Source organism: Enterobacteriaceae bacterium Kacie_13, from assembly GCA_013457415.1.
GTDB lineage: Bacteria > Pseudomonadota > Gammaproteobacteria > Enterobacterales > Enterobacteriaceae > Rahnella.
In genome coordinates this window covers 2,479,521-2,710,206 of sequence record CP045665.1, presented here as the reverse complement: position 1 = coordinate 2,710,206, position 230,686 = coordinate 2,479,521, and the positions used below count along the sequence as shown (strand labels likewise).

The following is a 230,686-nucleotide window of genomic DNA, read 5'->3' as shown; positions in this document are numbered from 1 at the left end:
CTCATGCTAAATCCTCCGTCACGCGTGGGAAGAGGCTCTGATAGCCTTCGCCGTACACGATGTTTTTGCTGCTGGTGATACCGACGTTTCGTTTGGCCTGTACGCCGCGCTGCTGAGCGACGCGGGTGTAGTATTCCCACAAATGTTCCTGTCCGGCCATGCACTGGATGGCCTGATATTTTTTGTCCCAGACGTCGGTGATATCGAGCAGAACGTCCGGCTTCCATTCACATTGTTCCGGCTGATGCGGCTCGAAGCAGTAGACAGGCGGCGCGCCGACGATGGTTTCGCCCGGTTTGTAACCCTCGGCCTGGGCGATAATTCGTGCTTCCTGCGCCAGATGGGTGGCCATCGGGTGATCGTAGTTGTATGGGTCTTTCAGGGAGTGAGTCAGTACGAAATGAGGCTGCACCCGGCGATAAACGTCGGCCAGGCGAAACAGTGATTCTTTGTCACCGCGCAACGGGTAATCACCCATATCGAAAAATTCGACGGTCGCCCCAAGAATTTCCGCCGCCGCCATCGCTTCTTCACGGCGGGACGCCTTGACAATGTCTTCGCTCATATTGTCTTTGCGCCACAGTTTGGCGGATTCCCCCCGCTCCCCGAAAGTCAGACAAACGATGTGAACCGCGTAACCGGCCTGCGTATGTTTGGCGATGGCACCGCCTGCACGCCAGACGAAATCGGCGGAGTGGGCGCTGACGACTAAAGCGCTTTTAAGTTTTTTTACATCATCTTGCTGCAACTGAGTCATGAGGCGTTTCCTTCGTTTTTGTTCCTCTCACGGGAGAGGCTCTGCGTACGTCCATGCTGTCAGTCCGCGTATCTGGCGGGTAATTCATTTAATTGCAGGGGGTATGCGTTTTATTTATATTGCAGAGGGATATCACGAAAAAAAACCTGACGGGAGAAGGGGATGGCGCAAGCTGAGATGCTGAGTAATCTGATGCAAATACGGGCATTTTGTCAGGTGGTCGATCAGGGTAGCGTGTCGCGCGCCGCCGATGAGCTGTACCGCACACAGTCGGCGGTGACCCGGGCGATCCGCGATCTGGAGCAGGCGCTGGACGTGCCGCTGTTTGAACGCCACGCCAACGGCATGTTGCTGACCGATTTCGGCAAATGCGTTTTACCGCGCGCGCGGCGGGCGATCGCCGAGCTGCATCTGATCCCCGCGCAGCTGGCGAAACTCCACGGCAAAGCGGGGCAGACGCGCAGCGAAACCGAGCCGCTGTATCTGTTCAACGTCCGCCGCCTGCAAATTTTCATCTCCCTGTGCAAAACACGTCATATGCAGACGGTCGCGACGCTGCTGGGACTCAGCCAGCCGGCGGTCAGCGCGGCGCTGAAAGTACTAGAAAACGGCGCGGGCGTGGCACTGCTCGAACGCACGCCGCACGGCATGATGCCGTCGCTGGCAGGGCAGGACATTGTGCCCAATCTGCGCCGTGCGCTGAACGAGCTTCGGCATATTCCGGCGGACATCGCCGCCCGTCGCGGGGTGCTGGAAGGCACTGTGCAGGTGGGGGCACTGCCGCTCGGGCGCACGCGGTTATTGCCGCAGGCAATCATCGGCCTGACGCAGCGCTACGGCGGGGTGAAAGTGGTGACTAACGAAAGCGCGTTCAGCGCACTGGCCTCTGAGCTGCGTTCCGGTGAAGTGGATTTTATCTTCGGTGCACTGCGTTCCAGTGATTATGCGGCGGATATGGTGACCGAAACGCTGTTCACCGAAAGCATGGTGATTCTGGCCAGAAAGGGTCATCCGTTGCTGGCAGGAGAGGTGACATACGAGGATTTACGCGAAGCGCGCTGGGTGCTGCCGCGTGCTGAAACCCCGGCGCGACGGTTGCTGGACAACAGTTTTGCCGCGATGACGATTCCGCCGCCGGACCCGGTGGTGGAAAGCGGCGATCTGGGAATTGTGCGCGGATTATTGCTTGGCTCAGACATGCTGGCGGCAGTATCTGCCCGCCAGCTGGAGCACGAACTTGCGTCCGGTGAGCTGGTGCAACTGCCGCTGGATCTGACCGATACGCATCGGGCCATCGGTCTGACTTATCGCGCCGGAAGCCTGCTTTCGCCCGCTGCCCAGGCGCTGGTGGCGGAGATCCGCAAAGTTTGCGGCTAATCCCGAATCACTTGCTCAGATTCACCACCGCCTGTCTGATCGCATATTCATATCCCTGAATACCAAACCCGCAGATTACGCCGACTGAGACGTCGGATAGAAACGAGTGATGGCGGAATGCATCGCGCTTGTGCACGTTGGTGATGTGCACTTCATACAGCGGCAGGCTGACGGCGGTCACCGCATCGCGAACAGCGACGGAAGTGTGCGTCCACGCGGCCGCATTGAGGACAATTGCATCCACCTTGCCGCGACAGATCTGAATACGGTCGATGAGGTCGCCTTCATGATTGGTCTGGAAAAAGTCGATAGTTGCGCCGCAGCTTTCGCCGGTCCGATGGCAGAGCTTTTCGATGGTCGCCAGCGTGTCGTGACCGTAGGTTTGGGGCTCGCGGGTGCCGAGCAGGTTCAGGTTCGGGCCGTTAAAAACGGCAATTTTATAGCTCATTATCGTCCCTTTCGTTATACGTAATCTTTGAAACCAAACAGGTCTTTCGGTGTTTGCCACAGGATCTGGTGCCGGGTCTTTTCATCGGGGAACAATTGTTCCACCAGCATCAGTAAGGTACCGAGATCCATCCGGTGTTCAGCGCGCAGAAATGGCCAGTCGGACCCCCACATGCAATGCTCAGCGCCAAAGGCGTTGAGCAGCGCGTGCTGATACGCGTGGCCGTCCTGATAAGGAAACGGCTGGCGGCTGAACTTCGACAAGCCAGAGAGTTTTACCCAGGTGCGTTGCTGAGAGGCCAGCCTGAGCAGGGCCTGAAAGGCGGGTTGTTGCAGACCTTTTGACACATCCGGTCGGCCAGAGTGGTCGATCAACAACCGCGTTCGTGTGCGGTTAATCATCGGTAATAAAGCCAGTAGCTGATCGTCTTGTACCTGAATCGCGGCGAAAAGGTCGAGTTCACAGAGACTGTCCATCAGACGATCGAGGTGTAAAAACGGCGTCGTGCCGAGCATCGCGACGTTCATTGCAATGCCCACCACACCGGCCTGCTTCAGATGTGCGAGCCTGTCTGGCGTAATATCGAAAGGTACCACGGCGATGCCTTTGAAACGTCCGTTGCCTTTTTCCAGCGCATCCAGCAGACAAGCGCTTTCGGTGTTATAGCCCGACGTCGGGCCGACGATCAGTGAATGGCGGATGTTATAGGCCTGCATCACCGCACGATAATAATCGGCGGTGCCAATCTCGTGACCTTCCGGACGGTACGGCGTGTCCGCAAGGTACGGGAAGCGCGCCGGATCAAACACGTGATGATGGGTGTCGATCTTAGGTTGCTCAAATATCGTCATACTTTTGCTTTACCTGCCACTGAATAAAGAACTTGCTGATTGCGGGTTTTCTGGAATTCTTCCAGCGTTTCGCCGCGCATTGCCGAGTAAATATGCAGGTTGGAGACGCCGACCACCGCGCCGAGTTTTTCCAGCAGGAAGAAACTGACGCCATAATGGATCATGCCGCGCCAGTCCAGCTCGCGCAGAAGTTGTTGTTCGGCATCGGTGAGTTTGTTTTCAGCGAACATTGCGTTTTGATCGGTAAGAAAACGCTCGCGCCATGCGGGCTGGATAAGGCGATGCAGAAAGCGGTTGAGGCGCAGGGCTTTCAGGCTGCGCGCCTGCGTGAACGGGTAGGTACCGGGGAGTTTTTCCACGCCAGCCAGCTGTTGCGCAATTTTGTCTCGCTGGCGCTGCTGCACATCAAACGGCGCTTCGCGGGACTGATTTTCAAGGATCAGCGTCGCGATGCCGGTCATCGACGGCAGATAATAGGCTTGATGGGTTTTCTTCACATTGGCTGACAGCGCACCGCGCATCACCAGCCACATGATCACTTCCGCGCCCTCCATTCCGCCGAGCGTGGCGAATTCCGCCAGCGTCATTTCGGTCAAACGCTGCGGATCGTTGACTATCATATCGACAAATTGCTCGTCCCAGTCCGGATTGTTAAAACCGCAACGCTCGCCGTGAACCTGATGAGAAACGCCGCCGGTGGCGACAATCGCCACGTTCAGATCTTCCGGGAAACTTTCAATGGCGCGGCGCAATGCCTGACCGAGTTTATAGCAGCGGCGGGCGGTCGGAATTGGGAACTGCAACACGCCGATTTGCAGCGGAACGATCTGCGTTGGCCAGCCGCCAACGTGTGGCAGCAACGCGGAAAGTGGCGAGAACAGGCCATGATCCAGCGGCTTATCCTGGAAGAACGACATGTCGAATTCGTCCGCCATCAGGCTGGCACCGATATGTTGGGACAGCGCGGCATGGCCTTTTACCGGCGGTAAATCACGCGGGCCGCCACCTTCATCGGCAACCTCATAATGATCGTCGATGCCTAATGTGAACGCCGAATAGTGATCGAAAAAGAAAGAGGTAACGTGGTCGTTAAAAATGTAGACCAATACGTCGGGTTTCTTCTCCTCCAGCCATTCCTGCATCGGGGCAAAGCCTTCAAAAATCGGTGCCCATGCGCTCTCTTCCTGTTTGTTATGATCCACGGCGAAACCGATGGTCGGGGTATGTGAAACTGCTAAACCACCTATTATCTTAGCCATCTTCAATCCTTAATACTGATGTAGGGTAAGCGCGGCGCATAAGCCGCGTGAGTAATGTTTCGATCTAATTATCAGAAGGCTAATCCGCAGATTAGCGGACATTCATGGTGCGCGACAACTCCGGGATATCAGTAATATCAACGCCTTTAAGAGTCTCGGCCGGGTGTGCCGCACGGTGTAAAAGAATGCTCAGGCCAGCCAGTAATGCAGGCAGCGCCAAAATAATGAAGATCATGTTCTCGCCGGAGAAAACGCCGAGCAAAATGCCACCCATCGATGAGCTGATGATCGCGCCGCTGCGGCCAATGCCGTGCATCCAGCAGACGCCGGTGGCGCGCATCTCGGTTGGATAGAAGGCCGGAGAAAACGCCTGCAATCCGGTTTGTGCGCCGTTAATGCACACGCCACTGATGAAGACCAGCAGGGCGAGAACGTCCGGGCTGAAGTTACCTATGCCCTGCGACAGCAGACTCACCATGCCCATCATGTAGAAACCGGCGATGACCCGTTTTGCAGTGAATTTATCCATCAGGCCGCCGACCATCAGGCCGCCGAATGTGCCGCCGAGCTGGAAAAGACCGGCGACGATTGCCGCGCGCTCCAGCGAAAATCCGCTGTTACGCATGATGGTCGGCAGCCAGCCGTTGAGCAGGTAAATCACGAACAACCCCATGAAATAGGTCACCCACAGCACGACGGTTCCTTTGGCATAGCCATTCGTGAACAGCTGGAAGACTTTGGCTTTCTTCTGGATGACCGGTGCTTTAAGAACGAATTTTGTATTGGTACTGAAAACTCCACCGGCGCGCGTCAGCACTTTGGCAATCTTTTCTTTGGCGACGTTGCGTACCACCATGTACATGGCCGATTCAGGCAAGATCCACATCAGTAAGGGCAGCATCAGCAGTGGCAAAATCCCGCCAGCGAAAATTACCGCTTTCCAGCCGTAAACCGGCAGCAGCCCGGCGGCAATAAAACCGCCTGCGCCGGAACCGACGTTAAAGCCGCTATACATGACGGTGATCATCAGGCTGCGGCGGCGCTCCGGCATGTATTCGGAAACCAGCGTCACGGTGTTGGGCATCACCGCGCCTAGCCCCAGACCGGTGAGAAAACGCAGCACTGCCATCTCCACCGGAGTGCGCGCGAAGGTGCTCAGCAGGCTGAAGAGTGCGAAACATAAAATCGACCACATCAGGACGCGTTTGCGCCCGAAGCGGTCGGCGTTCGGTCCGGCGATCAGTGCGCCAATGGCTACACCAAACATGGCAGCGCCGAGGATTGGCCCCATTTCCGCCCGGCTGATGCCCCAGTCTTCAATCAGTGCCGGGGCGATAAAACCCATCACTGCGGCGTCATAACCGTCGAACATGATGATGATGAAACACAGCGACAGAACCACCCACTGATATTTCGATATCGGGCGTTCGTCTATCCACGTTTTAACATCCACGATGGTGTTGTTGCTCATAGGGTCCGCTCTCTGTTTTTTTTATTAATATGTGATCGGATTAAAACTTTGAGAATAATTTCACCGGCGGGCGGGGCACGCCACCTAACCGCTGAGGGGTTTAATTGTAATTATTTTAGTTATTAAACAATAAGTTGTCATATCAGTGCTGCACTTCCAGATTACCAACTTAGGGGCTGCAAACGCCGCTGTCTGCCATAAAATAATTATGCAGGTATGAGTTTTATTTATGTTGGTGTTTCTGAAAGAACGACAGGCCAGCTGCCGTTGGAGAAAATATTTTAAGAGAAGGGAAATTACAGGGGGCATCAATTACAGCTTACCAGTCAGTCAGGCATATCCCGGAAGCAGTCGTCATCGAGTGTGAGGGTAGCGATTTTTTGTACCAGCCCGCGCATATTTCGCACCGTGCTACAGGATACTGAGGTTGCTGCGAACCAGCACTCCTGCGAATTCTCATATTTTGTAAGCGGCCTCGTAATCTCATCTGCAAGTCTGTGAAAATTGCTTTTATGGTTATTTTTTTATCACTTTGTAGAGTAGGATTTATAGATTATAGTCTATACAAGGATGATGATTTATGTGGCCGGTGCTCACGACAGATATTTTCGATTCGTGGTTTGAACGACAGGATGTTAAGACGCAGGAGAAGTTACTGGCAGGTATGTTAGCGCTGAGTATCGGCGGGCCGGAAGTGGGAAGGCCACTGGTTGATACGGTGTATGAATCTGCTTATACGCACATGAAAGAATTACGTATACAGCATAAGGGAAACCCCTTCAGGGCGTTTTTTGCCTTTGACCCCTTTCGTCAGGCAATTATTCTTTGTGCCGCGAAAAAAGAAGGAAATGAAAAACTCTTTTATCAGCGGATGTTAAGAATAGCCGACCAGGCTTATCTGGAACATCTGCAACAGCCACAAGGATCAGATCATGGCTAAGCATCTTAAGCAGTTAATGGCAGAACGTTCGCCGGAAAGTCAGGAACGTATTACTCGCATGGCGGAAGAAATGCTGCTGGAGGTTCGCCTTCAGGCACTTCGCGAGCAGCTGGCGATGTCGCAGGCAGAAGTGGCAAAAGCAATGGGTATCAGCCAACCCTCGGTTGTCGCAATCGAACAACGCGGCAATGACATCAAGCTCTCCACCATGAAACGCTACATCGAAGCGATGGGGGGCAAATTGCGGCTGAATGTCGAAATGCCCGACGGTAAACACATGGAATTTGTGGTTTGAAAAGATCTCTACGGGTTAAATCACCCTGAAGAGAACTTCAGTCATCCGGCGGTGGATAAGGGGAGTTGGCTGGAGGAGCACTGCCTTTATCGGCTTAAGCGAGCCTGACGTGTCTCATCATTTTTAAAGAAAAAACGGTACGGGGTTGCTTTGCTCCACACCTTCGCAGCGGGGGGATTTTGCGGCAATAGAAGGAGTTTCTGAAACAGAGCCGGGCGGCATGGCCCGTATTTAAAAACCGCCGGTGCGGGGCATTCGCACAAAAACCGTGATGAGTTTCGGTCTAAACGGAGATCTTACGGACCCTTTGTCCCGTCACCGTCTCCAGCCCATTCGCACCGTAAAATTTTTGCGACTGGCTGGCATTGAGGATCGCAAGAGCCTCGGTGTTGTAGTCGAGCTGTTTACCCAGCAGTAATCCGTTGTGCCGGTTGATCTGACTCAGTTTGGTCGTCATTTGCACCACCTGCTTCCACATCGCAGCGATTTCTGGCTGACGCGAGTAAGGGGCAGTTTGTTTCAGGCGTTCATCGTGCTGACGACGTTGTTTATCAAGATAGTCTACCGTGGCCAGTAATGAGCTTTTCTGCTCGGTGATGTGTTGCAGGGCCGCTCCGTTAATGCGGCCTGAGCACAGTATCGTTTGTTCGTGATTAATCACTTGATCCAGCGCTTGCAACGTTTCAACCAGGGTAGTCATGGTCTTGATAAAGTTCTTCATCGTGCCTAATTACCTTTCAACTTAAAAATCTTTGAGATAATCCTGTGTGTCTTGCAACAGGGCATCGGCAATTTTGCCCGTGTCCATTGTCAGTTTGCCATCACGGATCGCCTGCTTCAGCTCGTCTACACGGGCTGTATTAATATCCTGCGCACTTGACTGAGTCAGCGAGGTTTGTGCTTCGCTCAGCGTCACTGCGGTACCGCTGGTCTTGGTGCTGGAAACGGTATCTTCTTTACGCGCGTTCTGTACAGATGTCTCAGAAGGATCACGTTGCTGGACCGGGCTGAGAGGCGAAACGCCTTGAGTACGATCAATAGCCATATTTTTTTCTCCGGTAATTGCCCGTCAGACTTCACGTTGCCGGTGCGTTTGCTCCGTGCAACACGAACTGTTCAGGGCAATAAGTTAGGGTCAATACCCTAAAAATGCCGTCGTGTGACGACTCTGATACGTGTGTTATCGACATGTGGCGCAATAACTTTAGCCTTTATTGCCGAAAAAGTGACGATTTATCACTAAATCTCCACCGTGACAGACCCGTCGGAACCCACCGTACCATTGACGATCACGCCTGAAGGCATCCTGATCCGGACGGATTCATTCGCTGCTGCGTTGTTCATAGCCTTACCTGCGCTGGACACGTTAAAGCCGCTGCCCGTTGCCTGTACCTGAACTTCCTGCCCCGCGTGAACCATCCACGGACGGCGCAGCATTGAAAGCGTCAGCGGCTGACCGATATTGATGTTACGCAGGGTCACGCCGTTAAGCGCCTGTTGGCTGTCTAAAATCGCTTTTGGCGGCAAAAGATCCAGTCGTCCGGTCTTTTGCTGCATATCTGCTTGTGCAAGATGCGCACCGGCAGGGACATTCTTCGCTGCCACCCAGTAGGTTCCGCTCACCTGCACTTTGGTCTGCACGTAGCTTTTCTGCCCGTTACAGTTCACCGCTACCGACACGTTGCCCCAGGTGCGGCCATTCGGCGAAAGCATAAACTGCGGCGCAAGGCACTGCGGCTGACGCGCCACCGGCGTGGTGACCTGCACCGAGACCTGCATGTCGCTGTCGGCATATTGCTGACGGAAGAACTGCTGTAACTGGCTGGCGAGCAATGTATCGCTATTGACCTGAGCGGGCATGGTTTTCACCGGTGCATTTTGCGCATAACTGCCCGCACTGAGCGTCGCACCCAGAAGCATGCAAGTCAGTATGAAGCGGCAGCGTCCCATCATCAGTCTGCTCATTCGCGATTTATCCTTGTGCCCGTCTGCGGATCATCAGTCTAGTGGCGACAAGTCTACCCGCACTTTTCAATTCCTAAAGGAACAAATAGCACCCGATTTTGCGCTTATTCAGACGATAGGTTGTTGACACCCGCAATTATGCTGTCGGCTCCAAAATCTCATTTTGCGGAGGGCGCATGCTCGACAAACTGAACGCCGCACTACAGTTCCAACAGGAAGCGCTCAACCTGCGCGCCCAGCGGCAAGAAATACTTTCAGCCAATATCGCCAACGCCGATACCCCAGGGTATCAGGCGCGCGATATTGATTTCGCCAGTCAGTTACAGAAAGTGATGGAGCAGGGGCGCGCCAGTGGCAGCGGAATGTCTTTATCACTGACGTCTGACCGCCACATTCCGGCATCGAACGCTCAGGCAGCTGATATGGATTTGATGTACCGGATCCCGGATCAACCTTCGGCGGACGGCAACACAGTCGATATGGACCGTGAACGTACCAACTTTGCCGATAACAGCGTGCGTTATCAGACTGATCTGACCGTCCTTGGCGGACAGGTCAAATCGATGATGTCCGTGCTGCAAGGATAATTTCATATGTCGATGTTGGGTATTTTTGATATCGCCGGATCTGCGCTCGCTGCGCAGTCTCAGCGTCTGAACGTCAGCGCCAGTAACATGGCTAACGCCGACAGCGTCACCGGTCCCGATGGCCAGCCTTATCGGGCCAAACAGGTGGTGTTTCAGGTGAATGCCGCACCCGGCCAGGAAACCGGCGGGGTGAAAGTGGCGCAAATTGTTGATGATCCGGCGCCAATGCGCATGGTGTATGAGCCAGGTAATCCGATGGCGGATGCTAAAGGTTATGTACAGATGCCAAACGTAGATGTGGTCAGCGAAATGGTGAACACCATCTCCGCTTCCCGCAGTTATCAGGCCAACGTCGAGGTGCTCAATACCACCAAGTCGTTGATGATGAAAACTCTGACTCTGGGTCAATAGCGGAGCGCACCATGGCAATTACCACGTCGATTAACGACACCACGGATAACACCATCGCGGCCACCAGCGCGACCTCCACCAGCAGTGGAAGTTCGGCAGATGATTTATCCAGCAGTTTCCTGACCCTGTTAGTGGCGCAGCTGAAAAACCAGGATCCCACCAATCCGATGGATAACAGCCAGCTGACCACCCAGTTAGCGCAGATCAGCACCGTGAGCGGCATTGAAAAGCTCAACACCACGCTGGGCAGCATCTCCGGGCAGATCACCAACGGCACGTCCGTTCAGGCCAGTTCCCTGATCGGCCATGGCGTAATGGTCTCCGGCAGCACAATTTTGGTCGGCAGCGACACTGACGGCACCGTCAGCACCACGCCATTCGGGTTGGAGCTGGAAAGCGCCGCCGACAACGTGACTGCCACCATCAGCGATTCCACCGGTAAAGCCGTGAAGACGATCAGCCTGGGTTCCCAGACTGCCGGTGTCCACAGCTATACCTGGGATGGCACGCTGGACGACGGCACCAAAGCCCCGAACGGCAGCTATTCCTTCAGCATCAATGCGCTGAATAACAATCAGCAAATGGTGGCAACGCCGCTGAACTATGCACTGGTAAACGGCGTGATTAACAGCACGACCGGTACTTCGCTGGATCTCGGTGTGCGCGGAACGACGACAGTCGATCAGGTAAGACAGATTTTGTAATCAGAGACACTCGAACGGCGCCTCTGCTTCGCAGGGGGAGGTGCTAAAAACACAGTCACTTCACACAGTATACGGAGCAGACCATGAGCTTTTCGCAAGCAGTCAGCGGCCTGAGCGCAGCATCGACCAACCTGGACGTCATCGGTAACAATATCGCCAACTCCGCGACCGTGGGTTTCAAAACCGCGACCGCTTCTTTTGCCGATATGTTCGCCGGTTCACAAACGGGGATGGGCGTTAAAGTCGCCGCAGTCACACAAAACTTCAATGACGGTACCACCACCACGACATCGCGTGGTCTGGACGTTGCTCTGAGCGGCAACGGTTTCTTCCGTCTGGCCGACAGCAGCGGCACCGTGTATTACTCCCGTAACGGTCAGCTGTCTCTCGACGCCAACCGTAATCTGGTGAACATGCAGGGTCTGAGCGTGACCGGTTATCCGGCCACCGGTACGCCGCCAACCATCGCTGCGGGCGCACAGCCTGTTGCGCTGAGCGTGCCAACCACCATGATGAGTGCTAAATCCACCGTTTCCGGCACCATGGTCGCTAACCTCAACTCTACCGATACCGCGCCAAAAACCGCGACCTTCAACAGCAACGATGACACCAGCTACAACTACGTCAACAGCATCACCACCTATGACTCACTGGGTAATGCGCATGACAACAACGTCTACTTCGTGAAGTCCTCCACCGTTGCTAACAGCTGGGACGTGTATTCGCAGGACGGCAGCGTTGCCGGTTCTACTGCCGGTAAAATCGGCACGCTGAACTTCAGCACCAGCGGCGCACTGACCAGCACTGCCGACGCCGCGGGCGTTGTGCAAACCGGCATGAGCCTGACGTTGCCGATGAATACCACCGCTAACGGCGCAGTGACACCTCAGACGGTCGCACTGGATTTCACCGGCAGTATCCAGCAGAGCACCGGCAGCAACAGCATCGGTTCCCTGACGCAGGATGGTTACGCAGCGGGTCAGATGACCGGTTACACCATCAACAACGACGGCACCATCACCGGCACTTATTCCAACCAGAAAACCCAGTTACTCGGCCAGATCGTACTGAGCTCCTTCTCTAACCCGGAAGGTCTGAAATCCGAAGGCGATAACGTCTGGACGGCGACCTCCTCTTCAGGTCAGGCCGTCAACGGCATCGCCAGCGAAGGTGGCTTCGCCAGCATCACCAGTGGCGCGCTGGAATCGTCCAACGTCGATCTGAGTGCGGAACTGGTGAATATGATCGTTGCTCAGCGTAACTATCAGTCGAATGCGCAAACCATCAAAACTCAGGACTCCATCCTGAACACGCTGGTTAACCTGCGCTAACGCGCGATAAAACTCGATAGGGCAGCACTATGGATCACGCTATCTACACCGCGATGGGCGCCGCCAGCCAGACGCTGGTTCAGCAGTCGGTCACGTCAAGTAACCTGGCTAACGCCTCCACACCGGGCTTTCGTGCGCAACTTTTAGCGATGCGTGCGGTGCCGGTGGAGGGGCAAAGTCTGGACACCCGCACGCTGGTCACGGCCTCGACGCCGGGCGCAGATATGTCGCAGGGGAAGCTTAACTACACGGGCCGTCCGCTGGATGTGGCCTTACAGCAGGACGGTTTCCTGGCGGTGCAGATGCCTGATGGCACTGAAGCCTATACCCGTAACGGGGATATGCAGGTGTCACCCACTAATCAGCTGACCGTACAAGGTCATCCGGTGATGGGCGACAACGGCCCCATCGAAGTGCCGCCCAACTCGCAGCTGACCATCTCTGCGGACGGCACCATTGCCGTGCTGGAAGCCGGCGCTGACCCGAACACCATGGGTCAGCTCGGTAAACTGAAACTGGTTAAAGCCACCGGCAGTGAAGTGACGCGAGGCGACGACGGCATGTTCCGTCTGACGCCGGAAACGGCACAGGCCCGTGGTAATGCCCTTGCGGCCGATCCGACCATTCACGTTATGCCTGGAACCCTCGAAGGCAGTAACGTGCAGCCGGTCGAAACCATGGTTGACATGATCGCCAACGCCCGTCGCTTTGAGATGCAGATGAAAGTCATCCACAGCGTCGATGAAAATGAACAACGCGCCAATAATCTGCTGTCACTGACCTGATGATGGCAGAGGAGTAACGACATGATCCCATCGCTTTATATCGCGAAAACCGGTCTGGATGCACAGCAGACCAACATGGACGTCATCGCCAATAACCTGGCGAACGTCAGCACCAACGGCTTTAAACGCCAGCGTGCGGTTTTTGAAGATTTGCTGTACCAGACAATCCGCCAGCCGGGTGCGCAGTCGTCTGAACAAACCAACCTGCCTTCCGGTTTGCAGATCGGTACTGGTGTTCGCCCTGTCTCCACTGAACGTCTGTTCTCGCAGGGCAACCTGTCGCAGACCAGCAACAGTAAAGACATCGCTGTAAAAGGTGAGGGCTTCTTCCAGGTCCAGTTGCCTGACGGCACCACCGCCTATACCCGCGATGGTTCATTCCAGGTGGATCAGAACGGTCAGCTGGTGACCTCCAGCGGCTATCAGGTGATCCCTGCGATCACTATTCCGACCAACGCCCTCAGCATGACCGTGGGCCGCGACGGGATCGTCAGCGTCACCCAGCAGGGTCAGACGGCGGCGCAGCAGGTCGGTCAGTTAACACTGAGCACTTTTATCAACAACAGCGGCCTGGAATCCATGGGTGAAAACCTGTACCAGGAAACGCAAAGCTCCGGCGCGCCGACAGAAAGCACGCCGGGCCTGAACGGCGCGGGCCTGTTGTATCAGGGCTATGTTGAAACTTCGAACGTCAACGTGGCGGAAGAGCTGGTCAACATGATCCAGACGCAGCGTGCGTATGAAATCAACAGTAAAGCAGTGTCCACCTCGGACGAAATGCTGCAGAAACTTTCGCAGCTGTAATGTATGAGAGGACGGGGCGTCAGCGCTCCCGTCCGGTACGGTTTCTGATTCCTGTCAGGTCGATTTTTTTAAGGCGATAACTGTGGTGACCAAAAAAATAACGTCGGTAAAGACTTCTCTTGTAAACCGACCAGGCAAGCTGGCGCTGCCGCTGTTAGTGACGTTACTGGCGAACGGTTGTGCGTATTTCCCGCACACCCCGCTGGTGCCAGGCACGACCACAGCGACCCCTGCGCCCGCCGCACCGCCGGTTCCTAACGGTTCGATTTTCCAGTCAGTTCAGCCGATGAACTATGGTTATCAGCCTTTGTTCGAAGACCGTCGTCCGCGCAATATCGGCGATACCCTGACCATTGTGTTGCAGGAAAACGTCAGTGCGAGCAAAAGCTCCTCGGCCAACGCCAGCCGCAACGGGTCAACCAAGTTTGGCTTTGACACCACCCCGCGCTACCTGGAAGGGCTGTTCGGCAACTCCCGCGCTGCGGTGGATACCTCCGGCGATAACACCTTCGCGGGCAAAGGTGGCGCAGCCGCCAATAACAGTTTCACCGGGACATTAACCGTCACGGTCAGCGAAGTGCTGGCGAACGGCAACCTGAAGGTGGTCGGTGAGAAACAAATCGAGATTAATCAGGGCACCGAATTCATCCGGTTCTCCGGTGTGGTCAACCCGCGCACCATCAGCGGTGCCAATGCGGTGGTCTCCACACAGGTGGCCGATGCGCGTATCGAGTACGTAGGGAATGGCTACATCAACGAAGCGCAGAACATGGGCTGGTTGCAGCGGTTCTTCTTAAACTTATCGCCGTTATAACGAGGCAATCATGCGAAAAATTCTTTCCGGTATCTTCTGTCTGGCGATGTCCGCCCTGGTGATACTGCCCGCATCCGCCGATCGTATTCGTGATTTGACCACGGTACAGGGCGTGCGTGATAACGCCCTGATCGGCTATGGTCTGGTCGTCGGCCTCGATGGTACGGGTGACCAGACCACGCAGACGCCGTTCACTACGCAAACGCTGACCAACATGCTATCCCAGCTTGGGATCACCGTGCCTGCAGGCACTAACATGCAGCTGAAAAACGTTGCCGCGGTGATGGTAACCGCCAAGATGCCACCGTTCTCCCGCGCCGGTCAGGCCATCGACGTGGTGGTGTCCTCCATGGGTAACGCCAAAAGTATTCGCGGCGGCACCCTGCTGATGACCCCGATGAAAGGGGTTGATAATCAGGTTTACGCGCTGGCGCAGGGTAACGTGCTGGTCGGCGGTGCCGGGGCGTCTGCCGGTGGCAGCAGCGTGACGGTCAATCAGGTGTCCGGCGGACGTATCACCGGTGGCGCGACTATCGAACGCGAACTGCCAAGCACCTTCGGCACCGAAGGCGTGATCAGCCTGCAACTCAACGACGAAGACTTTAACCTTGCCCAGCAGGTCAGTGATGCGATCAACCGTCAGGGCATGGGTGTGGCCTCCGCGCTGGATTCGCGCAACATTCAGGTTGTGGTGCCGCGCGGTAATGTTTCACAGGTGCGCATTCTGGCGCAGATTCAGAACATTGAAGTGAACGTCGGGCCGATGGATGCAAAAGTCATCATTAACTCCCGTACCGGCTCGGTAGTCATGAACCGTGACGTGACGCTGGACAGCTGCGCAGTGGCGCAGGGCAATCTCTCGGTGGTGGTCGATCGCCAGAACGATGTCAGCCAGCCCAACACGCCGTTCGGTGGCGGTCAGACGGTGGTGACGCCTAACACCAATATCTCCGTGCGTCAGTCGGGCGGGTCGATCCAGCAGGTGCGCTCCAGTGCCAGCCTGAACAACGTTGTCCGTACGCTGAACGCCTTAGGCGCGACGCCTATCGATCTGATGTCTATTTTGCAGGCCATGAAAACAGCCGGCTGCCTGCGCGCTGATTTGGAAATTATCTGATGAGCGATCTGATGTCGATGTCCGGGGCGGCGTATGACACGCAGTCCCTCAACAAACTGAAGCGGGATGTGTCACTGGATCCGCAGGCGCACATCAAGGAAGTGGCGAAACAGTTTGAAGGCGTGTTCGTGCAGATGATGCTTAAAAGCATGCGTCAGGCGCTGCCGGAAGGCGGGTTGCTGAGCAACGAACAAACCAAACTTTATACATCGATGTACGATCAACAAATTGCACAGGATATGTCCAACAAAGGATTGGGCATGGCGGACATGATGGTCGAACAACTGACCGGCGGCACTAAACAGCCGTCGGAACTGGCGGGGACTGTGCCGATGGCGCTGGACAACGAGGTGCTGAAAACGCTGCCGCTTCAGGCGATGGAACAGTATCTGCGTAAAGCCATCCCGACGGCACCGGATCGCACCACCGGCGGTGCGCCGCTGTCGCAGGACAGCGGCCAGTTCGTGTCCAGCCTGAGCATTCCGGCGCAGGTTGCCAGTAAAGACAGTGGGATCCCGCATCAGCTGATTATGGCGCAGGCCGCATTGGAATCCGGCTGGGGACAGCGCGAAATTCCGACCAGCGACGGCAAGCGCAGCTTCAACCTGTTTGGTATCAAGGCGGGCAGCAGCTGGGACGGCCCGACCACCAATATCACTACCACCGAATATGCCAACGGCGTGGCCAAAAAAGTCCAGGCCAGTTTCCGCGTGTACGGCTCGTATGTCGAAGCCATCAGCGATTACATCAAACTCCTCACCAACAACCCGCGCTATGCGCAGGTGGCCTCGGCCAGCACGCCGGAACAGGCGGCACACGCGCTGCAAAAAGCGGGTTATGCCACAGACCCGAATTACGCCGACAAACTGGTGAGTGTTATCCAGAAAATCAAAGGCGCGGGCGAGCAGGCGGTGAAAGCCTACAGTCATGATCTCAAAGATATTTTCTGATATGCACGTTCTAAATGGCAACCTCCTCTCAGGCTTTAAAAAAGTTTGAAAGCGGTTGCCATTTTTTTCTCAAGTTTTCATCTGTCAGGCCGATAACCAGATCAATATGGGAAAAGGGCCAGACCCCGACCCGACCCCTTTACTTATCCGGCGGTAAACTTTTACACCGGCAGCCAGAAGGTCACTCATGTCCAGTAGCTTAATCAACACCGCAATGAGCGGACTGAACGCAGCGCAGGCCGCGCTCAGCACCGTCGGAAACAACATCGCTAACGTCAGCGTCGCCGGGTACAACCGTCAGACAACGATCATCAATCAGAGCAATGGCACGGCGACGGGTGCGGGTTACATCGGTAACGGCGTAACGGTCACTGGCGTGAATCGTGAATACAACTCCTTTGTGGTCAAACAGTTGCTGGGCTCCAGCGCAACCAGCAGCGCGTTATCCACCCAGCTCGACCAGGCCAGTTCCATCGATGATTTACTGGGCGACAGTTCCACCGGTATTGATGCGACTATGGCCACCTTCTTTAAAGGCCTGCAAACCCTCACCAGCAACGCCAGCGACAGCGCCGCGCGTCAGGCTGTGTTGGGCGAAGCGCAGGGCTTAACCGCACAGTTCAACAGTTCGGCAAAATACCTGAATGACATGAATACGGCGGTGAATCAGCAGATCACGCAGAACGTTGATCAGATCAACACCTACGCGTCGCAGATTGCCAAACTCAACAGCCAGATCACCGCCACACGCGGCAGCACCGGTCAGGAGCCTAATGCGTTGCTCGATCAGCGCGATCAGCTGGTCAGCCAACTCAACGACATCAGCGGTGTGGTCGTAACCCAGCAGGATGGCGACACCTATAACGTCTCCTTTGCCAACGGCGTGCCATTGGTTAACGGCGGCAATGCCAAAACGGTGGTAGCGATGGCCTCCAGTGCCGATCCTACCAAGCTGACCGTGGGCATGACTCAGTCAGATGGCAGCGTGACAGAACTTCAGGAAAGCCGCCTGACCACCGGTTCACTTGGCGGCACGCTGGCGTTTCGTAAAGACAACCTCGAGCCTGCCATCAATCAGCTGGGCCAGCTGGCGCTGAGCATGGCGGACAGTTTCAACACCACCAATAAAGGCGGTTTTGACCTCAACGGCGACGCCGGGACCGACTTTTTCACCTTCACCGGCGCGACCACCGTCGGCGACACAAAGAACACCGGTACAGCGGATGTCAGCGTGGCGTACACCGACACCACAGCGGTCAAGGCCAGTGATTACACCATGGCCTACAACGGGACCAGCTGGGATGTGACCCGCGTATCTGACGGTGCAAAAATCAGCCCGACGGCCGGGACGGATGCCAGCGGCAACGCGACCCTGAACTTCGACGGTCTGGCCGTTTCTGTCACCGGAACGCCTTCGACCAAAGACAGCTTTACGCTCAAAACCGTCAGCAACGTGGCGGGCAGCCTGAACGTTGCGATCAGCGATTCATCACTGATTGCCGCCGCAGGCGCGTCAGACAGCGGCGTAAGCGACAACACCAATGCGCAGAAATTGCTGAACCTGCAAACCGCCAAACTGGTGGAAGGCAAATCCACCCTGACCGGCGCTTATGCCAGCCTGGTGAGCAACGTGGGCAATCAGGTCAGTACGCTGACCACCACCAGCACAGCGCAGGCCAACATTGTGACGCAGCTGACCGCGCAACAGCAGTCCATCTCCGGGGTTAACCTCGATGAGGAATACGGCGATCTGCAACGTTACCAGCAATATTATCTGGCGAACGCGCAGGTTGTGCAGACGGCTTCGACGATTTTCGACGCGATCATCAACCTTCGTTAATACCTGATAAACACGTACCGGGTATTGAGAAAGTCTACTTCGAACTGATAAGGAACTGATGCCATGCGCCTTAGTACCAATATGATTTACACACAAAATATGGATGCGGTGCTGGATGGTCAGAACCGTTTTCAGGCAACAGGTTTGCAGCTTTCGACCGGTTCCAAAGTCAGCAAGCCCTCGGACGACCCGCTGGCGGCGTCTCAGGCGGTGCTGGTTCGTCAGGCATCCGCTCAGAACAGCCAGTATTCTGTGGCACGTACTTTCGCCAATCAGAGCATGAGTCAGGAAGAGTCAATCCTCTCAAGCGTGACGTCTTCCATTCAGGATGCGCAAACGCTGATCGTTCAGGCCGGTGACGGTTCACTGAGTGACGATGACCGTTCTTCACTGGCGACCAAGCTGGAAAGCCTGAAGTCTCAGATTCTGAACATGGCGAACAGTACTGACGGTAATGGTCGCTATATTTTTGCCGGTTACAAAAGCGATACCGCACCCTTTACACAAGATCCGACCACGGGTGATGTGACCTACGTTGGCGGCACCACTGAGATTTCTCAGCAGGTTGACGCCAGCCGCACCATGACCATCAACCACACCGGCAACGAAGTTTTCCAGACCCTGACCGGTGATGCGAAAGCGGAACCCAACGGCGACCCCAGCGAGCCCGATATCTTCAAAACCATTGATGGTGCGCTGAAAGCCCTGAAAACGCCGTCTGCGGATTACACGAGCGATACCGAATACACTGACGCGATCGACAAAGCCAACCGTGGCCTGAGCAACTCGCTCAACAACGTGCTGTCTGTGCGTTCTGAACTGGGTACGCAGATGAGTGAACTGGATACGCTGGACACGCTCGGTGATAACCGTGAAGTGACCAACGCCAGCAAGCTGAGTAACTTAGTTGACACCGACTGGACGTCAGCGATTTCGACCTACACGCTGCAACAGGTAGCGCTTCAGGCTTCTTACAAGACTTATAGCGCTATGCAGGGTATGTCACTGTTCCAGATGAATTCGTGATCCCTACTGCGCGTCGTTGCGTAAGACTTCTCTTCTTCGTTATCGACTGCATACCGGCTTTGAAAGCGGGTATGCAGGCCTTTTTCTGACAGTACTTAAACCGGGTACTTTCAGCTTTGTATGTCGTCTTTCTAAGGTTGGACGACATACATTTTTTCCCTTCCCCGTCATATTTCGTACTGGCTCAGCGTTGGCTTCCTTCGCGAACCCCGGTCACATACTTAATGTATGCTCCCGGGGATTCGCTCAGTTGCCGCCATGATCCCGCACGAACTATTTAGGGGAAGATGAGTACGTTTTTTAATGACCAAACATGGCGAGAAGGACGGGGAACAGGAAAGGGGCAAGCAGGGAAGTGATGATCCCGCAAATCACCAGCGCCAGTGAACTGAACGCGCCTTCCTGATAATCCATTTCGGCGCAGCGTGCTGTGCCGAGTGCGTGTGAGGCGGTACCCATCGCCAGACCGCGTGAGGCTTTAGTGGTGATCTTAAGCAAATTCAAAATACTGTGACCAAACACTGCGCCGAGAATACCCACAAATATCACACACACTGCGCTTATCGCCGGAATGCCGTTAATAGATTGCGCTGTCGCCATCGCAATCGGTGTAGTGACGGATTTCGGTAAGACCGAGGCGGCAATCTGCGGCGTTGCGCCCATCCATAATGCAATCGCCGTCCCGGTGACCATCGCCACTACGCTGCCGATAAAACAGATACTGATGATGGACTTCCATCGCGCGCGAATCTGATGGAGTTGCTCGTACAGCGGGAAGGCGAGTGCAACGACGGCAGGTTGCAGCAGGTCGTTAAGGATTTTGCTGCCCGCGAAATAACGCGCGTAGGGAATGTTGGTCACCAGCAGCAGGGGAATGATCACGACCATCGACATCAGTAGCGGATTGAGCAGCGGCATTTTCAGCCTGATGGCCAGTTTGCGGGTGGCGAAAAAGACCAGCAACGTCAGCGGCAGTGACCACAGAATATCAATCATTTTTATCCTCCGCATTGTCCTTTATGGTGCCGCGATCTCCGTGAATATAGTGGGAACAATACCCCACCACCAGCAGCACAATCAGTGTACTGACCAGGCAAGACACCACCAGTGGGCCAAACTGCGTGCGCAATTGTTCGTAGTAATTCATCACACCGACGCCGATCGGCACAAACAGTAAGGCCATGTAGCGGATCAGTACGTTGCAGCCGGGTTTAACCCATTTAAACGGCAGAATTTGCGTTGAGAGCAGGCAAAACAGAATCAGCATCCCGATGATGCTGCCGGGGATAGTGAGAGGCAAAAGCGAGGAAATCGCGTTACCGGCGAATAAACACAGATAAATTAGAATAAACGCCCGAATATATTGAAATGCCAGAGAGGCTGCATTGCTCATGGTGTTTCACCCAGTTGAATGATGCATTCATCATACAATTAAGATGTGATCTACGCCACATTACTCAGTATGAAATTTAGGAATGAAGTGTATTCCATAGGAGGGCGGTTGGCGCGGGGAAAATGATGCAACACCGGGCCTCGGGCGGTGTTTAATTTCAATTTAAACTTCAAAGTCAAAACTGTGAGTTGCTACCCACACTGGCCTTTAAATTCAAGATCAAAACCTTGGGTTGCCACCCAAACTGGCCTTTAAATTCAAGATCAAAACCTTGGGTTGCCATCCATACTGGCCTTTAAATTCAAGATCAAAACCTTGGGTTGCCACCCACACTGGCCTTAAGAGGCGCCTGTCGCCGCGCCTCTTAAGAATCTCCGGCTCTTTAAAACACGCGCCATGCATCCCGGCTCTGTTTCAGCAGCTACAGCTATTGCCGCAAAATCCCGCCGCTGCGCGGTTCCCTCGGGGCGGGTTACAACCCGCGCAAACAGACGCGCGGTTTTCCACCTCTTCCCCGGCGTGATTTCTGAACGCGGCCACAGGTTTTTTAGGTCACAACCTCACCGGCTCGGATCATTTAAAAAAAACAAAATGACGCGATAGGCCCCTTCGCAGCGGGATGGGCAAAGCAAACCGGCGCAGCGGATTAAGCGATCACTGCATGTGAGAAACCGAAACTTCTCCGGGCACTTTTTAGCCGTAGATACCCGGCCTGATATCACATCAAATCCTCAAGGCGTTTATACAATTCCCGGAATACCTTCCGCCGCTGCGCATACACTGCTTGTTTCTCAGCATCTGGCTGATGCACTTGTTCTAGTGCCAGCTCAGGCAGGAATTGCTCAACCGGTTTGCCCGGATTCATTGCAATTTGCGCTAACCTCGCAGCACCCAGCGCAGGCCCTACGTCACCCCCGGTACGGTACTCCAGCGTCTGGCCGCTGATATCTGCCAGCATTTGACGCCAGTAAGGGCTGCGCGCGCCGCCGCCGATTAGCGTAACGCTTTGCGGTTTGAGGCCGGTGGCGTGTAAAACGTCCATTCCGTCGGCGAGGGCGAAACCAACACCTTCAAGTACGGCGCGGGCGATGTCTGCCGGGCCATGCTGGTGGGTCAGGCCGAAAAGAGTACCTTTGGCATTCGGATTGTTGTGCGGTGTGCGTTCACCGGAAAGATACGGCAGGAACCAGACCGGTGAATCCGCAGGTGGCGTATTTTCAGCCAGACTGATCAACTTGCCGACGGAGGCGGTACCGGTGAGGTTTGCGGCCCAGTCGAGACAGGAGGCCGCACTGAGCATTACAGACATCAGATGCCATGTATCTGGCAAAGCATGGCAGAAACTGTGTACCGCTTGCTGAGGATTGCTCAGGAATCCGTCGCTGACCGCGAAGTACACGCCCGATGTGCCAAGCGAGAGCATTGCCTGGCCGGTTTTGTACAGACCGACGCCCACGGCCCCGGCGGCGTTATCGCCACCGCCTGCGATAACCGGGACACAATCCATGCCCCAAAGAGAGGCCAGTTCTGGTAATAGCTGGCCTGTGATTGCATTGCCTTCAAACAACTCTGGCATGTGTTGTCGCGTCAGGCCAGTCGCGGCGAGCAGGCTGTCGCTCCAGTCGCGTTTGGCGACGTCCAGCCACATCGTGCCCGCAGCATCAGACATATCGGTGGCGAAAACGCCAGTCATCAGCCAGCGCAGGTAATCTTTTGGCAGTAATACTTTGTCGATTCTGGCAAACAGCTCATGTTCGTTCTCACGCAGCCACAGCAGTTTCGGTGCGGTAAAACCGGGCATCATCAGATTACCGGTAATATGACGGGAATCGGGCACAGCGGCTTCCAACTGCTGGCACTGGCTAAAACTGCGACCATCGTTCCAGAGGATCGCCGGGCGTAATACGTTTTGCTGTGCATCCAGTAGGGTTGCACCGTGCATCTGACCGGTAATACCGACTGCTTTCACCTGCTTCAAAGAATGTTGCTGCGTGAGAGCTAAAACGGCTTGGTGGGTAGCGTTCCACCAGTCAGCGGGATTTTGTTCAGACCACAAAGGGTGCGGACGGGAAAGGGTTAGCGCCTCACTGTGGCTGGCCACCACCTGACCCTCTTCGCTTAGTAAAATCGCTTTAACGCCAGAGGTGCCGAGATCTATACCGAGATACATACCAGATTCCTTTTTTGAGTAAGGTGCAAACCCATTCCTGAAGTCTTGCAGCAGTAACGCCCTGCCAACCAAAGGCTGACAGGGCGCAAATCACAACGATGTTTTAACCAAACAGATAGCGGTTAACCAGGTTTTCTAAACGTTCCTGTTGGCCGCTTTGATGCTGAGGGTTGATCGCATTTTGCTGCGCCATATTGCTCAGAGATTCCAGTGACATTTTACCCTGCAGGATCTGCTGACCCAACTCAGTGTTCCAGCCTGCGTAGCGCTGCGCAACGTGCTTATCCAGTTCGCGGCTTTCAATCATACGTGCCGCAACTTTCAACGCCAGCGCCATGGTATCCATGCCGCCGATGTGGCCGTAGAACAGGTCGTATTTATCGGTGCTCTGACGACGCACTTTAGAATCAAAGTTCAGGCCACCGGTGGTGAAACCGCCCGCTTTGATGATTTCATACATCACCAGCGCATTTTCTTCCACGCTGTTCGGGAACTGGTCGGTATCCCAGCCGCACTGCGGGTCGCCACGGTTGGCATCGACGGAGCCAAAGATGCCCAGTGCGATAGCGTTGGCAATTTCATGATGGAAGGAGTGACCTGCCAGCGTGGCATGGTTCGCCTCGATGTTTACTTTGATCTCTTTTTCCAGACCGAATTGTTTGAGGAAACCATATACCGTAGCCACATCATAATCGTACTGATGCTTGGTAGGTTCTTGTGGTTTTGGCTCGATCAGTAAAGTGCCCTGAAAACCGATTTTGTGCTTATGCTCGACGACCATTTGCATGAAACGACCCAGCTGTTCGCGTTCCTGACGCAAATCGGTGTTCAGCAAAGTCTCGTAACCTTCACGGCCGCCCCACAGGACGTAGTTCTCGCCGCCCAGTTTCTTGGTGGCGTTCATCGCATTCACGACTTGCGTGGCAGCCCAGCTGTAGATTTCAGGATTAGGATTAGTTGCGGCGCCCGCACCAAAGCGTGGATTTGAGAAGCAGTTTGCCGTGCCCCACAAGAGTTTAACGCCGGTAGTTTCCTGCTTTTGTGCCAGCACATCGGTCATTACGGCCAGATTGTTGACGTATTCTTTCAGTGACGCGCCTTCCGGCGACACATCAACGTCATGGAAACAGTAATACGGCACGTTCAGTTTTTTGAAGAATTCGAAAGCCACGTCGGCTTTGGCCTTAGCCAGTTCCAGTTCGTTACCCGGCTGCTGCCATGGACGTACAAATGCCCCTGGGCCAAACATGTCGTTGCCGTTCCAGCAGAAGGTGTGCCAGTAACAGGCGGCGAAACGCAGATGCTCAGCCATGGTTTTGCCGAGGATCACTTCTTCAGGATTGTAGTGACGAAATGCCAGCGGGTTAGTGCTGTCAGCACCTTCGTAGCGAACTGCATCCAGCTTGTCGAAATATGCGTGCATTGAAAAACTCCTTGAAAACGGGCCCAGCGGGACTGGGAGGCTGAGGCTCTATCTTCGGAGTTGTCTGTTGGTCTAACAATTACGTTATTTCACACTCAATTTAATAGAATTATTAAATGTGCAGTAGATCGCATAATTAACCCTGTTCACCTTGCTTTTCTCTTCATTTTTCGTGATGTCTCGATAATAAAATTACTAATCCTTGTTGAATTACAATCAAACCATGATCCCCATCAAATTTCCGGAAATAAACAAAAAATCATAACGAGGTGATTAAAATCTGCAATTGCCGATTAATTATCCAGCGACAACAATCCCTGTGTCATTTCTGTACGGTTCTCTGTATCTGCCTCTTCTTATTCTTATAAAAGGTCTGAAAAATGAAAATGAATAAAATGATTCTTTCTGCCTGCGCTGCCTTGATATTGTTCAGCCAGGCAGGTGTGGCGAAAGAAATCAAAATAGGTATGGCGATTGATGACTTACGTTTAGAGCGGTGGCAAAAAGACCGTGATATTTTTGTGGCTAAAGCGAAGACGCTGGGTGCAGATGTTTTCGTGCAATCGGCCAACGGCAACGAAGAAACCCAGATGGCGCAGATCGAAAATATGATTAACCGCGGCGTTGATGTGCTGGTGATTATTCCCTACAACGGCGAAGTGCTGAGTAACGTCATTGCCGAGGCCAGGCGCGAAGGCATCAAAGTGCTGGCCTACGACCGCATGATCAACAACGCCGATATCGATTTCTACATCTCCTTTGATAATGAAAAAGTGGGTGAATTACAGGCGCAAAGTCTGGTGGAGCGCGTACCGCAAGGCAATTACTTCCTGATGGGCGGCTCTCCGGTGGATAACAACGCTAAACTGTTCCGCGCCGGGCAGATGAAGGTGTTAAACCCGCTGATCAAAGACGGCAAAATCAAAGTGGTTGGCGATCAGTGGGCCGATGGCTGGTTGCCGGAAAATGCGCTGAAAATTATGGAGAATGCGCTGACCGCTAATAACAATAAGATCGATGCTGTGGTTGCTTCCAATGACGCTACCGCAGGGGGGGCAGTTCAGGCGTTGTCCGCACAGGGTCTTGCGGGCAAAGTGGCTATCTCCGGGCAGGACGCCGATTTGGCAGCCATCAAACGTATCGAAGCGGGTACGCAAACTATGACGGTGTATAAGCCGATCACTAAACTGGCCAATGATGCGGCTGAAATTGCCGTGCAGCTCGGTAAGGGTGAAACGCCAAAATCTAATGCCACTTTAAATAACGGTAAAAAAGAAGTGCCATCGTATTTATTAACCCCAATTTCTGTCGATAAAAATAATATTGAAAGCACGGTTATTGCTGACGGCTTCCATAAAAAAACGGATCTTTAATTTTTCAATATTCTCTATAAAAACAACATGTCTCAATGACATGTTGTTTTTATCAGGATGCATAATATGCCAGAACAACTTGAAAAATCAGCACTGCTGGAAATGCGTAATATCACAAAGAAATTCGGCGCGGTAAAGGCGGTCGATAATATTAGCCTGACGCTGGCCGCCGGCGAGGTATTATCGCTGTGCGGCGAAAATGGCTCGGGGAAATCCACCTTAATGAAAGTGTTGTGCGGTATTTATCCGCAAGGAACTTTTGAGGGCGAGATTTATTTCTCTGGTGAAAGACTGAATGCAAAAGGGATCCGCGATACCGAACAAAAGGGCATTGCGATTATTCATCAGGAACTGGCGCTGGTGAAACAACTGAGCGTGCTGGAAAACATGTTTCTCGGCAATGAATGGGGCAGTTACGGCCTGCTCGATACCGATAAAATGTATCTGCGCTGCCAGCGCATGCTGGCGCAGGTGAAACTGGATATTGACCCGCACACGCTGGTCGGCGATTTAGGCTTAGGCCAGCGCCAGCTGGTTGAGATAGCCAAAGCGCTCAATAAGCAGGTGCGACTGCTGGTATTAGATGAGCCCACAGCCTCGTTGACCGAAACCGAAACCGCCATTCTGCTGGATATTATCCGTGACCTGCGTCATCACGACATCGCCTGTATTTATATTTCCCACAAGCTGACTGAAGTAAAAGCCATTTCAGACAAACTTTGTGTTATCCGCGACGGAAGGCACATCGCCACCTGCAATGCGGCAGGTACGTCAGAGAAGGAGATCATTTCGATGATGGTCGGGCGCGAATTAACCGAACTGTTTCCTCCCCGCGATCGACAGATTGGCGATGAGATTTTGCGTGTCGAGAACCTGACGGCATGGCATCCGGTGAACCGACATATCAGACGGGTGGATAACGCCGGTTTTACCCTACGGCAAGGTGAAGTGCTGGGCGTGGCCGGGCTGGTAGGGGCGGGCAGAACAGAAATGATGGAGTGCCTGTTCGGGGTCTATCCGGGAAAGTGGTCGGGAGATATCTGGCTGCAAGGTAACAAAGTGCAGATAACCGACTGCCGGGATGCCATGCGGCGCGGGCTGGCGATGGTGCCGGAAGACCGCAAGCGTGACGGCATCGTACCGGTCATGGCCGTGGGCAGCAACATTACGCTGGCTGCACTTAGTCAGTTCAGCAGCGGCGGTATTCTTCGTGAGGCGCAGGAGCAATTCACCATTAGTGAATCAGTGAAACAGCTGAAAATTAAAACGCCTTCTTCTGAACTGGCGATTGGTCGTCTGAGCGGCGGCAATCAGCAGAAAGCTATTTTGGCGCGTTGCCTGTTGCTGAAACCTAAAATCCTGATCCTCGATGAGCCAACGCGCGGAATCGACGTCGGAGCGAAGCATGAAATCTACAAACTGATTGGCCAGCTGGCAGCTCAGGGAATGGCTGTCATCGTAATTTCCTCCGAGTTACCTGAAGTGTTGGGGCTCAGCGACCGCGTGGTAGTAATGCACCTCGGGCAGGTTAAAGCCTGTTTGGAGAACAACAATTTGAGTCAGGAACAGGTCATGGAAGCCGCATTGAGGAGTGAATCATATGTCTAAATTTACCCAGCCAGAAACCACCCCCAACTCCGTAAATGCAGGTAAAACGGAGGCCGCATTTTCTCTGCAAAAGCTGAAAAACATTAACCTTCAGGTCTTTGTTATGCTGGCGGCGATTGCGGTAATTATTGTGTTCTTTAGCCTGACGACTGATGGCGCGTATATCAGCGCACGTAATATTTCTAACCTGCTGCGCCAGACGGCGATCACCGGCATTCTGGCCGTTGGCATGGTATTTGTGATCATTTCGGCGGAAATCGATCTGTCCGTGGGCTCGATGATGGGCTTACTGGGCGGCGTGGCGGCGATTTTTGATGTCTGGCTTGGCTGGCCGCTGCCACTGACTATCGCGGTAACGCTGGTACTGGGATTATTGCTCGGCGCGTGGAACGGCTGGTGGGTGGCGTATCGCAAAGTGCCGTCATTTATCGTGACGCTGGCGGGGATGCTGGCTTTTCGCGGGATCCTCATCGGGATCACCAGCGGCACCACAGTGTCACCGACTTCTCCGGCGATGTCGTTAATTGGCCAGAGTTATCTGCCGGATTCTTTTGGATTTGGTATCGGTGCGGTGGCGCTGGCGGCATTCATCGGCTGGCAATGGCGCAGACGTAAACAACGCAGCGCGCTGGGGCTGCCGGTGGCTGCCGCCAAAACGGACGTCACCCGTCAGGCGTTAACCGCTATTGTGGCGCTGGGCGCAATTTACCTGCTCAATGATTACCGTGGTGTCCCGACGCCGGTGTTGATTCTGGTAGCGCTGATGCTGGGCGGGATGTTTATGGCGTCGCGTACGTCGTTTGGTCGTCGTATTTACGCGATTGGCGGCAATATTGAAGCGGCGCGCCTGTCGGGCGTTAACGTCGAGCGCAGCAAGCTGGCGGTGTTTGCCATCAATGGTCTGATGGTGGCGATTGCCGGGCTTATCCTCAGCTCTCGTCTGGGCGCAGGTTCGCCATCGGCCGGTAATATAGCGGAGCTGGATGCTATCGCGGCCTGTGTCATTGGCGGTACCAGCCTCGCTGGCGGAGTTGGCAGCGTCGCTGGCGCGGTAATGGGGGCATTTATTATGGCTTCGCTCGATAACGGCATGAGCATGCTCGATGTGCCGACGTTCTGGCAGTACATCGTAAAAGGGGCGATTTTGCTGCTGGCGGTGTGGATGGATTCAGCCACTAAGCGCCGGACATAATAGCGGCGGGATCCGCGGAATTTTAAGGCACTGGTTCAGTGAAATCTGTGGCACCTCACAGAATCGCAACGCCGTATCCCCAGATCTTACGTCGTTGTGTTATTGAGCAACGCAATGAGCCTTGTTCCTCCGTGCGGAAGGACAAGGCTTTCGTCAATATGATCATCGGTGAGAAACAGGCATGTTTGAAAAACGCTACAGGATTACGCTGCTCTTTAACGCCAATAAAGTCTACGACCGTCAGGTGGTAGAAGGCGTGGGCGAGTATTTGCAGGCCTCACAAAGTGACTGGGATATCTTCATCGAAGAGGATTTTCGTTGTCGCATAGACAACATTAAAGACTGGCTGGGCGATGGTGTTATCGCTGATTTTGACGATCGTGAAATCGAAACCCTGCTCGAAGATCTCAAAGTGCCTATTGTCGGCGTGGGGGGGTCCTATCATCGGGAAGAGGATTATCCCCCGGTTCATTACATCGCCACCGACAACTTTGCGTTGGTGGAAGCGGCCTTTATGCACCTGAAAGAAAAAGGGATTAATCGTTTCGCTTTTTACGGTTTGCCCGATACCGGCGGCAAACGTTGGGCGCAGGAGCGTGAACACGCGTTCAGAACGCTGGTGTCTTCCGAGCAGTATCAGGGCGTAGTGTATCAGGGGATGGAAACCGCGCCGGAAAACTGGCAGCACGCGCAAAACCGGCTGGCCGACTGGGTACAAACCCTGCCGCAGCAAACCGGGATTATCGCGGTGACCGACGCCCGCGCCCGTCACTTATTACAGGTCTGCGAACATCTCAATGTTCCTGTACCGGAAAAGCTCAGCGTAATCGGGATTGATAATGAAGAGCTCACCCGCTATTTGTCGCGTGTGGCGTTATCTTCGGTGGTGCAGGGGACGCGTCAGATGGGCTATCGCGCGGCGAAGTTACTGCATCAGTTGCTTGATCAGCGCGATTTGCCATTGCAACGTATTTTAGTGCCGCCGGTGAAAGTGGTGGAGCGTCGTTCTACCGATTTCCGTTCGCTGCGGGATCCTGCGGTGATTCAGGCAATGCATTACATCCGCTATCACGCCTGCAAGGGCATCAAAGTGGAACAGGTGCTGGATGCGATCGGCATGTCACGATCCAATCTTGAAAAACGTTTTAAAGATGAAACCGGCCAGACTATCCACGGCGTAATCCATGAAGAAAAGCTCGACCGCGCCCGAAACCTGCTGGCGGCGACGTCGATCTCGATTAATGAGATTTCACAAATGTGCGGCTATCCGTCCCTGCAATACTTCTATTCGGTATTCAGGAAAGGCTACGAAATGACACCGAAAGAATATCGTAGCATTCATGGCGAAGGGGTGTATCAGGACAGCTGAGGTGAGCAGCCCGCGTTGAAGAAATGCCCTGCCCAATGTTGAGCAGGGCAAACCTGTTAAGGTTCCACGACTTTCTGATAACCAATCAGCATCAGTGTCGGTGTTTTTCCGCTTTCTTTGGAATTTACGGTAATGGTACGGCCGTTACGTTCACCGCCAATATAATAGGCGACTTCGGTTTTCCGGCAGTTAATGCTGCGCGGACGGCTTTATCAACGTCAACATAACGGAACTGTTGAATGTCATCCATATAAATACTGCCATCGGCGGCCAGCGCTGCATGAGGCATTAGCGCAAACGAACCAGTTAACAGCGCCAGTGAACACAAGGTATATTTCATGTTGAATATCCTTCAGGTAATCTCATAGGAAACGTCGTGAATATATATGTGAAGAAAAAGCCAATCACTTCTTAATATTAAGTAACCATTCCGTTAATGAAATATTTCCTTGCCCTGTGGTGGATAGCAGGGCGGCGGAAGCAGATTTCAGGCGCGGTGAGGTTATTGACTGGTTTTCATGGGTAATCATTGTTATTTGATAAACAGCCTGAGAGATACTCAAGTCCATCTCAATTAAAGGATGTGAGTTATTTTAGGCTGATAAAATGCGGAAGGGTGAGAACGGGGATAGATAAAAGCCCGACGCTGAATAAACGTCGGGGCATAAAAATACGCTTTTTAAAAAAATATATTTTATAGCGTGATAATAAACTGTTTTTGACCGTGCTCCGGCGTAATCACCATACCTTGCGCATTCTTCGACGCGGTTGCCATATCGCAATGCGCCACGTGATGAAGGTTACGCAGGCACATCGTCCAGTCAGTGGCCTGCCCTTCGCTGGTCAGCGTCAGCGTATTACCACTACGTTGAACGTTCAGAGTAAAGACCACGTTGCCTTGCAGATCGGTAATCTGACTTTCGGCAATCGCGCCGTCTTCCAGCTCGAACAGATGGAATTGCGGACCGTCACTGTAGTCGTAATCAGGCTTCTGATCGTTGCTGCCCATCGCCAGTAGGGTGTTCGGGCGCACATACAGCGGCAGGCTGTTGAAGCCATGTTGCTGACGGTGCCAGCGCGAACCTTCCGCCACGTCATTATTCAGCAGATGCGTCCAGCGGCCCTGCGGCAGATAGAAATCAACATCCCCTTCTTCGCTGAACACTGGTGCAACCAGTACGTCGTCGCCGAGCATGTACTGACGATCCAGGTAATCACATGCCGGATCTTCCGGGAACTCCAGCATCATGGCGCGCATTACCGGCGTACCCTGGCTGGCGGCCTGCGCGGACGCAGGATAGAGGTACGGCATCAGGCGGCATTTAAGCTGCGTAAACTGACGTACCACGTCGCAGGCTTCGTCGTCGTATACCCAGGGTACACGATAGGATTTGCTGCCGTGCAGACGGCTATGGCTTGAGAGCAGGCCGAAGGCGCACCAGCGTTTGTAGATATGCGCTGGTGCAGTATTTTCGAATCCGCCGATGTCATGGCTCCAGAAACCAAAGCCGGACAGACCAATGGAAAGGCCGCCGCGCAGGCTTTCCGCCATCGATTCGTAGGTGGCGTAGCAGTCGCCGCCCCAGTGAACCGGGAATTGCTGAGCGCCTACCGAGGCCGAACGTGCAAACAGAACGGCTTCGGATGCGCCAAGTTTGTCCTGTAACGTTTCGTATACCAGCTTGTTATATACAAAAGCATAGTGGTTGTGCATTTTCTGCGGGTCGCAGCCATCGTGCCAGATAACGTCAGTTGGAATTCGCTCACCGAAATCGGTTTTAAAGCAGTCGACGCCCATATCTACTAAGCGTTTCAGGTGTCCGGCATACCAGGCACTGGCCTCAGGGTTGGTGAAATCAACGATGCCCATTCCGGCCTGCCATTTGTCCCATTGCCAGACGCGGCCATCGGGGCGTTTGAGCAAATAACCTTTCTCTTTGCCTTCGTGGAACAGCGGCGATTTCTGGCCGATATACGGGTTAATCCACACGCAGATCTTCAAACCGCGCGCTTTCAGACGTTGCAGCATGTCTTGCGGATCGGGGAAGGTGGCCGGATCCCATTCGAAATCACACCACTGAAAAGCTTTCATCCAGAAACAGTCGAAATGGAAAACGTGCAGCGGCAACTGGCGGTCGGCCATACCGTCGATGAAGCTGTTGACCGTGGCTTCGTCATAATTGGTGGTGAAGGACGTGGTCAGCCACAGACCGAATGACCAGGCTGGCGGCAGCGCAGGGCGGCCGGTCAGGCGGGTGTAACGATCAAGGACTTTTTTCGGCGTCGGGCCATCAATGACGAAATACTCAAGGTATTCGCCTTCCACGCTGAATTGAACTTTTGAGACTTTTTCAGAGCCGACCTCAAAAGACACACATTCCGGATGATTCACCAGCACGCCGTAGCCACGGTTAGTCAGGTAGAACGGAATGTTTTTATAAGATTGCTCGGTGCTGGTACCACCATCGCGGTTCCAGGTTTCGACAGTCTGACCATTTTTGACCAGCGCGGTGAAGCGTTCGCCGAGGCCATAAACGGTTTCACCGACGCCCAGATCCAGCCGCTCCATCATGTAGGTCTTCTGGCTGTTGCCGTCCTGCACGTAACCGTTAGATTTCGCCACGCTGCCGGTAATGCGGCGGCCATTGCGCAGGAAATCCAGAGTCCAGTTGTTGCCTTTGGTGACGCGCACCGACAAATCGCCGCTGTGTAATGCAGCAAAGTCGTCGTTGTCTTCAAAGTGCAATTCATGTTGTTCAGACTCGATCAACGGGTAGTGCGGACCTCTGTCCCTTTCACCGTCGAAGTGCGTAATGCGTACGCCAATCACGCCACTTTGCGGCGAGAAGAAACGCAGCGTAAACAGCGGCGAATCCAGCTGGCTGGCGCGTTCCGACGCGTCTTTCGGCGCGGCGTAAATTACCATCTCGTTTCCTGATCTTTGCACTTCAAACACCTGGAGCGGGTGAGTGAGTGTCAGACCGTCCTGGATCAACCAGTTACCATCACTTATTTTCAAGGTGTTACCCTCCTTTTAAACTTCATCCAGATGAAATTTATTTCATAAATTCTTGCTGATTGCGGCGGATGCCCTGTGACACTTCATCGATGATGCGGCGCAGCAGCGGGGTGCGCAGAATGTAGAAGCGTTTACAGATGATGGCGCTCAGCAGGTAGCAGACCGCCGGAACAAGGGTAAACAGCGCCACAATGCTGGTCATGGTGGCGGCATTTTGCGTGGCGGCACCGGACTGATAACCGGAACCGGCCAGCATCCAGCCGATCATTGCGCCTGCCAGAGCCAGACCGAGTTTCAGGACGAACAGGGTGCCCGCGAAGCTGATGCCGGTCAGGCGTTTACCATCATTCCATTCGCCGTAATCGACGGTGTCAGACATCATTACCCACTGAATGGGGGTGACGAGCTGATGCAGGACACCGATAACGAAGATAAAGATGAACATCAGCACGCTGCCATTTACCGGCAGGAAGAACATGCACAGGCTGAGGACGGCCAGTATGGCGTTAGTCCACCAGAAGACGCTGACTTTACATTTCCAGTCGGTCAGGGGTTTTGCCAGCGCACTGCCGAACAGGTTGCCGACGGAGTACACACCGAGGAACCAGGCGAAAAGCACCGGATTACCCAGAATATAGGTGACGTAATACATCATCGCGCCGCCGCGAACGGCGACAGCCATAATATTGAGAATGGTCAGCAGGCCGACGATACGCCACTGGTCGTTATGCCAGATGTCACGCAGGTCTTCGCGCATGGTACCGGTCGGTTTGCCCGGATCGATACGTTCTTTGGTGGTGGCAAAGCAAATCGCCAGCATCACCGCTGCGACAATCGCCAGCACGGCGATCCCGCCCTGATAGCCAAGCGCCTGATTGCCCTTCCCGATGAAGTTCACCAGCGGCATCATCAGTACGGTACTCAGCATGCCGCCCGCGGTGGCCAGCACGAAGCGGTAGGATTGCAGGGAGATACGTTGTTCCGGGTTATTGGTGATCACCCCGCCAAGAGCACAGTACGGGATATTGACCACGGTATACATCAGGGTCAGCAGCGTATAGGTGATGGCGGCATAAATCATTTTACCGGTCATGCTCAGTTCAGGCGTGGTGTAGGTGAACACGCAGACAATGCCGAACGGGATGGCACCGAAGAGCACATAGGGGCGGAATTTCCCCCAACGGGTACGGGTCCGGTCAGCGAGTAATCCCATGCACGGGTCAGAGACAGCGTCCAGTGCGCGCGCCAGCAGGAACATAGTGCCAACGTAGCCGGCCGGGATACCGAAAATATCGGTATAGAAAAACATCATGTACAACATGACATTATCAAAAATGATATGACTGGCGGCATCGCCTAATCCATAACCAATCTTTTCCTTGACTGAAAGGATTTCTGTACTCATTGCTTCATTGTCCATATGAAAAGGGAGAGTACGTTTTTAAAGGTTGTCGGCGGGAAGGGCTATTGAGATTTTTGCTTCTGAATTTATGTTTCTTTATTTCTGTGATCGCAGGGGGCAAACGGCGGAAAGTTGAGCGGGGAAAAGGGTGAAAAAACCTCCCGTTGCCGGGAGGTTTACGCAATTACTTTTTATATTTCGCTTCCAGCGTGGCAAACCACGGGGCGGTGAAATCTTCAGATTTGCCCCAGCCTGGAATAATTTTGCTCAGGCCGGTCACGTTGATACCGTCCGGCTGGCTGAGCAGCAGAGACTGCGGGATGGTCTGCGCCGGGAACTCGTAGGTCGCAGGGGTTTTCTCACCGGCAATTTTCAGCGCCACGATGCGCAGGTTTACCGCACCAATCAGCTGCGTATCCACCGCGGCGGTCATCTGCCACGGGCTGCCTTTTTCGCGCATCAGCTGCAGATCCTGATTTGAAACGTCGATGCTGTAGAGTTTGATTTCAGTACGACCATTCTCTTTCAGCGCTTTATACGCGCCCTGACTGAAAGCATCCCATGCGCCCCAGATCGCGTCGATCTGCCCCTTAGGGTATTTCGCTAAAATTGCACCGACTTTATTGGCCGTATCGCCCTGCACATCAGAAGAGACCGCGCCGATAGATTCGAGCTGATGAATGCCAGGATTCTCTTTGAGGATCGCTTCGTAGGTTTTCTGACGGCGCTCCATTGGCGGGAAACCGGCCACCCACAGCTTGACGATGTTGGCTTTACCATTGAAATCTTTGACTAATTGCCCGACGGACGCTTTTGCCAGAGACGCATCGTCCTGACGGGTGACGGTCACGCCAGGAATATTTTCCGGCACGTCGGTATCAAATGCTGACACCGCGATGCCCGCTGCGGCGATACGTTTGACCAGCGCTTCAGAATACGGGCCGCGACCCTGCGAGAGAATGATACCGTCGTATTTCTGGCTGATAGCCTGATTAACGAAATCCTGGAATTTCGCATCGTCACCGTTGCTCAGAAACGTATCCACTTTAAAGCCGAGGGCACGACCCTGTTTGATCGCACCGGCCAGAAACTGAGTGGTGTTATCGTCCGAACCCAGGTTACGCACAATGGCGATACGCACCGGACCGTTATGTTGAGCAATCGCCGCCGGAACAGGCGCTGGCGTGGTATCAGCGGCAAATGCCGGAAGCGCTGAGAACAGGCTGAGTGCCAGCAGGGATGCGGATATTTTTTTCATTATTTAACAACTCCGTCGGTGCGATGTCTGCTTGCGGCAGGGAAAATATCTGGTGTCATTTCGGTATGCAATTAGGCATTCCAGAGTGAGGATGTACAGAAGTCTGTCTGTCCGGACGTCTATTCTGTCGAAGCAGTCTACCGGTATGTTAAGAAGGAGGGAATGCTTTGTTGTTATTATATTTCAGCGCGGCGTTATTCCTGTTGGTTATAGGTGAAAGCTACTGAGTGAGCAAAATCAGTCACATGGCCTAGACTAAAAGCACACACCTAAAAAGATGCCACCGGAGGAAGCCCTATGACTTATCCTTTCCGCGACACCTTACTGCCCGTTCTCGCACTGGCCCTGCTGGCCGGTAACGCCAACGCGGCACCGAAAGCCCCCATCTCCCCGATTTCAGCGCGTGCGGATGTCACCGAACTTGCCACCGGGCTGGAAAACCCGTGGTCGCTGGCATTTCTGCCGGAGAATGGCGGCGCACTGATCACCGAACGCAGCGGTCAGCTGCGTCTGTGGCAGCCTGGGGGTGGACTGTCGCAACCGCTCAAAGGCGTGCCGCGTGTGTGGGTCGCAGGACAGGCGGGTTTGTGGGATGTGCGTTTATCCCCCGATTTCACCCAAAACCGCCGTGTCTATCTGAGCTTCGCCCAGCCAGGTGAGAAGGGTGAACCTCATGCGGCGCTGGGCTATGGAACGCTTTCGGCGGATAACCAGTCACTTGAAGATTTCAAAGTTGTCTTCGTTCAACAACCGGCGCTGAGCAGTGGTATCAATCTTGGCGGGCGAATTGCCTTCGATAAGAAGGGCAATATTTTCATGTCCACCGGCGATAATAATCAGCGTATCAATGCGCAGCATCTTAACCAGTTGCAGGGCAAGATTTTGCGTCTGACGCCTGAGGGTGGGGTGCCGCAGGACAATCCGTTTGTGAAGGATAAGAGTGCTAAACCGGAGATCTGGACTTACGGTAACCGCAATCCGCAGGGTCTGGCGATCAATCCGTGGACCGGTGCCCTGTGGGAATCTGAGCACGGTCCGCGCGGTGGCGATGAAGTGAATCTGCCGCAGCCGGGTAAAAATTACGGCTGGCCACTGGCGACGTTTGGTATTAATTATTCCGGGCAGCCGATCCCTGAAGCCAAAGGCACCACGCTTGCCGGGACTGTAGATCCGATTTATTACTGGGAAGTGTCACCGGCGCTGAGCGGGATGGCGTTTTACAACGCCGAACGTTTCCCACAGTGGAAACATTCGCTGTTTATCGGCGCGCTGGCGGGAGAATCGCTGATCCGCCTGACGGTGGACGGCGATAAAGTGACCGGCGAAGAGCGTCTGCTGACAGACAGAAAAGAGCGCATCCGCGAAGTGCAGACCGGGCCGGACGGTTTTGTCTATGTATTGACCGATGAGAAAGACGGCAAACTGCTGAAGGTTTCCCCGCAGCAATAAATGAAAAAGGCGGGTCATAAGACCCGCCGGAAACGAATGAAAAATGTCAAAAACGGTGAAAACAGTCAGATCGTAAAGACGCCTTGAAATCATCCCTGATGGCGCGGACGCTTTCCCCTTCTGCCTGTCTTCACCGCCGAGGATGTCTATAACGCGCCTTAACTCAGCGGGATCATCACACGTTTCTGGAACGCAGGACGTTGCGTCAGTTGCTGATACCAGCGCTCGATATTCGGGTGCGACTGACGTTTGATGTCCAGTGAATACCAGGAATAGGCGTAAATCCCCAGTGGAATATCGCCGATCCCGAACTCTTCGCCGGAAAGCCATTTCTGCTTCGCCAGCACTGCATCAGCAATCGCCCAATACTTCTCGAAGGTTTCCATTCCGCTGGCCACCAGCGCCATATCGCGCTCGGGTTCAGGAATGCGCACCAGCGTCTGATAAACCTGACGATACGGCGTGACCAGCGAATTACTTGCCCAGTCCAGCCATTTATCGGCACTGGCACGTTGCTGGGCACTGGCTGGCCAGAACTGCTCTTTGCCCGAGCGTTCTGCCAGATAACGTAAAATGGCGTTCGATTCCCACAGGACGAAATCATCTTCCTGCAGGCAGGGCACCAGCCCGTTCGGATTTAGCGAAAGATAAATCGGGTCTTTGTTTTTGCCATACGCGCCGCCCGCGTTGATGACTTCATACACCTGACTCAGTTCATCGAGCATCCACAGTACTTTTTTGACGTTAGTCGAGTTTTCACGGCCCCACACGGTGATCATTCAGAACCCCTTGTTTTAATAGAGAAAGATTGATTATTGTGATGATGACTGTTTAAGACTATAAGCCACGGAGCAAAATTAAGCGAAGCGAAAAAAGAATCGCTCAGCGGCGGCGCAGGGCTGTCGCTGAGCGTGGAACAGGACGGATTAGCGCTGTAGTTTTTGCGCTTTAAACAATGACCAGACGCTGAGCAGCGCGACGACCATCAGGTAATAGCCCGGTGCCAGACTGCTGCCGGTGGCGGAAATCAGCAGCGTACAAATGAACGGTGCGAAACCGCCGAACACCGTCACCGCAACGTTGTAGCTGATTGCCATACCGCTGGCGCGGGTGGTTATCGGGAACAAGTCCGCCATCATCGACGGCACCGCGGAGAAATATACCGATTTCAGCAACGCCAGCCAGCTGATAAGCAGCAGCAACGACAGCGCCGAGGTGTATTCGAGCATCAGCCAGAATGCCGGATAGATGGTGATCAGCATCAGCACCAGCGAGCCCCACATCAGCGGCAGACGCCCCCACTTTTTCTGCCCATAATCCCATCAGCGGCGTCACCACCGTCAGGATAATCCCGGCGGAGAGCGTGGCGGTAAAGCCCGCTGAGGCCGGTAACAGCAGCGTTTTGGTGGCATAGGTCGGCACGTAATTCAGCATGTAGTTGATGGCAGTTGAAACCACCATCAGACCGATGGCGATAAAGAACAGACCTTTCTGCGCCCTCACGATTTCTTTCAGCGGCGACGCCGTTTTCTCGGCGGTGCGGAAGCTTTCGGACTCTTTAATATGGCGGCGGATATATAAACCGACAGGGCCAATCAGCAAGCCGAAGATAAACGGAATGCGCCATCCCCAGTCCTGAAGTTGTGCTTCTGTGAGCAGAGCCGATAAGCCAAGACCAAACGCCGACGCTAGCAGCGTACTCGCGCCCTGCGTGGCGAACTGCCAGCTGGCGATAAAAGCTTTGCGCTCCGGGAAATGTTCCACCAGAAACGCCGTGGAGCTGCCGAATTCACCGCCTGCGGAGAAGCCCTGAATCAGGCGTGCGGCGAGGATCAGCAGAGGGGCTGCCATTCCGATGGTGCCATACGATGGCGTGACCACAATAATCAGGCCGCCGAGCATCATCAGGCTGATGGACATCAGCAGTGACGCTTTCCGCCCATGTTTATCGGCATAAGCGCCCAGCACAATTGCGCCCAGCGGGCGGATCAGGAAAGAGACGCCGAAGCTGCCGAAGGTCAGTAACAGCGACACGGTCGGGTCAGAGGTGGGGAAATAGGCGTGGGCGATATAGCTGGCGAAGAAGCCATAAATCGCGATATCGAACCATTCCAGCGCGTTACCGATACAGGTCGCGAACAGCGTTTTCATCAGGTTAGGCTTTTCAGCCGTGCTGTTGACCGGCGTTGAAGATGCAGTTATCTGGCTCATTGAACCGCTCCGGCTGGCGCGCTTTGGTGTACGTGATGTTGACCGAGCAGGGCGGCCCCCTGTTCGCCGAGATCCCATAACAGATGGGTCATGATCGCCAGCCCTTCGCGGGCGACCGAAATCAGCATATGTTCATTGACGCCGTGCTGGCCGCAGGCGGGATACGAATGTGGCACCCACAGCGTCGGCAGGCCGAGAATGTCGGAGAAGACATCGTTTGGCAGTGAGCCACCGAGGTTCGGCAGCAGCGCCGGTTTTTTACCGGTGGTTTGCTGCATGATGTCCAGCGCCCAGCTGACCAGCGGATCGGTCGGATCAAAGCGGGTTGCCGGAGAACCGCGCATAAACTCCACTTCCACCTGCGGGTAGCCGTGTGCAACAAGATGCGCGCGCACATGCTCCGCCAGATTTTGCCAGTCGGTGCCCACCACAAAACGCAGCTGACACACCGCCGTGGCGTGGCCGGGAATGGCATTCATCGGGCGCTGCGGATTGCCGGTCAGGAAGGAGAGAACTTCCAGCTGATTCCACGCGTAGAGACGTTCGGTTGGCGTCAGACCGGCTTCGCCCCAGTTTGGGTCGATCTGCGGGTCATTCTCACCGCCGCCGACTTCTACGTCGCGCAGGATTTCACGGATTGCCTCACTGACCGCAGGCGGTTTGAGCGCCGCCACCTGCAACTGACCGTGCTGATTCACCAGACAGGCCAGCGCATTCGCCAGCTGCGTGCCGGGATTGGAGAGCAGGCCGCCCCAGTTTCCTGAGTGATAGGCGTTGTCTCGCGCGTTGATGGTCAGGCGGAAATTCACCGCGCCGCGTGAGCCGAGAAACAGCGTCGGGCGAACGGCGCTCAGGCGCGGGCCATCGGAGGCGAGGAAAATATCCGCGCTCAGTTCTTCTTGATAGGTGCGGCACAAATCGGCCAGACCGGGAGAGCTGATTTCTTCGCCCATTTCGAACAGCAGTTTGCAGTTAAAGCCCAGACGCCCGTTGCGCGCTTTGAAGATTTGCTCCAGCGCCGCGAGGTTGATGCTGTGCTGGCCTTTATTGTCCGCGCTGCCGCGTCCGTACCAGCGGTCGCCTTCTTCTTTCAGCGTCCAGGGAGAAAGATCGCTGCGCCAGTTTTCATCGTCACCGAACACCACGTCCCCGTGGCCGTAACTGAGCACGGTCGGCAGCGCGCTGTTTTCAATTCGTGTCGCAATCAGAAAGGGACGGTTGGCGGCGTGAGGATTGTCGATGCTGAGCAGACTAAAGCCCATCGCCGATAACGCCGGTTTAATCTCTTCATCGAGGTAACGCGCGAGTTCAGCGTCGCGTGAAATACTCTGGCTTTCGGTAGCAATAGCGACCCGGCGCGCCAGAATGCGCTGATATTCACCCTGATCAAACCAGGCTAACGCCTGTTCAACGATATTATCCGCTGTCATGAGGAACCTGCTTATGTTGTGTTTGTAATCTTATTGTTGGTTTTTTTAGCAGTTTCACTCTAAGCGTTGCGTAAGCGTTGCCACAATAATAATAATTGCAACTAAGCGTTGCTTTTATTGTAATGCTCATCTGCACACTTATGAGGCAAGTCCGCCATGCAAAGTACTGAAATCCGTTATTTCCTCGCGGTGGCTAATTCCGGTTCGCTGAGTGCGGCCAGTAAGCAACTTTTTGTCGCGGTTTCAGCCATCAGTCGCCAGATCCAGCGGCTGGAGGAACGTATAGGTGCGCCGTTGTTTGAGCGTCATGCGCGCGGCATGGTGCTCAACGATGCCGGGCAGATTCTCGAAAACCACGTGCGAAAAAGCATGATGGAAATGGAACACGCGATTGCCGAAATTCAGGGGTTGAATGCAGTGCGGCGCACGGTGATCCGCATGGCCTGTACCGACGGACTGGCGTTTGACCTGCTGCCGCAGTTGTTCTCGCGTTTCCGGCTGATCAACCCCGGCGTGATGTTTTATCTCAACGTTGGCACGGCAGTTGAAGTGTCAGAGATGATCCACAGCGGCGAAGTGGAACTGGCGTTGCAGTTCAGTCTGGTCGCCGAACGCGGCGTGGACGTTATGGCATCCTTTCCGGCGCCGGTGCGCATGGTGATGCGACAGGATCATCCGCTGGCCGAGGGCGATTTGCAGCTTACCGATCTGCACCCCTATCCTCTGGCAATGAATGAGCAGGGCAGCACCATCCGCCAGCTGTTCGATTTATCCTGCCGGATGAGCGGCATCTTCCTGGAGCCCGCCGTCAGCTGTAACCGGTTCTCGACGCTGTATGATTTTATGGTGCAAACGCCGGGGGCGATTGTGGCGTGCAGCCATTTCTCGATTCTGTACAAAGCCCGGCGCGACGACCTGCGGGTGAAATCAGTTAACATTGAGCAACTCAGCCAGCGGACGTTGCAGTTGCAGACGCCAGCGGGCAGAAGGCGTTCGGTGGCGCTGAGTGAATTTATCGATTTTATCCGTGATGAGGTCAGTCGCGAGAGTGAGACCTTTATCCGTGATTTTGCGGTCTGATGTGTGATGCTTCGCGCAAAAACGTTGACCTTCCGTTGGGGGTAAGACGCTTATTGTTATAGATATTTCGTATGTATTCTGGAGTGAGCTGGCTGTTCATCAATGCTATGAAGAAAGCATCAGCGCGGATTTTTTCATCGGCACGTTTCGCGCAAGCATCAGAAAATTCACCTATTCTTAAGATCTTTACACTATTTAGGTTTATTCCCGACCCGGAAAGCAGTAGTTTTTACACCTGCAGACTTGCACAATCTGATTGAAAGATAAGATAAATTTCAGTAACCCGGACAAAAGCGCTGATACCTATGACTATTTCTTCCCAATTCAAACGGACTTTTATTTACGCGCTGGGCGGCGGAGTAATGCTGCTGTCCCTTCCTGCCGCTCAGGCCGACAACGCCCCGGTGGCACCTCAGGTGAATGCAAAATCCTGGGTGCTGATGGATTACAACAGCGGAAAAATCATCGCTGAATCTAACCCTGATACGCGTCTCGACCCGGCCAGCCTGAGTAAAATCATGGTCAGCTACGTGGTCGGTCAGGCGATCAAATCCGGCAAAATCAAATCCGACGATCTGGTTTCTGTAGGCAACGATGCCTGGGCGACCGGCAATCCGGTCCTGCGAGGATCTTCCCTGATGTTCCTCAAGCCGGGCGACCGCGTGCCGGTTTCAGAACTCAATAAAGGCATTGTTATCCAGTCAGGTAACGATGCAAGTATCGCGCTGGCGGATTTCGTGGCGGGGAGTCAGGATTCTTTCGTTAACCTGATGAACCGTTACGCTGAGCAGCTGAAACTGCAAAACACCCATTTCAAAACAGTACACGGGCTGGATGCCGACGGGCAGTACACCTCCGCCACCGACATGGCTCTGCTGTCGCAGGCGTTGATCCGCGATACGCCGGAAGAATATGCGCTGCATAAAGAGAAAGAATTTACTTTCAACCACATCAAGCAAATCAACCGTAACCGCCTGTTATGGAGCTCCAACCTCAACGTTGACGGCATCAAAACCGGCTACACCTCTGGCGCTGGCTACAACTTAGTGTCTTCTGCCAGTGATTCTACCGGTATGCGTCTGATTGCTGTGGTGATGGGTGCGCCGAGTGACCGTATTCGCTTTAACGAAAGTGAAAGTCTGCTGACGTGGGGCTTCCGCTTCTACGAGACACTGACGCCAATTAAAGCCGGTGATGCCTTTACCAGCCAGCGCGTCTGGTTCGGTGATGAGAAAATGGTGCCGCTGGGTGTCGCAGAAAATGCGTCGCTGACCATGCCTAAAGGTCAGCTGAAAAACCTGAAAGCCAGCTTCAATCTGACCACGCCACAGCTCGAAGCACCGCTGGCGAAAAATCAGGTGGTCGGTACGGTAGATTTCAGTCTGGATGGCAAAGTTATCGAACAACGCCCGCTGGTCGCGTTGCAGGAAGTGAAGGAAACCGGTTTTATTGGCAGAATCTGGGACTTCGTGATGATGAAAATCAGTGGTCTTTGGGCAAGCATTTTTGGTAAATAATTGCCGTTGCTGGAAATAACAAGCGAGGCTCATTTAGCCTCGCTTTTTTATGTCTACAATTTGTATTTATTAACTAGCCGCGCACCCAACCTTTCTTGATGGGAAAGGCAAATCCGAAACGGTAAACCTTACACATCAGCGCGTTAATCTGCTCGCCGAATAGGTTCCACACCAGTTGTGAGAACAGGCAGCCCAGCATCCCGACCAGGAAACCACCGAGCATATCCAATGGCCAGTGCACGCCGAGATACACGCGCGACCAGGCGATGCCCAGCGCGGTGACCATCAGCAATGCACCTGACCAGAGACGATGCCAGAACAGGAACGCCAGTGCGAAGGTAAAGATAGCTGTGCCGTGATCGCTCGGGAACGAATCGTCAGGTGAATGATGCAGGAAGTTATACCCAAAGCCTTCGACAAAAGGGCGTGCGTGGGGGAAGAGTTCCGACAACGCTTTGGCGGTGGACATGGCAAATAACAACGCAATAGCCGTTTTGCTGACCAGCTCGCGTTGCTGGCCTATGTGCTCACGATGACCCCACAGCCACAGGCCGATAATCAATATGGGGACAATCATAATCAGATCATTGGCCAGAAAAATCGCCACCTTAATCAGTGCTTCCGGCGATGCCGGCGTGGCGTTAATCCAAAGAAAAAGCAGATGATTCAACTGCTCCATAAACGTACCCTCATCAAAAAAAGGCCAAAAAAGCCCTAAAAATGTTCCAGTAACAGACTGACAACACATCTAAAAGTGAGTTCCACGTTAGTTTATGCTGCCGTTAACGTACAGAGGGGATCGTCTGAATATCGAATTCATTGATGCGCTGTATAGTTTCCCGATGTGTTTGATTTTATGCGGGGGATCTTAACAAAACCTTAAGCAGGCGGGAGGACGAGCCTCCCGGCAAAAATGCCTGACAAAAAAAGTGATAGAAAGGTGCAGTACGAAGTCTTTACAGAGGATGTTAGCGAGGTTTTTGAACGGACATCAGGAACAGCATCGGGCGTTCGACTTCTTCGGCCAGTGCAGGAACGGTAGCAATTTGCTGAGCGGAAGGTCCCCATTCGTTCAGCTCGCGTATAACGAAACCGGCATTAATCAGCAAACTGATATAGGTGCCCAGCGTGCGGTGCTGTTTGATGACGCCTTCAGCAAACCAGTTTGTCACGCGTTTGCCTTCGCGCTGATAGCCATCGACCGGCCAGCTTTTCTGCCCGTGCTCATCAATATGCCAGCCGGGATTCGACGGCGCGGTATAAATCGGATGTTCAGCCGAGAAGACAAAAGATCCGCCGGGCGTTAGGGCACGGTACACCGTGTCGAGCAGCGCAGGCAGTGCCTCAATGTAATGCAGCGTAAGAGAACTGTACGCCAGTTCAAATGCATTTTCGGGCAGCGTCAGGCTTTCAAGGTCTTGCCGGGCATAGAGGATATGAGCATCCGACGTCATGGAGTGTGCCTTTGCCAGCATTTTCTCCGACACATCCAGCCCCAGCACGTCTGCGGCTCCCAGTTCCCGCGCAGCGCGGCAGAACCAGCCGTAACCGCAACCGAGATCGACCACACGGCTACTTTCTACATTCTTCAGCATGGCTTTCAGTGACGGCCATTCGGCGGCACCGTCAAGCCCGAACTGCGAACGGCCCAGTTGGGCGTAACCTTCAAAAAAAGCCTGATCGTCGTAAATGTTTTGCGTCATAAGAATGACTCCTATAAAAATAATCTTAATTGCCAAATCATTTTGGCCGAAACAGTGTAAATAAAATCAGAAAGGGAGAGCAACAGGATGGAGATTCGGCAGGCGTTTATTGAAGATTTGATCACGTTACAACAGCTTGGCAGGGAGACCTATCGTCACTATTTTGGCGATTTGTGGCACAATAGCGATGAACTGGAAGCCTTTCTTGCGTACGATTTTGGCGATGAAGAAATGCAGAGCAGTTTGCAGGATGCCCGTTACCGGTGGATTATCGCGCTGGAAAACGACAATGCTATTGGGTTTGCTAAACTTCATTTTGATCAACCGCTGGGACTGGCAGAAGGTCAGGGCGCTAAACTGTGCAAACTTTATTTCACGCCGCAAAGTCGCGCGCGCGGTGCCGGATCACAGGTGTTTGCTGCCGTGGAAGCCGCGGCCAGAGAACGTCATCAGCCAGCCTTGTGGCTGGAGGTGTTGCAAAGTAATCTGCCCGCCATAGGGTTCTATCAGCGTCAGGGAATGCATCAGGTAGTTGAAAGTGCCTATGTGACCGAAACGCAAACCACCAAACTGTGGATCATGAAAAAGGATATCAATGATTAAATTACGCCTCGGCGGTCTGTTCATCACTCTGGAAGAGGGCGAGGATATTCCTTATGCGCCGGAGTATTGTGAGCATTACACTTACCTAATTCGTCCGGCAGACGGCGTATATGAGATTTTGCGTTATGACGCTTATTCCGGCTGGCACAAACGTCCTGATCAGAATTTTGAAGACGGCCATCAGGCCTTTGTGTTTGCTTATAAGGCGTACGAAAAGGAATGGAATCAGACTGACGGACGTTTAGGTGGTAAAGATCAGCGGCTCGAACGCATCTTGTAATATTGCGATTGCGCATGGAAGTATAAAAAACCACCTGCAAGGTGGTTTTTTATTGTCTGAAATAATGATCAGATGACCTTAATCAGAACTATTCCACCGGCTCAAATCATTCATATCCGTAAAATATTAATATGTGATATGAAATAATAACGTTAAGGAACAATTGGAAATATACAAAACCTTACATTTCAGAGGGTATGAATGTCAGTAAATAGGCTCTGAAAAGGGGATTTGTTGCGAAAAAATAGCCAATTTTTAATAAGATGCACTGAAAATTAAATTATAAAATAAGCGAATGGAAATCATATATGGTATTGAAATATATGTATTTTATATTTTAAATATGATGAGATTCTTATGCGTGATATTCGAGAGCCAGAGAATTGATGTTAATGAAATTCTTGCGGGACGTTATTTTTCTAAATCATTCTTAAACGAAAACTATTTCAAATAATTTCTGGTTGCAACGGAACTTATCCTCGTTTATTTTGACGTCCATCTGCTCCGGACCTGAAGAAGATATAAAGCTTCACAGTAACGAGTAATAAAGTTGCCTGACGGCAAACAAAATAGTTCATAAATTGATCAAGGATATTGATGATGAAACTACGCGTACTTTCTCTGGTAATCCCGGCACTGATGATGGCAGGCACCGCAGGCGCTGCTGAGATTTATAATAAAGACGGCAATAAGCTTGACCTCTACGGGAAAATTGATGGTCTGCATTATTTCTCCGATGATAAAGGTTCCGACGGCGACCAGTCATATATGCGTTTCGGTCTGCGCGGCGAAACTCAGATCAGCAACGAACTGACTGGTTACGGCCAGTGGGAATATCAGGCAGCGCTGAACAAAGCGGAAAGCGATGACGCGAACAACTTCACCCGTGTCGGCTTTGCTGGTCTGAAATTTGGTGAGTTCGGTTCACTGGATTATGGCCGTAACTACGGCGTGATGTACGACGTCGCAGCATGGACCGACGTTTTGCCTGAGTTCGGTGGTGATACCTACGGCGCAGATAACTTCATGTTCCAGCGTGCGAACGGCGTCCTGACTTACCGTAACCAGAACTTCTTCGGCATGGTCGATGGTCTGGATGTAGCGCTGCAGTATCAGGGTAAAAATGGCAGCGCCACTGAAACCAACAACGGTCGCGACGTGCTCGCACAAAACGGCGACGGCTACGGCATGTCCCTGTCTTATGACCTCGGCGAAGGCTTTAGCGCAGCTGCTGCGATGATGGCGTCTGACCGCACCAACGAGCAGAACGGCCGCAACAATTCAGCAATCCTGGGTAACGGCGATAAAGCGACTGCTTACAGCGGCGGCCTGAAATATGATGCCAACAACATTTATCTGGCAGCGATGTACACCCAGAGCTACAACGCCAATCGATTCGGCTCAGCGGGCAGCAAGGCTTACGGTTATGCAGATAAAGCGCAGAACTTTGAAGCTGTTGCACAGTACCAGTTTGACTTCGGTCTGCGTCCATCCGTTGCCTACGTTCAGTCTCATGCAAGAGATGTTGAAGGTTATGGTAAACAGAACCTGACCAAATATGTTGATGTCGGCGCGTCTTACTTCTTCAACAAAAACATGCTGACCTACGTGGATTACAAAATTAACCTGATGGACGACACCCGTCTGACCCGTGATGCCGGTATCGCGACCGACGATATTGTGGCAGTAGGTCTGGTGTATCAGTTCTGATAAACCGATTTTTGCCCACATTTATTCGGGCCTGTTAGTTTGCTGTGTCTGATTCCCTTCCCGTCAGGGAAGGGTTTTTTGTTATATCGTTACACGTTTAATTTTCCTGCGACCTCATGCATCATGGCTTATCCTTTGATAAACCTGAAATTCACCGAGGCCCGTCATGACCGATCACGCCACACCCAATCTTCCTTCCCGCAATTTTGAAGAAACGCAGCGCTTTTATGGCAGCTTTGGTTTCATTAAAACCTACGTCGACGACAGCTGGCTGATCATGGTTCGCGGGGGCATTACGCTGGAGTTTTTCCTGCATCCAGACCTCGACCCGGCAACCAGCTGGTTCAGTTGTTGCCTGCGCGTCGATGACGCCGATGCGATGTTTGCAGACTTCAGGGCCGCCGGAATCGGTGAAGATCCGCATACGCGTCCCTGTGTCCATCTGCCCGAAACCCAGTCATGGGGCATGAAAATGGGCGTAATGATAGATATTGATGGAACCCTGATCAGGGTGATTGAGAACTGAGGGGCATTGCAGAAAGTATGATGACAAAATTCAGATAATAAAAAACCCGGGAATCTTGAACCTAAAAAAGGCGGGATTCACGGGCTCTCCAAATTTGGGGACTTCTAAGAAAAGCAGTGGCACTAATTAAGACTGCTCCCCAGTATAAAAGTTCGTTTCATGTGGCAAAAATTTAAAAAAAATATTGATTTTATTTTTCTTAATTTCACTTCAATGAGTTACGTCAGGCACCTGGCCAGATGATAACGATCAATGTCCCGGCCAGCGTCAGTAATACGTTAGCGATAGCGTAGGTTCCGGCGTAACCGAGAGCAGGAATGTTGCTTCGTGCGGTATCGCTGATGATCTCCATCGCGGGTGCGCAGGTTCGCGCCCCCATGATCGCGCCAAACAGCAACGCCCGGTTCATGCGCAGGACGTAGGCACCAAAGATAAAGCAGATGATGACCGGCACCAGGCTGACAATCAGCCCCGACACCAGCATCTGGCCGCCGATAGCGCCAAGCCCGTTATTAATCCCCGCGCCTGCGCTGAGGCCGACACCCGCCATAAATACCATCAGACCAAACTCTTTCACCATGTTCAGCGCACCCTGCGGGATATAGCCGAAAGTAGGGTGGTTGGCACGCAGGAACCCCAGCATGATACCGGCGAACAGCAAACCGGCAGCATTACCGATACCGAAACTGAAGTTCTTAAACTGGAAGGTGATGAGGCCAATCATCAGACCGACGATGAAGAAGGCACAGAAAGCCAGTAAGTCAGTGACCTGACTGTGTACGGAGATAAACCCGATGCGGTCTGCCACACTTTTTACACGACGGGCATCACCGCTGACCTGCAACACATCGCCTTTATTGAGCACAATGCTGTCGTCAATCGGCATTTCAATCTGACTGCGGATGACGCGGTTAAGGAAACAACCCTGATCGGTCAGGTTCAGCTGGCTCAGACGTTTGCCGACGGCGTGATTGTTTTTCACCACCACTTCTTCGGTCACAATGCGCATATCGAGCAGGTCGCGATCGAAGACTTCTTTGCCGTTGCGGAAACTCGGATCAAGGCGTGAATGTGCATCAGGATAACCGACCAGTGAAATCTCATCACCGACCTGTAATACCGCGTCGCCGTCCGGCGTCGCTAAAATCCCGTTACGACGGATACGTTCGATGTAGCATCCGGTCTGGCGGTAGATCCCCAGTTCGCGAAGGTTTTTGCCGTCAGCCCAGGCAACCAGCTCCTGACCCACGCGGTAGGCACGAATGACCGGCAGATAGACTTTGCGTTTGCTGTCGGTATCCAGACCACGTTCGCGGGCAATTTGCTGCGCGCTGGTCGGTAAATCCTGGTGTTGCAGTTTTGGCAGATAGCGCGCGCCGAAAATCAGGCTGACCAGCCCGATGAGATAGGTCAGGGCATAGCCGAGGCTCAGGTTATCGAGCTCTGGGCCGAGAAGTTTATTGCCGCCCATGGTATTGCGCAGCGTGTCCCCTGCGCCCACCAGCACCGGCGTAGAGGTCATTGAGCCGGCGAGCATACCGGCGGTGAGGCCAATGTCCCAGCCGAAGAACCGCCCAAGTCCGAGTGCCAGCAACATGGCGGTGCCGACCATCACCAGCGCCAGCATGAAATAGTTTTTGCCGTCGCGGAAGAAAATCGAAAAAAAGTTGGGTCCGGCTTCGACGCCGACACAGAAAATAAACAGCATAAAGCCGAGATTCAGCGCTTCGGTGTTAATGCTGAAATGCTGCTGGCCTAAAAGCAGGGAAACCACTAATACGCCAATAGAATTTCCGAGCTGGACGGAGCCCAGACGCACTTTTCCAAGGCACAGACCGAGCGCCAAAACTACAAATAATAACAGGATGTAATTCCCGTTTAACAAACTAGCGACGTTTATATTCACAAGGATAACTTATTGTTTACCAACAAATTCTTGATATAGGAGAATGTAAAGGATAAATTCAGAAAGAGAAAAATCCTGGCCCGTTCTTACCGAGACTGCGCAGTGCAGACGACGGGGAAAAGCAGGTTTCGGGCGTCATTTTAGTCACAGAACGTCTCTACAGCCAGAGAAAAGCCCGGATAAAATGATGTAAACACTTAATTTGTGTTACGCGGGATTGCGTGGCACGTCAGGGAAGTGAGCCAGAAGGCTCAATCAGGTAACAGAACGCATCAGATGCATTTGAAGACAGCCTGTGAAAACTCGCCAACTTTAAGGAGGAAGTAAAATGGCACTTTGGCGCACAGTCAGAGCCCCCGTTCTTTGTTGTCTATTTTTTATCGTGATTTTTATCTCTTTAAAAAATAGTTGGATCGTTGTCAGAACCACTGCGCCCGGACCTGAATACGGTCTGCTGCTCTTCCTGTTGCCCGGCATTGTGACGGCATTAATTGCCCGGGAGTCGCCGATATTGTCTTCTTTCATCGGTGGGCTGACATCGATACCGGTTTGCTTTTTATTACGCTGGGCGTTTTTCCCCCGCGTTCGCCCACCGGTGCAGGAAATCGCGTACGCCACCAGCGCTATATTCTGGTGTGTGCTTGGCGCGATGCTGGTCCAACTGCTGATAACGGGGTACCGACAGTTCAGACACCCTTAATCAATGCCGGATCCCGGCCAAAAGAAAAGGCGCTCAATGAGCGCCTTTTTGCTGTGTGTATCTTCTTTTTTTTGACTGATCCAGTGAAACGCCGGATCAGTGACTGATAATCGTTACAGAACAATTAGTTGCTGAACAATGCCAGATGTTCTTTCGCGTATGCTTCGAAATCGGTGAAGCCGCCAATGTGTTGCTGATCAAGGAAAATCTGTGGAACCGTTTCAACCGGTTTACCGACGGTTTTTTCCAGATCGGCTTTGGTGATGCCTTCTGCATGGATGTCGATATAGCGGAAGTTGAAATCATCACGTTCTTCAGTCAGTTTTTCAGCCAACTCTTTTGCACGTACACAATAAGGACAGCCAGGACGCCCGAAAATTACTGCAAACATGGAGACTCCTTTGTATGTTTTAAAAATGAATGAAAAGGAAATGATTCGTTTTGTTAACTGCATCACCTTTTTGATGTCGCTACTATGCCTGTTGCAAACCATAAAAAAAAGCAGGAATTACCTGTTAGTCCGATACCTCTGACCTATCCAAATGAACCTGCAGGCATTTTTAGGGACTGCACATTGTTACAGCATTTGGATCCTGAAACCTTGCAAACTGTGCTCACTGCATCAATCATTGAGCGCTGATGTTCACACTATTTAATCCAGGGACTCTTCATGACACCGACTATCGACCTCCTGCGCTCACACCGCTCCATTCGTGCGTTTACCGATAAGCCTGTGTCAGACGAACAGCGCGAAGCGATTATTGCGGCGGCTCAGGGCGCATCGACGTCCAGCTTTTTGCAGTCTTCTTCTATTATCCGCATCACCAGTCCTGCTCTGCGCGAAAAACTGGTTGAGTATACCGGTGGTCAGAAATACGTGGCCAGCGCCGCTGAATTTTGGGTTTTCTGTGCGGATTTCAACCGTAATCTGCAGATCAATCCTGAAGCAGAACTCGGTCTTGCCGAACAATTGCTGCTGGGCTGCGTTGATACCGCACTGATGGCGCAGAACGCCATGACGGCGGCAGAATCTCTGGGGCTCGGCGGTGTGTTTATCGGCGGGATCCGCAATCAGGTGGAAGACGTTGTCGCACTGCTGAAGTTGCCAAAATTTGTCATGCCGCTGTTTGGCTTCTGTATGGGGACACCCGCGCAGGATCATCAGGTGAAGCCACGCATGCCGCAGTCTTTACTGGTCCATGAAAATAGCTATCAGCCAGTGGATAACGCCGTGCTGGCGCAGTATGACGAAGAACTGAGCGAATATTATCTTCAGCGCGACAGCAATGCCCGCCGCGATACCTGGAGTGATTTGATCATTCGCACACTTAAAAAGGAACAGCGTCCGTTTATGCTGGACGCATTGCATAAACAAGGTTGGGCAACGCGCTAATCGGCGATGGAGTGTCGGATGAAGATTGCAATTCTTTCCCGTGACGGGTCTTTGTATTCGTGCAAGCGCCTGAAAGAAGCGGCTCTGAGCCGGGGGCACGAGATCGACATTATCGATCCGCTGTCATGCTATATGAACATTAATCCTGCTGCGCCAAGCGTGCATTATCGCGGACGTCAGCTGGATATTTATCATGCGGTGATCCCGCGCATTGGGTCCGCTATCACCTTTTACGGCACCGCCGTGCTGCGACAGTTTGAAATGCTGGGCAGCTTTCCGCTCAACGAATCGGTGGCGATCACCCGGGCGCGCGATAAATTGCGTTCGATGCAGATTCTGGCGCGGGAGGGAATTGATTTACCGATCACCGGATTTGCCAATGCGCCGGACGATACGTCAGATCTCATTGCGCTGGTCGGCGGCGCACCGCTGGTGGTGAAACTGGTGGAAGGCACGCAGGGGATCGGCGTGGTGCTGGCGGAAACCCGCCAGGCGGCAGAAAGTGTGATTGATGCGTTTCGTGGACTGAATGCACACATTCTGGTGCAGGAATATATCCGCGAAGCACAAGGGCGCGATATTCGCTGTCTGGTGGTCGGTAAACGCGTAGTCGCGGCGATCGAGCGACAGGCTAAACCTGGGGACTTTCGCTCCAATCTTCATCGTGGCGGAACGGCGACGAAAGTGAAAATTACGCCACAGGAAAAAGAGATTGCCGTCAAAGCCGCGCAGACGCTGGGACTGGATATCGCCGGTGTGGATATTCTGCGGGCGCATCGCGGACCTCTGGTCATGGAAGTCAACGCGTCGCCAGGTCTGGAAGGTATCGAAACCACCACCGGGCTGGACATCGCCGGGATGATGATCGACTACATCGAGCAACGTGCGAAACCGGGTTTTCGCTTAAAATCCGGCGGCTAAATCTCAATTGATCGGCCTAATGTTGACTAACCCGGTATTGATCGTAGCGCTGGCCGGTATAATTCCGTAAGCTATCGCCCCTTCGCAACGCCGTGTGCGTAGCGAGTTGGGGTTATTTTCGTTGTTGAACTCGTGAGGCATTCTATGGATTCGCTCATCGTCCCTGATTTGGCGCTGCTACGGCGCTGGCTTGATCAGCTGGGCATTTCTTTTTTCGAGTGTGATTCCTGTCAGGCTCTCCATCTGCCGCATATGCAGAATTTCGATGGCATTTTTGATGCCAAGCTCGACATTGTGGACAACGTGATTTTGTTCTCGGCGCTGGCCGAAGTGAAACCGACGGCGCTTATCCCGCTGGTCGCCGATTTAAGCTCGATCAATGCCAGCTCTCTGACCATTAAAGCCTTCGTGGATATTCAGGATGATAATCTGCCGAAGCTGATTGTTTGCCAGTCGCTGACGATCGCAGTGGGCGTTACGCATGAGCAGTTCTCTTTCTTCCTGCAACAGGCAGAAGAACAGATGTCGATGATTATTCTCGAAGCCCATGCCAATGACTTGCTGTTTATTGGTGATGAGGAAGAAGGCGGCACCCCTGCGGCGGCGGTCAATCTGCCATTTCTTCACTGATTCGTTTTATTCTTTTCTCTTTCCTCTGAAGATCCTTCCCTGCGAGCCGTATCAACCACGGCTCCGCTGCCTTTATTCGCTTTCACGATAAGTTATGCTGCTGTTTGCCCATTGTTGCACTATATTTCACTTTGTTAATGGCTAAAATGCCAGACGGTCTACAGCTTATTTGCATAAATAATCGATAAACGCCGGTTTTGTCTCAGGAGGCTGGTACACGGGAGTTGCAGGCGCTATGCTTCTGACTCTGCATCACGCGTGATTACGTCGTAAAACCAAACGGTTAATTCGCAGGCAGCGTATTCGTCAACATTGAATGCCTATGCACATTTCATGGGCGGCAGTTGGCATTGTCGTGAAGGGTTTTGTATCCATTTCAGTGATACAAATTCAATAATATATTCACCTGTCTTGGAGGTAGTAACGGATGTTCACCCTGCGTAAAAAGTGGTTATCGGGTGTTGTCGCCGGTCTGGTTATGGCCGCGTCCGTCACAGCGTCTGCGGAAGAGAAAACGCTGCATATTTATAACTGGTCCGATTATATCGCGCCAAATACCGTGCCTGATTTCCAGAAGGAAACGGGCATTAAAGTGGTTTACGACGTGTTTGATTCCAACGAAGTGCTGGAAGGCAAACTCATGGCAGGCAGCACCGGTTTTGACCTCGTGGTGCCCTCGGCCAGTTTCCTGGAGCGCCAGCTCTCGGCCGGTGTATTCCAGCCGCTGGATAAAAGCAAACTGCCTAACTACAAAAACCTTGATCCTGATTTGCTGAAAATGGTCGCTCAGCACGATCCGGGCAACAAATACGCGATTCCTTACCTGTGGGCGACCACCGGTATCGGCTATAACGTCGATAAAGTGAAAGCGGTGCTCGGTAAAGATGCGCCCGTCGACAGCTGGGATCTGGTTCTCAAGCCTGAAAACTTAGAGAAGCTGAAAAGCTGCGGCGTATCGTTCTTAGACGCGCCGGCGGAAATTTACGCGACCGTGCTTAACTATCTTCATTTAGATCCGAACAGCACCAAAGCCTCTGATTACACCGGTGCGGCGAACGATCTGTTGCTGAAACTGCGTCCGAACATTCGTTATTTCCACTCTTCTCAGTACATCAATGACCTGGCGAACGGCGACATTTGTGTGGCCATCGGCTGGGCTGGTGATGTGATGCAGGCGTCCAACCGCGCGAAAGAAGCGAAAAACGGTGTTAACGTGGCTTACAGCATTCCGAAAGAAGGCGCACTGGCATTCTTCGACGTGTTTGCTATCCCGAAAGATGCGAAAAACCTCGACGAAGCCTATCAGTTCCTCAACTATCTGATGGAACCGAAAGTCATAGCGCAAGTCAGTAACACCGTTTACTACGCCAGCGGCAACAAAGCGGCTACGCCATTGGTCAACGAAGATGTGCGTAACAATCCGGGCATTTATCCGCCAGCGGATGTGCAGGCCAAACTTTTCAGCCTGAAAGTTCAGGATCCTAAGATTGACCGTGTGATCACAAGATCATGGACCAAAGTTAAGACGGGCAAATAGTACCGTTTTAAAAAGGTCAGGAAGACTTCACAGCGGCTCCGCAGAATCACGGCGGGGCCGCTGACGTTTTGTCTGGGATGACGTTTGGGCATACGGGTCAGGCACTTTTCCCCCTGACTGTTATGCTTATTTGAACCTGCTTTATTCTGATACCGGAGATTTCTCTGAGTGAACGACGCTATTCCCCGCCCGCAGCCTAAGTCCCAGAAGGGTTTCACGCCTTTGCTGGAGATCCGTAATTTAACCAAGTCTTTTGACGGCCAGGCCGCTGTCGATGATGTCAGTCTGACTATCTACAAAGGCGAGATTTTCGCTCTGCTCGGCGCATCCGGCTGTGGGAAATCGACGCTGCTGCGCATGCTGGCAGGTTTCGAGCAGCCGACACAGGGGCAGATCGTCCTTGATGGCGTGGATCTCTCGCAGGTGCCACCGTATCAGCGACCGATCAACATGATGTTCCAGTCATATGCGCTGTTCCCGCATATGACGGTAGAACAGAACATTGCGTTCGGACTCAAGCAGGACAAATTGCCGTCTGCTGAAATCAAAAACCGCGTGGCTGAAATGCTGACCCTGGTCCACATGCAGGAATTCGCTAAGCGTAAGCCGCACCAGCTCTCCGGCGGTCAGCGTCAGCGCGTGGCGTTAGCCCGCAGTCTGGCGAAGCGCCCGAAATTATTACTGCTTGATGAACCCATGGGGGCGCTGGATAAAAAACTGCGTGATCGCATGCAGCTTGAAGTGGTGGATATTCTTGAGCGCGTTGGCGCGACCTGCGTGATGGTTACGCACGATCAGGAAGAAGCCATGACCATGGCGGGGCGCATCGCCATCATGAACCGAGGTAAGTTCGTACAAATTGGCGAACCGGAAGAAATTTATGAGCATCCGACCAGCCGCTTCAGCGCAGAGTTTATTGGCTCGGTGAACGTATTCGAAGGCGTATTGAAAGAGCGCCTGGACGACGCACTGATCCTGACCTCACCAGGCTTAATCCATCCGCTGAAAGTCGATGCCGATGCGTCAGTAGTGGACGGCGTACCCGTGTTTGTGGCGCTGCGTCCGGAAAAAATCATGTTGTGCGAAGACGTGCCGGAAGACGGTAGCAACTTTGCGGTGGGCGAAGTGGTGAACATCGCGTATCTGGGCGACCTGTCGATCTATCACGTCAGATTGCACAGCGGGCAGATGATCACTGCGCAGCTGCAAAACGGCCATCGTTTCCGCAAAGGCATGCCAACCTGGGGCGATGAAGTGCGCCTGTGCTGGGAAGCCGACAGCTGCGTCGTGCTGACTGTTTAAGGGGCTGAAAATGTCTGTTATTTCTGAACAACCGGTCAGCAAACCTCCGGGCGGATTCAAAGCTCTCATTGGCCGTCTCCAACAGCGTCATGGCCGCAAGCTGGTGATCCTGTTGCCGCTGGTGTGGTTCCTGCTGCTGTTTTTACTGCCGTTCCTTATCGTCTTTAAAATCAGCTTTGCTGAGATGGCGCGCGCCATTCCGCCGTATACCGATCTGGTCACCTTTTCAGACGGCATGCTGGATATCGCACTGAACATCGGCAATTACATTTCGCTGACCGACGATCCGCTATACATCGAAGCCTATTTGCAATCGATTCAGGTAGCGGCTGTCTCAACGGCGCTGTGTCTGGTGATCGGCTATCCGCTGGCATGGGCGGTGGCGCACAGCAGGGTTTCGACGCGCAATATTCTGTTGTTGCTGGTGATCCTGCCATCGTGGACGTCGTTTCTGATCCGCGTCTATGCGTGGATGGGCATTCTGAAGGACAACGGCGTGCTGAACAATGTGTTGCTATGGCTGCACGTTATCGATCAGCCGCTGGTTATCCTGCACACCAATCTGGCGGTGTATATCGGGATTGTCTATTCGTATCTGCCGTTCATGGTGTTGCCGATTTATACCGCGCTGACCCGTATGGATTACTCGCTGGTGGAAGCGTCATTGGATCTCGGTGCGCGGCCATTGAAAACTTTCTTCAAAGTGATTATGCCGCTGACCAAAGGCGGGATCATCGCCGGTTCGATGCTGGTGTTTATTCCGGCGGTGGGCGAATACGTTATCCCGGAGCTGCTCGGCGGGCCGGACAGCATTATGATTGGCCGTATTTTGTGGCAGGAATTTTTCAATAACCGCGACTGGCCGGTGGCCTCTGCGGTGGCAGTGATCATGCTGTTGCTGCTCATCATGCCGATCCTTTGGTTCCACAAATACCAAAACAAAGAGCTGGGAGATAAAGAATGAATAAGTTACCGGTTGTTCGTTCGCCGTGGCGAATTCTTATTCTGATCGTCGGCTTTACGTTTTTGTATGCGCCGATGCTGATGCTGGTTATTTATTCGTTCAACAGCTCCAAGCTTGTTACGGTCTGGGCGGGCTGGTCTACCCGCTGGTATACTCAGCTTTTCCATGACTCCGCGATGATAAGCGCCGTTGGCATGAGCCTGACGATTGCGACCGCCGCGGCGACGATGGCGGTAATCGTCGGCACGCTGGCGGCGGTCGTGATGGTGCGTTTCAGGCGTTTTCGCGGCTCCACCGGGTTTGCGTTTATGTTGACTGCACCGCTGGTCATGCCTGATGTCATCACCGGCCTGGCGCTGTTATTGCTGTTTGTGGCGATGGGGCACGCCTTTGGCTGGCCTGCGGAACGCGGCATGTTTACCATCTGGCTGGCGCACGTCACGTTTTGTAGCGCCTACGTCGCAGTGGTGGTGTCGGCGCGGTTACGCGAACTGGATCGCTCTATCGAAGAAGCCGCGATGGATTTAGGTGCACCGCCACTGAAGGTGTTCTTCATCATCACGCTGCCGATGATCCTGCCTGCTCTGATTTCTGGCTGGCTGCTGGCGTTTACGCTGTCGTTAGACGACCTGGTTATCGCCAGCTTTGTCGCCGGGCCAGGCGCGACGACCTTACCGATGCTGGTCTTTGCCAGTGTACGCATGGGTGTCAATCCGGAAATCAACGCACTGGCGACGCTGATCCTGCTGGTGGTGGGCATTATCGGGATGATTGCGTGGTGGTTTATGTCTCGGGCGGAAAAGCAAAGAGTGAAAGAGATTCAGCGTGCCGCACGCAATTAAAACAAAAAATTACCGGGCAGATTGATTCTGCCCTGATTTTAAATGGAGAGCCAAAAGGGAAGTATGAAACTCTCGTTTATTCCTGTACCGGTTATGATTGGCGCATCGGCGATTGTGGCGACGCGCCTGCTGGAATTTATATTATTGTTTGATGCCATGGGGTTTTCCGGGCTGATGAGTTTTATCGAAGTCAGCGCCGAATCCTGGCTGAACAGCATCATCATGCTCGCCAGTATGTTGATTATCCTCGTGGAATGCCGGGCGGCCTATGCCATGATGCGAGCGCGCCGCTGGGGACGCTGGGCATTTATCGGTTGTCAGGTGATTGTTGTCAGCTACATGCTGCTGGCGTCATTTGACTGGTTCGGGCCACGCATCTTTCGCTTTAACGTCGAAACGCAGGGCGAATTCCTGTATGCGTTGCTGATGCAAAAAATCCCCGATATCGTGGTTCTGCTATTGTTGTTTGTGCCCGCCAGCAGTCAGCGCTTCTTTGCGCGCTATAAATAACGCACAACGTCTGTGAGCCTTTCATGTCGCGCGGTGATACACTGCGCGCCAGTTTTTTCCAGCATCTGATTACCGGAACCTTTCCATGCATTGCGCTCTCTACACCGCCGGAAGCTGCCGCTCCTGCCAGTGGCTCGACAAACCCTACTCCCGCCAGCTGGCCGATAAACAGCAAGATCTGCACAGTCTGCTGAGCGGAATGCCGGTGGGAGAATGGTGCGAACCGGTAACGGGTGAAGAGCGCGCATTTCGCAACAAAGCCAAAATGGTGGTCAGCGGCAGTGTGGAGCGCCCGCTGCTCGGCATGTTGCATCGCGACGGTACGCCGGTGGATTTATGTGATTGCCCGCTGTATCCGGCCAGTTTTCCTGCGGTCTTTGCCGTGCTCAAAACCTTCATCGCCCGCGCCGGACTGACGCCGTATAACGTCGCCCGTAAACGCGGCGAGTTGAAATTCATGTTGCTGACCGAAAGCCAGCAGGACGGCGGCATGATGCTGCGCTTTGTCCTGCGCTCAGAGAGCAAACTGACGCAACTGCGAACCGCTCTGCCGTGGCTGCAACAGCAACTGCCGCAGCTGAAAGTCATTTCCGCCAATATTCAGCCGGTGCACATGGCGATCCTCGAAGGGGATACGGAAATTCCATTGACTGACGTTCAGCGTCTGGAAGAAGAATTCAACCATGTGCCGCTGTTTATTCGCCCGCAAAGTTTCTTCCAGACTAATCCGCAGGTGGCCGAAAAACTGTACGCCACGGCGCGCAACTGGGTGCGGGAACGCGGTAATATCAGCAGCATGTGGGATCTTTTCTGCGGCGTCGGCGGTTTTGGCCTGCACTGCGCGACACCTGACATGAAGCTGACCGGCATTGAAATCAGCGCCGAAGCCATCTCGTGTGCGAAAGAATCCGCAGCGCGGCTGGGGCTGCAAAACGTTGAATTCCAGGCGCTGGACTCCACCGGTTTTGCCACAGGCAAGGGAGAAGTGCCGGATCTGGTCCTGGTCAATCCGCCACGTCGCGGCATTGGAAAAACCCTCTGCAACTATCTGAGCCATATGGCACCTGCGACGGTGCTCTATTCCAGCTGCAATGCGAAAACCATGGCGGCCGATCTTGCCTTGCTGCCGGATTACCGCATCGAACGCGTTCAGCTGTTCGACATGTTTCCGCATACCGCGCATTACGAAGTGATGGCGTTATTAATTCGCCAGTCAGCCGATAAATAAGGGTGTCAGCTCGCCAGGTATTATTATTTTCATAAGCTAAGCGAATGAGTAAATATATCGGTTACTTAAGTGTTATCGATATATAAGTCATTCGCTTACTCCCCATAAATAATCATGACTGATGTCACAAATCTATTTTTTAGTGCCTGAAATTCGTTGTTCCTGATGTTCTTATTTTCAGAAACCCGTTATGTTTGCTTCCGGATTGTTACTGCATCAGCAGGCAAAACCTGAATTGAAATCTCGCGCGCCTCGGGAGATTTCGGTTCAGGTTTTTTTTTGCCTGCTGAAAATGCGCCCTGAAATTTCACTTACCTCGGGTTATGACACAATGGAAAAAAAGGCTATGGAAAAGCACGCTCTGGCATTGGCTTTCGGTCTTCTTTGTACACCAACACTGGCACTGGCAGGGGTCGACGATATTGCAGAAACGGATTTCGTTAAAAAAAGCTCTCTGGAGTTCGGTACGCATAATATATGGAAATATCTGGATGAAGGGGAAACGGACAAACGCAACGTTCACTCCGCATGGGGGCAGGGGCTGGCGCTGGATTATAAGTCCGGTTATTTAGCGGACTTCATTGGCGTCGATGCTTCTTATTATGGCGTGATTAAACTCGCCGCCGCCGATAACTTTGCTTCGAGAGGGATTTTATATAACGACGAGGGTAAGGCAAAAGGATTCAATAAACTCGGCCAGTTTTATGGCAAGGCCAAATTCTCTGAAAGTGGCGTTGATGCCAATCTTTATGGCGGCTGGAAGTTGCTCAAACTCGGCGCGGTGACCACCTCGATGCGCGCCGCACCCAATACGTATGCGGGCTGGAGTGGGGATATTTCCTACGACGCATACCGCCTGCGCCTGGCTTATCTGACAAAGTCATCCAACCGTGACTCACCGGACAAAGTCGATTTCATGACCAGCGATTCCAAACCGATCAATTCCATTTATACCGGTGATTTTCAGATCAAAACCGACAATCTGACCGCGCTTTATTTTTACGGCGAAAGTGAGGATTATCTGCGCAGAAACGGTCTGGAAATGAACATCAAACAAAATAAAGTGATCACCTACGGCGTGCAGATATACATGACAGAAGGGTTGGATAAATGGAACAGCATGGCCAACAGCAAAAAGGATTTCGACACCCGCGCCAATCATTACGCCAGCGACGTTACCTGGAAATATAACCGCTGGGTCACCAAGGGCGGGCTGGCTTATACCGACGCCAATAAAGATGGCGGCATAGGCATGTATCCGCGACACATGAGTAAAAACTCACGCGGTACATTTAATGCGATGACCACCGCCGGTCTTGATTATATGCGCGACGAGGAAAAGGTGTTGTCGCTGGATGTCGGATATCACCTCACACCGGAAGTGTTACTGGGCATCAACACACACTATGGCTTCTTTGATTTCGAAGGGCAGTCTGTGCAGGAGGGGGAGTTCAACGTTTACTCCGTCTGGAAGCCGGCTTCGAAAAAACTCAAAGATCTGTCGTTGTTTTTCATGATTGGCCCAGGCCGGACGTACGAACACAAAGGCACGGCACCCGTTGTCGATTCCCACGGCAATATTAAAAACGCCAACAGTTTTGCGGCGGAATTCCGTCTGGATTACAAATTCAAGATCTTTTAATCAACCTCAACAATAAGGATGCTGTTATGAATAAAACGTTAGCCAAAACCCTGTTTTCCCTGTTCGCGTTCACTCTGCCGGTATTGTTCAGCCATGCCACTGCGGCAACGTCTGCCGCGCCCATAGCGCAAAATGCCGGTGAAAAGGGTGAAGTGACGTTTTACGTCACTCGTCACGGCAAAACATTGTTCAACACCGCGCACCGTGCGCAGGGCTGGTCGGATACACCCCTCACCGATGCGGGTGTTGAAGTCGCATCGCAGCTTGGCCGCGGTCTGAAAGACATACATTTTGTCGGTGCGTATTCCAGTGATGCAGGACGTGCGCGTCAGACTGCAAAAATCGCCTTAGCGTCAGCCGGACAACCGTTGCCAGTGACTGAAGATCAGCGCCTGCGTGAAACGTTCTTTGGCCCGTTTGAAGGTGAACATGAATTGCTGATGTGGGAACCGGTCGCCAAAAAACTTGGCTATAAGGATTTCGCGGCACTGACGCAGGCACTCTCTAAAGGCCAGGTGACACTGAAAACCATGATGAACACGCTGGCTGAAGTCGATCCTTCACACACCACCGAAAACGCAGCGCAGGTGCACCAGCGCATGCAGGCCGCGCTGACAGACATCGCGCAGAAAGTCAGCGCCCAGGGCGGCGGCAATGTGCTGATCGTCTCCCACGGCATGGCGATCATGGCTATGCTTGACGGCATGACCTCGGAAGAAAACCTGCGTGCGCCGTTACAAAACGCCAGCGTCACCATTATTACCTATAAAGACGGTCAGTTTACGGTCGGTAAAGTCGGTGATATGCAGTTTGTGGAAAAGGGGAAAGGGCTGTAGTTATTTTTAAAAAATTGGATTTTTAATGATGCTCATCTTTCTGATGAGCATCATGTTATAAAAGAGTGCTACCTTGTGATTTACTTCGCGCTCTCGCCTTTGCGAATTAACGCCTGCATCACATCGTGTTCAATATCAGAACACAGAGTATTCATTTTATATTTATATAATGCATCCATAGTATCCTGCGTAGTGGAATTAACGTCACCACGAATGCCGTCGTATTGTGAAGAATTTATCACTAACCGATCATAGGCCGCTTTTTTAACAGAATAATTTTTCGGACTTATTTGCTTTAGCGACGCCAGTTCTTTCTGACATGTTCTGGATACGCCCTGATTCTCTTCGACCGGCGCAACCTGTGAAGGTGAGGCTTGTGAGGACACGGCGAGTGGCAGCGAGGTGACCAGCGAATGCAGCGCTGAATCTGATGGGGCTGTATTCTGGCAGCCTGCAAGTAATACACCGGTCAGGAGGAATATCCCTGCACGCGCGAGATGTTGAGTTGTTTTCACGAAAACCCCTGTCTGAATGACTATTAAAATATTAGCAAAAGTAACAAGACGCGAATTGTATAGAATAGAGGAATCATTAGGAAAGAAAATTCTTATAAACAGAAGGGGTAATTTATAATTCAACGCCAAAGGTAATAATAGCCCGCATATATTGTTTTATTTATGACGTTAGTCCGGGAAATATTAACGTCCGGCTGCCAGCTGATTCATCACCAGCACCAGCTTATCAAAGACTTCGCTGAACAGATGTTCGCTGAACGGGGCGAGCAGGGGCATCATCATACCGATGGAGAGAATGCCGATGCTGAGCGTCAGCGGGAAGCCTATTACGAAAACAGAAAGCTGCGGCGCAACGCGATTGAGGATGCCGAGTGCCATGTTCAGCGTCAGCAGCAGGGTGACAATGGGCAACGCCAGCATCAGCCCGCCGCTGAATACAAGGCTGCCGGCCTGCGCGACGGCCATAAAACCGTCGGCATTCATCGGGTTCGGGCTGATGGGCAGGGTGTGGAAACTGTCAGCCAGCAGGGAAATCAGCCACAGGTGGCCATTAAAACTCAAAAAAAGCAGCACTGCCAGCAGGTTAAGAAACTGTGCGAGCAGCGGTGAGTTCAGGCGGTTGCTGGGGTCGTAAAAGGTCGCAAAAGAGATGCCCATTTGCAGCCCCATGATTTCACCGGCCATGCGGATTGCCGCGAACGCCAGCTGCATGGTCAGGCCGAGCGCAGTACCGATCATGATTTGTTGCATGGTCAGCCACAGCGCGGGTGTTGAGAAAATCGGTGTATCGACCACCGGCAGGGCGGGCGCAATCAGAAAGGTTATCATCGCCGCGAGGCCGATTTTCACCTTTTTTGGCACCTGTTTTTCACTGGTGATGGGCGCGGTGCTGACCAGCGCCAGAATGCGCAGCATCGGCCAGAAATACATGCTCAGCCATCCGGCTAACTGGGTGCTGTCGAAGGAAACCATGGGTTAACCGATGATGTAGGGCAGGCTGGAAAACAGCGTGCGCATGTAATCAAGCAGCAGGTTCAGCATCCATGGACCGGCGATAACGATAGTGGCAACCACCGCCAGAATCTTCGGGATGAAGGACAGGGTTTGTTCGTTGATTTGCGTTGCGGCCTGCAGCAGGCTGACGATAAGACCGGTCACCAGCGCCGCCAGCAGCAACGGGGCAGCGACGGCAAGCGCGACTTTCATCGCTTCGTTACCTATCGCCATAACTGATTCAGGAGTCATTATTCTGTCTCATCTAATACGGGTTAGATTTGCTCCTCCCCCTTCGCAGGGGAGGGAGCTGACCGATATCTTCATTCAGCTCTTCGCAGAGTGAGGAGCGCCATAAAGTCAGGCAATTGCATTAATTAACTATAAAAACTCTGCGCCAGCGATCCGAGCAGCAGTTGCCAGCCATCGACCAGCACGAATAACATCAATTTGAAGGGCAGTGAGATGGTCGCGGGCGGCACCATCATCATCCCCAGTGCCATCAGGACGCTGGCGACCACCAGATCGATAATCATGAACGGAATAAACACCGTAAAGCCGATCTGGAAAGCCGTTTTCAGCTCGCTGGTGACGTAAGCCGGTAACAGGATACGCATCGGCACCGCTTCGGGACCCGCCAGAGGCGGCAGGTTGGCAAGGCGGGCATAGAGCGCGAGGTCTGTTTCGCGGGTCTGGCGCAGCATGAATTCACGCAGTGGCTGAGCACCTTTGTCCATCGCGTCCTGCATGCTGATTTTGTTTTCTGTAAACGGCTGATAGGCGTCGGAATAGATTTTGTCGAAAACCGGCGCCATCACAAAGAAGGTCAGAAACAGACCCAGGCCGAGCAGCACCTGGTTTGGCGGTGCGGACGGCGTACCCAGCGCATTTCGCAGTAAACCCAGCACGATAATGATGCGGGTAAAGCTGGTACACATCAGCAGCATTGCGGGCAGCAGGGTCAGCGTGGTGATAAATACCAGCGTCTGAATCGGCAAAGACCAGTTCTGGGCACCGTTAGCCATTTGCTGGCTGATAATGCCCGGTAACTGCGCGAAGGCTGACGGGCTGATAAGCAACAACAGCGGCAGACACAGGCGGGTGAGTAAGGGAGATTTCAAAAAGGTCATGCCTGCTTTCCCGGACGTTTTAACATTTTTTGCATCAGCTGACGAAAATCGGCGGGCAGTTCAGTGGTGGAAACCGGCGTGTTTTCAGCCGGTGGCGCGCTCAGGGTGTGCAGCGGTGTGATGCTGTGAGCGGTCACACCCAGCACCAGCCAGGTATTCTCCACTTCCACAATCACCACTTTTTCACTGCGCCCGACCTGACAGCTGGACGTGATTTTCAGCAGCTTGTTGTTTTTAGCTTGTGGTGCCAGACCGGTGCGTTTTGCCACCCAGCCGATAAAGAGGATCAGCAGCAGAATGCCGCCGAGCACCGAACTGACCTGGGTCAGTACGGAACTTGCGGGCACCACCGGTGCTGAGGCCTGCGTTGTGGCATGGTTTGCCGGGCCGGAAATGTACGGAGAATCCGTCGCGGCGTTCTGGTTCATCAGCGGCTCAGACGACGCATACGTTCTGACGGTGTGATGATATCGGTGATGCGCACGCCGTATTTATCGGCCACGACCACGACTTCACCCTGAGCAATCAGGTAACCGTTGATCAGAATATCCAGCGGCTCACCGGCCAGACCGTCAAGGGAGACCACGGAACCCTGCGACAAACGCAGAAGCTCTTTGATGGTCATCTTGGTGCGGCCCAACTCCACGGTTAGTTTCACCGGAATGTCGAGGATCATGTCGATATCCTGCAAGCCACCGGCTCCTTCCTGGGCGCCCAGCGCGGCGAAAACACCCTCGGTTGACGCTTTGGCGCCGCCCGCAGATTGTTGTTCGTTAAACGCATCAGCCCATAAATCGTCAACGTTTTCCGATCCCGCGTCAGACGGTTTATTGGTGTCACTCATGGGGCTGTTCCTCATCTAGAGAATTTAAAATTGGGTTGATCAAATGTTCAACGCGCAGAGCGTATTGTTCGTTTAAGGTGCCGTATTTGCTGGTCAGCACCGGCACGCCGTCGACATGGGCAATCAGGCGATCCGGCTTTTCAATCGGCAGCACATCGCCCGGTTGCAGTTTCAGGATCTGAGACAAGCGCAGCGGAATTTCGACGAAGTTCGCCACCAGTTCCAGCTCAGATTGTTGAACCTGGGTGACCAAATTTTCGCGCCACTGGCTCTCTTCATGACGGGAGTTTTCAACCGGAGGATTGGTCAGCAACTCGCGAATCGGTTCAATCATGCTAAATGGAATACAGATGTTAAAATCACCACTCAGCGCACCGATTTCTACGTGGAACGGCGTCGTGATGACGATATCGTTCGGGGAAGAGGTGATGTTGGTGAATTTGATCTGTAATTCCGCACGTACGTACTCGACGCTCAGTTTGTAGACGCCGCTCCAGGCGTCTTCATAGGCATCAAGCGCCAGCGTCAGCATGCGTTTAATCACGCGCTGCTCGGTGTGGGTGAATTCACGCCCTTCAACTTTGGTTGGAAAACGACCATCGCCGCCGAACAGGTTATCCACCGCGATAAACACCAGGCTTGGCGCAAATACAAACAGCGCCGTGCCGCGCAATGGTTTGAGATGGATCAGGTTGAGGTTGGTCGGCACCGGCAGGTTGCGGGCAAAATCGTGATAGGGCTGAATTTTGATCGGCCCGACGGTGATGTCCGGACTGCGGCGCAACAGGTTAAATAACCCCATGCGGAAATGACGGGCAAAACGCTCGTTAATGATTTCCAGTGCCTGCAGACGCTCACGCACAACACGGCGTTGCGTCGTCGGATCAAAAGGTTTTACGCCGTCATCGGCCGCCTGATTTTTGGCGCTGGTGGCTTCAGGAACGCTGTCGCCGCTGTCACCGTTGAGCAGTGCGTCGATCTCGGCCTGTGAAAGAATGCTGTCGCCCATAATTTGATTATCGCAGTATGAAAGCAGTGAAAAGCACGTCGTTGATCACCTGTGGGGGCTGACCTTTGACCAGGGGCATGTCCAGAACTTGTTTGATATCCTGCACCAGTTGTTGCTTGCCGGTTTCACTGACTAAATCCGACGTTTTCTGACGAGAAAGGAGCAACAGCAAACGGCTGCGCACCTCGGGCAGGTACTCATTAAGGACCGCACGGTTCTTTTCATCCGGCAGACGCAGGGTCAGGCCGATGTAAAGCACGCGGTCAGGATCATTATCCGGTGTTTGCAGGTTGACGGTGAAAGTATCCAGCGGCAGGAAAATCGGCGGCACAGGCGGCTCGTTTTTCTTCACTTCAGCGGTCTGCGTACCCGCAGTCGACTGCTGTTTGTGCAACATCCACCAGGCGTAACCCGCCGCACCACAAGCACCAATGGCCACCAGTAACAGCAGAATCATCAAAAGTGGTCGCTTTTTTTTGCGCGAGGCCGAGAGTGCAGAGTCAGACATGGATGAGGCGATTTCCTGTAAGTATGAGCAGGTAAGCTGAGGAAGGTTTACCTGCTGAGTCAATTCTGAGAATGATTATCCCGCTTATGCTGTTGTTCAATAGTCAGAATAGGCGGGGAAAATAAGGTCAGCTCTGCCGTTTGAATTAGGTGAACACTGACCGTCAGCAATTACCTGAAACAATTTTGCAAACCGTTACGCAAAGATATCGACGCTGTTGTTGCCGCTGATACGTTGCGCAAGGGACACCGGAACCGGCAGGGCATCCGCCGCTGAGTTCACACCGCCTGCATTAAAGGCCGCCCAGCTTGAGGCGTTCCCCTGCTGGGAACCGGATTGTGAACTTTGCTGCTGCGCCTGCTGCCATTGTGAGCTGTCGCTGCCGACGCTGCTCTGTCCGAGGCTGATGCCGTTATCCGCCAGCGCCGTTTTCAGATCAGGCATCGCGGCTTCAATGGCGGAACGGACTGCGCTGTGGCCGGAAACAAAGTGCAGCTGCGCCTGATTGTTTTCGATTTTCATGCTGATCTGGATGGAACCCAGATCCTGCGGGTGCAGACGCAGTTCGGCGCTCTGCAATCCCTGTCGGTTGAACATCATCACCTGCTGACCGAGCTGCTGCTGCCATTCCGGCGTGCCCAGCTGAGCGTTCAGCAATGACGTGCCCGGGCTGGTGACTACGCTGGTGGTGGTCGGCGTGGTGGAAACCGGCGCAGAAGAAACGGCCACGGCGGTGTTATTCACCAGATTCTGGATGGCGTCGGTTGTGCGACTTTCGGTTTGCGGCGTTACGGCTGCATTACCGGTTGCGGCGGTCATGGAAGCCAGCGCGCTGCTGAAATCCGGGGTCACCGTGGAAGCACTCTTGCTGGCAGTATGCGTTGTTGCCGTCGTCGTTGCCGTTGTGGCGCTGTCAGTCACGCTCGTTTTGCCATCATCAGCCAGTAAAGAAGATGCGGAAGTCAGACCGGCGAGTAACGCGCTCTTTTTATCAGCATCGGTGGCGTTCCCGGAGGTGGCCGTTTGCGTGAGCGCAACGGTCGCGGTCTGCATCTGCTGAGCCGGTTGCTGTTGCGCCGCCAGCTGGGCGAACAATGCTTGCACCGGCAGGGAGGTGGCATCCTCCGTTTTGGTGTCTTTATCTTTATCGGTCAGCGCGGCGTTTTTCACCGACGAGGGATCTGTGCCTTTCAGGCTGCCGTTGGGCAACAGCTGGATCGCCGCAATCATTTTGCTCAGATCACTGCCATCAAGGGTGAGGCTGCCGTCCTCTTCACCGGTGGTCACCGCCTGGGTGAGCGTGGTTTTATCCACCGTCTGGCCTTTAGCGCTGATCTTCTGGCCGAGCTGCGAGAGCTGGCTGGCAAGTTTAGGATCAAGTTTTTCGCCGAGCTGTGCCTGCAACTGAGTGGCGAAATCGGCAGTCACACCCGTCGTGGAGGTATCTGCGGCAGAGGTGGCATCAGAGGCCGTGGCAGAAGAAGAGGTCGCACTGCCGGACGCCGCTGACACGGTGGTTTTTGCCGTAGTGACGGCCGCAGGCAAGATATTCAGATTCATAGCGTTTTTTTCCTGTAAGCGCTGCGTTGGGCAAATTCATCGTTCTGCTTTTGATCCATCTTGTTCTCATGCGAACGCTGCTGTTCACTGGCACGGGTTTGCAGGGTCTGATAGGCGTTCAGCCGCTGTTGCTTATCCTGCCACTGGTTAACCGCAGCATTCAGCCGCTGATCCCACTGCTGCAACTGTTTACGGTGCTGGTCAATGGCGACTTCCAGCGTGCCGATAAACTGCTGGTAGTTCTGCCAGGTGTTCGCCGCAATCCCGCCGGTCATGGTGGTGTTGAGTTTGTCGCGATACTCGCGCTGATAGTTGAGCAGCATACTGAGCTGCTCTTCAGCCTGAGAATGCGACTGCCGGATTTGCCCTAAATGACTGGTCGCCTGATCCAGCGCTTTTTGCGCCAGAGAACAAAGGGTGATCAATGGTGATGTGTTTTCCATCTGATTTACCTTTATTGGTTAAAAAGTTAGCCCGGGAACAACATGTTCAGTTCCAGACAGGCATCTTCATAGGTACTGCGTTCCATGATGTCCTGCTGGAGGAAGTTCTCCATCTGCGGGTACAGCCGGATGGCGCGATCGAGCATCGGATCGCTGCCCGCCGCATACGCACCGACGCTGACCAAATCACGGTTACGCTGGTAGCTGGACAACAGTTGTTTGAAATTCCGTACACGAGCGTACTGCGCATCGTCGATCAGGGACGTCATTGCACGGCTGATCGACGCTTCGATATCAATGGCCGGATAGTGGCCCGATTCCGCCAGACGGCGTGACAACACCACGTGACCATCGAGAATGGCTCGGGCGGAGTCGGCGATTGGATCCTGCTGGTCATCGCCTTCGGTCAGTACGGTATAGAAGGCGGTGATCGACCCGCCGCCGCTGATGCCATTACCGGCACGTTCAACCAGCGCTGGCAGTTTGGCGAAAACGGACGGCGGGTAGCCTTTGGTCGCAGGAGGTTCACCGATGGCGAGGGCGATTTCACGCTGAGCCATGGCGTAGCGGGTTAGAGAATCCATGATCAGCAATACGTGCTGACCGCGATCGCGAAAATCTTCAGCAATACGCGTGGCATAGGCGGCGCCCTGCAAACGTAGCAATGGCGAAACGTCCGCTGGCGCGGCGATCACCACCGAACGGGCGCGGCCTTCATCACCTAAAATGTTCTCGATAAAATCTTTTACTTCACGACCACGTTCACCGATAAGCCCGACCACGATGACATCGGCTTTGGTGTAGCGCGCCATCATGCCGAGCAGAACGGATTTGCCGACGCCGGAACCGGCGAACAGCCCCATACGCTGGCCGCGACCGACGGTGAGCAGGGCGTTAATGGCGCGCACGCCAACGTCCAGCACATCGGTGATAGGCGTACGTTGCAGCGGGTTAAACGGCGGGGTGATCAGCGCAGCGCGATAGCCGGTATCGGGCGGTGGCAGGCCGTCCAGCGGTTTGGCGCTGCCGTCGAGCACGCGGCCCAGCAGCTGCGGACCGAGCGGAAGTTGTTTACCCGCGGTGTGGCCGTCGGGCGAGATCCGCGCATACACGCGCGCGCCCGGCAATATACCTTCGACTTCTTCAAGCGGCATCAGGAACAGGCTCTGGCCGTTGAAACCCACCACTTCGCTTTCTACTTCCTGCACGGTCGGGCCGTCGTGGCGTTCGATGAGACAGGTTGCACCGAGCGGCATCTGCAAACCGGTGGCTTCGAGGATAAGCCCCGTTGCGCGGGTCAGCCGGCCATAACGGCGCACGGAGGGCGTGCGGCTCATGCGCTTTTCCGCATTGTCGAGCGTTTTCAGCAGGCGACTCAGGCGGGCGGTCATCAGAGATCTTCCTGTGCCGCGAGACGGCATAGCTCATGCCAGCGCGTGGCGATGGACGCATCCATATCGCCGTCTTCCGCGCTGACTTTACAGCCGCCGCTATGGATTTGGTTATCGGCCAGCAAACGCCAGCCGTGCATGCTCAGACTGGCGCCCATTTGCGTTTCAACCCGTTCAAAATCGGCCGGATTGACGCGAAGCTGCGGTTTGCCTTTAAACATCGGCTCCTGCTGGATGAGCTGTTGGATCTGGTTGAGCAGGGCGGAACCGTCACATATCGGTGCCTGACCCAAAATTTGTTTGGCCGCCGTCAGCGCCATTTGCATCAGGCGCGAGGCGATGACGCTGTCGAGCGCGTCGAGTGTCTGCTGGAAATCAGCCACCAGTACCTGCCAGTGTTCGGTGAGCACCGCCTGTTGTTGCTGGCCTTCCAGCAACCCCTGCTGCTGTCCGGCGTCCTGACCAGACTGAAAACCAGCGGCGTAGCCCTGTTTCTGACCAGCTTCCAGACCCTGCTGGAATCCTTGTTGTTCGGCGTGGCGCTGCAGGTTTTGCAGTTCATTCTGATCGACCTGCACTTTCGGCTGGCCGTCGTTCTGTTCTTCTTCACCTTCCTGAAACAGAGGTTCGAGGGGCGATGCAAAAGAAGGCATCGCCAGATCACCCGGTCTCCAGGGCTTCCACGGCAGGGCGTTAAGACGCTCGGTCTGACGCTCTTCGGCGGTTTTCTTCTCCGGGGTTGGATTATCAGACATAGGAATCCTCTCCGCCGCCAACCATCATTTCGCCAGACTCTGCCAGACGGCGAACCGTTTGCAGGATTGCTTTTTGTTCGTTCTCCACCAGAGACATACGCATCGGGCCACGGTTGGCCAGATCGTCGCGCAGGATATCGGCTGCACGCTGCGACATGTTGCGCAGGAATTTTTCGCGAAGTGGCTGCTCGGCACCTTTCAATGCAACCAGTAACGATTCGCCTTCGATTTCCTGCAACAGGCGCTGGATACTGCGATCGTCCACGTCCACCAGGTTTTCGAACAGGAACATCTCGTCGATAATTTTCTGGGCCAGTTCGCCGTCGTAACCGCGTACCGCTTCGATAACCGCTTCTTCCTGCTGGGTTTTCATCAGGTTGATGATTTCCGCCGCAGTACGAACACCGCCCATCTTCGCCCGCTTGAGGTTCTGACCGTCGAGCAGGTTGTTCAGCACTTCCGTCAGTTCTGCCAGCGCCGCTGGCTGGACACCGCCGAAGGTGGCGATACGCAGCATGACGTCGTTACGCAGACGCTCGTCGAACAGCGCCAGAATATCGGCTGCCTGACCGCGTTTGAGGTGCACAAGGATGGTGGCGATGATTTGCGGATGCTCGTCGCGGATCAGATCGGCGGCAATCACCGGCTCCATAAAGTTGAGCGTTTCCATGCCGCTGGTGGTTTCGCGGGATTCCAGAATATCTTCCAGCAGGCTGGATGCACGTTCTTCGCCCAGCGCCTTGGTCAGTACCGCACGCAGGTATTCACTGGTGTTGACGCTCAGCGCGGCGTACTGCTCGGATTCGTCCTCAAACTCATTCAGGACTTCGGCCAGCTGCTTATTGGAGATCTGATGGATGTTCGCCATCGCGCCACTGATTTGCTGAACTTCGCGCGGGGAGAGATGCTTGAACACCTCTACCGCGCGGTCTTCGCCCAGCGTTATCATCAAAATGGCGCTTTTTTCAGTTCCGGTCATAGTCATGGTTGTTCGGTACTCATCCATTGGCGGATAACCAGGGCGACGATACGAGGATCTTTATCGGCCAGCTCCTGAACGCGTTGAGTTTGCACTTCGACGCTGACGCGCTGCTGAGAACGCTTACGTTTTTCCAGTTCGTCGTTGCTGAGTTTGACCGGTTTGCTGCCTTCAGGCTGAGGCTGGGACGCGGCCAGAACGGCGGCGGCAACGGCATCTTTTTCGGCCTGTTGTTTGCGTAGCATCGGACGAACCATTTTGCGCCACAGCAGCCAGGCAACAATCAGCACCAGTAACCAGCGACCGGCATCGATCAACTGATCAAAGAACGCTTGTTGTTTCCAGAACGGCAATTCGGCGGCGTCGTCGCTCGCTTCATTGAACGGTGTATTCACCACGTTCAGCGTATCGCCGCGTTCGGTGGAGAAGCCCATCGCTTCGCGCACCAGATCGTCTATCTTCTTCAACTGCTCGTCGGTCAGCGGTTTGGATTTGCCATCCGCACCGGTCTGATAGTTGACGACCACCGCCGCAGACAGGCGCTGTACCGCCCCGGCGCTATGCTGGGTGTGGGTGATGGTGCGATCGACTTCGTAGTTTGTGGTTTCATCACGACGGCTGTTCGACGGCACTGTTGAACGGTTCGCTGTGTTGTTTTGCGCGCCATTCTGACCATTGGCGGCCTGATTCTGTGCGCCGTTGGCCGCAGTAGCCGCCGGAGGCGTCGTCACTGGCGCGGTCGCCGCCGGAGCTGGCTGGTTACTCAGTGCGCCTGGGACACCGCCGACCGCTGAACCGCCGATCTGATCACTGGTGCTGAGCTGGCGTGAACGTACCGCCGCTTTATCCGCAGCACCGTTTGGCTGGTAATTTTCATCAGTCTGTTCACGGGTGGCGTAGTCTATCTGCGCGGTGATTTGCGCGTGGACATTACCGTTACCCACCACCGGTTGCAGAATGGCTTCGATACGACGTTGCAGGCGGCCTTCCACTTCATTGGCATATTTCAGCTGCGAGGCATTCAGGTCACGCCCGTTGCTGTCAGACTGAGTCAGCAGATGACCGCTTTGATCGACCACCGTCACGCTGGCGGGTGGCAGGCCGGAGACGCTGCTCGATACCATATAAACGATGGCGTTGATCTGGCCATCATCCAGAGCACGGCCCGGCTGCAGATTCAGGGTCACTGAAGCAGAAGGATTTTTTTGTTCGCGGACAAATAAAGAAGGTTTCGGAATGGCTAAGTGAACGCGGGCGCTGGAGACCGGACCGAGCGTTTCGATAGTGCGGGAGAGTTCGCCTTCCAGTGCGCGCTGATAGTTAATCTGCTCGCTGAACTGGCTGATCCCAAACTTCTCCTGATCCATCAGTTCAAAACCAACGGCGCCGCCTTTTGGTAAACCGGCCGCAGCCAGTTTGAGACGGGTTTCATACACTTTGTCCGCAGGGATCAGAACCGCACCGCCATTATCAGAAAACTGATAGGGGATGTTCATCTGCGTGAGCTGGGTGACGACCGCGCCACCATCTTTGTCGTTGAGGTTGCTGAACAGCACCTTATACGTCGGCTGCTTGGCCCACAGCGTCATAACAACAATAACAGCCACAGCAGCGGCAGCAGCAATGGCGATAGGAATTTTTGGGTTGGCGCGCAGGCGATTAAGCAACGCAGTAAAACCGCTTCGAGGGCTTTCTGCGCCGGCTATTGCGGAACTCATACAAGATCCCTATTTAGCTGTTGGATGGTGGTGTTCATGTTGTCTCGTAACAAAACAGACTCCCAAGTGCGCAATCGTTGAAGCGTGATATTTTTCAAACCCCCATACAGGCAGGCCTATTTTCTAGGTGAGTCATTATTTGTCGCGCAAGGCAAAGTTAATGGCCCGATAAGCCATGGTTTTTGCGGTCAATTGCGGCGTTTAGGAAAAAACTGATGTGATAGGGTGTCATTCCATGAAAGAACCCCATTGGTCACAGATACAGCGATAAGCGGAGAAAGCATGTCAATTCAAGGCATTGAGAGCGTTTTACAGCAAATGCAGGCGACGGCAGTGCAGGCGGGAGCGATAAAGCAACCCGATGCCACTTCAGAGGCTGGTTTCGCCAGCGAAATGAAAGCCGCATTAGGCAAGATCAGTGAAACGCAAAACAACGCAAAGCTGCAGGCCGAAAAACTCGAAATGGGTGTGCCGGGTGTCAGCCTCAACGATGTGATGGTCGATCTGCAAAAATCGTCGATCTCATTACAGCTGGGCGTGCAGGTGCGTAACAAGCTGGTGGCGGCTTATCAGGATGTGATGAACATGTCTGTGTGATGTATTAACTCAATGGAATAATTAGAAAAGAATTGCTACCTGTGGCCCGGTGGGGCAACGCAGGGGCAATTATTTGATTTTTTGAGGCGGGAAGGAAATACAAGGGCAGCAAAGATAAACTTCGCAAAAAAATTTTAACGTTAACTGCTAATAATCGTTATCAATATCCTGCATGGCCGATCGGATCACCCACAACGCAGTCAGACCCAGCAATGCCAAAACAATAAATAAAATTACCATAGCCCAAATCCTTCTTTTGACCTTTGCGAAGGCTCTCACAGGACATCCGTCATTTTTAGAGCTTAAGATCTGTTTATTTCAGTCAAAAGATCCTGACTTAGTTTTTTAATAATTACGTTACGATATTATTATCGACAGCAAACAAGCACAACTTGATAGCAGGCAGGAATTGTTTCAATTTATTGTTCAACGTGAAGGTTACGTTGTGAACGAAAATGAGTTTTCTAAAAAATAAATGTTACCGATGTCACAAAATTGTCCTTTGCTTGTGCAGGTTTATTTGCCAGAATCGCGAAAAAATGTTTCCACCTGCCAAAAGCACCTGCACAAAATGATAATCCGCCCACCCCGTCACTGGTTCTTGCGTTTGTTCGTCTGGCACGGTTCTGTGCTGCCCAGCATTATGTTCCGTCTGAGTCTCAATCTTCTGATGTCACTGGCCGCCATCCTTTGCCTGCCCTGGTACGAAACGCTTGGCGTGAAACTGACGCTGGCGCCTTTCAGTCTGCTCGGCGTGTCGATTGCTATCTTCCTTGGCTTTAGAAACAGTGTAGCCTATTCGCGCTATATCGAAGCGCGTCAGCTATGGGGTGGGTTGCTGATTGCCTGCCGAACGCTGCAAAGTCAGGTGATGGCAGTCTGTCCGGGCGAAGCACCTCGGGTGACGGCTTTGTTGCTGGCGTTCTGTTACAGCCTCAAGCACCAGCTGCGCCACAGTGATCCACGGCCTGATCTTGAGCGGCTGTTAGGCGAAGATGCTGAAGATATTCTGTCGCGACGCGCACCGACTAACATGGTACAGCTGCGGTTGTCGCAGTGGCTGGCGGAACGCCGCCGGACCGGGGAAATATCGGACGTTGTGTATGCGCATATGGATACCACGCTATCGCAGCTTTCACAGGTAGTCGGCGGTTGCGAGCGCATCGTCAGTATGCCGATCCCTTTCGCCTACGGGCTGCTGTTGCACCGCACAGTGTATCTCTTCTGTAGCCTGCTGCCGTTCGCCCTGGTAGTGGATTTGCATTACATGACGCTGCTGGTGTCCGGTTTTATCTCCTACACGTTTCTGTCGCTCGATACGCTGGCCGAAGAGCTGGAGATGCCGTTTGGTTATGCCAACAACCACCTGCCGATGGATGCGATGTGCACCAACATCGAAATCAATTTACTGGAGATGAACAATCAATCTCAGCTCCCTGACACACCGGTGCCGGACGCACATTATCGTCTGACCTAAGTGCCGAATGTCACGGTTTGGGCAAGATTCATAAGACTGTCATAAATACGCAACAAAAATGAAATAGCGTGGATGGGTCCGCTGTATAACGTCCCCAAGCATTCTCGAGGTATTTATGTCAGTCATTCAGGCCAAATCCCTGCACGAAGCCGAAGACTTGTTGAATTCCGGTATGGTGAAAAAAGTCGAACTGGCTTTTAGTATTAACAGTGACGAGTTTTTTAAACTTGCGCTGGAATGTGGCGATCGCGGTGCGAAAATCACCAAGGGTAAGAATTTTTTTATTATCACACTCAAAAAATGGGTCATTCCTTCAAATGACCTGCCTGCCACCAAAAGCAACGTCCTGATGTGATACAGTCTCCATAACACTGCCATCCTGACAGTGTTATGGAGAACTCCACTAGGCCACGGTTTTCATCATATAAACGCTCAGCGGATCCGGCGATTGCAGATAATCACCAAAGGCTTGTGTACGTGCGTACCCGAGTTTCTCATACAGTGTGATGGCTTTTTCCTGAAACACACCCGTTTCCAGATACAAGTCTGTGTGCCCTAATTCTTTCAGTTTTTTTTCCATTGCGGCGATGAGCAGTGATGCGATCCCTTGACCGCGAAACAGGGGATTGACGTACACCCGTTTCATCTCGGCGATACGATGTGTTGAGATGTACAGACAGGCGCATCCGGCCCAGTCATCATCGACGCGCGCCATAAAACAGGTGATATCACCTTCATCTACCTCAGAAATATTCACACCGTAAAAAGATTCAGGCGGATAGAGCGGATACTGATAAGCGTCCAGTTCGGCAATCAGGCGGGCTAAATGTGGGTGGGCGACATCTGTTTCAAAAATCTGGGCACTCACGGCGTGGCTCTCAATGTAACATTTTAGATTTATATTCTTAACCGAAAACGACCCGAAAACAAGGGACTGCCTGAAGGATGATGGGAAGGGGGGCATGTGAAGGTGCAAGGAAATCGTAATAATTGAAGAAGTCTTCGCCACGTCTGTCAGAGTTATCTGAATTGATCAAAATGTGATCAGTTTGTCTGTCATCCCTGTTTATTTTACCTCATATTCTTCCACTGTAAGAAATGTATACAATGCAATAACTCACCGTAATTAATTTACATCCTGCAATCGCGGTGAGATGAAAGAAGCACATTATAAGTGTTTGAATAAAGGATAAAATTATGGCTGTCTATCCTGTTGGCGTTTTTGTTACGCTTACTTTTACACCAGGTTTGTTTGAAGTGATCACGATTTTGAACGAGGTATCACCCGTACAGTATCAGGTGATGAATGTTGAAACAGGCAATGTAATCAGAGTGAATGAGAACTTTATTCGCGGAATTATAAAACCTTAACAACATGACCGGGCAGGGGGCGGCGTACCTGTTGCCTGCCCGGCCTTGTTTTGCACAGCCCCGTCAGTCAGGCATCAGCGCGTTAAAATCCTCTTCGTACAGCTCACGGCATTCCTGGATAAACTCCGGGTAGCCCAGTTCGGATGTCTGCACATCACGACCCAATCGTTTTTCTAAATCTTCGTGAAATCCCTCAAACTCTCCGTGCAGAATACCGGTAAAACCGGTGAGAATAATGCATTGCTCGGGTGTTAATTTAGTCACGTTGAGTTCCTTAAGCGATTTTCTAAAACCAGAATTTTTAAAAATGTTAAAAGTTTCTGAAAAGATGTTTAAAAGGGAGAAGTGCCTCACGTCGTGTTTCTGCAAAACGACGCAACATGTCCTATCCTCTAATTAATCCTACTGAAAAACAAGGAGTCACCAATGGATCAGGACTTGTTCGAACAGGCGCCCTTACCGCTGTTAACCCGTTTTCAGGTGGGAGACAGGGTGAAGTTACTCACTTTCCCCGTGGGTATTCATCCTGCCAGCTATCAGCTGGATGTGGCGATTACCGCAATCCATGACGGTGAGTTTGAGGGGGAGATTGTCCGCATAGCCACCCTTGGTCGTCAGGGGCATGAGCAGGCGCATTTTACGCTCGGCGGGCAGGTCGCTTTCTATGCCAGAAATATTCAGGGTATGGCTCCCGAGGTATAAAAACAAAACCCCGCTTTAGTGGCGGGGTCTTTAACTACTTCACACTTTCACTTCTTTTACACTTCACGCTGACATTACGGCAGTTACATCATTGGTTTCACGTGTTTGGTATTCGCCTGAGTGGTCAGAACGTCAGCGGGAATTTTCGAACAACTGCCGCAATACCCCACCAGATACCATCTTCCGTCAGCGCCTTTCTCCGGATTTACTTTATAACGCTCGTTACGTTTACCGTAAAACTCACGATCCACATTCTTTGATGCATCTTCCCAGAAACACAACGAAAACTGATGGCATGCATCAACATGCCTTTGTCCGTCGCGGCTTCCGCCAACCAGTAAATAATGATATTCAGACATACTGCCTCCTGAACCCCAAATATGATGGGGTAATTGTCCTGACTACAAGGAAACTACCTGGAATTTCAACCCGAAAACAAAACAAGAGACACAATAACGGGCGTAGAAAGCCACCCGATGAACACATTTTTTATTACGTAAACTATAGAGCAGATCACAAGACGGGGGAGGAAATATGGATAAAATGTGACCCGTATCACTTTATATTTTCCTGTGTTTGTGATTGCGCGCAGACATTCCGTCAGGCCGTTGTGATCGAAGGATTTTTCCGTGGAGTTCCTGCAGAGGCCAGCAGCTGAAATAGGGGGGGTAATCCCGTGTTCTGTGGGCTTAGAAGTCAGGTGTGTCGTGCTACTTTGGCTGAGTTGATTCTTTTACTCGCGCAGGAAATGCAATGGCAGATACACAGGTTATAGATTTGGTCATGTCGGTCAATAAACACGTCGAAGAAACTGCCATGCAGCATCTGATGCTGCGCAACTTTATTATCGTGATGTGCCGGAGCATGACCGAAGAGCAAAAAAATCAGGTGAAATGGCAGATGCGCCAGATCCACCAGATTACCGATGCTGAACACCGGCAGGGCGATGTGGAAATTCTGGAGAAAACCCGGCGGGATATGGAAATTATGCTGGAATTGATGAATTAAGTTTCTTCTGATGTCTGTCTCTTTAGGGAGGAACTATCATTAACACAATGATAACCAAAGGGAGATACAAAATGGGAATCTGGAGAGTACTGATCACCATTCTGGTACCGCCGTTGGGCGTACTGATAGGTAATGGTTTAGGCGGAGCGTTTCTGCTGAATATTTTGCTGACTTTACTGGGTTATTTCCCGGGTCTGATCCATGGTTTTTGGGTGCAGACGCGTAAATAATACCCCTTGTAATGACAGCATGAAGACTGACATAACACGTCATCTGAAAACCCGGTCTGAAAGCCGGGTTTTCTTTTTTGAGGGTCAGAACAGAGAGAAGAGGAGGACCACAGGAAGGCTCATCGGCCAGGTAAATCCAATAATGCCGGACGTTAATAGCCTGATCTTAATCGTATCGCGGCTCACCAGCAGGGTGAACAGCACGGCGATACCCAGCCCGCCCCAGTAAATCGTTTTAATCACTTCCCACCAAACGTGCACAACCAACCCCTGAGCATTCATAAAAACCGGCGGGTATGATATTCCGTTAACATCTGGTAATCAATTATTGTGTGATGTTGCTCATGATTTTGTAATGTAAGCATTTGGCATTAATTGTTATTGAACATCACTTGTGATGGGGGACTGCACCGACTGCGCGCGTAAATGTCCGCGAATCGCCGTGGGCGCGAAACCGAAACGTTTGCGAAACCGCTCAGCAAAGCGCGAACCGCTTTCATATCCCACCTGATGTGCAATATGGGAGATAGCCAGATCCGTGCATTGCAACAGGCGCAGGGCGTGGGTCATGCGAACGTCAATCATCAGGTTACGCAGTACGCTGTTTTCAGCCGCGAGACGGCGGCGCAGCATCACTTCATTCATCATCAGTTGCTCGGCCACTTCGGCGGCCGTAAAGGCTTTATGCAAATTATTGACCAGCAACTCGCGCACCCTCTGGGTCATGCTTTCGCTGTGTTGCAGGGAATAGCGCACGCCGAGCTGTGACAGCCACAGCAACTGTTCGAGCATCCGGTGCCGGGTAATTGGCGCAGGCAAACCGTGATGCCAGAGAATGGCATTGTGTGTATCGATAAAACTTTGTCTGAAAGCAACGGGAACGTGGGGAATGACCTGCAGGTGATCAACAGTAATCAGCGGGGGTTTAAACGCCGGCGTGTGCAATCCTGCATCGGTCAGCAGGGCATTATCCCACGCCATAATCGCGCAGCTAAATGGCCCGTTTTCGGAAAGCTGATGAGTAAGCCCCAGCGTTTGCCCGCTATTGAGCACCAGCATTTCACCCGTTTGCAGGGAGACTTCCTGATGCTGATAATGAACCGTCATGCTGCCATTTTGGATCAGGAGTAACTGAGGTTTGTCGATATACACATCTTGAATAAAAAGTTCACTGTGCTGAATAAGTAGCGAGGTCGATCCTATCCCTGGGGTGACTTTTATTTTACGTACCATGGTAATGATGCCCGAATATGACGACGACGGCGTCCAGTTGCCTGAATATAAATCAAAGCTGCGCGACTTTGTTACTAATACAAACTGGTCACCGGTTAAGGCGAAAGTCAGGGATGGAGACAGAGAGAATTAGCTCTGGCAGCTGCGCGCTCTCTGCCTCTGAAACCTTAGTATGTACAAGAAATATTTGATAAAATAGAACAATATAAAACAAAAGTAATAATTATTGGCGATCGCCAAATGCGATTGAACGGAGATCAATTTTTCCGTACGTCATATTCACTTGCTGTTGTCTTGACGACTGTCCAATCAGCTCGGTGAGTTGATTCATCCGGGCTTGTAATAATGTTTTGATCATATTTTCGTTATCCAGAATCTGACGCAAATATTTGCGTACTTCATACTGAATAGCCATCGACGTGCTTTCGGATACCGGTAACGTGGTGGTCGCTTCCACGGCTTTCAGATAACTGATTTCGAGCTCGACCAGCTCGTCCCATTTTTCTTCTTTCGCCAGCCGCAACATCTGCTCGCTTAAAGTCAGGATCAGTTGATATTCATTAACCAGATACTGATGTTGATCCATTATATTGGTCCTGCGACGGGTGATAGTTTGGGCCGATTTGCCGCCAGGCATCGGCAATATTTTCCAGTAAACCCAGCACTTCCGTGATGGCTTCCTGATCGTTGTGTAAATTGGCATGTAATAAACGGCGAACCATATAGGAATAGAGCGCTTCGAGGTTATCCACTAAATCGGGATCGCCTTTCTCGCGGCTCATTCCGGCTTTCAGTCCGCTGTCGATAATATTAATGGCCTTAGAGAGCGCTTTGCCTTTATCGGCAATATTTCCCTGCTGCATAAAAATGCCAGCACGGATAAGGGCGCTACGCGCCCCATCAAATAACATCACCACTAACTGATGAGGACTGGCACTCATTACGCCACTTTCTAAGCCTACCTGTGCGTAGGCCTGGGTTCCTTTAGCGTTATACATAATTTTTCTTCCTTCCTGACTAGCTTGAACTGGACGTGGTCATGGCATCGAACTGCTTGGTCAGATAATCGGCCGTGCTGTTGAGCTTCTGAATCGCCACGTCGAGTGCAGTGAACTGCGTTTTATAACGGGCAATAGTGGTGTTGATGCTGTCATTGACCTTGTTGTACTGCGTGGTCAGCGTCTTCAGCGTGGCGTTGACTGCCGTTTCTGCGTTGGCAATGGTACCGGTGCTGGCATTCAGGAAACCGCTGTTCAGGTTAGTGATGTTGGTCATCACACCGGTGGTTTTACCGTCGCCGACCATCATGGTCTGAACCGCACCCGTATTATTGGTCAGCGCCGTGCTGAGTTTGGTGCTGTCGATTTCCAGCTTGCCGGTATCAGGATCGGTGGTGATACCGATATTCGACAGGGAAGTGATGGTGCCGGAACCAGACGCTGCGCCAAGCGCGGATTTCAGACGGGTCTGGATGGTGCGAAGTGCGCTGTCACCGAGCAAAGCACCGTTGGTGGTGTCTGCGGTATCCGAGTTGGTCGCGGTCGCGGTGAATTTGGTCAGGCTGGTGAAGGTATCCTGCAAGGCATTGTAGGAATCTACGAACGTCTGGATCGCCGTGGTCGCCGTGCTGGTGTCTTTTACTACGCTCAGCGTCGCGGCGGTTGTCGTAGTTCCGCTCAGCGTTAAGGTAATACCGTCCTGCGCGTCACTGATTGTGTTGCTCTGACGCTCCAGATCAATGCCGTTGAATGTCAGTTTGGCATTACCCGCTGCGGCGTTCTGGGTCATCGCGCCGGTGCCGGTGGAGGAATCGTAGCCGAGAATATTATTCAGCTGATCATCACCGGTCACGCTGACAGTCATTTCAGAGTTTGTACCGGTGTTGTTCGCACTCAGCACCAGCTTATAGCTGCTGTCAGTGACTTTCACGATACTGGCTGTCACGCCGCCGCCAGCTTTATTGATCGCATCGCGAACGCCGGTCAGTGATGTTTGTGAATCGGTCAGGTTAATGGAAAGGGGTTTGCTGCCGTCACCCTGACTTATTGTCAGCGTACGGGAGTTACCCGTAGTTGTTGCCCCTAAGGCCGTGGTGTTGCTGGTCTGCGTGCCTGAAATTAATGACTGGGCAGAAGCCAGGCTCGACACCGATACCGAATATTTACCCGCAGCAGCCCCGGCAGTGGTGGATGCGCTGAACGCCGCCGTGTTGCTCGACGTCGCAGTGGTTGCGCCGTAAGTATTGGTGGAGGACAACGCGGTGGCGGCATCAGCGAAGGTTTGCAATGCACTTTGCATAGTGCCATAGGCTGTCAGCTTGGCGCTGTAGCTGCTTTGCGCGGCGCTGATAGGGGTCAGGCGTGCTTTTTCTGCGGTCGTCAGGTTAGCAAGCAGGGTATTGAGGTCTAAGCCTGAACCGATACCTAATGAAGAAATAGTGGCCATATGTATCCTTTACGGGTTGTATAAGAGTCTTTAAGCCCTATCGGCACGACGGAGAAAAAGTTTAATGGATTGCAACAAAAAGTAATGGCGTGAATAGCCGGTATAAGGAGGGGTAATTCTCAAAGTAAGAAAGTGAGCTTTTTTGAGAAATAATTCTAAAGGTTGCTGGAGTATCGCCGATACAAGTTTGGACGGTGATGAACGCCGTGGGCAATAAGCCCGAACCCTTAACCAGATTTGAAGGAATACACTCATGGCTCAAGTTATCAATACCAACACGCTGTCTCTGATGACTCAGAACAACCTGAACAAATCCCAGTCCGCTCTGAGCACTGCTATCGAGCGTCTGTCTTCCGGTCTGCGTATCAACAGCGCGAAAGACGATGCAGCGGGCCAGGCAATTGCTAACCGCTTCACTTCAAACATCAACGGCCTGACTCAGGCTTCACGTAACGCCAACGACGGTATCTCCGTTGCGCAGACCACTGAAGGCTCACTGAGCGAAATCAACAACAACTTACAACGTATTCGTGAGCTGTCCGTTCAGGCTGCTAACGGCACCAACTCCGATTCCGACCTGACTTCAATCCAGGACGAAATCACCTCCCGTCTGTCTGAAATCGACCGCGTATCTGGTCAGACTCAGTTCAACGGCGTGAACGTATTGGCTTCTAACCAGACCATGAAAATCCAGGTTGGCGCAAACGACGGCCAGACTATCTCTATCGATCTGCAGAAAATCGACTCTTCAACTTTAGGTTTGTCAGGTTTTTCAGTATCTAAAAATTCTTTGAATGTAAGTGATGCTGTAACACAGGTAAATGGGGCTGCTGCAACAGTTCCAGTATCAGTTGACCTGAGTTCAGCGGCTAAAGATTTAGGTGTAGATGCATCAACACTGACTTTACGTAACGTTGAAACTAAAGCAGGGGCTGCAACTGATCAATATGTCGTTAAATCAGGTAGCGATTACTATGCCGCGTCTGTAGACCGTGACAGTGGTAAAGTAATCTTAAACAAAGCAGATATTGAATATACAGACCCTGCAAATGGTTTGACAGCAGCTGCTACTCAAGCGGCACAGTTGGTTAAGGTAGGTGCGAGCTCAACTGGTACTGCTGAAGCATATGTTACTTTCCAAGGTAAAAACTATGCTGCTACAGCGGCTTCATTGGTTGACACCGGTGATGACGATGCTACTAACCAAACTGGCGCGGCAACAACCAACAAAGTGACATTACAGGTCAGCGATATTACCGACGCAAGTGGTAACGTTACTACTCCTGCAACTTCGCAGTACACAGGTACTGCTACTGCGGATCCATTGGCTTTGCTGGACAAGGCTATCGCTAAAGTCGACACCTTCCGTTCTTCACTGGGTGCGGTTCAGAACCGTTTCGATTCTGCCATCACCAACCTGAGCAACACCACCACTAACCTGTCTTCTGCACAGAGCCGTATTCAGGATGCTGACTACGCGACAGAAGTTTCTGCAATGTCTAAAGCGCAGATCCTGCAACAGGCTGGTACTTCAGTATTGTCTAAAGCTAACCAGGTTCCTCAGTCCGTACTGACCCTGCTGCAAGGCTAATTTTTCGGATAACCCGAAAAACACAGTCCAACCCCGCCTCGGCGGGGTTTTTTTTAACCAAAACTTACGAATTTGTGCAATCCCTTCTGTGCAGGGGCTGGTATAATTTAGGATAATCTTTATAAATAGTTCAAAAATTGCGCTATTTTGATCGGCGACAAAAGGGCAGCGACAGGTCGATGTTCGAGACATAATCAAAATAGCCGCGCTTTTTTGTCCTTATTCTGCCGATTGAACAGGGTTTCCACTGTCACAATGCTACAGACCCTTAATTTTACAGGTTACGACAGTGAGCGATCTGTATACCGCCGACGGCGTGATAGACAAAAATTCTTTGTGGCAGCGCTATGTTCCCCTGGTGCGCCACGAAGCCCTGCGTTTGCAGGTACGGCTTCCCGCCAGCGTAGAGCTTGATGATCTACTGCAAGCGGGGGGGATTGGCCTGTTGAATGCGGTTGAGCGATTTGATGCGATGCAGGGCACGGCGTTTACCACGTATGCCGTTCAGCGTATTCGTGGCGCGATGCTTGATGAGTTGCGCAGCCGCGACTGGGTGCCGCGCAGCGTGCGACGCAATGCGCGTGAAGTTTCTCAGGCAATGCATCATGCAGAACAACGATTAGGGCGTCCGCCGAGCGAAGGAGAGGTGGCGCAGGCGCTGGATATTCCCATCGAGGAATACCGGCAAATATTAATGGACACGAACAGTAGCCAGTTGTTTTCTTATGACGAGTGGCGTGAAGAGCACGGCGATTCAGCCGAGGCATTGATGGAAGGGCACGAAGAGGCCAACCCGTTACATCATCTGTTGGAGGGCAATTTACGCCACCGGGTGATGGAAGCCATCGATGCGTTACCAGAACGGGAAAAGTTAGTCCTTACGCTTTACTACCAGGAAGAGTTGAATTTAAAAGAGATCGGGGCAGTGCTGGAAGTCGGGGAATCCCGGGTAAGCCAGCTGCACAGTCAGGCGATTAAGCGATTGCGAATGCGCCTGGCCAACGACCACTGATCCGCTTTTTCCTGGCCGGTTATACATTTTATGTCCCTTATCAGGAATAAATTTATGCCAGCGGGAATCAAAACAAGGCCTTTAAGCCGTTATCTTAAAGATTTTAAACATAGTCAAACTCATTGCTCACAGTGTGCAAAAGAACTCGACAGGATGGCACTGGTGTTTCGCGGGCAAATCATCAATAAAGAGGCCATCGCCAAGATGGACCAGCCTATTGATGACGACGTGTGGCACAACCTGTCGCAAGAACTGACCGCGCTGTGTCGTTTTTGCAGTGAGATTAGCTGTAACAGCCATTCGTCGTATTTCGACATCATGGCGTTTAAGCAATATCTGTTTGAACAGACTGAAATGAATCACAGCACGGTGCGCGAGTACGTTGTCCGCCTCCGCCGTCTGGATGAGATTTTATCTGCCAGCAACTATCCTCTCGATAAACTGAAAGGGGAGAGTATCCATCAGCGCATCATCAGTGATGTGCCGGTGGCGGCGCACGATAACTACCGTATTGCCCTGCGCAAATACGATCAGTATCTGGCCTGGCAGAAATCCGCCTGAGTCCGTTTCGCACAGAATGACAATGAAACACCCTAAACAGGTTCCTCCGGGAGCCTGTTTTTTTGTCTCCAGTTTGTATACATTCTTTATATACTTAATCATCAATATCATTTCTTATCCTAATAATTCATTTTTACGGTTTCGCTCAGCCGTGCGGCTGCGCGTCAGGGGAACACTGTGCCTGCTCAAATTTCATTACTTAAAAACCGGCTGGATGCCTTTGATCGTCTCGATTTACTGGGCAACAGCACGCCGCTGGAAAAATTACATCGCCTTTCAGAACACGTTGGCCGCGACATATACATCAAGCGTGACGACGTCACTCCGCTGGCGATGGGCGGTAACAAGCTGAGAAAGCTGGAATATCTGGTTGCCGATGCACTGGCCGAGGGGGCGGATACGCTGGTGACCGCCGGCGCTATTCAGTCAAACCACGTGCGCCAGACCGCCGCCGTGGCTGCAAAGCTCGGGCTCAAGTGCGTCGCGCTGCTGGAAAACCCGATTGGCACCGCTGAGGCAAATTATCTGACCAACGGTAACCGTCTTTTGCTGGACCTGTTTAACGTTGAAGTGGTGATGTGCGATGCCCTGTACGATCCGATGGCGCAGCTGGCTGAGCAGGCAGAGCGTCTGGAAGCACAGGGTTTCCGTCCTTACGTGGTGCCGGTCGGTGGCTCAAATGCATTAGGCGCGCTGGGCTACGTGCAGTGTGCGCTGGAAATTGCAGAGCAGTCTTCCGCCAGCTTTGTGGATTTCAGTGCCGTAGTGGTGGCGTCCGGCAGTGCCGGTACACATGCCGGTCTGGCGGTGGCACTGAGCCATCTGATGCCGGATACCGCCCTGATTGGCGTGACAGTGTCACGAAAAGCGCATGAGCAACGTCCGAAAGTGGAAGCGATCGCCCGGGAAGTCGCTGCCCAATTGCAGCTGGAAGAAAACGTTCCACCGATTATTTTGTGGGATGAGTACTTCGCGCCGCGTTACGGCGAGCCGAACGAAGCGGGTATGGAGGCGGTTAAACTGCTGGCCGAACAGGAAGCGATGTTGCTCGACCCGGTATACACCGGTAAAGCAATGGCGGGTTTACTCGATGGCATCGAACGCGGACTCTTCCCGGACGACGGCCCGATCCTGTTTATTCACACCGGCGGAGCGCCTGCGCTGTTTGCCTATCACCCGTTTGTATAGGCATCACATATCGCTGTGATGGGTGGAACGGATCGTTTTGATGGCTTAAAGTGTGCTTATTCCATTTTGAGCTAAGATTATAGAATTATATTCCTGATAACTGATGCAACGGGTGCTACTGTGCGCAAATCCATAGGGTATATAACGTTTTATAATTAACTATAAATGAGGTGAATATGGGTTTTTCTACACTGCGTCGTCGTTTATTACTGGGTGCTGTGGCAGTGACATTGACCGCTGGTATGGTCAGCAACAGCTTCGCCGATGAAGGTTTGTTAAAGAAAGTTAAAGATCGCGGCACGCTGATCGTCGGGCTGGAAGGAACCTATCCTCCATTCAGTTTCCAGGGTGAAGATGGCAAACTGACGGGGTTTGAAGTGGAATTTGCAGAGGCGCTGGCGCAGCACATGGGCGTAAAAGCCAGGCTGCAACCGACCAAGTGGGACGGCATGCTGGCTTCGCTGGAATCCAAGCGTATCGACGTCGTCATCAATCAGGTAACCATTTCTCCAGAGCGTCAGAAAAAATACGATTTTTCTACACCGTATACCGTTTCCGGTATTCAGGCGCTGGTGAAGAAGGGCACAGAAGGGTCGATTACTAAGCCTGAAGATCTGAAAGGCAAAAAAGTCGGCGTGGGTCTGGGAACCAACTACGAACAGTGGCTGCGTGCCAACGTGCCTGGCGTAGATGTCCGTACTTATGATGATGACCCGACTAAATATCAGGATCTGCGCGTAGGCCGCATCAACGCGATTCTGGTTGACCGTCTGGCAGCATTGGATCTGGTGAAAAAGACCGGTGATACGTTAGCCGTTGCAGGCGCACCGTTCTCCCGTCAGGAATCCGGCGTGGCCATCCGTAAGGACAACCCGGAACTGCTGGCTGCGATCAACACTGCAATTGCCGAAATGCAGAAAGACGGCTCACTGACCAAGATTTCTGAGAAATGGTTCGGGGCTGACGTTACCAAATAATGCTCGTCGTACCGGGAGCTGATTTTGCTCCCGGCACTTTAAGTGCAAACATCCAAAAGGTCTTTATCGGATGCAAGAAAGTATTCAACTGGTGCTGGATTCAGCACCATTTTTATTGAAGGGAACCCTGTTTACGCTCCAGCTAAGTATTGGCGGGATGATTTTCGGGTTATTACTGGGCTTTATACTGGCGCTGATGCGCCTTTCGCGTTTCTGGCCGCTGTCATGGCTTTCACGTTTTTACGTGTCGGTATTTCGTGGTACGCCGCTTATCGCGCAGCTGTTTATGATTTATTACGGCCTGCCGCAGTTTGGCATTGAGCTGGATCCTATTCCGGCCGCCATGATCGGCCTGTCGCTTAATACGGCGGCTTACACCTCTGAAACCCTGCGTGCGGCGATTTCTTCGATTGAAAAAGGGCAGTGGGAAGCCGCCTCCAGCATTGGCATGAACCACTGGCAGACGCTGCGCCGCGTGATTTTACCGCAGGCCGCTCGTACCGCGCTGCCGCCGCTCGGCAACAGTTTTATCGGTCTGGTGAAAGACACCTCGCTGGCTGCGACTATTCAGGTGCCGGAGCTGTTCCGTCAGGCGCAGCTGGTGACCTCGCGCACGCTGGAAGTGTTCACCATGTATCTTGCCGCCTCGATAATCTACTGGGTGCTGGCGACCGTTTTATCTTTCCTGCAAAACCGTCTGGAAGACCGTGTTAACCGTCAGGATCAGGAGCCTTCATGAGTACCATTGACGTTAAGCAACTGACTAAGAAATTCAACGGCCAAACGGTGTTACACGGTATCGATTTACAGGTGAACGCCGGTGAAGTGGTGGCGATTATCGGCCCGAGCGGTTCAGGTAAAACTACGCTGCTGCGCAGCATCAATCTGCTGGAAGAGCCGGACGGTGGCACCATCAAGGTCGGTAAAATCGAAATTGACGGTAATAAGCCAATCAGTAAGCAGAAAAATAAAGTCCGCGAGCTGCGTCAGCAGGTGGGGTTTGTGTTTCAGAACTTCAATTTGTTCCCGCACCGTTCTGTGCTGGAAAACATCATTGAAGGCCCGGTCATCGTAAAAGGTGAACCGAAAGAGAAAGCGATTGCCGCCGCGCGAAAACTGCTGGAAAAAGTCGGCCTGAGCGGTAAAGAGGATGCCTACCCGCGCCGTTTGTCCGGCGGGCAGCAGCAACGTGTGGCGATCGCCCGTGCGCTGGCGATGGATCCGGAAGTCATTTTGTTCGATGAACCGACGTCTGCGCTCGACCCCGAGCTGGTCGGCGAAGTCCTCAACACCATTCGCGCGCTGGCGCTTGAACACCGCACTATGGTGATTGTGACCCATGAGATGAGCTTTGCGCGTGATGTCGCGGACAGGGCGATCTTTATGGATCAGGGGAAGATCGTGGAGCAGGGGCCAGCGAAGGAGTTGTTCTCGAATCCGCAGCATGCGAGGACTAAACAGTTTCTGGAGAAGTTTCTCGCACACTAAATTCAAGACCTTGGGTTGCCACCCAAACTGGCCTTAAGGTCAAGACCTTGGGCTGCCGCCCAAATCCAACGTCAAGACCTTGGGCTGCCGCCCAAACCCAACGTCAAAACCTTGGGCTGCCGCCCAAACTGGCCCAAAGGACGCGTAAACGCGCGCCCTCTGGACTCCCGCGTTTTTTAAAACACGTGCCGTGCAACCCGGCTCTGTTTCAGAAACGCCTGCTATTGCCGCAAAATCCCGCCGCTGCGCGGTGCCCTCCGTTCGGGTTACAACCCGCGCAAAAACGCGCGGTTTTCCACCTCTCCTCCGGCGCGATTTTTGAACGCGGCCAGAAGCTTTTTAGGTCACAACTTGACCCGCTCAGATCATTTCAAAAAAATAAATAATTAAAATTACTCAGGTTTTTTCTATTAAAATGGTGGGATGGCGCGATAAAAAAAACCTGCTGAACGGAGCGGCTTCGAGACCTTAGGCTCGAAGACCGAGAGAAGGCACCGCGTAGCGGCAGGGTTTTGCGCCACACGCGGAAGTACCAGAACACGGCCATCGTTCCAGCGAAAGCGTGTTTGAAAAAGCGGGGAGGGATCCAAGGGAGGGAAAGCACTTCCCTCCCTTGGTCGGTTTCGGCGCGAAACGTCCTGTGATCACTGCAATTGAGAAACCGAAACTTTCTCGGTCTTTTTAAAGCCGGATTGCGCGGCAGCCGCAATTAAGAAACCGAAACTTTCTCGGTCTTTTTAAAGCCGGATTGCGCGGCAGCCGCAATTGAGAAACCGAAACTTTCTCGGTCTTTTTAAAGCCGGATTGCGCGGCAGTTGCAATTAAGAAACCGAAACTTTCTCGGTTTTTTTAAAAGCCGGATTGCGCGGCAGCCGCAATTAAGAAACCGAAACATCCCCGGTCTTTTTAAAGCCGCCATTGGACGCAAGTCCAAAAAAATTCCAAAAAAAAGCCCCGAAAAAATTTCGGGACTTTCCAAAGTCTCACGCTAACTACGCCTCAACGCTTAGTTGATTTGCACCGGCATGCCTGCACGCATCTCAATTGCGCGCTGAACTACAGTCTGATTCACACTTGGATCCATTGCTACGGCGTTGGAGCTGCCCGTCAGGCTGATTGGAATTGGCTGCTGTGAATCAAATTCTTCCTGATTGGAAGACAACGGGTTATGGATCTCAACATAACGCTTGCCGTCTGGCTCTACGGTGGCTTTTACCGGCTCGTTAATGAACTGAACACGGGTGCCTTGTGGCACGTTGTCGTACAGCCATTTGATGTCAGCATCACGCAGACGCACACAACCGTGGCTGACACGCAGGCCGATACCAAAGTTTGCATTGGTACCGTGAACCGCATACAGGCGGCCTACGTACAGCGCGTAGAGACCCATCGGGTTGTCCGGGCCGGCAGGGAAGACGGCAGGCAGAAACTCGCCGCGGGCTGCATATTCTTCATGCATTTTTGCCGTCGGGGTCCATGTCGGGCCGGCTTTCTTACGCTGGATAGTGGTCACCCAGTTCAGCGGCGTGTCTTTGCCCAGTTCACCAATACCGATTGGCAGAACGACAACGGTATTGCTGCCTTTCGGATAATAGTACAAACGCATTTCTGCGCTGTTGATGACAACACCTTCGTGCGGCGTATCCGGCAGGATTAACTGCTGCGGAATAGTCAGCACGGTGCCAGGGGTTGGCAGGAACGGGTCAACGCCAGGATTAGCTTCAAGCATGTTGCTCAAACCCATCTGGTATTGCGCTGCAAAGTGTTCCAGTGGCAGGCTGCTGCCCTGCGGAACAGTGACCGTAATATTTTCACCGACCAGACGACCATTGTTCGCCGGAAGAGGATATACCACAGCAAAAGATGCCTGGCTGTACGCAGCAACTGCCAAAACCAGGGTAACTATCGCGCGAATGCTCATTTTCATATTTTCGTTGGTCGTTAATGCCACACTGGCAGTTGTTGTCAGAATGTTGATTTCCCCCCGGTACGCTTACCACCGGAGAGACACGGTACTTTCACAGAGCACTTTAATGAGACTCAGTATGCGTAACGAATCACATTTCAGGGCCGCTAATTATAAGGATTTATTGCCAACAGGCCAAAGCTTTCTCATGCTGTTCGAAAAGTTCCCTGTCCCGAACGCATTTTTTGCCGGGTCCTGCACAATTCCTTCACATTTAACCGCTTATTTACGATAAAACCGCACCATGACCTGCGTGGGGAGAAACGCTCCCTGCGCTTTATTGCTACGCAGCCTGTTACGGGCTGTTTTAGTTCAATATCGCAATCACGCCCCAAAATACTTGTTGTCCGGGGTCATGTTCGCGATGGTAATATTCATGAGTAGACCCTTCGTATTAACCAGGAATAATCCGGGTATTCCATTGCCCTGATATACGATGACGATGATAAATAAAATACTGGTAAGTGCTTGTCTGGTGGGATTCAAAGTCCGCTATGACGGAAGTGAGAAAGCACAAATGCTTGATCAGTTGCGTCGCTGGCAGAAAGAGCAGCGTCTTGTGATCCACTGCCCTGAACTGGCTGCCGGGTTACCCACGCCACGTCCCCCGGCTGAGATTGTTTCTGCTGCGGGTAAAGACGGCATGCCGGAGCAGGTAAGAATATTTGAAATTACGGGGCAGGATGTAACCGGGCAATATCAGCTCGCCGCCTGGCTGGCGCTGCGGGCTGCACAGGAATCAGGTTGCACCGCTGCGCTGTTAACCGACGGCAGCCCAACCTGCGGTAGCCAATTTATCTATGATGGTTCATTTAGCGGCAAGCGTAAGGCAGGTATGGGAGTCGCAGCATCCCTGCTTACTGAACATGGTATCGCTGTGTTTTCGCAGAACAGGCTTGCCGATCTCATTGCCTGGATTGATGAGAAAGAACGCTGAACCTATTTTTTCATTGAGATACGAAGAGAACGAGCCTCCGGGCAGTGAAAAGGCGATGCCGAAGCACATCTCTCCAGCGTAAATACAGTGTCTTACGGGTAATGTCAGAGGGAATAGTTATGTTTTGGGGCAGCCAGTGACTTGCGGGTAATTGCGACATACCAGATTGAGTTTGTATTTAGGCTCGAAACCTTTATCCAGCATGCATTGCTGAACAATAGCCGCTTTGCGTAGCGTTGGTACGTAAGACACCGAGCCCAAAGGTTGCGGATAACCACACTGATACATTACCGCCAGTGCTTGTTTGTCGTTTTCAACTTTATGAGAAAAATGCTGCGAAGCTCCCATTTTACGCCAGGTAATCAGGGAATATATGGTTACGCCAGAATCCGGCTTAATCGGATGAAACCCTCTGTCTGCGACAAAAGGCAGCGCTTCCAGCTGGCTCTGACTTAAGGGATGCCCCTGCTCTTGTTCAAGGCAGGCTGGTGTATCATGGTAAATACGAATGCTGCAAATCTTGAATCCGTCTTTACGGGTAAACCCCATATTCTCCATGCATTGGTAATAAAGAACTGACTCATTATCTGTTTTAGGGATATCGGGGCCAGGGAGTTGTACGCCGCATTTACCCATTGCGATGCGCACGCCGTCGACGTCCGTATCAGGACGCTGCCACTGTGTCAAATCCGGTGCCGGGGGACATCCTGTCAGCAGGAATACCGCCGTTGTCAGCAGAGGTAAAGTCATCAGAGCCGATTTTCGGAACATTAAAATCCTTTATTTATTATTGTCTCAGGTAGCCGCCATACTGCCCGTATTGATCCTCTGCGACAACATTGTTCAGGCCTGTTCAGTTGGCTCAAATTCTTCAGCCACAAGCTCCATTGATTTTCAATAAGATCCTTCACGTTCAATAAATGCTTTATTCTCTTCTTTCCAGTCGCGGAGGCTGAGGTCTCCAACTCCCCCTGTGCAGGGGGAGGGAAAAACCCTATAACTACCGCTATCAGAAATCGTAACCCACGGTGGCGACAACGGTACGTTCCTGACCCCAGTAGCAATAGCTGGTGCCATAACAGGCTGCGACGTATTTCTTATCAAACAGGTTGTTGGCGTTCAGCTGCACGTAGGCACCTTTCAGCTGCGGATTGAACTGCACCAGATTCATACGCAGTGAAGCATCGACCAGCGTGGCGGAAGGCATGTGCTGCGTGTTCTCGTTATCCGCCCACTGTGTACCGATGTAACGCACACCCGCGCCCAGATCCACACCGACCGGCGTCTTATACTGACCCCAGATGGAAGCCATTTGCTTTGGTGTGACGTATGGTGTGTTGCCGTTGTTCTGGCTGGCATCGCGGATACGGACTTTGTTGTAAGTATAACCGGCCATCACGTTAAAGCGCTCGGTAACCTGTTTCTTGGCTTCCAGCTCCAGACCCTGAGAACGGATTTTACCCGCTGGCTCGTAATAGCTGCCGACCACTACGCGGTTACCCACGTCGTCCTGCGTCAGGTCATACAGTGCCGCGGTGTACATATCGGATGTACCGACCGGCTGGTATTTGATCCCGGCTTCGTATTGCTCACTTTGCATTGGTTTGAGCAGAGTGCCGTCTGCGCCTGGCAGGGCAGAAGGTGTCATTGCCTGGCTGTAGCTGACGTAAGGAGAAATCCCGTTATCGAAGGCATAAAGCAGGGACGCGCGGCTGTTGAAGTGGCTGTCTTTGCGCTCGCTGTGGCTGTCGGTGCCGTAGATGCTTTCGTAGCTGCGGCTGTCGGTTTTCAGCGTGTCATAACGGCCGGACAGAGTCAGGAACCACTTGTTCCAGCTCATTTCGTCCTGCAGATAAGTGCCCATTTGCTCGTAACGGTTTTTGCCGCGCGAGTGGCTGTAATAATCCAGCGTATCGATGCCGACACCGGTGTACGGGTTCAGGGTCCCGGCAGTCGCGCCATCAGATTTCAGATCGTTCACGAAATGTGAATAGTCGAAGCCCAGCACCACTTTGTGCGCCAGTTCGCCGGTGGCGAAATCTGCTTCGAGCTGGTTATCAATCGCGAAAGTATCCAGAGAGGATTTCTCTCCGGAGTAATAGCGGTTCATCAGCGTGCGATCTGCGTTCCAGCCTGCCTGATACACCTGATCCAGTTCGGTATTGGAGTGAGTGTAGTTAGCGTTCTGACGGAATGACCAGACGTCATTAAATGCGTGCTGGAATTCGTAACTGTAGATCTGCTCCCAGCGTTTGAACTGGTTGCGATCCGTTTCGCCGTCGAAGAAACCCCGGCTCAGCTTCTGGCCGTACAGGCTGCCGTCGGCAGGCACTGCGGCGTGATAACCGCCGGACGGATCTTTTTGCAGGTAAGCGCGCAGTAACAGCGAAGTATTTTCATCCGGCTGCCACATAAGCTGCGGGGAAATCGCATAACGTTCTTCGCGCTGATGGTCATACTGGGTATCACTGCTGCGGGTCATACCGGTCAGGCGGAATGCCCACTGGTCGTTGATCGCATTGGTGTAATCGAATGCGCCGCCCTTGGTATTTTGTGTGCCGCCGGAAAGCTGGAAATGACCTTCTTCAGCGAACTGCGGACGTTTGGTCGTTTCAACCACCACACCGCCGGGAATGCTCTGGCCGTAAAGGGCAGAGGAGGGGCCTTTTACCACATCAATACGTTCGAGGAACCACGGATCAACCTGAATGGAGTTATAGCTTGCGCCATCGCTTAGAATACGCAGGCCATCGAGGAAAGTGTTGTTGACATCGCCGCCGTGGAAACCACGCAGGGAAATGGTGTCATAGCGCGTTGCGCCGCCGGCAAAGTTAGTGAACACGCCCGGCGTGTAGTTCAGCGCTGCGTTGACCGTCGTGGCATTTTGGTCGGTCATCTGCTGACGGGTTACGACCGAAACGGCCTGACCCGTGGTGATCAGCGGCTGGTCGGTTTTCGTCGCACTTTTTGATGTTTTAGCACTGTAACCCTGCGTCGGTGCATCAGCAGTATCGGCCTGTGATGCCTTGATAACTACTGTATCTTCTGCGGCCAGAGAGGAAGCCGGAACGGCAACGGCCATGGCGCACAAAAGCACCGAGCGTTTGAGGGGAAAAGCCAACAACATAGTAATAATCCCTATAAATAACCCGATTAATTATCGAGTAATTAATTGATGCGTGTGTAAATAAACCCGGAAGCCAACCACGTTCCGCACGAAAACCCGGCCCAAACAGGCAGGGTATTTACGAAAACGAGACGAATGTTAAACTTAATGATAATTGTTATCATTATTATTTTACAAATTCAAGTGAACTTTATTCAAAAAGTGTGAAGTGGCGACATTTTATCCGCATGAAAATCATGGGTTTTGTTGTTTTTCGTTGAGCGCGGTAGAAGGAGGGAACGGAGTGAAGATATCAACCTGTAGGTTATTAAATTTATGCGAAGGGGACTTTTCAGAAGAAACGCTGCCACGCGAATGCCGTGACAGCGCAGACGCTGAGAGGATTATCGCGCCAGCCCAAACCCGATATCAAACAGCGGAGAGTCACTGTCATGGGGCATATCCGACTGCTGTTTCAGCACCGCCTCCATAGACGACGGCAGCTCGAACGGCAGTTTGCCGGTAAAGGCTTCGCCGCTGGTGAGGCGGGTAAACAGCACAGTATCACTGACGCCAAAATTCCCCACGATGGCTTTGGCTTTATCCTTCACGTTGCTCAGAATCGCTGGCCGATCGAGATACACCGTCACCACCGTCGGCACATGTTTGCTGGCATTCTCGATCGCCTGATAATCGGCATTATCTCCGGTAAAGACCAGCGATCCCTCATGATGACGCTTACCGAAGAACCACGCCTGATGCAGTTCCTCATACGGGGCTTGTGTGCGGATGAGCGCCACATCGGCTTTCTCCGGTGAATCCACCACAGTAAATCCGGCAGCTTCAGCGGCTTTCGGTGCGATACCGTACAGCCAGATTTTCTGGCTTTTCTTAAGCGGTAAAATATCGGCGGTATTTTGTAGCAGCACCAGCGAATGGCCTTGCGCGGCGTCGGCTTCTTTCTGCCAGTCCGCGCGACCCACAGTTTCTGTCGCTTTCTGCACATCGACGTACGGATTTTCAAACAACCCAGTCTGGAATTTCTGTTCAAGAATACGTATCACCGATTCGTTCAGGCGTTCTTCGGTAAGCTGTTTTTCTTTAACCGCATTGACCAGCAACTGCGAGTCGGTTACGCCACCGAACTGATCCACACCCGCTTTGACGGCTTTGACGAACCGTTGCTGTGGCGTCAGATTTTCGACTCCCCATGACATCCCGCCTGGCACCGGTTCTTTACCTTCCGGCGTACCGTTGGTGCAGACGTCATCGCAGGTGCTGGTGATCAGCCAGTCGCTGAGGATCACGCCTTTGAATCCGTATTGCCCGCGTAAAATATCGGTCAGAAGCTGATGGCTGAAGCCTGCGCCGACCTGTTCCAGCGGTTTACCTTCGATGGAGACATTTTTCAGGATTGAGTAGGTGGGCATCACGCTGGCGACGTTGGCTTCAAACGCGCCAGTGAACGGATAGATGTGTTCTTTGAGGTTGTTGCCGGGAAAGACGGCGTTTTTGCCGTAGACGTTGTGGCTGTCGAAACCGTTTTCAGCCGCGCCATAGCCGACCCAGTGTTTGACGACCGAAATGACGCTGCCCGTGTTCAGGCCGTCCGCGCCGTTTTGCATCCCTTCAACGTAGCCGCGCACCATATTGTGAACGCGGGTCGGGTCTTCGCCGAAAGTACCGCTTATCCGTGCCCAGCGTGGTTCGGTCGCCAGATCCGCCTGCGGCGACAACGCTTCACGAATGCCGACGGCCAGATATTCCTGACGGATAATATCGGCATAGCGACGGGTGACTTTTTCATTACCGATCGCGGCCAGTCCCAGGGTTTCCGGCCATTGAGTAAATTTGCCGGAAGAGGTGCTGGCGCCGATCAGATATTCGAACGAGTTACGCGGGTCGCTGCTGAGGGTAACAGGGATGCCCAGCCTCGTGGTTTCGGCGATTTGCTGGAGTTTATTGTTTTCTTCCGCCATCACCGCCGGGTCTTCCGCCGACAGTCGGGTGATCAGGCTGTTGACCCTGGCGCCTTCGATCATTTTTCTCGCAGCAGCCATATCATAATGGGTGCCCGCGCCAATCGGGCTGTTGGCCGTCGGTGCCGAGCCGTGCATCATCACCCCCGCTTTTTCTTCCAGCGTCATGCGTTTGACCAGATCTGCTGCGCGCTCTTGCGGCGTCAGCCGCCAGTCCTCATAGGGTTCAAGTTTTCCGGAATGATTCAGATCTTTAAACTGCAGGCCATCGACGGTCAGCAGCGTCACTTCACGCTGGCTGAGTTCGGGCTGAGTGTTGTCGGCAGAGGCCGTCGCTGAGAGAAGAAGGGCAGAAATGGCAAGGCTGAGAGGTGTGATTTTCATTATCATCCTTAATGATTGATATATATAAATACTCAATATCGGATCAATACTCTATTTGCCGGATGGATGCTGCGATCGGGTTCGCAATTAAATCGAGGCTGCCCTCCGGCAGCCTTTTCTGTGTATCCCAACATTTACCCCAACACCAGCCCCAGCACCGCGCCCACCGCCAGCACCCACAGGGGATGAATGCGTTTGTTCATCGCCAGCAGAGTACACAAAATGATAATGCCGCCCATGATGGCTGTAGTCGCTGAGGCTTCGGCGATCAGCAGTCCGCTCGACACCACCAGCCCGACGGTGACCGGCACCAGCCCGCGCTGGATAACCTGCCGCCACGGCCTGTCTTTGTAGCGTTTCCAGCCACCCATGACGATAAGCGTCACAATGGACGACGGACCGAACTTCGCCAGTGATGACACCAGCAGCCCCGACCACCCCGCCACTTGCCAGCCAATCAGCGGTACGATCATCATATTCGGGCCGGGTGCCGCCTGCGCCAGCGCAAACAGGGCACTGAATTCCTGGGCGCTCATCCAGTGATGTACATCCACCACGGCGCGCTGCATTTCGGGCAAAATCGTATTACCTCCACCGAAGGCCAGCAGGGAAAGCTCGGTGAATAACAGGGCGAGGGAGAAGAGAACTGTCATCAGAATTTCCCTTTTGCGCAGATGAAAATACTCACCGGTGCCAGCACCAGCATGACGGGTAACATCGGTATGCGGAACAAGGCGATGGCGATGATACCTACGGCCACCAGCGCCAGTTGACGCCATTTTCCGCGCAGCGGGCTGAGCATTTTGATCCCGGTCGAAAGCAGCAGACCGGCCGCCGCCGCCGCCATCCCCGCGAACAGATGTTCCACCAGCGGTTCATTCTGGTAACGGGCATACACCAGACCAAGCAGTACCACGCAAAGGGTCGGGGCGAGGATCAACCCGAGAATGGCCGACAACGCACCGCGCAGCCCGCGAAACTCCATCCCTAAGGCGACCGATAAATTGATGATGTTGCCGCCCGGCAAAAACTGACATAACCCGAGTAATTCGGTGAACTGATCTGCCGTCAGCCAGCGCCGTTTATCCACCAGCATGTGGCGCGCCATTGGCAGTACTCCACCAAACCCGGTCAGCCCGAGCACAAAAAATCCCATAAACAGTTGTCCGCAGCCAGGCTGCGGCGCAGTGTCATTATCGGTATCGAGCATTATTTTTTCCTGCGATAAGTCGGCCATTTCCTCACTCTCCCAACAATAGTATCCAAACACGCCAAAGGCATAAATTTCATAAGGATGATGCGCGCGGACATGCCATGATGTCTAATGCCTATAATAGTGATAAGGAATACTCTGAGGGTATGGCAATGATTGAGCTGAAACGTCTTAACGCTTTTGTAACCGTAGTGGAAGCCGGGAGTATTACTCGCGCCGCTGAACTGTTGTTTATCCAGCAACCGCCGCTAACCCGTCTGTTGCAAGGGCTGGAGCAGGATTTCGGCGTGCCGTTGTTACAGCGTCTTGCGCGAGGTGTGGTTCCTACTGAAGCCGGTGAAGTGTTGCTGCATGAAGCCCGTGCGGTGCTGGCGCGCGCCGGGCAGCTAAGTGCGGCTATGCAGCGCGCCGCACAGGGCGAGCAGGGTCGGATCCGCATCGGTTTCACCAGTTCCGCGGCGCTGCATACCTTTGTGCCTGCGCTGCTGCGACGCTATCGCGAGATTTATCCTTCGGTCAGTACTCAGTTGGAGGAAAGCGGCAGCGGGGAATTACTGGCGGCGGTCGTCGCCGGGCAGCTGGACGTTGCGTTTGTGCGAATGCGCGTGAAAGACAAGCCTGAATTAGTGATGGAAAAAGTGCTGGAAGAGCCGATGTGGGTGGCGGTGCCTGTCGGACACCGGCTGGCATCACAACCGGCTGAGCAGCCATTGAAGCTGGAGGATCTCAGCAACGAGCCATTTGTATTATACCGGCGGCGGGCAGGGCAAGGGCTATACGATGCGATACTCGCCGCGTATGTCCGTGCCGGATTCAGCCCGCACATTGTGCAGGAAGCGCCGCGCCTGACGTCGTGTCTGAGTCTGGTCGGCGCAGGGCTGGGGATTTCGATTGTGCCTGAGTCTATGACCCGGCTGGGCGGCGACGGCGTGGTTTTTCTGCCGCTGGCGGCGAGCACGCAGCTTAGCGCGCCGCTGTATCTCGCCCGCAGGGAGGACAGCCACGCATCGTCTATAATCAATACGTTCTGCCAGCTGGTGAAATCACAGCTTTGTGGAAACTAAAGGTGTTGCTCGGAGATATGCTTCTGTGTGGATTCCAGCGTGATGCCGTCGGATTCGATGGCATTTAGCAGGGAATCAAGCAGGCCGGGGAAGCGGGCGTCGAGGTCCTCACGGCGCAAAGAAAGTAAATTCGCGCGTCCGTCAGGACGTTGCCAGATAACGCCGCTGTCTCGCAGCACGCGCCAGTGGTGGGTGAGCGTCGATTTCGATAAACCCTGCAACAGGGTACCGCAGGGGTGTTCTCCGCCTTTTGCCAGGGTACGCACGACTGCGAGTCGCAAAGGATTACCCAGCGCTGTCAGCACATTTTCAAGGCGGATCTGCTCGCGCTCCGGGTGGTTGGCTATCATTGGCTTATCCTCGTGAATGTGCATTTATCGGCGGCCGCGCAATATAACGTATCCCTTCGCCACTGTACAACGCGAAGGCTGCTCGCCAATTTCATCGATAGAAAAAACTTATTGTACGAATATACTCGTACAATTGTAGTATACTCTCCGTGTTAAGAATTTAATTGCTTTATGAAAGACAACCCAGAACTTTGTGACGGGCCGTGAAACCACTCCCCGCCAACTTAGCCATCAACCAGTAAGGACGTTATATGGCTCGCAAAACGCCAATTGAGCGCTACCGCAATATCGGTATCTCAGCACACATCGACGCAGGTAAAACCACCACCACCGAGCGTATTCTTTTTTATACCGGCATGAATCACAAGCTGGGCGAAGTGCATGACGGCGGTGCGACCACTGACTGGATGGCTCAGGAACAGGAACGCGGCATCACCATTACGTCGGCGGCTGTCACCTGTTTCTGGCGCGGGATGGATCATTCGTTTGATGAGCATCGTATCAACATTATCGATACGCCGGGGCACGTGGATTTCACCATTGAAGTGGAACGTTCCATGCGTGTACTCGACGGTGCCGTGATGGTGTATGACGCAGTCGGCGGCGTGCAGCCGCAGTCTGAAACCGTCTGGCGTCAGGCGAATAAATATAAAGTGCCACGTCTGGCCTTCGTCAACAAAATGGACCGTCAGGGCGCGGACTTCTTCCGGGTGCGCCAGATGATGGTCGATCGCCTGAAAGCCAATCCTGTTCCGATTGTTATCCCGATCGGCAGCGAAGAGCATTTCACCGGCGTGGTCGATCTACGCAAAATGCGCGCTATTCTGTGGGATGACGAAACCCAGGGCATGACGTTCAGCTATGCGCCGATCCCGGCGGAGTTGCAGACGCTGGCAGAAGAATGGCGCGAAAAAATGGTTTCGGCCGCCGCCGAAGCTACAGATGTGCTGATGGATAAATATCTCGAAGAAGGTGCGCTGACCGAGGATGAAATCACCCAGGGTTTGCGTATCCGCACCATCGCCGGTGAAATCCAACCGATACTGTGCGGCAGCGCGTTCAAGAATAAAGGCGTTCAGCGCATGCTCGACGCCGTGGTCGAACTGATGCCTTCACCGCTCGATATTCCGCCGATTGCGGGAACTGACGAAGACGGCAACGAGATTTTCCGTCATTCTGACGACAGTGAGAAATTCTCGGCGCTGGCGTTCAAACTGATGACGGATCCGTACGTCGGGCAGCTGACGTTTGTGCGCGTGTATTCCGGCGTGCTGAAAAAAGGCGACAGTGTTTACAACCCGGTTCGCGGCAAGAAAGAACGCATCGGCCGTATTGTGCAGATGCACGCCAATGACCGTATTGAGATCGACGAAATCCGGGCTGGTGATATTGCCGCCTGCGTCGGGCTGAAGGATGTTACCACTGGCGAAACGTTATGTGATCCAACCGACATTATCACACTGGTGCGCATGGAATTCCCGGATCCGGTGATTTCGCAGGCCATCGAACCGAAGACCAAAGCCGATCAGGAACGGATGGGCATTGCGCTCTCCCGACTGGCGTCTGAGGATCCGTCATTCCGTATCCGGACTGACGAAGAGTCCGGCCAGACGATTATTTCCGGGATGGGTGAGCTGCATCTGGAAATCATCGTTGACCGCATGAAACGTGAGTTTGGCGTGGAAGCCAACATTGGTAAACCGCAGGTCACCTACCGCGAGACGGTGCGTAAAACGGTCAAAGATGTGGACGGGAAGTTTGTGCGTCAGTCAGGTGGTAAAGGTCAGTACGGCCATGTGGTCTTCACGCTTGAGCCGTTACCGGCGGGGACGGGTTTCCAGTTTGCCGATGCCACCAAGGGCGGCGTAGTGCCGCGTGAGTTTATTCCTGCCGTCGAGAAGGGCGTCACCGAAGCGCTGAACAACGGCATTCTGGCGGGCTATCCGGTGGTGGATGTGAAAGTCACGCTGACGTTCGGCTCATACCATGAGGTCGACTCTTCGGAAATGGCGTTCAAAATGGCGGCCATCTTTGGGTTCAAAGAAGCGGCCAGACAGGCGGACCCGGTTATCCTTGAGCCGATGATGAAAGTGGAAGTGGAAACCCCGGAAGAGTACGCCGGTGGTGTGATGGGCGATTTATCCTCCCGTCGCGGCACGGTGCAGGGCATGGACGAGATCGCGGGCGGCGGCGGAAAAATCATCAAAGCCGAAGTGCCGCTCTCAGAGATGTTCGGCTACTCCACCGTTTTGCGTTCCATGTCGCAGGGACGTGCAACCTATAGCATGGAGTTCGATCACTACGCCGAGGCACCTCGCAACGTCGCCGAAAACATCATCGCGTCGCGTGGTTAATGATTCAAACGGGAGTAACCTTCCGTCAGTGACAAAACGGTCCGCAAGGGCCGTTTTTTTTGGTTCAGAAAACGGGATTTTAAGGCGCAGAGGCTGCGCCTTATTCGTGCTGAAATATCAACTCACCAGCTTGCTGGTGATGGTCGCAACGTGTTTACCCTGGTGCACTGCAATGCGCAGCTCTTCAGCGCTTGGCTGACGCGAACCGTCGCCACCGGCAATGGTTGACGCACCGTAAGGCGTGCCGCCGCGAACCTGTGAAATATCAAATAGTTCAGGGGTGGTGTAACCGATAGGAACGATGATCATCCCGTGATGAGCGAGGGTCGTCCAGGTAGAGGTAATGGTCATTTCCTGCCCGCCGCCGGTGCCGGTGGAGGTGAATACGCTGGCGACTTTACCGGCAAGTGCACCTTTCGCCCACAGTCCGCCGGTCTGATCGAGGAAATTACGCATTTGTCCGGTCATGTTACCAAAGCGGGTTGGGGTGCCGAGAATGATGGCGTCGTAATCGCCGAGTTCTGCCGGAGTTGCTATCTCTGCGGTCTGACCAGTCTTGCCGCCAGCGGCTTTAAAAGCTTCTTCGGGCATGGTTTCCGGAACACGTTTCACTGTCACTTCAACCCCGGGGACGCTGCGCGCACCTTCTGCGATGCTCTGCGCCATCGTTTCAATATGACCATACATGGAATGATAGAGAACCAGTACTTTTGCCATTTTTAACTCCTCATGAGGTGATGTTTTTTCCGTATCCTGCCCGGTGTTAGAGCCGGTAATACGGGCGAAAAATTCGCTTAAAAATCCCACGTTTACTCCTCCGCCAGCCCGGCGGTTGTGATGAGCAAGAGAGTCCATCGTCCGCGCATCAGCACTGAGTTACAAACGCAATTTTTTGAACAGACTCATCAATTAATTAGGGCAATTAGGCATGTTTTATACAGCCCCTTTTACCTCATGGGGCACGCATGGGACATAAGTGCTTAACTTCTGGTTTAGCATCGTCACCTGCTCAGCACTGCTTTCCGGCATCCAACTGCCATAAACGTTAAACACCATCTGGGCGCTTGAGTGTCCCATCTGTGATGCGATAAATGACGGGTTTGCTCCCGCAGAAAGCGACCAGCATGCGTAGGTGTGACGAGACTGATATGCCTTGCGGTATTTTAAACCAGCGCGTTTCAGTGCTGTTTCCCAGATTGCGCTGAGTGAACCCACTGCATAATGATAGCTGGAGTTTTCATTATGGCGTGTCACTCTCGGGCTGAAAACAAAAGTACATGCATGGGATACTGCACGACCATATTCACGCAAGTTAACTTCTATTCGATGCTGTTTTGACAGTCGGGTTAACTCGGCCTGATTTTTTAACGCATCGATTGCTGGTTTGATGAGATAGATCACTCTGTCTGTACCAGCATCGGTTTTTGGTAGGGTAAACGCTCCTAATTTAGTGCAGTTGCGTCTGATCGTCATAGTTCCAGCCTTGAGATCGATATCATCACTCTAGCTTTTTTGTCCTCTCGTCCACTTCACAATCGCAATACTCCATGATTATACTGTATGTGTGTACAGTTAAATCATAGGTGACCATATGGGTTTTCCTTCTCCAGCCGCTGACTTCACAGAAACACGCGTGTCTCCCGACCAAATATGCAAATGGTACAGCAAACCTGGTCAGTACCTTATGCGTGCCGAAAACTCGAGCTGGCGCGCCAATCCTGGTGATCGATTCAGCGCGGCGACCATTGGAGGGCAGCATTGTTGCCGCAAATATCTGCGGCGAATACTGTATCAAGCGAATGCGGTTCAGCCCGACGCTGAGCCTGCAATCTCTCGACCAGCCAGATGAGGCAACATTGATCGAGGGCGGTGATCTAGAGGGAGAAGAAACGATAATTTCCGGCGTTGTGACGTTCATTATCAACGATGCAACGACAGATGAATTTGACGATATTCCATGCATGTAAAACCCGGCAAAAGCCGGGTTTATGTTTCAATCAGTCATATAGCCATTTACCAGCTCTGGCGGATTCTGCCAGCATTCTGAGTGTTAACGGTTGCGGTTCATCGTCGTCACCACCACAGGTGCATAGAGCAAACAGGATAAACGTCTCTTCAGGCCAATACTTCTCAAAACTGAACCCATCAGGGTCAACGCTAAACCGTTCGAAATACTCCTGCATGATTTCAGCACCTGTCTCACTTGCCCACACATATCGACCGGTGGATAGGCTCGTTTCAAGCGTGACAGGGATCTGTTTCTTTGAGAAGAGTACAGGCTTATTGAATCGGTCACTGTACCACTCTATGACGTCTTCGTTGCTTACCACAGTTTGTCATTACCCCGCGCTATGGTGTTGTACTTGTTCGTGGCTTTGTAGGCAATCTGTGAGACATCAGCGGCAATGATGACGATACCCAGAATGGGAATCCACCGACCAACAAAAGCCCCCAGATTGGTAACATAGCTGAATTTAAGGCGCTTAATGCTCCCTGACGTCAGTGTTGGTAAACGCATGGTTTTGACGTTGAGATAATGGCGTAACTGCTTGCTCATCGGTGAAGTTCCAAGTGTTGCCCCTGCTGGTTTCCCTCTGGTGGCAATCTCTGGCTGACCAAGCAGAATCAGCCCGATAGTCAGGAAATCATCAACACCGAAATGCTCAGCGGTAGTGTCTAGGAAAATCCAAAACAGCAATTCACCCGATGACAGATTGGAGAATCCGCGATAGAAGTACGTTCCGTTTAGTTCCTCGACCGTATCCATTCAACAGCCCCTTAACCCGTCACCCGCTCATTCCAGGCATCAGAATACTGGATGTTGCCATCAAGATACGACCATGTGATTTTGTCGTAACGAACCTGAACCTGTTCAAGATGACCAACATGAATCACCGTCTTGCAATCGTGCATCATCGGGGTTACTGAGACAATCTTCACCCCTTCAAGAAGCATGTTGTAATACTCCACCTCTTGGCCTGCATCGTTGATTCTGTACCACTTGAACTCAGCGGATTTTAGACTCTGACCAGTCGCAACTGCTTTCATAAGGTATGGGCTGCTACTGTCGAACTCTTTCTCAAAAATCAGGGCACCGTGCACACGTGTTCCTGTCAGCTTGCCGGTATTGCCATCGGTAGGAATGTAGAGGTTGTGGCTGAAGGAAGTTATTTCTATGCTGTTCTCGCGGTCTTTTACGTCTACGGAACCCTTTATCAGTGCGCCGCCGTCATCTTTAAGCCATAGATAAGCAGGAATTGCCATTTTCAAATTTCCTTATTGAAAGTATGGCTAATGTTAATGCAAGCAGAACGGTACTTGCACGGATAATTTGACTTAAGTTTGAATTGCGGCTCGCACAGATTAGTAAACAAAAAGCCGGAGCAGCTTACCTATGATTTGAAATGGTGGAGTCTAATTCAGAAGGAACAGTAAATTAATGGAACGAGTTATGGGGTACCCATGGGACATAAAATATCGCCAAATTTCGCTAAAGTTCACGATTGACGATTTCTACAGATTCTAACTAACTGTTATTTAATGCGCTTTTAGACGAACTTTATCGAATTTTTAAGTTATTTGGTCACGGTTTCAATATGACCATACATGGAATGATAGAGAACCAGTACTTTTGCCATTTTTAACTCCTTACGAGGTATCGTTTGTTGCGTATTTTCGGCTAACGTTGTCCCGAAAATGCGCGTGAAAAATTCGTTGAGAAGTCCCACATTGACTCCTGCGCGATGGTCAGCGACGTGATAAGCACGAGATTCCATCCTCTTAGCATGTCAGCATAGTTACAAACGCAAATTAGTTACAAACGTAAATTTTTGAACAGACTCTTCAATTAATTAGAGCAATGAGTTTTGGAAGGACAACGACTGGCGGGATGGGGGATTAATTTAGGGTTCTCTATAGCAGAGAACGCCTGAGATTACAATAAACGCACAAACTTCACATTTTCATTCAGCGGTCAGCCTGCTGATTGTTTGGTTAATTTTTCTGCCTTACGCCGTGCAGTGATTTCTTCGAGGTACACGTAAGGATTAAGCTTTTGCTTTACCGCTTCGTTCCAGTAACGGTCAAAATCCCCCTCTTTACCTGCACGGACTTTGCGAGGCTGGTAGTGGTAGGAGGAGGTAGGTATTTTTTCATCATCCTGCGCGCAAGATCCCTGAAATTTTTGTACTGTGATGAGAGGGCGATAAGCAAGAGTCTGGCGGTCGGCCTTACCAGTAAGATGAACAGCAGGTTTTCCCAGATAATTGTTTGGAGTTTCTGCAGGGATAGCGGCCGAATTTGATTCCCGGCTGGCATCATTCACATACTGTGGGGCAAAAGAGTCATCGTGGGTTTGAGAGTGGGGGGCAGGAGAGCCCTTCTGCGCTTTTGCCTGCGCTTTACTCTCCGCTCTGTACTTGTCATTGGCTTTACGTTCAGCCGGTGTCATCGCAGCCAGACGTTCACGCCTGCGCACTTTTTTCAGTTGGCCTTGAGTTAACGTCTTTGTGGTTTTCATCAGTTGTCACTTGAGATAAGGAAAAGGTTTCTTGAGTGAAAACATAAGGCTTTCCACCGTGTTTGAAGATGAACTTTATGACAGCTGCATGGGCAGTGTGTGTATCAACCGGGCACCGTCCATCAGAGCAATTTTCGAATGTAGTATGACCGTCTGACTTCTCACGTCAATAATGTTGCCTGCTAAGAGGCATTTTATAACGGGTGTAAAAAAAGCACGCCGGTAGAGCTCCGGGCGTGCCATATAAAATCTAAAATACCCATCAGGAATGACTCATCCTTCGTCAGCATTAACTGCGTGTTTAATTTCTGTTCATAGCGGAAATGCTTGTGTGAGCTGACGGTCTTTATCCCAGCTCACGACGACAGAAACTTCATCCGGTTTTGCATCGAATTTGCTGAGGGTCGCCATATGACCGTTTTGCATGATCACCGAAAAAGCCAGGCAGTTCACACCTGCCGGTAACTGCGTTTCTTCGAGTTGTCTCAGCATCAGCAGACAGGCGTATTGTTGATCCGGGGGAAGATGACGGAACTGGTCAGAATGGTGTTTCTTCATCCGTTGGCCCGCCCGACAATCTGTCCTTTATTGAGCAACACAATTTTGTGGGTGCGTTTGTAATGGATAACATCGTATAGGCCCTGCTGATAGGTGGTTGCGTCGTTGTTATCCTCGGTCATCGCTGCAGCTACGCCATCGACATAGCATTGTTTATCGGCTGGATAAATTTTCAACGCGACACCGGCGATGCGGACTTTTACGACCTTCGACGTGGCCTGTGCATACTGTTTCGCAGCATTTTCCATTGCCTGTTTTTCAGCGGCAGCGGTGATAGTGGCCTGACGGTTTTGTTCAGCGATATAACATGCATCGCGAGACACCCCCTGCGCCTGACAATCGGCCATTCTTGAAGCCTGGGATGAACAACCCGCGAGCAGAACCACGGCGGTCAGTACGATAAATTTAGTCATATTGATTTCTCAGAGTAAAGGCGGCCAGCCCGGACAGAGCCAGCCGCATGGAAAATTAGAAGTTCCAGCCAATGCCTGCAGATGCACCAAAACCGTTGTTCGTATCGCCGGAAACAGCCAGTTTGGTGACTGTCTTTGCAGTCAGGTGACCCGACACGCCGACGGCAATCGCTGACTGATTGCCGTACGTCCCGGCGCCTGCGCCGACCATGAAATCTGAACCCGTTTCTACCTGCGGAATACCGGTAGCCGCCAGCGCGGAGGCGGTACCTGCGTTAGCCTGATCTTTGTTGTCATCAACCTGAGATTTCAGGTCTGAGAATCTCTTATTAGTGTAGTCATTCGCCTGGCTCAGGGTCTGCGCATCGCCCACTGCGCGGCTGTGGGATTCTGCTAATACTTCAGCGTGGTTCTGCTCAGCTTCTGCATTAAGCGCGGTGATCTGTTTGTCGTAATAAGCTGAACGAACTTGCTGATGGATAACAGGTTGTTGGGCTGGGGTTGAGGTCAGCTGAGTAACAGATTTCCGATTAGCAGAAGCATATTTCTCACTCGTAAGTTGAATTTGTGACTCTGCTTTTTGATTTTCGATGTTTTTTGGTGAAGTAACGGTTTCTGGCTCAATGTGGGACGGCGCGTCGAGGTGCGTCGCTTCGGCGTTGTTCAGCGCAGGCATGCGGCTGGCGTGGGCCTGACGCTGGTTTTCCTGCGCCTCGGCATTTTTCATGGCGTTGAAAGTGGCGGTCTGATCGGCTACGCGGGCGTCGTGGCGCGCGGCGAGCAGGTCTGCATCGGACGGCGCGTCGAGGTGCGTCGCTTCGGCGTTGTTTAGCGCGGGCATGCGGCTGGCGTGGGCCTGACGCTGGTTTTCCTGCGCCTCGGCATTTTTCATGGCGTTGAAAGTGGCGGTCTGATCGGCTACGCGGGCGTCGTGGCGCGCGGCGAGCAGGTCTGCATCGGACGGCGCGTCGAGGTGCGTCGATTCGGCGTTGTTGAGCGCGGGCATGCGGCTGGCGTGAGCCTGACGCTGGTTTTCCTGCGCCTCGGCATTCTTCATGGCGTTGAAAGTGGCGGTCTGATCGGCTACGCGGGCGTCGTGGCGCCCGGCGCGCAGGTCTGCATCGGACGGCGCGTCGAGGTGCGTCGCTTCGGCGTTGTTCAGCGCAGGCATGCGGCTGGCGTGGGCCTGACGCTGGTTTTCCTGCGCCTCGGCATTTTTCATGGCGTTAAAAGTGGCGGTCTGATCGGCTACGCGGGCGTCGTGGCGCGCGGCGCGCAGGTCTGCATCGGACGGCGCGTCGAGGTGCGTCGCTTCGGCGTTGTTCAGCGCAGGCATGCGGCTGGCGTGGGCCTGACGCTGGTTTTCCTGCGCCTCGGCATTTTTCATGGCGTTGAAAGTGGCGGTCTGATCGGCTACGCGGGCGTCGTGGCGCGCGGCGAGCAGGTCTGCATCGGACGGCGCGTCGAGGTGCGTCGCTTCGGCGTTGTTGAGCGCAGGCATGCGGCTGGCGTGGGCCTGACGCTGGTTTTCCTGCGCTTCGGCATTCTTCATGGCGTTGAAAGTGGCGACCTGATCGGCTACGCGGGCGTCGTGGCGCGCGGCGAGCAGGTCTGCATCGGACGGCGCGTCGAGGTGCGTCGCTTCGGCGTTGTTTAGCGCGGGCATGCGGCTGGCGTGGGCCTGGCGCTGGTTTTCCTGCGCCTCGGCATTTTTCATGGCGTTGAAAGTGGCGACCTGATCGGCTACGCGGGCTGCAACTCGGGCATCATGTAACGCTGCGTCGGAGGGTGCGTCTAAGTGAGTGGCTTCAGCAATCTGATGCGTTGGGGTTCCGGTCGGGTTGTTATGATGGTATGCAGTTAGTTCGGCAGCCTGCTTTTCACTTTGATGTTGTCGATATTCTTCCAGGCTGATGGGTGGTGTTTTGATATGTTCCTGGGTGGCCTGAATGACGTATTCATTATTTTTCAACTGGTAATTCACTTCGGTTAAATTAGTACCATTCAAAATGGCAGTTTTCAAATACTGGGGCATGTCAGATTGTGCAGCGATGTAAGCCTGAGCCGCAGCCAGTTCCTCACCTTTTAATTCAGCCAATGCGATTGTCGGACTTAGCGCCACTGTTCCAGCCGAAATCATCACAAAACCCGCCAGTACACGTCGGATTGTCGAAGCCGACACGCCGAAATAATGGGCCAGTTCCATTTTGTTGGTGTTGCCCGCGGTATAAGCCGCAATGATCTGAGTGTTACGTTCTGTAAGCTGTGCTTTCATGAGTATTTTCCGACATTGAAATAAGTATCTATTAGCAACAAATTAATGCGCTCACAGAACGCTTTAATTGTCTCTTTTCAATAATCATACATATGGTGAATGTGACTTACTTCACGCATTCACTGCATGTTTGACTTATGTCAAGAAACGTAAAGTTATACCGATACATGAAATTGTTTCACTTAGCGCGCTTATTTGTAGCTATTGGACACGAAACCAGGTGTCGAAATGAATCTAATTTAAGAATTTTCGTAGCGAATAGCGACAGGCTGAAATCTCTACGAGATTCCTGTAGAATGAGTGTGGTCTTAGAAAACAGGAGATAAGGCAATGGCAGATAACGCAAATGAGTTCCTGGACTACGTTCAGAGACTCGGCATCGATCAGCCCGCGTTATGCATTCTGCTTGGACTGCCACGGAGCACCTTAAATAAGTGGATTAACGGTACGGTGACGCAAATTCCACAGGTGGCGGTGACGGCAATACGAATGCTGTGGTTCATGCGTGAGAGTGATGAGGCAATGTTCGAAAAGTGGGCGATGGTGCAGGATTTCGGTGTCAGTGCGGAATATGCGGTCAACAATAAAGCGCAGGAGTTCTTGCACACCATAAAGCGGGAACCGAGTACGTCGATTAAAAAATTATTATCAAAATCAAACTGATCGCTTTATTGCAAACAGAACGAAACACACATCCTTAAAGTACGATTGAAAAGGCTATTACCAAAAAGGGGATAGCCTTTTTTATCTTTTAAAATATTACCGTTAAATCAGACAACGACGTCAAAAATCATCTTTACCGGTTCAATATTGGTAAAGTTGGCGACGTCTGCCACAAACTCTTCTGCATGTTCTTTCATGCCTTTCTCGAAATCTTCCATCGAATTGCAATAGATGTGACAAGCCGCGATAAAAGGCGTCTCCGCCGGGGCATTATCCTGAATTTTGTCGATGGCGTAAGAGTGGCAGTACGCGCCCATTTTCTCTTTGATCAGCGGTAAATGCACATTGCGATAGTACTCGTGATCAAAGGTTCCATTTTTGATGTTCGGATATAGCACACTGTATTTAATCACTTTTATATAACCTTATTGCAGGAATTAAGCTTTGATTCTAGCGCAGGAGAATACATTTCGCCGCGCCTTTTGTGCCCGAACCAGCCTGCTGCCACGAATGTACTACGCTTAAAAGATGTTATTTATCAGGGAACTTACATGGGATTTTTAGGATGGACGGCAGCGGTCGGCGGACTGTTGCTCATTATGTCATTGGCATCTGGCTGGATTTCGCGCGGGCCGGTGACCACGTTTGGGTTGTATCTGGCGGCAGGAATTGTCTGCGGGCCGTGGGTGCTGGATCTTCTGCATGTAGATCTGGTTGAGTATTCGACGCTGACCGCGCGTTTCACAGAAATCGCGATGGCTGCATCGCTGTTTATTACCGGTCTGAAACTTAGATTGCCGTTCCGCTCGCAGAGCTGGCGTGTAGGGGCCTTACTGGCGTTCCCGGCGATGTTGCTGACGGTGCTGAGCGTTACCGCGCTGGCGCATTATCTGGCGGGGATTTCCTGGCCGTTAGCGCTGGCGCTGGGGGCTATCATTGCGCCTACCGATCCGGTCCTGGCGAGTATGATTGCGGTGAATGACGCCAATGACGACGATGGACTGCGTGTGGCGTTGTCCAGTGAAGCGGGGATGAACGATGGCTCCGCGTTACCGATTTTAATGCTGGCATTGATGTTGTTTACTGCGCACGACGGACTGTCATCGGCAGCTATCTGGGACTGGGCATGGCGGGACGTGGTCTGGGCCTTGCTGGGCGGTCTGGCGATCGGTTATGCCATGGGGCGGCTGGTCGGGTTGAGTGCCACGCGTTTTCACAGTCGTCAGCGCTCAGTTGCCCCCAGTGATTTTCTGGCGCTGGCGTTAATCGCGTTGAGCTATGCTGCTGCGCAAAGTCTGGATGCGTCCGGGTTCCTGGCGGCGTTTGCGGCGGGTGTCGGTTTACGCAGTGCCGAGGTGCGAGTGGTGACAATGAATCCGCCGGACGATCTTACAGAAGGCACTCGTCCGCCTCCGGCAGAGGGGATGGTGAATCCGCATACACGCCATTCGATGTCGGCGGAAAGGCCGACCAACTCTATCGGGCTGATGGTCGGTGACGCGCTTTCCTTTGGCGACACGATTGAACGGCTGTTCGCCGCCGGGATTGTCATGGTGCTGGGCATTACGCTGGCCGAGCACTGGGAACCGATGGGATTGGTCTTCGCGGCGTTACTGTTTATCGTAATCCGTCCACTTTCGGTGTATATCACCACCTTTGGGATGCGCGTTCCGCGCGGGCGAAGGCTGATGATTGGCTGGTTTGGGATCCGTGGCATTGGCAGCATGAACTATATCGCCTATGCGTATACTCATGGTTTGCAGGGGGCGGAAGCCGGTTACATGACCAATATTGCGTTTACGGTGATTGTCACCAGCGTAGTTGTTCACGGGCTGACGGTATCGCCCGTGATGCACTGGCGTCAGGCGAGGCGTGAGGCTATGCAGGAACAGGATCAGGAAACGTAAAATCCGAGCATTAGAAACAGAAACGGACGCTCAGTGGCGTCCGTTTTTATTTCAGTGAGGTGTGTCAGGAAACCTGTTTTTTGCCTAGGCTCAGCATAAACAGGACGGCCGCCGAGAGCACCACAGAAGGGCCAGCAGGTGTATCGTAAAACGCCGAAAATGTCAGACCTGCCGTGACGGCCACAATGCCGATAACTACCGCGACCGACGCCATCTGTTCCGGTGTTTTGGCAAAACGGCGCGCGGTGGCTGCCGGGATAATCAGCAGGGAGGTAATGATCAGTGCGCCGACAAATTTCATCGCAAGCCCGATGGTCAGCGCCGTCACCATCATCAGAATCACCCGTGAACGTTGTAAATTAACACCGTCGACGTGTGCCAGTTCAGGGCTGATGGTCATGGACAGCAGTGAACGCCATTGCCAGCAAAGAACCGCAATCACCACGGTTACGCCGATGCCGATCATCCAGATATCGTTGTAAGTGACCGACAGCAAATCGCCGAACAGATACGCCATCAGATCCACGCGCACGCCGGACATCAGGCTGACTACCACCAGACCTAGCGACAGCGCGCTGTGCGCCATGATGCCGAGCAGGGTGTCGACGGCCAGATGCGGTTTACGCTCCAGCGCGACCAGCACCAGCGCCAGCAGCAAGGTCACGCCAATCACGGTATAGAACGGATTGACGTTCAACAGCAGACCAAACGCTACGCCAAGCAACGAGGCATGTGCCAGCGTATCGCCGAAGTAAGACATACGTCGCCAGACGACAAAAGAGCCCAGCGGACCGGCAGCGATTGCCAGTAAAACACCCGCCAGCCAGCCCGGTAATAATAAAGCGATCATGCGTCACGACCTCCGCTGTTGCGCAAAATGACTTTTCCCTTTAAATCGTGACGATGGTTATGATTGTGGCGGTAAATCGCCAGTTGTTCCGCGCCGCGGTTGCCAAACATAGCGATAAATTCGGGATGGGTGGAGACAACTTCTGGCGAACCGGAACAGCAGATGTGTTGGTTCAGACACAACACTTCGTCGGTTTTGGCCATCACCAGATGCAGGTCATGTGACACCATCAGCACGGCGCAACCGAGCTCGCAGCGCAGGCTATCGATCAGGTTATACAGCGCCAGTTGCCCGTTGACGTCGACGCCCTGTGTCGGTTCGTCAAGCACCAGCAGTTGCGGACTGTTCATTAATGCCCGCGCCAGCAGGACGCGCTGATTCTCACCACCGGACAATTTTTGCATCGGCTGATCCAACAGATGAGCAGCCTGAACGCGTTTCAGCGCAGGCAGAATATCGGATTTTTTGACACCGGGTTTCAGGCGCATAAAGCGGCTGACGGTCAGTGGCATGGTGGGATCAAGATGAATTTTTTGCGGAACGTAGCCGATGCGTAAGCCGGGTTCGCAGCTCATCGTGCCTTCGGTTGGCGCAATCAGGCCAAGCACGACGCGCACTAATGTCGATTTCCCTGCGCCGTTCGGGCCAAGGAGGGTAAGTATTTTTCCCGGTTGTAACGCCAGCGAGATGTTGGACAACACGCGGCGGGAACCGAAAGTTACCGAAATATTTTTAAGCGTCGCTAAAGTGGGCATGTCATTGGGTCTTGCAGAACAAATCGGATGTTATAATATTGCGTTTCGCGAAAAATAACCAGTTTTCCCCCAACATGAAGATGAGTTCACCCCGCATGATACAGAAAAAAAGCGTTAAACGGTTGTTCCTGGCAGCCGCCATCCTGGGTGCCGGTGCGGCTTTGGGCGCGCAGGCCGCCGTGCTGGCATCTGTCCGTCCACTCGGTTTTATCGCTTCAGCCATCGCGGAAGGTGTGACGCCAACGGAAGTGTTGCTGCCGGATGGCGCCTCGCCACACGATTTTGCGCTGCGTCCTTCTGACATCCAGCGTATGCGCAGTGCGGATCTGGTGGTGTGGGTCGGGCCTGAAATGGAAGCCTTCATGACCAAATCTGCGGCGCAGCTTCCGCCAAATCGTCAGGTGGAAATTGCCACGCTGGCAGCGGTGAAACCACTGCTGATGAAAGGCTCGGACGATGACGAGCATGACCACGATCACGGCAAGGGGCATGACGAAGATGAGCACAGTCACGGCCAGTACAATATGCACGTCTGGCTGTCACCGGAGATCGCTCGTGAGACCGCAATCGTGATCCATAACAAACTTGTCGAACTGATGCCGCAAAAAAAGCAACAATTAGATGCAAACTTGTCACGTTTTGAGGAAGGCCTTACAAAAACTGACAAAAATATTGGTAATATGCTGCAGCCTGTGCAGGGTAAGGGATATTTTGTTTTTCACGATGCTTATGGCTACTTTGAAAAACACTTCGGCCTTTCGCCACTTGGTCACTTTACGATCAACCCCGAAATACAGCCCGGAGCACAGCGTTTACATCTCATTCGAACTCAGTTGGTTGAGCAAAAAGCGACATGCGTTTTTGCTGAGCCACAATTCAGGCCAGCCGTCATCACGGCTGTTGCCCAGGGAACAACCGTGCGTATGGGCACATTGGATCCGCTGGGGAGCGGCATTGCATTGGGCGCGGACAGCTACGTGAACTTTCTGTCACAGCTGACGAACCAATACCTGAGCTGCCTGAAGTAAGCTAAAAGGACAGAATTAAGTGCAGCTGATAGCCCGATCTATCGCTCTGGCGTATAGCAACCTTCCACGGCCCCACCGCATCATGCTGGGGTCGCTTACCGTCGTCACACTGGCTGTGGCCGTCTGGAAACCGTTAGCCTATCACCCGGACAATGACCTCTCAGATACCCGACCGATTGTTAAAAATATCGCCCTCGATCACGAACAATTGCGCTCGCTGCTTCCCGAAGCCAGCGAGCCTATCGATCAAACCGCACCAGCCGATGATGACATCCCACAGGATGATCTGGACGATAAAATCGTTAACGAAGCCGGTGTGCATGAGTATGTGGTCTCTACCGGCGATACCCTCAGCAGCATCCTGAATCAGTACGGCATTGATATGTCGGAAATCGCGGCCTTGTCTGATGCAAACCGGGATTTGCGTAATCTGAAAATCGGGCAGCAGATCTCATGGACCCTCAATGACGCGGGTGATTTACAGCGCCTGACATGGGAGAAATCCCGTCGCGAAACCTACACTTTTGACCGTTCTGGCAACACCTTTAAATCCTCATTGCAAACTCTGCAAGGTGAGTGGAAAGATTCGGTGGTGAAAGGCACGCTGAATGGCAGTTTTGTCACCAGCGCCAGAGCTGCCGGGCTGAGCAGTGCCGAAGTGAGTGCCGTCATCAAAGCGCTGCAGTGGCAGCTTGATTTTCGAAAATTACAGAAAGGTGATGATTTCGCCGTCTTGATGTCTCACGAAGTGCTCGACGGGAAGAATGAGCAAAGTGAGCTGCAGGCAGTACGTATGCGCACCGGTGGCAAAGATTATTATGCCGTGCGTGCCGAAGACGGCAAGTTTTATGACCGTACCGGCAGCGGGCTGGCGAAAGGCTTCCTGCGTTTCCCTACAGGAAAGCAGTACCGTGTTTCCTCTAACTTTAATCCACGTCGTCTGAACCCGGTAACCGGTCGTATTGCGCCGCACCGTGGTGTCGATTTCGCCGTGCCGGTCGGTACGCCTGTACTGGCGGTCGGCGATGGCGAAGTGGTGATCGCCAAAAATGGCGGGGCGGCGGGTAACTACGTGGCGATCCGTCACGGTCGTCAGTACATGACCCGTTATATGCACCTGCGTAAGTTGCTGGTGAAACCGGGTCAGAAAGTGAAACGTGGCGACCGCATCGCGCTTTCCGGCAACACCGGACGTTCTACCGGTCCGCATTTGCACTTCGAAATGTGGATCAACCAGCTGGCTGTTAACCCTCTGACCGCCAAATTGCCTCGCACCGAAGGGCTGACCGGTAAAGATCGCAGTACGTATCTCGCCACCGTTCGCCAGGTCGTTCCGCAACTGAAGCTGGACTGATTGTTCAGGAACATACATCCCGGCTAAATGCTGATGAGCAGTGATTTATTGCAAAATAAATCACTGCACTTATCATTAAGCCAGAATTTGTCATAAGAGCCTGAGTATGCAGCCAGAAAAAGAAAAACGATCGACTTCAGAATTTATTCCGCAATTTCAGAAAGCCTTTTATCATCCGCGTTACTGGGGCGTCTGGCTGGGCGTCGGTGCGATGGCGGGGATGGCTTACGTGCCTGCCAAAGTGCGCGATCCTATTTTAGGCAGTCTTGGCCGCCTGGCCGGGAAATTTGCCAAAGGCGCGCGTCGTCGTGCGCAAATCAATCTGTTGTACTGCCTGCCTGACACGCCCGAAGCCGAGCGTGAACACATCATTGATGAAATGTTTGCCTGTGCGCCACAGTCGATGGTGATGATGGCCGAGCTGGCGCTACGCAACCCAAAGAAGATCATGGAACGCGTGCAATGGCACGGCAAAGAAATCATCGATCAGATGCAGGCCGACGGCAAAAACGTGATTTTTCTGGTCCCACACGGTTGGGCCGTAGACATCCCGGCGATGCTGATGGCCGCCAGTGGTCAGCCGATGGCGGCGATGTTCCACAATCAGAAGAATCCGCTGACCGATTATTTATGGAATACCGTGCGCCGTCGTTTTGGTGGACGGATGCATGCGCGAAACGACGGCATTAAGCCGTTCATCAGTTCTGTGCGACAGGGTTACTGGGGCTACTATCTGCCGGATCAGGATCATGGCGCGGAACACAGCGAGTTCGTGGATTTCTTCGCCACCTACAAAGCCACGCTTCCGGCGGTCGGACGTCTGATGAAAGTCTGCCGGGCGGCGATTGTGCCGTTATTTCCAGTGTATAACGGCCATGAACAACGTTTGGATATCTTTGTGCGTCCGCCGATGGATGATCTGGCGACTGCCGATGATGTCACCATTGCACGGCGGATGAATGAAGAGGTGGAAATACTGGTCGGGCCGAACCCTGAGCAATACACCTGGATCCTCAAGCTGCTGAAAACCCGTAAACCGGGCGAGACTGAACCCTACGCGCGCAAAGAGTTGTTCCCGAAGAAATAGTTACCTGAGAGTGATGACTAAGAGCCAGCAGCGGTGAAAACCGGCAGACCATAAAGACGCCGTGAAATCATCCCTGATGGCTCGGGCCGCGCCATCCCTGGCGCGGACGCTTTACTCTCCTGCGTATGCTCACCTTCAGAGAAGGGTTTATTAGGCTTTTTGACAACTTTTCAGAAACGCCGTGATCATCAGCGTACCGGTTAGTCCGCAAACCAGTCCCGCCAGCATAAAGATGCCGTTACCCCACGCAAAGTACAGCTGCTTCGCCACTTCGATACCGACGGCAAAAACGATGATAGTGATAAGCCCCAGTGCCGCCGCGACAGTGCCTTTGCCTGTCGGACTGGAGAACAGCGTCAGGCGGTAAAGCCCGGCATTCACCAGCCCGGTGCCTAGCGCGTACAGGCTCAGCCCGCCGATTATCCATCCCCATGCATGAACCATAAACAGCGCCGAACCGGCAGCTATCGTCAGACCCAGTGTGATCGGAATAATGCCCAGCCAGACAGGCGTGCGGATATTCACTTTGCCGCTGAGTTTGCCCAGGGCAATATTGCCGATAATCAGCCCGGTAAACACCGGTACCTGCAGCCAGCCGTAGTGCAGCGGTGACATGCCTGCGTCCTGGATCAGTAACACCGGTGACTGCGCTACCCACGCCAGCAGCGGCAGGGTTATTAGCCCGATGGACAGCGAGCCGGTGATCACGCCTTTGTTGGTCAGCACTTCGCGGTAATCCGCCAGCAATCTGCGCATCGAAAAGCGCCCGTCACGGCCTGTCGCGGTCTCCGGCATACTCCGCCACAACCCCCAAAACGCCAGTGCAGAAATCATCGAGAACAGCGCAAACATCGCTTTCCACGGCGCGTAATGGATGAACGCCGCACCGGCCAGCGGCCCGAGCAGCGGGGCGATCAGCGTAATATTTGCCATCAGCGCCATCAGTTTGACGCTCAGCGTTTCATTGAATGCTTCCTGAATGGCGGCGTACCCGACTGCGCCGATAAAGCACAGGCTCATTCCTTGCAGGAACCGCATCAGAATGAATTGCTCGATGCTTTGCGTGAAGACGGTCAGGAAACAGGTGAGGGTAAAAAAGGCCACGCCGGTGAGTAAAACCGGGCGTCGCCCAAGCCGATCGGACAGTGGGCCGAGCAGCCATTGCAGTAAGATGCCACCGCACAGATAGGCGGTCAGTGAGGTCGATACCCAGTCGGCGCTGGCGCTGAAATCGCTCACCACCTGCAACATGCCCGGCTGGATCATATCGTGGGCGATATAGGTGGCGAATTCGAATAACACCAGCGAAAGCGGAAAAAGCCACTGGCGATAACTCAGCCTTGAGGCCGGTTCAGAAACGGACGACATAAAGAGAACTCTCCATTACTCAAAATCAGAAAAGCGCGACCCTCTCAGGCCGCGCTAAAAAAACGCATATGATTAAAAAATCTGCTTAGTAACGGTTAGCGTAGGCCGCGATAGGGTTCTCCAGCGTCCCGGCAAATTTCAGGTTTTGCGCCGGATCTGACAGATTGATCATCTGCTGGTTATTGGCCAGTTGCAGGCGATTGAGGCAAGAGTGGGTAAACTCCGGGCCGAACATGTCATAGCGTGAAAATTTCTCTGCCAGTTCCGGAAACTGTAGCTGGTAATCGCGGACGACTTCCGCCGCCACGCCCCAGAACTGTCCGGCCGGATAGTCGCCGTGCTCTTCCAGAATACGGGCGATAAAGCGGAATACGCCGGCGAAAACGTCGGTGAAAATCGACAGGATCTTGAGTTCATCCGGCACATCTACCGCCAGACGTTTGGCTTTCTCCGGCAGCCTGGCATCCGGGTTCATCACCGCGATTTCTTCGGCAATATCCTTCATGAATGCGTTCACCGGAATATTGTTTTCGAAGCGCAGTATCAGGTTTTCGCCGTGCGGCATAAACACCAGATCGTACTGATAGAAGCAATGGAGCAGCGGGCTTAGGTAAGCGTGCATGTAACGCTTCAGCCAGTCGCCGGTCGCCAGACCGGAGGATTTGATCATCTCGACAATCAGCGCATCACCGTGTTTGTCAGTATGCAGCAGGGCGGCCATGGTCATCAGACGCTGATTAGGTTGCAGCTGCGCCACCGGATTTTCACGCCACAGCGCGGCAAACATTTTCTTGTAGGCGCTGTCGCCTTTGATCGCCTCTTCGAAGTAGTGGTTGTGATATCCGAGCGACGCGACTTCCTGCAAAATTTTGAAACCGGTGGATTGCAGATAGGTATCGTTTTCCACAAGCTCCGCCAGCCATTCGTTGATGCCAGGCGTGGTCGCCATGTAATACGGCGAAAGCCCGCGCATGAAGCCCATATTCAGAATCGACAGCGCTGTTTTGACATAACGGTGCGTGGGCTGGCTGGCGTTGAAGAAGGTGCGGATCGACTGCTGCGCCAGATACTGGTCTTCACCTTCGCCGAGATAAATCAGGAACTGGCGGGCGATATCCGGAGCAAAAACGGTCAGCAATTTATTCTGCCACTGCCACGGATGCACCGGCATAAAGTAATAGTTTTTTGGCTCGACGCCGATATCCACCAGTTTCTGGGTGAAGGCACAAATCTGCGCATCGCCCAGTTCCTCGGCAATCAGTTTTTCGTACGGCAAACCCTCAGTGGTGGCGAAATGCGCTTTATCATGATGTACCGCCACCCACACTAATTTCAGCGGATTCGCCGCTTCCGGCGCATAACGCACGTAGTCTCCGGCGTCAAAACCGATACGACCGTTGTTGGCGATAAAGCTCGGGTGGCCTTCGGTCATGCTGGTTTCCACCGTCTGGAAATCCGCCTCAGTCAGCTGTTTCGCAGTGGTGTGATTGTTCGCCAGCTTATACGCGCTGCTGTAGAGCGTGCTGCTGATTTCTTCCATATAAGTCGGCAGCATAGCCTGTGAAATGCCAATCTGTTCGGCGAATTCAATAATGAATTTCAGCGCATCGAGCGGCTGCCCAGTAAAATTGTCCAGACGCTGAATGCTGTCCAGATCGATCATCCAGTCGTTAAGCGGAAGCTGGCGCGCGCGAAAACGGTATTCGACTTCAGATGCCGGAACCGCTAGCTGATAGTCAGTCCAGGTACCGCTGGACTGTAACGCTTTCGGTTCGAGCAGGCGTTCGTGAGTCAGCTCGGACAGGCATTTACGCAGTAACAGGGCGTTGGCTTTCGCCCAGATTTCAGGCTGTAAATGCTGGCCGGATTGCAGTGTTGAGGTCGTCATTGTGGCGTGTTCCTTCTGGCTGGCCTGCAAAAAATCTTCACGCTGGCAGAACGCCAGCCATGCAGTTTTGTGTGTCAGTTGCACCTGTTTCTGATAGCGGAAACCGGCGCGTTTATTCAGTTTGTGGATCTTTTCGTTGCGTACATCCGGTTCGACGACCACACGTTTCACGTCGGGTAGGCTGAACAGGTATTCCATCACGGCGGAAAACACCTGCCAGCTGAAACCTGCGACCGGCTTTTCTGCCGGGGCGAGCAGAATGTGCATGCCGATATCGCCCGGCTGCACGTCGTAATGTTCATGCAGCGGATCGTCCTGCACCGGGTAGCATTCGATCAGGAAACGCGGCTGACCGTCGATTTCGCCCATCAGTGCAGCCTGCGGTTTACCGGCGGTAAGGTCGCGATAAAATGCATCCACTTCGCCAACGCTGCTGTTCTGCATGCCCCAGAAACTGGCGTAGGGCTGAATCATCCAGCCGTGCAAGACCGCGGCGTCTTTCGCCAGATTCAGCGGGCGCAACGTCAGGAGGCCTGCGTCACGCGGGCAGGAGAAAACGGAGGTCGGATTGATATCAAACATCGGGCATTTCTCCGTTATTGGTCTGCCAGACTGCGGGCACAGAAGGTCTGGAAGGCGATCGATTTCTCCACCGTGTAAACCTCTTTACCCAGCATTTCGCGGATGAGGGTGCTGTTGCGGTAACACGCCATACCCAAATCCGGCGTGACGAAGCCGTGGGTGTGCAGTTCGGCGTTTTGTACGAAGATCTGATTGTGGGCATCAATGCTGTAGTTGCGGTTGACAGCGTAGCGTCCGGCGTCGTCCCACTGAATACGGTTATAGATCCCTTCGATAAACTGCGGCGGCTGATAGCTGTAGCCGGTGGCGAGGATCACCGATTCAGTTTTGTGGCGATATTCCTGCTGTTGTTCGTGATGCAACAGGCTCATCTCAAGCTGACCGCTGCGGTTGCGGGTGAGGGCGGTCAGTTCCGAATGGGTATACATATCGACCTTAAGCGGCCCGTCGAGACGCTTGGTGTACATCAGATCGTAGATGTCGTTTATCAGGCTGGCGTTAATGCCTTTGTACAAGCCCTTCTGCTCGCGATTCAGCTGGTCGCGTTTGCTCATCGGCAGGTCGTGGAAGTAGTCGATGTATTCCGGCGAGGTCATTTCCAGCGTCAGTTTGCTGTATTCCAGCGGGTAGAAGCGCGGCGCGCGCGTCACCCATGTCAGCTGATAACCGTACTTATCGATATCAGAAAGCAGGTCGTAGTAAATCTCCGCCGCGCTCTGTCCGCTGCCGACCACGGTAATGGATTTGGAATTTTGCACCTGTTCTTTGTTGGGCAGATACGCTGAGGAGTGATGCACGTTGCTTCCGGCGTCACGGGCGCAGGCGGGCATCCACGGTGAAGGGCCGGTGCCGAGCACCAGACGTTTCGCGCGATAGACTTGCTTATCGGCGCCTTGAGTCGAACGCGCATGCACCAGATAGCATTCCTGTGCCGCATCCCAGGTCACCAGCTCCACGCGTGTGGAAAATTGCAGACTGGTCAGCTGTTCGCACGCCCACTGGCAGTACTGGTTGAACTCTTTGCGCATCATGAAGAAGTTTTCACGAATGTAGAAAGAGTAGAGCTTGCCTTGCTGCTTCAGGTAATTCAGGAAGCTGTAAGGGCTGGTCGGATCGGCCAGCGTCACTAAATCGGCCATGAAAGGCGTCTGCAAATGGGCGCTTTCCAGCATCATGCCGGTGTGCCAGTCGAAGCCATCATTCTGATCTAAAAACAGGCCATTCAGCTCTTTAACTGGCTCTGTCAGACAGGCCAGACCGAGGTTAAAAGGGCCGATGCCGATGGCGATGAAGTCGTACGTCTGTTGGGACGGGGTGATGTTCATGGTGCAGCTCCTGTTACCGGTTTTTGGCGGCGCTCAGCGCGGCGGCAGTCAATTCTTTGCCGTAATGCGTGATGAGACCGAGCACGTCGGCGATGTCTTCCGTGGTGGTCATCGGGTTCAGTAAGGTGAATTTCAGGTACTGGCGCTGATGAACTTTGGTGCCTGCAATCACAGCGCTGCCGTCGCGGAAAATCGCCTTACGGATGTCGGCATTGATGATGTCAATTTGTTCATGGCTCATCGACATGCGCGGCACAAAGCGGAACACCAGCGTGCTCAGTTCTGGCTTGTGCAGGACTTCGATATTCGGGTTGTTTTCCATCATCTGATGAGTTTCCCTGGCGCGTTCGAGCAGTACGTCGAATGATTCACCCAGCGCCTGCTGACCCATCACGCGCAGTGTCAGCCACATCTTCAGGGCATCAAACCGTTTGGTGGTCTGAATGCTTTTGTTCACCAGATTAGGCGTTCCTTCGAGCTTGGCGCTGAGCGGGTTGAGGTATTCCGCGTGATGCGTTACGTGCTCCAGATGGCTGTGGTCGCTAACCAGAAATGCGCTGCAACTCACCGGCTGGAAGAAGGATTTGTGATAATCAACGGTGACAGAATCCGCCAGATGAATGCCTTCGATGCGCTGGCGGTGTTGCGGTGAAACCAGCAATCCACAGCCATAAGCAGCATCGGCGTGCATCCAGATCTTCTCTTTACGGCAGATTTCGGCGATGTCATGGAGCGGATCGATACTGCCAAAATCGGTGGTACCCGCGGTGGCGACAATCGCAATTGGGATCAGGCCTTCTGCATGGCAGCGTTCGATTTCTATTTTCAGCGCATTGATGTCCATGCGAAATGCGCTGTCACAGGCAACCGGCACCACGGCGTCATAACCCAGACCGAGCAGGGCTGCAGATTTTTGAATGCTGAAATGGCTGACCTGCGAGCTGAAAATTCGCCAACGGTTGGCTTCTGGCGGCAGACCCTGATATTTGATGCTGTGCTGCGGGCGGGTACGTTTGCAGTGACTGTCCCGGGCCAGCAGCATTGCCATCAGGTTAGACTGGGTGCCGCCGCTGGTGAAAATGCCGTCCGACTGCGCACCGAAACCAATGCGTGCCAGCGTCCAGTCAATCACCTTTTGCTCAATCAGCGTGCCGCCCGCGCTCTGATCCCAGGTATCCACCGAGGAATTTATCGCGCTGATAAACAGCTCTGCCAGCTGTGAGGGCACCACGGTCGGGCAGTTGAGATGAGCGAGGTATTTCGGGTGATGGAAATAAACGGCGTGCTGAAGGTATAAATCATCCAGTTCTTCCAGCGCCAGCCGCGTCCCGGCTAAAGGTTTGGTTAAATCAATATGGCGAAATTGTTCGGCTAATTCAGCCGGAGACACGCCGGAAAAAGGTTTTTCCGTATGGTTAATGTGAGATTTAATTAACTCAATGCCTTGTTCAATCTGCGTCTGCCATTCCGGCGTGCTGTTTTGATTGAAAATATAGCCCTGATTTTTGCTTATTTCAGGCTTGGAACCGGTGGGATTTTGCATCAGTTCCCAATTATTTATCTGGCTCATTTTTGGCACCTTGTTATGTGGCAGTTATTCCGCTGCGGGCGTGCGGCGTCCGCCCGGATTTTCAGGGATTATGTTTTGAACGTATGCGTTATCGGGCAGGGCTTATGGCCATGCCTGTCGGGTATGTGTGTTTTTAATCTGAATTAACTAAAATATAAGGCAGTTTCTCTTGTTTGATTTCCTTAGTGCGGATTTATACAAGGATTTAACGAATGGAAATCATTATAAATGCAAATCATTATCATTCAACGTTGGCGTTGAACATTTATCACATCCGCGCGGATTTCATGATTTTATGTGATAAAGATCACATGAAAAGACTGAAAATATTCAAATTCTTTATAATCACACCAGAGTAATCTGTATTTCTTATTCATTTTATTGCGTTTAAACAGCGCTCCGGGAAGATAAAAAGTTATATTTAGGCGCAGAAAGAGAAAGGGTATTTTATGCAGAATGATCTGGCGGATATGAAAACGTCAAAAATATGACATCAGAGTCGCAAAATAATGATCAATGCGACTTCGTATATGTCCTTACAAATAACAGGGTCAGGGAGTATTTTGAGGATAAATAAAAAACCCACATTTCTGCGGGCTTTAAATACTAATTTATTACACTTGCCTTCATTGAACGCGAAATGTTATTCAACACGTAAGACTCGGCTGGTATTCGTCGTACCGATGGTACTCATGACGTCACCCTGAGTGATGATCACCAGATCGCCGGAGAGCAGGTAGCCTTTGTCACGCAGCAGATTCACCGCGTCCTGCGCCGCCGCTACGCCGTCGTTATGGCTGTCGAAGAACACTGGCGTTACCCCACGGTAGATGGCGGTCAGGTTCAGTGTGTGCTCATGACGGGACATCGCGAAGATAGGCAGACCGGAGCTGATGCGTGAAAGCATCAGCGCAGTGCGCCCCGATTCGGTCATCGAGATGATCGCCGTTACGCCTTTCAGGTGGTTGGCCGCATACATAGCGGACATGGCGATCGCTTCTTCGGTGTTATCGAATTCAACGTCCAGACGGTGCTTGGAAACATTGATGCTTGGGATTTTTTCCGCCCCCAGACAAACGCGCGCCATCGCGGCAACGGTTTCAGACGGATATTGACCGGCAGCGGTTTCCGCAGACAGCATCACCGCATCGGTGCCGTCGAGCACGGCGTTCGCCACGTCCATGACTTCCGCACGGGTAGGCATCGGGTTGGTTATCATGGATTCCATCATCTGCGTGGCGGTGATTACCGCACGGTTCAGCTGACGTGCACGGCGGATCAGTTTCTTCTGAATACCGACCAGTTCCGGGTCACCGATTTCCACGCCTAAGTCACCACGCGCGACCATAACGACGTCAGACGCCAGAATGATGTCATCCATCGCCGCATCGGTGGCCACGGCTTCCGCACGTTCCACTTTCGAGACAATCTGTGCGTTACAGCCTGCCGCACGCGCCAGACGGCGTGCGTAGTTAAGATCTTCGCCGGTGCGTGGGAAAGAAACTGCCAGGAAATCTACGTCCATTTTAGCCGCAGTAATAATGTCTGCTTTATCTTTCTCAGTCAGGGCTTCAGCGGAAAGCCCGCCGCCCAGCTTGTTGATGCCTTTGTTGTTGGACAACGGCCCGCCAACAGTCACTTCTGTGAACACTTTCATGCCCTGAACTTCAAGCACTTTCAGCTGTACGCGGCCATCGTCGAGCAGCAGGATATCGCCCGGTACCACGTCAGCGGGCAGACCTTTGTAGTCGATGCCGACTTTCTCTTTGTCGCCTTCGCCTTTGCTCATGTTGGCATCAAGCAGGAATTTGTCACCGATATTGAGGAAGACTTTGCCTTCCTTAAAGGTGGATACACGGATTTTCGGGCCTTGCAGGTCGCCAAGGATTGCCACGTGGCGGCCAAGGCGGGCGGCGATTTCACGCACTTTGTTGGCGCGCAGAATGTGGTCTTCAGCGGTGCCGTGTGAGAAGTTCATGCGCACGACGTTAGCGCCGGCAGCAATGATTTTTTCCAGGTTATTGTCGCGGTCGGTGGCGGGACCGAGTGTGGTAACGATCTTCGTTCTTCTGAGTCTTCTGGACATGCCTTACTCCTTTAACTGGTGCCTGATACTGCAAAAAAACAGCGAGTCCACATTGGGTTGAGGTGTAATTGTAATACAAAAGGGTTTCACCTGTGTGACCCGCTGACCTCGTGTCTGACGTTTAACCTGCGCACATTGCGCGAAGATTTCCGGCCAGATTCCCTATTAAATCTGCAACTTGTTACTAATATGGTGCCTTACTCAGGCTGCGCAGGAATGACTGTCCCTTTATCAAAGCGCGATTCTTTCAACGCTTCTTTGACGCGCTTCAGGTTATCTCTGAATTTTGTGCCGCGGCGCAGCGTAAAACCCGTGGCCAGTACGTCGATCAGCGTGAGCTGGGCGATACGCGAGACCATCGGCATGTAAACGTCGGTGTCTTCCGGAACATCCAGTAACAGCGCCAGCGTTGCTTCGTGCGCCAGCGGTGTATTAAAAGAGGTGATGGCGATGACCGTGGCGTCGTTCTCACGAGCCAGTTGCGCCAGTTCGACCAGATTTTTGGTGCGTCCGGTGTGAGAAATCAGCACCACGACGTCGCCTTCGCTGGAGTTCATGCAGCTCATGCGCTGCATGACGATATCGTCGAAGTACACTACGGGAATATTGAAGCGGAAGAATTTGTTCATGGCATCATGCGCCACTGCGGCGGATGCGCCCAGCCCAAAGAAAGAAATCTTTTTGGCCTGAGTGAGCAAATCAACGGCGCGGTTGATAGCGGCAATGTCGAGAGTGTTTTTTACCTGATCGAGACTTGCCATGGCCGATTCGAAGATTTTACTGGTATAGGCGCTGACGCTGTCACCTTCGTCAACGTTACGGTTCACGTAGGGCGTGCCGTTTGCCAGACTTTGTGCCAGATGCAATTTAAAATCCGGAAACCCTTTTGTGTCGAGACGACGGCAAAAACGGTTTACAGTAGGTTCGCTGACATCGGCCATGCGGGCGAGAGTGGCGATACTGGAGTGGATAGCTATGTTAGGCGATGCCAGGATAACTTCGGCCACTTTTCGTTCTGATTTACTCAGAATGTCGAGATGGGTTTGAATTTTTTCCAATGTATTCATAAACATGCCACTCATAGGTTTCGACGATTTCTTTGAAAAGAGGAAATCATGTCTGTTTGATGAAAATATACTACGCGCATTATCCCGTTGGCAGCGTCAGTCAGGCGAAATAACGGCTTTTTTTGTCAGAGTTTGACCGGGATCTAACTTTCAGTATGGTAAATTCAGTTCGGTTTTGTCATAAAATTACAGGATTCAGTGTGTTTTGACCGTATCCCAGAGACTTATGATAAAAAGAAGGTTTTCCGGAGATTTATCACGCACTCAGATCAAGGTTTACGGCTTACAGGCAATCAGAGTACATTGTCGCTGAAATAAAATTACAATATGTACCCAAATACACTCCCCGTCATATTTCGCGCAGCCAACGCATCTGCAGCGCAAAGTATGACGGGGAAGAAGGGTATTCCTGCATTAAGGAGAAGAACATGGCGGTAACCCAGACAGCCCAGGCGTGTGACCTGGTTATTTTCGGTGCAAAAGGCGATCTTGCGCGTCGTAAACTGTTGCCTTCCCTGTATCAGTTAGAGAAAGCAGGTCACATTCACCCTGATACCAAAATCATCGGTGTCGGACGTGCGGAATGGGACAAAGCGGCCTATACCGAAGTGGTCAAAGAAGCGCTGACCACCTTCATGAAAGAAAAAATTGATCCGGAACTGTGGGAAAAACTCAGTGCCCGTCTTGATTTCTGTAACCTTGATGTCAACGATCTGAAGCATTTTAAAGTGTTGGGCAAAATGCTCGACCAGAAGAATCGCGCCACTATTAACTATTTTGCGATTGCGCCAAGCCACTTCGGGGCTATTTGCCGTGGTCTGGGCGAAGCCGGGTTGAATAAAGAACCTGCGCGCGTTGTGATGGAAAAACCACTGGGACATTCACTGGAGTCTTCTCAGGTCATTAACGATCAGGTCGCTGAATATTTCGCTGAATCTCAGGTTTACCGTATCGACCATTATCTGGGTAAAGAAACGGTACTGAACCTGCTGGCGTTGCGTTTTGCCAACAACCTGTTCGCCAGTAACTGGGACAACCGCACCATCGATCATGTGCAGATCACTGTGGCGGAAGAAGTGGGTATCGAAGGCCGTTGGGGTTACTTCGATGAAGCGGGTCAGATGCGCGATATGATCCAGAACCACCTGCTGCAAATCCTGACCATGATTGCGATGTCTCCGCCAGCTGATCTGAGCACCGACCGCATCCGTGACGAGAAAGTCAAAGTGTTGCGCTCGCTGCGCCGCATCGATCAGTCCAACGTGCGTGAAAATACCGTACGTGGCCAGTACACCGCCGGTTTTGTGCAGGGCAAAAAAGTCCCTGGCTATCTGGAAGAAGAGGGCGCGAAGAAATCCAGCACCACGGAAACCTTTGTGTCTATCCGCGTGGATATCGACAACTGGCAGTGGGCGGGCGTGCCGTTCTACCTGCGTACCGGTAAACGTCTGCCGAGCAAATGTTCAGAAGTCGTGGTGTATTTCAAAAACCCTGCGCTGAACCTGTTCCGTGATTCTTACCAGCAGTTGCCACAAAACAAGCTGACCATTCGTCTGCAACCGGATGAAGGTATTGAGATTGAAGTGCTGAACAAAGTGCCGGGTCTGGAGCACAAGCACCGTCTGCAAACCACCAAGCTGGATCTGAGCTTTACGGAAACCTTCAACGAGCAGCACATCGCCGATGCTTATGAGCGGCTGCTGCTGGAAACCATGCGTGGGATCCAGGCGCTGTTCGTGCGTCGTGACGAAGTAGAAGAAGCCTGGAAATGGGTCGACTCCATCATGAACGCATGGGCTGCGGAAAGCGAAGCACCAAAACCGTACCAGTCCGGAACATGGGGTCCCGTCGCGTCTGTGGCGATGATCACCCGTGACGGCCGTTCATGGAACGAGTTCGAGTAACCAAAATAATAAATGAGTAACTCCCCCAAATAATTGAAGTTGCAGTGAGCGTATCCACCGCCGCTGCGGCTTCAAGCAGGACGGGGAGAGAAGTATTGTCCAATCGGGTGTGGTCGGTTTCCGGTGATTTCTTCTTTCTGAAAAGTTACCGGACCCTGTGGCAGGGGCGCGCCATCAATCACAACGATGCCTGCGGGCATGAATGGAGAACAAGATGAAAAACTGGAAAACAAGCGCGGAACACATTCTGACCTCAGGGCCGGTTGTTCCTGTGATTGTTATCAATAAGCTGGAACACGCGGTTCCTCTGGCGAAAGCACTGGTTGCCGGCGGCGTGCGTGTACTGGAAGTCACTTTACGTACTGCCTGTGCGATGGACGCTATCCGTGCCATTGCGAAAGAAGTGCCTGAAGCGATCATTGGTGCCGGTACCGTATTGAATCCACAGCAGCTGGCCGACGTCACCGAAGCCGGAGCGCAGTTTGCCATCAGCCCGGGGCTGACCGACGCGCTGCTAAAAGCGGCCAACGCCGGTTCAATTCCGCTTATTCCGGGGATCTGCACCGTGTCTGAACTGATGATGGGACTGGATGCTGGCCTGCGCGAGTTTAAATTCTTCCCGGCAGAAGCCAACGGCGGTGTGAAAGCGCTGCAGGCCATTGCAGGGCCGTTCCCGCAAGTGCGTTTCTGCCCGACCGGCGGGATCACCCCGAAAAACTACCGTGACTATCTGGCGCTGAAAAGCGTGCTGTGCATCGGCGGTTCCTGGCTGGTACCTGCGGACGCGCTGGAAAACGGTGATTACGCAAAAATCACTGAGCTTGCGAAAGAAGCGGTTGCTGGCGCAAAAGCGTAATAACGTTCCAAATAAAAAAACCTCCTGCGGGAGGTTTTTTTATGTCTGCTGCCAGCGCTTAACGGGCCGCGATGATTTTGATTTCAATCTTATATTTCGGGTTCATCAGGTTGGCCTGCACCGTACAGCGCACTGGCGCATTCCCGGGAGACACCCACGCGTCCCACGCTTCATTCATCGCCGGGAAATCTTCCTTGTGCACCAGAAACAGCGTGGCATCGAGGATTTTACTTTTGTCTGAACCGGCTTCGGTCAGCACTGCATCGATAATCGCCAGCGTTTCAGCTGTCTGATCTTTCGCATTCGCGTCCAGGTTTTCTGGTACGGCGGTGTAATAAATCGTGTCGTTGTGGATGACCACATCGGACATACGTGGTTCAGGTCGGATCCGTTCGATAGTCATAATTTGTGTGCTCCTGTTGGTCACATTTTATTGATGGCGGTAAGGGTATCACAAAGGCTGAATACGTTGGATTGGCAGATGGCGGTGGTAGTGAAGGCAAGGGATTGGCATAATCACTGCTGATCCGTACAGGTAGAGAGACAGCGTGACAGACGATTTTGCAACAGACGGCGCTTTGGCGCAGAAAATTGAAGGTTTTAAACCTCGTGAACCTCAGCGTCTGATGGCGCAGGCTGTCAGCAAAGCCATTAGCGAAAGGCAGGGGCTGGTGGTGGAAGCCGGCACTGGTACCGGCAAAACTTACGCTTATCTCGCCCCGGCATTGCGTTCGGGCAAAAAAGTCATCATCTCCACCGGCTCTAAAAACTTACAGGATCAGCTCTATTCCCGCGACCTGCCTAAAGTCGCCGCCGCGCTGAAATTCAAAGGGCGTCTGGCGCTGTTGAAAGGGCGCTCAAACTATCTGTGTCTGGAACGTCTCGAACAGCAGTCGCTGTCCGGCGGCGATCTCGCCAGTCAGGCACTGAGCGAACTGGCGCATCTGCGGCACTGGTCGAGCAATACGGAAGAGGGCGATATTAGCACCTGTAACGTGGTGCCGGAGGACAGCTTTGTCTGGCCGCTGGTTACCAGCACCAATGACAACTGTCTTGGCAGCGACTGCCCGCTGTATAAAGAGTGTTTCGTGGTGAAAGCACGCCGCAAGGCGATGGACGCCGACGTCGTGGTGGTCAACCATCATCTGTTTATGGCCGATATGGTGGTCAAAGAGAGCGGCTTTGGTGAACTGATCCCGCAGGCTGACGTGATGATTTTCGATGAAGCCCATCAGATCCCCGATATCGCCAGCCAGTATTTTGGCCAGCAGCTCACCAGCCGCCAGCTGCTGGACATGGCGAAAGACATCAACATCGCTTACCGCACCGAAGTGCGCGATTCCGTGCAGTTACAGAAAAGTGCCGACCGCCTCAGCCAGAGCACGATGGATTTCCGTCTGGCGCTCGGCGAGCCCGGTTTTCGCGGCAACCTGCGCGATGTGCTCGGGCAGACATCCATCCAGCGCGCGCTGTTACTGCTCGATGATGCTCTTGAGTTGTGTTATGACGTGGTCAAACTCTCGCTGGGACGTTCAGCCTTGCTGGATGCCGCCTTCGAGCGCGCCACGCTTTACCGCAACCGCCTCAAACGCCTGAAGGACGTCTCGATTCCCGGCTACAGCTACTGGTATGAATGTAACTCGCGCAACTTTGTCCTGGCGCTGACGCCGCTGTCAGTCACCGACAAATTCAGTGACATGATGAAAGAAAAGCCGGGGGCGTGGATTTTCACCTCGGCGACGCTTTCGGTGAACGATCAGCTGCACCATTTTACCGACCGTCTGGGGCTGGATGACGCCGAAACGCTGCTGCTTCCGAGCCCGTTTGATTACGCTACGCAGGCCATGTTGTGCGTGCCGCGCTTTCTGCCTGAGACTAATGTTCGCGGTATTTCAAAACAGCTGGCACGCATGCTGAGGCCGCTTATCGAAGCCAATAAAGGCCGCTGTTTCTTCCTGTGTACCTCGAATCAGATGATGCGTGAGCTGGCGGAAGAGTTCCGTGCCACGCTCACGCTGCCGGTGTTGTTGCAGGGTGAAACCAGTAAAGGCCAGCTGCTGGCGCAGTTTGTTGAAGCTGGCAATGCGTTACTGGTTGCCACCAGCAGCTTCTGGGAAGGTGTCGACGTGCGCGGCGATGCGTTGTCGTGCGTCATCATCGACAAACTGCCGTTCACCTCACCGGACGATCCGCTGCTTAAAGCGCGCATTGAGGATTGTCGCCTGCGCGGCGGCGATCCGTTCAATGAAGTACAATTACCCGATGCGGTGATCACGCTTAAACAGGGCGTCGGTCGGTTAATCCGCGATACCGACGATCGCGGCGTGATGGTGATTTGCGACAACCGGCTGGTAATGCGCCCGTATGGCGAAGTTTTCCTCAACAGCTTGCCACCTGCACCGCGTACGCGTGATTTAGCGCAAGCGATCCGCTTTCTGCGAAACGTTGAAGAGCAGAAATAGCCCGTTGTTTATGCTAGGATCCGCCCCGCAAAAAAGGGTTTAACTTATTCAATCCCCCGCCTGAGGTTTGGCATGTCCACACGAATTTTAGCAATTGATACGGCGACAGAAGCCTGTTCGGTTGCGATTTACAATCAGGGCGAAACGCTCGCTCATTTTGAACTTTGCGCCCGCGAGCATACGCAGCGCATTTTGCCACTGGTGCAGCAGATCCTCGCCGAAGCGGGGCTGACGCTCAGTCAGCTGGACGCGCTGGCCTTTGGCCGCGGGCCGGGCAGTTTTACCGGCGTGCGTATCGGCATTGGCGTGGCTCAGGGGCTGGCGTTTGGCGCACAATTGCCGCTGCTTCCTGTTTCGACCTTGCAAACCATGGCGCAGGGTGCGTATCGCCAGACCGGTGCACAACAAGTGCTGGCCGCGATTGATGCCCGTATGGGTGAAGTGTATTGGGGCGAATTTACCCGCGATGCGCAGGGAGTCTGGCACGGCGAAAACACTGAGAAAGTGATCAAGCCGGAACAGCTTCTGGGCCACGCCGCAGAATTATCAGGGCGCTTTGCCACCGTCGGCACTGGCTGGGAAACCTATCCGCATTTACTGGGTGAATCTCCGGTAGCAGAATTATTTGATGGCAAAATGTTACTGCCGCAGGCAGAAGACATGCTGCCGCTGGCGCTTCAGCTCTGGGAAAACGGTATCCGGGTGAATCCCGAGGACGCAGAACCGACCTATCTGCGTAATGAAGTGACGTGGAAAAAGCTGCCGGGCCGGTAACGACGGCAACTTGTACCTAAAATAGCGGTCAGAGTTGAGAGTATGCACAGGAGTCATCGCAATGCGTAAGTGGTCCGCAGTTCAGCAGTTCTCAGCTACACAAGGCAAAAAACTGGCGTTGAGTGCCATCGCACTGAGCGTTTTGGTTTTATCAGGATGTGTCACCGTACCCGATGAAATTCGCGGCACGACGGCCACGCCGCAGATGAATTTACAGGCGGTGCAGGGCGCGCCGAATCTTTACGTCGGGCAGGAGTCGCGTTTTGGCGGCAAAGTGGTGTCTGTCACCAATATGCAAAACAAAACCCGTCTCGAAATTGCCACCGTCCCGCTGGATGACGGCGCACGACCGATTTTAGGCGCAGCCTCACGCGGGCGTATTCTGGCCTACATCAACGGATTTGTGGATCCGGTGGATTACCGCAACCAGCTGGTCACCGTGGTAGGGCCGATAACCGGCGTTGAGAAGGGTAAAATTGGCGAGACGTCCTATGATTTTGTGACCGTCAACGTCAACAGCTATAAACGCTGGCGTATCCAGCAACAGGTGGTCATGCCGCCGCAACCTATGGGGCCATGGGGCTGGGGCTACGGAGGCCCTTATGATTCCTGGGGGCGAGGATTTGGGCCGGGGTTCGGGCCCGGCTGGTATGACATGGGGCCCGCACGGGTGGAGAGCGTCGTCACCGAATAGACCGCCTCATGGTGGGTCGCCACCTCATGGTGGGCCACCGCCACATGGCGGACCGCCGTCACTTCACGGTGCGCCTCCTGTGGCAGCAAGACCGGTTTCAGCACAGCTGGTGGTGCCGCAGCCAAAGAAATAACAGACAGACGAGATCGTTGTTAAGGCGGCTTAATTGCCGCCTTTTTCTTTTTTCGCCACGGACGGCAGGTAAATAGTGACCCGCCTCTCAACCTCGACATTGTTTAAAACACAACTGGTAAGCTGAGTTAAAATATTGTTAAAGACGTGATAAAACTCGTCGCATATCGAATTGAGATGGTAACAAATTCAGGAGTAATACCTTGGAAAAGGTCTGGCTAAAACGTTATCCGGCAGATGTTCCTGAGAACATCGATCCCGACCGCTACAGCTCGCTGGTCGAAATGTTTGAGAACGCCACGTTGCGTTATGCCGACAGCCCGGCATTCATCAACATGGGCGAGGTGATGACTTTTCGGAAACTCGAAGAGCGTAGCCGTGCCTTTGCTGCCTATTTGCAAAATGAACTGGGTTTGCAGAAAGGTGACCGCGTAGCACTGATGATGCCTAACCTGCTGCAATACCCGATTGCGCTGTTTGGTGTTCTGCGCGCAGGCATGGTGGTGGTTAACGTCAATCCGTTATACACGCCGCGTGAGCTGGAACATCAGCTCAACGACAGCGGTGCCAGTGCGATTGTGATTGTCTCCAACTTTGCCCATACGCTGGAAAAGGTGGTGTACAAAACGCAGATCAAGCACGTGATTCTGACACGCATGGGCGATCAGCTCTCTGCCGCTAAAGGCACGCTGGTGAATTTTGTCGTCAAATATGTCAAACGGCTGGTGCCGAAATACCATCTGCCTAACGCAATTTCTTTCCGCACGGCCCTGCAGCGTGGACGCCGTCTGCAATACATCAAGCCTGATGTGATTAATGACGATCTCGCGTTCCTGCAATACACCGGCGGCACGACCGGCGTGGCGAAAGGCGCGATGCTGACTCACCGCAATATGCAGGCGAATCTGGAGCAGGCGAAAGCCGCCTATGCGCCGCTGCTGCGCCCGGGACATGAACTGGTGGTAACGGCATTGCCGCTGTATCACATCTTCGCGCTGACCGTGAACTGCCTGCTGTTCCTTGAGATGGGGGGGCGCAGTTTGCTTATCACCAATCCGCGCGATGTGCCGGGGATGGTGAAAGAGCTGGCGAAGTATCCCTTCACCGCCATCAGCGGAGTGAATACGTTATTCAACGCGCTGCTCAATAACGAAGATTTCCGCGAACTCGATTTCTCTACGCTGCGTCTCTCGGTAGGCGGCGGAATGTCGGTGCAGAAATCGGTGGCGGATAAGTGGGAAAAACTCACCGGAAAACATTTGCTGGAAGGTTACGGTCTGACTGAATGTTCACCGCTGGTAGCCGGTAACCCCTATGATCTTAAGCATTACAGCGGCAGTATCGGACTGCCTGTGCCCTCAACAGAGATCCGTCTGGTAGATGATAACGGTCAGGATGTCGCCATGGGTGAGCCGGGCGAGTTGCTGGTACGTGGCCCGCAGGTGATGCTGGGCTACTGGCAACGGCCTTCGGCCACCGATGAGGTGCTAAAAGATGGCTGGTTATCGACGGGCGATATCGTTACAGTGGACGAGCAGGGTTTCATACGGATTGTTGATCGTAAAAAAGACATGATTCTGGTTTCCGGTTTCAACGTTTACCCTAACGAAATTGAAGAGGTGGTTTCACAACATGACAAGGTTCTTGAGGTCGCTGCTATTGGCGTACCAAATGACGCGTCGGGTGAAATCGTCAAAATTTGCGTGGTGAAGAAAGACCCGTCACTGACCAGCGAAGAACTCCTGGCACATTGCCGCCGGTTATTAACTGGCTACAAAGTTCCGAAGATAGTCGAGTTCCGCGACGAGTTACCGAAGTCTAACGTTGGAAAAATCCTCCGGCGCGAACTTCGCGATGAACAGGCAAAACCGAAAGTCGATCCCAAACAGGACGCTGCATAACGGTTAGCGCGCTGTTCAGTCGTGGTCAGACTCCCAACGCCGGCATTGTCCGGCGTTGTCACGTTATAACGCAGTTATGATTAAGAGAATTGAGATTTGAATTATCAGTTGATTATCACCAATGACGCACTGGAGCAGGTTTGTCTTCAGGCCAAAGCGCACAGCAAAATTGCGCTCGATACCGAGTTTGTCCGCACCCGCACGTATTATCCACAGCTGGGCCTGATCCAGTTATTTGATGGCGAAAAGCTGACGCTGATTGACCCTTTGCCGATCACCGCCTGGCAGCCATTTATCGATCTGCTGACCAATCCTGATGTGGTGAAATTCCTGCATGCGGGCAGCGAAGATCTTGAAGTTTTCCTCAACGCATTTGGCGTGATGCCCACGCCGCTGATTGATACGCAGATTCTGGCCGCATTCAGCGGTCGTCCGCTGTCTTGTGGTTTTGCGCGTCTGGTGGCGGAAACGACCGGCGTAGAGCTGGACAAAAGTGAATCTCGCACCGACTGGATTGCCCGTCCCCTGAGCGAAAAGCAGTGCGTGTACGCTGCGGCAGACGTGTGGTATTTGCTACCGCTCGCCGACCAGCTGATGAAAGAAACCGAAGAAGCAGGGTGGATGGACGCTGCGCTCGACGAATGTCTGGCTTTGTGTCGCCGCCGTAAAGAAGTGCTGCAGCCGGAACTGGCTTATCTCGAAATCACCAATGCTTTCCAGCTGCGTCCGCGTCAGCTGGGTTGCCTGAAGCTGCTGGCCGCGTGGCGCCTCAATCAGGCGCGCCAGCGTGACCTGGCGGTGAATTTTGTCGTGCGTGAAGAAAATCTCTGGCAGGTTGCGCGTTATCAGCCGGGTTCGTTGGGCGAGCTCGAATCCCTTGGCCTGAGCGGTCCGGAAATTCGTTATCACGGCCGCACGTTGCTGGCGCTGGTAGAAGAATCCAATGCGCTGGATGAGTCCGAACTCCCGGCACCTATCCTGAATCTGATCGACCAGGCGGGTTATCGCAAAGTCTTCAAAGACATTAAAGCGCTGATTCAGACGGTAAGCGAAGAGAGCGGACTGAGCGTTGAACTTCTGGCTTCACGTCGGCAGATAAACCAACTGCTCAGCAGCCACTGGAAGTTAAAGAACAAGGAATCTCAGCCGGAATTAATCAGCGGCTGGCGCGGTAAACTGTTAGCGGAAAGGCTGGCAGAAATACTGAAAGATTACTGATTCGACGTCCCTGAAGGGATATTAGATTCAGTAAACAAATATTAGGAGCGGAATTATTTCCGCTCTTTTTTTATGGTCGGATTTTATTCCAGCCGTCGTCTTAATAATGTGCAATCACATAACGATTGAAAGAAGCCATAAAGCCACACTAAAGAGAATTAAGACAAGGCTAAATGGGATGAGTCTTAATCAGAATGTTTATGAAAACAGAAAATGGGCGAGATAAAAGCAGGAGTGGTTATTTAAACAGTGGGTGGTTATACAGTATAAATTAAACATATTGATTTAAAGGGCCCCCTAAAAAAAGGGGGACACTATTTTGGCAGAAAAACCGTTAAAACAGGCAAATCAACTGCTGTCATTTAGGCGTTTCTTCCGATTCCGGCAGGGTGACATTTAGCTCCAATACGGAGATATCGTCACCTTTTTGCTCGAACTGAACTTGCAACATTTCTGGGTCAATCTTAATGTACTTACAGATCACCGCTAAAATGTCGCGTTTCAGGTCGGGCAAGTAAGAGGGCTCGCTGTCCCCCCTGCGTCGCTCTGCTACGATGATCTGTAGCCGTTCCTTGGCTATATTGGCTGTCGGCTTTTTACGGGACAGAAAGAAATCTAACAAGGCCATGGTTTATCCCCCAAAAAGGCGTTTCAGGAAACTCTTCTTCTCTTCCTCAATAAAACGGAACGCACGTTCTTCACCAAGCAAACGGCTGACGGTGTCATCGTACGCTTTACCTGCATCGGATTCCTGATCCAGAATCACCGGCTCGCCCTGGTTGGACGCACGCAGTACTGACTGGTCTTCAGGGATCACGCCCAGCAGGGGAATACGCAGGATTTCCAGCACATCTTCCATGCTCAGCATATCGCCACGGCTGACGCGTCCCGGGTTATAGCGAGTGAGAAGCAGATGTTCTTTGATAGGCTCTAAGCCTTTCTCCGCACGACGAGATTTTGAAGACAAAATGCCCAGAATGCGGTCGGAGTCACGAACTGAAGAGACTTCCGGGTTAGTGGTGATGATAGCCTCATCGGCAAAATACAGAGCCATAAGCGCACCGGTTTCGATGCCCGCAGGGGAATCGCACACCACGAAGTCGAACTGCATTTCGTTTAAATCATTAAGAATTTTTTCTACGCCTTCGTGGGTCAGCGCGTCTTTATCACGCGTTTGCGAAGCCGGAAGAATAAACAGGTTATCGGTGCGCTTATCTTTGATAAGAGCCTGATTCAGCGTGGCATCACCCTGGATCACGTTAACGAAATCGTAGACCACGCGGCGTTCACAGCCCATGATCAGGTCGAGGTTACGTAAACCAATATCGAAATCGATAACAACAGTTTTCTTGCCTTTTTGAGCTAAACCGGTAGCGATGGCCGCGCTTGAAGTGGTTTTGCCAACGCCCCCTTTACCCGATGTAACAACTATGATGCGTGCCATGAATGGATTCCTTGTCAAAAGGGCTTAGTTTAAAGGTTGTATGGTTAACACGTTATTTATCAGGCTGAGGCGCGCGGCCTGACCGAGATAATCGGCCGGGATTTGGTCACTCAACCAGTATTGCCCTGCGATAGAGACTAGCTCTGCGCCGAGGTGTGTGCAAAAAATCTGACAATTCGCATCACCGGCGGCACCGGCCAGCGCTCTTCCTCGCATCATGCCGTAGATGTGGATGTTGCCATCGGCAATCAGTTCCGCACCTGCGCTGACGCTGCTCGTCACAATGAGGTCGCTGTTACGGGCATAAATTTGTTGTCCGGATCTGACCGGCGTACTGACAATGCGGGTTTTGGCCGGGGCATTGTCGGGCACGACAGGAACAGGCGGCTCGGCGGCGATACGCTGTGCACGGCCTTCACTCAGCAGCGGTAGACCGGTGCGGGAAAGTGCGCGTTTTTGCTTTTCGTCTTTGCAACCACTGATGCCAACAACGCGAAAGCCTGCAGAAGCGACAGCCTGTTGAATGTCTTTCCAGTTTGCTTCACCACTCAGTGAGGCAACGTTGATAACAACAGGGGCATTTTTCAAAAAGGCGGGCGCTTGCTCCACTTTTTCCTGTAATGCCTGATAAATAACCTCAGGTTGTGAACTGTGTAAATGAACAACCGATAAGGTAAAACTGCTGCCTTTTAGTTCTATTGGCGATTGTGACATCTATCCTGACTCAGTCTTTGCAACTCTAAATCCCCGGAATACCACTCGGGGGGCGATATTCCGATGTACGTTAAGCATGGTATAGTTACAGTTATATCTAGGCAAGCCACCGTTTCAATTTAATAGAGTTAAAAAAATGTATTGTGTGATCTATCGAAGTACTAAACGTGACCAGACATATCTTTATGTAGAAAAAAAAGACGATTTCTCTCGCGTGCCGGAAGAATTACTCAAAGGTTTTGGCGTGCCACAGTTTTCAATGATGCTAAATCTGGCCACCCGTGAAAAATTAGCCACAGCCGATATTGCGAAAGTACGACAGGCACTCGAAGAACAGGGTTATTATCTGCAAGTGCCACCGCCGGTTGAAAGTTTATTGAACACTCACCTGAGTGACAGCAATAAATAACGCTTTCCTGACATTTGTTTCGGCATTTCCCGAACTTTCAGACGTCTTAACTTGCATTCATCGTTGTAGTATCTAAGGTTACAGCGATGAATCATTTTTTGAATGTCAAAAGGAAGAGTTTGATGAAATTGTCGGCACTGGCAGTCTTAACGCCCCTGATTATCCTCAGCGGTTGCGCAGCACAGGAAGCAACCTCCGGGCAACCCACAACGCCGCCAGCCGCAGCTGCAAAGGCACCTGCTACAGCATCCACTGCTGCGCCAGCTAAAACCTCTCTGGCCGAACAGGGAAGAGATCCCGCAGAGTTCCCGGCATACGTCGAACAGCTTAAGGCTCAGGCGCGTGCGCAGGGCATCAGCCAGCAAACCATTGACAGCACTTTCGCTAATATCCATTTCGTCGATCGCGTCATCAACTCAGACCGCAATCAGCTTGAAAAGAAAATCACACTTGACGATTATCTGACCCGCGTCCTGCCTGAGTGGAAAATTAAAGCTGCTCAGGAACAGTACCGCAATAACCTGCCTGCGTTGCAAAAAGCGAGTGATCGTTATGGTGTGCAGCCGCAGTACATCGTCGCCCTGTGGGGGATGGAAAGCGGTTTCGGTAAGATTCAGGGTAAAGAGGATGTGTTTTCGGCGCTGGCGACGCTGGCCTTCGAAGGCCGTCGCGAAGCGTTCTTTACCAAAGAATTTATGTCCGCACTTAAAATCGTCGATTCCGGCCATGCTTCCAGCGATATGATGAAAGGCTCATGGGCAGGCGCAATGGGACAATCGCAGTTCATGCCCAGTTCGTATCTCAACTACGGCGCTGACGGCAACGGCGACGGCAAAATCGATATCTGGAAAAATACCGACGACGTGTTTGCCTCCACGGCAAATTACTTATCTAAAGAAGGCTGGAAAGGCAATCAGGGCTGGGGTCAGGAGGTTAAACTTCCGGCTAACTTTGATGCTGCTCTGGCAGGTCTGAAAAATAACCAGATGCACCCGGCCAGCTACTGGCAACAACTGGGTGTCACTCAGACAGATGGCAGCCCGCTTGCCTCGACGGCGACCCGCGCGTGGATTATTACGCCAGATGACGTGCAGGGGCGTGCGTTCCTGGTTTACGACAATTTCCGCACGATTATGCACTGGAATCGCTCAACCTATTTCGCACTCAGCATCGGTATGATGGCAGACGGGATAATGGGCGCGCAGGGACAGGCTCCGGCAATATCTGGCGACTTAACGCCAGCGCCGTCTGCACCGCTGGCACCTGCACCGCATAATCCGTTCAGCGGCTAAGGGCTTTTACTAAGGAGTCGCGTTATGTATCAACACAGAGACTGGCAGGGCGCTTTACTGGATTTTCCGGTGAACAAAGTAGTGTGCGTGGGCAATAACTACGCTGATCATATTAAAGAGATGGGCAGTCAGGTCTCTGCGGATCCGGTGATTTTTATTAAACCAGAAACCGCACTGTGCGATATCCGTCAGCCCATCGCGCTGCCAACGGGTCTCGGGTCGGTACATCATGAAGTGGAACTGGCGGTGCTTATCGGCACGCCATTAAAGCAGGCGACAGAAGATCGCGTCGCCAATGCTATAGCCGGATACGGTCTGGCGCTGGATCTGACACTGCGCGATTTGCAGACCCAGTTCAAGGCTGCAGGTCAGCCGTGGGAAAAGGCCAAAGGTTTCGATGGTTCGTGTCCGATCAGTGGTTTTATTCCGGTAAGCGAATTTGGTGATGCGCAGCAGACGGAGCTGCGCTTACTGATCAACGGCGAAATCCGTCAGGAAGGAAATACCCGCGACATGCTGACGCCAATTTTGCCGCTGATCGCATACATGAGTCGCTATTTCACGTTGCGCGCCGGTGACATTATTCTGACCGGCACACCGCAAGGCGTCGGCCCGCTAAAGGCAGGAGATGAAATCTTAGCTACACTTAATGGCAAGCAAGTCACCACTCGGGTGATCTGAGACATTTTAACCTCATCGCCGGCGCTGCTTTCCGGCGGCTTTGCTTGCATCTGCCGGCCAAAGCGTCTATATAAGCACCCTCATTTTACTTCTACCGGATGCACACTATGACTGAACCCGCTTTTTGGCAGGAAAAGACGCTGCCTGAAATGACCAATGAAGAATGGGAAGCATTGTGCGACGGTTGCGGACAATGTTGCCTGCACAAACTGATTGATGAAGATACCGAAGAAATCTACTTCACCAACGTTGCCTGCAACCAACTGAACATCAAATCCTGTCAGTGCCGTAACTACGAGCGTCGTTTCACGCTCGAAGAGGACTGCATCAAACTGACCCGCGAAAACCTGACCACTTTTGACTGGCTGCCGCCGACCTGCGCCTATCGTCTGATTGGCGAAGGTAAACCGCTGTTCCCATGGCATCCGCTGCTGAATAAGGCCTCTAAATCTGCGATGCATACCGCGCAGATCTCCGTGCGTTATATCGCTGTACGCGAAGATGATGTGGAAGACTGGCAGGATCACATTTTGAATAAGCCAAGCTGGGCGAAATAACTTCCTCTCAGGCAGTGAAAAAATCCCAAAAAAAATCCGGAACCTGAAGTTCCGGATTTTTTGTTTCTAAGGACCGGTCACCCGATCTTCAGAAGGTCTTTTACTTACGGCCAAGCAACAAGCCCAGCACAACACCAATGGCACCTGCAGCGATAAGGCCGGACAGAGGATTTTCTTTCACCTTGTCAGCCACGCCCGAGAGGGCTTCGCTTGCCTGTCCGGAGAACTTACGGGCGGCACCTTCAATCTGGTGCTTAGGTGAGTCAACAAAATTGCCAAACTGTTTCTGCGCTTCACCGGCAAATTCATTGGCTTTGTTTTCTACTTTATCGGCCAGACGGTTTGCGTCTTTGTTCAGGTCTTTATCGTAATCTTGTGATGACATCGTATTCTCCTTTGTTTGCAGACTTAAAGCGTAGTCGTGAATTTCCGTCATTGCACTTTTCAGAACGCATTACAGGATTTTTCCGAAGGCAGCGCCGAATGCGCCCAGTATTTGTTAACTTGCTGTTATGATTCTGCTACAGCGTCCGGGCCTTTACCGTTCATCGCGTTCAGGGTATCGGTGTTGAGTTCCGGGTCAGCCTGATCGATTAACCTTGTGGTCGAAATAATGGACTGAAATTGCTCGAATAAAAGCGTCGCATCCGATTTCATGGAGTCATCATCCGAATCGAGCACCGAATTAATGGCTTTATTCACGCTCTCGATAATTTCCTGCGGACCGCCATTTTTACCTACGGTCAAAAACAGTGCACTAAGAAGAAGGGACTGAGCCTCCACCTGCGCGGTGAGTTGCTTGGCGTCTGCTTCCATCCGGGAGATCTTCGCGATCATGCTTAAAATAATGTTTTTCATTTGTGTGGCTCCTACAGATAGAGAAGTATTACCCGCTCGTTAATTCTTCGCCCGGTTCAACGACTGTCTGTGATATTCAGATAATCTGATAGTTAATCAATCAGTTAAATAAAACTTTGAAGAGTCTGCGTGCCAGCCTGCGGAATGTCTTCGCCCGTGACGGCAGATTTCTCCCAGCAGGCTAGCACAGACTAAAACAGATAATCCATGAGATGCATGAGGACAATGCCACGCGGCGCGCAAAATGTGAGTTTTTCAGCATTTTCTTTGTTATTTTATCGTTATTAGTTAACCTTGTCGGGCCCCTGTTTCAGGCACAAAGTTTTACCTTTCTTAACAGTTTCCCCGCTGAATTAAATAAAATTTAGGGCTTTTATACCTGTAATAGCGCATCGATACTAAACGGGTCGAATGTGACGCAAAAAAGGTATAAGAATATTATTAGAAAAATTTCTGATTTTAAGAGTGTAACCATGCTGACTAATCTAAGTAACAATGAAGCAAAAAGGCATGCGGCGATCGATGCTCTTAAAGCAAATGACAGAGGCCGTGACGATACGCTGCGAAAATATACTTTTCTCGCCTGTCGCTTACTCAATGTGCCGATGTGTTTTGTTTCCGTCCTTGATGACGAAAAACAGTTTGTTAAATCCGCCCAAAACGTACCCTTTACCGAAACCAGCCTCACCGATGCCTTTTGCGCGCATACCGTGCGCAGCGAACAAACTCTTATCTGCAACGATACTTTGCAGGATGATATGTTCAGGCACTACCGGCTGGTGCATGAAGCGCCGTTTATCCGTTTCTACGGGGGTTGTCCGCTCAGAACGCGTGAAGGGGTGATCGTCGGAACGTTGTGCCTTCTGGACAATCATGCGCGCGAATTCTCAGCGGAAGATATCGAAACGTTCGAGAAAATCGCCGATCTTGTTTCGGTATTTTTGGAAACCTGGCACGCCGTCGGGTACGTCGATATCGTGACACTGCTGCCCAACCGTCAGCGACTCCTGCGCGATATGTCCTATCTGAACGGTGCGGACAACAGGCTGGTGATTATCGATTGCATTGATATCGCTTTTGCCTATGAGGTTGCCCGTTCTCTTGGGATGGGCGCGGTGGAAAGCCTGTTGCAGGATATGGCGCTCAAGCTGAAAGCCAAACTTAATCTGGATGGATTGTTATACGCGGTGGCGGTCGGACGTTTCGCCTTCCTGCTCAAAGACAGTGAGTCCACCACGCTTGAAGCCATCGCCGACACCCTTAAAGGCACGCAGGCCAGCCTCAACAGCCAGATCCCGCTTAACCTTGATATTCACATCGGCGATTCCGGGCTGTATACACACGAACTGACGCCTGCCGAAATTCTCCGCCGGGCGGTGAGTGCATTGCATGAGGCGATCAGTAAGAAAAAGCGGTTTATGACCTATGACGCCGAAATCGACAACAAAAAGAGAAATGACTTCCAGCTTCTGGCCGAACTGCGCAAGGCGCTTCACGAGGGCTGCGGCCTGTATCTGGTGTATCAGCCGAAAATTTCCCTGACGACCGGCAGCGTGACCGGTGCAGAAGCGCTGATCCGCTGGAAGCATCCGTTGCTGGGCGAAATCATGCCCGGTCAGTTTATTCCGCTGGTGCAAAAAACCAGCCTGATGAGCGAACTGACCGACTGGGTGATCGAACATGCCATCAAACAAATCAGTCTCTGGTGCGATAAGAATTTTCAGGTGCCGGTCTCGATAAATCTGGCGGCCAGTGATTTCTCCCGCCCCGGCTTTGCCGACGCGCTGGAGGAGAAAATGCTCAGCCACAGTTTGTCACCGTCTTTACTCAGCGTGGAGTGCCTGGAAACTGAGAAAATGCTCGAAAGTCCCGACGCACTGGAAGGACTTGAAATGCTTAAGTTGCGCGGATTCCGTATTTCTCTGGACGATTTTGGTTCGGGATACAGCAACATTAACGTGTTACGTAAAATCCCCATGGATACCATCAAACTTGACCGTTCGATTGTCGGTACGATTTCTTCGGATCACGGCAGTCTGGTGATCGTCAGAAACGTCATCCGTTTACTCAAACAGCTAGATTATGAAGTGCTGGCGGAAGGGGTCGAAAACGAAGAAACGGTAGATATTTTGCGCGGGCTGGGATGCGATGAAGTGCAGGGATATTTCTACTCCCGGCCGCTGAACCCGGAACTCTTCGAACTGTGGTGCGATGAGCGCGCGTCAGCCTAGGCTGGCCACAGGCAAAAAAAATGAGCGGGGATTAAGCCGCTCATTGTGAAAACACCACGGGGGTTATCAGGCACCCGGATGATTTTTCCCTTCCTCGATAAAGTCTTCGTCAATCTCATCAATGTTATCGCGATGATCGCGCCCGGAAAGGATATTCCAGCAGGCGATAAACAGCGCAGCAATCAACGGGCCAATAACAAATCCGTTGATGCCGTAGACTTCCATTCCGCCGAGCGTACTGATCAGAATCAGATAGTCCGGCATTTTGGTATCTTTGCCGACCAGCAGCGGACGCAGAATATTATCCACCAGACCGATTATCACGACGAAGAACACCACGATGAAGACACCTTTCCACAGCATGCCTGAGGCGAAGAAATAAATCGCTGCCGGTACCCAGATAATGGCTGAACCCACTGCCGGGATGATCGACAGAAACGCCATCAGCGCACCCCAAAGTAAACTGCCTTCGATACCGGCAATGTAAAACGCAAGACCACCAAGCGCACCCTGAACGATCGCTACCACCACTGTGCCTTTGACTGTCGCACGCGCCACGGCGGCAAACTTCATAAACAGGTGATGCTTCACATAGCTCGACAGCGGCAGGGCTGCCAGAATCAGGTTCACCAGATACGCGCCGTCTTTGATAAGGAAGAACAAAATGTACAGCATGATGACGAAACCGAGAGCAAAACCAAAGGTGCTCTTACCGATCACGAACACGCTGCCTGCCAGATACTGGCTACCCTGAAGTGCCACGTCTGACAGTTTTTTCTGGATTTCAGTAGTGCTGTCCAGATCATGGTCGGAAAGGAAATGACGCGCCCAGCGCGGGAGGTGATGAATTACATCGGCCAGAATCCCCGGCAGATGCGTTTCATTTCCCTGTAGCTTGGTGTAAACGGCGTTGAACTCAATCGCCAGCGAGGAAACAATGATCGCCAGCGGTGTGAACACAATCAGACAGATGATCAGCACCGTCAGTAACGAGACCACGCCGTTGCGATCGCCGACATACTGTTTAAGCCGGTTTTTCAGCGGATTGAAAATAACCGCCAGAATAATCGCCCACAAAACGGATGAATAGTAAGGTTGCAAAACATCAAAAAAAGCCAACGTTACGATCAGTAAAATCGTAAGAAAAAACCCCTTGGAAAGACCTTTAACCACCATATTAATTCCTTTGAATGTACCTGTTGCTCACGAAGCATAGAGTGCATCTTCATTTTTGCAAAAATTACTTCCCGCCTGACCGCATTCTTCCGGTTCCCCCCTGTCACGGGCATGAGAAACGCCCGCCAAAATGCTATTCTCCCTGCCAGCACCTTTTTCACTAAGAGAACCTGATGGGCCTGAAAGCATTCGATTCCCTGCAAAAGGGTGACTGGGTAAACCTGCTGATCGCCATTCCCACCGGGATTGTCGCCGCGCTGGTGACGATCGCCTTTCGCGGCGCAATTTCCGGCATCAACGACCTGATGTTTACCGACGGCAGCGATATCACCAAAGCTTTTAATGAATATCCGAGACTGGCCTGGCCGCTTATCACCACGGCGGGCGGCATTATTGCCGGATTCATCTTGCTGTGGGCACTGCGCCATGAAGACAAGCACGGCAAAATGCCGGATTACCTCGATGTGATCGACCAGCGGCTGCCGGGTATTCCGATAGTCAGCACGGTGCTGCGCGGTCTGTCGTCGCTCGCCAGCATCGCCAGCGGCGGGTCGATCGGGCGTGAAGGCGCGATGGTGCAGCTGTCGGCGCTGAGCGGCAGTTTGCTCGGGCGATTTTCGCGTTTTAAGGGCGTCCATCAGTCCGATATTATCGCCATGGCCGCCGCGGGCGGGCTGGCGGCGGTGTATCACGCGCCGTTTGCCGGTGCGCTGTTTGTGGCAGAAATCGCCTTTGGTGTGACCGCCGTCCAGCGGCTGATCCCGCTGTTTATCTCCGCGTCAGTGGCCGTGCTCACTGTCCGCTCGCTGACCGGTTATGCACTGTTGTACCTCTATTCTTCGGCAACGTTTAGCCCGTCATTTGGCGCGATCATCACTGTACTGATTATCGGCGCTGCAACCGGGCTCCTCGGGCCGCTGTTTATCTCTTCGATCGAAAAAGTCCGCCAGTGGATGAAGCCTGTCTCTCATCCGGCACTGCGTCTTGGCCTGGGTGGACTGGGCGTCGGGCTGGTGGCGATGATTTCACCGCTGGTGCTGGGCAACGGTTTTGAAGTCATCGATCTCATTTTAAACAACGGCGATTTGCAGACGTCTCTGCTGGTCTTGCTGATTTTAAAAATTGTCGCCACGGCGATAACCATCGGCTCGGGCGCAGTGGGCGGGCTGTTTACGCCGTCATTGCTGATTGGCGCAGCGGGCGGGGCGCTGGTGTGTACCTGCCTGCAATGGCTCGGGTTCGATCCCGGACCGGTCGGATTGTACGCGGCCATCGGCATGAGCGCACTGCTGGCGGCGACCAGCCACGCACCGCTGATGTCAATCATGATGGCGTTCGAAATGACGCTTAACAGCTCGTTGCTGTTCCCGCTGATGCTGGCGACGGCGATTTCTTATGTCGTCGCTTCGCGCCTGAAAGAGGGCGGCACTTACCCGGTGCTGACGCGCCACAACGCCCGCTTCCTCGCGAAGAATGAATTTGAATACAGCACCGTCGGCTCGCTGGTGACCCCTTGCTCGAAAATGTACGTCGATGCCTCATTGTCTGAAGTGGTCAGCGAAGGGCTGAAACAGCGCACGCGCTACGTCTACGTGGTGGACCGGGAAGAGCGGTTCCTCGGCGTGGTGCCGACCAATGTGCTGGCGAGCGGTATTATTGACGGCAGCCTGAAATCTGATGACCCGATAGATGCGTTTATCGAACAAGAGTTCACCACGCTGTTCCAGCAGGCCAGTTACGAGCAGGCGTGGGCGATGTTCAGCAACTCGCCGCTGGAACGTTTGCCGGTGCTGGAAAATGCGCAATCCCGCCGTCTGCTGGGCGTCATCACCAAAGCTGCATTGCTCAATAAAGCCAAAGACTTCCTCTGAACTCCTCAATATTGCCCGCTGGTTTATGTCATGCAAACCGGCGGGCGTGCTGAATACCCCTCATTTTCCACTCTGTACTTCCCTGTCAAAAAAAATTCCAAATAAAACGATTTACACAAAATAAATCAGTAACTTACGCGTATTTTATCAAATACCTCTTTTGGGGTATTTTTCGTTATGTGAATTTTTATACGACGGCGCTCACTTGATCGCAATCAAAGGTACTCATCACGCGCGTGAATACCCTGAGGCCAACGTGAGCAATGTAATTGAATTCCCCGCCATTCACATAACGACAAAGCGCCACAGGCCTTTGCACAGGAGATTCCCGGATGAGCAAGTTTCTTGACCGGTTTCGCTATTTCAAACAGCTAGCTGAACCCTTCGCTGACGGCCACGGCCAGACGCTGAATACTAACCGTGACTGGGAAGACGGCTACCGTAGCCGCTGGCAGCACGATAAAGTGGTCCGTTCCACACACGGTGTGAACTGCACCGGTTCATGTAGCTGGAAGATTTACGTCAAAAACGGTCTGGTCACCTGGGAAACCCAGCAGACTGACTATCCGCGTACCCGTCCTGATCTGCCAAACCACGAGCCACGCGGCTGCCCGCGCGGTGCCAGCTACTCCTGGTATCTTTACAGCGCCAATCGCCTGAAATATCCGCTGATGCGCAAAAAGCTTATCCAGCTGTGGCGCGAAGCCAAACTGACCTACAGCGATCCGGTGGATGCCTGGGGTTCGATCGTCAGCCAGCCTGAAAAAGCCAAAGAATATAAAGCCGCACGCGGACGCGGCGGTTTTGTACGTTCCAGCTGGCAGGAAGTGAACGAGCTTATCGCCGCATCCAACGTTTACACTGCCAAAACCTTCGGCCCGGACCGCATTATCGGCTTCTCGCCAATTCCGGCGATGTCGATGGTGTCTTATGCATCCGGCGCGCGCTACCTGTCGCTGATCGGCGGCGTGTGTCTGAGCTTCTACGACTGGTATTGCGATTTGCCACCGGCGTCTCCGCAAACCTGGGGCGAGCAGACGGACGTGCCTGAATCTGCTGACTGGTACAACTCTTCCTACATTATCGCCTGGGGTTCTAACGTTCCGCAGACCCGTACGCCGGACGCCCACTTCTTCACCGAAGTCCGTTACAAGGGCACCAAAACAGTAGCGATCACCCCGGACTACGCTGAAATCGCCAAGATTTGCGATCAATGGCTGGCCCCTAAACAAGGCACCGACAGCGCGCTGGCACTGGCGATGGGCCACGTGATCCTCAAAAACTTCCATATCGATAATCCAAGCCAGTACTTTACCGACTACGTGCGCCGTTATACCGACATGCCGATGCTGGTCATGCTCGAACCGCGCGAGGACGGCTCCTACGCCGCAGGCCGACTGCTGCGTGCGTCAGATCTGGTGGATAACCTGGGTCAGGAAAACAACCCGCAGTGGAAAACTATCGCTTTTGACGAGAACACCGGTGAGCTGGTGTCGCCGCTGGGTTCTATCGGCTACCGCTGGGGCGAGAAAGGGCAGTGGAATCTGGAGTCCCGTGAAGGGAAAGACCACAAAGACGTCAGCCTGCAACTGAGCCTGCTGGGTAACCATGATGACGTAGTGAACGTCGGTTATCCGTACTTTGGCGGTGCAGTCAGCGAGCATTTCAACAGCGTGGCGCTGGAAGAAATTCTGATGCACAAACTGCCGGTGAAACGCCTGCAGTTGGCTGACGGCAGCACCGGTCTGGTGGCGAGCGTCTATGATCTGACGTTGGCAAACTACGGGATTGAACGCGGTCTGAACGATGAAAACTGCGCGCAAAGCTTTGATGAGATCAAAGCCTACACGCCAGCCTGGGCAGAGAAAATTACCGGCGTATCGCAGCAAAACATCGAGCGCATCGCCCACGAATTCGCCGATAACGCCAATAAAACTCACGGTCGTTCGATGATCATCGTGGGTGCCGGGATGAACCACTGGTATCACCTCGACATGAACTACCGTGGCCTTATCAACATGCTGGTCTTCTGCGGTTGCGTCGGTCAGAGCGGCGGCGGCTGGGCCCACTATGTCGGTCAGGAAAAACTGCGTCCGCAAACCGGCTGGCAGCCTCTGGCTTTCGGTCTCGACTGGCAGCGTCCGCCACGTCAGATGAACAGTACCTCGTTCTTCTACAACCACTCCAGCCAGTGGCGTTACGAAACCGTCGCGCCGCAGGAACTGCTTTCGCCGCTGGCAGATAAATCCAAATTTACCGGCAGTATGATCGATTACAACGTCCGCGCCGAGCGCATGGGCTGGCTGCCGTCAGCGCCACAGCTGAACGTTAACCCGTTGCATATCGCCCGGCAGGCGACAGCCGCCGGACAGTCTCCGGCTGATTTCACCGTAGCGGCACTCAAAGATGGCAGCGTGCGTTTCGCCGCTGAGCAACCAGACAATCCGCAGAACTTCCCGCGTAACCTGTTCGTCTGGCGCTCTAACCTGCTGGGTTCCTCCGGTAAGGGCCACGAGTACATGCTCAAATATCTGCTGGGCACCGAACACGGTATTCAGGGAGAAGATTTAGGCGTACAGGGCGGTGTGATGCCGGAGGAAGTCGAATGGCAGACGCAGGGCGGCGAAGGCAAACTGGATCTGGTGGTAACACTTGATTTCCGTATGTCCAGCACCTGTCTCTATTCCGACATCGTTCTGCCGACCGCCACCTGGTATGAAAAAGACGACATGAATACCTCGGACATGCATCCGTTTATTCATCCGCTGTCTGCCGCCGTTGACCCGGCGTGGGACTCCAAAAGTGACTGGGAAATCTATAAAGGCATCGCTAAAGAGTTCTCGCGCGTTTGCGTGGGTCATCTCGGCGTGGAAACTGACCTCGTCACGCTGCCGATCCAGCATGATTCCGCTGCCGAACTGGCGCAGCCATTCGGTGTGGAAGACTGGAAAAAAGGCGAGTGTGACCTGATCCCGGGCCGTACCGCGCCGCATCTGATGGTGGTCGAACGCGATTATCCGAACACCTACGAGCGCTTCACCTCCGTAGGGCCGCTGCTGGAAAAACTGGGTAACGGCGGTAAAGGGATCAACTGGAACACCGACAGCGAAGTTGATCTGCTTAAAAAGCTGAATTACACCAAGCTGGAAGGTGCGGCCATCGGGCGTCCTTGCATTGAAACGGCGATTGACGCTGCCGAAGTTATTCTGACGCTGGCCCCGGAAACGAATGGTCAGGTCGCGGTAAAAGCCTGGGCGGCGCTCAGTGCTAACACGGGCCGCGACCACACACATCTGGCACTGAATAAAGAAGACGAGAAAATTCGCTTCCGCGATATTCAGGCTCAGCCGCGCAAAATCATCTCCAGCCCGACATGGTCAGGTCTGGAAGATGAACACGTCTCTTACAATGCCTGTTACACCAACGTTCATGAGCTGATCCCATGGCGCACACTGTCTGGCCGTCAGCAGCTTTATCAGGATCACGCGTGGATGCGTGCCTTCGGTGAAAGCCTGCTGGTTTACCGTCCGCCAATCGACACCCGCGCCGCGCAACCGCTGCTGAACGCGAAACCGAACGGCAACCCGGAGATGGCGCTCAACTTCCTGACGCCGCACCAGAAATGGGGCATTCACTCCACTTACAGCGACAATCTGCTGATGCTGACCTTAGGTCGCGGCGGTCCGATCGTCTGGCTGAGTGAAGACGATGCGACCAAATTGGGCATCGAAGACAACGACTGGATCGAAGCCTTTAACGCCAACGGTTCGCTGAGTGCCCGTGCGGTAGTCAGCCAGCGCGTACCGGCGGGGATGACCATGATGTACCACGCGCAGGAACGCATTGTGAACATTCCGGGGTCTGAAATCACCCAACAGCGCGGCGGTATTCATAACTCCGTCACCCGCGTGTGCCCGAAACCGACCCATATGATTGGCGGCTACGCACAGCTGTCTTACGGCTTTAACTACTACGGCACCGTTGGCTCAAACCGCGATGAATTCGTGATTGTGCGCAAAATGAACCGCATCGACTGGTTAGATGATGAAGGCAACGACTTCGTGCAGGCCGCAGTCCTCCCTAAAAAAGTACAGGAGAAAGCCAAATGAAAATTCGCTCACAAGTCGGCATGGTGCTGAATCTCGACAAATGCATTGGCTGCCACACCTGTTCCGTGACCTGTAAAAACGTCTGGACCAGCCGCGAAGGGATGGAGTACGCGTGGTTCAATAACGTCGAAACCAAACCGGGTCTGGGTTATCCACACGACTGGGAAAACCAGGAGAAATGGAAGGGTGGCTGGATCCGTAAAATCAACGGCAAGTTGCAGCCGCGTATGGGTAACAAAGCCAATCTGCTGCACAAAATCTTCGCCAACCCGCATATGCCGGAAATTGATGATTATTATGAGCCGTTTGATTTTGACTATCAGCATCTGCATACCGCTAAAGACGGTAAACATCAGCCTGTCGCACGTCCGCGCTCGCTGCTGACCGGCAAACGCATGAAGAAAATTGTCGGCGGCCCGAACTGGGAAGACGATCTGGGCACTGAGTTCAGCAAGCGTTCTGCCGATCAGAACTTCGCCAACATGCAGAAAGAGATGTACGGCGAGTTCGAAAACACTTTCATGGCATACCTGCCGCGTCTGTGCGAACACTGCCTGAATCCGGCATGCGTGGCGACCTGTCCGAGCGGCGCTATCTACAAACGTGGCGAAGACGGCATCGTGCTGATCGATCAGGACAAATGCCGCGGATGGCGCATGTGCCTGACCGGTTGTCCGTACAAAAAAATCTACTTCAACTGGAAGAGCGGCAAATCAGAAAAATGTATTTTCTGCTATCCGCGCATTGAAGCAGGCCAGCCAACGGTCTGTTCCGAAACCTGCGTAGGCCGTATCCGCTACCTGGGCGTGGTGCTGTATGACGCCGACCGTATCGCCGAAGCTGCTTCTGTCGAGAACGACAAAGATCTGTATGAAAGCCAGATGAGCATCTTCCTCGATCCCAACGATCCGGATGTTATCGCACAGGCCGAAATTGACGGCATTCCGCTGTCAGTGATGGACGCCGCCCGTCAGTCGCCGGTTTATAAAATGGCGATTGAATGGAAACTTGCACTGCCACTGCACCCGGAATACCGCACGCTGCCGATGGTCTGGTACGTCCCGCCGCTGTCTCCGATTCAGTCGGCTGCCGACGCGGGCGCATTGCCGCACAGCGGCGTGCTGCCGGATGTCGAAAGCCTGCGTATTCCGGTGGAATATCTGGCGAACCTGCTGACCGCGGGCGACACCGCACCGGTCCTGCGCGCACTGAAACGTATGCTGGCCATGCGTCATTTCAAACGCGCCGAAACGGTGGATGGCGTGCTGGACACCAGCGCGCTTGAGCAGGTCGGTTTATCACAGGCACAGGCGCAGGAAATGTATCGGTATCTGGCTATCGCTAACTACGAAGACCGTTTCGTAGTGCCTTCCAGCCACCGTGAACAGGCTCGCGAAGCCTTCCCGGAAGCCAAGGGCTGTGGTTTCAGCTTCGGCGACGGTTGCCACGGCAGTGACACTAAATTCAACCTGTTTAACAGCAAACGCATTGATGCCATCGACATCGGCGCGAAAACCGAAAGGAAAAGCTAATGAACAGCTTACGACTCATCGGATTACTGCTGGATTATCCTTCTGAAGACCTTTGGGAACACCAGATGGAGTTGCTCGAAGCGGTAACTCAATCGCCGGAACTGAACGCCGTACAGCGCCTGGATCTGGCGCTGTACATCACGGATTTCTGCCAGAAAGATTTGCTGGATGCGCAGTCGGCGTACACCGCGATGTTCGATCGTGGCCGCGCCACCTCGCTGCTGCTGTTCGAGCATGTTCACGGCGAATCCCGTGACCGCGGGCAGGCGATGGTGGATTTGATGGAGCAATACCGCGAAGCTGGTCTGGAAATTGACAGCCGCGAGCTGCCGGATTACCTGCCGCTTTATCTGGAGTATCTGACCACCCGTGATGAAAAGCTGGCGCGCGAAGGCCTGCGCGATATCGCGCCGATCCTTGCATTGCTGAGCGCCCGTTTACAGGAACGCGACAGCCATTACGCCGAACTGTTTGATTTGCTGCTGGCACTGTCAGGAAGTGACATTGTCACTGAGTCAGTGCGTGAAGGCATCAAACAGGAAGCGCGCGATGACACCCCCGCCGCACTGGATGCGGTATGGGAAGAGGAACAAATCAAGTTCCTCGGCGAACAAAGTTGTGCGAGTGGTGAAGAAGCTGCGCGCCAGAAACACTTCGCCGGTGCGGTTGCGCCACAGTATCTGAACCTTGACGACACACCTGCGGGGGAACCACGCAAATGACTGACTTCCTCAACAACTTCTTCTTCAATATTTACCCGTACCTGTGCGGCACGGTCTTTCTGGTCGGGAGCTGGCTGCGTTATGACTACGGCCAGTACAGCTGGCGCGCCGGTTCCAGCCAGATCCTCGAGAAAAAGATCCTGCGCATCGCATCACCGCTGTTTCACGTCGGGATCCTCGGCATTATCGCCGGTCACGCCTTCGGGATGCTGACTCCGCACTGGATGTACGAATCCTTCCTGCCGGTGCCGGTGAAACAACAAATGGCAATGTGGGCGGGTGGCGCGTGCGGCGTGATGACACTGATTGGTGGCGCAATGCTGCTGTGGCGTCGTCTGAGCAACGAACGTGTGCGTTCCACCTCGAGTTTCGGTGACATCATGATTATCGCGCTGCTGGTTATTCAGTGCGCGCTGGGTCTCGGCACCATTCCGTTCTCCGCACAGCACATGGATGGCAGCGAAATGATGAAACTGGTCGGCTGGGCGCAGTCTGTCGTCACCTTCCATGGCGGCGCTGCGGCTCATCTCGATGGTGTGGCGTTTATTTTCCGCGTGCATCTGGTGCTCGGCATGACCTTATTCCTGCTGTTCCCGTTCTGCCGCTTAGTACATATCTGGAGTGCGCCGGTGGAATATCTCACCCGTCGATATCAGCTGGTACGCAATCGTCGCTGATTGACGCCACGGAATGTGAGCTGTCTGTTTTGACATAAAAACGAAGGGCGCTATGATGCGCCCTTATCTTTATTTTATTGCTCAAGGACGCACTGATGGCCACTCCAAGACAACCTATGACCGTAGCCCGTCGTTTATTACGCAACAGCATGATTTTGCTGGTAATCGGCGTTGTTGCCACACTCCATGGCCTGATTGTCGGCAGCCCCGATACGCCGGCGGGCGAAATGGCACCGCAGCTGTTGCTGGGCATCTGGTTTATATTTATGGGTGCGGTAATGGGGCTGATTAGCTGGCTGGTCATTCGTAACAAAAAGAAGAAAGGGCAAGTTTAGGGTTAACTTTAGGGTTAACTTGAAGGTCAACTTCAACTTCAAGACCTTGGGCTGCCGCCCAAACTGGCCCAGAGGACGCGTAAACGCGCGCCCTCTGGACTCCCGCGTTTTTTAAAACACGTGCCATGCAACCCGGATCTGTTTCAGAGGCCGCAGCTATTGCCGCAAAATCCCGCCGCTGCGCGGTGCCCTTCGTTCGGGTTACAACCCGCGCAAAAACGCGCGGTTTTCCACCTCTCCTCCGGCGGGATTTTTAACGCGGCCAGAGCTTTTTAGGTCACAACTTCACCCGCTCAGATCATTTCAAAAAAACAAAAACGCTGTGCAAATTTTCTCTTTTGCTTTTTAAAAATGTTGGGATGGCGCGATAAAAAAATCCTGCTGAACGGAGCGGCTTCGAGACCTTAGGCTCGAAGACCGAGAGAAGGCACCGCGTAGCGGCAGGTTTTTGCGCCACGTGCTGGAGCCAAAGAACACGGCCATCGTTCCAGCGAACGTGTGTTTAAAAAAGCGGGGAGGGATCCAAGGGAGGGAAAGCACTTCCCTCCCTTGGTCGGTTTCGGCGCGAAACATCCTGTGATCACTGCAATTGAGAAACCGAAACATCCCAGGTTCTGGTTCAGAAACGCCGGCTATTGCCGCAAAAACGCGCGGTTTTCCACCTCTCCTCCGGCGGGATTTTTGAACGCGGCCAGAGCTTTTTAGGTCACAACTTCACCCGCTCAGATCATTTCAAAAAAACAAAAACGCTGTGCAAATTTTCTCTTTTGCTTTTTAAAAATGTTGGGATGGCGCGATAAAAAAATCCTGCTGAACGGAGCGGCTTCGAGACCTTAGGCTCGAAGACCGAGAGAAGGCACCGCGTAGCGGCAGGTTTTTGCGCCACGTGCTGGAGCCAAAGAACACGGCCATCGTTCCAGCGAACGTGTGTTTAAAAAAGCGGGGAGGGATCCAAGGGAGGGAAAGCACTTCCCTCCCTTGGTCGGTTTCGGCGCGAAACATCCTGTGATCACTGCAATTGAGAAACCGAAATACCCCCGGTCAAATTTTGAAAGCCCCGGTGCAACCGAAACATCACCGGTCAAATTTTGAAAGCCCCAGTGCAACCGAAACATCCCCGGTCAAATTTTGAAAGCCCCGGTGCAACCGGGAAACCGAAATATCCCCGGTCGCCTCAAAAATGAAACAGCGCCCCCGCTGCTACTAAGAAATCCATATCTGCAATGCCAAAAGTCATCTGTGGTTTAATTTAGATGAGATTATTCCTAGTTACTACGCTATTAAAACATTGTTTAATTTTTGTTTTGTCAGGATCTTGGTGGTTTTTTATTCTGAAATAATACAAATACCTGACATCACTTGAAGTATTCATCCCTTTCGCTGGTTTTTTCATAATGTTTGACCTAATCTTAAAATATATTCCTAAATCAAAAATCCCAAATTAAGTTGATAAAATAAACCGAGGATTTCATCAAAGTAAGGAATAAAGAATGGCGTGGAAGAGAAGAGAGAAAGTGGCAATTATGGAACCTCTTTCGATGGTCAACGAAACAATGACCCAGATCCTGAGAGAGGAGGGCGATATTATTATTGAGGGTGCACTTTATAATTTTGTTTCTCTTAAATCATTGCTTGAATTAAGAAAACTCGATGTGGTTTTCAGTGAAGTCTATGACGCCAGTACTTCTATTATTGAAGGTCTGGATTTCTTAAGAAAACTCAAAGCGAAATTTCCTGCTATTGATATTATTCTTCACACTGAAATTGAAATCCCTGCTTTACTCATTCAAAGCAATCCCGATGCTATCTATATGAAACAATTAGGTGTTGAGGGCTGCCGTGCTTCTGCGGCTCAGATACTTAGTGCAGAAAGTATGGTCAGCGTACTTTTTTATGAGGACAGAAAACGTCATTACGATTTTGAAATGCTGAGCGATTATGAGTGGGAAGTGCTGATCATGTTTAGCCAGCAGATGAGCATCACCCATATTGCGGATAAAAAGAAAACCGATTATCGCCGCATCAGCCGGATGAAACACGCTATTATGGATAAGCTGAAAATCAATAATAATGTCGCGTTCAGTCAGTTAATGGCGCTGGCAGGGTGCAAATTTGGCGAATATCCGCCGGTCTCTTTATAAAAATACGGCATCAACATATTTCTTTCAGGTGCACCATGAAGCCCGCAAACCCTTTTGGCCGACCTTTATTATTTCTGCTCAGTACCTTGCTGATGACGGCGGTGACGCTCGGCGTTACGCATCTGGTGGTGGCTGCTTATGATCGCGACGATCTGGCTTCTTATGCCCGGCACATTATGGCCCGCGGGCTCGAAGTCGCTAACGAATCTCATAACATCGTCAGTAATGTCAATGCTATACGGTTTGAAGCCTGCAGTGACAGGTTTCTCGATGAGATCCGTTACCTTTCGTTTACATCGGTGTTTATCTCCGATATCGGCTACACCAAAGACCGTCAGCTAAAATGCACCGCCATGCGCGGACGTTTACCGGAACCGGTGACCATGTCAATTCCCGATGTGGTGACCCGTTACGGGCAGCGGATCTGGACATCGTTCAGCGGTATTGTTGATCCGCGCATCACCGCTGACATGATGGAATCTAAAAACGTTTTGCTGTTTCCCACTCCCGCTGCGTTTCGCGACATTTATGTGCCGTATGACGGGTTCGGCGCGGTGATGATAAACCACAAGCGGGACCACGTGTTCAGGCTGTTCGGCGAGACGGCCGGTCTGGTGAAGGACGTGAGCGAGCCGGGACGATTTTCGTGGTGGCATCAGGCGCGTTTCTCCGAGTGCAGCAATAAATATGATATCTGCGTGATGGCCAGAAATACCCACATTGGGATTTTCTCACTCTCAGCCATTGCCGTCGTATTCATCACGCTGGTCGGGTTACTGGCCGGCGCTATTTTCACCTTTGCCGTTCTGCAATATCTCAGAAATAACCGTTCCTTACAGAATAAACTTAAAACGGCCATCAGCTGTGATGATATCTGTGTTAACTACCAGCCGTTTGTGGAAATAAAAACGGGTAAGGTAATCGGTTACGAAGCCTTAGCTCGCTGGAAAGATATTAATGGCGATAATATTCCACCAGACGTGTTCATCAGACTTGCCGAATCCACTAATCAGATCAAAGCATTGACCCGTTCCGTCGTCGCCCGTACCTTGCGGGAAATGTCGCCGCTGCTGCGCGAAAATAAAGCGCTGTTCGTGAGCATTAATATCACCACGGCGGATGTAACGGATCCAGAATTCAAAGTCTTTATGGAAGAGGAGATCGACAAAGGCGGATTTGATCGTAAGCAGATTGTATTAGAGATAACCGAGCGATCAACCGCAGACCATCGCGTTCTTAAAGATGCGCTGGTACGGCTCAGAGAATACGGTTACCGCATTGCGCTGGATGATTTTGGTACCGGTTATTCCAATCTGGATTACCTGAGCAAAATCTCATTCGACATTATCAAGATCGACAAGATATTCACCGATGCGATTGGTATCGAATCGGTGAGTTTCCGTATGCTCAAAATGATGCTGGAGATGCTTGCGCAGACTGGTTCAAAGATCATCGTCGAAGGGATAGAAGAGCAGCATCAGGCGGATTTCTTAATGGCACATTACCCGAAGATTATCGCGCAGGGCTGGCTATACGGTAAGCCGGTAGATATCGCTAAAATCCTCTCCTGAGATAAACAAACAGGGGCGAATTCGCCCCTTTTATGCTTACTCGCCCAGCGCCAGCTGATTTTTCTTCATTCCTTCAATCTTCATCAGCATATGATACAGCGGCGCGATGCGATGAAAATCTTTGCTTAAAATCCCTACCAGCTCATTCGAGAACAGCGGATCCATATCCATATGGGCGCTGATCAGCGCAAAAGACTTCTTGTTGTACCAGGCCGCCAGCGCCGGATCCTGCTCTTTCACCAGAGGGCGTTTATAGCTGTCACCTTCAATGGTGAAATTCGGTTCGATACATTTCGCCATCTGCAAAAATTCCTCCGGCTTTTTCAGCAACTGCTGACGAAACAAATCCATCGTGGTCTTTGACGCGCTGTAATAACCCAAACCGTAACGCCACCAGTCCTGCCCGAACTCAAAGAAGTAGGTCGGGGCATCGGTCCAGTTCTTACGCGAACGTTTGAACGTCAGCCAGAGGTTGCAGCGGTAAATCGACTTGTCGTGAGAAAAGCGCGTATCCCGGTGCATTCGGGATATCGTCTTACCTATTGCCGGACGCACTTCAAACAGGTCATCAATCACCACCATATCCTGGCTGAGATCTTCCACCAGCTTGCGCATCGGCTCCAGCAGATGCTGCTGATAGATATCGCGGTGCTCTTCAAACCACTCTTTGTCGTTGTTCTGACGCAGCTCCTGCAAAAAGGTGAGGCCAGCCTGCGTAAAACCGGTAAATGCTCCCATGATGTTCCCTTTTATCTGTCACAAAGCCAATGAGCTGTGTATTTAAACAGTATCGCTGAAGGCGGAAAGGAGATCAAAGGGGGATTTAGCTTTCAGAGTTGGAAAGTGAAAGTATGCAAAAACGGCAGATTACGATGAAAGCAGACTTTTGTTCTATATCAATTTTTACAAAGTCATAACGTTATTATCAGTCTGGAAATGTTTCATCGTTTACTTATTCAAACCTCTTGGATAAGTAATCCGCAAAATGTTTATTAGCTAACCGGATATAGACATAAATGTAAGAATTGGTCTCTGCATGTTTAATTAACCTGAGAATATTCCTAGTTAAGAAGGTGTAAGTTTTAAATATGTTTTCAGGATGTTAAAGATAATTGTAGATTATTTCTCTGAGATAAAAGCGGTTTTACATCAATTCCTTTATGAAACGGGTGAAAGTCACCTTATTTTAGAATAAATAACTAATAATGGTGATTAATGCAGATGTGTTTGCTGAGTGTTGTCGTAACTTTATGATTATCACCTCTGGCAAGCAGTTCAAAATGGGTTGCGTCAGAAGGAAATTAATCTAATGGAGAAACAACGCATGAATAAGAAAAGTTTGGTGGCTTTTGGTTTGCTGGTAGCGGGTTATTCAATGACGGCATCGGCTGTATCTGATAACACCATTTCATTTCAGGGTGAAGTAGCCGATCAGACTTGTGAAGTGACGGTAAATAGCGATTCTGCTCCGGTTGTTTTATTACCTACTGCAGCGGTAAGTGCGTTAACTACTGCCGGTAATGTTGCCGGAACCACTTCTTTTGAAATTGCGCTTTCTGGTTGTGAAGCTGCTGAAACGGCTACAACAATTAACACCGTTTTCTCAGGCAATCTGGTGGATACAGCAAATAAAGGCACACTTAAAAATACTGGCACTGCAACCAACGTAAATCTGCAATTACTGGATACGGCTAATGCAGAGATTGATTTAAGCTCCACCTGGACCAGCACTAATAATGAACTTGGTTTAGCTGTTGGAGATGAAAGTGCCAGTGCAACATTCTATGTGCAGTATTATGCAACAGGCCAGGCGGCTGCGGGCACCGTAGCAGGTTCTGTTGAGTACGCGGTGAGCTATTTGTAAGTCCGGGTACATGTAAAAGATGGCAGGCTGTCTGCCATCTTTTATCTAAAAACAGTAACTATGATGATTAATTAAACCAAAGAGTCAATGACAAGAGCAATGCCAATGTTATTCAATTCTAAAATCAGTAAAAAATTATTTAATGCAATGCTGTTGCTGTCATTTGGTTTTTCTGCAACGACTTATGCCAGCGTGACCATGATAGGCAACAGGATTATTTATCCTTCTGATAATCATTCAGTCAATGTTGAATTTAGTAACAAAGATATTATCCCTTACGCCGTACAAACTTGGCTGGATGATGGAGATATAAACTCAACTGCCCTGACTGCGAAGGCACCTTTTATCGCATCGCCATCACTGTTTAAAATCGCTTCTAACAGCGGGCAAGTATTGAGAATTTCCTTTACGGGTAATAAAAAGTTACCACAGGACCGCGAGTCAGTTTTTTATTTTAACTTTCTGCAAATCCCACCCATCAATGCAGGTGGCGAGGCGGCTCAGAATAAAAATAAAATGTTGGTGATGCTTAAAAATCGGGTGAAAGTATTCTACCGTCCTGCCGCAATCGCCAGTCGTATTGGACATCTTTCTGATGAAATTACACTGATTTCTACAGCGCAGTCAGGCGGAACCTCATTACTGATAAAGAATGACTCACCCTTTTTTGTTTCTATTGCCAGCATAAAGATTAAGCAGGGCGATAAGCTTTATACGCAATCTGCTGACATGCTTTCACCCTTTTCACAACAAAGTGTGACGTTCCAAAAACTCCAATTAAAGAAAAATGACACGGCGGTCATTGATTATATTAACGATCAGGGGGCAAGAGTGAGTCATAAGTATGAAATCAATCCATAATAAAAAAATACCGTACTCACTTTCATTATTAACGGCAGGCATTTTATCCTGCTATCAGCCCTTCGCGAAAGCTGATGATTTTTATTTCGATCCCAGTTTGCTGGAAGGTTCCGGTGTTGCTGTGAATCTCGAAAAATTAAATGAAAAAGTGTTCAGGATTGAATCAGGAAATTATCATGTTGATATTTATGTCAATAATAAGCTAATAAAAGAAAATGTAGAAATTACATTTAGCAGTATTAAAAAAGGTGAGGAAGCTCAACCTTGCCTGAATGCTGATGATATCAAACTTATTCAGCTAAAAGCGGATGTTGTCTCCTTGCTACCGGTTGGAAATAAATGCGTCAGTTTCTCTGCACTTTCTAAAGGGGCATCCTGGGAATTTGACCAACCGACTCAGCAATTAAAACTACTCATACCTCAGGCCTCATTGTATCGCCAACCACGTGGTTATATTCCAGTTTCTCAGTGGGACAGCGGTAGCCTGGGTTTATTTGTTAAGCACAATACCAACTATTATGAAACAAAGAATACGGGAGGATATACCACAAAAAACCTCTGGAGTGGTCTCAATAGCGGCACCAATATTGGCTTATGGCAGCTGAGAAATCAGTCAAATTTCAGTTACAACGAAACGGACGGACGTACACGTCAAAAGTGGACCAGCGTGCGTACAAACGCACAACGGCCATTGCCGTCGATCGATTCTTTAATCACGATAGGTGACAGTTATACCAACAGCAGCCTGTTTGGCAGCCTGTCTTTCAATGGCGTCAAACTCGCCAGCGATACCCGAATGATGCCACAAGGCAAGCGCGGCTATGCGCCGGAAGTGCGCGGCGTTGCCAGCACAACTGCGCGTGTCGTGGTCAGCCAGTTGGGGAAAACAATTTATGAAACCGTTGTGTCACCGGGGCCTTTCGTCATTGACGATTTGAACAATACTCGAGGTCAGGGCGATTTACAGGTTGAGGTTATCGAAGCCAACGGGCAGACCGCATCTTTCACTGTTCCTTACTCGGCAGTACCGGATTCTATACGTCCGGGCATGTGGAATTATGAAGTTGCACTCGGTAAGGTGCGTAATTATTACAATGTCGATAACGAGTTTATGGAAGGGGTAATTCAGCGCGGGCTCAGCAACCGTTTTACCGGCAACGCCGGGGTGCGTCTGGCAAAAGATTACGAAGCCTATTTACTCGGTGGTGTCATGGCCACGCAATTTGGCGCTATCGGGCTTAACACGACCTATTCACATGCCGTGGTTGAAAATAATAAAACCCAGTCAGGCTAGCGTGCCGAGGCCAGCTACAGCAAAACCTTTACTACCGGAACGAACCTGACGCTGGCGGCGTATCGTTATTCTACGAAGGGCTTTCGCGATTTGCAGGATGTGCTGGGCGTAAGACGTGCAGCAGAAAATACGACAACTTACTATTCAGATACGTTAAGTCAGAAGAATCAGTTTAGCGCCACTATTGCGCAAAGCTTCGATACCTTTGGCTCACTGTCACTCAACGCCAGTACTTCTGATTATTACAGCAATAACTCCCGCATTACCCAATTACAGCTGGGATACAGTAATAGTTATAAAAGGATCAGTTATAACGTCAACGTCGGCAGACAAAGAACCAGTTATACCACCCGAAGTAACTATTACAGTGGAGAAGAGGATACGACAAATCGCCAGAAATATACCGAGAACACCATTTCCATCGGTTTCTCTATGCCGCTGGACTGGTCAAATTCCCGTTCTAATGTTTCATTTAACGTAGCTAAAAATAAAACGTCAGAATCCGCAACAACCAGTCTTTCCGGAAGTGTTGGTGAAAAAAGTAACTTATCCTATTCTTTATACAGCGGTGTGGAGAACTATCAGAACAGCGGCAATGAAATGACATGGGGCGGCTCTTTGCAGCAGAACACCTCCAAAGGTGCACTCCGCGCTTCTTATTCGCAAGGTACAGGCTATAAACAATTTGGCATGGGAACATCAGGCACATTACTTATTCATCCTGGCGGCGTGACCTATGGGCCATATGTCAGCGATACCTTTGCGTTGGTAAAAGCTAAGGGTGCTAAAGGTGCTGAAATAAAGAACGGGCAGGGCGCAAAAATAGACAGTTTTGGTTACGCCATTATGCCGTCTTTATCGCCTTATCGTTATAACACCGTGAGTTTAGATCCAAAGGGATTAAACTCAAAAGTGGATATTCAGGGCGGCAGTCAGCAGGTTGTACCTTATTCCGGTGCTATCGTTCAGGTGAATTTTGAAACAATATCAGGCCAGCAGGTTTTGATAAATTCCATACTCAGCGATAAACAAATGATCCCGATGGGCGCAGATGTGACAAATAAAGACGGTAAGAGCTTAGGCATGGTCGGGCAGGCCGGGCAGATCTATGCGCGAATTAATGATCGTTCCGGTGTGTTATTTGTTTCATGGGGTAAAGGTGATGCGGAACAATGCAAAATTAATTATCTGTTACCAGCAACGGGTGATAATGAATTTGTTCAGTTAACGTTGCCTTGTAAATAAATCACCCGAAACAATGAATGGCTAAAAACAACAATAATTTTAACATTGTTAGGTAATTCATGTCACTTGCATGATGATACGAGGAATTTTGAGTGATGAAAAAAGTATTTTTTTTAATGAGTCTTCTCGGGATGGTGCTTCCTGGTATTTCACAGGCGACGTGTACGAGAGTGACAGGAACCAGCTATTTGACTACTGCACTAATTGAAGCTGGTTATACAGCAAAAAGTTGGAGTGGGGCTTGTGATACTTGCAATGGTAATATAGGGCTTCCTTCCGTTGTCTCTATAAGTACCAGTTCAAGTTTTATGCCATCAGGAACTTTACTTGCCAGTTCCACAGCTGACTTTTTACAGGCTTCATCTTCAACGAATTATGGTCAGAATCAGATCCTCTTCAGATGTGCGCTAGCCGATGCCGATTCCATCTATGAGATGTATGGTACGAATGGTGATAATGCATATACAGGCATGTATACAACTGATGAAGTTGATAATGCTTATTACAGCCCTGTAAGAAATGTTGCTTACAGATTGACCAACACCACTACAGGAGAATATTACTCGCGATATTGGAAAGCACGAAAGTTAGTTGCGGATAACTGGGTTCAGGATGAAACCTACATTTATATACCTGCTAGTATATTCAGCGGCGTCAACGTAGAGTTATTTAAAATAGATTCAACAACTTATTCTTATAATAGTAGCACAACCTGGCTTATGAGTTATTCTCAGCCTTATGGTTATATAGCTTTTAAAGGGCCGGGTTTATCAACGAATGTTACTGATGGTGCAGACTCATACTCTTATCATGATGGTTGGTATAGCGCCTGGCCAGCGGCCTATGGTTTGTACAACAATGTTACTTTTGTTCGTGGTGCAATGTGTCTGGTGAAAGATTATCCATCAGTTGTTCTATTACCGACAATTTCCACTGCCTCTCTGAATAATGGAGAAACCAGCCAAAGTACTTTTGACATCAGCTTAAGCTGTGAGGACTCGGCTGTATCCAGCGTAAGTAAATCAACCAGTTCATCAGCAAATGTCGCGATGGGTTTTTTGGTGAATCAATCTACAGCGGTCACCGCCGCGACAACACTGGGTCTGACATCAACTAATGGTTTAACGCATTTGCTAGATACCAATTATGGATCATCGGGTGTTGCATCGGGCGTAGGGATCCGTATCTACGATCAGAATGGCAATGTTTTAAACCTGCTTTCAAGTAAAACTATGACGACGGGAAATGATGGCGGCTGGTACGCCTACAAAGATCTGACCACCAGCCAAGATGATTCAACGGACGGTGTCACCACATACACCGGAAATTTTACAGCGTCTCTGGAGGCAATCAGTGGCGAAACAGTGACAGCGGGGAGCGTCAATGCACAGTTACAAGTGGTGGTCAGTTTTCAATAAAGTCACCGTTGCGGCGGGGATTATGCTCTGTTGCACGGCGTTTGACGCCAGCGCGGTGGTTAATGCGGAAAAGACCCGCGTGGTGTTCAACTCGGGCAGCATCGCGGAATCACTTTCATTAGTAAACTCTGAGAAAGAACCGGTAGTAGTACAGGTCTGGACGGATAACGGTGACCCGACGGTGAATCCGGATAAGGTCCATACGCCGATTGTGATCAACCCGCCGGTGTTCAAAATGAAACCGGCGGAGATCCGTAACATTCGCTTGTTATTGGTTTCTGCCGGAAGCCTGCCGCAGGATCGCGAAAGCGTATTTTGGCTGAATATCTACCAAATTCCGCCAAATACCGAAACGCGGAATAAAGGCGAGAAAAAGGTCGTGCTGCCGTTAAAAATCCGCATGAAAGTGTTTGTCAGGCCAGAAAAAATCGGCGAACTCAAGGAAAGTGATGCACAGAAATTGCAGTTCAGCATCGGGAAGGAGGCAACCGGCAATAAGCTGTTGATCCAAAACCCGACGCCGTGGCATATGACGATTTCATCGTTGAAGTCAGGGGCGACGGAGTTAGCGGGGGTCATGGTGGAACCGCTTTCCAGTTTGCGGGTGGGCATCCCGGCGGATAAAAACCTGTCAGGAATGATGGATTATGAGGTTATTAATGATAACGGTACACGCTGGCAGAACAGCCAGCAGATAAATTAAATATCATTTCAACTTTTACTCTCAATAATAAAAATGACCACACCTGTGAGAAAAAATGATTAACCGGCCGGTTGCGCCGGTCATCTCTTGTGGCTAGTTTTTGATGGCACGGGCAATAGAATAATTCCCGCCACCGGAATTAGGCACAGGAGAGGTATTTTGAAATCACTGTTTAAGCTTAACCTCGCGATATTTATCGTCGTGGTGATAATAAGCGGATGCTCAACGCATAAGTATGATCAGACGCTCGATAATCAAATCACAACCTTTCAAATAAAAGCCGATCAGCAGTTTGTGACATGGTATGCGAAGGCTATGGCGGAAGACGTCAAAACTGTCTCGCCGGTCGCAGCCTGCAGCGCCGCGCCTGTGATGGCGGGGCAGTCGCTTTCGCTCATTTCCCCACCTTCAGAGACCGACAGTCAGTTTTTTAATTCTGTAGAAACGGATTTATCGCTGATTGAATCCCGTACCAAATTGCTAAATAACAATCCGGCGATTGATCAGCAGATGTTTGGCCTGCGAAATATCTTCTATCAGATTAAATATAAACGGCAGCATTGTTCCGTGCAGGACTCACCGGCGTATATCAGCATTCAGCGAAAACAGGTCTCAGTCATTTTACAGGCAATGCTGACTTATCAGCTGGTATTAAAAAACGGTTCAGGCATTACGCAAGCTAATCAGGGGTAAATGTGATGAGTGATATTTTTGATTTACGTGACAGCGCCATTAATGCAGCAAAAAATTCACTGGGCGCGAACTGGAATACGGTCGCCAACGGCGCAGTACCGCAAATTGAGGCGTTGCTGCAACTGACATGGGAGATTGAAAAAGGCAAAGGCAGCTTTCGCTCGGGAGAGTACGAGTCATTGCTGGCGTCGCAAAAATCGACCTTCGTAGCGGTGCTGACGACCTATGAGGCGATCACTGAAGAGATCGCATGGCAGGCGCTAAATGCGGCATTTGGTGTCATTTTTAACGGAGTACGCAAGCTTCTGTGAAAATCGCTATAGAAATGGTATCCGGCGGGCAGGTCTAAAATTATCTTTATCGATAACTATTTTCATTTAGACTGACGGACTTGCCCGCCTCCGGGCTGTTTCTATGAGGATGCCTGATGCTCCGCCGTTTCTTCTCTTATTACGCCCCCTATAAAAAGCTTTTTTTCCTCGATTTCGGCTGCGCCATTCTGGCCGGTTTGCTGGAACTGGGCTTTCCGATGGCGATCAAAACCTTCATCGATAAGCTGCTTCCCGCCCATGACTGGGTGCTTATCATCGGCGCGACCGTCGGATTGCTGCTGATTTATGTCATCAACACCCTATTAATGGCTATCGTGAACTACTGGGGGCATGCGCTGGGCGTAGGTATTGAAACCGACATGCGCCGTCAGGCGTTCAGCCATTTACAGAAACTGTCTTTCCGTTATTACGACAATACCAAGACCGGCCATATCATCACTCACGTCACTAAAGATCTGGAAGAAGTGGGGGAGATTGCACATCACGGCCCGGAAGATGTGTTCATCGCGGTGATGACGTTTATCGGTGCCTTTATTCTGATGGCGACCGTGCATGTACAGCTGGCGCTGATGACCATCATTATTGTTCCGGCGATGACCTGGATGGTCAGCCGCTATGGTGCGCAAATGACCGATACATGGCGGCGTCTGTTCGGGATGGTGGGTAATTTCAACGCACGTATAGAAGAAAGCATCGGCGGCATTCGCGTGGTGAAGGCGTTTGCCAATGAAGAGCATGAGCAAAAGCTGTTCGCGTCGGATAACGACAACTACCGCATCACCAAGCTGAAAGCTTACAAGATAATGACTGCCAGCCTGACGCTGAGTTATCTCAGTACCCGGCTGGTGCAGATAATCGTCATGATTGCCGGGACCTGGTATGTGATTAACGACCAACTGACGTATGGCGGATTTGTCGGATTCCTGCTGCTGGTAGAAGTGTTCTTCCGCCCGGTGGCGAAAATCAGCTCGGTGCTGGAAAGCTATCCGAAAGGGATTGCCGGTTTTAAACGCTTTACGCAGCTTATCGACACCGCACCGGATATCGTTGACCGTCCCGATGCGCAGGTCGTCAGCCATCTGAACGGCGACATTCACTATGACAACGTCGTCTTTGGCTACACGCCTGCTGGCAAAATCCTTAACGGGATCACGCTTACTATTAATGCAGGCGAAACGCTGGCGTTTGTCGGGCCGTCCGGCGCGGGGAAAACCACGTTGTGCTCGTTGCTGCCGCGCTTTTATGAGCTCGACAGTGGCAGTATCACCATCGACGGGATTGATATCCGTGATATGACGCAAACCTCGCTGCGTCACAACATCGGGATCGTGCAGCAGGACGTTTTCCTGTTTGGCGGCACCATTCGTGAAAACATTGCTTATGGCAAGCTGGGTGCCAGCGAAGAAGAAATTCGCCTCGCGGCCAGCCGCGCCCGTTTAGATGATGTAATCGAAGGTTTACCATTGGGTATGGATACGGTGATTGGCGAACGTGGCGTGAAACTTTCGGGTGGCCAGAAGCAACGGTTGTCCATCGCGCGCATCTTCCTGAAGAATCCTCCAATCCTGATCCTCGATGAAGCGACTTCGGCGCTGGATACTGCCACTGAGCAGGCTATCCAGCAATCGCTGGCGGAACTCTCTGAGGGACGAACCACGCTGGTTATCGCCCACCGTCTGGCCACCATCCAGAATGCTGACCGTATTGTGGTGGTTGATAAGGAAGGAATTGTCGAACAGGGTACGCATGAAACCTTGCTCTCCCTTCAGGGCCGATACGCAGAGCTCCACGCCGCGCAGTTCCGTTAAATCCTTGCGCCTTCCCCTGCGAAGGGGAAGGTTGGGGTATCAATAGCCACTCAGAAGATTAAAAAAAACCTAAAATCTTTCAGTCACCTTCCAGACGTTATCTCTCATTTAATTCTTCGTATTTAACCAAAGCCCAATTTGAATAAAAAAGTAGCAAGTCGGGCAAGGCGAAAAGTGAAATTACGTTCAATTTAATAACCTGCGTAATTATATTTATCTGGGTATTGCCTCTATTTTAATCGGAGTCTTTATTAAAAATCCTAATCGCAAATAAATTGCGTAGTACAAAATTCTTATGGCTGCTTTTTCTAATTATTAGATAAGGACGTTCACATGAAAATAATTATCCTGCTATGCACTATTAAAAGGCAAGAGGGCATCATTTTTCAGATAATTCCTTAACGATTGTTAATGGAAATAATCACCGGAGAATGGTGATCTGGCTTGCAACTACTTTACAAATCGCAAAGCATTTTGCACCAAATTAATGCATTGCATCATATTGGTGCAAATCGTTATGCAAAAACCGCATATAATCAGGGGTTTAGCTGCTTATTATGGAAACATTATGTTACATCTCTTTACGCAAAAAAGACTCAGAACGCCGAACTTTTCCATTTTAACTTTTTGTGCGCAGTGTTAAGGTTCAAGTCGTTTTACAGACAGACGCATTTAAAAACATGTACAAATACTCATAGTCCTATATTCCCGTCATATAAAAGAAAGCGGACATGAGAAATCCTTTATAAAAAAATCAAGGAAATTTAAATAATGATGAAGCGCAGTGTGCTGGCCTTAGCGGTCTCTTTAATTGCAGTGGGTTCTACCGCAAATGCAGCTGAGATTTATAATAAAGACGGTAATAAACTGGACCTCTACGGTCGTGTTACTGCCAAGCATTATTTCTCCGATGACACCGGTTCTGACGGCGATTACACCTATGCACGTCTGGGCTTCAAAGGCGAAACCCAAATTAACGACACACTGACCGGTTATGGCCAGTGGGAATACAATATTCAGGCTAACCACGCTGAATCTCAGGGCGACCTGGGCAATAAAACCCGTCTGGGCTTCGCGGGTCTGAAAGTGAAAGATTTCGGTTCTATCGATTACGGCCGCAACTACGGTGTTGTATATGACGCACTGGGCTTCACCGATATGCTGCCAGAGTTTGGTGGTGATACCGCTAACTCCGATAACTTCATGGTAGGTCGTTCTAACGGTCTGGCTACTTATCGTAACCAGGACTTCTTTGGTCTGGTCACTGGTCTGAACGTTGCCTTGCAGTATCAGGGTAAAAACGAAAACGACGGCCGTGCTTCCAACAAAGCGAACGGCGACGGTTACGGCGCATCCATCGATTATGAAGATATCGCAGGTTCCGGCATCGGCGCGGTTATCGCAGGTTCTTCTTCTGATCGTACTAACGCACAAGCCAACTCCGCTATCGGCGGCGGTGACAAAGCGTCAGCATGGGCAACAGCTCTGAAATACGATGCAAACCAGATTTATCTCTCTGCAATGTACAACGAAACCCGCAATCTGGCGTCAATCCCGGGCGGCTTCGCTAACAAAACTCAGGGTTATGAATTAGTTGCACAGTACCAGTTCGAAAATGGTCTGCGTCCGTCAATCGGTTACGTGCAGTCTAAAGCCAAAGATGTCGAAGGCGTGGGCGATGCTGACCTGGTTAAATACTTCGAAATCGGCGCGACTTACTACTTCAACAAAAACATGTATACCTATGTTGACTACATGATCAACCAGATCGACGACAACAACAAACTGGGCGTGAGCTCTGACGACGTGGTTGCTGTAGCGCTGACTTACCGCTTCTAAGTTAGTGTACGAAATTATTACCCCATTCTGTGTCTGAAAAAGGTAATCGCAAAGGCAGAGTTCATTGGCTCTGCCTTTTTTTATGTTTGTTATTCTGCCGCCTGTCTGTTTTTACTTCCCCCATCTTCGCTATTCAAATAACCACAACAAATTCAATAAACTAAACCTATAGCCTCAGGTTATACCCCCTCGTTAAACAAGTATTCGTCAGCCGGGACTTCGCATGGAATAGTCTGCGTATGCATTACAACAACGCATTCTAAAAAACCTTTACGGAGAAAATGACATGCAGCAAATACCGATGCCGTACCTGCTATTCCTGGGCGATGTAATGGATCCGCTGGCGGCCAAAACGGCGCGCGGTATTCACGTCTGGCGTCCTGAATCTTGCGTGGGACAGATTCGTCTGGCGACGGATTCCGTTTCGCTCGGATTACCGGATCTCGATATCGCCACCGCCAAAGCGCAGGGCGCGAAAACCATGGTGCTGGGCACCGCAAACTCCGGCGGCAAACTGCCGAAGCACTGGATCGATTCCATCAAAACCGCCATCCGCGCCGGACTGAACGTCGCCAACGGTTTGCATCAGGGGCTGAACGATATCCCTGAACTGGTCGAACTGGCTGCCGAACACAATGTACAGCTGTTCGACGTACGCCATATGCGCCCGGAACTGGACACCGGTACCGGCATCAGGCGCAGCGGCAAACGTATTCTGACCGTCGGCACCGACTGCTCGGTCGGCAAAATGTACACCTCGCTGGCGCTGGAAGCGGCCATGAAGGATCTGGATCTCAAGGCTGATTTTCGCGCCACCGGCCAGACCGGTGTGCTGGTCGCCGGTGCAGGTATCGCGATTGATGCGGTCATTGCCGACTTTATCTCTGGCGCGGTGGAGCTGCTCGCGCCTGCCAACGATGACGATCACTGGGACATCATTGAAGGTCAGGGTTCGCTATACCATCCGTCTTTTGCCGGCGTCAGCATGGGGCTGATCCACGGCGCGCAGGCGCATTTACTGGTGATGTGTCATGAGCTTGGTCGCCCGCATATGCGCCATCTGCCGCACCAGTTTATGCCAACGCTGCGCCAGTGCCTCGATACCAACCTGGCCGCGGCCAGCCTGACCAGTCCCGATGTCAAAATCGCCGGTTTCTCCCTCAATACCTCCGGGGTGAGTGAAGTAGAAGCTAAAGCGGCGCTGGCGCAAATCAGCGAAGAGTTCGGCGTGCCCGCCACCGATCCGGTGCGTTTTGGCATTAAAAACATCGCGCAATGGATTAAGGACAACGGCTGATGATGAAGATGAGTTTCGGCGCTGTGGAATTGCCGCTGACGAAGCCTTTTGCAATTTCACGCGGAACGCGCACTGCTGTGACGGTGGTCCGCGTCACTCTGACCGACGGCGAATTTACGGCAACCGGTGAATGTACGCCGACTGCACATTATCAGGAATCGCCGGAAAGCGTGTGTGAGCAGCTCGGTCTGATCCGTCCGCGGGTCGAAGCCGGTCTGGATCGTGATGCCTTGCAACAGGCCTTACCGATCGGTTCAGCGCGCAATGCCCTCGACTGTGCAATGTGGCATCTCGATGCGGCAAAACAGGGCAAGACGGTGTGGCAACTGCTTGATATGTCAGCGCCGGTGTCCATCGTAACCGCAGAAACACTCAGTCTGGATTCACTGGAAAACATGGCAAGGGCGGCCGAAGTGGCGGTGGCTGGCGGAGCCAAATTGCTGAAAATCAAACTTAACCGTGAACAGATTATTGAGAAAGTGGCGGCTATCCGTGCCGCCGCACCGCGGGTGACGCTGGTGGTTGACGCCAACGAATCATGGCTCGGATTAGATCTCGAAAGTCTGTTTCTCGCGCTGCACGAATTCAACGTTGCAATGATCGAACAACCACTTCCCGCCGGTAATGACAAAGATCTGGTGCGTTGTTTGCATCCTGTTCCAGTCTGCGCCGACGAAAGCTGTCATGAACGCACCGATATCGCCGGGCTGACCGATCGCTACGAGATGATCAATATCAAGCTCGATAAATGTGGCGGGCTGACCGAAGCTCTGGCGATGACCGCAGAGGCGAGGCGGCTGGGTCTGCGGATTATGGTCGGTTGCATGCTTGGTTCGTCGATTGCGATGGAAGCGGCTTTGCCGGTAGCGGTGCAGGCGGAACGTGTCGATCTTGATGGCCCTATCTGGCTGGCGCAGGACGCGGAACCCGCATTGCGCTATGAGCACGGCGAAGTCTGGGTGTAATCGCCCAAATCACATATTTCTGACCTCAATAAAGGAGACGCTTTTTGATGAATGAGCCCCTACCCATCTTACAGATTAACGATTTATCGGTGACGTTCTCCGGGCGGCAGGGCAAAACTCAGGCGCTGAAAGGTGTTTCCTTCTCTATTAATAAAGGTGAAGTGGTGGCGGTGGTCGGCGAAAGCGGCTCCGGCAAATCCGTCACTTCACTGAGCGTAATGGGATTACTGCCCGACTCGGCGCACATCGATGCGGGCAGTATTGAGTTCTTCGGTCGCAACGGCGCGCGGCATACGCTGAATTCGCTGTCGGCAGAAGCCCGTCGTAAGCTGCGCGGCCAGGAAATGTCGATGATATTTCAGGAGCCGATGACTTCTCTCAATCCGGTGCTGCGCGTGGGGGATCAGCTCACTGAAGGGCTGCTTGATCACGGCATGGCGACCAAAGCCAATGCGTTGATCAAAGCCCGCGAACTGCTTAAACAGGTTCGCATTCCTGACGTCGAACGCATTCTTAAATGTTATCCCCACGAGCTTTCCGGCGGGATGCGTCAGCGCGTGATGATAGCGCAGGCGCTGGCCTGCGACCCTGCGCTGTTGATCGCGGACGAGCCGACCACTGCGCTGGACGTCACGGTGCAGGCGCGCATTCTGCAAATCCTGCGCGATCTGCAAAAGGGCACAGACATGTCGGTGTTATTTATCACGCACGATATGGGCGTGGTGGCAGAAATCGCCGACCGCGTGGTGGTGATGTATCAGGGCAAAGTGGTGGAACAGGGCAGCGTGACTGAGATTTTTGCCAATGCGCAGCATCCTTATACCCGCGCACTGCTGGCGGCCGTACCGAAACTGGGTGACATGCAGGGGTTGAAATGGCCACGCCGTTTCCCGCTGCTGAGCACGCAGGCCGGTGCTGCCGTTTCCCCAAAAAATGGTGCAGAGAAGCAATCGATTGCAAGTGATGAGCCTCACATTTTTTTATCCGAAGACGATCAAAAGACGGCTAATTACGATGCACCTCCGCTGCTCGATGTGCGCGGGCTGCGCGTCTGTTACCCGATCCGCTCCGGCGTGCTGTCCCGTATCACCAAAGAAGTTCATGCCGTAGAGCAGATCGATTTTTCTATCTGGCCGGGCGAAACGCTGGCGCTGGTGGGCGAGAGCGGTTGCGGCAAATCCACCACGGGGCGGGCGATTTTACGGCTGGTCGGCAGTGAATCGGAAAGCATTCACCTCAAAGGAAAAGAAATCACGCTGATGCGCGACACGCCGTTTCAGGCGGTGCGCCGTCAGATCCAGATGGTGTTTCAGGATCCGTATGCCTCGCTCAATCCGCGACTGACCGTTGGTTTTTCCATTGCCGAGCCGCTATTGCTTCACGGCCTGAAAAAGTCGCTGGCCGACGCCACGCCGACCGTCAACCAGTTGCTGAAAAGTGTCGGCCTGGATCCGTCCTTTGCCCGCCGCTACCCGCACGAATTCTCCGGCGGTCAGCGTCAGCGCATTGCCATTGCGCGCGCGATGGCATTGCAACCGCAGGTGATTATCGCCGACGAAGCGGTGTCCGCGCTGGATGTGTCGATTCAGGCACAGGTGGTGAATCTGATGATGGATTTACAGCGAGATACCGGTGTCGCGTGGCTGTTTATCTCCCACGACATGGCAGTGGTTGAACGTATCGCCAATCGAGTGGCGGTGATGTATAGCGGGCAGATTGTGGAAATTGGTCCGCGCGATTCGGTATTCAGCAACCCGCAGCATCCGTATACCCGACGCCTGCTCAGCTCCGTACCGGTCGCGGATCCCACCCGGCGCGCGTTACGCAATTTTGACGATGTAGAAGTGAAATCGCCGGTACATCCGGCCGGGGTTCAAATAGAAAAAATCAAATACAGTCAGGTCGCTCCGCACCACTGGGTGTCTGTCTAGGTTATTCATCACTACGTTAATCATTTGAATACACAGGGGAATACTATGCACTCGACGTTTCTACGTAAAAGCCTTATCGCGGCCGGTCTGGCGCTCTGTTTCGCCGCTTCGGCACAGGCTAAAGACCTGCGCATTTCGATGTATGCCGACGTGACCGGTTTCGACCCGCATGACACCACGGATACCCTGAGCTATTCCATTCAGAGCGGCATCTTTGAACGCTTGTTCCAGTTCGACAGCAAAATGGCTCTTATACCTGTGTTGGCGACCGATTACACCAGCAACGCTGACGCGACTGAATTCACCATCAATCTGCGCCATGATGTGACTTTCCAGGACGACACGCCGTTCAACGCTGAGGCAGTAAAAATCAACCTCGACCGTCTCGCCAATCCGGCAAATAAACTCAAGCGTAACTCGCTGTTCAGCATGATCAAATCCGTGGAGGTGCTGACGCCTTATCAGGTCAAAATCATCCTCAACAAACCGTTCGGTGCGATGATTAATACGCTGGCGCACCCGTCTGCGGTCATGCACAGCCCGGCCTCGTTAAAACAGTACCCGAACGAACAGGATCTGAGCGTACATCCTGTCGGTACCGGTCCGTTCAAGTTTGTGGAATGGCAGCAGGGCAAAGACGTCAGGCTGGTGAAGTTCGACAACTACTGGCAGAAAGGCTGGCCAAAAGTTGATTCCGTGACGTTGTATCCGACGCCGGAAGACTCCACGCAGGTGGCAAAACTGAAATCCGGCGGCGTGGAAGCCGTCTATCCATTGCCATCGGATCTGGTGGAAACCGTGAAAAGCGATCCGAAGCTGGATATCTCGCAAAATCCTGGCATCTATCTGTACTACATCGCGTTTAACACCCAGAAAAAAGAGTTCTCTGACGTGCGCGTCCGCCAGGCGATCAACTATGCCGTGGATCGCAATCTGTGGTTGAAAGTCGGTTTCGCCGGGATGGGTTCACCTTCAACGTCGCCGCTGCCGAAAAACGTTCAGTTCTACCAAAAGCAATCCACGCCGGATTACAGCTACAACATCGCCAAAGCCAAAGAGCTGATGAAAGAAGCCGGATATGAGAAGGGCTTCGATGTGGAGATGTGGAGCTCGAATAAAACAGACCGTATCCGCAGCGCGCAGTTCCTGAAACAGCAGCTGTCGCTGATTGGCGTGCGCGTGAAACTGGTGCCGATGGATTCGGGTACGCTCAACCAGCGTCTGTGGAGCACGCCGAAACCGGCGGATGCCAAAGTTGAAATGTATTACGGCGCGTGGTCGGCTTCGACCGGTGACGCCGACTGGGCGCTGCGTCCGCTGTTTGCCACCGAATCCTGGATCCCGTCGGCCTATAACGTCTCTTATTACAGCAACAAACAGGTAGATGCGGCGATCACCGCTGGCCTGCAAACCGCCGATCTCGAAAAACGTAAAGCCGCCTACGCCGATGCGCAGAAACTGCTGTGGGCCGATGCTCCGGTCGCTTTCCTCGGCGTGCCGGATAACCTGGTCGGCAAGAGCAAAGATCTGACCGGCGTCTATATGCTGGCAGACGGATCGCTTGTCTTCAATCAGGCACAGTTCAAGTAATTTTTAAGAACGCGCGGGCAGGGAGGTGCTTCCTTGCCCGCACCTGTCATGAAGATACGGGAAACACATTTATGCTGACCTATTTTATTCGCCGCATACTGGAGATGATCCCGGTTTTACTGGTGGTGTCTTTGCTGGTGTTTGGTTTTATCAAGCTGCTGCCGGGTGACCCTGCGCGTATTTACGCCGGACAGGATGCGCCGATTGAGGCGGTTGAGTCAGCACGGGAACTGCTTGGCCTCAACGATCCGCTGCCTGCGCAGTACTGGCACTGGCTCAATGGGATGGTGCATGGCGATTTGGGGACGACCTATCGCACCCGTCAGCCGGTATCCGATGTGATCGAAAGCGGATTTATGCCGACGCTTTTGTTAGCACTGGCGGGGTTCGCCTGGTCGGTGGTGCTGGGGCTGATAATTGGCGTGGTGTCGGCGCTTAAACGCGGCAAATGGCAGGACTGGACGCTGATGAGCATGGCAGTCGGCGGGATATCCATGCCGCCTTTCTGGCTCGGACTGCTGCTGATCCAGTTTGTCGCCATGCCGTTCGGGCTGTTTGCGGTCAGCGGATTTAATCAGCCCACCGACATTATTTTGCCGGCGATCACCCTCGGTTCCTCGGTGGCGGCGGTAATGGCGCGCTTTACCCGCTCGGCATTTCTCGACGTCGCGCAGGAAGATTATGTGCGCACCGCCAAAGCCAAAGGACTCCGTTCGCGGCGGGTAACGTGGAAACACATCATGCGCAACGCACTTATCCCGATCATCACCATGCTTGGTCTGCAGTTTGGTTTCCTGCTCGGCGGTTCGATTATCGTCGAAAGCGTATTCAGCTGGCCGGGTCTGGGCTGGCTGCTGATCGAGTCGATCAAGACGCAGGATCAGCCGGTGATTCAGGCGCTGGTGATGTTATTCGTGTTTGAATTTATTCTGATTAATCTGCTGGTTGACGTGCTGTACGCCGTCGTCAATCCCGCTATCCGCCTGCGCTAGGAGCTGCATATGACCGATCCCGTCTCTGGGCTGAGTGAAACCCAACCGGCTGCGGTTGCCGCGCATAACGACGATATCCGTTCGCCGTGGTATGACTTTTTTCAGACATTTTTACGCCATCCGATGGCGCTGGTTTCCGGCGGATTTATTTTGCTGCTGGTTCTGGTGGCAGTATTCGCGCCGTGGCTGGCACCTTACGACCCGATGACGCCGGACTGGATGGCGCTCGGCGTCGGCCCGACGGCGCAACACTGGTTCGGTACCGATGATTTAGGCCGTGACGTGCTCAGCCGCATCATTTTTGGCGCCCGGATTTCACTGTATGTCGGCATTTTTTCGGTGACGCTCGGTATGGTCGCCGGTGTGCTGCTCGGCCTGCTGGCGGGCTACTACGGTAAATGGCTGGATATGCTGATCATGCGCGGCTCCGACGTGTTATTCGCGTTTCCCGGCATGTTGCTGGCAATTGCGGTGGTGGCTATTCTCGGCCCTGGCCTCAACAACGTGATTATTGCCGTCGCGGTGTTCAGCGTGCCGGTCTTCGCCCGTATCGTGCGCGCCGCGACGCTTTCCATTAAACAAAGTGCCTACGTGGAAGCTGTACGCTGCGTCGGTGCTCCAGACCGTGTGGTGATTTTGCGCCACATCCTGCCGGGCACGTTGTCGAACGTGATTGTCTATTTCACCATGCGCATTGGCACCAGTATTCTGACCGCTGCCAGCCTGAGCTTTATTGGTCTTGGCCCGGAGCCGGACGTCCCGGAGTGGGGGAATATTCTGGCGATGAGCCGTAATATGATGATGGCCGGAAAATGGAACGTCAGCGTTTTCCCAGGACTGGCGATATTCCTCACGGTTTTAGCATTTAATTTACTCGGTGACGCGCTGCGCGACACGTTGGATCCTAAACTGAAGAAATAGCCCCCTGACATAACCCGCTGAAATGGAAGAGTGATGCATTCGCAATACCCTGAACATGATGAATTTATGCAGCAGGCGCTGGTGGCGCTGCTGCAACGCTGGCGTACGACGCGTCAGATCTTTCGCCCTCGCTTTCCGTGCGGGGCGACTAACTCGATAACGGACGTCGCCGGTGTTACCGTCGGCCACAGCACGCTGGCAGCGGGAGATGTGCAGACCGGCGTCACTGCGATTGTGCCGCCCGGCGATAATCTTTATCAGCATCCTTTACCGTGCGGCGTCGCGGTGCTTAACGGTTTTGCCAAGCCGATGGGGCTGATTCAGGTGATGGAACTGGGCGAGCTGCAAACCCCGATTCTGCTCAGTAACACCTTCGCTACCGGCGCGTTGTTCAATGCCATGATAAAACGCAGTTGTCGCCAGTTTCCGCAGATTGGTCGCCCCGATGCAACCATTAACCCGCTAATCCTCGAATGTAACGACTTCTGGCTCAACGATATTCAGGCCATGGCGGTGAGTGAAGATGATGCGCTCACTGCACTGGACGGCGCGACAAAAACCTTCGCCCGTGGCAGCGTGGGAGCAGGGCGCGGTATGAGCAGCTTTGGCCTGAAGGGTGGCATCGGCACGGCGTCGCGCTGGTGTGAAGAACTCGATACCACGCTCGGTATTCTGGTGCTGGCGAACTTCGGTAAACTGTCTGAACTGACGCTCGACGGTGTCCGCGCCGGAGACGCCATTGCCAACAGATTGCCGCAGCTTGCGCCACAGGTCGATGCCGGTTCAGTCATCATCATCATGGCCTGCGACCGGTATCTCGACAGCCGCCAGCTTGGGCGCATTGCCAAACGCGCCGGTGCCGGACTTGGGCGTCTGGGCAGTTACTGGGGACACGGTTCCGGCGATATCGCGCTGGCATTCTCCACGCAGCGTGACGGTGTCACGTTAACCGATGATAAACTTGAGCCATTACTGGCGCTGGCTGCCGACGCTGCCGAGCACGCGGTCATCGACGCCATGCTCAGCGCCGAAACCGTTTGCGGTTTCGACGGACATTTCCGGCTGGGGCTGAGTGAAGTCCTCGACAGCCTCGCCAATATAAAAGGGAACCCATCATGAAAGTTTTTATCTCTGCTGACATCGAAGGTATTGCGGGCGTAATGCGCCCGGAGCAGTGCAGCCCCGGCAATGCTGACTACGACGCGGCGCGGGCATTAATGGAAGAGGAAGTGAACGCGGCGATAGACGGTGCGTTTGCCGGTGGCGCCATGGAAGTGACCGTGGCAGACAGCCACGCGATGATGCAAAACCTGCGCGCCGATAAAATCGACCCGCGTGCCCGTCTGGTGCAGGGGAAACCGCGCGGTCTCTCGATGGTTGAAGGTTTGCAACAACAGCAGTACGACGGTCTGATGTTCGTCGGTTTCCACACCGCAGCCGGTGAACATGGTGTACTGGCGCACACCATCAATGGCCGCGCCTTTTATCGCGTGAAACTCAACGGCAACGTGGTCGGCGAAAGCGATTTGTACGCCGCCGCCGGTGCTGAACTGAATGTCCCGCTATGGCTGGTGACCGGTGACGATCATCTCGAAACCTGGATCCGCCGTCATTATCCTGAATCTCAGTACGTCTGCGTCAAACGTGCGATTTCCGCCAACGCCGCCGAGTCCGACAGCCCGGCGATTGCCCGCGCGAAAATCCGCAAACAGGCGACGCTGGCGGTCAGCAAGCCCGCGCCGCTTACCGCCGGGAGATTCAGCCCGCCGTATCATCTCGAACTGATGACCGCCCGGCCAGTGCTGGCCGATTTGTTCTGCCTGATCCCCGGTGTCGAGCGGCTCGATGCGGTCACTGTCGGCTATCACAGCCCGAACGTGGCGAACATCATTAGCTTGCTGAGTGCGTTTTCGTATCTGGCGACGACTCAGAAATAAGGCAACGCATGCGTTTACGTCATATCGAAGTGTTTCAGGCGGTTTTGCAGGCGGGCAGCGTCAGCGGCGCGGCGCGTTTGCTCAATGTATCGCAGCCGAACGTCAGCCGTGTTCTGAATCACGCTGAGCAGCAGCTGGGATTTACGCTGTTTGACCGCACCCCGCAGGGCTTAATCGTGACCCCGGAAGGGCGCAGACTGATGCCGGAAGTTGAGGCATTATTTAGCCATATTCAGGCGATTGGTGCGCTGGCTGAGCAGTTGCGGCAGGGCGAAGGCCAGCATGTGCGCATCGGTTCCGCGCACGCGCTGGGTCACAGCGTGATGGCGCCGGTACTGGTCGATTTCCGCCGTCAGACGCCGGGCGGCAGCGTCGAACTGGTCACAGGGCACTTCAACACGCTGAGTCAGGATTTACTGCAATACAAAATGGATTTCGCGCTGGCTTTTGGCGAACCCGCGACGCAGGAGCTGGTTTCGGAGTCGATCTATCAGGGCAATATGGTCGCGTTGTTACCGAAAGACTCCCCGGTAGAAGGGCCGGTGTCGCTGGCATGGTTATGTGAAAACGATCTGATGATGCTGCAACAGCAGGATCCGCTTGGTCTGGTGCTTAACCGCGTCCTGCGGGAAAACGGCCTGACGCCGCAGTCTTCGTTGCATATCAAAACCTATTCCGTCATCGCCGACATGGTTCTGGCCGGCGGCGGTGTCGGCGTGGTGGATACGTTTACCGCCCAACGGTATGTGGATCAGCTAAAGATTTGCGAAGTGGTGGAGCCGTTACCCTTTGAGGTAATCCTCCTCAACCGTCGCGACCAGCCGGTATCTCAGGCGGCGCTGAAGCTTAAGCAGCTGATAAGAAGGAAATTATGGGAACTGGGGGAGGGGAATAGGGGGCGGGTTTAAAATTCACTTCAACTTCAACTTCAACTTCAACTTCAACTTCAAGACCTTGGGTTGCCACCCAAACCGGCCTTAAGAGGCGCCTATCGCCGCGCCTCTTAAGAATCTCCGGCTCTTTAAAATACGTGCCATGCATCCCGGCTGTGTTTCAGAAATTCCTCCTATTGCCGCAAAATCCCGCCGCTGCGCGGTGCCCTTCGGTCGGGTTACAACCCGCGCAAACAGACGCGCGGTTTTCCACCTCTCCCTCCAGCGTGATTTTTGAATGCAGCCACGGCTTTTTAGGTCACAACTTCACCCGCTCCGATCATTTCAAAAAAACTTGTTAAAATTACTCAGGTTTTTTCTTTTAAAATGGTGGGATTTTGCGCCACACGCGGGAGTCACAGAACATGTCCATCGACCCAGCGATAGCGCGTGTTTAAAAAAGCGGGGAGGGATCCAAAGGAGGGAAAGCACTTCCCTCCTTTGGGGCGGTTTCGGCAAATTATTCGATCCCCATTGCCCCTTTCATCGTAAAGAAGAGATCAGTCTGATCTGTCAGACCCACCACATTTGCCGCGTGTGGCCCAAACGCTGCGATCCGCAGTTGGGTTCCGGTGTGCCCCTGCGAGTCATCCTCGGAGTTTCCGTAGCTGATGGTCATGGGTGCGCCATCTTTTGTGGTCAGCGTCTGCGTCAGGCCGGGGGCTTTAGAATCGGTTTCGATGATCTGGCTGGAATGCGCGTGGTCGGCGGTCACGATCACCAGCGTGTTGCCGTCCTTGCGGGCGAACTCCAGCGCTTTCTGTACGGCTTCATCCAGGTCGACCGTTTCACCGAACTGTCCGCACGGATTGGCGGCGTGATCCTGCTTATCAATTGACGCGCCTTCTACCTGCAGGAAGAAGCCTTTTTCATTGGTTTTCAGCAGGTCGATGGCTTTTTCGGTCATAGCGGCCAGCGTAGGAATATCCGCCGTGCGCTGTGGGTTGGCTTCGCAGGTGACGGCAGGTTTATCAATGTTGCCGTGATAAGAGGCTTTCGGACCCTGCCAGCGCACCGGCATGTTACCTTCCGAGAACAGGCCCAGAACTGGTTTTTGCTGACCGGCCTGAGTGATGGCAGTGAGCTGCTCTGCATTCTCGATCCACTGATAACCCTGCGCCAGTGCCTGCTCTTTCAGGGATTTACCCTGGAACTCGCCGCTTTTTGCCAGCTGGCTGAATGATTTCCTGCCGCCGCCGAGCGTGACATCGGCGCGGGCCTGCAACAGCTGCTCAGTGATCGAACCACGTCCGCCGTTTTCCAGCGCATTGGTGGCACATTTCTCAGAGGTTTCTTCCGGACCATAGCATTTGCGGGATGTGACATGCGCGATTTGCGCGGCGGGCGTTGCATCCTGTAATTCTGCGGTAGAGACGTTGCCGGTTGCTTTCCCTGCCGCTTTAGCGATCTCGAGGATCGTCTGGTGATCTTTACCGTTCACATCCACGCCGATGGCGCCGTTATAGCTTTTTACGCCGGTGGTCCAGGCGGTGGCAGAGGCGGCAGAATCAGTGACGTAGTTAGGTTTTTGCGTCTTCTTATCAAGAGAATAGTGTGTGTACTGGCCGGTTAGCGGCAGGGCATCTATGCCTTTGAAATAGCCGCCTGCGCCTTCAGCATAATTTCGCGCGGAGGTAATTTCTGAATCACCCATACCGTCTCCTATCAGCAGGATCACGTTTTTAACAGTTTTGTCAGAGAGTGATGCTTTTAGCGCGGCTGTCTGGTCACTGCTCAGACGGCGCGCGCCACCTTGCTCGGTCAGTACACCTTTGGCACCACGGTCAGACAAGGCGTTATCCTCAGCGGCAAATGAACCGGCAGAAGCGGAAAGCAGCAAAGCGGCAGCGATGGCACGGGCGAGCAGAGATACAGGTTGTTGCATTGTCAAAACTCCTTTTGATGAATCGTCAGAAATAAAAACACACAGTTTGAGTTATTTTGTTACTGGGAGGGTAAATCAGGAGGATGAAGGATTTATGACAAAGGGATTTGCGCGCGGGGCGCGAATGGGGAGATTTAAAAATCAGCCTCAATCTCAAGATCAAGACCAAGACCAAGACCTTGGGCTCGCCGCCCAAACCGGCCCAAAGGACGCGTAAACGCGCGCCCTCTGGACTCCCGCGTTTTTTAAAACACGTGCCATGCAGACCGGCTCTGTTTCAGCAGCTGCCGTTATTGCCGCAAAATCCCGCCGCTGCGCGGTTCCCTCCGGTCGGGTTACAACCCGCGCAAAAAAACGCGCGGTTTTCCACCTCTCCCTGCAGCGTGATTTTTGAACGCGGCTAAAGCTTTTTAGGTCACAACTTCACCCACTCGGATCATTCCAAAAAACACTTAATTTGGTTTTGAAAAAAGGTGAGATGGCGCGATCAAAAATCCTGCTGAACGGAGCGGCCTGAAGACCAGAGGCTTCAGGACCGAGAGAAGGCACCGCGTAGCGGCTGGATTTTGCGCCACACGCGGGAGTCACAGAACATGTCCATCGACCCGGCGATAGCGCGTGTTTAAAAAAGCGGGGAGGAATCCAAAGGAGGGAAAGCACTTCCCTCCTTTGGGCGGTTTCGGCACTGCGAGTTAAGTGATCACTGTAACTGAGAAACCGAAATACTCTCGATCCGCGTTAAGCGGAACCCAATGGCAATTGAGAAACCGAAATACTCTCGATCCGCGTTAAGCGGAACCCCACCATCACCCTATGGTCATCAAACTCGCATTTCCCCCTGCTGCTGCAGTATTTACACTTAAAGAGCGCTCATGAAGCAGGCGTTCCAGCAAGATATTGTCTTCGCCACGGGCGAAGCCCTGCACGGAAACAATCGGGCCGGGGCGGTTGGCGATAAGCTGACAGAGTTCACGCAACTGATCGGCGTCGCCGTGATAAATCACCGCATCAAAGACCTGCGTATCGTTTTGCCAGTCTTTAGCGAAGTCCACACGATCCTGCACGGCTTTCGGCAACTGATTGAACAATTCGCGCTGCAACGGAGCTTCCGGCCACAGAATGCGGCAACCTGTGGCAGTGACGGCGGCGAGCTGAATCAGCGCATCGTCCTGATTGTCCGCTAATGCCAGTACGCGTTCGCGCGGCAGGAGTGCGTAGGTATTGCGCTCGCCGGTTGGCCCCGGCAGGGTGCGCAGGGTGCCGCCCTGACTGCTTTCAGCGAAGCGCTTACAGACCGCAATGAAAGCCTCACTTTGCTTGTGCCCGGTCGCCCATTGTTGCAGGGCGCGGTGCGGTGCCAGCAAAGTTTCACGCACGGAGGTATCCAGCGGCAGTTCGCGATCCTGACGCAGCAGGGTCTGCTGCACGGCGAATTGCGGACGGCTGCTCAGAAGGCGGTACAGATATAGCGGACCGCCTGCTTTCGGACCGGTGCCGGAGAGACCTTCGCCGCCAAATGGTTGTACACCGACCACTGCGCCGACCATGTTGCGGTTCACGTACATGTTGCCGACGTGCGCCTGTTGCGTAACGCGGTGAATGGTTTCGTCGATGCGGGTGTGTATACCCAGCGTCAGGCCATAACCAGCAGCATTAATCTGACCGATCAGCTTATCCAGATCCTGACGTGCATAGCGCACTACATGCAGCACCGGGCCGAAAATTTCTTTCTTCATTTCGTCGAAGCTGTCGAGTTCGATTAGCGTCGGTTTGACGAACGTCCCGCGCACCCATTCGCTCTGGTCGGCTGCGAAAGTTTGTGTTGCCTGATACACCGTGCGGCCTTTGGCACGCATAGCGTCGATGTGTTTCTCGATACCTTCTTTGGCCTCGCTGTCAATGACCGGACCGATGTCCGTCGACAGTCGCTCCGGGTTGCCCATCCGACATTCAGCCATCGCGCCGCGCAGCATCTGCAAGGTGTGGTCGGCGACGTCATCCTGAATACACAGCACGCGCAGGGCGGAACAACGCTGACCCGCGCTGTCGAACGCTGAGGCTACCACGTCCATCACAACCTGTTCGGTCAGGGCGGAAGAATCGACGATCATCGCGTTGAGACCGCCGGTTTCGGCGATAAGTGGCGTCGGACGTCCCTGCGGATCCAGTCTGCCAGCGATGTTACGTTGCAAAATACCCGCCACGTCAGTCGAACCGGTGAACAGCACGCCACGAATGCGTTCGTCATTTACCAGCTGCGAGCCGACGGTTTCACCTTTACCCGGCAGAAGTTGCAGCACACCAGCCGGAACACCGGCTTCATGCAGAATACCAACGGCCAATGCGGCGATAAGCGGCGTTTGTTCCGCCGGTTTCGCCAGCACGCTGTTACCAGCAGCCAGTGCCGCCGCAATCTGACCAGTGAAGATCGCCAGTGGGAAGTTCCACGGGCTGATGCACACCACCGGCCCGAGCGGACGGTGGGTATCATTGGTGAAATCTTCACGGATCTGCCCGGCGTAGTAATGCAGGAAATCGACCGCTTCGCGCACTTCAGCGATGGCGTTATTAAAGGTTTTTCCGGCTTCGCGTACCAGCACGCCAAGCAGACTTTGCAACTGGGCTTCCATCAATTCTGCTGCGCGTTGCAAGATTGCGGCACGCTCTTCGGGAGGCGTCGCAAACCAGATGGCACCGGCAGCGGCGGAGGCATCCAGCGCACGGCTGATTTCCGCTTCTGTCGCTTCGCGCACATGGCCTACGATGTCGGTATTTTCAGACGGGTTGATGACCGGCAGGAAGTCGCCGTCGTCCATGGGCGCATCAATCATCGGCTGTGCGGTGATCGGATGGCTGGCGCTTTGCAACAGGGCGCTGGAAAGGGAGGCCAGGCGATGCTCACTGGACATGTCCAGACCCGCGGAATTTACGCGTTTGGCGCCATACAGATTACGCGGCAGGGCGATGCGCGGATGCGGCAATCCGACCTGTCCTTCGCTTGCCGCGAGTGCTTCAACCGCCAGCACCGGATCGGCAACCAGCTCTGAAATCGGCAGTGTGGCGTCGGCGATGCGGTTAACGAAGGAGGTGTTCGCACCATTTTCCAGCAGACGTCGCACCAGATACGCCAGCAGCGTTTCGTGCGTTCCGACCGGCGCATAGATGCGGCAAGGGCGGTTCAGTTTGCCTTCGGCGATTTTGCCGACCACCTGCTCATACAGCGGTTCACCCATGCCGTGCAGGCACTGGAATTCGTACTGACCGGGATAATAGTTGTTGCCCGCCAGCTGATAAATCGCTGCTACGGTATGGGCATTATGTGTGGCGAACTGCGGATAAATCAGGTTAGGCACCGCCAGCAGTTTGCGGGCGCACGCCAGATAGGAAACATCGGTGTAAACCTTGCGCGTATAGACCGGATAATCTTCCAGCCCTTCGACCTGCGCACGTTTGATCTCGCTGTCCCAGTAAGCGCCTTTCACCAGACGAATCATCAGGCGGCGACGGCTGCGCTGCGCCAGACTGGTCAGGTAATCGATCACCATCGGGCAGCGTTTCTGATACGCCTGAATGACAAAACCGATGCCATTCCAGCCCGCCAGTTCCGGCTCAAAGCAGAGCTTTTCCAGCAGATCGAGGGAGATTTCCAGACGATCGGCTTCTTCGGCATCAATGTTGATGCCGATGTCGTAGCTGCGTGCCAGTAAGGTCAGCGACAGCAGGCGAGGATAAAGTTCTTCCATCACGCGTTCGTACTGCGCACGACTGTAGCGAGGATGGAGGGCAGAAAGCTTGATGGAAATTCCCGGTCCTTCGTAAATACCGCGACCGTTTGAGGCTTTGCCAATGGCATTGATCGCCTGCTGATAAGATTGCAAATACGCCTGCGCATCTTTCTCTGTCAGCGCCGCTTCACCCAGCATGTCGTAGGAATAGCGGAATCCTTTATCTTCGTGCTTGCGGGCGTTGGCCAGCGCTTCGGCAATGGTTTCGCCAGTCACAAATTGCTCGCCCATCAGGCGCATCGCCATATCCACGCCTTTGCGGATCAGCGGTTCCCCGCCTTTACCGATAATGCGGCTTAGCGATTTCGACAGACTCGCTTCGTTGTGCGTTGCCACCAGTTTGCCGGTGAACAACAAGCCCCAGGTTGCAGCGTTGACGAACAGTGAGGGGCTGCGGCCAAGATGAGAATGCCAGTTGCCGTTGCTGATTTTGTCGCGGATTAACGCATCGCGCGTAGGTTTGTCGGGAATACGCAGCAGCGCTTCGGCCAGACACATCAGCGCCACGCCTTCCTGCGAGGAAAGTGAGAACTCCTGCAACAGGCTTTGCACCATACCGGCGCGGCCATTTGCACTTTTCTGGTTACGCAGTCTGGTGGCGATGTCGGCGGCGAGCTTCTGCGCGGCGTCATTTAACGGCGCGGGTAAACGAGCCTGTTCAAGCAGCATGGAAACCGCTTCCGGCTCCGGTCGGCGATAGGCGGCGGTGATGGCGGAACGGCTGACAGATTGTGGCTGAATTTGCTCGGCGAAATCGAGGAAAGGCTGATGTGATTCCTGCCCCAGCGGCGCGGCGGTTTCGTCAGCACTTTCAGGCGCAGTGCCGTTCATTGCCGGAATTTCCGGCAGCGAATCACCACTTTCCAGTCGTTCCAGATAGGAAAATATTGCCTGTTTGATTAGCCAGTGAGGCGTGCGGTCAATCTGCTGTGCCGCCACTTTCAACCGGTCGCGTGTGCTTTCATCCAGCTTCACGCCCATCGTCGTCATACCCATGCGCAAACACTCCATATAAAAGATTCAGGTGATTTCATTATGTTTATGGCAAGCAATATCTTCTATGTTGCAACCTTGTGCAACCCTGTTAATGCAGGAAGTGTGCCTGATGTGATTTGGCTGGCATTTTTAACATCTGAATAACCGCAATTGCATCAGTGTAAATTGCTTTTTGCCTTATTCACTGTGGTTGTGGTGGGTACAACCTTTGAGTTTGCAACGTGCAACCTTGCGACAGGATAAGTGTGATGCGGCGTAAACTTTGTGTATCTAAATTGTTAAAACTCTTGAAATCAACTTTTCGCTAAACCAGTATCCGCCCGACAAGAAATTTGAATAAAAGCCCTATTAACCGCCTGTATAAAGAAAAAATATGGAGAGTCATGCTGCATCCTTCGCGGGTTTCAGCCATCATCTCGCCCCGGCATGATTTTGACCCTCTTTTAAGAGTGAGGCGTCAGGACAGACAGGTGCCGGCCTGCATGAAAATGCATCGCTAATCAGTAAAACTAATAACAAGAAGTGGAGACGGACATGACAATGAACACACCGATGCTGGTGACGTTTTGTGTTTATATTTTCGGGATGATTTTGATCGGCCTCATCGCGTATTTACGGACCAAAAACTTTGATGACTACATTCTGGGCGGTCGTAGTTTAGGCAGTGTCGTCACTGCGCTTTCCGCCGGGGCTTCTGACATGAGTGGCTGGCTGCTGATGGGTTTACCGGGAGCGATATTCATTTCCGGTATTTCCGAAAGCTGGATCGCCATCGGTCTGACCATCGGCGCGTACCTGAACTGGAAGCTGGTGGCGGGGCGCTTACGCGTTCATACCGAAGCCAACAATAATGCGCTGACTCTGCCGGATTACTTCACCCATCGCTTTGAAGATTCCAGCAAACTGCTGCGTATTATCTCGGCGATCGTGATTCTGGTGTTCTTCACCATTTATTGTGCCTCCGGGATTGTGGCCGGTGCGCGTTTGTTTGAAAGCACCTTCGGCATGACCTACCAGACTGCCCTTTGGGCGGGAGCGGCGGCGACCATCATTTATACTTTTATCGGCGGTTTCCTGGCAGTCAGCTGGACTGACACCGTGCAGGCCAGCCTGATGATTTTTGCGCTGATCCTCACGCCTGTGATAGTCATTCTCGCGGTCGGAGGTATTGATACCTCGATGATGGTGATCAACGCTAAAAACCCTGAATACACCGATATGTTCAAGAACATGAATTTGGTGGCGATCTTGTCGCTGCTGGGCTGGGGGCTGGGCTATTTCGGCCAGCCGCACATTCTGGCGCGTTTCATGGCGGCTGATTCCCATCGCACCATCCGCAGCGCACGCCGGATCAGCATGACGTGGATGATCCTGTGTCTCGCGGGCACCATCGCTGTTGGCTTCTTCGGCATTGCGTACTTCAGCAATAATCCGGGCGAAGCGGGCAACGTGACGCAGAACGGCGAGCGGGTGTTTATCGAGCTGGCGAAGTTGCTGTTCAACCCGTGGATCGCCGGTATCCTGCTGTCGGCAATTCTGGCGGCGGTGATGAGTACTCTGAGCTGTCAGCTGCTGGTGTGTTCCAGCGCAATCACCGAAGATTTGTACAAGGCGTTTCTGCGCAAAGGCGCCAGCCAGCGGGAGCTGGTGTGGATTGGCCGTGCGATGGTACTGGTTGTGGCGCTGGTGGCGATTGCGCTGGCGGCCAATCCTGAAAACCGCGTATTGGGCTTAGTGAGTTATGCGTGGGCAGGCTTTGGTGCGGCATTCGGACCGGTGATCCTGATCTCGGTGATGTGGAAACGCATGACCCGCAACGGCGCGCTGGCGGGTATGATCGTGGGTGCGGCGACGGTGATTTTGTGGAAACAGTACGGCCGGGCCGAACTGTATGAAATTATCCCCGGTTTCCTCTTCGCCTCCGTGGCCATCTGGATTGTCAGCCTGATGGGCAGCAAACCGTCGAAAGCGGTGGAAGAGCGCTTCAACACGGCTGAAGCCGAGTACAAAACGATATAATTTCACCGGAATCCGATGAAATCACTGTAGTTTTAACGGAGCCTCAGGGCTCCGTTTGCAATTCCTTTCCTGCGCATTTTTTTCTCTGAAACAACCGGCAATATTTTTTCGTGCGCATTTCTCAGTTTGTACACAAAAAACAGCGTGCCGCCTCTTGTAATTCTTTTGGCAAGAATGATAATCACTATCGTTTCTATTTTACTTTTCTTTACAGAGTGTATGCACAATCTGTAGGTTCATTGCTTTACGGGAGTTCCGCTATGTTCGTTCCGTTTCTTATCATGTTCCGCGAAGGGCTGGAAGCCGCGCTGATCGTCAGCCTGATCGCCAGTTATCTGAAACGGACGCAACGCGGGCAGTGGCTCGGCGTGGTCTGGATTGGCGTTATCGTGGCCGCGGCCTTGTGTCTGGCACTGGGTATTTTTATCAATGAAACCACCGGCGAGTTCCCGCAAAAACAGCAGGAGTTGTTTGAGGGGATTGTGGCGGTGATTGCGGTTTGCATTCTGACTTACATGGTGTTCTGGATGCGCAAAGTCTCGCGTTCGATCAAAGTGCATCTGGAAGGCGCTATCGATAACGCGCTGAACTCCGGTCGCGGGCAGGGCTGGGCGCTGGTGGCGATGGTGTTTTTTGCCGTGGCGCGCGAAGGGCTGGAATCGGTGTTCTTTCTTCTGGCCGCGTTCCAGCAGGATGTGGGAATTGAAGCGCCAATCGGCGCGCTGCTGGGCTTAGGCGCGGCAATCGTGCTTGGTTTCCTCATCTATTACGGCGGTGTGAAACTGCATCTGGCGAAGTTCTTCAAATGGACCAGCCTGTTTATTCTGTTTGTCGCCGCCGGTCTGGCTGCGGGGGCTATTCGCGCCTTCCATGAAGCGGGTCTGTGGAACCGTATGCAGGATATCGCTTTTGATCTGAGCGGTACGCTCTCCACCCATTCATTATTCGGCACGCTGCTGGAAGGTATGTTCGGTTATCAGGAAGCCCCGACCGTCAGTGAAGTCTCGGTGTATTTCCTGTATCTGATCCCGGCGCTGTTCCTGTTCTTTATGCCACAGGGCAAATCGCCCGTGGCCGCACCGGCTTCCGCCGGGCACAAAACACAACGCTGATGTTACGTTATTTTCTTCTTCACACAGTTTGTCATGGAGTTGTACATGTCATATTCATCCCCGCTGTTTCGCCGTAAAGCTTTACAGATTGCACTGTTGTCCCTGCCAGCCTTTGCGCTGAGTGCCAACGTGCTGGCTGCTGATGTCCGTCAGGTTAAAATTACTGTTAACGATAAACAGTGTGATCCGATGGCGCTGACCGTGCCAGCCGGTAAAACGCAGTTTGTGGTGCACAACGCCAGCCAGAAAGGGCTGGAGTGGGAAATACTGAAAGGTGTGATGGTGGTGGAAGAGCGCGAAAATATCGCGCCGGGTTTCACCCAGAAAATGACTGCCAATCTTGAACCGGGCGAATACGACATGACCTGCGGCTTGCTGAGCAATCCGAAAGGGAAACTCACCGTGACCGCAGAAGGGGCAGCGACGGCGACCAGGCCGGACGCCATGGCGCTGGTTGGCCCGATTGCTGAATACAAAGTTTACGTGACCCAGCAGGTCGGTGAATTGGTTTCCCACACCAAAGCTTTTACTGATGCTGTCAAAAAGGGTGACCTGAAAAAAGCGCAATCCCTGTACGCATCGACCCGCGTTTACTATGAGCGTATTGAGCCGATCGCTGAACTGTTCTCCGACCTCGACGGCAGTATTGATGCCCGTGAAGACGATTTTGAGAAGAAAGCCGAAGATCCGAACTTTACCGGTTTCCACCGTCTGGAGAAAATCCTCTTCGCCGATAAAACCACCAAAGGCACTGAGCAGTTTGCTGACAAACTGTATGCTGACACCGTGGATCTGCAAAAACGCATCACCGATCTGACCTTCCCGCCAAGCAAAGTGGTCGGCGGCGCTGCCGGGCTTATCGAAGAAGTAGCCTCCAGCAAAATCAGCGGTGAAGAAGACCGTTATAGCCGCACCGATCTGTGGGATTTCCGTGCCAATCTCGACGGCGCACAGAAAATCGTGAACCTGCTGCGTCCGCTGCTGGAAAAAGCCGATAAACCGCTGCTGGATAAGATCGACGCGAACTTCAAAACTGTCGATACGCTGCTCGATAAATACAAAACTAAAGACGGTTACGAAAACTACGAAAAACTGTCCGATGCCGACCGCAATGCAATGAAAGGGCCGATCACGACGCTGGCGGAAGATTTAGCCAAACTGCGTGGCGTATTGGGTCTGGATTAATCTTGATGCCTTCCCCTCCGGAGAGGGGAAGGAGCCAACCGCGCAAGATCTGGCTTTTGATTTTGGGATTTCAGCAATGAGCAATAAAAACGATAATAAATCCGTTCAGCAGGACGTGACTTCTTCTTCCCGCCGCCGTTTGTTAAAAGGCGTGGGATTGTTAGGCGGGGCATTTGCCCTGGGCGGCGCAACCGGTGCGCAGGCCGAGAAAACACCTGGTGCGAAAAACGAGTACACCCCCGGCACTGTCTCCCCCGATGAACGCTGGGGTAAACAGCCTTACTACGGCGAACATCAGGCCGGTATTCTGACGCCGCAACAGGCCGCCATGATGCTGGTGGCTTTTGACGTGTTGGCGACCACCAAAGCCGATCTGGAGCGTTTGTTCCGTCTGCTCGACACGCGCTTTGCCTTCCTGACCACCGGTGGCACCGCGCCTTCCGTGGATCCGAAATTTCCGCCGATGGATTCCGGCGTTATGGGTGCAGAGATTTATCCTGACAACCTCACCCTGACGCTCTCCGCCGGTGATTCCCTGTTTGATGAACGTTTCGGTCTCGCGCCGCACAAGCCGCTGAAGTTGCAGCGTATGGCACGTTTCCCCAACGATTCCCTTGATGCAAAGCTTTGCCACGGCGATCTGCTGTTGCAGATTTGCGCCAATAACAGCGATACCGTGGTGCACGCACTGCGCGACATCATCAAGTACACGCCGGATTTGCTCAGCGTGCGCTGGCGCCGTGACGGCTTTATTTCGTCACACGCTGCCCGCAGTCAGGGCAAAGAAACGCCGATAAACCTGCTGGGTTTCAAAGACGGTACGGCGAATCCTGACAGCAAAGACAAACAACTGATGGACAAAGCTATCTGGGTAACTGCCGATCAGGGCGAACCTTCCTGGACTGTCGGCGGCAGCTATCAGGCCACGCGCATTATTCCGTTCCACGTCGAATTCTGGGACCGCACGCCGTTGCAGGAGCAGCAGACGATTTTTGGCCGCCACAAAGCCACCGGCGCGCCGCTGGGAATGGAAAAAGAGCACGACGTGCCGGATTACACCAAGGACCCGGAAGGGAAGGTGATCCCGCTGGATGCACATATCCGTTTAGCGAATCCGCGCACTAAAGAAACCGACGATAATCTGATGCTGCGTCGCGGTTACAGCTATTCGCTGGGCGTGACTAATTCCGGGCAACTGGAAATGGGGTTGCTATTTGTCTGCTTCCAGCACGATTTGGAAAAGGGCTTCCTGACCGTTCAAAAACGCCTGAATGGCGAGCCGCTGGAAGAGTACATCCGTCCGGTCGGCGGCGGTTTCTTCTTCACGCTGCCGGGCGTGAAAGATCAGAATCATTATCTGGGACAGGGGTTGATTGAGGCGTAAGGCCTGATCCTGCCCGTGAAGACGTTACTGTTAGCTAGGGATGGCTTTCAGGCCGCTCGAGAAAGGTTTTGAGAGTAACAACATGACTAATATCAGCCATTAAGCGCGGATTATTTTGCACTTCCCAGATATCGACATTTTTTTGCAGATTCAGCCAAAATTCGACAGACGTCTCAAAGGCTTTTGCCAGCCGGAAAGCAATATCAATGGTCAGCTTACGGTTGTTGTTGACCAGTGCGCTGATGGTATTGCGGTGAACATTCAGCATGACGGCCAGGTCATTAATTCTAAGACCGGTTGGTTCAAGGTATTCATATTGCAAAATATCCCCGACGGTTGCGGGTTTACGTGTTGTCACATCCATACGACTTTCCTTCTGGTATGCCTTCATTAAAATTGCAACGATTTTGCCTGTCGTTATCGATGGTTTCTGTAACAGTGAGGATCCAGAAATAAACCATGTGCCTTACCTTCACGCCAGTGAAAAATGAGGCGATACTGGTCATTCACCCGTATTGACGAAAAACCCTTGAACGGCGGCGCTAATTCTTCATAACGGTTTCCGGGTAGCCAGAGTAAATCCCGATAATCCATCGCAGCATTAATCATATCCAGCTTTCTTTCCAGAACACCCGCAAGCTTCCATGGGATTTTCCGATGTGGTGTGGCGAAATGGAAAAAGTCTTCCAGCCACTGATCGCGAAAGCTGCTGATCCTGAGCATATCGTTCATCTTAAAAACCCATCCTGGTTTCAAAGGTTGGGCACTGGAGCACTTTTGCACTGTGCTTCGGTGCATAAATTAACAGAGTTATTTTGTTCTGTATAGGAATTATTCGGCTTAAAACGAAGATGACAATACTCTTCATCCTGCAAACGCGTAGCGTTGATTGACGATACTGTGGGAGGTTTTCCACCTAATTTATGCAACAGTCATTATGGGGTAGCTAACCTGGGAGATATCACGCATTAAGAGAGGCGCTGTACGGACGCATAGGGCGGTGTACTGAAACATTGTTCGTGAACGCCACGGCCGCCATCTTAATGTGATGCGACACAGTGGCGGTTAGAAAACAACCTTAAGGAGGATCCTGAAAAGATCCTCAAGATCCTGTTGACGGCAGCTACAAATTTTTTTACATTTTGGTAACGCAATTATTTCAGCTGTCATTATACTGAAATCATAGACAGGTAGTTTTTCAACGTGAACGGCAAGCGCCGTGATTAATAGAAGAACTAATACTGCGGGGAGCGCGAATGGTAAAGTCCTTGTTTGGGCTGGTGAACGAAAATAACAAGCTTCACACATTCACTCGTTGTTGTCGCTTAAATGCAAACGAGGGCAAGGCTTCCGACTCTTTATTATTTACCCCTTCATTTTCAGTTTATTCTCATCTTTCTTCAAAGATGTCTTCATCCACACAACAACCCTGTTCTTTAACTGACTCTTCTTCTCCTAAATCCGGGAGGCTCTTAAACACTTCGGCGAAATGCACTGGTTTTAATTCTGGCAACGTAATTGTTCGGGTCAGCGGTTTGTCATTTTCGACGTTAATATCGAAAAGAGTGACAATGCCTCCACGTGAAAAGAAAACATCTGGTCGATTATTGAATAATCATCCAGTCGATTTTCCTCTTCACGTTATTCATTGGCTTCAATTGGTCTAAAAGGAGACCAAAACCTCATTTGTGCGTGAAACATAACCGTGCGGGCAACCGCCTTAGCGTTAAGTGAATCAAACTGTAAGGTGCCACTATGGGAAGACAGAAAGCAGTGATCAAAGCTCGCCGTGAAGCAAAACGAGTCATTCGTAGCGACTCACGCAGTCACCGCCAGCGCGAGGAAGAATCTGTGACATCATTAGTGCAGATGGGCGGTTTAGAATCGATTGGAATGGCACGAGATACACGCGACCACTCTGTTATCGAAGCACGTACCGAAGCTCAAGGTCATTACTTATCAGCCATAGAGAATAAGCAGTTAATTTTTGCCACCGGTGAAGCGGGCTGTGGCAAAACATTTATCAGCGCTGCGAAAGCGGCAGAGGCATTAATTCACAAAGAAATCGACAGGATTATTGTGACACGTCCGGTATTGCAGGCCGATGAAGATCTCGGTTTCCTGCCTGGCGATATTTCTGAGAAGTTCGCGCCTTATTTCCGTCCGGTCTACGACATTTTATTACGTCGCCTGGGTTCTTCATTCCTGCAATATTGTTTGCGGCCGGAAATTGGGAAAGTTGAAATTGCGCCTTTCGCTTACATGCGAGGACGTACTTTCGAAAATGCCGTGGTTATTCTGGATGAAGCCCAGAATGTCACCGCCAGTCAGATGAAAATGTTCCTGACCCGTCTCGGTGAAAATGTGACGGTGATTGTTAACGGTGATATTACCCAGTGCGATTTACCGCGCGGTGTAGTATCGGGTCTCAGCGATGCATTATCCCGCTTCGAAGAAGACGAGATGGTCGGCATCATTAAGTTTGATAAACAGGACTGCGTGCGCTCTGAGCTGTGTCAGAAAACGCTGAATGCTTACTCATAATTAACTCAAACTGATTGCAATAAAAAGGCCGCTCGTGATGAGCGGCCTTTCTTGTTATGGCTTTTATAAATGTGGTGCGCTTTATTTAAAGCATAATAATCATCATATATGCACAGAATAAGGCCAGATGGGCGGTACCGTTCAGGACATTGGTACGGCCCGTTGAGAACGAGATCTGGCACAGAATCAACACCGATAGCATGACCACAATGTTTGCAGGATCAAGGCCGAAAATCAGGTTCTGGCCGGTCAGCGTAGCAATCACGGTCACGGCCGGAACGGTCAGTGAAATTGTCGCCAGCACGGAGCCAAAGAATAAATTCATTGCACGTTGTACCTGATTCTTCAGTACGGCTTTCAGTGCACCCAACCCTTCAGGAGACAAAATCAGCAGTGCCACCAGGAAACCGGTGAACTGCGCGGGCGCATTCAACTCGGTCAGCAGGCTTTCCAGCGGGTTGGCGTTGAACTTAGTCACCGCAATAACCAGCACCAGATGCACGATAAGCCACAGGGTGTGTGTCAGATTACTTTTCGAAGAGGGCTTTCCGTGGCCACTTTCTTCATCTTCGTCTTCATGCTCGTAAATAAACAAACTTTGGTGCGTCTTGGTCTGGATCAGCAGGAAGACGCCGTACATCGCGGCAGAAATCACGGCCACAAACAGAGCCTGCGTAGTGGTGAAGTTACCGCCGGGCAGCGCCGCAGGCAGTACCAGCACGATGACGGCAAGCGGGAAAATCGCCATCAGATACTGCTTGATACCACCAAGATTCACATACTGCGTCGCAAATTTACGGCCACCGAGCAGCAGGGCAACGCCCACCAGACCGGCGGTGACGATCATAATGATCGAGAATAAGGTGTCACGCATCAGCGCGGGTGCGGCATCGCCTGTCGCCATCAGGGCCGAAATCAGACTGACTTCGAGGATGACCACTGAAAGGCTGAGGATGAGCGAGCCATAAGGTTCGCCGAGACGGTGTGCCAGCACGTCGGCATGACGAACGACGCTGAAGGCGCTGGCGAGGATACCCACCAGGGCGACTAAATTGATACCGACGACGGAAGGGAAGTTACTGCTGTTGCCCCACATGACGAGGACAATCAGCGCGACAATGGGGAAAATCAGGGAGTACTCCTGATGGCGGGTTTTGATTTTGGGATGTTCCTGAGACGACACCATGATGATTTTTCTCCTTATAAGCATGCGCGAACCAGCAAAGCCAGATCCGCGAAAAATAACAACCGCCTGTCCACCGGTTATCAGCAAAAACGCATGGGTGCGTAATGGTGTAACCTGTTAAGTATAGGAGATAAATTAATCTATTAACAGAAAATAATGCAGGTTAACCACAAAAAAACGACGTACTGCCTGTTTATCATCAGGTGTGGCGAATTACAGGCGCTTATACGCTGACTTAACTTGGCGTGTTAAATAATTAAAACAATACTAATCAAGTGTTTGGGTTTTCATATTTACCTTATGGACGCATTGCGTCAACTTATGTAAATAATCACGATACCCACAGGCTGAACAGGTGAAAAACCGCTTTTTTCGCTCAGATAAGGCGATTCATAAGCGGCCTGTGCATTGCCTCCCGGAAGCGTAGCACCGCTCTTGCGGCGAGGCAGAACTTGTCGGTTTATCTGTGATATTCCCGCCTAAAATTCAACATTCATACAATGTTCATAAAATAATCACTTTATTTTCGTTTTGTGATCGTTCTCAACCTTGATTGCAACGAGAGAAACGAATAAGGTCTCTACGTGCAGGGGAATACGAAAATTCTTAGGCGCTATGAAATCTGTCCCTGCAGATAACCATTCATCGAGATAAACGGAGTACACAGCGTTAACAGTATGGCATGTTCAAAAGTACGTCGTATTAAAGGAGGGAATGAATGTTAACTCGAGATTTTCTGCGAAATGCAGATTGCAAAACAGCATTCGGCAGCATCGATGAATCGATGTTATTAACCTCCGAACAACGCGCCGCCTCACTCGATTGCACACTGGTGCGACGCCCTGACAACAGTCCAGTGTGGATTTTTGGTTATGGTTCGCTGATGTGGAACCCGGTTTTCGACTCGGAAGAGGCGCGGCCTGCCACACTGCGCGGTTATCACCGTGCTTTCTGTTTACGTCTGACTTCAGGGCGCGGCACCCAGGCGCAGCCTGGTCGTATGCTAGCGCTGCGTGACGGCGGGCAAACCACCGGTCTGGCTTTCCGCCTGCCGGAAGATAAGTTACACGAAGAACTGGAACTGCTGTGGAAGCGTGAAATGCTGACCGGCTGTTATCGCCCAACGTGGTGTGAACTGGATCTCGACGACGGTCGCAAGGTCACCGCGCTGGTGTTCATTATGGATCCTTCACATCCACAATACGAAGCTGATACCAATTACCAGATTATCGCGCCCCTGATCGCGCAGGCGAGCGGGCCGCTTGGCACCAACGCGCAGTATCTGTTTGCCCTCGAAAAAGAGCTGGAAAGTTACGGTATGCGCGATGACTGTATGAGCGAGCTGGTCAGGCAGGTGCGGATGTTGCTTTCTGTTTCTCCCGGTCTCGATGTCCCCGGTCTGAGCTAAATAATTATCTTCTCGATTGTCTGGCTGCGATGTTCGTCTGCGCAGCCAGTCTTATCGCCTGGCATATTTATTCCCCTGAATTCAGACTCTTAACCGACTGCATTTTCCAAAGATTGTTAGCCTCCGATGTATACCCCTATTAACATCCTGTTTACCTTGCTTTTATTGCCCTAAAGGCAGTTGCAATTAGTTTTCCGATCAGCATAATTCAAATCGTTTTGATAATTATTACTATTAGCATTTGAACTTTTTTCAGGGAACTACTATGCACACTAAAAGTGGAGATTTTCACTCATTTGTTTCACCGCACCCGCCTGTTTTTAAACGGCGGATGTTGCCGGCAGTCATTTCTGCCGCATTGGGAATGTTGGCGCTGCCCGCGTTTGCGGCCTCACCAACTGCCCAGACCTCCCCGGCAAAAGACGGCGATACCATTACCGTCAGCGCAGAGCCGCAAACCTTCACTCCCGGCGGCAATGACACGGTGCCTGCGTATCTGGATGGACAAATCGCCAACGGCGGACGTCTTGGGATCCTGGGTGAACAGGACGCGATGAATGTTCCGTTTAACGTGGTCAGCTTCACCGAAAAACTGATGCAGGATCAGCAAACCCGCACGCTGGGTGATGTGCTGAACAACGATGCTGCCGTGCAAACCGGTTATGGCTATGGCAACTATTCTGAGACGTTTGTTATTCGTGGTTTTGAATTGTCGGGCGACGATATCTCTTACGGCGGATTGTACGGCGTGCTGCCGCGTCAGCTGTTGCCAACAGAATTCGCCGAACGCGTCGAGTTGCTTAAAGGTTCCAGCGCCTTCCTCAACGGCGTACCGCCGGGAGGAACCGGCGTGGGCGGTAACGTCAATATTGAACCAAAACGCGCTACTGATGCGGATATTAACCGTGTGTCGGTGGATTACACCTCGGCTTCACAGGTGGGTGGCGCTGTAGACGTTGGCCGTCGCTTTGGCGATAACAATCAGTGGGGCGTGCGCGTTAATGCGGTTCATCGCGAAGGGGAAAGCGCCATTGATGATGAAAAACGTCGTCTGACGCTGGGCTCTGTCGGGCTGGATTATCGCGGCGACCGCTTCCGTTCATCCCTTGACTTTGGCATGAGCAAAACCAGTGTTCACGGTGGGCGTCCGGTGGTGTATCTGGGTAAAGCGACAAAGATCCCTGATGCCCCGTCGGCGACCGGCAATTACGGTCAGCAATACGCCTCGACCGATATGGAAAACGAATTTGGCATGCTGAAAGGTGAGTATGACGTGGCCGATAACTGGACCGTTTACGCTGCCGCCGGCGCCAACCACACGCATGAATTCGGCAAATACAGTTCGCCGACGTTGCAGGATAACGACGGCAACGCCACGATGAGTCGCATGACGGTGCCATACTTCGCCGACAGTTTCTCCTCGCAGGCGGGCGTTCGTGGCAAATTTGATACCGGTGCGGTCAGTCACAACGTGAATCTCGGTATGTCCTCGCTGTATCGCAAATATAAAACCGCATACACCATGACCGCGGCGTCGATCAAAACCAATATTTACGATCCGGTGGATTACAGTGAGCCGCTGACGAATCTCTATAGCGGGGGTGACATGAGCGATCCGCTGGTGCGCAACCGCACCCGTTCCTACGGCGTGTCGCTGTCTGACACGATGTCGGTACTCGATGACCGTCTGCAATTTATCGCCGGTCTGCGCCGTCAGAACGTTGAAGTGAAAAACTATAACTATGACGGTTCCGAAAATACCTCGTTCGATCAAATGAAAGTCACCCCGGCGTTCGGTCTGGTGGTCAAGCCGTGGGAACATTACTCCTTCTACGCCAACCACATTGAAGCGTTGCAGGCCGGAGAAACCTCCGGGACGACTTATAATGGCCGTATTGTAACCAACGGCGGGCAGGTGTCCGGCATCGAAACCTCGAAGCAAAACGAAGTGGGCGTTAAAGCCGATTTTGGCCGCGTGGCAGGTTCGCTGGCGCTGTATGAAATCAAAAAGCCGGTTGGTATGTACCGCGCGACCGGCGAGGGTTACACCTACGGCAACTACGGAGAAGTGCGTAACCGTGGCGTCGAACTGAACGTGTTCGGGGAGCCGATACTGGGCGTTCGCCTCAACAGTAGCGTGACGTGGATGGATCCGGAGATGACCAAAACGCAGAGCGGCACCTATGATGGTAATGATGCCGTGGGCGTTCCGCGTTATCAGTGGGTGATCGGTGGGGAATGGGATATTCCGGGCGGCAGCGGTGTGACAGCAACGGGTAAAGTGATCCGTTCCGGTTCGCAGTTCGCTGACGAAGCTAACAAACTGAAAGTGGATGGCTGGACGCGTCTGGATCTCGGCGTACGTTACGCGATGCCAGTCGGACAAAGCACACTGACCTGGCGCGCCAATCTGGAAAACGTCACTAACGAGAAATATTGGGCATCAGCAACCGGCGGTTATCTGACGCAGGGTGATCCGCGTGAGTTCAAGCTTTCCGCGACCTATGACTTCTGATCCAGCGACCTCCCCCTTAGCAGGGGGAGGAGTACCAATTTGTACAGTAACAATTCCCCGCCAGCCCGCATTCCGACGCTTTAATAACCAATCAGATAACGTTATGCAAAATTCGCATAACGATAGTATTTATCAGACTTTCTGGCAGGTTGAAGAAACTTTACACTCTATAAAATATTAGCAATTTCGCTACTTTGGAGAGTCTGTCTTGATGAAAGCTTTATTACCGTCCGTCCTGTTTACGGCTATTGCGGCTACTTTCTCTGTTCAGGCTGCCACACCGCCGGACACGCTGGTTATCGCACAGTCTATTGATGATACGTCCAGTTTCGACCCGGCTCAGGGTTTTGAGCTGACGACGGTTCAGGCTTTCAACAATCTTTATCAGCGTCTGGTGCAGTCTGACGCGAATAATCCGATCGACTTGAAACCAACGCTGGCGACCTCGTGGGAAGCAGCGAAAGATAACCGCAGCCTGACTTTTACGCTCTCACCGAAAGCGACCTTCGCCAGCGGTAACCCGCTGACTGCCGATGACGTGATCTTCTCATTATCCCGCGTAGTGAAATTGAACCTCGAGCCGTCCTTTATCCTGACTCAGCTGGGCTGGAGCGACAAAAACGTTGATACTTTCCTGACCAAAATTGATGACCAGCACGTCAAAATTAGCTGGACTGCAGACGTCAGCCCATCGTTCGTGCTGAGCCTGCTGTCAGCGCCGGTTTCTTCCATCGTCGACAGCAAACTGGTGAAGGCTAATGCCGCAGGCGATGATCTCGGCCACCAGTGGCTGAGCAACCATTCCGCCGGTTCCGGCCCGTATCAGATCCGCAACTACATTCCGCATGAAGTGGTGATTCTGGCCGCTAATCCGACATCGCCGGAAGGCGCGCCAAAGTTGAAAACCATTCTGATTAAAAACGTGCCCGATCCGGCTGCCCGCCGTCTGCTGATCGAGCAGGGTGATGCTGATATGGCGCGTAACCTCGGTTCTGATCAGATGGCCGCGCTCGAAGGCAAGAAAGGCGTGAAACCACTGGCGATCCCTTATGCGTCGCTGTATTTCATGCAGTTCAACGCCAAAGCCTCTCCGGCGCTGGGTAATCCTGCCTTCTGGGAAGCCGCGCGTTATCTGTTCGACTACAACCACATTGCGCATGACCTGATGAAAAATCAGTTCCAGGTGCATCAGTCATTCCTGCCGGAAGGTTACCTCGGCGCCCTCAATGACACGCCTTACACCTATGATCCGGCGAAAGCTAAAGCAATTCTGGCCAAGGCCGGTCTGACAAACGTCAGCTTCACGCTCTCGACTTCCAACCAGCCGCCGTATCTGGACATCGCGCAGGCATTGCAGGCCAGCTTCGCGCAGGGCGGCGTGACCGTGAAACTGGATCCGGGTTTAAGCCAGCAGATTTCCACCAAAATTAAATCCCACGACTACGATGCGTACATGTCCTCATGGGGACCGGATTACTTTGACCCGAACACTAACGCCTCGGCGTTTGCATTCAACCCGGAAGATGGCAGCAAAACGCTGGCATGGCGCGCCAACTGGTCGATTCCCGCTCTCAACAAGCTGACGCTGGCTGCAATTGCGGAACCTGATCAGGCCAAACGCGTGGCGGATTATCGTCAGTTGCAGCTGGAAGTGCAGAAGAATTCACCGTTCGTTATCGGTCTGCAGGCCAAGAGCCTGATCGCCGTGCGCGACAACGTTAAAGGGTACGTGCAGGGCATCAACCCTGACATGGTCTTCTACAGCAAGGTCACCAAGTAATGACAGACAGTTCAACACCCGCCGGATTTGTCCGGCAGGGTTGGCGCTGGTCAGGTCGTTTGCTGACCGGCGTGATTTCGCTGGCGCTGACATTACTCGGCCTGCTGGCGTTTACCTTTACGCTTTCGCATCTGGCACCGATTGACCCGACATTGCAGGTGGCCGGTGACCACGCCAGCGAGGCCACTTACGTGCAGGTCCGCCGCGATTTGGGGCTGGACCAGTCTGTTCCGGTGCAGTTCATCCGTTATCTCGATCATCTCGCGCACGGCGATATGGGGATTTCCCGTATTACCGCGCAGCCGGTGGCCAGCGATTTATTGCGCACTTTCCCGGCGACGGTGGAACTGGCAACCTGTGCGATTTTACTCGGCGGGACGCTGGGCATTCTGCTGGCGTTGCTGGCCGTGTGGAAACCGGGAAGCTGGCTGGATAACATCGCGCGACTGGTTTCCCTGCTGGGCTATTCTGTACCGATCTTCTGGCTGAGCCTGCTTGGTCTGTTGCTGTTTTACGCCGTTCTGCACTGGGCTGGCGGGCCGGGGCGTCTCGACGATTTGTACATGTACACCATGACGCCGCGCACCGGATTTGTGCTAATCGATACCTGGCTTTCCGGTGACCGCGAGATGTTCTACAACGCCATCAGCCATTTGTGGCTGCCGGTAACGGTGCTGGCGATGCTGTCGATGGCGGGGATCACGCGCCTGCTGCGTGCCTCTATGCTCGGTGAAATGAATAAAGAGTACGTGATTCTGGCGCGTTCGAAAGGTGCGGGCAGGGTGCGCGTACTGCTGTGCCACGTCTTCCCGAACGTGCTCGGAACGCTCATCACCGTGCTGACGCTTTCTTATGCCAGCCTGCTTGAAGGAGCGGTACTGACCGAAACCGTGTTTGCCTGGCCGGGCGTCGGACGTTACCTGACGACCGCCTTGTTCGCCGCAGATACCCCGGCAATTCTTGGCGCTACGCTGCTGATCGGCACCTGTTTTGTGCTGCTGAACGCGCTGGCTGACGCCCTTACTTATTTGCTCGATCCGCGAACCCGCTAGTGGCCTGCATATGACTCAAATGATCCCTGAACAAACCACGCAGGTTGAAGCCGAAACCGAGACCCGCGTCTGGAAGCCTGCGCGGCGCATCACTGCTCTTTCCATCGGCACGGTGCTGGTGGCGATTCTGGTGCTGACCGCGTTACTGGCACCCTGGCTGGCGCCCTTTGACCCGAATATTCAGCACATCGAAATGCGTCTGCTGCCGCCTTCGCATGCCCACTGGCTGGGTACCGACGGCTTTGGACGCGACCTGTTTTCCCGTGTGGTCTACGGCGCACGCCCGACGCTGCTGCTGGTGTCGCTGATTTTAATCCTGACTATTCCGGTCGGCATGCTGATCGGCATCAGCGCCGGGTATATCGGCGGCTGGTACGAACGTATTGTGATGCGCCTGACGGACATCGTGATGTCATTGCCAAGTCTGGTGATGGCGCTGGCGTTAGTCGCTATTCTTGGCCCTGGCCTGATGAACGGCGCACTGGCGCTGGCTTTCACCAGCTGGCCGCCGTTTGCACGTCAGGCGCGGGCGGAAACGCTGGCGCTGCGCCGCAGTGACTATCTGGCTGCGGCGCGGATGCAGGGCATCGGCGGTTTTCGTCTGATGTTCGGCCACATTCTGCCGCTGTGTCTGCCAAGCGCCGTGGTGCGTGCGGCACTTAGTCTGGGCGGCATCATTCTGGCGTCTGCCGGTCTGGGCTTCCTCGGCATGGGTATTCAGCCACCGACCGCCGAATGGGGCTCGATGGTTGCCGAAGGGAGTAAAGTGATTTTCGACCAGTGGTGGGTCGCCGCTGCACCGGGCGGGGCGATTCTGTTCGCCAGCCTGGCTTTCAACCTGCTGGGCGATGGCCTGCGTGACAAAATGGATCCACGACATGGCAACTGATACGCAATCTCTGCATCAACGGCAGAACCATCAAAAAACGTTGCACAGCGACCGGTTGATTGCCAAAGATCTGACCATCTATCTGCCGGGCGAGCGCCCGCTGGAGCTGGTGAAGTCGTTGTCACTCAACGTCGGTCAGGAACGCGTGGCGCTGGTGGGCGAATCTGGTTCGGGTAAATCTTTGACCGCCCGCGCCCTGATGGGGCTTCTGCCGCACCCGTGCCAGATGCGCGCGACGCAACTGACGCTGGGCGATAATGATCTGACGACCCTGAAAGAGCGAGAGTGGAGCCGTCTGCGCGGTAACCGTGTGTCAATGGTAATGCAGGATCCGAAACACGCGCTGAATCCGACGCAGAAAATCGGCAAGCAGGTGGAAGAACCGCTACGCCTGCACACGCGCCTCGGTCGCAAAGAGCGTCAGGAAAAAGTGAACGACATGCTTAATGCCGTCGGTCTGCCGAATCCGGCATTTTTGCAACAGCAATATCCGCATCAGCTGTCTGGCGGGATGGGGCAGCGCGTGATGCTGGCGATTGCGTTGATTAACGATCCTCAGTGGCTGATAGCCGATGAACCGACCTCTGCGCTGGATTTTGACATGCGAGAGCAGGTGCTCGGCTTGATCGAACGTCTGGTGGAGCAACGCAATATGGGGCTGATTCTGATCAGCCACGATTTACAGCAGGTGGCGCATTACTGCGAGCGCGTACTGGTGATGTACAAAGGCGAACTGCTGGATGAACTTCCGGCAGATCAACTGGCGCACGCCACACATCCCTATACCCATACGCTGTGGTCGTGCCGCCCGAGTAAATTCACTCACGGCGAACGCCTGCCGGTGTTGGATCGTGAGCTTCTGGCTTCACTGAAAAAGGAGTCTCGCCATGAGTGAAGCTATCGCGCAACTGCATCAGCTCAGTGTGTCACACCGGATGGGGCACGAAGTCCGCACCGTGGTACATAACGTCAATTTGACCATCAATAAGGGCGAATGCTTTGGTTTGGTTGGTCCGTCTGGCTGTGGAAAGTCCTCTCTGCTGTGGGTGCTGGCCGGCCTTAACGGGCAGTGGGACGGCAGCCTGAAATTGCTTGGCAACGATGTCAAACCCGGCAAACCGTTCACCGGCAGTCTGCGTCGTGACGTGCAGATGGTGTTTCAGGATCCGTATGCGTCACTGCACCCGAAACACAAGCTGCGGCGCACGCTGGCGGAGCCGCTGAAAATCATCAAAGAGCAGGATATCGAACAGAAAATTGCCGAAGGTTTCCGGCAGGTTGGGCTGGACCCGGCGCTGATGAATCGTTATCCGCATCAGCTTTCCGGCGGGCAGCGTCAGCGCGTGGCGATCGTCCGTGCATTACTGCTAAAGCCAAAACTGTTGCTGCTCGATGAGCCAACCTCTGCGCTGGATATGTCAGTACAGGCGGAAATTCTTAATCTGCTTAATGACCTGAAAGCGGGTGGCGACCTGACCATGCTGCTGGTGAGCCATGATGCGGATGTGATTGATCACATGTGTGACAGGGCGGTGCACATGGCGAAGGGGCATGTGTTGAGCTGAACCGCTCAGTTTTCGCCTCCCCCAGCCAGAGGGGAGGTGCTATCGCGCTATCTTCCCCTTTTTGACGATAAATCCTGCCCTTTATTCCTTAATCTATTTTATTAAAATACAAAGCTTTATTTCATTGTTCTGGCCTTGCCGTTGCACCTCTACACTCGAAAAAACTGTCTTTTCACCTGTGGAGATCGACCTCAATGAAAGTACGTGTTCCTTCCCTGTTATTTCTGCTCATGATGGCTGTCACCCGCGTGGATGCGGCAACACCGGCGGATACGCTGGTAGTGGCCGGTTCGCTTGAAGGTATCATCAGCCTGGATCCGGCGGAAAGTTTTGAAACCGTCAGTTCCGGTAATTTGGTAAACCTTTATCAGCAACTGGTGCAATCTAACCGTCAGCATCCTGACCAGCTCGATCCTGACGCTGCCGCCAGCTGGCAGCCGGGGCCGGACGGGCACAGCCTGATCTTCACCTTAAAAAGCGGACAGAAATTTGCCAGCGGCAATCCGGTTACCGCCGACGATGTGATTTATTCGTTTACCCGCGTGGTGAAACTCAATAAAAGCCCGTCGTTTATTCTCGGTGAACTGGGCTGGACGCCTGAAAACGTTGACGGCAATTTGAAAAAACTGAGCGAGGATAAAGTGCAGCTGAACTGGCCTGCTGATATCGGCAGCGGTCTGGTACTGAGCATTTTATCCGCGCCGGTGGCAGGGATTGTCGACAGTAAATTGCTGAAAGAGCACGTCGAGCAGGATGATTTCGGCAACAGCTGGCTGCGTTCCCGTTCAGCGGGCAGTGGCGCGTTTGAGGTGCGTAACTATGTGCCGCATGAAGCGCTGATTTTCAAACGTAATCCGAACGCCAAACCGCTGGCTAAGCTGGAGAACGTACTGTTTAAGAACGTCGGTGATCCCTCCACCCGTCGTCTGCTGGTACTTAACGGCGATGCGGATGTGGCTTACGATTTAGGTGCCGACCAGTTCAGCTCCTTGCAAAAAGAGAAGGGCGTGCATGTAGCACAGTTCCCGGCGGCCAAAGTGTTCTATCTGGCGTTTAACGTCGGCGATACCACGCAGCCCGCGCTGGCGAACCCTGCACTCTGGGAAGCGGCACGCTGGCTGGTGGATTATCAGGGGATTTCGACTGAACTGCTGAAAGGTCAGTATGGTATTCATCAGACGTTTCTGCCTGACGGTCTGGCCGGGGCAATTGACGATCAGCCATTTAAATATGACGTGAACAAAGCGAAGGAAATCCTCAGTAAAGGCGGTATCGCGCCAGGGACAAAGATCGATTTAATTGTTATCAATCAGCCTCCGTACTCCGATATAGCGCAAGCGCTACAGGCCAGCTTTGCTAAAGCGGATATTAACTTAGTCGTGCATCCGCTGGTGGAAAGCGACGTGCTGACGCGTATGCGCGCGCATAAATTCCAGTCGATCTTCACTTACTGGGGGGCCGATTACCTCGATCCGAACACCAACGCCAGCACCTTCGCGTACAACGTGCCAAACGGCCCGAAAACGCTGGCACAACGGATCCAGTGGGTAATCCCGGAGATCAGCAAACAAACGCGTGCGGCAGCTGCTGAGTCCGATCCCACCAAACGTAAAGCACTTTATGCGGACTTACAGCGCGAGTTGCAACGCAGTTCACCGTTTGTGGTGGCGCTTCAGAGTAAATTGCTGGTGGCGATTCGGGATAACGTGAAGGGCGCAAGCCAGAATGTGGCGGGTAGCCAGCTGTATCTCGATTCGATTACCAAAGAGTAATTTTGACAGTAATGCACGCATCACCCACGTGGCACTCTTTATCAACGATGCATTTTTCTCCCCGCTGCACTCTGGCAGGGATATTGTTGAGAAAATGTCGATAAAGAGTGCAACAAGCAAAACTGTGATATTGCAGCTTGTAGCCAAGACATTGAAAAAGTGAGGATTTAAAAATCCGCAGTGAGTTGGCATATAAGCTGCATTATTTATTCCACAGGGTTTCATCCCACGGAAGGCTGATCAAAGTTATCAAAAAGGCGTCCGTTAGCGTTCAGGAAAACTGAGCGCTAACTGGACGCTTTTTTTTGTGCCTGCGGGCAGGCCTGGGAACTTCCGCTAGAATCACACCACACCTTTGAAAGGAACGTTTTGGATGCGGACATTGTGGCAAAAAGGGGGCGGGCTGTGCTTCACGCTGGGCGGCGCGCAGTATTTGCTGGCGGAAAAAATCAGCGCGCTGGCGTGGCATGCGCCTGATTACTCTTATCGACAGAACTACATCAGCGATTTAGGTATTGCATCGTGCGGGATGACCGCCGATGGCCGTGATATTTGTTCACCGCTGCATACTCTGATGAACAGTGGGTTTGCGATTGAAGGCATTCTGTTTTTTAGCGCCTGCTGGCTGTTGCGTCGTATTTTTCACGAGCCGGGGCGCTCGCTGTTTCTACTGTTCGGCCTGCTGCACGGGATGGGCGGCGTGATGATCGCGCTGTTCCACAGCGGTGGGGGCACTGACGGGGTGACGTTGCATCAAACCGGTGCGGTAATGGCGATAGGGGGCGGGAACCTGTGCCTGTTGTCGGCGGCATGGGTGAAGCGTAACAGCGATGGGTGGCGTGTATTTTCGCGGCTTAGCCTGCTGCTGGGGGGCGTCGGGCTGGTCAGCATGTTCACAATATCGCTGAACGTTTTGCCGGTGGGTATCATTGAACGGATGTCGGTTTACACCATTACCTGCTGGCAGATTGTGGTGGGTATCTGGCTGTTTCTGAAAAATCAGGAATAAAAAAGCGCCCGCAGGCGCTTAGTGATAAAAATTTGTGAATCAGCGGCCGAAAAGATCGCGGCGTTTCGGTTTTACGAACTGAGCCAGCAGCACCAGCACACCGATCACCATGAAGACGCTGAACACCACGACCAGCCACTGCGGCATGCCGAGCGACAGGAATTCCCACTGTTTCTCTGCACAGTCACCGCTGGCAACGAACATGCCAGGGAACCATTTGTCCAGAGGCAGCCAGGTCGGGAAGCGTGCGGCGAAATCACAGGTCGCAAACGGAGAGGGGTGCAGCTGGATCATGGTGTGTTCCCATGACAGGCGGATCCCTTCGTAAGCGCTGTACAGCCAGATTAAAATACCGGCATAACGTAACCAGGTCGCTGGCGCGATAGCCCCCACCAGCCCTGCACCTAAAATACCCAGCAAAGCACAACGCTCATAAATACACATGACACACGGCTTAAGTAACATCACGTGTTGGAAATACAACGCAACCAGCTCGAGGATAAGCGCGGTCAGTGCCATCAGAAGCCAGGCACCGCGTCCCTGTGAGCAACGGTTAAGATATTGCAACATAGTCATTTTTTCCCTGCAGTTAGCTACTGAGACGCAGTGTAAACCAATTACCTCACGCTGCCAGCCTGTACAAATAAAAATTAGGTAAATAATTGCGTTAATACGGACTATTCCACTTTAATTTCGGTAATTTCTAAGAAGACCATCGTTTCAGAAATTACCGGCGTTTCACCTTTTACATCAGCTGAGTGCAATCCAGCCCATATCGGTGTACCACTGCGTCATCTCCGGCAGCAGGAACTGTACACACAGCAGGCCGACCAGCGTCATCACCACCGTATAGGGCAGCGCCATCCATACCATCCGTCCATAGGACAAACGGATCAGCGGCGCAAGCGCAGAGGTCAGCAAGAACAGAAAGGCTGCCTGCCCGTTGGGTGTCGCCACGGATGGCAAATTTGTGCCGGTGTTGATTGCCACCGCCAGCAATTCAAACTGTTTGAGACTGATAGCACCGCTTTCCAGTGCGGCTTTGGCTTCGTTGATATACACCGTGCCGACGAAGACATTGTCTGAGACTGACGAGAGCAGGCCGTTGAACAAGTAGAACAAAGACAGCTGATGCGAGGGCGCGGACTGCAACACAAAGTGAATGATCGGGCTGAACAGGTGCTGTTCAATGATCACCGCAACCACGGCGAAGAAGACGGTCAGCAGGGCGGTAAACGGCAGAGATTCCTGAAAGGCTTTGCCGATGGCGTGCTCATCGGTCACGCCGCAGAACGCGGTGGCAAAGATGATCACTGACAGACCAATCAGGCCCACTTCTGCGAGATGGAACGCCAGCGCCACAATCAGCCAGACGCCAATCAGCGCCTGAACACCCAGTTTGATTCGCTCCTGTCGCGTGCTGTTTTCACTGTTTTTCTGATCGAACTTCTTCAGTACCTCAAAGACTGGCTGCGGCAACTGTGCACCATAACCAAACCAGCGGAAACGCTCGACCAGCGCACAGACGATAAAGCCGCAGATAAACACCGGCACGCTGACCGGCGACATGCGGATCAGGAAATCGGCGAACTGCCAGCCCGCGCTTTTGGCAATGATCAGATTTTGTGGTTCGCCGACCATGGTCATCACGCCGCCCAGCGCCGTGCCGACGCCTGCGTGCATCATCAGGCTGCGCAGAAAGGCGCGGAACTGCTCGAGGATCGCCTGATGCTGCTGATTACCGGTAAAGGAGCTGTCATCGTTGATGTCTGTACTTTCACTTTGATTGGAGGCGACCTTGTGGTAGATAGAATAGAAACCAACGGAAACGCTGATCACCACGGCGATCACCGTCAGGGCATCGAGAAAGGCGGACAAAAACGCAGCCGCGAAACAAAACGCCAGCGAGAGGGCGATTTTATTGCGCAAATTCAGCAGCAGTTTGGTGAAGACGTACAGCAGGAGTTGCTTCATGAAGTAGATGCCAGCGACCATGAAAATCAGGAGCAGGATCACTTCCAGATTGGCGGAAATCTCTTCACGGATACGTTCCGCGCTGGTCATGCCTATCATCACGGCTTCGATGGCCAGCAAACCTCCCGGCTGTAGCGGGTAGCATTTCAGCGCCATACCCAACGTGAAAATGAATTCCACCACCAGCATCCAGCCTGCCAGAAAGGGGCTGACCAGAAAATATACCAGCGGATTGATGACCAGAAACGCCAGAATGGTTATTTTGTACCAGTTGGGCGATTGCCCCAGAAAGTTTTTTACAAATGCGCGCGTAAACGTAGTTTCCATATTCCCCAAAGACTCCTGTTATTATTACTTATCTTTCAAATGGATAAACGTGTGACGTTATTCTCATTATTGCGGCGACCGGATAAATGACCGCAATAAGTTGTTCAAAAATTTAAAATTTTGCCAACCCCTGCACAGTTTCGACATTGGTTCCGCCTGGGCGCTATAACCCGCGATTTTCATCTGGTATGATGAGCGTAACTTTATCCCCAATAAATGCCCCAAACGGAACGACAAACACATGGTTATTAAGGCACAAAGTCCTGCCGGTTTTGCCGAAGAGTATATCATCGAAAGTATCTGGAACAGTCGGTTCCCGCCCGGTTCAATTTTACCGGCTGAAAGAGAACTTTCAGAACTCATTGGGGTAACCCGTACTACGTTACGTGAAGTTTTACAGCGCCTTTCCCGCGACGGCTGGCTAACCATTCAGCACGGGAAGCCGACGAAAGTGAACAACTTCTGGGAAACCTCCGGCCTGAATATTTTGGAAACGCTGGCGCGTCTCGACCACGACAGCGTTCCGCAACTGATCGACAATCTGCTGTCAGTTCGTACTAATATTGCGACAATTTTTATCCGTAAAGCGATGCGCACTAATCCGGACGAAACGCAGAAAGTACTCGCGACGGCCACCGAGGTGGAAGATAACGCAGAAGCCTTTATGCTGCTTGATTACGATATTTTCCGCGGTCTGGCGTTTGCCTCCGGTAACCCGATTTATGGGCTGATCATCAACGGTCTGCGCGGTTTATATCAGCGCGTCGGGCGTTATTACTTCTCCAATCCGGAGGCTCGTAAACTGGCGATTGCGTTCTACAAAAAATTGTCAGACATTTGCCACGAGAAAAGTTACGAGCAGATTGTTGATTGTGTTCGCAATTATGGCCGTCAGAGCGGCGAGATCTGGCACAGCATGCAGGGCACTATGCCAGGCGATCTGACCGAACAGAAGAAATAAACCGGGATTGCGGAAAGAAGAAAAGGGCGCCGAGCGCCCTTTTTTAATGCCTGAAATCAACCTGAATCACAATGGCGCAGGACGCGGCGGGCAGCGTTCCAGCAGTTCGACACTGCCGTCTTCGTTGAGTTGCTCGATAAACACATCGAAGCCCCACAAACGGTGCACGTGCTTCATCACTTCCCGGCGGCTTTTATCCAGCGGCGCGCGATCCTGCGGGATGTAGCGCAGCGTCAGTGAACGGTCGCCCCGTAAATCTACGTTCCACACCTGAATGTTTGGTTCGTGATTGCTCAGATTGTACTGCGCAGAAAGTTCCTGACGAATCGCCCGGTAGCCTTCTTCATTGTGGATAGCCGCGATTTCCAGGTAGTTATTATGGTCGTCATCGAGCACGGTAAACAGGCGGAAATCGCGCATCACCTTCGGCGACAAGAACTGGCTGATAAAACTTTCATCTTTGAAATCACGCATCGCGAAATGCAGCGTGGTCAGCCAGTCGGAACCGGCGATATCAGGGAACCAGTAGTAATCTTCCTCCGTCGGCTCCTGGCAGATACGTTTGATGTCCTGGAACATCGCAAAACCCAGCGCATACGGGTTAATCCCGCTGTAATACGGGCTGTTGTACGGCGGCTGGAACACCACGTTAGTGTGGCTGTGCAGAAATTCCAGAATAAAGCGGTCGGACACTTTTCCTTCGTCATACAGATGATTGAGGATGGTGTAATGCCAGAACGTGGCCCAGCCTTCGTTCATCACCTGCGTCTGTTTTTGCGGATAGAAATACTGGCTTATCTTACGCACGATGCGCAAAATCTCGCGCTGCCAGGGTTCGAGCAACGGCGCATTCTTCTCCATGAAGTACAGCAGGTTTTCCTGCGGCTCGGAAGGGAAGCGTCGAGCCTGTTCTGGCGCATCGATAGCATCTTTTCGCGGAAGGGTTTTCCACAGCGTGTTCACCTGACTTTGCAGATATTCTTCACGGCTTTTTTGCCGCGCCAGTTCTTCCTGTAAAGAGATTTTCTGCGGACGTTTATAGCGATCAACGCCGTAATTCATCAGCGCATGGCAGGAATCTAACAACCGCTCCACTTCCTCGGTACCGTAACGCTCTTCGCATTCGCTAATATAGCGTTTGGCGAACAGCAAGTAATCGACTATCGAGCTGGCGTCGGTCCAGCTTTTAAACAGATAGTTATTTTTGAAGAAAGAGTTGTGTCCGTAGCACGCATGGGCCATGACCAGCGCCTGCATCGTGATGGTGTTTTCTTCCATCAGATAGGCGATACACGGGTTGGAGTTGATGACGATTTCATACGCCAGGCCTTGCTGGCCGTGCTTATACAACTGTTCGGTTTCAATAAATTTCTTGCCGAAAGACCAGTGGGTGTAGTTGATGGGCATACCGATACTGGAGTAGGCATCCATCATCTGTTCTGAAGTGATGATTTCGATTTGATGAGGATAAGTGTCCAGCCGGTATGACTTCGCCACCCGGTCGATCTCTGTGAGATAGGTTTGCAACAAATCAAACGTCCAGTCCGGTCCATCGCTAAGACGTTTGTCCTCAGTATTTTTCTTTTGGGTCACTGTCGTCATAAGCCGCACCCTCATTCAGTTATGGACGCTACAGAGTGTTTGATTCACAACCTTTTCTTAATATTTCGCACGTCCAATAGTAATCGTAGCTCAATCTGATTTTGCTGCCTGATAAAGACCAGAAATCCGTTCCTGTTTCAATCTATATCCTCACGTCTGCACGCTGTCAATTGCCCCGTGGCAGGAACAAAAAAGCCCTGCAAGGCAGGGCCGGATGCTTTATTAAAAGAGCAGGGAATTCAGCTGCGGATAAACGCCAGCAGATCTTTGTTAATTTCGTCTTTATGTGTGCTGCACAGACCATGCGATGCGCCCGGATAGACTTTCTCAATGCCTTGTGGCAACAGTTTTAGCGCCGCTTTACTGGAAGACACCGGCGGTACAATCTGATCGTCATCGCCGTAGATTACCAGCGTCGGGAGGGTCATCTTCTTAAGATCTTCACGCTGGTCTGTTTCAGAAAAGGCCTTCACGCAGTCATACAATGATTTGATCGACCCCTGCATGCCTTGCAGCCAGAAACTCTCTTTCAGACCCTCGGACACTTTCGCTCCCGGTCGGTTGAAACCGTAGAACGCTTCCGGCAGATCGCGGAAAAACTGTGAACGGTCGTTCTTCACGCCGTCGCGAATGCCGTCAAAGACCGAGAGCGGCAGGCCGTCCGGATTGAAGTCGGTTTTGATCATAATAGGCGGGACCGCGCCAATCAGCACTGCTTTGGCGACGCGCGAGGTGCCGTGGCGGCCAATGTAACGGGCGACTTCGCCGCCGCCGGTAGAGTGTCCCACGTGGACCGCGTCCTGCAAATCAAGATGGGCAGTCAGTTCGGCCAGATCATCAGCATACTGATCCATGTTATTGCCGTCCCACGACTGCGAGGAGCGACCGTGCCCGCGGCGGTCAGCGGCGATCACGCGATAACCGTTATTGGCCAGAAACAGCATCTGGTCTTCGAAGGCGTCCGACGTCAGGGGCCAGCCATGGCTGAATACCACCGGCTGCCCACTTCCCCAGTCTTTGTAAAAAAGCTGCGTACCATCTTTAAGTTTCAGAAAGTTTGAATTATTCACACATCGTCCTCTTAGGGTGGAAAGGAAAGCGTTGAAACGGTAACCGGTAAAAGTGTAGGTGAATTTTTGAGTCATTGAGGTAAATGTGATGCAGGTAGCATTTCCAGCGGGTTTATAAACGGCCAAAGGCAGGATCCGCGTTATCTCTTGGGGATATGAGGGAATATCACCGTTGCTTATGTTTGTAGTTATTTATTCTACATAAATGGTCATATAAAAGAATAAATGGCCGTTAAAAATCTCACTCCGTCGGTCATAAATCCTGATGACATCAACGCTGTCATTGCTGTCAAAAAACCATAAATTTCTCTGTGCGTAGTGATAATGTTGCGCGATATCGTTATTTATTTGTCCCTATTGAAAAAAAACCGACAATGAACGATAAATAATTGTGAAACAACTCACGGTTATGAACGCCTGTGTTGGCGATTTTTGGCAGTCAGGTTAATTTCCTGTCATCAGAATATTATGCTTTGTTTGGGCGTGGAGTGGAGTCGATATGCGCGTAGTGATTTTAGGCAGTGGTGTGGTCGGTGTCGCCAGTGCATGGTATCTGGCCAAAGCGGGTCATCAGGTGACGGTTATCGACCGTCAGTCGGGTCCGGCTGAAGAAACCAGCGCGGGCAATGCGGGGCAGATCTCACCGGGCTACGCGGCACCCTGGGCGGCTCCCGGCGTCCCGGTCAAAGCGATAAAATGGATGTTTCAGAAACACGCGCCGCTGGCCATTCGCCTCGACGGCACGCAGTTCCAGCTCAAATGGATGTGGCAGATGCTGCGCAATTGCGACATGAATCATTATCAGACCAACAAGGGCCGCATGGTACGTCTGGCGGAATACAGCCGCGACTGCATGAAAGTACTGCGTGAAGATACCGGTATTCAGTACGAAGGACGTCAGGGGGGCACGTTGCAGCTCTTTCGTACTGCACAGCAGTTTGAAAGCGCCGCGAAGGACATCGCCGTGCTGGAGGATGCCGGTGTGCCTTATCAGCTGCTGGAATCCAGCCAGCTGGCGACAGCTGAACCTGCGCTGGCGCAGGTCGCGCACAAACTAACCGGTGGCCTGCGTTTGCCGAATGACGAAACCGGTGACTGCCAGATGTTTACCCGCAAGCTGGCAGAGATGGCCCGGCAGGCGGGCGTGGTGTTTGAATTCAACCGTACCGTGGACAAGCTGCTGGTAGAAAACGGCGAAATCACCGGCGTCCAGTGTGGTGATGACGTGAAGAAAGCCGATGCCTACGTGGTGGCGTTCGGTTCGTATTCCACCGCGCTGCTGGCTGATCTGGTCTCGATTCCGGTGTATCCGCTGAAAGGTTACTCGCTGACCATTCCGATTACCGATCCGGCTTCTGCGCCAGTATCTACCGTGCTGGATGAAACTTATAAAATAGCCATTACCCGCTTTGACGATCGAATTCGCGTGGGCGGGATGGCGGAAATCGTCGGCTTTAATCTTAAGCTGGCGCAGGCACGTCGTGAAACTCTGGAAATGGTTGTAAGAGATCTTTACCCGAACGGCGGTAACGTGGAACAGGCGACATTCTGGACCGGCCTGCGCCCGATGACGCCGGACGGCACGCCGATCGTTGGCCGTACCCGTATCAAAAACCTGTTCCTCAATACCGGCCACGGAACGTTGGGCTGGACTATGGCCTGCGGCTCCGGGCAACTGCTGGCTGACATTATGTCCGGTGTCACTCCGGCGATCCCGTCCGACGATCTGTCGGTAGAGCGTTACAGCCCCGGCTTTATCGCGCAGCCGGCCGGCTCGCATAAAATGCATCCGGTGGGCTGAACCCGCTGTTAATTCCGCCTGTTCCGTCGTGGCGCAGGCGCTACTTTTTTTACTGCCGGAGCTGGTATGCCTCGCCCGATTTCTGCCACCTTATCTCTCTCTGCGTTATCTCATAATCTGGACGTCATCCGCCGTTTTGCACCAAACAGCAAGGTCTGGGCGGTGGTGAAAGCCAACGGCTACGGCCACGGTATTTCGCGTATCTGGAAAAGCTTGTCCGGGGCAGACGGTTTTGCACTGCTCGATTTTAAAGAAGCGATTTTATTGCGCGAAGCGGGCTGGGAAGGCCCCGTTCTGTTGCTGGAAGGTTTTTTTAGCGCCAGTGATTTGGCCGCGGTTGACCGCTTTCGCCTGACCACGTCGGTACACAGCGACTGGCAGATTGCCGCACTGGAAGAGGCGCAGCTCATCCAGCCGGTAAATATCTATCTGAAAGTAAACAGCGGCATGAACCGTTTGGGTTTTGCCCCTGACCGCATCAAAGAAATCTGGCAACGGCTGCGCGCGCTCAAGCAGGTGGGGGAAATCACCCTGATGAGCCATTTCGCCACCGCCGACAGCGCGGAAGGCGTGGATGCACAGATGGCGGTGATTACGCAGGCAGGAGAGGGCATCAGCGGGCCGCGCTCCCTGGCTAACTCTGCCGCGACCTTGTGGCATCCGCATACGCATAATGACTGGGTGCGACCGGGCATTATTCTTTATGGCGCATCGCCGAGCGGGCAATGGCATGACATCGCCAATACCGGCCTGCAACCGGTGATGACGCTCAGCAGTGAGCTTATAGGTATTCAGCACCTGAATCCGGGCGATCGCGTGGGCTACGGCGCACGTTATACGGCGTCGCAGTCGCAGCGCATTGGTGTGGTGGCCTGTGGTTATGCGGACGGATATCCGCGCCATGCGCCGTCCGGTACGCCGGTATGGGTAGACGGCGTGCGCACGGTAACGGTCGGGACGGTCTCAATGGACATGCTGGCGGTGGATTTAACGCCGTGCCCTCAGGCCCTGATTGGAACGCCGGTCGAGCTGTGGGGGCAAAATCTGCCAGTCGATGACGTTGCTGCCGCCTGCGGTACGCTGGGGTATGAACTGCTGAGTGCGCTCGCACCCCGTGTACCGGTAACAACAGTCTAAAACTCTTACTTCTCCAGACGGGTCAGGCGGCCCGTCGATCTTTTGCTGGCACGACGTGCCAGCATTGCCAGACACCCCCCGGCCAGCATCACCAGCGCTACGCTCAGCTTCGGCTGTAACGGCAGCGCCATCGCGATAAATCCGAACAACGCACCTCCTGCCATCTGCACCGAACCGACCAGCGCAGAGGCGACACCTGCTTCACTGGAGAACGGCTCAAGCGCATAGCTGGTCGCCGGCCCCATCAGAAAGGCCAGTCCGGCACAGGCGCTGGCGACTGGCAGCATGTACAACCAGGTCGCAGTTTGTTCCGCCGGTGGGACCAGCGTGATCCCCGCAATCAACCCGGCGCAGCCGATAAACATCAAAATGCCGCCCGTTTTTAAACACACCGGACGTCCGACCTTACGGATAATGCGGTTGGCAACAAAACTCACCGCCATGATCCAGAACCCGTTCGCGCCGAAGACGATGGAAAACTCCAGTGGCGTGAGTCCGGCGACATTCATCAGCACCGTCGGTGCCAGGGAGACGTAGGTCAGCGCCATACCCATCGCACCGGCGTTCACCAGCGCAAAAGTGATAAAGCGCGAGTCCGACAAAATACGGGCGTACTGACGAAACGGCAGACCGGTATTGGTTTGGGTATCTGCCGGGCGGGTTTCCGGCAGTTTGAAAATGACCAGCAACAGGATCGCCACGGTATAGCCGCTGAGCACCCAAAATGGCGCCCGCCAGCCGTAGTACTGAGCGATCAAGCCACCGATCAGCGGTGCCAGGGCCGGAATGATGTTCAGTGTGCCGTTAAGAAAACCGTAGGCGCGGGCGGCATCGTTGCCGCTCATGCGGTCGCGCACGCCGCTGAAAATCACTACCGACGTACAGCACACCGCCAGCCCCTGAACCACGCGTGAAAGCAGGAACATCCACGGCGCGACGGATGTCGCGGCAATAATTGCACCTGCCAGGTACACAACTATCCCGATAATGGCGATCGGGCGACGACCGAATTTATCCACCAGCGGCCCGGCCACCAGTTGCCCCAGCCCCATCACCAGAATGAATAAGGAAATCGAGGACTGAATCACCGCCTCTGAGCTGTTCAGACCGATGGCAATCGCCGGGATGGCGGGCAGATATAAATCAATACCCAGCGGGCCAAGCAATACCATGCTAAGCAACAGAAAAAGGAATTTTTGCATTGAAAACATCACTGTCAGTCATCAGAAAGGACGCTAAGGGTAATGATTTAGTTAATGAATGGGAAGGTACTTGTGACAATCAGGTGAGCGGGGGATGTGAACCAGAGTGGACAACAACACGGACACTCTGGGAGTGTCCGTAAATTCATTGTTCCGAAAGAGTTATTTTTTCTTCCAGAAATCGTCGAACACCGTCACTGGCGGCTGGCGTTTGTGCTCAGTGCGCAGATACCAGCCTTCGATAATTTTTGCGGACGCCTCGTCGATAGTCTTGCCTTCCAGATAATCGTCGATCAGTTCGTAGGTCACGCCCAGCGCCACTTCATCCGGCAAGGCAGGGCGGTTTTCTTCTAAATCTGCCGTCGGCGCTTTGGTATAAAGATGTTCCGGGCAACCGAGTTCTTTCAGCAGCGCTTTCCCCTGACGTTTGTTCAGACGGAAAATCGGGTTGATGTCCGTGCCGCCGTCGCCGTATTTGGTGAAGAACCCGGTGACTGCTTCTGCCGCGTGATCGGTGCCGACCACTACGCCTTTCTTCATTCCTGCAATGCTGTACTGCGCTTTCATACGCTCGCGGGCTTTTTCGTTGCCCTTGATGAAATCACTCAGTTCGATACCGATTTCACGCAACGTCGCTTCGCTCGCCAGCACGGCATTTTTGATATTAACCGTCAGAACCTGATCCGGCTCAATAAAGGTGATCGCATCCTGACAGTCGGATTCATCGGCCTGCACGCCGTAAGGCAGACGCACCGCGATGAACTGATAGCTGTCGTCAGCCGTTTGTGCACGTAATTCGCTAATTGCCGTTTGGCAAAGTTTGCCGGTAAGAGTAGAATCCTGCCCGCCGCTGATGCCGAGTACCAAAGATTTAATAAAGGGATGGGCCAGCAGATAACTTTTGAGAAAATCGGCGCTGACACGCACTTCCTGCGCGGCATCGATTTGCGGTTTAACGTGCAGCGCCTGAATAATGTCTTGTTGTAAAGCCATGACCACTCCTCCTGAAGGCTGCCTTCGAGGAACCCGAGGCAAAAATAAGATGTTATCAGGACAAACCTACCCCGCATTGCTCAAAAGGACAAGATTGCGCAGTGCGTTCGACGGAAATCTGTTCGCTGTTGGGCCATGATTACTCTGGCGGGGTCCGCCGGAGAGCATGTTATCTGGCCACATGACGTGCTATCACACAGCTTTCGTGACGAACCGGCGTTGGAATGAAAAATCAACGCCACAAAACGTAATGATTGCGTTTTTTTATTGCATGAAGTTTTTGCTAATAATTTAAGTGATTAGGAACTGTCTAAAAAAGTCGCTTTAATAAGATATCGCGGGCTGAGTGCGTTATATTTGTTGCGGTAAAAAATTTGTATGTATGTGCCATCGAAACGGAGTTGCCAGGCTTGATTAACGGATCCTAATTAATGGCATTAATCGTGTAGTTCAATATCGTTATTTGCCTTAAGTCATATTGGGGAAGCAAAATGTTTTTTCGGGTTGTACGTCATTTACCAGTGTGTGCCGTTGTCTGCGGTGCCTCGCTGTTCAGTATCTCAAGCCTTGCAGACACCACTATTTTCACCGCGTTAGATGACCCTGCTCAGGCGAAAAAGCCATTCGTGGGCAATGTTCAGGCGGGTTACAGTGCACAAACCGGTAATACCAGCAACTCAACGCTGAATGCCGATACCACGATGACCTGGTTTGGTACCAACACGGCAAACAGCCTGTGGGGTTCTGCGCGTAACACGTCCTCTTCCGGTGTGCGTTCATCCGAGAAGTATCAGGCCGGTGCCCGTACCCGTTACAATATCGATAACGCCAACTATCTGTTCGGTCAGGCCAGCTGGCTGAGTGACCGTTACAATGGTTACCGCGCGCGTGATGTGGCCACTGTCGGTTACGGTCGTCAGATCTGGAGCGGTCCGGTTCATACGCTGAATCTGGAAGCCGGTCCGGGTGTTCGTCATGATGAATTCCAGCAGGGCGGTAACACCACGCGCGCGCTGGCTTACGGCTCAGGCACCTACGGTTATCAGATAAGCGATACCGCTAAGTTCACCCAGGGCGTTTCCGTGTTAGCGAACGATGAAACCACGCTGAACTCTGAAACCGCGCTGACCGTAGCGATCAATAGCCACTTCTCTTTGAAAGTCGCTTACGACGTCACCTACAACACCAAACCACCAGCCAGTGCGCCGGATAAAACCGATACCGTCACTTCTGTGAATCTGGTTTACGGCATGTAATTTCTCGTTTAGAGAAATTAAGTGCACAAAAAATTTACGTATTAAAAAAGCCGGCAGATTTATTTGCCGGCTTTTTATTTATCTCAATCTCAATCTCACCCATTTTCAGTTTGCTTATGAAAAAGCTCCCTGAACACCGGGTAAATATCTTCTTGTTCTCGGATATGCTGCATCGCAAAATTACCAAACTTCTGCTGTAGCACTTCGTATTCACGCCACAGCGTCTGGTGGGCGCGGCGGGTGATTTCGATATAGCTGTAATATCGCACCATGGGCAGGATCTTCTGTGCCAGAAGCTGGTGACAGAGAGGGGAGTCGTCAGCCCAGTTGTCACCATCGGAGGCCTGCGCGGCATAAATGTTCCACTGCGCCGGATCGTATCGTTCCTGAATGACTTCATCCATCAGCTTCAGTGCGCTTGAAACGATGGTCCCGCCTGTTTCCTGCGAGTAGAAGAACTCCTGTTCGTCCACTTCTTTGGCTTGTGTATGGTGACGGATGTAGACCACATCGACGTTTTTATACGTCCGGCTCAGGAACAGATAGAGCAGAATGTAAAAACGTTTGGCCATGTCTTTGGTTGCCTGGTCCATCGAACCTGAGACATCCATCAGGCAGAACATCACCGCCTGACTTGAAGGCTCAGCACGACGTTCGTAATTGCGGTAACGCAAATCAAAGGTATCGATGAATGGCGTTTTGGCGATTTTCGCCCGCAACTCGGCGATCTCTTTGCGCAGACGTTCTTCTTCCAGTAATTGCGCCGGTTCACTGATTTCAACTTCAGAAAGCGTTGACTCCAGTTCTCGCAGCGCCCGTTTTTTGCCCGCAGTCATCGCCGTACGGCGTGCCAGCGAGTTTTGCAAAGAACGCACCACACTGATATTGGCCGGCACACCGTTGGAGGTGTAGCCTGAGCGGTGGGTTTTAAACTCAGTCAGCTGTTTATGCTGATTTTTCTTCAGGTTTGGCAGCGCCAGATCCTCAAACAGCAGGTCGAGATACTCATCTTTGGAGATCTGGAAGGAGAACTCGTCCTCGCCTTCACCGTCCTGACTGGCATCGCCCTGACCACTGCCGCCGCCACCGCCCCCTTGCGGTCTTTCGATACGGTCATTCTGCACAAAGTGGTCATTGCCGGGGTGAACACGGTGGCGCAAGCCACCGCGACCCTGATGGAACATGGGTTCATTGATATCAGAATTGGGGATCGAGACTGACTCCCCGCTATCGACGTCGGTAACCGAACGCTTGTTGATGGCCTCGGCAATCGACTGTTTGATTTGCGACTTATAGCGTCGCAAAAAGCGCTGGCGGTTAACCGCGCTTTTGTTTTTGCCATTAAGCCGACGGTCAATAAAATACGTCATATTTCCCCCAAACGGCGTTGCCAACAATCCCCTGTTAAGAGGATTTTCTCACGCGCAGATACCATTCACACAGCAGGCGAACCTGTTTGCGTGTATATCCTTTCTCCATCATTCTGTCGACAAAATCATCATGTTTCTTCTGTTCATCGGTCGACGTTTTGGCGTTAAACGAGATAACTGGCAGTAATTCCTCGGTATTTGAGAACATTTTTTTCTCAATGACCGTGCGCAGTTTTTCGTAACTGGTCCAGTTGGGGTTGCGACCGCTGTTATTGGCGCGGGCACGCAGCACGAAGTTGACTATCTCATTACGGAAATCTTTTGGATTGCTGATCCCGGCCGGTTTTTCGATTTTCTCCAGCTCGGCATTCAGCGATTCACGGTCAAACAACTGGCCGGTGTCCGGATCACGGTATTCCTGATCCTGAATCCAAAAATCAGCGTACGTGACATAACGGTCGAAAATGTTTTGCCCGTATTCCGAATAGGATTCCAGATAAGCGGTCTGGATCTCTTTGCCGATGAATTCAGCGTATTTAGGGATCAGATAGCCTTTCAGGTGCTCAAGATACTTTTCAGCGATGTCCTGCGGGAATTGCTCGCGCTCGATTTGCTGTTCCAGAACGTAGAACAGATGAACCGGGTTAGCGGCGACTTCCACATGATCAAAGTTGAAGACGCGGGACAAAATCTTGAACGCAAAACGCGTCGAGAGCCCGTTCATGCCTTCGTCCACCCCCGCATAATCGCGGTATTCCTGATAAGACTTGGCTTTCGGGTCGGTATCTTTCAGGCTTTCACCATCGTATACCCGCATTTTGGAATAGCTGCTGGAGTTCTCAGGCGTTTTAAGACGCGACAGAATCGAGAAGCGGGCCAGCGTTTCCAGCGTTCCCGGTGCGCACGGTGCATGGGAAAGTTCACTGTTGCTGAGCAGTTTGTCGTAGATTTTCATCTCTTCCGACACGCGCAGGCAGTAAGGCACTTTTACGATGTATACACGGTCGAGGAAGGCTTCGTTGTTCTTGTTGTTACGGAAGGTCACCCACTCCGATTCGTTGGAGTGAGCCAGAATAATGCCGTTGAACGGCAGGGCGGAGATCCCTTCAGTACCGTTGTAGTTACCTTCCTGCGTAGCGGTCAGTAACGGATGCAGCACTTTGATCGGCGCCTTAAACATCTCAACGAATTCCATCACACCCTGGTTTGCGCGGCACAGTGCGCCGGAATAGCCGTAGGCGTCAGGATCGTTTTGCGCGTGGTTTTCCAGCTTACGGATATCCACTTTCCCAACCAGCGCGGAGATGTCCTGGTTGTTCTCATCGCCGGGCTCGGTCTTGGCGATAGCGATTTGTTCGAGAATCGACGGCCAGACTTTGACGACTTTGAATTTGGTGATGTCACCGCCAAACTCATGCAAGCGTTTTGCGGCCCACGGCGACATGATGGTGCCGAGGTAGCGCGGAGGAATGTTGTATTCTTTTTCAAGAATGTGCGCATCTTCCTGTGGATTAAACAGGCAGAGCGGATGATCGTTTACCGGGCTACGGTCGCCGTTGGCACTCAGCACATAAATTGGTACGCGTTGCATGAGGGATTTTAGCCGTTCGGCCAGTGAGGATTTACCGCCACCCACCGGGCCGAGTAAATAAAGGATTTGTTTCTTTTCTTCCAGGCCCTGCGCGGCATGTTTGAGATAGGAGACGATCTGTTCGATAGCCTCTTCCATACCGTAAAACTCTTCAAATGCAGGGTAGCGTGCAACAACACGGTTCGAGAATAAACGCGACAGGCGTGGCTCAAGCGCGGTGTCTACCATCACTGGTTCACCGATTGCCATCAACAGACGTTCCGCCGCATTGACATATGCACTGCGATCTTGCCGAGCAATGGTAAGAAATTCCTGCAGTGTGAACTCTTCGTCCTTGGCAGCCTCATAGCGCTGGCGATAGTGGTCAAATATGTTCATACGATGCCCGTCCTTCGTTATTTTACCCTTCGTACCTGAGCCGTAGCGAATTAAGCGGCGACCACATGACTTGGGTAAAGCACAGGTAATTGAGAGCGTAAATCTACTTTTACACAATCGCTCCCGGAAGAAAGATCCCACCTGAATACAGCAACCCTTATGCCAACTTGCAGAACCCCTTGGATATCGACAGTTGCGACTGACTAAGAACTGTCTTAAATCGGTGGAGCGGGCAACCGGTTCAGGCTAAGTCTTTCATCTATTTATAAGCGTAGTTTGGCATTACAAAAATTTCCTCTCTGCTTCTGGCGTTTTTTAAGTCATATCAATGACTCAGTTCTCACTAACGGTCGGAAAAGCCTTACGGGACGCGCTCTCCAGCCAGAAAGCGTTTTCTTTAGTCATTTTTATTTCATATTTTGCAGATAAATTATGCGATCGCACCGGTTTTACCGACGATGCTTGTGTAATGGATCCCTGAAAACTGTAAATGCTAAGCGCAACGTTTACTCTTCATTTACACTAGGCAAGATTTTTTACTTAATGGAATTAAGACAATGAAAACTCCAAACCTTAAAACACTGTCCATCGTGGGCGCGGCAGTGCTTTTCAGTCATGCGGCTGTGGCAGGCACATGGTCCCTGGGCGCATCAGCGCTGGGCGACGTCAACCCGTACCGCGGTTATGACAACAAAGTTTATCCGGTGCCGGTTGTTTCTTACGAAAGCGACGATTTCTACTTCAAATCGCTGACTGCGGGTTACTACCTGTGGAAAGATGAACATAACAAATTCAGCGCGACGGCTTCCTATATTCCATTCGGTTTCGATCCCGATGATTCTGATGACCATCAGATGAAACACCTGAATAAACGTCGCGGCACCCTGATGGGCGGTCTGGCGTACTCGCATATTGAAGACTGGGGTACGCTGCGCGCCACCTTCAACGGTGATGTGCTGAACAACAGCAATGGTCTGGTCGCGGATGCCGCTTACCTGTATCCGATCCGTGAAGATAACTGGGCACTGGTGCCGGGCTTTGGTGTGATGTGGAGCAGCAGCAACCAGAATGATTACTACTACGGCGTCAGCAAAGGCGAATCTCGTCGCAGCGGCCTGGGCAGTTATACGGCGGATGACAGCTTCAGCCCGTATGCTGAACTTTCTGCGCGTTATAACTTCACCAAAGAATGGCAGGCATTCTTCACTGGTCGTTACATTCGCTTAGCGGATGAGGTGAAAGACAGCCCTATGGTAGATAAATCCTATTCCGCCGTTGTCTGGACCGGTGTGACTTACACGTTCTAACCGACAGGCACTGCATTGGTGCGTAAATTGCACATTAATGGGGCGGAATGCCCCATTTGCACATCTGAAGGGCAATGAAATATAAGCGGAAAGGGGTAAAGAGATTTAACGCACCTCAATAGTTCGTTCCGGTTACATTTGGCGTCGAAAATATAAGAAAAGGGGCCAATTGGCCCCTTTGTCATGTCTGCATGATGCAAACTGAGATGTTCTCGAGCGGCGTTTTATTTACGCAGGGAGAATGTTACCGCAAGACGTGCTGGTGCGGCGTGTGTCGAGGTATGCGTGTGGGAGACTTGCGCTGTTTCTACGCAGACCATGGTCTTGTAGCCGTCATCCGGCATATCCGCCATGCTGACAGAAAGCTGCGCGCCCGGGTTCCATGCCACTACGTCTGAGTTGTTCTCGTGGGCGATCACCAGTGTACGTTTCAGTACCGGATCGATGATTTCGCTGGTCGCCTGCGGCTGGGTGTAGATGCGGTCAGTCTGGCCGGAAAAAGTCAGATCCCCGGTTTCCTGCTTGGCTTTTGCACCATCCACTTTATCGATAAAGCTGCCACCCAAGCCTTTGATGCTCACATCTGCGATATCGCCGATGTTAAAATAAGTGTGCAGGGCACTATTGGCTTGGAAATCACCGATTGATTCCAGCTCAATGTGACAGGTTTCACCCAGCGTATATCGCGCTGTCAGCGTGAAATCATGCGGCCAGAGTGCCAGTGTTTCTTCGGAGCTTTTCAGCGTCAGCGTTAATACCACACCCTGATCGCTTTCTTTGTGATCGGTCAGCTCCCACGGCATGTTACGTGCGAAACCATGCGAAGGTTTACCGGCAGGACCAAACCACGGCCAGCAAATTGGGATACCGCCACGGATTGCCACGCCTTCTTTGAACGCGCTGGCGCTGCTCATCCACAGAACAGGTTCTTCACCTTCAGGCTGCCATGCCAGCAGATGTGCACCCTGCAGGGCTACGGCTACACGGACTTTCGGATGAGAAACCACGATAACCGGCAGTTCGTCTATCTGACGCTGGCTGACGGTCGTTGAGATTTGGTTTACAACGGGTAGGGAGAGGAGTTGCTCAATCATTATCTGGTGTCCTGTTGATTTTATATCGGGTAGATAAATAATTACGATGATAAGAACCAAGACTACAGATGAACCAAGGCTTTAAGATTGATCGCACTCATGTGCCTGATAAAAAAGTGCATCCGACAGAAAGCAAAAGGGCGACTTGCGTCGCCCTTTAATCAGTTCATCAACATTGCCAATTATTTGGAAACGTGAGAAATCAGATCCAGTACTTTGTTTGAGTAGCCAGTTTCGTTGTCGTACCAGGAAACCAGTTTCACAAAGTTGTCATTCAGAGCGATACCTGCTTTCGCATCAAATACGGAAGTCAGTTTTTCGCCGTTGAAGTCGGTAGATACTACGTCGTCTTCGGTGTAACCCAGAACGCCTTTCAGATCGCCTGCTTCAGAAGCTGCTTTGATTACTGCGCAGATTTCTTT

General features: G+C 52.7%; 207 protein-coding genes and 5 pseudogenes (2 of these 212 only partly in view). 117 read left to right on the top strand and 95 right to left on the bottom strand.

Annotation, left to right across the window (positions count from 1 at the left end):
• Nucleotides 1-5, bottom strand: the 5' portion of a protein-coding gene (ligK, locus tag GE278_12330; protein QLK61510.1) for a 4-carboxy-4-hydroxy-2-oxoadipate aldolase/oxaloacetate decarboxylase. It extends 721 nt beyond the left edge of the window; the window shows 5 of its 726 coding nt (coding positions 1-5); it begins with the start codon at nt 3-5; the stop codon falls past the left edge of the window.
• Nucleotides 2-757, bottom strand: a complete 756-nt coding sequence (gene galB, locus GE278_12325) for a 4-oxalmesaconate hydratase (GenBank protein QLK61509.1) — start codon at nt 755-757, stop codon at nt 2-4. The genes ligK and galB overlap by 4 nt, the downstream gene beginning before the upstream one ends.
• 162 nt (nt 758-919) lie before the next feature.
• Between galB and GE278_12320 the strand changes: the two genes are divergently transcribed.
• Nucleotides 920-2,134: a LysR family transcriptional regulator gene (locus GE278_12320; protein QLK61508.1), complete on the top strand. Its 1,215-nt coding sequence runs from the start codon at nt 920-922 to the stop codon at nt 2,132-2,134.
• Nucleotides 2,135-2,141: 7 nt separating this feature from the next.
• On the opposite strand, the gene aroQ is transcribed toward GE278_12320, so the two are convergent.
• The 4 genes from aroQ to GE278_12300 all read right to left on the bottom strand — a co-directional run bounded on the left by aroQ (nt 2,142) and on the right by GE278_12300 (nt 6,163).
• Nucleotides 2,142-2,582, bottom strand: a complete 441-nt coding sequence (aroQ, locus tag GE278_12315) for a type II 3-dehydroquinate dehydratase (GenBank protein ID QLK61507.1) — start codon at nt 2,580-2,582, stop codon at nt 2,142-2,144.
• A gap of 14 nt (nt 2,583-2,596) precedes the next feature.
• A complete protein-coding gene (locus GE278_12310; GenBank protein ID QLK61506.1) occupies nt 2,597-3,433 on the bottom strand; it encodes an amidohydrolase family protein in 837 nt (278 codons plus the stop codon).
• Nucleotides 3,430-4,692 (bottom strand): gallate dioxygenase, encoded by a 1,263-nt coding sequence (locus GE278_12305; GenBank protein ID QLK61505.1) that lies wholly within the window; start codon nt 4,690-4,692, stop codon nt 3,430-3,432. The genes GE278_12310 and GE278_12305 overlap by 4 nt, the downstream gene beginning before the upstream one ends.
• 91 nt (nt 4,693-4,783) lie before the next feature.
• Nucleotides 4,784-6,163 (bottom strand): aromatic acid/H+ symport family MFS transporter, encoded by a 1,380-nt coding sequence (locus GE278_12300; protein QLK61504.1) that lies wholly within the window; start codon nt 6,161-6,163, stop codon nt 4,784-4,786.
• 580 nt (nt 6,164-6,743) lie between these two features.
• Here GE278_12300 and GE278_12295 point away from each other — a divergent pair.
• Together GE278_12295 and GE278_12290 are read left to right on the top strand one after the other, a co-directional pair.
• The gene (locus GE278_12295; GenBank protein ID QLK61503.1) at nt 6,744-7,103 is read left to right on the top strand and encodes a type II toxin-antitoxin system RelE/ParE family toxin; all 360 of its coding nucleotides are present in this window, start codon (nt 6,744-6,746) and stop codon (nt 7,101-7,103) included.
• The gene (locus GE278_12290) at nt 7,096-7,398 is read left to right on the top strand and encodes a helix-turn-helix domain-containing protein (protein QLK61502.1); all 303 of its coding nucleotides are present in this window, start codon (nt 7,096-7,098) and stop codon (nt 7,396-7,398) included. Before GE278_12295 ends, GE278_12290 begins: the two co-directional genes overlap by 8 nt.
• Before the next feature lie 283 nt (nt 7,399-7,681).
• On the opposite strand, the gene GE278_12285 is transcribed toward GE278_12290, so the two are convergent.
• The 3 genes from GE278_12285 to flgA all read right to left on the bottom strand — a co-directional run bounded on the left by GE278_12285 (nt 7,682) and on the right by flgA (nt 9,363).
• Nucleotides 7,682-8,119, bottom strand: coding sequence for a flagellar biosynthesis protein FlgN (locus tag GE278_12285; protein ID QLK61501.1), 438 nt, complete (start codon nt 8,117-8,119; stop codon nt 7,682-7,684).
• 21 nt (nt 8,120-8,140) lie between these two features.
• Nucleotides 8,141-8,443: an anti-sigma-28 factor FlgM gene (gene flgM, locus GE278_12280; GenBank protein ID QLK61500.1), complete on the bottom strand. Its 303-nt coding sequence runs from the start codon at nt 8,441-8,443 to the stop codon at nt 8,141-8,143.
• A gap of 194 nt (nt 8,444-8,637) precedes the next feature.
• Nucleotides 8,638-9,363 (bottom strand): flagellar basal body P-ring formation protein FlgA, encoded by a 726-nt coding sequence (gene flgA, locus GE278_12275; protein QLK61499.1) that lies wholly within the window; start codon nt 9,361-9,363, stop codon nt 8,638-8,640.
• 176 nt (nt 9,364-9,539) lie between these two features.
• Here flgA and flgB point away from each other — a divergent pair, with 176 nt between their 5' ends.
• From flgB to flgL, 11 genes are all read left to right on the top strand, one after another.
• Nucleotides 9,540-9,950, top strand: a complete 411-nt coding sequence (gene flgB, locus GE278_12270; GenBank protein QLK61498.1) for a flagellar basal body rod protein FlgB — start codon at nt 9,540-9,542, stop codon at nt 9,948-9,950.
• Between the two features lie 6 nt (nt 9,951-9,956).
• Nucleotides 9,957-10,361 (top strand): flagellar basal body rod protein FlgC, encoded by a 405-nt coding sequence (gene flgC, locus GE278_12265; GenBank protein QLK61497.1) that lies wholly within the window; start codon nt 9,957-9,959, stop codon nt 10,359-10,361.
• 11 nt (nt 10,362-10,372) lie between these two features.
• Nucleotides 10,373-11,065 carry a flagellar hook assembly protein FlgD gene (gene flgD / locus GE278_12260; GenBank protein ID QLK61496.1) on the top strand — a complete coding sequence of 231 codons (693 nt, stop codon included), beginning with the start codon at nt 10,373-10,375 and terminating at the stop codon, nt 11,063-11,065.
• Nucleotides 11,066-11,148: 83 nt separating this feature from the next.
• Entirely contained in the window at nt 11,149-12,396 is a 1,248-nt protein-coding gene (locus tag GE278_12255; GenBank protein ID QLK61495.1) for a flagellar hook-basal body complex protein, read from the top strand.
• 29 nt (nt 12,397-12,425) lie between these two features.
• A complete protein-coding gene (locus GE278_12250) occupies nt 12,426-13,181 on the top strand; it encodes a flagellar hook-basal body complex protein (GenBank protein QLK61494.1) in 756 nt (251 codons plus the stop codon).
• A 21-nt stretch (nt 13,182-13,202) separates the two neighbouring features.
• The gene (flgG, locus tag GE278_12245) at nt 13,203-13,985 is read left to right on the top strand and encodes a flagellar basal-body rod protein FlgG (protein QLK61493.1); all 783 of its coding nucleotides are present in this window, start codon (nt 13,203-13,205) and stop codon (nt 13,983-13,985) included.
• Between the two features lie 82 nt (nt 13,986-14,067).
• The gene (flgH, locus tag GE278_12240; protein QLK61492.1) at nt 14,068-14,799 is read left to right on the top strand and encodes a flagellar basal body L-ring protein FlgH; all 732 of its coding nucleotides are present in this window, start codon (nt 14,068-14,070) and stop codon (nt 14,797-14,799) included.
• 10 nt (nt 14,800-14,809) lie between these two features.
• Nucleotides 14,810-15,916 carry a flagellar basal body P-ring protein FlgI gene (flgI, locus tag GE278_12235; GenBank protein ID QLK61491.1) on the top strand — a complete coding sequence of 369 codons (1,107 nt, stop codon included), beginning with the start codon at nt 14,810-14,812 and terminating at the stop codon, nt 15,914-15,916.
• Nucleotides 15,916-16,866, top strand: coding sequence for a flagellar assembly peptidoglycan hydrolase FlgJ (gene flgJ, locus GE278_12230; GenBank protein QLK61490.1), 951 nt, complete (start codon nt 15,916-15,918; stop codon nt 16,864-16,866). The genes flgI and flgJ overlap by 1 nt, the downstream gene beginning before the upstream one ends.
• Before the next feature lie 187 nt (nt 16,867-17,053).
• Complete coding sequence (flgK, locus tag GE278_12225) at nt 17,054-18,706, top strand: flagellar hook-associated protein FlgK (protein ID QLK61489.1); 1,653 nt, start codon at nt 17,054-17,056, stop codon at nt 18,704-18,706.
• 63 nt (nt 18,707-18,769) lie between these two features.
• The gene (flgL, locus tag GE278_12220; GenBank protein QLK61488.1) at nt 18,770-19,732 is read left to right on the top strand and encodes a flagellar hook-filament junction protein FlgL; all 963 of its coding nucleotides are present in this window, start codon (nt 18,770-18,772) and stop codon (nt 19,730-19,732) included.
• 300 nt (nt 19,733-20,032) lie between these two features.
• Here the strand turns inward: flgL and GE278_12215 are convergent, their stop codons facing one another.
• From GE278_12215 to xylA, 4 genes are all read right to left on the bottom strand, one after another.
• Entirely contained in the window at nt 20,033-20,728 is a 696-nt protein-coding gene (locus GE278_12215) for a CidB/LrgB family autolysis modulator (protein ID QLK61487.1), read from the bottom strand.
• Nucleotides 20,721-21,125: a hypothetical protein gene (locus GE278_12210; protein QLK61486.1), complete on the bottom strand. Its 405-nt coding sequence runs from the start codon at nt 21,123-21,125 to the stop codon at nt 20,721-20,723. Before GE278_12210 ends, GE278_12215 begins: the two co-directional genes overlap by 8 nt.
• 718 nt (nt 21,126-21,843) lie before the next feature.
• The gene (xylB, locus tag GE278_12205) at nt 21,844-23,295 is read right to left on the bottom strand and encodes a xylulokinase (GenBank protein QLK61485.1); all 1,452 of its coding nucleotides are present in this window, start codon (nt 23,293-23,295) and stop codon (nt 21,844-21,846) included.
• Between the two features lie 103 nt (nt 23,296-23,398).
• Nucleotides 23,399-24,718: a xylose isomerase gene (xylA, locus tag GE278_12200; protein ID QLK61484.1), complete on the bottom strand. Its 1,320-nt coding sequence runs from the start codon at nt 24,716-24,718 to the stop codon at nt 23,399-23,401.
• Between the two features lie 380 nt (nt 24,719-25,098).
• Between xylA and xylF the strand changes: the two genes are divergently transcribed.
• From xylF to GE278_12180, 4 genes are all read left to right on the top strand, one after another.
• Nucleotides 25,099-26,091, top strand: a complete 993-nt coding sequence (gene xylF / locus GE278_12195) for a D-xylose ABC transporter substrate-binding protein (protein ID QLK61483.1) — start codon at nt 25,099-25,101, stop codon at nt 26,089-26,091.
• Nucleotides 26,092-26,157: 66 nt separating this feature from the next.
• Nucleotides 26,158-27,699 carry a xylose ABC transporter ATP-binding protein gene (locus tag GE278_12190; protein ID QLK61482.1) on the top strand — a complete coding sequence of 514 codons (1,542 nt, stop codon included), beginning with the start codon at nt 26,158-26,160 and terminating at the stop codon, nt 27,697-27,699.
• Nucleotides 27,692-28,891, top strand: a complete 1,200-nt coding sequence (locus GE278_12185; protein QLK61481.1) for a sugar ABC transporter permease — start codon at nt 27,692-27,694, stop codon at nt 28,889-28,891. Before GE278_12190 ends, GE278_12185 begins: the two co-directional genes overlap by 8 nt.
• A 181-nt stretch (nt 28,892-29,072) precedes the next feature.
• Nucleotides 29,073-30,260: a helix-turn-helix domain-containing protein gene (locus GE278_12180; protein QLK61480.1), complete on the top strand. Its 1,188-nt coding sequence runs from the start codon at nt 29,073-29,075 to the stop codon at nt 30,258-30,260.
• Between the two features lie 124 nt (nt 30,261-30,384).
• Here GE278_12180 and GE278_12175 read toward each other — a convergent pair whose 3' ends face one another.
• The 4 genes from GE278_12175 to GE278_12160 form a co-directional block, all read right to left on the bottom strand.
• Nucleotides 30,385-30,600, bottom strand: coding sequence for a hypothetical protein (locus tag GE278_12175; protein QLK61479.1), 216 nt, complete (start codon nt 30,598-30,600; stop codon nt 30,385-30,387).
• Nucleotides 30,601-30,954: 354 nt separating this feature from the next.
• A complete protein-coding gene (gene yicI, locus GE278_12170; protein QLK61478.1) occupies nt 30,955-33,279 on the bottom strand; it encodes an alpha-xylosidase in 2,325 nt (774 codons plus the stop codon).
• Between the two features lie 37 nt (nt 33,280-33,316).
• Complete coding sequence (locus GE278_12165) at nt 33,317-34,684, bottom strand: glycoside-pentoside-hexuronide family transporter (protein ID QLK61477.1); 1,368 nt, start codon at nt 34,682-34,684, stop codon at nt 33,317-33,319.
• A 181-nt stretch (nt 34,685-34,865) separates the two neighbouring features.
• Entirely contained in the window at nt 34,866-35,939 is a 1,074-nt protein-coding gene (locus GE278_12160) for a substrate-binding domain-containing protein (GenBank protein ID QLK61476.1), read from the bottom strand.
• Between the two features lie 297 nt (nt 35,940-36,236).
• Between GE278_12160 and GE278_12155 the strand changes: the two genes are divergently transcribed.
• On the top strand, nt 36,237-37,388 hold the full coding sequence (locus GE278_12155; protein QLK61475.1) for a PQQ-dependent sugar dehydrogenase: 1,152 nt from the start codon (nt 36,237-36,239) through the stop codon (nt 37,386-37,388).
• A 158-nt stretch (nt 37,389-37,546) separates the two neighbouring features.
• On the opposite strand, the gene GE278_12150 is transcribed toward GE278_12155, so the two are convergent.
• The 3 genes and pseudogenes from GE278_12150 to GE278_12140 form a co-directional block, all read right to left on the bottom strand.
• Entirely contained in the window at nt 37,547-38,167 is a 621-nt protein-coding gene (locus GE278_12150) for a glutathione S-transferase (GenBank protein QLK61474.1), read from the bottom strand.
• Nucleotides 38,168-38,314: 147 nt separating this feature from the next.
• Nucleotides 38,315-39,599: pseudogene (locus tag GE278_12145) on the bottom strand (MFS transporter).
• On the bottom strand, nt 39,596-41,029 hold the full coding sequence (locus GE278_12140; GenBank protein QLK61473.1) for a M20/M25/M40 family metallo-hydrolase: 1,434 nt from the start codon (nt 41,027-41,029) through the stop codon (nt 39,596-39,598). Before GE278_12140 ends, GE278_12145 begins: the two are co-directional and overlap by 4 nt.
• 156 nt (nt 41,030-41,185) lie before the next feature.
• Between GE278_12140 and GE278_12135 the strand changes: the two genes are divergently transcribed.
• Both GE278_12135 and GE278_12130 read left to right on the top strand, forming a co-directional pair.
• Nucleotides 41,186-42,109 carry a LysR family transcriptional regulator gene (locus tag GE278_12135; GenBank protein ID QLK61472.1) on the top strand — a complete coding sequence of 308 codons (924 nt, stop codon included), beginning with the start codon at nt 41,186-41,188 and terminating at the stop codon, nt 42,107-42,109.
• Nucleotides 42,110-42,414: 305 nt separating this feature from the next.
• Nucleotides 42,415-43,626: a serine-type D-Ala-D-Ala carboxypeptidase gene (locus GE278_12130; protein ID QLK61471.1), complete on the top strand. Its 1,212-nt coding sequence runs from the start codon at nt 42,415-42,417 to the stop codon at nt 43,624-43,626.
• Between the two features lie 73 nt (nt 43,627-43,699).
• Here GE278_12130 and ybjG read toward each other — a convergent pair whose 3' ends face one another.
• Nucleotides 43,700-44,305 carry an undecaprenyl-diphosphate phosphatase gene (gene ybjG / locus GE278_12125; protein ID QLK61470.1) on the bottom strand — a complete coding sequence of 202 codons (606 nt, stop codon included), beginning with the start codon at nt 44,303-44,305 and terminating at the stop codon, nt 43,700-43,702.
• 289 nt (nt 44,306-44,594) lie between these two features.
• On the bottom strand, nt 44,595-45,329 hold the full coding sequence (locus GE278_12120) for a methyltransferase domain-containing protein (GenBank protein ID QLK61469.1): 735 nt from the start codon (nt 45,327-45,329) through the stop codon (nt 44,595-44,597).
• Nucleotides 45,330-45,416: 87 nt separating this feature from the next.
• Here GE278_12120 and GE278_12115 point away from each other — a divergent pair, with 87 nt between their 5' ends.
• From GE278_12115 to GE278_12100, 4 genes are all read left to right on the top strand, one after another.
• Nucleotides 45,417-45,932: a GNAT family N-acetyltransferase gene (locus tag GE278_12115; GenBank protein QLK61468.1), complete on the top strand. Its 516-nt coding sequence runs from the start codon at nt 45,417-45,419 to the stop codon at nt 45,930-45,932.
• Nucleotides 45,925-46,212, top strand: coding sequence for a hypothetical protein (locus GE278_12110; protein QLK61467.1), 288 nt, complete (start codon nt 45,925-45,927; stop codon nt 46,210-46,212). Before GE278_12115 ends, GE278_12110 begins: the two co-directional genes overlap by 8 nt.
• 600 nt (nt 46,213-46,812) lie before the next feature.
• Nucleotides 46,813-47,922, top strand: a complete 1,110-nt coding sequence (gene ompC / locus GE278_12105; GenBank protein ID QLK63279.1) for a porin OmpC — start codon at nt 46,813-46,815, stop codon at nt 47,920-47,922.
• Between the two features lie 166 nt (nt 47,923-48,088).
• On the top strand, nt 48,089-48,448 hold the full coding sequence (locus GE278_12100) for a bleomycin resistance protein (protein QLK61466.1): 360 nt from the start codon (nt 48,089-48,091) through the stop codon (nt 48,446-48,448).
• A 223-nt stretch (nt 48,449-48,671) separates the two neighbouring features.
• Here the strand turns inward: GE278_12100 and GE278_12095 are convergent, their stop codons facing one another.
• Nucleotides 48,672-50,354, bottom strand: coding sequence for a transporter (locus tag GE278_12095; protein ID QLK61465.1), 1,683 nt, complete (start codon nt 50,352-50,354; stop codon nt 48,672-48,674).
• Between the two features lie 328 nt (nt 50,355-50,682).
• On the opposite strand from GE278_12095, the gene GE278_12090 reads away from it, so the two are divergent.
• The gene (locus tag GE278_12090; GenBank protein QLK61464.1) at nt 50,683-51,054 is read left to right on the top strand and encodes a hypothetical protein; all 372 of its coding nucleotides are present in this window, start codon (nt 50,683-50,685) and stop codon (nt 51,052-51,054) included.
• Nucleotides 51,055-51,178: 124 nt separating this feature from the next.
• Here GE278_12090 and GE278_12085 read toward each other — a convergent pair whose 3' ends face one another.
• Nucleotides 51,179-51,445 (bottom strand): GrxA family glutaredoxin, encoded by a 267-nt coding sequence (locus tag GE278_12085; protein QLK61463.1) that lies wholly within the window; start codon nt 51,443-51,445, stop codon nt 51,179-51,181.
• 279 nt (nt 51,446-51,724) lie between these two features.
• Between GE278_12085 and nfsA the strand changes: the two genes are divergently transcribed.
• The 11 genes from nfsA to GE278_12030 all read left to right on the top strand — a co-directional run bounded on the left by nfsA (nt 51,725) and on the right by GE278_12030 (nt 62,859).
• Entirely contained in the window at nt 51,725-52,447 is a 723-nt protein-coding gene (nfsA, locus tag GE278_12080; GenBank protein QLK61462.1) for an oxygen-insensitive NADPH nitroreductase, read from the top strand.
• 18 nt (nt 52,448-52,465) lie between these two features.
• A complete protein-coding gene (gene rimK, locus GE278_12075) occupies nt 52,466-53,368 on the top strand; it encodes a 30S ribosomal protein S6--L-glutamate ligase (GenBank protein ID QLK61461.1) in 903 nt (300 codons plus the stop codon).
• A gap of 144 nt (nt 53,369-53,512) precedes the next feature.
• On the top strand, nt 53,513-53,998 hold the full coding sequence (locus tag GE278_12070; GenBank protein QLK61460.1) for a YbjN domain-containing protein: 486 nt from the start codon (nt 53,513-53,515) through the stop codon (nt 53,996-53,998).
• A 427-nt stretch (nt 53,999-54,425) separates the two neighbouring features.
• The gene (potF, locus tag GE278_12065; protein ID QLK61459.1) at nt 54,426-55,535 is read left to right on the top strand and encodes a spermidine/putrescine ABC transporter substrate-binding protein PotF; all 1,110 of its coding nucleotides are present in this window, start codon (nt 54,426-54,428) and stop codon (nt 55,533-55,535) included.
• A 168-nt stretch (nt 55,536-55,703) separates the two neighbouring features.
• Nucleotides 55,704-56,837, top strand: a complete 1,134-nt coding sequence (gene potG / locus GE278_12060) for a putrescine ABC transporter ATP-binding subunit PotG (GenBank protein QLK61458.1) — start codon at nt 55,704-55,706, stop codon at nt 56,835-56,837.
• Between the two features lie 10 nt (nt 56,838-56,847).
• Nucleotides 56,848-57,801 carry a putrescine ABC transporter permease PotH gene (gene potH / locus GE278_12055; protein ID QLK61457.1) on the top strand — a complete coding sequence of 318 codons (954 nt, stop codon included), beginning with the start codon at nt 56,848-56,850 and terminating at the stop codon, nt 57,799-57,801.
• The gene (gene potI / locus GE278_12050) at nt 57,798-58,643 is read left to right on the top strand and encodes a putrescine ABC transporter permease PotI (protein ID QLK61456.1); all 846 of its coding nucleotides are present in this window, start codon (nt 57,798-57,800) and stop codon (nt 58,641-58,643) included. Before potH ends, potI begins: the two co-directional genes overlap by 4 nt.
• 63 nt (nt 58,644-58,706) lie before the next feature.
• On the top strand, nt 58,707-59,153 hold the full coding sequence (locus GE278_12045; GenBank protein QLK61455.1) for a DUF2593 family protein: 447 nt from the start codon (nt 58,707-58,709) through the stop codon (nt 59,151-59,153).
• An 85-nt stretch (nt 59,154-59,238) separates the two neighbouring features.
• On the top strand, nt 59,239-60,381 hold the full coding sequence (gene rlmC, locus GE278_12040; GenBank protein QLK61454.1) for a 23S rRNA (uracil(747)-C(5))-methyltransferase RlmC: 1,143 nt from the start codon (nt 59,239-59,241) through the stop codon (nt 60,379-60,381).
• A 190-nt stretch (nt 60,382-60,571) separates the two neighbouring features.
• Nucleotides 60,572-62,023 carry an outer membrane porin, OprD family gene (locus tag GE278_12035; protein QLK61453.1) on the top strand — a complete coding sequence of 484 codons (1,452 nt, stop codon included), beginning with the start codon at nt 60,572-60,574 and terminating at the stop codon, nt 62,021-62,023.
• Nucleotides 62,024-62,049: 26 nt separating this feature from the next.
• Nucleotides 62,050-62,859 carry a histidine phosphatase family protein gene (locus tag GE278_12030; protein QLK61452.1) on the top strand — a complete coding sequence of 270 codons (810 nt, stop codon included), beginning with the start codon at nt 62,050-62,052 and terminating at the stop codon, nt 62,857-62,859.
• An 80-nt stretch (nt 62,860-62,939) separates the two neighbouring features.
• On the opposite strand, the gene GE278_12025 is transcribed toward GE278_12030, so the two are convergent.
• The 14 genes from GE278_12025 to fliF all read right to left on the bottom strand — a co-directional run bounded on the left by GE278_12025 (nt 62,940) and on the right by fliF (nt 74,704).
• Complete coding sequence (locus GE278_12025; GenBank protein QLK61451.1) at nt 62,940-63,374, bottom strand: hypothetical protein; 435 nt, start codon at nt 63,372-63,374, stop codon at nt 62,940-62,942.
• A 183-nt stretch (nt 63,375-63,557) separates the two neighbouring features.
• Nucleotides 63,558-64,346, bottom strand: coding sequence for a flagellar type III secretion system protein FliR (gene fliR / locus GE278_12020; protein QLK61450.1), 789 nt, complete (start codon nt 64,344-64,346; stop codon nt 63,558-63,560).
• A gap of 3 nt (nt 64,347-64,349) precedes the next feature.
• A complete protein-coding gene (fliQ, locus tag GE278_12015) occupies nt 64,350-64,619 on the bottom strand; it encodes a flagellar biosynthesis protein FliQ (GenBank protein QLK61449.1) in 270 nt (89 codons plus the stop codon).
• A 125-nt stretch (nt 64,620-64,744) separates the two neighbouring features.
• The gene (gene fliP, locus GE278_12010) at nt 64,745-65,497 is read right to left on the bottom strand and encodes a flagellar type III secretion system pore protein FliP (protein ID QLK61448.1); all 753 of its coding nucleotides are present in this window, start codon (nt 65,495-65,497) and stop codon (nt 64,745-64,747) included.
• Nucleotides 65,494-65,925 (bottom strand): flagellar biosynthetic protein FliO, encoded by a 432-nt coding sequence (fliO, locus tag GE278_12005; GenBank protein ID QLK61447.1) that lies wholly within the window; start codon nt 65,923-65,925, stop codon nt 65,494-65,496. Before fliO ends, fliP begins: the two co-directional genes overlap by 4 nt.
• Nucleotides 65,925-66,341, bottom strand: coding sequence for a flagellar motor switch protein FliN (gene fliN / locus GE278_12000; protein ID QLK61446.1), 417 nt, complete (start codon nt 66,339-66,341; stop codon nt 65,925-65,927). The genes fliO and fliN overlap by 1 nt, the downstream gene beginning before the upstream one ends.
• A complete protein-coding gene (gene fliM / locus GE278_11995; protein QLK61445.1) occupies nt 66,334-67,350 on the bottom strand; it encodes a flagellar motor switch protein FliM in 1,017 nt (338 codons plus the stop codon). Before fliM ends, fliN begins: the two co-directional genes overlap by 8 nt.
• A gap of 7 nt (nt 67,351-67,357) precedes the next feature.
• Nucleotides 67,358-67,858 carry a flagellar basal body-associated protein FliL gene (gene fliL, locus GE278_11990; GenBank protein QLK61444.1) on the bottom strand — a complete coding sequence of 167 codons (501 nt, stop codon included), beginning with the start codon at nt 67,856-67,858 and terminating at the stop codon, nt 67,358-67,360.
• A gap of 195 nt (nt 67,859-68,053) precedes the next feature.
• Nucleotides 68,054-69,418: a flagellar hook-length control protein FliK gene (locus tag GE278_11985; GenBank protein ID QLK61443.1), complete on the bottom strand. Its 1,365-nt coding sequence runs from the start codon at nt 69,416-69,418 to the stop codon at nt 68,054-68,056.
• Nucleotides 69,415-69,861 (bottom strand): flagella biosynthesis chaperone FliJ, encoded by a 447-nt coding sequence (gene fliJ / locus GE278_11980; GenBank protein QLK61442.1) that lies wholly within the window; start codon nt 69,859-69,861, stop codon nt 69,415-69,417. Before fliJ ends, GE278_11985 begins: the two co-directional genes overlap by 4 nt.
• A gap of 26 nt (nt 69,862-69,887) precedes the next feature.
• A complete protein-coding gene (fliI, locus tag GE278_11975) occupies nt 69,888-71,252 on the bottom strand; it encodes a flagellum-specific ATP synthase FliI (GenBank protein QLK61441.1) in 1,365 nt (454 codons plus the stop codon).
• Nucleotides 71,252-72,007 (bottom strand): flagellar assembly protein FliH, encoded by a 756-nt coding sequence (gene fliH, locus GE278_11970; protein QLK61440.1) that lies wholly within the window; start codon nt 72,005-72,007, stop codon nt 71,252-71,254. The genes fliI and fliH overlap by 1 nt, the downstream gene beginning before the upstream one ends.
• A complete protein-coding gene (fliG, locus tag GE278_11965) occupies nt 72,000-72,992 on the bottom strand; it encodes a flagellar motor switch protein FliG (protein QLK61439.1) in 993 nt (330 codons plus the stop codon). Before fliG ends, fliH begins: the two co-directional genes overlap by 8 nt.
• Nucleotides 72,989-74,704, bottom strand: a complete 1,716-nt coding sequence (gene fliF, locus GE278_11960; GenBank protein ID QLK61438.1) for a flagellar basal body M-ring protein FliF — start codon at nt 74,702-74,704, stop codon at nt 72,989-72,991. Before fliF ends, fliG begins: the two co-directional genes overlap by 4 nt.
• A gap of 282 nt (nt 74,705-74,986) precedes the next feature.
• Here fliF and fliE point away from each other — a divergent pair, with 282 nt between their 5' ends.
• The 3 genes from fliE to GE278_11945 all read left to right on the top strand — a co-directional run bounded on the left by fliE (nt 74,987) and on the right by GE278_11945 (nt 77,133).
• Nucleotides 74,987-75,301 (top strand): flagellar hook-basal body complex protein FliE, encoded by a 315-nt coding sequence (fliE, locus tag GE278_11955; GenBank protein QLK61437.1) that lies wholly within the window; start codon nt 74,987-74,989, stop codon nt 75,299-75,301.
• A gap of 571 nt (nt 75,302-75,872) precedes the next feature.
• On the top strand, nt 75,873-76,778 hold the full coding sequence (locus GE278_11950; protein QLK61436.1) for a hypothetical protein: 906 nt from the start codon (nt 75,873-75,875) through the stop codon (nt 76,776-76,778).
• Nucleotides 76,779-76,893: 115 nt separating this feature from the next.
• Nucleotides 76,894-77,133, top strand: coding sequence for a hypothetical protein (locus GE278_11945; GenBank protein QLK61435.1), 240 nt, complete (start codon nt 76,894-76,896; stop codon nt 77,131-77,133).
• Between the two features lie 48 nt (nt 77,134-77,181).
• On the opposite strand, the gene GE278_11940 is transcribed toward GE278_11945, so the two are convergent.
• Together GE278_11940 and GE278_11935 are read right to left on the bottom strand one after the other, a co-directional pair.
• Entirely contained in the window at nt 77,182-77,646 is a 465-nt protein-coding gene (locus GE278_11940; GenBank protein QLK61434.1) for a GNAT family N-acetyltransferase, read from the bottom strand.
• Between the two features lie 566 nt (nt 77,647-78,212).
• Entirely contained in the window at nt 78,213-78,413 is a 201-nt protein-coding gene (locus GE278_11935; protein ID QLK61433.1) for a hypothetical protein, read from the bottom strand.
• A 162-nt stretch (nt 78,414-78,575) separates the two neighbouring features.
• On the opposite strand from GE278_11935, the gene GE278_11930 reads away from it, so the two are divergent.
• Complete coding sequence (locus GE278_11930; protein ID QLK61432.1) at nt 78,576-78,851, top strand: hypothetical protein; 276 nt, start codon at nt 78,576-78,578, stop codon at nt 78,849-78,851.
• 83 nt (nt 78,852-78,934) lie between these two features.
• Here GE278_11930 and GE278_11925 read toward each other — a convergent pair whose 3' ends face one another.
• A complete protein-coding gene (locus tag GE278_11925; protein QLK61431.1) occupies nt 78,935-79,210 on the bottom strand; it encodes a hypothetical protein in 276 nt (91 codons plus the stop codon).
• 394 nt (nt 79,211-79,604) lie between these two features.
• On the opposite strand from GE278_11925, the gene GE278_11920 reads away from it, so the two are divergent.
• Both GE278_11920 and GE278_11915 read left to right on the top strand, forming a co-directional pair.
• Nucleotides 79,605-79,859, top strand: coding sequence for a hypothetical protein (locus GE278_11920; GenBank protein QLK61430.1), 255 nt, complete (start codon nt 79,605-79,607; stop codon nt 79,857-79,859).
• Nucleotides 79,860-79,930: 71 nt separating this feature from the next.
• Nucleotides 79,931-80,089, top strand: coding sequence for a YqaE/Pmp3 family membrane protein (locus tag GE278_11915; GenBank protein QLK61429.1), 159 nt, complete (start codon nt 79,931-79,933; stop codon nt 80,087-80,089).
• 84 nt (nt 80,090-80,173) lie between these two features.
• Here GE278_11915 and GE278_11910 read toward each other — a convergent pair whose 3' ends face one another.
• The 5 genes from GE278_11910 to fliD form a co-directional block, all read right to left on the bottom strand.
• Nucleotides 80,174-80,350 carry a GhoT/OrtT family toxin gene (locus tag GE278_11910; GenBank protein QLK61428.1) on the bottom strand — a complete coding sequence of 59 codons (177 nt, stop codon included), beginning with the start codon at nt 80,348-80,350 and terminating at the stop codon, nt 80,174-80,176.
• A 117-nt stretch (nt 80,351-80,467) separates the two neighbouring features.
• Nucleotides 80,468-81,322 (bottom strand): helix-turn-helix domain-containing protein, encoded by an 855-nt coding sequence (locus tag GE278_11905; GenBank protein QLK61427.1) that lies wholly within the window; start codon nt 81,320-81,322, stop codon nt 80,468-80,470.
• Between the two features lie 223 nt (nt 81,323-81,545).
• Entirely contained in the window at nt 81,546-81,908 is a 363-nt protein-coding gene (gene fliT / locus GE278_11900) for a flagella biosynthesis regulatory protein FliT (GenBank protein QLK61426.1), read from the bottom strand.
• Nucleotides 81,883-82,320 carry a flagellar export chaperone FliS gene (gene fliS, locus GE278_11895; protein QLK61425.1) on the bottom strand — a complete coding sequence of 146 codons (438 nt, stop codon included), beginning with the start codon at nt 82,318-82,320 and terminating at the stop codon, nt 81,883-81,885. Before fliS ends, fliT begins: the two co-directional genes overlap by 26 nt.
• Nucleotides 82,321-82,339: 19 nt before the next feature.
• A complete protein-coding gene (gene fliD, locus GE278_11890) occupies nt 82,340-83,767 on the bottom strand; it encodes a flagellar filament capping protein FliD (protein QLK61424.1) in 1,428 nt (475 codons plus the stop codon).
• A 253-nt stretch (nt 83,768-84,020) separates the two neighbouring features.
• Between fliD and GE278_11885 the strand changes: the two genes are divergently transcribed.
• The 7 genes from GE278_11885 (at nt 84,021) to yecC (ending at nt 90,584) form a co-directional block, all read left to right on the top strand.
• Nucleotides 84,021-85,358, top strand: a complete 1,338-nt coding sequence (locus GE278_11885; GenBank protein ID QLK61423.1) for a flagellin FliC — start codon at nt 84,021-84,023, stop codon at nt 85,356-85,358.
• 289 nt (nt 85,359-85,647) lie between these two features.
• Nucleotides 85,648-86,370, top strand: a complete 723-nt coding sequence (locus GE278_11880) for a FliA/WhiG family RNA polymerase sigma factor (protein ID QLK61422.1) — start codon at nt 85,648-85,650, stop codon at nt 86,368-86,370.
• A 54-nt stretch (nt 86,371-86,424) separates the two neighbouring features.
• Complete coding sequence (gene fliZ, locus GE278_11875; protein ID QLK61421.1) at nt 86,425-86,931, top strand: flagella biosynthesis regulatory protein FliZ; 507 nt, start codon at nt 86,425-86,427, stop codon at nt 86,929-86,931.
• A 177-nt stretch (nt 86,932-87,108) separates the two neighbouring features.
• Entirely contained in the window at nt 87,109-88,119 is a 1,011-nt protein-coding gene (locus tag GE278_11870; protein ID QLK61420.1) for a D-cysteine desulfhydrase, read from the top strand.
• Between the two features lie 176 nt (nt 88,120-88,295).
• Nucleotides 88,296-89,096 (top strand): cystine ABC transporter substrate-binding protein, encoded by an 801-nt coding sequence (tcyJ, locus tag GE278_11865; GenBank protein QLK61419.1) that lies wholly within the window; start codon nt 88,296-88,298, stop codon nt 89,094-89,096.
• A gap of 70 nt (nt 89,097-89,166) precedes the next feature.
• Nucleotides 89,167-89,835, top strand: a complete 669-nt coding sequence (gene tcyL, locus GE278_11860; GenBank protein QLK61418.1) for a cystine ABC transporter permease — start codon at nt 89,167-89,169, stop codon at nt 89,833-89,835.
• Nucleotides 89,832-90,584, top strand: coding sequence for an L-cystine ABC transporter ATP-binding protein YecC (yecC, locus tag GE278_11855; protein QLK61417.1), 753 nt, complete (start codon nt 89,832-89,834; stop codon nt 90,582-90,584). Before tcyL ends, yecC begins: the two co-directional genes overlap by 4 nt.
• A gap of 1,006 nt (nt 90,585-91,590) precedes the next feature.
• Here the strand turns inward: yecC and GE278_11850 are convergent.
• The gene (locus GE278_11850) at nt 91,591-92,511 is read right to left on the bottom strand and encodes a L,D-transpeptidase family protein (GenBank protein QLK61416.1); all 921 of its coding nucleotides are present in this window, start codon (nt 92,509-92,511) and stop codon (nt 91,591-91,593) included.
• A 481-nt stretch (nt 92,512-92,992) separates the two neighbouring features.
• Between GE278_11850 and GE278_11845 the strand changes: the two genes are divergently transcribed.
• Nucleotides 92,993-93,487, top strand: coding sequence for a DUF523 domain-containing protein (locus GE278_11845; protein QLK63278.1), 495 nt, complete (start codon nt 92,993-92,995; stop codon nt 93,485-93,487).
• A gap of 117 nt (nt 93,488-93,604) precedes the next feature.
• Here the strand turns inward: GE278_11845 and GE278_11840 are convergent, their stop codons facing one another.
• From GE278_11840 to GE278_11820, 5 genes are all read right to left on the bottom strand, one after another.
• On the bottom strand, nt 93,605-94,258 hold the full coding sequence (locus GE278_11840; GenBank protein ID QLK61415.1) for a hypothetical protein: 654 nt from the start codon (nt 94,256-94,258) through the stop codon (nt 93,605-93,607).
• Nucleotides 94,259-94,496: 238 nt separating this feature from the next.
• Nucleotides 94,497-96,614 carry a TonB-dependent siderophore receptor gene (locus GE278_11835; protein ID QLK61414.1) on the bottom strand — a complete coding sequence of 706 codons (2,118 nt, stop codon included), beginning with the start codon at nt 96,612-96,614 and terminating at the stop codon, nt 94,497-94,499.
• A gap of 383 nt (nt 96,615-96,997) precedes the next feature.
• A complete protein-coding gene (locus tag GE278_11830; GenBank protein ID QLK61413.1) occupies nt 96,998-98,956 on the bottom strand; it encodes a glycoside hydrolase family 3 protein in 1,959 nt (652 codons plus the stop codon).
• Between the two features lie 134 nt (nt 98,957-99,090).
• On the bottom strand, nt 99,091-99,609 hold the full coding sequence (locus GE278_11825; GenBank protein ID QLK61412.1) for a chromate transporter: 519 nt from the start codon (nt 99,607-99,609) through the stop codon (nt 99,091-99,093).
• Nucleotides 99,609-100,193: a chromate transporter gene (locus GE278_11820; protein QLK61411.1), complete on the bottom strand. Its 585-nt coding sequence runs from the start codon at nt 100,191-100,193 to the stop codon at nt 99,609-99,611. The genes GE278_11825 and GE278_11820 overlap by 1 nt, the downstream gene beginning before the upstream one ends.
• Nucleotides 100,194-100,321: 128 nt before the next feature.
• Between GE278_11820 and GE278_11815 the strand changes: the two genes are divergently transcribed.
• Nucleotides 100,322-101,233 (top strand): LysR family transcriptional regulator, encoded by a 912-nt coding sequence (locus tag GE278_11815; protein QLK63277.1) that lies wholly within the window; start codon nt 100,322-100,324, stop codon nt 101,231-101,233.
• Here the strand turns inward: GE278_11815 and GE278_11810 are convergent.
• Nucleotides 101,230-101,583 carry a helix-turn-helix domain-containing protein gene (locus tag GE278_11810; protein QLK61410.1) on the bottom strand — a complete coding sequence of 118 codons (354 nt, stop codon included), beginning with the start codon at nt 101,581-101,583 and terminating at the stop codon, nt 101,230-101,232. The two genes, GE278_11815 and GE278_11810, sit on opposite strands and share 4 nt — an antisense overlap.
• A gap of 251 nt (nt 101,584-101,834) precedes the next feature.
• Between GE278_11810 and fusA the strand changes: the two genes are divergently transcribed.
• The gene (fusA, locus tag GE278_11805) at nt 101,835-103,937 is read left to right on the top strand and encodes an elongation factor G (GenBank protein QLK61409.1); all 2,103 of its coding nucleotides are present in this window, start codon (nt 101,835-101,837) and stop codon (nt 103,935-103,937) included.
• A gap of 117 nt (nt 103,938-104,054) precedes the next feature.
• On the opposite strand, the gene wrbA is transcribed toward fusA, so the two are convergent.
• Together wrbA and GE278_11795 are read right to left on the bottom strand one after the other, a co-directional pair.
• The gene (wrbA, locus tag GE278_11800) at nt 104,055-104,654 is read right to left on the bottom strand and encodes an NAD(P)H:quinone oxidoreductase (GenBank protein ID QLK61408.1); all 600 of its coding nucleotides are present in this window, start codon (nt 104,652-104,654) and stop codon (nt 104,055-104,057) included.
• A 216-nt stretch (nt 104,655-104,870) separates the two neighbouring features.
• Complete coding sequence (locus tag GE278_11795; GenBank protein ID QLK61407.1) at nt 104,871-105,410, bottom strand: tyrosine-type recombinase/integrase; 540 nt, start codon at nt 105,408-105,410, stop codon at nt 104,871-104,873.
• 118 nt (nt 105,411-105,528) lie between these two features.
• Here GE278_11795 and GE278_11790 point away from each other — a divergent pair.
• Nucleotides 105,529-105,904 (top strand): annotated as a pseudogene (locus GE278_11790) (DNA polymerase V).
• 30 nt (nt 105,905-105,934) lie between these two features.
• Here the strand turns inward: GE278_11790 and GE278_11785 are convergent.
• The 8 genes and pseudogenes from GE278_11785 to GE278_11750 form a co-directional block, all read right to left on the bottom strand.
• On the bottom strand, nt 105,935-106,267 hold the full coding sequence (locus tag GE278_11785; GenBank protein ID QLK61406.1) for a DUF1493 family protein: 333 nt from the start codon (nt 106,265-106,267) through the stop codon (nt 105,935-105,937).
• A complete protein-coding gene (locus GE278_11780; GenBank protein ID QLK61405.1) occupies nt 106,261-106,704 on the bottom strand; it encodes a hypothetical protein in 444 nt (147 codons plus the stop codon). Before GE278_11780 ends, GE278_11785 begins: the two co-directional genes overlap by 7 nt.
• A gap of 11 nt (nt 106,705-106,715) precedes the next feature.
• On the bottom strand, nt 106,716-107,201 hold the full coding sequence (gene hcp / locus GE278_11775) for a type VI secretion system tube protein Hcp (GenBank protein QLK61404.1): 486 nt from the start codon (nt 107,199-107,201) through the stop codon (nt 106,716-106,718).
• Between the two features lie 320 nt (nt 107,202-107,521).
• Nucleotides 107,522-107,635: pseudogene (locus tag GE278_11770) on the bottom strand (NAD(P)H:quinone oxidoreductase).
• Nucleotides 107,636-107,910: 275 nt separating this feature from the next.
• On the bottom strand, nt 107,911-108,456 hold the full coding sequence (locus tag GE278_11765) for a hypothetical protein (GenBank protein ID QLK61403.1): 546 nt from the start codon (nt 108,454-108,456) through the stop codon (nt 107,911-107,913).
• Nucleotides 108,457-108,768: 312 nt separating this feature from the next.
• The gene (locus tag GE278_11760; GenBank protein ID QLK61402.1) at nt 108,769-109,014 is read right to left on the bottom strand and encodes a hypothetical protein; all 246 of its coding nucleotides are present in this window, start codon (nt 109,012-109,014) and stop codon (nt 108,769-108,771) included.
• Nucleotides 109,011-109,427: a hypothetical protein gene (locus GE278_11755; GenBank protein ID QLK61401.1), complete on the bottom strand. Its 417-nt coding sequence runs from the start codon at nt 109,425-109,427 to the stop codon at nt 109,011-109,013. The genes GE278_11760 and GE278_11755 overlap by 4 nt, the downstream gene beginning before the upstream one ends.
• Before the next feature lie 55 nt (nt 109,428-109,482).
• Complete coding sequence (locus tag GE278_11750) at nt 109,483-110,763, bottom strand: hypothetical protein (GenBank protein ID QLK63276.1); 1,281 nt, start codon at nt 110,761-110,763, stop codon at nt 109,483-109,485.
• A 1,269-nt stretch (nt 110,764-112,032) separates the two neighbouring features.
• Here GE278_11750 and GE278_11745 point away from each other — a divergent pair.
• Nucleotides 112,033-112,365 (top strand): hypothetical protein, encoded by a 333-nt coding sequence (locus GE278_11745; GenBank protein ID QLK61400.1) that lies wholly within the window; start codon nt 112,033-112,035, stop codon nt 112,363-112,365.
• Nucleotides 112,366-112,472: 107 nt separating this feature from the next.
• Here the strand turns inward: GE278_11745 and GE278_11740 are convergent, their stop codons facing one another.
• Nucleotides 112,473-112,778: an EthD family reductase gene (locus GE278_11740; GenBank protein QLK61399.1), complete on the bottom strand. Its 306-nt coding sequence runs from the start codon at nt 112,776-112,778 to the stop codon at nt 112,473-112,475.
• 138 nt (nt 112,779-112,916) lie between these two features.
• Here GE278_11740 and GE278_11735 point away from each other — a divergent pair, with 138 nt between their 5' ends.
• Nucleotides 112,917-114,272: a sodium:proton antiporter gene (locus tag GE278_11735; GenBank protein ID QLK61398.1), complete on the top strand. Its 1,356-nt coding sequence runs from the start codon at nt 112,917-112,919 to the stop codon at nt 114,270-114,272.
• Between the two features lie 64 nt (nt 114,273-114,336).
• On the opposite strand, the gene znuB is transcribed toward GE278_11735, so the two are convergent.
• Nucleotides 114,337-115,122, bottom strand: a complete 786-nt coding sequence (znuB, locus tag GE278_11730; protein ID QLK61397.1) for a zinc ABC transporter permease subunit ZnuB — start codon at nt 115,120-115,122, stop codon at nt 114,337-114,339.
• Nucleotides 115,119-115,877, bottom strand: a complete 759-nt coding sequence (gene znuC / locus GE278_11725) for a zinc ABC transporter ATP-binding protein ZnuC (GenBank protein ID QLK61396.1) — start codon at nt 115,875-115,877, stop codon at nt 115,119-115,121. The genes znuB and znuC overlap by 4 nt, the downstream gene beginning before the upstream one ends.
• Nucleotides 115,878-115,972: 95 nt before the next feature.
• Between znuC and znuA the strand changes: the two genes are divergently transcribed.
• The 3 genes from znuA (at nt 115,973) to lpxM (ending at nt 119,346) form a co-directional block, all read left to right on the top strand.
• The gene (znuA, locus tag GE278_11720) at nt 115,973-116,905 is read left to right on the top strand and encodes a zinc ABC transporter substrate-binding protein ZnuA (GenBank protein ID QLK63275.1); all 933 of its coding nucleotides are present in this window, start codon (nt 115,973-115,975) and stop codon (nt 116,903-116,905) included.
• A gap of 19 nt (nt 116,906-116,924) precedes the next feature.
• Nucleotides 116,925-118,259 (top strand): murein DD-endopeptidase MepM, encoded by a 1,335-nt coding sequence (gene mepM / locus GE278_11715; protein ID QLK61395.1) that lies wholly within the window; start codon nt 116,925-116,927, stop codon nt 118,257-118,259.
• A 106-nt stretch (nt 118,260-118,365) separates the two neighbouring features.
• Nucleotides 118,366-119,346 (top strand): lauroyl-Kdo(2)-lipid IV(A) myristoyltransferase, encoded by a 981-nt coding sequence (gene lpxM / locus GE278_11710; protein QLK61394.1) that lies wholly within the window; start codon nt 118,366-118,368, stop codon nt 119,344-119,346.
• A 150-nt stretch (nt 119,347-119,496) separates the two neighbouring features.
• Here the strand turns inward: lpxM and GE278_11705 are convergent, their stop codons facing one another.
• The 6 genes from GE278_11705 to hexR all read right to left on the bottom strand — a co-directional run bounded on the left by GE278_11705 (nt 119,497) and on the right by hexR (nt 129,232).
• Nucleotides 119,497-120,714 carry an MdfA family multidrug efflux MFS transporter gene (locus GE278_11705; protein QLK61393.1) on the bottom strand — a complete coding sequence of 406 codons (1,218 nt, stop codon included), beginning with the start codon at nt 120,712-120,714 and terminating at the stop codon, nt 119,497-119,499.
• A gap of 85 nt (nt 120,715-120,799) precedes the next feature.
• On the bottom strand, nt 120,800-123,184 hold the full coding sequence (locus GE278_11700) for a GNAT family N-acetyltransferase (protein QLK61392.1): 2,385 nt from the start codon (nt 123,182-123,184) through the stop codon (nt 120,800-120,802).
• A gap of 14 nt (nt 123,185-123,198) precedes the next feature.
• Complete coding sequence (locus GE278_11695) at nt 123,199-124,509, bottom strand: SidA/IucD/PvdA family monooxygenase (protein ID QLK61391.1); 1,311 nt, start codon at nt 124,507-124,509, stop codon at nt 123,199-123,201.
• Between the two features lie 13 nt (nt 124,510-124,522).
• On the bottom strand, nt 124,523-126,079 hold the full coding sequence (locus tag GE278_11690; GenBank protein ID QLK61390.1) for a pyridoxal-dependent decarboxylase: 1,557 nt from the start codon (nt 126,077-126,079) through the stop codon (nt 124,523-124,525).
• Between the two features lie 643 nt (nt 126,080-126,722).
• The gene (gene pyk / locus GE278_11685) at nt 126,723-128,165 is read right to left on the bottom strand and encodes a pyruvate kinase (GenBank protein ID QLK61389.1); all 1,443 of its coding nucleotides are present in this window, start codon (nt 128,163-128,165) and stop codon (nt 126,723-126,725) included.
• 197 nt (nt 128,166-128,362) lie between these two features.
• Entirely contained in the window at nt 128,363-129,232 is an 870-nt protein-coding gene (gene hexR / locus GE278_11680) for a transcriptional regulator HexR (GenBank protein ID QLK61388.1), read from the bottom strand.
• A 428-nt stretch (nt 129,233-129,660) separates the two neighbouring features.
• Here hexR and zwf point away from each other — a divergent pair, with 428 nt between their 5' ends.
• The gene (gene zwf, locus GE278_11675) at nt 129,661-131,136 is read left to right on the top strand and encodes a glucose-6-phosphate dehydrogenase (GenBank protein QLK61387.1); all 1,476 of its coding nucleotides are present in this window, start codon (nt 129,661-129,663) and stop codon (nt 131,134-131,136) included.
• A gap of 214 nt (nt 131,137-131,350) precedes the next feature.
• On the top strand, nt 131,351-131,992 hold the full coding sequence (gene eda, locus GE278_11670; GenBank protein QLK61386.1) for a bifunctional 4-hydroxy-2-oxoglutarate aldolase/2-dehydro-3-deoxy-phosphogluconate aldolase: 642 nt from the start codon (nt 131,351-131,353) through the stop codon (nt 131,990-131,992).
• Nucleotides 131,993-132,050: 58 nt separating this feature from the next.
• Here the strand turns inward: eda and GE278_11665 are convergent, their stop codons facing one another.
• Nucleotides 132,051-132,395, bottom strand: a complete 345-nt coding sequence (locus GE278_11665; protein QLK61385.1) for a RidA family protein — start codon at nt 132,393-132,395, stop codon at nt 132,051-132,053.
• A gap of 145 nt (nt 132,396-132,540) precedes the next feature.
• Here GE278_11665 and GE278_11660 point away from each other — a divergent pair, with 145 nt between their 5' ends.
• The 5 genes from GE278_11660 (at nt 132,541) to GE278_11640 (ending at nt 139,173) form a co-directional block, all read left to right on the top strand.
• A complete protein-coding gene (locus GE278_11660; GenBank protein ID QLK61384.1) occupies nt 132,541-134,454 on the top strand; it encodes an ATP-dependent helicase in 1,914 nt (637 codons plus the stop codon).
• Between the two features lie 72 nt (nt 134,455-134,526).
• The gene (gene tsaB, locus GE278_11655; GenBank protein QLK61383.1) at nt 134,527-135,228 is read left to right on the top strand and encodes a tRNA (adenosine(37)-N6)-threonylcarbamoyltransferase complex dimerization subunit type 1 TsaB; all 702 of its coding nucleotides are present in this window, start codon (nt 134,527-134,529) and stop codon (nt 135,226-135,228) included.
• A 61-nt stretch (nt 135,229-135,289) separates the two neighbouring features.
• Nucleotides 135,290-135,922: a Slp family lipoprotein gene (locus tag GE278_11650; protein QLK61382.1), complete on the top strand. Its 633-nt coding sequence runs from the start codon at nt 135,290-135,292 to the stop codon at nt 135,920-135,922.
• Between the two features lie 335 nt (nt 135,923-136,257).
• A complete protein-coding gene (gene fadD / locus GE278_11645) occupies nt 136,258-137,955 on the top strand; it encodes a long-chain-fatty-acid--CoA ligase FadD (protein ID QLK61381.1) in 1,698 nt (565 codons plus the stop codon).
• A 96-nt stretch (nt 137,956-138,051) separates the two neighbouring features.
• Nucleotides 138,052-139,173 carry a ribonuclease D gene (locus GE278_11640; GenBank protein ID QLK61380.1) on the top strand — a complete coding sequence of 374 codons (1,122 nt, stop codon included), beginning with the start codon at nt 138,052-138,054 and terminating at the stop codon, nt 139,171-139,173.
• Nucleotides 139,174-139,531: 358 nt separating this feature from the next.
• Here GE278_11640 and minE read toward each other — a convergent pair whose 3' ends face one another.
• From minE to minC, 3 genes are read right to left on the bottom strand one after another with little or no spacing between them, the layout of a single operon-like run.
• Complete coding sequence (gene minE / locus GE278_11635; protein QLK61379.1) at nt 139,532-139,801, bottom strand: cell division topological specificity factor MinE; 270 nt, start codon at nt 139,799-139,801, stop codon at nt 139,532-139,534.
• A 3-nt stretch (nt 139,802-139,804) separates the two neighbouring features.
• Nucleotides 139,805-140,617, bottom strand: a complete 813-nt coding sequence (minD, locus tag GE278_11630) for a septum site-determining protein MinD (GenBank protein QLK61378.1) — start codon at nt 140,615-140,617, stop codon at nt 139,805-139,807.
• A 24-nt stretch (nt 140,618-140,641) separates the two neighbouring features.
• Nucleotides 140,642-141,331: a septum site-determining protein MinC gene (minC, locus tag GE278_11625; protein QLK61377.1), complete on the bottom strand. Its 690-nt coding sequence runs from the start codon at nt 141,329-141,331 to the stop codon at nt 140,642-140,644.
• A 136-nt stretch (nt 141,332-141,467) separates the two neighbouring features.
• On the opposite strand from minC, the gene GE278_11620 reads away from it, so the two are divergent.
• The 4 genes from GE278_11620 (at nt 141,468) to GE278_11605 (ending at nt 144,270) form a co-directional block, all read left to right on the top strand.
• Nucleotides 141,468-141,740: a hypothetical protein gene (locus tag GE278_11620; GenBank protein ID QLK61376.1), complete on the top strand. Its 273-nt coding sequence runs from the start codon at nt 141,468-141,470 to the stop codon at nt 141,738-141,740.
• A 122-nt stretch (nt 141,741-141,862) separates the two neighbouring features.
• The gene (locus GE278_11615; GenBank protein ID QLK61375.1) at nt 141,863-143,032 is read left to right on the top strand and encodes a lytic murein transglycosylase; all 1,170 of its coding nucleotides are present in this window, start codon (nt 141,863-141,865) and stop codon (nt 143,030-143,032) included.
• A 24-nt stretch (nt 143,033-143,056) separates the two neighbouring features.
• Nucleotides 143,057-143,713, top strand: a complete 657-nt coding sequence (locus GE278_11610; protein ID QLK61374.1) for a fumarylacetoacetate hydrolase family protein — start codon at nt 143,057-143,059, stop codon at nt 143,711-143,713.
• Between the two features lie 107 nt (nt 143,714-143,820).
• The gene (locus GE278_11605) at nt 143,821-144,270 is read left to right on the top strand and encodes a YcgN family cysteine cluster protein (GenBank protein ID QLK61373.1); all 450 of its coding nucleotides are present in this window, start codon (nt 143,821-143,823) and stop codon (nt 144,268-144,270) included.
• 100 nt (nt 144,271-144,370) lie between these two features.
• Here GE278_11605 and GE278_11600 read toward each other — a convergent pair whose 3' ends face one another.
• Both GE278_11600 and iraP read right to left on the bottom strand, forming a co-directional pair.
• The gene (locus GE278_11600; protein ID QLK61372.1) at nt 144,371-144,655 is read right to left on the bottom strand and encodes a DUF883 family protein; all 285 of its coding nucleotides are present in this window, start codon (nt 144,653-144,655) and stop codon (nt 144,371-144,373) included.
• Between the two features lie 125 nt (nt 144,656-144,780).
• Nucleotides 144,781-145,128 carry an anti-adapter protein IraP gene (iraP, locus tag GE278_11595; protein ID QLK61371.1) on the bottom strand — a complete coding sequence of 116 codons (348 nt, stop codon included), beginning with the start codon at nt 145,126-145,128 and terminating at the stop codon, nt 144,781-144,783.
• Nucleotides 145,129-145,601: 473 nt separating this feature from the next.
• Here iraP and GE278_11590 point away from each other — a divergent pair, with 473 nt between their 5' ends.
• Nucleotides 145,602-147,359 (top strand): EAL domain-containing protein, encoded by a 1,758-nt coding sequence (locus tag GE278_11590; protein ID QLK61370.1) that lies wholly within the window; start codon nt 145,602-145,604, stop codon nt 147,357-147,359.
• Nucleotides 147,360-147,425: 66 nt separating this feature from the next.
• Here GE278_11590 and GE278_11585 read toward each other — a convergent pair whose 3' ends face one another.
• A complete protein-coding gene (locus tag GE278_11585) occupies nt 147,426-148,535 on the bottom strand; it encodes an AI-2E family transporter (GenBank protein ID QLK61369.1) in 1,110 nt (369 codons plus the stop codon).
• A 173-nt stretch (nt 148,536-148,708) separates the two neighbouring features.
• Between GE278_11585 and GE278_11580 the strand changes: the two genes are divergently transcribed.
• The 8 genes from GE278_11580 (at nt 148,709) to GE278_11545 (ending at nt 161,493) form a co-directional block, all read left to right on the top strand.
• Nucleotides 148,709-150,406, top strand: coding sequence for a chloride channel protein (locus GE278_11580; protein ID QLK61368.1), 1,698 nt, complete (start codon nt 148,709-148,711; stop codon nt 150,404-150,406).
• Between the two features lie 332 nt (nt 150,407-150,738).
• Nucleotides 150,739-154,515: a nitrate reductase subunit alpha gene (locus GE278_11575; GenBank protein QLK61367.1), complete on the top strand. Its 3,777-nt coding sequence runs from the start codon at nt 150,739-150,741 to the stop codon at nt 154,513-154,515.
• Nucleotides 154,512-156,047, top strand: a complete 1,536-nt coding sequence (gene narH / locus GE278_11570) for a nitrate reductase subunit beta (GenBank protein QLK61366.1) — start codon at nt 154,512-154,514, stop codon at nt 156,045-156,047. The genes GE278_11575 and narH overlap by 4 nt, the downstream gene beginning before the upstream one ends.
• Entirely contained in the window at nt 156,047-156,769 is a 723-nt protein-coding gene (gene narJ, locus GE278_11565) for a nitrate reductase molybdenum cofactor assembly chaperone (GenBank protein QLK61365.1), read from the top strand. The genes narH and narJ overlap by 1 nt, the downstream gene beginning before the upstream one ends.
• On the top strand, nt 156,766-157,446 hold the full coding sequence (gene narI / locus GE278_11560) for a respiratory nitrate reductase subunit gamma (protein ID QLK61364.1): 681 nt from the start codon (nt 156,766-156,768) through the stop codon (nt 157,444-157,446). The genes narJ and narI overlap by 4 nt, the downstream gene beginning before the upstream one ends.
• A gap of 95 nt (nt 157,447-157,541) precedes the next feature.
• Entirely contained in the window at nt 157,542-157,781 is a 240-nt protein-coding gene (locus GE278_11555; GenBank protein ID QLK61363.1) for a hypothetical protein, read from the top strand.
• 1,490 nt (nt 157,782-159,271) lie between these two features.
• A complete protein-coding gene (locus GE278_11550) occupies nt 159,272-159,922 on the top strand; it encodes a hypothetical protein (GenBank protein ID QLK61362.1) in 651 nt (216 codons plus the stop codon).
• 35 nt (nt 159,923-159,957) lie between these two features.
• Nucleotides 159,958-161,493: an EAL domain-containing protein gene (locus tag GE278_11545; GenBank protein QLK61361.1), complete on the top strand. Its 1,536-nt coding sequence runs from the start codon at nt 159,958-159,960 to the stop codon at nt 161,491-161,493.
• Between the two features lie 36 nt (nt 161,494-161,529).
• On the opposite strand, the gene GE278_11540 is transcribed toward GE278_11545, so the two are convergent.
• The gene (locus GE278_11540; GenBank protein ID QLK61360.1) at nt 161,530-162,234 is read right to left on the bottom strand and encodes a TIGR02453 family protein; all 705 of its coding nucleotides are present in this window, start codon (nt 162,232-162,234) and stop codon (nt 161,530-161,532) included.
• Nucleotides 162,235-162,817: 583 nt separating this feature from the next.
• On the opposite strand from GE278_11540, the gene GE278_11535 reads away from it, so the two are divergent.
• From GE278_11535 to GE278_11450, 18 genes and pseudogenes are all read left to right on the top strand, one after another.
• A complete protein-coding gene (locus tag GE278_11535; GenBank protein ID QLK63274.1) occupies nt 162,818-163,357 on the top strand; it encodes a type 1 fimbrial protein in 540 nt (179 codons plus the stop codon).
• A gap of 87 nt (nt 163,358-163,444) precedes the next feature.
• Complete coding sequence (locus GE278_11530) at nt 163,445-164,218, top strand: fimbria/pilus periplasmic chaperone (protein ID QLK61359.1); 774 nt, start codon at nt 163,445-163,447, stop codon at nt 164,216-164,218.
• Nucleotides 164,202-166,757, top strand: a pseudogene (locus tag GE278_11525) (fimbrial outer membrane usher protein). Before GE278_11530 ends, GE278_11525 begins: the two are co-directional and overlap by 17 nt.
• Nucleotides 166,758-166,852: 95 nt before the next feature.
• Nucleotides 166,853-168,175, top strand: a complete 1,323-nt coding sequence (stbD, locus tag GE278_11520) for a fimbrial usher protein StbD (protein QLK61358.1) — start codon at nt 166,853-166,855, stop codon at nt 168,173-168,175.
• The gene (locus GE278_11515) at nt 168,141-168,878 is read left to right on the top strand and encodes a fimbria/pilus periplasmic chaperone (protein ID QLK61357.1); all 738 of its coding nucleotides are present in this window, start codon (nt 168,141-168,143) and stop codon (nt 168,876-168,878) included. The genes stbD and GE278_11515 overlap by 35 nt, the downstream gene beginning before the upstream one ends.
• Before the next feature lie 159 nt (nt 168,879-169,037).
• Nucleotides 169,038-169,571 carry a hypothetical protein gene (locus GE278_11510; protein ID QLK61356.1) on the top strand — a complete coding sequence of 178 codons (534 nt, stop codon included), beginning with the start codon at nt 169,038-169,040 and terminating at the stop codon, nt 169,569-169,571.
• Nucleotides 169,572-169,576: 5 nt separating this feature from the next.
• Nucleotides 169,577-169,882, top strand: coding sequence for a hypothetical protein (locus GE278_11505; GenBank protein ID QLK61355.1), 306 nt, complete (start codon nt 169,577-169,579; stop codon nt 169,880-169,882).
• A 116-nt stretch (nt 169,883-169,998) separates the two neighbouring features.
• Nucleotides 169,999-171,711, top strand: a complete 1,713-nt coding sequence (locus GE278_11500; GenBank protein ID QLK61354.1) for an ATP-binding cassette domain-containing protein — start codon at nt 169,999-170,001, stop codon at nt 171,709-171,711.
• Nucleotides 171,712-172,482: 771 nt separating this feature from the next.
• Entirely contained in the window at nt 172,483-173,550 is a 1,068-nt protein-coding gene (locus GE278_11495) for a porin OmpC (protein QLK61353.1), read from the top strand.
• A 286-nt stretch (nt 173,551-173,836) separates the two neighbouring features.
• Nucleotides 173,837-174,847, top strand: a complete 1,011-nt coding sequence (locus GE278_11490) for a DUF1611 domain-containing protein (GenBank protein ID QLK61352.1) — start codon at nt 173,837-173,839, stop codon at nt 174,845-174,847.
• A complete protein-coding gene (locus tag GE278_11485; protein QLK61351.1) occupies nt 174,847-175,812 on the top strand; it encodes an L-Ala-D/L-Glu epimerase in 966 nt (321 codons plus the stop codon). Before GE278_11490 ends, GE278_11485 begins: the two co-directional genes overlap by 1 nt.
• A 47-nt stretch (nt 175,813-175,859) precedes the next feature.
• Nucleotides 175,860-177,743 carry a dipeptide ABC transporter ATP-binding protein gene (locus tag GE278_11480; protein QLK61350.1) on the top strand — a complete coding sequence of 628 codons (1,884 nt, stop codon included), beginning with the start codon at nt 175,860-175,862 and terminating at the stop codon, nt 177,741-177,743.
• 45 nt (nt 177,744-177,788) lie between these two features.
• Nucleotides 177,789-179,333 (top strand): glutathione ABC transporter substrate-binding protein, encoded by a 1,545-nt coding sequence (locus GE278_11475; GenBank protein ID QLK61349.1) that lies wholly within the window; start codon nt 177,789-177,791, stop codon nt 179,331-179,333.
• Nucleotides 179,334-179,404: 71 nt separating this feature from the next.
• Nucleotides 179,405-180,325 carry an ABC transporter permease subunit gene (locus GE278_11470; GenBank protein ID QLK61348.1) on the top strand — a complete coding sequence of 307 codons (921 nt, stop codon included), beginning with the start codon at nt 179,405-179,407 and terminating at the stop codon, nt 180,323-180,325.
• Nucleotides 180,326-180,334: 9 nt separating this feature from the next.
• Nucleotides 180,335-181,246, top strand: a complete 912-nt coding sequence (locus tag GE278_11465; GenBank protein ID QLK61347.1) for an ABC transporter permease subunit — start codon at nt 180,335-180,337, stop codon at nt 181,244-181,246.
• 33 nt (nt 181,247-181,279) lie between these two features.
• Complete coding sequence (locus tag GE278_11460; GenBank protein ID QLK61346.1) at nt 181,280-182,365, top strand: S58 family peptidase; 1,086 nt, start codon at nt 181,280-181,282, stop codon at nt 182,363-182,365.
• Entirely contained in the window at nt 182,362-183,183 is an 822-nt protein-coding gene (locus tag GE278_11455; GenBank protein ID QLK61345.1) for an aminopeptidase, read from the top strand. Before GE278_11460 ends, GE278_11455 begins: the two co-directional genes overlap by 4 nt.
• An 8-nt stretch (nt 183,184-183,191) precedes the next feature.
• A complete protein-coding gene (locus tag GE278_11450; protein QLK61344.1) occupies nt 183,192-184,091 on the top strand; it encodes a LysR family transcriptional regulator in 900 nt (299 codons plus the stop codon).
• 484 nt (nt 184,092-184,575) lie between these two features.
• Here GE278_11450 and phoA read toward each other — a convergent pair whose 3' ends face one another.
• Both phoA and putA read right to left on the bottom strand, forming a co-directional pair.
• Complete coding sequence (gene phoA, locus GE278_11445) at nt 184,576-186,000, bottom strand: alkaline phosphatase (protein ID QLK61343.1); 1,425 nt, start codon at nt 185,998-186,000, stop codon at nt 184,576-184,578.
• 806 nt (nt 186,001-186,806) lie between these two features.
• Entirely contained in the window at nt 186,807-190,781 is a 3,975-nt protein-coding gene (putA, locus tag GE278_11440) for a trifunctional transcriptional regulator/proline dehydrogenase/L-glutamate gamma-semialdehyde dehydrogenase (GenBank protein ID QLK61342.1), read from the bottom strand.
• 534 nt (nt 190,782-191,315) lie between these two features.
• Between putA and putP the strand changes: the two genes are divergently transcribed.
• From putP to efeB, 4 genes are all read left to right on the top strand, one after another.
• Entirely contained in the window at nt 191,316-192,800 is a 1,485-nt protein-coding gene (gene putP, locus GE278_11435) for a sodium/proline symporter PutP (protein ID QLK61341.1), read from the top strand.
• 260 nt (nt 192,801-193,060) lie between these two features.
• Nucleotides 193,061-193,912 carry an FTR1 family protein gene (locus tag GE278_11430; GenBank protein QLK61340.1) on the top strand — a complete coding sequence of 284 codons (852 nt, stop codon included), beginning with the start codon at nt 193,061-193,063 and terminating at the stop codon, nt 193,910-193,912.
• A 45-nt stretch (nt 193,913-193,957) separates the two neighbouring features.
• Nucleotides 193,958-195,097, top strand: a complete 1,140-nt coding sequence (gene efeO, locus GE278_11425; protein ID QLK61339.1) for an iron uptake system protein EfeO — start codon at nt 193,958-193,960, stop codon at nt 195,095-195,097.
• Between the two features lie 76 nt (nt 195,098-195,173).
• Nucleotides 195,174-196,481: a deferrochelatase/peroxidase EfeB gene (efeB, locus tag GE278_11420; GenBank protein ID QLK61338.1), complete on the top strand. Its 1,308-nt coding sequence runs from the start codon at nt 195,174-195,176 to the stop codon at nt 196,479-196,481.
• A gap of 34 nt (nt 196,482-196,515) precedes the next feature.
• Here the strand turns inward: efeB and GE278_11415 are convergent, their stop codons facing one another.
• Both GE278_11415 and GE278_11410 read right to left on the bottom strand, forming a co-directional pair.
• Nucleotides 196,516-196,845 (bottom strand): HigA family addiction module antidote protein, encoded by a 330-nt coding sequence (locus GE278_11415; GenBank protein ID QLK61337.1) that lies wholly within the window; start codon nt 196,843-196,845, stop codon nt 196,516-196,518.
• Nucleotides 196,846-196,898: 53 nt separating this feature from the next.
• Nucleotides 196,899-197,213: a type II toxin-antitoxin system RelE/ParE family toxin gene (locus GE278_11410; GenBank protein QLK61336.1), complete on the bottom strand. Its 315-nt coding sequence runs from the start codon at nt 197,211-197,213 to the stop codon at nt 196,899-196,901.
• A 524-nt stretch (nt 197,214-197,737) separates the two neighbouring features.
• Between GE278_11410 and GE278_11405 the strand changes: the two are divergent.
• Together GE278_11405 and phoH are read left to right on the top strand one after the other, a co-directional pair.
• Nucleotides 197,738-198,177 (top strand): annotated as a pseudogene (locus tag GE278_11405) (hypothetical protein).
• 59 nt (nt 198,178-198,236) lie between these two features.
• Complete coding sequence (gene phoH / locus GE278_11400; GenBank protein ID QLK61335.1) at nt 198,237-199,025, top strand: phosphate starvation-inducible protein PhoH; 789 nt, start codon at nt 198,237-198,239, stop codon at nt 199,023-199,025.
• Nucleotides 199,026-199,110: 85 nt separating this feature from the next.
• Here the strand turns inward: phoH and chaA are convergent, their stop codons facing one another.
• Complete coding sequence (gene chaA, locus GE278_11395; GenBank protein QLK61334.1) at nt 199,111-200,211, bottom strand: sodium-potassium/proton antiporter ChaA; 1,101 nt, start codon at nt 200,209-200,211, stop codon at nt 199,111-199,113.
• Nucleotides 200,212-200,929: 718 nt separating this feature from the next.
• Between chaA and GE278_11390 the strand changes: the two genes are divergently transcribed.
• From GE278_11390 to GE278_11350, 9 genes are all read left to right on the top strand, one after another.
• Complete coding sequence (locus GE278_11390; protein QLK61333.1) at nt 200,930-201,619, top strand: gamma-glutamylcyclotransferase; 690 nt, start codon at nt 200,930-200,932, stop codon at nt 201,617-201,619.
• Nucleotides 201,620-201,884: 265 nt separating this feature from the next.
• Nucleotides 201,885-204,134, top strand: a complete 2,250-nt coding sequence (locus GE278_11385; protein QLK61332.1) for a TonB-dependent siderophore receptor — start codon at nt 201,885-201,887, stop codon at nt 204,132-204,134.
• A gap of 211 nt (nt 204,135-204,345) precedes the next feature.
• The gene (locus GE278_11380) at nt 204,346-205,914 is read left to right on the top strand and encodes an ABC transporter substrate-binding protein (protein QLK61331.1); all 1,569 of its coding nucleotides are present in this window, start codon (nt 204,346-204,348) and stop codon (nt 205,912-205,914) included.
• The gene (locus GE278_11375) at nt 205,914-206,966 is read left to right on the top strand and encodes an ABC transporter permease subunit (GenBank protein QLK61330.1); all 1,053 of its coding nucleotides are present in this window, start codon (nt 205,914-205,916) and stop codon (nt 206,964-206,966) included. The genes GE278_11380 and GE278_11375 overlap by 1 nt, the downstream gene beginning before the upstream one ends.
• Before the next feature lie 10 nt (nt 206,967-206,976).
• Nucleotides 206,977-207,855 carry an ABC transporter permease subunit gene (locus GE278_11370; protein ID QLK61329.1) on the top strand — a complete coding sequence of 293 codons (879 nt, stop codon included), beginning with the start codon at nt 206,977-206,979 and terminating at the stop codon, nt 207,853-207,855.
• Nucleotides 207,845-208,750, top strand: coding sequence for an ATP-binding cassette domain-containing protein (locus GE278_11365; GenBank protein QLK61328.1), 906 nt, complete (start codon nt 207,845-207,847; stop codon nt 208,748-208,750). The genes GE278_11370 and GE278_11365 overlap by 11 nt, the downstream gene beginning before the upstream one ends.
• Nucleotides 208,743-209,420: an ATP-binding cassette domain-containing protein gene (locus GE278_11360; protein ID QLK61327.1), complete on the top strand. Its 678-nt coding sequence runs from the start codon at nt 208,743-208,745 to the stop codon at nt 209,418-209,420. The genes GE278_11365 and GE278_11360 overlap by 8 nt, the downstream gene beginning before the upstream one ends.
• A 194-nt stretch (nt 209,421-209,614) precedes the next feature.
• A complete protein-coding gene (locus GE278_11355; GenBank protein QLK61326.1) occupies nt 209,615-211,192 on the top strand; it encodes an ABC transporter substrate-binding protein in 1,578 nt (525 codons plus the stop codon).
• A 373-nt stretch (nt 211,193-211,565) separates the two neighbouring features.
• Nucleotides 211,566-212,201: a DUF998 domain-containing protein gene (locus tag GE278_11350; GenBank protein QLK61325.1), complete on the top strand. Its 636-nt coding sequence runs from the start codon at nt 211,566-211,568 to the stop codon at nt 212,199-212,201.
• A gap of 39 nt (nt 212,202-212,240) precedes the next feature.
• Here the strand turns inward: GE278_11350 and dsbB are convergent, their stop codons facing one another.
• Nucleotides 212,241-212,771, bottom strand: coding sequence for a disulfide bond formation protein DsbB (gene dsbB, locus GE278_11345; protein ID QLK63273.1), 531 nt, complete (start codon nt 212,769-212,771; stop codon nt 212,241-212,243).
• Nucleotides 212,772-212,951: 180 nt separating this feature from the next.
• A complete protein-coding gene (gene nhaB, locus GE278_11340; protein QLK61324.1) occupies nt 212,952-214,502 on the bottom strand; it encodes a Na(+)/H(+) antiporter NhaB in 1,551 nt (516 codons plus the stop codon).
• A gap of 241 nt (nt 214,503-214,743) precedes the next feature.
• On the opposite strand from nhaB, the gene fadR reads away from it, so the two are divergent.
• Nucleotides 214,744-215,463 carry a fatty acid metabolism transcriptional regulator FadR gene (fadR, locus tag GE278_11335; GenBank protein ID QLK61323.1) on the top strand — a complete coding sequence of 240 codons (720 nt, stop codon included), beginning with the start codon at nt 214,744-214,746 and terminating at the stop codon, nt 215,461-215,463.
• A 66-nt stretch (nt 215,464-215,529) separates the two neighbouring features.
• Here the strand turns inward: fadR and GE278_11330 are convergent, their stop codons facing one another.
• Nucleotides 215,530-217,065 (bottom strand): SpoVR family protein, encoded by a 1,536-nt coding sequence (locus tag GE278_11330; protein QLK61322.1) that lies wholly within the window; start codon nt 217,063-217,065, stop codon nt 215,530-215,532.
• A 239-nt stretch (nt 217,066-217,304) separates the two neighbouring features.
• A complete protein-coding gene (locus GE278_11325; GenBank protein QLK61321.1) occupies nt 217,305-218,135 on the bottom strand; it encodes an alpha/beta fold hydrolase in 831 nt (276 codons plus the stop codon).
• A gap of 499 nt (nt 218,136-218,634) precedes the next feature.
• Here GE278_11325 and GE278_11320 point away from each other — a divergent pair, with 499 nt between their 5' ends.
• Entirely contained in the window at nt 218,635-219,936 is a 1,302-nt protein-coding gene (locus GE278_11320; protein QLK61320.1) for an FAD-dependent oxidoreductase, read from the top strand.
• A gap of 66 nt (nt 219,937-220,002) precedes the next feature.
• Nucleotides 220,003-221,073 carry a catabolic alanine racemase DadX gene (gene dadX / locus GE278_11315; protein ID QLK61319.1) on the top strand — a complete coding sequence of 357 codons (1,071 nt, stop codon included), beginning with the start codon at nt 220,003-220,005 and terminating at the stop codon, nt 221,071-221,073.
• 5 nt (nt 221,074-221,078) lie between these two features.
• Here dadX and GE278_11310 read toward each other — a convergent pair whose 3' ends face one another.
• Together GE278_11310 and nadE are read right to left on the bottom strand one after the other, a co-directional pair.
• Entirely contained in the window at nt 221,079-222,275 is a 1,197-nt protein-coding gene (locus tag GE278_11310; GenBank protein ID QLK61318.1) for a Bcr/CflA family efflux MFS transporter, read from the bottom strand.
• Nucleotides 222,276-222,437: 162 nt separating this feature from the next.
• The gene (nadE, locus tag GE278_11305; GenBank protein ID QLK61317.1) at nt 222,438-223,268 is read right to left on the bottom strand and encodes an ammonia-dependent NAD(+) synthetase; all 831 of its coding nucleotides are present in this window, start codon (nt 223,266-223,268) and stop codon (nt 222,438-222,440) included.
• A gap of 491 nt (nt 223,269-223,759) precedes the next feature.
• On the opposite strand from nadE, the gene GE278_11300 reads away from it, so the two are divergent.
• The gene (locus GE278_11300) at nt 223,760-224,524 is read left to right on the top strand and encodes a DUF481 domain-containing protein (protein QLK61316.1); all 765 of its coding nucleotides are present in this window, start codon (nt 223,760-223,762) and stop codon (nt 224,522-224,524) included.
• A gap of 95 nt (nt 224,525-224,619) precedes the next feature.
• Here the strand turns inward: GE278_11300 and GE278_11295 are convergent, their stop codons facing one another.
• Nucleotides 224,620-225,894, bottom strand: a complete 1,275-nt coding sequence (locus GE278_11295) for a DUF444 family protein (GenBank protein ID QLK61315.1) — start codon at nt 225,892-225,894, stop codon at nt 224,620-224,622.
• A gap of 34 nt (nt 225,895-225,928) precedes the next feature.
• Entirely contained in the window at nt 225,929-227,863 is a 1,935-nt protein-coding gene (locus GE278_11290; protein QLK61314.1) for a PrkA family serine protein kinase, read from the bottom strand.
• 557 nt (nt 227,864-228,420) lie between these two features.
• Between GE278_11290 and GE278_11285 the strand changes: the two genes are divergently transcribed.
• Entirely contained in the window at nt 228,421-229,170 is a 750-nt protein-coding gene (locus tag GE278_11285; GenBank protein QLK61313.1) for a MipA/OmpV family protein, read from the top strand.
• Between the two features lie 224 nt (nt 229,171-229,394).
• Here GE278_11285 and GE278_11280 read toward each other — a convergent pair whose 3' ends face one another.
• Both GE278_11280 and gapA read right to left on the bottom strand, forming a co-directional pair.
• Nucleotides 229,395-230,264: a D-hexose-6-phosphate mutarotase gene (locus tag GE278_11280; protein QLK61312.1), complete on the bottom strand. Its 870-nt coding sequence runs from the start codon at nt 230,262-230,264 to the stop codon at nt 229,395-229,397.
• Nucleotides 230,265-230,446: 182 nt separating this feature from the next.
• On the bottom strand, nt 230,447-230,686 hold the 3' end of the coding sequence (gene gapA / locus GE278_11275; protein QLK61311.1) for a glyceraldehyde-3-phosphate dehydrogenase. Its footprint extends 768 nt past the window's final position; the window shows 240 of its 1,008 coding nt (coding positions 769-1,008); its start codon lies off the right edge, out of view — the gene reads right to left on this strand; it ends in the stop codon at nt 230,447-230,449.

Excerpts from the sequence above, each read along its gene's own strand:
- GE278_12130 (QLK61471.1), top strand. The coding sequence starts at position 42,415 with ATGACTATTTCTTCCCAATTCAAACGGACTTTTATTTACGCGCTGGGC.
- GE278_11705 (QLK61393.1), bottom strand. The coding sequence starts at position 120,714 with ATGTCGTCCGTTTCTGAACCGGCCTCAAGGCTGAGTTATCGCCAGTGG.
- GE278_11365 (QLK61328.1), top strand. The coding sequence starts at position 207,845 with ATGGCAACTGATACGCAATCTCTGCATCAACGGCAGAACCATCAAAAA.
- GE278_12165 (QLK61477.1), bottom strand. The coding sequence starts at position 34,684 with ATGAGTACAGAAATCCTTTCAGTCAAGGAAAAGATTGGTTATGGATTA.
- efeO (QLK61339.1), top strand. The coding sequence starts at position 193,958 with ATGTCATATTCATCCCCGCTGTTTCGCCGTAAAGCTTTACAGATTGCA.
- GE278_11555 (QLK61363.1), top strand. The coding sequence starts at position 157,542 with ATGGCCACTCCAAGACAACCTATGACCGTAGCCCGTCGTTTATTACGC.
- GE278_11480 (QLK61350.1), top strand. The coding sequence starts at position 175,860 with ATGAATGAGCCCCTACCCATCTTACAGATTAACGATTTATCGGTGACG.
- rimK (QLK61461.1), top strand. The coding sequence starts at position 52,466 with ATGAAGATTGCAATTCTTTCCCGTGACGGGTCTTTGTATTCGTGCAAG.
- GE278_12305 (QLK61505.1), bottom strand. The coding sequence starts at position 4,692 with ATGGCTAAGATAATAGGTGGTTTAGCAGTTTCACATACCCCGACCATC.
- GE278_12120 (QLK61469.1), bottom strand. The coding sequence starts at position 45,329 with ATGACGCAAAACATTTACGACGATCAGGCTTTTTTTGAAGGTTACGCC.
- fliH (QLK61440.1), bottom strand. The coding sequence starts at position 72,007 with ATGTCTGATAATCCAACCCCGGAGAAGAAAACCGCCGAAGAGCGTCAG.
- nhaB (QLK61324.1), bottom strand. The coding sequence starts at position 214,502 with ATGGAAACTACGTTTACGCGCGCATTTGTAAAAAACTTTCTGGGGCAA.
- znuC (QLK61396.1), bottom strand. The coding sequence starts at position 115,877 with ATGCCCACTTTAGCGACGCTTAAAAATATTTCGGTAACTTTCGGTTCC.
- fliM (QLK61445.1), bottom strand. The coding sequence starts at position 67,350 with ATGGGCGACAGCATTCTTTCACAGGCCGAGATCGACGCACTGCTCAAC.
- GE278_11360 (QLK61327.1), top strand. The coding sequence starts at position 208,743 with ATGAGTGAAGCTATCGCGCAACTGCATCAGCTCAGTGTGTCACACCGG.
- GE278_12320 (QLK61508.1), top strand. The coding sequence starts at position 920 with ATGGCGCAAGCTGAGATGCTGAGTAATCTGATGCAAATACGGGCATTT.
- GE278_11300 (QLK61316.1), top strand. The coding sequence starts at position 223,760 with ATGTTTTTTCGGGTTGTACGTCATTTACCAGTGTGTGCCGTTGTCTGC.
- GE278_11915 (QLK61429.1), top strand. The coding sequence starts at position 79,931 with ATGGGAATCTGGAGAGTACTGATCACCATTCTGGTACCGCCGTTGGGC.
- flgM (QLK61500.1), bottom strand. The coding sequence starts at position 8,443 with ATGGCTATTGATCGTACTCAAGGCGTTTCGCCTCTCAGCCCGGTCCAG.
- GE278_11985 (QLK61443.1), bottom strand. The coding sequence starts at position 69,418 with ATGAATCTGAATATCTTGCCTGCGGCCGTCACTACGGCAAAAACCACC.
- xylA (QLK61484.1), bottom strand. The coding sequence starts at position 24,718 with ATGCACGCATATTTCGACAAGCTGGATGCAGTTCGCTACGAAGGTGCT.
- GE278_11610 (QLK61374.1), top strand. The coding sequence starts at position 143,057 with ATGTATCAACACAGAGACTGGCAGGGCGCTTTACTGGATTTTCCGGTG.
- GE278_11795 (QLK61407.1), bottom strand. The coding sequence starts at position 105,410 with ATGACGATCAGACGCAACTGCACTAAATTAGGAGCGTTTACCCTACCA.
- efeB (QLK61338.1), top strand. The coding sequence starts at position 195,174 with ATGAGCAATAAAAACGATAATAAATCCGTTCAGCAGGACGTGACTTCT.
- GE278_12100 (QLK61466.1), top strand. The coding sequence starts at position 48,089 with ATGACCGATCACGCCACACCCAATCTTCCTTCCCGCAATTTTGAAGAA.
- GE278_12190 (QLK61482.1), top strand. The coding sequence starts at position 26,158 with ATGCCAGAACAACTTGAAAAATCAGCACTGCTGGAAATGCGTAATATC.
- GE278_12250 (QLK61494.1), top strand. The coding sequence starts at position 12,426 with ATGGATCACGCTATCTACACCGCGATGGGCGCCGCCAGCCAGACGCTG.
- potF (QLK61459.1), top strand. The coding sequence starts at position 54,426 with ATGTTCACCCTGCGTAAAAAGTGGTTATCGGGTGTTGTCGCCGGTCTG.
- phoA (QLK61343.1), bottom strand. The coding sequence starts at position 186,000 with ATGCAACAACCTGTATCTCTGCTCGCCCGTGCCATCGCTGCCGCTTTG.
- putP (QLK61341.1), top strand. The coding sequence starts at position 191,316 with ATGACAATGAACACACCGATGCTGGTGACGTTTTGTGTTTATATTTTC.
- GE278_12285 (QLK61501.1), bottom strand. The coding sequence starts at position 8,119 with ATGAAGAACTTTATCAAGACCATGACTACCCTGGTTGAAACGTTGCAA.
- flgD (QLK61496.1), top strand. The coding sequence starts at position 10,373 with ATGGCAATTACCACGTCGATTAACGACACCACGGATAACACCATCGCG.
- nadE (QLK61317.1), bottom strand. The coding sequence starts at position 223,268 with ATGGCTTTACAACAAGACATTATTCAGGCGCTGCACGTTAAACCGCAA.
- GE278_11945 (QLK61435.1), top strand. The coding sequence starts at position 76,894 with ATGTCAGTCATTCAGGCCAAATCCCTGCACGAAGCCGAAGACTTGTTG.
- flgG (QLK61493.1), top strand. The coding sequence starts at position 13,203 with ATGATCCCATCGCTTTATATCGCGAAAACCGGTCTGGATGCACAGCAG.
- eda (QLK61386.1), top strand. The coding sequence starts at position 131,351 with ATGAAAAACTGGAAAACAAGCGCGGAACACATTCTGACCTCAGGGCCG.
- GE278_12135 (QLK61472.1), top strand. The coding sequence starts at position 41,186 with ATGCAAAGTACTGAAATCCGTTATTTCCTCGCGGTGGCTAATTCCGGT.
- GE278_11615 (QLK61375.1), top strand. The coding sequence starts at position 141,863 with ATGAAATTGTCGGCACTGGCAGTCTTAACGCCCCTGATTATCCTCAGC.
- GE278_11825 (QLK61412.1), bottom strand. The coding sequence starts at position 99,609 with ATGACAGTTCTCTTCTCCCTCGCCCTGTTATTCACCGAGCTTTCCCTG.
- GE278_11310 (QLK61318.1), bottom strand. The coding sequence starts at position 222,275 with ATGCAAAAATTCCTTTTTCTGTTGCTTAGCATGGTATTGCTTGGCCCG.
- GE278_11575 (QLK61367.1), top strand. The coding sequence starts at position 150,739 with ATGAGCAAGTTTCTTGACCGGTTTCGCTATTTCAAACAGCTAGCTGAA.
- GE278_11390 (QLK61333.1), top strand. The coding sequence starts at position 200,930 with ATGTTAACTCGAGATTTTCTGCGAAATGCAGATTGCAAAACAGCATTC.
- hcp (QLK61404.1), bottom strand. The coding sequence starts at position 107,201 with ATGGCAATTCCTGCTTATCTATGGCTTAAAGATGACGGCGGCGCACTG.
- narH (QLK61366.1), top strand. The coding sequence starts at position 154,512 with ATGAAAATTCGCTCACAAGTCGGCATGGTGCTGAATCTCGACAAATGC.
- fliF (QLK61438.1), bottom strand. The coding sequence starts at position 74,704 with ATGAGTTCCGCAATAGCCGGCGCAGAAAGCCCTCGAAGCGGTTTTACT.
- xylB (QLK61485.1), bottom strand. The coding sequence starts at position 23,295 with ATGTATCTCGGTATAGATCTCGGCACCTCTGGCGTTAAAGCGATTTTA.
- ompC (QLK63279.1), top strand. The coding sequence starts at position 46,813 with ATGAAACTACGCGTACTTTCTCTGGTAATCCCGGCACTGATGATGGCA.
- flgJ (QLK61490.1), top strand. The coding sequence starts at position 15,916 with ATGAGCGATCTGATGTCGATGTCCGGGGCGGCGTATGACACGCAGTCC.
- flgL (QLK61488.1), top strand. The coding sequence starts at position 18,770 with ATGCGCCTTAGTACCAATATGATTTACACACAAAATATGGATGCGGTG.
- GE278_11620 (QLK61376.1), top strand. The coding sequence starts at position 141,468 with ATGTATTGTGTGATCTATCGAAGTACTAAACGTGACCAGACATATCTT.
- fliZ (QLK61421.1), top strand. The coding sequence starts at position 86,425 with ATGCCAGCGGGAATCAAAACAAGGCCTTTAAGCCGTTATCTTAAAGAT.
- GE278_11950 (QLK61436.1), top strand. The coding sequence starts at position 75,873 with ATGATAATCCGCCCACCCCGTCACTGGTTCTTGCGTTTGTTCGTCTGG.
- fliD (QLK61424.1), bottom strand. The coding sequence starts at position 83,767 with ATGGCCACTATTTCTTCATTAGGTATCGGTTCAGGCTTAGACCTCAAT.
- GE278_11280 (QLK61312.1), bottom strand. The coding sequence starts at position 230,264 with ATGATTGAGCAACTCCTCTCCCTACCCGTTGTAAACCAAATCTCAACG.
- GE278_11835 (QLK61414.1), bottom strand. The coding sequence starts at position 96,614 with ATGTTGTTGGCTTTTCCCCTCAAACGCTCGGTGCTTTTGTGCGCCATG.
- yecC (QLK61417.1), top strand. The coding sequence starts at position 89,832 with ATGAGTACCATTGACGTTAAGCAACTGACTAAGAAATTCAACGGCCAA.
- flgB (QLK61498.1), top strand. The coding sequence starts at position 9,540 with ATGCTCGACAAACTGAACGCCGCACTACAGTTCCAACAGGAAGCGCTC.
- GE278_11820 (QLK61411.1), bottom strand. The coding sequence starts at position 100,193 with ATGGCCGACTTATCGCAGGAAAAAATAATGCTCGATACCGATAATGAC.
- putA (QLK61342.1), bottom strand. The coding sequence starts at position 190,781 with ATGGGTATGACGACGATGGGCGTGAAGCTGGATGAAAGCACACGCGAC.
- GE278_12035 (QLK61453.1), top strand. The coding sequence starts at position 60,572 with ATGTTTGCTTCCGGATTGTTACTGCATCAGCAGGCAAAACCTGAATTG.
- GE278_11840 (QLK61415.1), bottom strand. The coding sequence starts at position 94,258 with ATGTTCCGAAAATCGGCTCTGATGACTTTACCTCTGCTGACAACGGCG.
- GE278_11535 (QLK63274.1), top strand. The coding sequence starts at position 162,818 with ATGAATAAGAAAAGTTTGGTGGCTTTTGGTTTGCTGGTAGCGGGTTAT.
- GE278_11330 (QLK61322.1), bottom strand. The coding sequence starts at position 217,065 with ATGACGACAGTGACCCAAAAGAAAAATACTGAGGACAAACGTCTTAGC.
- fliL (QLK61444.1), bottom strand. The coding sequence starts at position 67,858 with ATGTCTGACTCTGCACTCTCGGCCTCGCGCAAAAAAAAGCGACCACTT.
- GE278_11355 (QLK61326.1), top strand. The coding sequence starts at position 209,615 with ATGAAAGTACGTGTTCCTTCCCTGTTATTTCTGCTCATGATGGCTGTC.
- GE278_11765 (QLK61403.1), bottom strand. The coding sequence starts at position 108,456 with ATGAAAACCACAAAGACGTTAACTCAAGGCCAACTGAAAAAAGTGCGC.
- iraP (QLK61371.1), bottom strand. The coding sequence starts at position 145,128 with ATGAAAAACATTATTTTAAGCATGATCGCGAAGATCTCCCGGATGGAA.
- GE278_11830 (QLK61413.1), bottom strand. The coding sequence starts at position 98,956 with ATGAAAATCACACCTCTCAGCCTTGCCATTTCTGCCCTTCTTCTCTCA.
- GE278_12155 (QLK61475.1), top strand. The coding sequence starts at position 36,237 with ATGACTTATCCTTTCCGCGACACCTTACTGCCCGTTCTCGCACTGGCC.
- narI (QLK61364.1), top strand. The coding sequence starts at position 156,766 with ATGACTGACTTCCTCAACAACTTCTTCTTCAATATTTACCCGTACCTG.
- znuB (QLK61397.1), bottom strand. The coding sequence starts at position 115,122 with ATGATCGCTTTATTATTACCGGGCTGGCTGGCGGGTGTTTTACTGGCA.
- rlmC (QLK61454.1), top strand. The coding sequence starts at position 59,239 with ATGCATTGCGCTCTCTACACCGCCGGAAGCTGCCGCTCCTGCCAGTGG.
- flgC (QLK61497.1), top strand. The coding sequence starts at position 9,957 with ATGTCGATGTTGGGTATTTTTGATATCGCCGGATCTGCGCTCGCTGCG.
- GE278_12255 (QLK61495.1), top strand. The coding sequence starts at position 11,149 with ATGAGCTTTTCGCAAGCAGTCAGCGGCCTGAGCGCAGCATCGACCAAC.
- flgK (QLK61489.1), top strand. The coding sequence starts at position 17,054 with ATGTCCAGTAGCTTAATCAACACCGCAATGAGCGGACTGAACGCAGCG.
- GE278_11690 (QLK61390.1), bottom strand. The coding sequence starts at position 126,079 with ATGAGCCAGATAAATAATTGGGAACTGATGCAAAATCCCACCGGTTCC.
- GE278_11735 (QLK61398.1), top strand. The coding sequence starts at position 112,917 with ATGGGATTTTTAGGATGGACGGCAGCGGTCGGCGGACTGTTGCTCATT.
- GE278_11585 (QLK61369.1), bottom strand. The coding sequence starts at position 148,535 with ATGGTGGTTAAAGGTCTTTCCAAGGGGTTTTTTCTTACGATTTTACTG.
- fadR (QLK61323.1), top strand. The coding sequence starts at position 214,744 with ATGGTTATTAAGGCACAAAGTCCTGCCGGTTTTGCCGAAGAGTATATC.
- GE278_11850 (QLK61416.1), bottom strand. The coding sequence starts at position 92,511 with ATGAAAATGAGCATTCGCGCGATAGTTACCCTGGTTTTGGCAGTTGCT.
- GE278_11460 (QLK61346.1), top strand. The coding sequence starts at position 181,280 with ATGCATTCGCAATACCCTGAACATGATGAATTTATGCAGCAGGCGCTG.
- GE278_11515 (QLK61357.1), top strand. The coding sequence starts at position 168,141 with ATGCACAGTTACAAGTGGTGGTCAGTTTTCAATAAAGTCACCGTTGCG.
- nfsA (QLK61462.1), top strand. The coding sequence starts at position 51,725 with ATGACACCGACTATCGACCTCCTGCGCTCACACCGCTCCATTCGTGCG.
- GE278_11530 (QLK61359.1), top strand. The coding sequence starts at position 163,445 with ATGACAAGAGCAATGCCAATGTTATTCAATTCTAAAATCAGTAAAAAA.
- lpxM (QLK61394.1), top strand. The coding sequence starts at position 118,366 with ATGCAGCCAGAAAAAGAAAAACGATCGACTTCAGAATTTATTCCGCAA.
- fliS (QLK61425.1), bottom strand. The coding sequence starts at position 82,320 with ATGTATAACGCTAAAGGAACCCAGGCCTACGCACAGGTAGGCTTAGAA.
- GE278_11920 (QLK61430.1), top strand. The coding sequence starts at position 79,605 with ATGGCAGATACACAGGTTATAGATTTGGTCATGTCGGTCAATAAACAC.
- GE278_12180 (QLK61480.1), top strand. The coding sequence starts at position 29,073 with ATGTTTGAAAAACGCTACAGGATTACGCTGCTCTTTAACGCCAATAAA.
- minD (QLK61378.1), bottom strand. The coding sequence starts at position 140,617 with ATGGCACGCATCATAGTTGTTACATCGGGTAAAGGGGGCGTTGGCAAA.
- GE278_11470 (QLK61348.1), top strand. The coding sequence starts at position 179,405 with ATGCTGACCTATTTTATTCGCCGCATACTGGAGATGATCCCGGTTTTA.
- tsaB (QLK61383.1), top strand. The coding sequence starts at position 134,527 with ATGTCCACACGAATTTTAGCAATTGATACGGCGACAGAAGCCTGTTCG.
- GE278_12310 (QLK61506.1), bottom strand. The coding sequence starts at position 3,433 with ATGACGATATTTGAGCAACCTAAGATCGACACCCATCATCACGTGTTT.
- GE278_11290 (QLK61314.1), bottom strand. The coding sequence starts at position 227,863 with ATGAACATATTTGACCACTATCGCCAGCGCTATGAGGCTGCCAAGGAC.
- flgA (QLK61499.1), bottom strand. The coding sequence starts at position 9,363 with ATGAGCAGACTGATGATGGGACGCTGCCGCTTCATACTGACTTGCATG.
- GE278_11410 (QLK61336.1), bottom strand. The coding sequence starts at position 197,213 with ATGAACGATATGCTCAGGATCAGCAGCTTTCGCGATCAGTGGCTGGAA.
- GE278_11760 (QLK61402.1), bottom strand. The coding sequence starts at position 109,014 with ATGAAGAAACACCATTCTGACCAGTTCCGTCATCTTCCCCCGGATCAA.
- GE278_11815 (QLK63277.1), top strand. The coding sequence starts at position 100,322 with ATGATTGAGCTGAAACGTCTTAACGCTTTTGTAACCGTAGTGGAAGCC.
- GE278_11650 (QLK61382.1), top strand. The coding sequence starts at position 135,290 with ATGCGTAAGTGGTCCGCAGTTCAGCAGTTCTCAGCTACACAAGGCAAA.
- GE278_12140 (QLK61473.1), bottom strand. The coding sequence starts at position 41,029 with ATGACAGCGGATAATATCGTTGAACAGGCGTTAGCCTGGTTTGATCAG.
- GE278_11490 (QLK61352.1), top strand. The coding sequence starts at position 173,837 with ATGCAGCAAATACCGATGCCGTACCTGCTATTCCTGGGCGATGTAATG.
- GE278_11590 (QLK61370.1), top strand. The coding sequence starts at position 145,602 with ATGCTGACTAATCTAAGTAACAATGAAGCAAAAAGGCATGCGGCGATC.
- flgI (QLK61491.1), top strand. The coding sequence starts at position 14,810 with ATGCGAAAAATTCTTTCCGGTATCTTCTGTCTGGCGATGTCCGCCCTG.
- fliN (QLK61446.1), bottom strand. The coding sequence starts at position 66,341 with ATGAGTGACACCAATAAACCGTCTGACGCGGGATCGGAAAACGTTGAC.
- GE278_11750 (QLK63276.1), bottom strand. The coding sequence starts at position 110,763 with ATGCCTGCGCTGAACAACGCCGAAGCGACGCACCTCGACGCGCCGTCC.
- GE278_11475 (QLK61349.1), top strand. The coding sequence starts at position 177,789 with ATGCACTCGACGTTTCTACGTAAAAGCCTTATCGCGGCCGGTCTGGCG.
- GE278_12300 (QLK61504.1), bottom strand. The coding sequence starts at position 6,163 with ATGAGCAACAACACCATCGTGGATGTTAAAACGTGGATAGACGAACGC.
- fusA (QLK61409.1), top strand. The coding sequence starts at position 101,835 with ATGGCTCGCAAAACGCCAATTGAGCGCTACCGCAATATCGGTATCTCA.
- fliJ (QLK61442.1), bottom strand. The coding sequence starts at position 69,861 with ATGGAAAACACATCACCATTGATCACCCTTTGTTCTCTGGCGCAAAAA.
- GE278_11415 (QLK61337.1), bottom strand. The coding sequence starts at position 196,845 with ATGGATGTGACAACACGTAAACCCGCAACCGTCGGGGATATTTTGCAA.
- GE278_11930 (QLK61432.1), top strand. The coding sequence starts at position 78,576 with ATGGATCAGGACTTGTTCGAACAGGCGCCCTTACCGCTGTTAACCCGT.
- potI (QLK61456.1), top strand. The coding sequence starts at position 57,798 with ATGAATAAGTTACCGGTTGTTCGTTCGCCGTGGCGAATTCTTATTCTG.
- GE278_11430 (QLK61340.1), top strand. The coding sequence starts at position 193,061 with ATGTTCGTTCCGTTTCTTATCATGTTCCGCGAAGGGCTGGAAGCCGCG.
- GE278_12185 (QLK61481.1), top strand. The coding sequence starts at position 27,692 with ATGTCTAAATTTACCCAGCCAGAAACCACCCCCAACTCCGTAAATGCA.
- minC (QLK61377.1), bottom strand. The coding sequence starts at position 141,331 with ATGTCACAATCGCCAATAGAACTAAAAGGCAGCAGTTTTACCTTATCG.
- tcyJ (QLK61419.1), top strand. The coding sequence starts at position 88,296 with ATGGGTTTTTCTACACTGCGTCGTCGTTTATTACTGGGTGCTGTGGCA.
- fliR (QLK61450.1), bottom strand. The coding sequence starts at position 64,346 with ATGGTTTCCTTCGACAGCACCCAGTTAGCCGGATGGCTGAGCATGTAT.
- GE278_11350 (QLK61325.1), top strand. The coding sequence starts at position 211,566 with ATGCGGACATTGTGGCAAAAAGGGGGCGGGCTGTGCTTCACGCTGGGC.
- GE278_11700 (QLK61392.1), bottom strand. The coding sequence starts at position 123,184 with ATGTTTGATATCAATCCGACCTCCGTTTTCTCCTGCCCGCGTGACGCA.
- znuA (QLK63275.1), top strand. The coding sequence starts at position 115,973 with ATGATACAGAAAAAAAGCGTTAAACGGTTGTTCCTGGCAGCCGCCATC.
- chaA (QLK61334.1), bottom strand. The coding sequence starts at position 200,211 with ATGGTGTCGTCTCAGGAACATCCCAAAATCAAAACCCGCCATCAGGAG.
- GE278_12070 (QLK61460.1), top strand. The coding sequence starts at position 53,513 with ATGGATTCGCTCATCGTCCCTGATTTGGCGCTGCTACGGCGCTGGCTT.
- GE278_11780 (QLK61405.1), bottom strand. The coding sequence starts at position 106,704 with ATGGATACGGTCGAGGAACTAAACGGAACGTACTTCTATCGCGGATTC.
- fliP (QLK61448.1), bottom strand. The coding sequence starts at position 65,497 with ATGACCTTTTTGAAATCTCCCTTACTCACCCGCCTGTGTCTGCCGCTG.
- GE278_12150 (QLK61474.1), bottom strand. The coding sequence starts at position 38,167 with ATGATCACCGTGTGGGGCCGTGAAAACTCGACTAACGTCAAAAAAGTA.
- GE278_12110 (QLK61467.1), top strand. The coding sequence starts at position 45,925 with ATGATTAAATTACGCCTCGGCGGTCTGTTCATCACTCTGGAAGAGGGC.
- fliQ (QLK61449.1), bottom strand. The coding sequence starts at position 64,619 with ATGACTCCTGAATCAGTTATGGCGATAGGTAACGAAGCGATGAAAGTC.
- GE278_11810 (QLK61410.1), bottom strand. The coding sequence starts at position 101,583 with ATGATAGCCAACCACCCGGAGCGCGAGCAGATCCGCCTTGAAAATGTG.
- GE278_12115 (QLK61468.1), top strand. The coding sequence starts at position 45,417 with ATGGAGATTCGGCAGGCGTTTATTGAAGATTTGATCACGTTACAACAG.
- GE278_11665 (QLK61385.1), bottom strand. The coding sequence starts at position 132,395 with ATGACTATCGAACGGATCCGACCTGAACCACGTATGTCCGATGTGGTC.
- GE278_12045 (QLK61455.1), top strand. The coding sequence starts at position 58,707 with ATGAAACTCTCGTTTATTCCTGTACCGGTTATGATTGGCGCATCGGCG.
- GE278_11605 (QLK61373.1), top strand. The coding sequence starts at position 143,821 with ATGACTGAACCCGCTTTTTGGCAGGAAAAGACGCTGCCTGAAATGACC.
- GE278_11455 (QLK61345.1), top strand. The coding sequence starts at position 182,362 with ATGAAAGTTTTTATCTCTGCTGACATCGAAGGTATTGCGGGCGTAATG.
- fliI (QLK61441.1), bottom strand. The coding sequence starts at position 71,252 with ATGACCGCCCGCCTGAGTCGCCTGCTGAAAACGCTCGACAATGCGGAA.
- fliO (QLK61447.1), bottom strand. The coding sequence starts at position 65,925 with ATGAACCAGAACGCCGCGACGGATTCTCCGTACATTTCCGGCCCGGCA.
- wrbA (QLK61408.1), bottom strand. The coding sequence starts at position 104,654 with ATGGCAAAAGTACTGGTTCTCTATCATTCCATGTATGGTCATATTGAA.
- ybjG (QLK61470.1), bottom strand. The coding sequence starts at position 44,305 with ATGGAGCAGTTGAATCATCTGCTTTTTCTTTGGATTAACGCCACGCCG.
- GE278_11925 (QLK61431.1), bottom strand. The coding sequence starts at position 79,210 with ATGTCTGAATATCATTATTTACTGGTTGGCGGAAGCCGCGACGGACAA.
- stbD (QLK61358.1), top strand. The coding sequence starts at position 166,853 with ATGAAAAAAGTATTTTTTTTAATGAGTCTTCTCGGGATGGTGCTTCCT.
- phoH (QLK61335.1), top strand. The coding sequence starts at position 198,237 with ATGGGAAGACAGAAAGCAGTGATCAAAGCTCGCCGTGAAGCAAAACGA.
- GE278_11695 (QLK61391.1), bottom strand. The coding sequence starts at position 124,509 with ATGAACATCACCCCGTCCCAACAGACGTACGACTTCATCGCCATCGGC.
- fliE (QLK61437.1), top strand. The coding sequence starts at position 74,987 with ATGTCAATTCAAGGCATTGAGAGCGTTTTACAGCAAATGCAGGCGACG.
- dadX (QLK61319.1), top strand. The coding sequence starts at position 220,003 with ATGCCTCGCCCGATTTCTGCCACCTTATCTCTCTCTGCGTTATCTCAT.
- GE278_11885 (QLK61423.1), top strand. The coding sequence starts at position 84,021 with ATGGCTCAAGTTATCAATACCAACACGCTGTCTCTGATGACTCAGAAC.
- fliG (QLK61439.1), bottom strand. The coding sequence starts at position 72,992 with ATGACTATGACCGGAACTGAAAAAAGCGCCATTTTGATGATAACGCTG.
- GE278_11295 (QLK61315.1), bottom strand. The coding sequence starts at position 225,894 with ATGACGTATTTTATTGACCGTCGGCTTAATGGCAAAAACAAAAGCGCG.
- GE278_11545 (QLK61361.1), top strand. The coding sequence starts at position 159,958 with ATGAAGCCCGCAAACCCTTTTGGCCGACCTTTATTATTTCTGCTCAGT.
- GE278_11550 (QLK61362.1), top strand. The coding sequence starts at position 159,272 with ATGGCGTGGAAGAGAAGAGAGAAAGTGGCAATTATGGAACCTCTTTCG.
- narJ (QLK61365.1), top strand. The coding sequence starts at position 156,047 with ATGAACAGCTTACGACTCATCGGATTACTGCTGGATTATCCTTCTGAA.
- zwf (QLK61387.1), top strand. The coding sequence starts at position 129,661 with ATGGCGGTAACCCAGACAGCCCAGGCGTGTGACCTGGTTATTTTCGGT.
- GE278_12210 (QLK61486.1), bottom strand. The coding sequence starts at position 21,125 with ATGAGCAATGCAGCCTCTCTGGCATTTCAATATATTCGGGCGTTTATT.
- GE278_11500 (QLK61354.1), top strand. The coding sequence starts at position 169,999 with ATGCTCCGCCGTTTCTTCTCTTATTACGCCCCCTATAAAAAGCTTTTT.
- GE278_11320 (QLK61320.1), top strand. The coding sequence starts at position 218,635 with ATGCGCGTAGTGATTTTAGGCAGTGGTGTGGTCGGTGTCGCCAGTGCA.
- GE278_11465 (QLK61347.1), top strand. The coding sequence starts at position 180,335 with ATGACCGATCCCGTCTCTGGGCTGAGTGAAACCCAACCGGCTGCGGTT.
- aroQ (QLK61507.1), bottom strand. The coding sequence starts at position 2,582 with ATGAGCTATAAAATTGCCGTTTTTAACGGCCCGAACCTGAACCTGCTC.
- GE278_11580 (QLK61368.1), top strand. The coding sequence starts at position 148,709 with ATGGGCCTGAAAGCATTCGATTCCCTGCAAAAGGGTGACTGGGTAAAC.
- xylF (QLK61483.1), top strand. The coding sequence starts at position 25,099 with ATGAAAATGAATAAAATGATTCTTTCTGCCTGCGCTGCCTTGATATTG.
- hexR (QLK61388.1), bottom strand. The coding sequence starts at position 129,232 with ATGAATACATTGGAAAAAATTCAAACCCATCTCGACATTCTGAGTAAA.
- GE278_11380 (QLK61331.1), top strand. The coding sequence starts at position 204,346 with ATGAAAGCTTTATTACCGTCCGTCCTGTTTACGGCTATTGCGGCTACT.
- GE278_11385 (QLK61332.1), top strand. The coding sequence starts at position 201,885 with ATGCACACTAAAAGTGGAGATTTTCACTCATTTGTTTCACCGCACCCG.
- galB (QLK61509.1), bottom strand. The coding sequence starts at position 757 with ATGACTCAGTTGCAGCAAGATGATGTAAAAAAACTTAAAAGCGCTTTA.
- pyk (QLK61389.1), bottom strand. The coding sequence starts at position 128,165 with ATGTCCAGAAGACTCAGAAGAACGAAGATCGTTACCACACTCGGTCCC.
- GE278_11370 (QLK61329.1), top strand. The coding sequence starts at position 206,977 with ATGACTCAAATGATCCCTGAACAAACCACGCAGGTTGAAGCCGAAACC.
- GE278_12085 (QLK61463.1), bottom strand. The coding sequence starts at position 51,445 with ATGTTTGCAGTAATTTTCGGGCGTCCTGGCTGTCCTTATTGTGTACGT.
- GE278_12090 (QLK61464.1), top strand. The coding sequence starts at position 50,683 with ATGGCACTTTGGCGCACAGTCAGAGCCCCCGTTCTTTGTTGTCTATTT.
- GE278_12175 (QLK61479.1), bottom strand. The coding sequence starts at position 30,600 with ATGAAATATACCTTGTGTTCACTGGCGCTGTTAACTGGTTCGTTTGCG.
- potH (QLK61457.1), top strand. The coding sequence starts at position 56,848 with ATGTCTGTTATTTCTGAACAACCGGTCAGCAAACCTCCGGGCGGATTC.
- GE278_11450 (QLK61344.1), top strand. The coding sequence starts at position 183,192 with ATGCGTTTACGTCATATCGAAGTGTTTCAGGCGGTTTTGCAGGCGGGC.
- tcyL (QLK61418.1), top strand. The coding sequence starts at position 89,167 with ATGCAAGAAAGTATTCAACTGGTGCTGGATTCAGCACCATTTTTATTG.
- fliT (QLK61426.1), bottom strand. The coding sequence starts at position 81,908 with ATGGATCAACATCAGTATCTGGTTAATGAATATCAACTGATCCTGACT.
- dsbB (QLK63273.1), bottom strand. The coding sequence starts at position 212,771 with ATGTTGCAATATCTTAACCGTTGCTCACAGGGACGCGGTGCCTGGCTT.
- GE278_11375 (QLK61330.1), top strand. The coding sequence starts at position 205,914 with ATGACAGACAGTTCAACACCCGCCGGATTTGTCCGGCAGGGTTGGCGC.
- GE278_11905 (QLK61427.1), bottom strand. The coding sequence starts at position 81,322 with ATGGTACGTAAAATAAAAGTCACCCCAGGGATAGGATCGACCTCGCTA.
- GE278_11845 (QLK63278.1), top strand. The coding sequence starts at position 92,993 with ATGATAAATAAAATACTGGTAAGTGCTTGTCTGGTGGGATTCAAAGTC.
- GE278_11285 (QLK61313.1), top strand. The coding sequence starts at position 228,421 with ATGAAAACTCCAAACCTTAAAACACTGTCCATCGTGGGCGCGGCAGTG.
- GE278_11745 (QLK61400.1), top strand. The coding sequence starts at position 112,033 with ATGGCAGATAACGCAAATGAGTTCCTGGACTACGTTCAGAGACTCGGC.
- GE278_12290 (QLK61502.1), top strand. The coding sequence starts at position 7,096 with ATGGCTAAGCATCTTAAGCAGTTAATGGCAGAACGTTCGCCGGAAAGT.
- GE278_11600 (QLK61372.1), bottom strand. The coding sequence starts at position 144,655 with ATGTCATCACAAGATTACGATAAAGACCTGAACAAAGACGCAAACCGT.
- minE (QLK61379.1), bottom strand. The coding sequence starts at position 139,801 with ATGGCCTTGTTAGATTTCTTTCTGTCCCGTAAAAAGCCGACAGCCAAT.
- GE278_12295 (QLK61503.1), top strand. The coding sequence starts at position 6,744 with ATGTGGCCGGTGCTCACGACAGATATTTTCGATTCGTGGTTTGAACGA.
- GE278_11755 (QLK61401.1), bottom strand. The coding sequence starts at position 109,427 with ATGACTAAATTTATCGTACTGACCGCCGTGGTTCTGCTCGCGGGTTGT.
- GE278_12030 (QLK61452.1), top strand. The coding sequence starts at position 62,050 with ATGAATAAAACGTTAGCCAAAACCCTGTTTTCCCTGTTCGCGTTCACT.
- GE278_12160 (QLK61476.1), bottom strand. The coding sequence starts at position 35,939 with ATGAAAAAAATATCCGCATCCCTGCTGGCACTCAGCCTGTTCTCAGCG.
- GE278_12215 (QLK61487.1), bottom strand. The coding sequence starts at position 20,728 with ATGATTGATATTCTGTGGTCACTGCCGCTGACGTTGCTGGTCTTTTTC.
- GE278_11495 (QLK61353.1), top strand. The coding sequence starts at position 172,483 with ATGATGAAGCGCAGTGTGCTGGCCTTAGCGGTCTCTTTAATTGCAGTG.
- GE278_11505 (QLK61355.1), top strand. The coding sequence starts at position 169,577 with ATGAGTGATATTTTTGATTTACGTGACAGCGCCATTAATGCAGCAAAA.
- GE278_11485 (QLK61351.1), top strand. The coding sequence starts at position 174,847 with ATGATGAAGATGAGTTTCGGCGCTGTGGAATTGCCGCTGACGAAGCCT.